At 72.1% G+C, this 229,059-nt stretch carries 204 protein-coding genes and 1 pseudogene (2 of these 205 running past the window's edge); 104 read left to right on the top strand and 101 right to left on the bottom strand.

Going from position 1 to position 229,059, the window contains the following annotated elements:
* Together CLV43_RS19060 and CLV43_RS50075 are read right to left on the bottom strand one after the other, a co-directional pair.
* Window positions 1–892, bottom strand: partial view of an MBL fold metallo-hydrolase gene (locus tag CLV43_RS19060; RefSeq protein ID WP_106188555.1) — the 5' portion only. The gene continues 23 nt to the left of window position 1, outside the view; only the first 892 of its 915 coding nucleotides appear in the window; the start codon lies at window positions 890–892; its stop codon lies off the left edge, out of view.
* Between the two features lie 83 nt (window positions 893–975).
* Window positions 976–3,936 (bottom strand): AfsR/SARP family transcriptional regulator, encoded by a 2,961-nt coding sequence (locus tag CLV43_RS50075; protein ID WP_170155905.1) that lies wholly within the window; start codon window positions 3,934–3,936, stop codon window positions 976–978.
* Between the two features lie 217 nt (window positions 3,937–4,153).
* Between CLV43_RS50075 and CLV43_RS19050 the strand changes: the two genes are divergently transcribed.
* The gene (locus tag CLV43_RS19050) at window positions 4,154–5,257 is read left to right on the top strand and encodes a glycosyltransferase (RefSeq protein ID WP_106188553.1); all 1,104 of its coding nucleotides are present in this window, start codon (window positions 4,154–4,156) and stop codon (window positions 5,255–5,257) included.
* Between the two features lie 110 nt (window positions 5,258–5,367).
* Here CLV43_RS19050 and CLV43_RS19045 read toward each other — a convergent pair whose 3' ends face one another.
* Window positions 5,368–5,850 (bottom strand): hypothetical protein, encoded by a 483-nt coding sequence (locus tag CLV43_RS19045; protein WP_146174806.1) that lies wholly within the window; start codon window positions 5,848–5,850, stop codon window positions 5,368–5,370.
* A 123-nt stretch (window positions 5,851–5,973) separates the two neighbouring features.
* Window positions 5,974–8,127: an NACHT domain-containing protein gene (locus tag CLV43_RS19040; RefSeq protein WP_106188551.1), complete on the bottom strand. Its 2,154-nt coding sequence runs from the start codon at window positions 8,125–8,127 to the stop codon at window positions 5,974–5,976.
* 285 nt (window positions 8,128–8,412) lie between these two features.
* On the opposite strand from CLV43_RS19040, the gene CLV43_RS19035 reads away from it, so the two are divergent.
* The 8 genes from CLV43_RS19035 (at window position 8,413) to CLV43_RS19000 (ending at window position 17,780) form a co-directional block, all read left to right on the top strand.
* Window positions 8,413–9,336 carry a helix-turn-helix domain-containing protein gene (locus CLV43_RS19035; protein ID WP_106188550.1) on the top strand — a complete coding sequence of 308 codons (924 nt, stop codon included), beginning with the start codon at window positions 8,413–8,415 and terminating at the stop codon, window positions 9,334–9,336.
* A gap of 152 nt (window positions 9,337–9,488) precedes the next feature.
* The gene (locus CLV43_RS19030; protein WP_245886674.1) at window positions 9,489–12,287 is read left to right on the top strand and encodes a GH92 family glycosyl hydrolase; all 2,799 of its coding nucleotides are present in this window, start codon (window positions 9,489–9,491) and stop codon (window positions 12,285–12,287) included.
* Between the two features lie 460 nt (window positions 12,288–12,747).
* Window positions 12,748–13,233, top strand: a complete 486-nt coding sequence (locus CLV43_RS19025; protein ID WP_170155904.1) for an EF-hand domain-containing protein — start codon at window positions 12,748–12,750, stop codon at window positions 13,231–13,233.
* Between the two features lie 892 nt (window positions 13,234–14,125).
* Window positions 14,126–14,335 carry a hypothetical protein gene (locus CLV43_RS19020; protein ID WP_106188547.1) on the top strand — a complete coding sequence of 70 codons (210 nt, stop codon included), beginning with the start codon at window positions 14,126–14,128 and terminating at the stop codon, window positions 14,333–14,335.
* 73 nt (window positions 14,336–14,408) lie between these two features.
* Window positions 14,409–14,963 (top strand): MauE/DoxX family redox-associated membrane protein, encoded by a 555-nt coding sequence (locus tag CLV43_RS19015; protein WP_106188546.1) that lies wholly within the window; start codon window positions 14,409–14,411, stop codon window positions 14,961–14,963.
* Entirely contained in the window at window positions 14,963–15,514 is a 552-nt protein-coding gene (locus tag CLV43_RS19010) for a TlpA family protein disulfide reductase (protein ID WP_106188545.1), read from the top strand. Before CLV43_RS19015 ends, CLV43_RS19010 begins: the two co-directional genes overlap by 1 nt.
* Window positions 15,511–17,388 carry an ABC transporter ATP-binding protein gene (locus CLV43_RS19005; RefSeq protein WP_106188544.1) on the top strand — a complete coding sequence of 626 codons (1,878 nt, stop codon included), beginning with the start codon at window positions 15,511–15,513 and terminating at the stop codon, window positions 17,386–17,388. The genes CLV43_RS19010 and CLV43_RS19005 overlap by 4 nt, the downstream gene beginning before the upstream one ends.
* Window positions 17,385–17,780: a S26 family signal peptidase gene (locus CLV43_RS19000; protein WP_170155903.1), complete on the top strand. Its 396-nt coding sequence runs from the start codon at window positions 17,385–17,387 to the stop codon at window positions 17,778–17,780. Before CLV43_RS19005 ends, CLV43_RS19000 begins: the two co-directional genes overlap by 4 nt.
* Here the strand turns inward: CLV43_RS19000 and CLV43_RS18995 are convergent.
* The 4 genes from CLV43_RS18995 to CLV43_RS18980 form a co-directional block, all read right to left on the bottom strand.
* A complete protein-coding gene (locus CLV43_RS18995) occupies window positions 17,719–20,520 on the bottom strand; it encodes an AfsR/SARP family transcriptional regulator (RefSeq protein ID WP_146174805.1) in 2,802 nt (933 codons plus the stop codon). The two genes, CLV43_RS19000 and CLV43_RS18995, sit on opposite strands and share 62 nt — an antisense overlap.
* A 135-nt stretch (window positions 20,521–20,655) precedes the next feature.
* Window positions 20,656–21,636: an LCP family protein gene (locus CLV43_RS18990; protein ID WP_106188542.1), complete on the bottom strand. Its 981-nt coding sequence runs from the start codon at window positions 21,634–21,636 to the stop codon at window positions 20,656–20,658.
* Window positions 21,633–22,136 carry a SigE family RNA polymerase sigma factor gene (locus tag CLV43_RS18985; protein ID WP_106188541.1) on the bottom strand — a complete coding sequence of 168 codons (504 nt, stop codon included), beginning with the start codon at window positions 22,134–22,136 and terminating at the stop codon, window positions 21,633–21,635. The genes CLV43_RS18990 and CLV43_RS18985 overlap by 4 nt, the downstream gene beginning before the upstream one ends.
* Before the next feature lie 165 nt (window positions 22,137–22,301).
* The gene (locus tag CLV43_RS18980; protein WP_170155902.1) at window positions 22,302–24,374 is read right to left on the bottom strand and encodes a glycine/betaine/sarcosine/D-proline family reductase selenoprotein B; all 2,073 of its coding nucleotides are present in this window, start codon (window positions 24,372–24,374) and stop codon (window positions 22,302–22,304) included.
* 70 nt (window positions 24,375–24,444) lie between these two features.
* On the opposite strand from CLV43_RS18980, the gene CLV43_RS18975 reads away from it, so the two are divergent.
* Window positions 24,445–24,999 (top strand): CGNR zinc finger domain-containing protein, encoded by a 555-nt coding sequence (locus tag CLV43_RS18975; protein WP_170155901.1) that lies wholly within the window; start codon window positions 24,445–24,447, stop codon window positions 24,997–24,999.
* 36 nt (window positions 25,000–25,035) lie between these two features.
* Here CLV43_RS18975 and CLV43_RS18970 read toward each other — a convergent pair whose 3' ends face one another.
* The 4 genes from CLV43_RS18970 to CLV43_RS18955 all read right to left on the bottom strand — a co-directional run bounded on the left by CLV43_RS18970 (window position 25,036) and on the right by CLV43_RS18955 (window position 32,265).
* Entirely contained in the window at window positions 25,036–25,623 is a 588-nt protein-coding gene (locus tag CLV43_RS18970; RefSeq protein ID WP_211304416.1) for a GrpB family protein, read from the bottom strand.
* 109 nt (window positions 25,624–25,732) lie between these two features.
* Window positions 25,733–28,891, bottom strand: coding sequence for a S8 family serine peptidase (locus CLV43_RS18965; protein ID WP_170155900.1), 3,159 nt, complete (start codon window positions 28,889–28,891; stop codon window positions 25,733–25,735).
* Window positions 28,892–29,135: 244 nt separating this feature from the next.
* Entirely contained in the window at window positions 29,136–30,815 is a 1,680-nt protein-coding gene (locus tag CLV43_RS18960; RefSeq protein WP_146174803.1) for an EAL domain-containing protein, read from the bottom strand.
* 337 nt (window positions 30,816–31,152) lie between these two features.
* A complete protein-coding gene (locus CLV43_RS18955; RefSeq protein ID WP_106188535.1) occupies window positions 31,153–32,265 on the bottom strand; it encodes a sugar ABC transporter substrate-binding protein in 1,113 nt (370 codons plus the stop codon).
* Between the two features lie 353 nt (window positions 32,266–32,618).
* Between CLV43_RS18955 and CLV43_RS18950 the strand changes: the two genes are divergently transcribed.
* Window positions 32,619–33,392 carry a maleylpyruvate isomerase family mycothiol-dependent enzyme gene (locus tag CLV43_RS18950; RefSeq protein WP_106188534.1) on the top strand — a complete coding sequence of 258 codons (774 nt, stop codon included), beginning with the start codon at window positions 32,619–32,621 and terminating at the stop codon, window positions 33,390–33,392.
* Between the two features lie 132 nt (window positions 33,393–33,524).
* On the opposite strand, the gene CLV43_RS18945 is transcribed toward CLV43_RS18950, so the two are convergent.
* From CLV43_RS18945 to CLV43_RS18935, 3 genes are all read right to left on the bottom strand, one after another.
* Entirely contained in the window at window positions 33,525–35,726 is a 2,202-nt protein-coding gene (locus tag CLV43_RS18945) for a TOMM precursor leader peptide-binding protein (RefSeq protein WP_106188533.1), read from the bottom strand.
* Window positions 35,723–36,091 (bottom strand): hypothetical protein, encoded by a 369-nt coding sequence (locus CLV43_RS18940; RefSeq protein ID WP_106188532.1) that lies wholly within the window; start codon window positions 36,089–36,091, stop codon window positions 35,723–35,725. Before CLV43_RS18940 ends, CLV43_RS18945 begins: the two co-directional genes overlap by 4 nt.
* A gap of 204 nt (window positions 36,092–36,295) precedes the next feature.
* Window positions 36,296–37,285 carry an SDR family oxidoreductase gene (locus CLV43_RS18935; RefSeq protein WP_106188531.1) on the bottom strand — a complete coding sequence of 330 codons (990 nt, stop codon included), beginning with the start codon at window positions 37,283–37,285 and terminating at the stop codon, window positions 36,296–36,298.
* Window positions 37,286–37,477: 192 nt separating this feature from the next.
* On the opposite strand from CLV43_RS18935, the gene CLV43_RS18930 reads away from it, so the two are divergent.
* Both CLV43_RS18930 and CLV43_RS18925 read left to right on the top strand, forming a co-directional pair.
* Complete coding sequence (locus CLV43_RS18930; protein WP_106188530.1) at window positions 37,478–38,347, top strand: helix-turn-helix transcriptional regulator; 870 nt, start codon at window positions 37,478–37,480, stop codon at window positions 38,345–38,347.
* Window positions 38,348–38,614: 267 nt separating this feature from the next.
* Window positions 38,615–39,166: an RDD family protein gene (locus tag CLV43_RS18925; protein WP_106188529.1), complete on the top strand. Its 552-nt coding sequence runs from the start codon at window positions 38,615–38,617 to the stop codon at window positions 39,164–39,166.
* A gap of 40 nt (window positions 39,167–39,206) precedes the next feature.
* Here the strand turns inward: CLV43_RS18925 and CLV43_RS49325 are convergent.
* Both CLV43_RS49325 and CLV43_RS18915 read right to left on the bottom strand, forming a co-directional pair.
* Window positions 39,207–39,498: pseudogene (locus CLV43_RS49325) on the bottom strand (4-hydroxy-2-oxovalerate aldolase); the annotation flags it as partial.
* Window positions 39,486–40,226, bottom strand: coding sequence for a hypothetical protein (locus tag CLV43_RS18915; RefSeq protein ID WP_211304415.1), 741 nt, complete (start codon window positions 40,224–40,226; stop codon window positions 39,486–39,488). The gene CLV43_RS18915 and the pseudogene CLV43_RS49325, both read right to left, overlap by 13 nt.
* Before the next feature lie 111 nt (window positions 40,227–40,337).
* Between CLV43_RS18915 and CLV43_RS18910 the strand changes: the two genes are divergently transcribed.
* A complete protein-coding gene (locus CLV43_RS18910) occupies window positions 40,338–41,795 on the top strand; it encodes an FAD-dependent monooxygenase (protein ID WP_170155899.1) in 1,458 nt (485 codons plus the stop codon).
* 247 nt (window positions 41,796–42,042) lie between these two features.
* Here the strand turns inward: CLV43_RS18910 and CLV43_RS18905 are convergent, their stop codons facing one another.
* From CLV43_RS18905 to CLV43_RS18885, 5 genes are all read right to left on the bottom strand, one after another.
* A complete protein-coding gene (locus CLV43_RS18905) occupies window positions 42,043–43,197 on the bottom strand; it encodes an ROK family transcriptional regulator (protein WP_211304414.1) in 1,155 nt (384 codons plus the stop codon).
* 83 nt (window positions 43,198–43,280) lie between these two features.
* Window positions 43,281–44,780 carry a glycoside hydrolase family 36 protein gene (locus CLV43_RS18900; RefSeq protein WP_106188526.1) on the bottom strand — a complete coding sequence of 500 codons (1,500 nt, stop codon included), beginning with the start codon at window positions 44,778–44,780 and terminating at the stop codon, window positions 43,281–43,283.
* Window positions 44,781–44,818: 38 nt separating this feature from the next.
* Window positions 44,819–46,162, bottom strand: coding sequence for an ABC transporter substrate-binding protein (locus tag CLV43_RS18895; protein ID WP_106188525.1), 1,344 nt, complete (start codon window positions 46,160–46,162; stop codon window positions 44,819–44,821).
* A gap of 28 nt (window positions 46,163–46,190) precedes the next feature.
* Window positions 46,191–47,075: a carbohydrate ABC transporter permease gene (locus CLV43_RS18890; protein WP_211304413.1), complete on the bottom strand. Its 885-nt coding sequence runs from the start codon at window positions 47,073–47,075 to the stop codon at window positions 46,191–46,193.
* Between the two features lie 11 nt (window positions 47,076–47,086).
* On the bottom strand, window positions 47,087–47,986 hold the full coding sequence (locus tag CLV43_RS18885; protein WP_106188523.1) for a carbohydrate ABC transporter permease: 900 nt from the start codon (window positions 47,984–47,986) through the stop codon (window positions 47,087–47,089).
* A 149-nt stretch (window positions 47,987–48,135) separates the two neighbouring features.
* Between CLV43_RS18885 and CLV43_RS18880 the strand changes: the two genes are divergently transcribed.
* Both CLV43_RS18880 and CLV43_RS18875 read left to right on the top strand, forming a co-directional pair.
* Window positions 48,136–50,094, top strand: a complete 1,959-nt coding sequence (locus CLV43_RS18880; RefSeq protein WP_106188522.1) for a DUF4832 domain-containing protein — start codon at window positions 48,136–48,138, stop codon at window positions 50,092–50,094.
* A 73-nt stretch (window positions 50,095–50,167) separates the two neighbouring features.
* Entirely contained in the window at window positions 50,168–51,379 is a 1,212-nt protein-coding gene (locus CLV43_RS18875; RefSeq protein WP_106188521.1) for a Gfo/Idh/MocA family protein, read from the top strand.
* Window positions 51,380–51,387: 8 nt separating this feature from the next.
* On the opposite strand, the gene CLV43_RS18870 is transcribed toward CLV43_RS18875, so the two are convergent.
* Window positions 51,388–52,308: an alpha/beta fold hydrolase gene (locus tag CLV43_RS18870; protein ID WP_170155898.1), complete on the bottom strand. Its 921-nt coding sequence runs from the start codon at window positions 52,306–52,308 to the stop codon at window positions 51,388–51,390.
* 68 nt (window positions 52,309–52,376) lie between these two features.
* Between CLV43_RS18870 and CLV43_RS18865 the strand changes: the two genes are divergently transcribed.
* The 5 genes from CLV43_RS18865 to CLV43_RS18845 all read left to right on the top strand — a co-directional run bounded on the left by CLV43_RS18865 (window position 52,377) and on the right by CLV43_RS18845 (window position 56,763).
* Window positions 52,377–52,967 (top strand): TetR/AcrR family transcriptional regulator, encoded by a 591-nt coding sequence (locus CLV43_RS18865; protein ID WP_245886672.1) that lies wholly within the window; start codon window positions 52,377–52,379, stop codon window positions 52,965–52,967.
* A gap of 134 nt (window positions 52,968–53,101) precedes the next feature.
* Entirely contained in the window at window positions 53,102–54,307 is a 1,206-nt protein-coding gene (locus tag CLV43_RS18860; protein WP_106188520.1) for a serine hydrolase domain-containing protein, read from the top strand.
* A gap of 56 nt (window positions 54,308–54,363) precedes the next feature.
* Complete coding sequence (locus CLV43_RS18855) at window positions 54,364–54,906, top strand: CGNR zinc finger domain-containing protein (protein ID WP_245886669.1); 543 nt, start codon at window positions 54,364–54,366, stop codon at window positions 54,904–54,906.
* A gap of 60 nt (window positions 54,907–54,966) precedes the next feature.
* Window positions 54,967–55,578: an RBBP9/YdeN family alpha/beta hydrolase gene (locus CLV43_RS18850; RefSeq protein ID WP_106188519.1), complete on the top strand. Its 612-nt coding sequence runs from the start codon at window positions 54,967–54,969 to the stop codon at window positions 55,576–55,578.
* A 138-nt stretch (window positions 55,579–55,716) separates the two neighbouring features.
* Window positions 55,717–56,763 (top strand): aldo/keto reductase, encoded by a 1,047-nt coding sequence (locus CLV43_RS18845; RefSeq protein ID WP_106188518.1) that lies wholly within the window; start codon window positions 55,717–55,719, stop codon window positions 56,761–56,763.
* A gap of 120 nt (window positions 56,764–56,883) precedes the next feature.
* On the opposite strand, the gene CLV43_RS18840 is transcribed toward CLV43_RS18845, so the two are convergent.
* The 7 genes from CLV43_RS18840 to CLV43_RS18810 all read right to left on the bottom strand — a co-directional run bounded on the left by CLV43_RS18840 (window position 56,884) and on the right by CLV43_RS18810 (window position 61,583).
* Window positions 56,884–57,330 (bottom strand): hypothetical protein, encoded by a 447-nt coding sequence (locus CLV43_RS18840; RefSeq protein WP_106188517.1) that lies wholly within the window; start codon window positions 57,328–57,330, stop codon window positions 56,884–56,886.
* On the bottom strand, window positions 57,327–57,827 hold the full coding sequence (locus CLV43_RS18835) for a hypothetical protein (protein WP_106188516.1): 501 nt from the start codon (window positions 57,825–57,827) through the stop codon (window positions 57,327–57,329). Before CLV43_RS18835 ends, CLV43_RS18840 begins: the two co-directional genes overlap by 4 nt.
* Window positions 57,820–58,320 carry a WXG100-like domain-containing protein gene (locus CLV43_RS18830; RefSeq protein ID WP_106188515.1) on the bottom strand — a complete coding sequence of 167 codons (501 nt, stop codon included), beginning with the start codon at window positions 58,318–58,320 and terminating at the stop codon, window positions 57,820–57,822. Before CLV43_RS18830 ends, CLV43_RS18835 begins: the two co-directional genes overlap by 8 nt.
* Window positions 58,317–58,631 carry a WXG100 family type VII secretion target gene (locus tag CLV43_RS18825; RefSeq protein WP_146174802.1) on the bottom strand — a complete coding sequence of 105 codons (315 nt, stop codon included), beginning with the start codon at window positions 58,629–58,631 and terminating at the stop codon, window positions 58,317–58,319. The genes CLV43_RS18830 and CLV43_RS18825 overlap by 4 nt, the downstream gene beginning before the upstream one ends.
* Window positions 58,632–58,656: 25 nt before the next feature.
* Complete coding sequence (locus CLV43_RS18820; RefSeq protein WP_106188513.1) at window positions 58,657–59,487, bottom strand: hypothetical protein; 831 nt, start codon at window positions 59,485–59,487, stop codon at window positions 58,657–58,659.
* 309 nt (window positions 59,488–59,796) lie between these two features.
* Complete coding sequence (locus CLV43_RS18815) at window positions 59,797–60,438, bottom strand: response regulator (protein WP_106188512.1); 642 nt, start codon at window positions 60,436–60,438, stop codon at window positions 59,797–59,799.
* A complete protein-coding gene (locus CLV43_RS18810; RefSeq protein WP_106188811.1) occupies window positions 60,435–61,583 on the bottom strand; it encodes a sensor histidine kinase in 1,149 nt (382 codons plus the stop codon). The genes CLV43_RS18815 and CLV43_RS18810 overlap by 4 nt, the downstream gene beginning before the upstream one ends.
* 219 nt (window positions 61,584–61,802) lie before the next feature.
* On the opposite strand from CLV43_RS18810, the gene CLV43_RS18805 reads away from it, so the two are divergent.
* Window positions 61,803–62,456, top strand: coding sequence for a VC0807 family protein (locus tag CLV43_RS18805; protein WP_106188511.1), 654 nt, complete (start codon window positions 61,803–61,805; stop codon window positions 62,454–62,456).
* 105 nt (window positions 62,457–62,561) lie between these two features.
* Here the strand turns inward: CLV43_RS18805 and CLV43_RS18800 are convergent, their stop codons facing one another.
* A complete protein-coding gene (locus CLV43_RS18800) occupies window positions 62,562–65,732 on the bottom strand; it encodes a CHAT domain-containing protein (RefSeq protein ID WP_106188510.1) in 3,171 nt (1,056 codons plus the stop codon).
* Between the two features lie 259 nt (window positions 65,733–65,991).
* Here CLV43_RS18800 and CLV43_RS18790 point away from each other — a divergent pair, with 259 nt between their 5' ends.
* Complete coding sequence (locus CLV43_RS18790; RefSeq protein ID WP_211304412.1) at window positions 65,992–66,756, top strand: ABC transporter ATP-binding protein; 765 nt, start codon at window positions 65,992–65,994, stop codon at window positions 66,754–66,756.
* An 18-nt stretch (window positions 66,757–66,774) separates the two neighbouring features.
* Here CLV43_RS18790 and CLV43_RS18785 read toward each other — a convergent pair whose 3' ends face one another.
* Window positions 66,775–67,509 (bottom strand): TetR/AcrR family transcriptional regulator, encoded by a 735-nt coding sequence (locus CLV43_RS18785; protein WP_106188509.1) that lies wholly within the window; start codon window positions 67,507–67,509, stop codon window positions 66,775–66,777.
* Window positions 67,510–67,630: 121 nt separating this feature from the next.
* Between CLV43_RS18785 and CLV43_RS18780 the strand changes: the two genes are divergently transcribed.
* The 6 genes from CLV43_RS18780 to CLV43_RS18755 all read left to right on the top strand — a co-directional run bounded on the left by CLV43_RS18780 (window position 67,631) and on the right by CLV43_RS18755 (window position 74,397).
* Window positions 67,631–69,148 (top strand): MFS transporter, encoded by a 1,518-nt coding sequence (locus CLV43_RS18780; protein WP_106188508.1) that lies wholly within the window; start codon window positions 67,631–67,633, stop codon window positions 69,146–69,148.
* A complete protein-coding gene (locus CLV43_RS18775; RefSeq protein ID WP_106188507.1) occupies window positions 69,145–70,257 on the top strand; it encodes an SGNH/GDSL hydrolase family protein in 1,113 nt (370 codons plus the stop codon). The genes CLV43_RS18780 and CLV43_RS18775 overlap by 4 nt, the downstream gene beginning before the upstream one ends.
* Window positions 70,258–70,391: 134 nt before the next feature.
* Window positions 70,392–71,657 carry an APC family permease gene (locus CLV43_RS18770; RefSeq protein WP_106188506.1) on the top strand — a complete coding sequence of 422 codons (1,266 nt, stop codon included), beginning with the start codon at window positions 70,392–70,394 and terminating at the stop codon, window positions 71,655–71,657.
* A 199-nt stretch (window positions 71,658–71,856) separates the two neighbouring features.
* On the top strand, window positions 71,857–73,245 hold the full coding sequence (locus CLV43_RS18765; protein WP_106188505.1) for a ferredoxin reductase family protein: 1,389 nt from the start codon (window positions 71,857–71,859) through the stop codon (window positions 73,243–73,245).
* Window positions 73,246–73,249: 4 nt separating this feature from the next.
* Window positions 73,250–73,666 (top strand): FMN-binding protein, encoded by a 417-nt coding sequence (locus CLV43_RS18760; RefSeq protein ID WP_106188504.1) that lies wholly within the window; start codon window positions 73,250–73,252, stop codon window positions 73,664–73,666.
* Window positions 73,663–74,397 (top strand): FAD:protein FMN transferase, encoded by a 735-nt coding sequence (locus CLV43_RS18755; RefSeq protein ID WP_245886662.1) that lies wholly within the window; start codon window positions 73,663–73,665, stop codon window positions 74,395–74,397. Before CLV43_RS18760 ends, CLV43_RS18755 begins: the two co-directional genes overlap by 4 nt.
* 22 nt (window positions 74,398–74,419) lie before the next feature.
* On the opposite strand, the gene CLV43_RS18750 is transcribed toward CLV43_RS18755, so the two are convergent.
* Window positions 74,420–75,541, bottom strand: coding sequence for an AraC family transcriptional regulator (locus CLV43_RS18750; RefSeq protein ID WP_106188503.1), 1,122 nt, complete (start codon window positions 75,539–75,541; stop codon window positions 74,420–74,422).
* A 34-nt stretch (window positions 75,542–75,575) separates the two neighbouring features.
* Here CLV43_RS18750 and CLV43_RS18745 point away from each other — a divergent pair, with 34 nt between their 5' ends.
* The 3 genes from CLV43_RS18745 to CLV43_RS18735 all read left to right on the top strand — a co-directional run bounded on the left by CLV43_RS18745 (window position 75,576) and on the right by CLV43_RS18735 (window position 77,572).
* Window positions 75,576–76,550, top strand: coding sequence for an aldo/keto reductase (locus tag CLV43_RS18745; protein ID WP_245886659.1), 975 nt, complete (start codon window positions 75,576–75,578; stop codon window positions 76,548–76,550).
* Between the two features lie 65 nt (window positions 76,551–76,615).
* Window positions 76,616–77,068 carry an STAS domain-containing protein gene (locus tag CLV43_RS18740; protein ID WP_106188501.1) on the top strand — a complete coding sequence of 151 codons (453 nt, stop codon included), beginning with the start codon at window positions 76,616–76,618 and terminating at the stop codon, window positions 77,066–77,068.
* Between the two features lie 39 nt (window positions 77,069–77,107).
* Entirely contained in the window at window positions 77,108–77,572 is a 465-nt protein-coding gene (locus CLV43_RS18735; protein WP_106188500.1) for a hypothetical protein, read from the top strand.
* 67 nt (window positions 77,573–77,639) lie between these two features.
* Here the strand turns inward: CLV43_RS18735 and CLV43_RS18730 are convergent, their stop codons facing one another.
* Window positions 77,640–78,248 (bottom strand): TetR/AcrR family transcriptional regulator, encoded by a 609-nt coding sequence (locus CLV43_RS18730; RefSeq protein WP_106188499.1) that lies wholly within the window; start codon window positions 78,246–78,248, stop codon window positions 77,640–77,642.
* A 152-nt stretch (window positions 78,249–78,400) separates the two neighbouring features.
* On the opposite strand from CLV43_RS18730, the gene CLV43_RS18725 reads away from it, so the two are divergent.
* Window positions 78,401–79,486: an alkene reductase gene (locus CLV43_RS18725; RefSeq protein ID WP_106188498.1), complete on the top strand. Its 1,086-nt coding sequence runs from the start codon at window positions 78,401–78,403 to the stop codon at window positions 79,484–79,486.
* Here the strand turns inward: CLV43_RS18725 and CLV43_RS18720 are convergent.
* Entirely contained in the window at window positions 79,473–80,453 is a 981-nt protein-coding gene (locus CLV43_RS18720) for a helix-turn-helix transcriptional regulator (protein WP_106188497.1), read from the bottom strand. The two genes, CLV43_RS18725 and CLV43_RS18720, sit on opposite strands and share 14 nt — an antisense overlap.
* 63 nt (window positions 80,454–80,516) lie before the next feature.
* Between CLV43_RS18720 and CLV43_RS18715 the strand changes: the two genes are divergently transcribed.
* Window positions 80,517–81,659 (top strand): epoxide hydrolase family protein, encoded by a 1,143-nt coding sequence (locus CLV43_RS18715; protein WP_106188496.1) that lies wholly within the window; start codon window positions 80,517–80,519, stop codon window positions 81,657–81,659.
* Between the two features lie 38 nt (window positions 81,660–81,697).
* Here the strand turns inward: CLV43_RS18715 and CLV43_RS18710 are convergent, their stop codons facing one another.
* The 8 genes from CLV43_RS18710 to CLV43_RS18670 all read right to left on the bottom strand — a co-directional run bounded on the left by CLV43_RS18710 (window position 81,698) and on the right by CLV43_RS18670 (window position 88,131).
* On the bottom strand, window positions 81,698–82,531 hold the full coding sequence (locus CLV43_RS18710; protein ID WP_211304410.1) for an ABC transporter permease: 834 nt from the start codon (window positions 82,529–82,531) through the stop codon (window positions 81,698–81,700).
* A 3-nt stretch (window positions 82,532–82,534) separates the two neighbouring features.
* The gene (locus CLV43_RS18705) at window positions 82,535–83,503 is read right to left on the bottom strand and encodes an ABC transporter ATP-binding protein (RefSeq protein ID WP_106188494.1); all 969 of its coding nucleotides are present in this window, start codon (window positions 83,501–83,503) and stop codon (window positions 82,535–82,537) included.
* Window positions 83,500–83,916 (bottom strand): lasso peptide biosynthesis B2 protein, encoded by a 417-nt coding sequence (locus CLV43_RS18700; protein ID WP_106188493.1) that lies wholly within the window; start codon window positions 83,914–83,916, stop codon window positions 83,500–83,502. Before CLV43_RS18700 ends, CLV43_RS18705 begins: the two co-directional genes overlap by 4 nt.
* Window positions 83,913–84,173, bottom strand: coding sequence for a lasso peptide biosynthesis PqqD family chaperone (locus tag CLV43_RS18695; RefSeq protein ID WP_106188492.1), 261 nt, complete (start codon window positions 84,171–84,173; stop codon window positions 83,913–83,915). The genes CLV43_RS18700 and CLV43_RS18695 overlap by 4 nt, the downstream gene beginning before the upstream one ends.
* Window positions 84,173–86,023: an asparagine synthase-related protein gene (locus CLV43_RS18690; RefSeq protein ID WP_170155897.1), complete on the bottom strand. Its 1,851-nt coding sequence runs from the start codon at window positions 86,021–86,023 to the stop codon at window positions 84,173–84,175. Before CLV43_RS18690 ends, CLV43_RS18695 begins: the two co-directional genes overlap by 1 nt.
* Window positions 86,024–86,153: 130 nt before the next feature.
* Complete coding sequence (locus CLV43_RS18680) at window positions 86,154–86,285, bottom strand: lasso RiPP family leader peptide-containing protein (RefSeq protein WP_106188489.1); 132 nt, start codon at window positions 86,283–86,285, stop codon at window positions 86,154–86,156.
* Between the two features lie 149 nt (window positions 86,286–86,434).
* A complete protein-coding gene (locus CLV43_RS18675) occupies window positions 86,435–87,208 on the bottom strand; it encodes an ABC transporter permease subunit (protein WP_106188488.1) in 774 nt (257 codons plus the stop codon).
* On the bottom strand, window positions 87,205–88,131 hold the full coding sequence (locus CLV43_RS18670) for an ABC transporter ATP-binding protein (RefSeq protein ID WP_106188487.1): 927 nt from the start codon (window positions 88,129–88,131) through the stop codon (window positions 87,205–87,207). The genes CLV43_RS18675 and CLV43_RS18670 overlap by 4 nt, the downstream gene beginning before the upstream one ends.
* A gap of 167 nt (window positions 88,132–88,298) precedes the next feature.
* On the opposite strand from CLV43_RS18670, the gene CLV43_RS18665 reads away from it, so the two are divergent.
* Window positions 88,299–89,534 (top strand): sensor histidine kinase, encoded by a 1,236-nt coding sequence (locus tag CLV43_RS18665; RefSeq protein ID WP_211304409.1) that lies wholly within the window; start codon window positions 88,299–88,301, stop codon window positions 89,532–89,534.
* Complete coding sequence (locus CLV43_RS18660) at window positions 89,531–90,205, top strand: response regulator (protein WP_106188486.1); 675 nt, start codon at window positions 89,531–89,533, stop codon at window positions 90,203–90,205. The genes CLV43_RS18665 and CLV43_RS18660 overlap by 4 nt, the downstream gene beginning before the upstream one ends.
* 1 nt (window position 90,206) lies before the next feature.
* Here CLV43_RS18660 and CLV43_RS18655 read toward each other — a convergent pair whose 3' ends face one another.
* The 7 genes from CLV43_RS18655 to CLV43_RS18625 form a co-directional block, all read right to left on the bottom strand.
* Entirely contained in the window at window positions 90,207–90,869 is a 663-nt protein-coding gene (locus CLV43_RS18655) for a response regulator (RefSeq protein ID WP_106188485.1), read from the bottom strand.
* Window positions 90,866–91,600, bottom strand: a complete 735-nt coding sequence (locus CLV43_RS18650) for a sensor histidine kinase (protein ID WP_146174801.1) — start codon at window positions 91,598–91,600, stop codon at window positions 90,866–90,868. Before CLV43_RS18650 ends, CLV43_RS18655 begins: the two co-directional genes overlap by 4 nt.
* Entirely contained in the window at window positions 91,597–94,278 is a 2,682-nt protein-coding gene (locus tag CLV43_RS18645) for a ferritin-like domain-containing protein (RefSeq protein ID WP_106188483.1), read from the bottom strand. The genes CLV43_RS18650 and CLV43_RS18645 overlap by 4 nt, the downstream gene beginning before the upstream one ends.
* A 536-nt stretch (window positions 94,279–94,814) precedes the next feature.
* Window positions 94,815–96,368: a glucosaminidase domain-containing protein gene (locus tag CLV43_RS50070; protein ID WP_281262166.1), complete on the bottom strand. Its 1,554-nt coding sequence runs from the start codon at window positions 96,366–96,368 to the stop codon at window positions 94,815–94,817.
* A 73-nt stretch (window positions 96,369–96,441) separates the two neighbouring features.
* The gene (locus CLV43_RS18635; protein WP_146174800.1) at window positions 96,442–97,947 is read right to left on the bottom strand and encodes a DUF8189 domain-containing protein; all 1,506 of its coding nucleotides are present in this window, start codon (window positions 97,945–97,947) and stop codon (window positions 96,442–96,444) included.
* A 425-nt stretch (window positions 97,948–98,372) separates the two neighbouring features.
* Complete coding sequence (locus tag CLV43_RS18630) at window positions 98,373–101,423, bottom strand: AfsR/SARP family transcriptional regulator (RefSeq protein WP_106188481.1); 3,051 nt, start codon at window positions 101,421–101,423, stop codon at window positions 98,373–98,375.
* A 98-nt stretch (window positions 101,424–101,521) separates the two neighbouring features.
* Window positions 101,522–102,466 (bottom strand): acyltransferase domain-containing protein, encoded by a 945-nt coding sequence (locus tag CLV43_RS18625; RefSeq protein WP_106188480.1) that lies wholly within the window; start codon window positions 102,464–102,466, stop codon window positions 101,522–101,524.
* Window positions 102,467–102,733: 267 nt separating this feature from the next.
* Here CLV43_RS18625 and CLV43_RS18620 point away from each other — a divergent pair, with 267 nt between their 5' ends.
* The 4 genes from CLV43_RS18620 to CLV43_RS18605 all read left to right on the top strand — a co-directional run bounded on the left by CLV43_RS18620 (window position 102,734) and on the right by CLV43_RS18605 (window position 106,692).
* Window positions 102,734–104,173, top strand: a complete 1,440-nt coding sequence (locus tag CLV43_RS18620; protein WP_342749793.1) for an alpha/beta hydrolase — start codon at window positions 102,734–102,736, stop codon at window positions 104,171–104,173.
* Between the two features lie 183 nt (window positions 104,174–104,356).
* Window positions 104,357–105,433 (top strand): sensor histidine kinase, encoded by a 1,077-nt coding sequence (locus tag CLV43_RS18615; protein WP_106188806.1) that lies wholly within the window; start codon window positions 104,357–104,359, stop codon window positions 105,431–105,433.
* Window positions 105,430–106,032, top strand: coding sequence for a response regulator transcription factor (locus CLV43_RS18610; protein ID WP_106188479.1), 603 nt, complete (start codon window positions 105,430–105,432; stop codon window positions 106,030–106,032). Before CLV43_RS18615 ends, CLV43_RS18610 begins: the two co-directional genes overlap by 4 nt.
* Before the next feature lie 9 nt (window positions 106,033–106,041).
* A complete protein-coding gene (locus tag CLV43_RS18605; RefSeq protein ID WP_106188478.1) occupies window positions 106,042–106,692 on the top strand; it encodes a GOLPH3/VPS74 family protein in 651 nt (216 codons plus the stop codon).
* An 84-nt stretch (window positions 106,693–106,776) separates the two neighbouring features.
* On the opposite strand, the gene rfbD is transcribed toward CLV43_RS18605, so the two are convergent.
* Genes rfbD through CLV43_RS18590 form a run of 3 tightly spaced genes read right to left on the bottom strand, consistent with a single transcriptional unit; the run spans window position 106,777 to window position 110,155 of the window.
* Window positions 106,777–107,631 (bottom strand): dTDP-4-dehydrorhamnose reductase, encoded by an 855-nt coding sequence (gene rfbD, locus CLV43_RS18600; RefSeq protein ID WP_106188477.1) that lies wholly within the window; start codon window positions 107,629–107,631, stop codon window positions 106,777–106,779.
* Window positions 107,628–108,935, bottom strand: a complete 1,308-nt coding sequence (gene rfbH, locus CLV43_RS18595; RefSeq protein ID WP_106188476.1) for a lipopolysaccharide biosynthesis protein RfbH — start codon at window positions 108,933–108,935, stop codon at window positions 107,628–107,630. The genes rfbD and rfbH overlap by 4 nt, the downstream gene beginning before the upstream one ends.
* On the bottom strand, window positions 108,932–110,155 hold the full coding sequence (locus CLV43_RS18590) for a glycosyltransferase (RefSeq protein WP_106188475.1): 1,224 nt from the start codon (window positions 110,153–110,155) through the stop codon (window positions 108,932–108,934). Before CLV43_RS18590 ends, rfbH begins: the two co-directional genes overlap by 4 nt.
* A gap of 321 nt (window positions 110,156–110,476) precedes the next feature.
* On the opposite strand from CLV43_RS18590, the gene CLV43_RS18585 reads away from it, so the two are divergent.
* The 4 genes from CLV43_RS18585 (at window position 110,477) to CLV43_RS47835 (ending at window position 115,399) form a co-directional block, all read left to right on the top strand.
* The gene (locus CLV43_RS18585; protein ID WP_245886656.1) at window positions 110,477–112,360 is read left to right on the top strand and encodes a bifunctional copper resistance protein CopD/cytochrome c oxidase assembly protein; all 1,884 of its coding nucleotides are present in this window, start codon (window positions 110,477–110,479) and stop codon (window positions 112,358–112,360) included.
* Between the two features lie 26 nt (window positions 112,361–112,386).
* On the top strand, window positions 112,387–114,609 hold the full coding sequence (locus CLV43_RS18580; RefSeq protein ID WP_106188473.1) for a heavy metal translocating P-type ATPase: 2,223 nt from the start codon (window positions 112,387–112,389) through the stop codon (window positions 114,607–114,609).
* 90 nt (window positions 114,610–114,699) lie between these two features.
* Window positions 114,700–115,071, top strand: a complete 372-nt coding sequence (locus CLV43_RS18575; RefSeq protein ID WP_106188472.1) for a hypothetical protein — start codon at window positions 114,700–114,702, stop codon at window positions 115,069–115,071.
* A 160-nt stretch (window positions 115,072–115,231) separates the two neighbouring features.
* A complete protein-coding gene (locus tag CLV43_RS47835; protein WP_170155896.1) occupies window positions 115,232–115,399 on the top strand; it encodes a hypothetical protein in 168 nt (55 codons plus the stop codon).
* 96 nt (window positions 115,400–115,495) lie between these two features.
* On the opposite strand, the gene CLV43_RS18570 is transcribed toward CLV43_RS47835, so the two are convergent.
* Together CLV43_RS18570 and CLV43_RS18565 are read right to left on the bottom strand one after the other, a co-directional pair.
* Entirely contained in the window at window positions 115,496–115,978 is a 483-nt protein-coding gene (locus tag CLV43_RS18570; RefSeq protein WP_106188471.1) for a nuclear transport factor 2 family protein, read from the bottom strand.
* Entirely contained in the window at window positions 115,975–116,988 is a 1,014-nt protein-coding gene (locus CLV43_RS18565) for an NADP-dependent oxidoreductase (RefSeq protein WP_245886653.1), read from the bottom strand. The genes CLV43_RS18570 and CLV43_RS18565 overlap by 4 nt, the downstream gene beginning before the upstream one ends.
* Window positions 116,989–117,099: 111 nt before the next feature.
* On the opposite strand from CLV43_RS18565, the gene CLV43_RS18560 reads away from it, so the two are divergent.
* The 3 genes from CLV43_RS18560 to trpB all read left to right on the top strand — a co-directional run bounded on the left by CLV43_RS18560 (window position 117,100) and on the right by trpB (window position 119,816).
* Window positions 117,100–117,654: a TetR/AcrR family transcriptional regulator gene (locus tag CLV43_RS18560; protein WP_106188469.1), complete on the top strand. Its 555-nt coding sequence runs from the start codon at window positions 117,100–117,102 to the stop codon at window positions 117,652–117,654.
* 64 nt (window positions 117,655–117,718) lie between these two features.
* Window positions 117,719–118,504 carry a helix-turn-helix transcriptional regulator gene (locus CLV43_RS18555; RefSeq protein WP_211304407.1) on the top strand — a complete coding sequence of 262 codons (786 nt, stop codon included), beginning with the start codon at window positions 117,719–117,721 and terminating at the stop codon, window positions 118,502–118,504.
* 79 nt (window positions 118,505–118,583) lie between these two features.
* Entirely contained in the window at window positions 118,584–119,816 is a 1,233-nt protein-coding gene (gene trpB, locus CLV43_RS18550) for a tryptophan synthase subunit beta (RefSeq protein WP_106188804.1), read from the top strand.
* 16 nt (window positions 119,817–119,832) lie between these two features.
* On the opposite strand, the gene CLV43_RS18545 is transcribed toward trpB, so the two are convergent.
* A complete protein-coding gene (locus CLV43_RS18545) occupies window positions 119,833–121,023 on the bottom strand; it encodes a cytochrome P450 (RefSeq protein ID WP_106188468.1) in 1,191 nt (396 codons plus the stop codon).
* A gap of 67 nt (window positions 121,024–121,090) precedes the next feature.
* Entirely contained in the window at window positions 121,091–122,584 is a 1,494-nt protein-coding gene (locus tag CLV43_RS18540; protein WP_106188467.1) for an MFS transporter, read from the bottom strand.
* A gap of 98 nt (window positions 122,585–122,682) precedes the next feature.
* Between CLV43_RS18540 and CLV43_RS18535 the strand changes: the two genes are divergently transcribed.
* The 4 genes from CLV43_RS18535 (at window position 122,683) to CLV43_RS18520 (ending at window position 129,536) form a co-directional block, all read left to right on the top strand.
* Window positions 122,683–123,240: a TetR/AcrR family transcriptional regulator gene (locus CLV43_RS18535; RefSeq protein WP_106188466.1), complete on the top strand. Its 558-nt coding sequence runs from the start codon at window positions 122,683–122,685 to the stop codon at window positions 123,238–123,240.
* Window positions 123,241–123,443: 203 nt separating this feature from the next.
* The gene (locus tag CLV43_RS18530; protein ID WP_106188465.1) at window positions 123,444–126,605 is read left to right on the top strand and encodes a DUF4132 domain-containing protein; all 3,162 of its coding nucleotides are present in this window, start codon (window positions 123,444–123,446) and stop codon (window positions 126,603–126,605) included.
* Window positions 126,606–126,704: 99 nt separating this feature from the next.
* Complete coding sequence (locus tag CLV43_RS18525; protein ID WP_211304406.1) at window positions 126,705–127,283, top strand: TetR/AcrR family transcriptional regulator; 579 nt, start codon at window positions 126,705–126,707, stop codon at window positions 127,281–127,283.
* Between the two features lie 12 nt (window positions 127,284–127,295).
* Window positions 127,296–129,536, top strand: coding sequence for a molybdopterin-dependent oxidoreductase (locus CLV43_RS18520; protein WP_106188464.1), 2,241 nt, complete (start codon window positions 127,296–127,298; stop codon window positions 129,534–129,536).
* A 59-nt stretch (window positions 129,537–129,595) separates the two neighbouring features.
* Here CLV43_RS18520 and CLV43_RS18515 read toward each other — a convergent pair whose 3' ends face one another.
* A complete protein-coding gene (locus CLV43_RS18515) occupies window positions 129,596–130,285 on the bottom strand; it encodes a WXG100 family type VII secretion target (RefSeq protein ID WP_170155895.1) in 690 nt (229 codons plus the stop codon).
* 211 nt (window positions 130,286–130,496) lie between these two features.
* On the opposite strand from CLV43_RS18515, the gene CLV43_RS18510 reads away from it, so the two are divergent.
* Complete coding sequence (locus tag CLV43_RS18510; RefSeq protein ID WP_106188462.1) at window positions 130,497–131,249, top strand: alpha/beta fold hydrolase; 753 nt, start codon at window positions 130,497–130,499, stop codon at window positions 131,247–131,249.
* Between the two features lie 22 nt (window positions 131,250–131,271).
* Here CLV43_RS18510 and CLV43_RS18505 read toward each other — a convergent pair whose 3' ends face one another.
* A complete protein-coding gene (locus tag CLV43_RS18505; RefSeq protein ID WP_106188461.1) occupies window positions 131,272–132,090 on the bottom strand; it encodes an SGNH/GDSL hydrolase family protein in 819 nt (272 codons plus the stop codon).
* Window positions 132,091–132,258: 168 nt separating this feature from the next.
* Between CLV43_RS18505 and CLV43_RS18500 the strand changes: the two genes are divergently transcribed.
* Together CLV43_RS18500 and CLV43_RS18495 are read left to right on the top strand one after the other, a co-directional pair.
* On the top strand, window positions 132,259–132,486 hold the full coding sequence (locus tag CLV43_RS18500; RefSeq protein WP_106188460.1) for a hexameric tyrosine-coordinated heme protein: 228 nt from the start codon (window positions 132,259–132,261) through the stop codon (window positions 132,484–132,486).
* 57 nt (window positions 132,487–132,543) lie between these two features.
* Window positions 132,544–132,939, top strand: coding sequence for a MarR family winged helix-turn-helix transcriptional regulator (locus tag CLV43_RS18495; protein WP_245886650.1), 396 nt, complete (start codon window positions 132,544–132,546; stop codon window positions 132,937–132,939).
* Window positions 132,940–132,978: 39 nt separating this feature from the next.
* Here the strand turns inward: CLV43_RS18495 and CLV43_RS18490 are convergent, their stop codons facing one another.
* Entirely contained in the window at window positions 132,979–133,407 is a 429-nt protein-coding gene (locus CLV43_RS18490) for a winged helix-turn-helix transcriptional regulator (RefSeq protein ID WP_245886646.1), read from the bottom strand.
* Window positions 133,408–133,574: 167 nt separating this feature from the next.
* Between CLV43_RS18490 and CLV43_RS47830 the strand changes: the two genes are divergently transcribed.
* The 4 genes from CLV43_RS47830 to CLV43_RS18470 all read left to right on the top strand — a co-directional run bounded on the left by CLV43_RS47830 (window position 133,575) and on the right by CLV43_RS18470 (window position 137,195).
* The gene (locus CLV43_RS47830) at window positions 133,575–133,727 is read left to right on the top strand and encodes a hypothetical protein (RefSeq protein ID WP_170155894.1); all 153 of its coding nucleotides are present in this window, start codon (window positions 133,575–133,577) and stop codon (window positions 133,725–133,727) included.
* Window positions 133,728–133,877: 150 nt separating this feature from the next.
* Window positions 133,878–134,852 (top strand): NADP-dependent oxidoreductase, encoded by a 975-nt coding sequence (locus CLV43_RS18480; protein ID WP_106188458.1) that lies wholly within the window; start codon window positions 133,878–133,880, stop codon window positions 134,850–134,852.
* Between the two features lie 100 nt (window positions 134,853–134,952).
* A complete protein-coding gene (locus tag CLV43_RS18475) occupies window positions 134,953–136,026 on the top strand; it encodes an alkene reductase (RefSeq protein WP_106188457.1) in 1,074 nt (357 codons plus the stop codon).
* A gap of 140 nt (window positions 136,027–136,166) precedes the next feature.
* Window positions 136,167–137,195, top strand: coding sequence for a zinc-binding alcohol dehydrogenase family protein (locus CLV43_RS18470; RefSeq protein WP_245886643.1), 1,029 nt, complete (start codon window positions 136,167–136,169; stop codon window positions 137,193–137,195).
* A 44-nt stretch (window positions 137,196–137,239) separates the two neighbouring features.
* On the opposite strand, the gene CLV43_RS18465 is transcribed toward CLV43_RS18470, so the two are convergent.
* From CLV43_RS18465 to CLV43_RS18450, 4 genes are all read right to left on the bottom strand, one after another.
* On the bottom strand, window positions 137,240–138,868 hold the full coding sequence (locus CLV43_RS18465; RefSeq protein WP_146174799.1) for a hypothetical protein: 1,629 nt from the start codon (window positions 138,866–138,868) through the stop codon (window positions 137,240–137,242).
* 536 nt (window positions 138,869–139,404) lie between these two features.
* The gene (locus CLV43_RS18460; RefSeq protein ID WP_106188455.1) at window positions 139,405–139,995 is read right to left on the bottom strand and encodes a TetR/AcrR family transcriptional regulator; all 591 of its coding nucleotides are present in this window, start codon (window positions 139,993–139,995) and stop codon (window positions 139,405–139,407) included.
* A complete protein-coding gene (locus tag CLV43_RS18455; protein ID WP_106188454.1) occupies window positions 139,992–140,978 on the bottom strand; it encodes an aldo/keto reductase in 987 nt (328 codons plus the stop codon). The genes CLV43_RS18460 and CLV43_RS18455 overlap by 4 nt, the downstream gene beginning before the upstream one ends.
* 150 nt (window positions 140,979–141,128) lie before the next feature.
* Window positions 141,129–141,866, bottom strand: a complete 738-nt coding sequence (locus CLV43_RS18450) for a chitinase (RefSeq protein WP_106188453.1) — start codon at window positions 141,864–141,866, stop codon at window positions 141,129–141,131.
* Between the two features lie 469 nt (window positions 141,867–142,335).
* Between CLV43_RS18450 and CLV43_RS18445 the strand changes: the two genes are divergently transcribed.
* Entirely contained in the window at window positions 142,336–143,730 is a 1,395-nt protein-coding gene (locus tag CLV43_RS18445) for an MFS transporter (protein WP_106188799.1), read from the top strand.
* A gap of 32 nt (window positions 143,731–143,762) precedes the next feature.
* On the opposite strand, the gene CLV43_RS18440 is transcribed toward CLV43_RS18445, so the two are convergent.
* Window positions 143,763–144,443 carry a response regulator gene (locus CLV43_RS18440; protein ID WP_106188452.1) on the bottom strand — a complete coding sequence of 227 codons (681 nt, stop codon included), beginning with the start codon at window positions 144,441–144,443 and terminating at the stop codon, window positions 143,763–143,765.
* Window positions 144,444–144,592: 149 nt separating this feature from the next.
* Window positions 144,593–145,777 (bottom strand): FAD-dependent monooxygenase, encoded by a 1,185-nt coding sequence (locus tag CLV43_RS18435; RefSeq protein WP_106188451.1) that lies wholly within the window; start codon window positions 145,775–145,777, stop codon window positions 144,593–144,595.
* Window positions 145,778–145,987: 210 nt separating this feature from the next.
* On the opposite strand from CLV43_RS18435, the gene CLV43_RS18430 reads away from it, so the two are divergent.
* The gene (locus CLV43_RS18430) at window positions 145,988–146,626 is read left to right on the top strand and encodes a TetR/AcrR family transcriptional regulator (protein WP_106188450.1); all 639 of its coding nucleotides are present in this window, start codon (window positions 145,988–145,990) and stop codon (window positions 146,624–146,626) included.
* A gap of 12 nt (window positions 146,627–146,638) precedes the next feature.
* On the opposite strand, the gene CLV43_RS18425 is transcribed toward CLV43_RS18430, so the two are convergent.
* Window positions 146,639–147,796, bottom strand: coding sequence for a mandelate racemase/muconate lactonizing enzyme family protein (locus tag CLV43_RS18425; RefSeq protein ID WP_106188449.1), 1,158 nt, complete (start codon window positions 147,794–147,796; stop codon window positions 146,639–146,641).
* Between the two features lie 74 nt (window positions 147,797–147,870).
* Here CLV43_RS18425 and CLV43_RS18420 point away from each other — a divergent pair, with 74 nt between their 5' ends.
* The 5 genes from CLV43_RS18420 (at window position 147,871) to CLV43_RS18400 (ending at window position 154,625) form a co-directional block, all read left to right on the top strand.
* Window positions 147,871–148,614 carry a FadR/GntR family transcriptional regulator gene (locus tag CLV43_RS18420; RefSeq protein WP_245886641.1) on the top strand — a complete coding sequence of 248 codons (744 nt, stop codon included), beginning with the start codon at window positions 147,871–147,873 and terminating at the stop codon, window positions 148,612–148,614.
* Window positions 148,615–148,662: 48 nt separating this feature from the next.
* Window positions 148,663–149,811 (top strand): Gfo/Idh/MocA family protein, encoded by a 1,149-nt coding sequence (locus tag CLV43_RS18415; protein ID WP_106188447.1) that lies wholly within the window; start codon window positions 148,663–148,665, stop codon window positions 149,809–149,811.
* Window positions 149,812–149,908: 97 nt separating this feature from the next.
* The gene (locus CLV43_RS18410) at window positions 149,909–151,333 is read left to right on the top strand and encodes an ABC transporter substrate-binding protein (protein ID WP_106188446.1); all 1,425 of its coding nucleotides are present in this window, start codon (window positions 149,909–149,911) and stop codon (window positions 151,331–151,333) included.
* Complete coding sequence (locus CLV43_RS18405; protein ID WP_106188445.1) at window positions 151,330–153,342, top strand: ABC transporter permease; 2,013 nt, start codon at window positions 151,330–151,332, stop codon at window positions 153,340–153,342. Before CLV43_RS18410 ends, CLV43_RS18405 begins: the two co-directional genes overlap by 4 nt.
* Window positions 153,339–154,625: a mandelate racemase/muconate lactonizing enzyme family protein gene (locus tag CLV43_RS18400; protein WP_106188444.1), complete on the top strand. Its 1,287-nt coding sequence runs from the start codon at window positions 153,339–153,341 to the stop codon at window positions 154,623–154,625. The genes CLV43_RS18405 and CLV43_RS18400 overlap by 4 nt, the downstream gene beginning before the upstream one ends.
* 9 nt (window positions 154,626–154,634) lie before the next feature.
* Here CLV43_RS18400 and CLV43_RS18395 read toward each other — a convergent pair whose 3' ends face one another.
* The 3 genes from CLV43_RS18395 to CLV43_RS18385 all read right to left on the bottom strand — a co-directional run bounded on the left by CLV43_RS18395 (window position 154,635) and on the right by CLV43_RS18385 (window position 157,617).
* Window positions 154,635–155,375 (bottom strand): ribonuclease activity regulator RraA, encoded by a 741-nt coding sequence (locus CLV43_RS18395; RefSeq protein WP_106188443.1) that lies wholly within the window; start codon window positions 155,373–155,375, stop codon window positions 154,635–154,637.
* A gap of 165 nt (window positions 155,376–155,540) precedes the next feature.
* Complete coding sequence (locus CLV43_RS18390) at window positions 155,541–155,957, bottom strand: DUF1801 domain-containing protein (RefSeq protein WP_106188798.1); 417 nt, start codon at window positions 155,955–155,957, stop codon at window positions 155,541–155,543.
* A 151-nt stretch (window positions 155,958–156,108) separates the two neighbouring features.
* Window positions 156,109–157,617, bottom strand: a complete 1,509-nt coding sequence (locus CLV43_RS18385) for an ATP-binding protein (protein ID WP_245886639.1) — start codon at window positions 157,615–157,617, stop codon at window positions 156,109–156,111.
* A 53-nt stretch (window positions 157,618–157,670) separates the two neighbouring features.
* On the opposite strand from CLV43_RS18385, the gene CLV43_RS18380 reads away from it, so the two are divergent.
* From CLV43_RS18380 to CLV43_RS18360, 5 genes are all read left to right on the top strand, one after another.
* A complete protein-coding gene (locus CLV43_RS18380) occupies window positions 157,671–158,231 on the top strand; it encodes an AAA family ATPase (protein WP_106188797.1) in 561 nt (186 codons plus the stop codon).
* A gap of 55 nt (window positions 158,232–158,286) precedes the next feature.
* A complete protein-coding gene (locus CLV43_RS18375) occupies window positions 158,287–159,609 on the top strand; it encodes an erythromycin esterase family protein (protein ID WP_106188441.1) in 1,323 nt (440 codons plus the stop codon).
* A gap of 479 nt (window positions 159,610–160,088) precedes the next feature.
* Window positions 160,089–162,425: a glycoside hydrolase domain-containing protein gene (locus tag CLV43_RS18370; protein ID WP_106188440.1), complete on the top strand. Its 2,337-nt coding sequence runs from the start codon at window positions 160,089–160,091 to the stop codon at window positions 162,423–162,425.
* Between the two features lie 20 nt (window positions 162,426–162,445).
* Window positions 162,446–162,742, top strand: a complete 297-nt coding sequence (locus CLV43_RS18365; protein WP_146174798.1) for a hypothetical protein — start codon at window positions 162,446–162,448, stop codon at window positions 162,740–162,742.
* Window positions 162,739–163,389: a M15 family metallopeptidase gene (locus tag CLV43_RS18360; RefSeq protein ID WP_106188438.1), complete on the top strand. Its 651-nt coding sequence runs from the start codon at window positions 162,739–162,741 to the stop codon at window positions 163,387–163,389. The genes CLV43_RS18365 and CLV43_RS18360 overlap by 4 nt, the downstream gene beginning before the upstream one ends.
* Window positions 163,390–163,493: 104 nt before the next feature.
* Here CLV43_RS18360 and CLV43_RS18355 read toward each other — a convergent pair whose 3' ends face one another.
* Window positions 163,494–164,015, bottom strand: a complete 522-nt coding sequence (locus CLV43_RS18355) for a GNAT family N-acetyltransferase (RefSeq protein WP_106188796.1) — start codon at window positions 164,013–164,015, stop codon at window positions 163,494–163,496.
* Between the two features lie 182 nt (window positions 164,016–164,197).
* Between CLV43_RS18355 and CLV43_RS18350 the strand changes: the two genes are divergently transcribed.
* A complete protein-coding gene (locus tag CLV43_RS18350) occupies window positions 164,198–164,689 on the top strand; it encodes a hypothetical protein (protein ID WP_106188437.1) in 492 nt (163 codons plus the stop codon).
* Between the two features lie 39 nt (window positions 164,690–164,728).
* Here CLV43_RS18350 and CLV43_RS18345 read toward each other — a convergent pair whose 3' ends face one another.
* Window positions 164,729–165,724 (bottom strand): chymotrypsin family serine protease, encoded by a 996-nt coding sequence (locus CLV43_RS18345; protein WP_106188436.1) that lies wholly within the window; start codon window positions 165,722–165,724, stop codon window positions 164,729–164,731.
* Window positions 165,725–165,988: 264 nt separating this feature from the next.
* On the opposite strand from CLV43_RS18345, the gene CLV43_RS18340 reads away from it, so the two are divergent.
* The 3 genes from CLV43_RS18340 to CLV43_RS18330 all read left to right on the top strand — a co-directional run bounded on the left by CLV43_RS18340 (window position 165,989) and on the right by CLV43_RS18330 (window position 168,578).
* Window positions 165,989–166,591, top strand: a complete 603-nt coding sequence (locus CLV43_RS18340; protein ID WP_106188435.1) for an NADPH-dependent F420 reductase — start codon at window positions 165,989–165,991, stop codon at window positions 166,589–166,591.
* A 20-nt stretch (window positions 166,592–166,611) separates the two neighbouring features.
* Window positions 166,612–167,607 (top strand): alcohol dehydrogenase catalytic domain-containing protein, encoded by a 996-nt coding sequence (locus tag CLV43_RS18335; protein WP_106188434.1) that lies wholly within the window; start codon window positions 166,612–166,614, stop codon window positions 167,605–167,607.
* 77 nt (window positions 167,608–167,684) lie between these two features.
* Window positions 167,685–168,578 (top strand): hypothetical protein, encoded by an 894-nt coding sequence (locus tag CLV43_RS18330; RefSeq protein ID WP_106188433.1) that lies wholly within the window; start codon window positions 167,685–167,687, stop codon window positions 168,576–168,578.
* A gap of 17 nt (window positions 168,579–168,595) precedes the next feature.
* Here CLV43_RS18330 and CLV43_RS18325 read toward each other — a convergent pair whose 3' ends face one another.
* Entirely contained in the window at window positions 168,596–169,141 is a 546-nt protein-coding gene (locus tag CLV43_RS18325; protein WP_106188432.1) for an epoxide hydrolase N-terminal domain-containing protein, read from the bottom strand.
* 116 nt (window positions 169,142–169,257) lie between these two features.
* Between CLV43_RS18325 and CLV43_RS49310 the strand changes: the two genes are divergently transcribed.
* Both CLV43_RS49310 and CLV43_RS18315 read left to right on the top strand, forming a co-directional pair.
* A complete protein-coding gene (locus CLV43_RS49310) occupies window positions 169,258–170,022 on the top strand; it encodes a TetR/AcrR family transcriptional regulator (protein WP_245886637.1) in 765 nt (254 codons plus the stop codon).
* Window positions 169,958–170,299, top strand: coding sequence for a TIGR03618 family F420-dependent PPOX class oxidoreductase (locus CLV43_RS18315; protein WP_170155883.1), 342 nt, complete (start codon window positions 169,958–169,960; stop codon window positions 170,297–170,299). Before CLV43_RS49310 ends, CLV43_RS18315 begins: the two co-directional genes overlap by 65 nt.
* A 9-nt stretch (window positions 170,300–170,308) precedes the next feature.
* On the opposite strand, the gene CLV43_RS18310 is transcribed toward CLV43_RS18315, so the two are convergent.
* Window positions 170,309–170,962, bottom strand: a complete 654-nt coding sequence (locus CLV43_RS18310; protein WP_106188430.1) for a response regulator — start codon at window positions 170,960–170,962, stop codon at window positions 170,309–170,311.
* Window positions 170,959–172,221 (bottom strand): sensor histidine kinase, encoded by a 1,263-nt coding sequence (locus CLV43_RS18305; RefSeq protein ID WP_106188429.1) that lies wholly within the window; start codon window positions 172,219–172,221, stop codon window positions 170,959–170,961. Before CLV43_RS18305 ends, CLV43_RS18310 begins: the two co-directional genes overlap by 4 nt.
* Window positions 172,222–172,557: 336 nt before the next feature.
* Here CLV43_RS18305 and CLV43_RS18300 point away from each other — a divergent pair, with 336 nt between their 5' ends.
* The gene (locus tag CLV43_RS18300) at window positions 172,558–174,726 is read left to right on the top strand and encodes an MMPL family transporter (protein ID WP_106188428.1); all 2,169 of its coding nucleotides are present in this window, start codon (window positions 172,558–172,560) and stop codon (window positions 174,724–174,726) included.
* A 98-nt stretch (window positions 174,727–174,824) separates the two neighbouring features.
* The gene (locus CLV43_RS18295) at window positions 174,825–175,298 is read left to right on the top strand and encodes an SRPBCC family protein (RefSeq protein ID WP_106188427.1); all 474 of its coding nucleotides are present in this window, start codon (window positions 174,825–174,827) and stop codon (window positions 175,296–175,298) included.
* A gap of 5 nt (window positions 175,299–175,303) precedes the next feature.
* On the opposite strand, the gene CLV43_RS18290 is transcribed toward CLV43_RS18295, so the two are convergent.
* Window positions 175,304–176,206, bottom strand: a complete 903-nt coding sequence (locus CLV43_RS18290; protein ID WP_106188426.1) for an oxygenase MpaB family protein — start codon at window positions 176,204–176,206, stop codon at window positions 175,304–175,306.
* A gap of 273 nt (window positions 176,207–176,479) precedes the next feature.
* Between CLV43_RS18290 and CLV43_RS18285 the strand changes: the two genes are divergently transcribed.
* A complete protein-coding gene (locus tag CLV43_RS18285; RefSeq protein WP_106188425.1) occupies window positions 176,480–176,770 on the top strand; it encodes a DUF4342 domain-containing protein in 291 nt (96 codons plus the stop codon).
* Window positions 176,771–176,856: 86 nt separating this feature from the next.
* On the opposite strand, the gene CLV43_RS18280 is transcribed toward CLV43_RS18285, so the two are convergent.
* A complete protein-coding gene (locus CLV43_RS18280) occupies window positions 176,857–177,426 on the bottom strand; it encodes a TetR/AcrR family transcriptional regulator (protein ID WP_106188424.1) in 570 nt (189 codons plus the stop codon).
* An 86-nt stretch (window positions 177,427–177,512) separates the two neighbouring features.
* Here CLV43_RS18280 and CLV43_RS18275 point away from each other — a divergent pair, with 86 nt between their 5' ends.
* Entirely contained in the window at window positions 177,513–178,418 is a 906-nt protein-coding gene (locus CLV43_RS18275; protein WP_106188423.1) for an NADP-dependent oxidoreductase, read from the top strand.
* Window positions 178,419–178,422: 4 nt separating this feature from the next.
* On the opposite strand, the gene CLV43_RS18270 is transcribed toward CLV43_RS18275, so the two are convergent.
* The gene (locus tag CLV43_RS18270; RefSeq protein WP_106188422.1) at window positions 178,423–179,025 is read right to left on the bottom strand and encodes a TetR family transcriptional regulator; all 603 of its coding nucleotides are present in this window, start codon (window positions 179,023–179,025) and stop codon (window positions 178,423–178,425) included.
* 82 nt (window positions 179,026–179,107) lie between these two features.
* Here CLV43_RS18270 and CLV43_RS18265 point away from each other — a divergent pair, with 82 nt between their 5' ends.
* The gene (locus CLV43_RS18265) at window positions 179,108–180,550 is read left to right on the top strand and encodes an FAD-dependent monooxygenase (protein ID WP_245886636.1); all 1,443 of its coding nucleotides are present in this window, start codon (window positions 179,108–179,110) and stop codon (window positions 180,548–180,550) included.
* Between the two features lie 24 nt (window positions 180,551–180,574).
* On the opposite strand, the gene CLV43_RS18260 is transcribed toward CLV43_RS18265, so the two are convergent.
* Window positions 180,575–182,008 carry a carboxylesterase/lipase family protein gene (locus CLV43_RS18260; RefSeq protein ID WP_106188421.1) on the bottom strand — a complete coding sequence of 478 codons (1,434 nt, stop codon included), beginning with the start codon at window positions 182,006–182,008 and terminating at the stop codon, window positions 180,575–180,577.
* 33 nt (window positions 182,009–182,041) lie between these two features.
* The gene (locus CLV43_RS18255) at window positions 182,042–182,947 is read right to left on the bottom strand and encodes an MBL fold metallo-hydrolase (RefSeq protein ID WP_106188420.1); all 906 of its coding nucleotides are present in this window, start codon (window positions 182,945–182,947) and stop codon (window positions 182,042–182,044) included.
* A 100-nt stretch (window positions 182,948–183,047) separates the two neighbouring features.
* Between CLV43_RS18255 and CLV43_RS18250 the strand changes: the two genes are divergently transcribed.
* The gene (locus CLV43_RS18250; RefSeq protein ID WP_106188419.1) at window positions 183,048–183,932 is read left to right on the top strand and encodes a helix-turn-helix transcriptional regulator; all 885 of its coding nucleotides are present in this window, start codon (window positions 183,048–183,050) and stop codon (window positions 183,930–183,932) included.
* Between the two features lie 86 nt (window positions 183,933–184,018).
* On the opposite strand, the gene CLV43_RS18245 is transcribed toward CLV43_RS18250, so the two are convergent.
* Window positions 184,019–186,238: an alpha/beta fold hydrolase gene (locus CLV43_RS18245; protein ID WP_170155893.1), complete on the bottom strand. Its 2,220-nt coding sequence runs from the start codon at window positions 186,236–186,238 to the stop codon at window positions 184,019–184,021.
* Between the two features lie 89 nt (window positions 186,239–186,327).
* Here CLV43_RS18245 and CLV43_RS18240 point away from each other — a divergent pair, with 89 nt between their 5' ends.
* Window positions 186,328–186,891: a TetR/AcrR family transcriptional regulator gene (locus CLV43_RS18240; RefSeq protein ID WP_106188417.1), complete on the top strand. Its 564-nt coding sequence runs from the start codon at window positions 186,328–186,330 to the stop codon at window positions 186,889–186,891.
* Window positions 186,892–186,930: 39 nt separating this feature from the next.
* Here CLV43_RS18240 and CLV43_RS18235 read toward each other — a convergent pair whose 3' ends face one another.
* The gene (locus CLV43_RS18235) at window positions 186,931–187,320 is read right to left on the bottom strand and encodes an STAS domain-containing protein (RefSeq protein WP_106188416.1); all 390 of its coding nucleotides are present in this window, start codon (window positions 187,318–187,320) and stop codon (window positions 186,931–186,933) included.
* Between the two features lie 227 nt (window positions 187,321–187,547).
* Here CLV43_RS18235 and CLV43_RS18230 point away from each other — a divergent pair, with 227 nt between their 5' ends.
* Entirely contained in the window at window positions 187,548–188,114 is a 567-nt protein-coding gene (locus tag CLV43_RS18230; protein WP_106188415.1) for an ATP-binding protein, read from the top strand.
* A 12-nt stretch (window positions 188,115–188,126) separates the two neighbouring features.
* Here the strand turns inward: CLV43_RS18230 and CLV43_RS18225 are convergent, their stop codons facing one another.
* Together CLV43_RS18225 and CLV43_RS18220 are read right to left on the bottom strand one after the other, a co-directional pair.
* The gene (locus tag CLV43_RS18225; protein ID WP_106188414.1) at window positions 188,127–188,498 is read right to left on the bottom strand and encodes an STAS domain-containing protein; all 372 of its coding nucleotides are present in this window, start codon (window positions 188,496–188,498) and stop codon (window positions 188,127–188,129) included.
* Between the two features lie 311 nt (window positions 188,499–188,809).
* Window positions 188,810–191,119 carry an ATP-binding protein gene (locus CLV43_RS18220; protein WP_106188413.1) on the bottom strand — a complete coding sequence of 770 codons (2,310 nt, stop codon included), beginning with the start codon at window positions 191,117–191,119 and terminating at the stop codon, window positions 188,810–188,812.
* 77 nt (window positions 191,120–191,196) lie between these two features.
* Here CLV43_RS18220 and CLV43_RS18215 point away from each other — a divergent pair, with 77 nt between their 5' ends.
* The 4 genes from CLV43_RS18215 (at window position 191,197) to CLV43_RS18200 (ending at window position 194,599) form a co-directional block, all read left to right on the top strand.
* Window positions 191,197–193,122, top strand: a complete 1,926-nt coding sequence (locus CLV43_RS18215) for a PP2C family protein-serine/threonine phosphatase (protein ID WP_106188412.1) — start codon at window positions 191,197–191,199, stop codon at window positions 193,120–193,122.
* Window positions 193,119–193,571 carry a response regulator gene (locus CLV43_RS18210; RefSeq protein ID WP_245886633.1) on the top strand — a complete coding sequence of 151 codons (453 nt, stop codon included), beginning with the start codon at window positions 193,119–193,121 and terminating at the stop codon, window positions 193,569–193,571. The genes CLV43_RS18215 and CLV43_RS18210 overlap by 4 nt, the downstream gene beginning before the upstream one ends.
* 5 nt (window positions 193,572–193,576) lie before the next feature.
* Window positions 193,577–194,152 (top strand): biliverdin-producing heme oxygenase, encoded by a 576-nt coding sequence (locus tag CLV43_RS18205; protein WP_170155892.1) that lies wholly within the window; start codon window positions 193,577–193,579, stop codon window positions 194,150–194,152.
* A gap of 108 nt (window positions 194,153–194,260) precedes the next feature.
* Window positions 194,261–194,599 (top strand): sigma factor, encoded by a 339-nt coding sequence (locus CLV43_RS18200; protein ID WP_170155891.1) that lies wholly within the window; start codon window positions 194,261–194,263, stop codon window positions 194,597–194,599.
* Here the strand turns inward: CLV43_RS18200 and CLV43_RS18195 are convergent.
* A complete protein-coding gene (locus CLV43_RS18195; protein ID WP_146174797.1) occupies window positions 194,596–198,168 on the bottom strand; it encodes an NACHT and WD repeat domain-containing protein in 3,573 nt (1,190 codons plus the stop codon). The genes CLV43_RS18200 and CLV43_RS18195 overlap by 4 nt on opposite strands.
* Before the next feature lie 219 nt (window positions 198,169–198,387).
* Window positions 198,388–199,182 (bottom strand): helix-turn-helix transcriptional regulator, encoded by a 795-nt coding sequence (locus CLV43_RS18190; RefSeq protein ID WP_106188408.1) that lies wholly within the window; start codon window positions 199,180–199,182, stop codon window positions 198,388–198,390.
* A 188-nt stretch (window positions 199,183–199,370) separates the two neighbouring features.
* On the opposite strand from CLV43_RS18190, the gene CLV43_RS18185 reads away from it, so the two are divergent.
* On the top strand, window positions 199,371–199,730 hold the full coding sequence (locus CLV43_RS18185; RefSeq protein WP_106188407.1) for a VOC family protein: 360 nt from the start codon (window positions 199,371–199,373) through the stop codon (window positions 199,728–199,730).
* Between the two features lie 43 nt (window positions 199,731–199,773).
* Entirely contained in the window at window positions 199,774–200,190 is a 417-nt protein-coding gene (locus CLV43_RS18180; RefSeq protein ID WP_106188406.1) for an SRPBCC family protein, read from the top strand.
* Window positions 200,191–200,296: 106 nt separating this feature from the next.
* Here the strand turns inward: CLV43_RS18180 and CLV43_RS18175 are convergent, their stop codons facing one another.
* Both CLV43_RS18175 and CLV43_RS18170 read right to left on the bottom strand, forming a co-directional pair.
* Window positions 200,297–200,758, bottom strand: a complete 462-nt coding sequence (locus tag CLV43_RS18175) for a VOC family protein (protein WP_211304405.1) — start codon at window positions 200,756–200,758, stop codon at window positions 200,297–200,299.
* A gap of 84 nt (window positions 200,759–200,842) precedes the next feature.
* On the bottom strand, window positions 200,843–201,343 hold the full coding sequence (locus CLV43_RS18170) for a cysteine dioxygenase family protein (protein WP_106188405.1): 501 nt from the start codon (window positions 201,341–201,343) through the stop codon (window positions 200,843–200,845).
* Window positions 201,344–201,437: 94 nt separating this feature from the next.
* Here CLV43_RS18170 and CLV43_RS18165 point away from each other — a divergent pair, with 94 nt between their 5' ends.
* The 8 genes from CLV43_RS18165 to CLV43_RS18130 all read left to right on the top strand — a co-directional run bounded on the left by CLV43_RS18165 (window position 201,438) and on the right by CLV43_RS18130 (window position 207,957).
* Window positions 201,438–202,337: a LysR family transcriptional regulator gene (locus tag CLV43_RS18165; RefSeq protein WP_106188404.1), complete on the top strand. Its 900-nt coding sequence runs from the start codon at window positions 201,438–201,440 to the stop codon at window positions 202,335–202,337.
* Window positions 202,338–202,463: 126 nt separating this feature from the next.
* A complete protein-coding gene (locus CLV43_RS18160) occupies window positions 202,464–202,832 on the top strand; it encodes a YciI family protein (RefSeq protein ID WP_106188403.1) in 369 nt (122 codons plus the stop codon).
* Complete coding sequence (locus CLV43_RS18155; RefSeq protein WP_106188402.1) at window positions 202,829–204,064, top strand: RNA polymerase sigma factor; 1,236 nt, start codon at window positions 202,829–202,831, stop codon at window positions 204,062–204,064. Before CLV43_RS18160 ends, CLV43_RS18155 begins: the two co-directional genes overlap by 4 nt.
* A 74-nt stretch (window positions 204,065–204,138) precedes the next feature.
* Complete coding sequence (locus CLV43_RS18150; protein ID WP_106188401.1) at window positions 204,139–204,693, top strand: EF-hand domain-containing protein; 555 nt, start codon at window positions 204,139–204,141, stop codon at window positions 204,691–204,693.
* Between the two features lie 133 nt (window positions 204,694–204,826).
* A complete protein-coding gene (locus CLV43_RS18145; RefSeq protein ID WP_106188400.1) occupies window positions 204,827–205,495 on the top strand; it encodes a phosphatase PAP2 family protein in 669 nt (222 codons plus the stop codon).
* 7 nt (window positions 205,496–205,502) lie between these two features.
* The gene (locus tag CLV43_RS18140; RefSeq protein WP_106188399.1) at window positions 205,503–206,180 is read left to right on the top strand and encodes a response regulator transcription factor; all 678 of its coding nucleotides are present in this window, start codon (window positions 205,503–205,505) and stop codon (window positions 206,178–206,180) included.
* A 59-nt stretch (window positions 206,181–206,239) separates the two neighbouring features.
* Entirely contained in the window at window positions 206,240–207,556 is a 1,317-nt protein-coding gene (locus CLV43_RS18135) for a sensor histidine kinase (RefSeq protein WP_106188792.1), read from the top strand.
* Window positions 207,553–207,957, top strand: coding sequence for a hypothetical protein (locus CLV43_RS18130; protein WP_106188398.1), 405 nt, complete (start codon window positions 207,553–207,555; stop codon window positions 207,955–207,957). Before CLV43_RS18135 ends, CLV43_RS18130 begins: the two co-directional genes overlap by 4 nt.
* A 73-nt stretch (window positions 207,958–208,030) precedes the next feature.
* Here CLV43_RS18130 and CLV43_RS18125 read toward each other — a convergent pair whose 3' ends face one another.
* The 3 genes from CLV43_RS18125 to CLV43_RS18115 all read right to left on the bottom strand — a co-directional run bounded on the left by CLV43_RS18125 (window position 208,031) and on the right by CLV43_RS18115 (window position 211,725).
* Entirely contained in the window at window positions 208,031–209,560 is a 1,530-nt protein-coding gene (locus tag CLV43_RS18125) for a trypsin-like serine protease (protein ID WP_106188397.1), read from the bottom strand.
* A 241-nt stretch (window positions 209,561–209,801) separates the two neighbouring features.
* The gene (locus CLV43_RS18120; RefSeq protein ID WP_245886631.1) at window positions 209,802–210,344 is read right to left on the bottom strand and encodes a hypothetical protein; all 543 of its coding nucleotides are present in this window, start codon (window positions 210,342–210,344) and stop codon (window positions 209,802–209,804) included.
* Between the two features lie 109 nt (window positions 210,345–210,453).
* Window positions 210,454–211,725 carry an FG-GAP-like repeat-containing protein gene (locus tag CLV43_RS18115; protein WP_106188396.1) on the bottom strand — a complete coding sequence of 424 codons (1,272 nt, stop codon included), beginning with the start codon at window positions 211,723–211,725 and terminating at the stop codon, window positions 210,454–210,456.
* 109 nt (window positions 211,726–211,834) lie between these two features.
* Here CLV43_RS18115 and CLV43_RS18110 point away from each other — a divergent pair, with 109 nt between their 5' ends.
* Window positions 211,835–214,756, top strand: a complete 2,922-nt coding sequence (locus CLV43_RS18110; protein ID WP_170155890.1) for an AfsR/SARP family transcriptional regulator — start codon at window positions 211,835–211,837, stop codon at window positions 214,754–214,756.
* Between the two features lie 181 nt (window positions 214,757–214,937).
* Here the strand turns inward: CLV43_RS18110 and CLV43_RS18105 are convergent, their stop codons facing one another.
* Window positions 214,938–216,248 carry a GAF domain-containing protein gene (locus tag CLV43_RS18105; RefSeq protein ID WP_106188394.1) on the bottom strand — a complete coding sequence of 437 codons (1,311 nt, stop codon included), beginning with the start codon at window positions 216,246–216,248 and terminating at the stop codon, window positions 214,938–214,940.
* Window positions 216,249–216,366: 118 nt separating this feature from the next.
* A complete protein-coding gene (locus tag CLV43_RS18100; RefSeq protein ID WP_106188393.1) occupies window positions 216,367–217,116 on the bottom strand; it encodes a dienelactone hydrolase family protein in 750 nt (249 codons plus the stop codon).
* A gap of 282 nt (window positions 217,117–217,398) precedes the next feature.
* Between CLV43_RS18100 and CLV43_RS18095 the strand changes: the two genes are divergently transcribed.
* Window positions 217,399–217,965, top strand: coding sequence for a dihydrofolate reductase family protein (locus CLV43_RS18095; protein WP_106188790.1), 567 nt, complete (start codon window positions 217,399–217,401; stop codon window positions 217,963–217,965).
* A gap of 49 nt (window positions 217,966–218,014) precedes the next feature.
* Here the strand turns inward: CLV43_RS18095 and CLV43_RS18090 are convergent, their stop codons facing one another.
* Both CLV43_RS18090 and CLV43_RS18085 read right to left on the bottom strand, forming a co-directional pair.
* Window positions 218,015–218,665 (bottom strand): response regulator, encoded by a 651-nt coding sequence (locus CLV43_RS18090; protein ID WP_281262165.1) that lies wholly within the window; start codon window positions 218,663–218,665, stop codon window positions 218,015–218,017.
* 4 nt (window positions 218,666–218,669) lie between these two features.
* Window positions 218,670–220,004, bottom strand: coding sequence for a sensor histidine kinase (locus CLV43_RS18085; protein ID WP_106188392.1), 1,335 nt, complete (start codon window positions 220,002–220,004; stop codon window positions 218,670–218,672).
* 112 nt (window positions 220,005–220,116) lie between these two features.
* Here CLV43_RS18085 and CLV43_RS18080 point away from each other — a divergent pair, with 112 nt between their 5' ends.
* Both CLV43_RS18080 and CLV43_RS18075 read left to right on the top strand, forming a co-directional pair.
* Window positions 220,117–221,238: an alpha/beta hydrolase family protein gene (locus tag CLV43_RS18080; RefSeq protein ID WP_245886717.1), complete on the top strand. Its 1,122-nt coding sequence runs from the start codon at window positions 220,117–220,119 to the stop codon at window positions 221,236–221,238.
* A 50-nt stretch (window positions 221,239–221,288) separates the two neighbouring features.
* Window positions 221,289–222,080, top strand: coding sequence for a phosphotransferase family protein (locus CLV43_RS18075; RefSeq protein ID WP_106188390.1), 792 nt, complete (start codon window positions 221,289–221,291; stop codon window positions 222,078–222,080).
* 147 nt (window positions 222,081–222,227) lie between these two features.
* On the opposite strand, the gene CLV43_RS18070 is transcribed toward CLV43_RS18075, so the two are convergent.
* From CLV43_RS18070 to CLV43_RS18055, 5 genes are all read right to left on the bottom strand, one after another.
* Window positions 222,228–223,178: an alpha/beta hydrolase gene (locus CLV43_RS18070; protein ID WP_106188389.1), complete on the bottom strand. Its 951-nt coding sequence runs from the start codon at window positions 223,176–223,178 to the stop codon at window positions 222,228–222,230.
* 41 nt (window positions 223,179–223,219) lie between these two features.
* Window positions 223,220–224,164: an NADP-dependent oxidoreductase gene (locus CLV43_RS18065; RefSeq protein WP_106188388.1), complete on the bottom strand. Its 945-nt coding sequence runs from the start codon at window positions 224,162–224,164 to the stop codon at window positions 223,220–223,222.
* 137 nt (window positions 224,165–224,301) lie between these two features.
* Window positions 224,302–224,574 (bottom strand): hypothetical protein, encoded by a 273-nt coding sequence (locus CLV43_RS47120; protein ID WP_146174796.1) that lies wholly within the window; start codon window positions 224,572–224,574, stop codon window positions 224,302–224,304.
* Between the two features lie 297 nt (window positions 224,575–224,871).
* Window positions 224,872–225,819, bottom strand: coding sequence for a threonine/serine dehydratase (locus CLV43_RS18060; RefSeq protein ID WP_106188387.1), 948 nt, complete (start codon window positions 225,817–225,819; stop codon window positions 224,872–224,874).
* Window positions 225,816–226,775: a nitrilase-related carbon-nitrogen hydrolase gene (locus tag CLV43_RS18055; RefSeq protein ID WP_245886630.1), complete on the bottom strand. Its 960-nt coding sequence runs from the start codon at window positions 226,773–226,775 to the stop codon at window positions 225,816–225,818. The genes CLV43_RS18060 and CLV43_RS18055 overlap by 4 nt, the downstream gene beginning before the upstream one ends.
* A gap of 39 nt (window positions 226,776–226,814) precedes the next feature.
* On the opposite strand from CLV43_RS18055, the gene CLV43_RS18050 reads away from it, so the two are divergent.
* A complete protein-coding gene (locus tag CLV43_RS18050) occupies window positions 226,815–227,573 on the top strand; it encodes an IclR family transcriptional regulator (protein WP_106188386.1) in 759 nt (252 codons plus the stop codon).
* Window positions 227,574–227,583: 10 nt separating this feature from the next.
* Here CLV43_RS18050 and CLV43_RS18045 read toward each other — a convergent pair whose 3' ends face one another.
* Complete coding sequence (locus tag CLV43_RS18045; RefSeq protein ID WP_106188385.1) at window positions 227,584–228,474, bottom strand: cyclase family protein; 891 nt, start codon at window positions 228,472–228,474, stop codon at window positions 227,584–227,586.
* Window positions 228,475–228,604: 130 nt separating this feature from the next.
* Here CLV43_RS18045 and CLV43_RS18040 point away from each other — a divergent pair, with 130 nt between their 5' ends.
* Window positions 228,605–229,059, top strand: partial view of an ATP-binding protein gene (locus CLV43_RS18040; RefSeq protein ID WP_106188384.1) — the start only. The gene runs 1,525 nt beyond the window's last position; the window shows 455 of its 1,980 coding nt (coding positions 1–455); it begins with the start codon at window positions 228,605–228,607; its stop codon lies off the right edge, out of view.

The following is a 229,059-nucleotide window of genomic DNA, read 5'->3' as shown; positions in this document are numbered from 1 at the left end:
CCCACCGCTTGATCGAGTACATGCCGTTGGCGTGGGCGACCTCGGCGGCGGCCGCTCCGCCCAGGTGCGCGGGCACCACCAGGCTGTTGGTCGCGGCCGCCTGGTCGAGGATCCTGGTGCGCGATCGGGCTGCCCCGACCGGGTCCTCGCTCAGGCAGGTGTCGTGATCCGGCTCGATCATCTGGAGCGGCGTGTGCACGACGTCCCCGACGAACATCGCCCGGTCGGTGCCGGACTCCAATCGCAGCACGGCGGAGCCCGGTGTGTGGCCGGGAGCCAGGTCGAGCCACAGGTCCTCGTCGACGCGGTGGCGGTCGCCCTCCCACAGCACCGCCTGGCCCGCCCGGTGGATCGGCTGGACGCTGTCGGCGAACGTGGCCCGGCTGTCGTGGACGGAGCCGAACGTCGACCGCTGGGTGTGGCCGTTGGCGGGATTCCAGTAGTCGAAGTCGACCTTGCTGATCAGGTACTGGGCGTTGGGGAACGTCGGGACCCACTCGCCGTCGACGAGCCGGGTGTTCCACCCCACGTGGTCGGCGTGGAGGTGGGTGTTGACGACGATGTCGACGTCCTCCGGCTCCACCCCCGCGGCGGCCAGCCGGGCGAGGAAGTCGCCACCACGCCGGGCCAGGAGCTCGTGTTCGCGGGGCTTGTCGTTGCCCATGCCGGTGTCGACCAGCACGACCCGGCCGGCACTCCGCAGCACCCAGGTCTGCATGTAGGCGTAGTAGTCGCCGGTCGTGGCGTCCCAGAAGTCCGGGGCGAGCCACGACTCGTGCTCACGCCAGAGCTCGTCGGGCATGGAGGGGAACAGGACCCCGACCGGGGCGAAGTTCCCGTGCCACTCGACCACTCGGGAGATCTCGACGTCGCCGAGCGTGAATTTCTGCATGAGCCCAACGTAGGAGGGGGTAGGGAGACGCGAAATGCTCCACCGTCTCCCGCGGTTGATCGAGCGTCTTGCCGACGTCGGGGTCAACGCCCCTGGACCGAACCGGCGGAGGGGACGAGGGCGACCGCGCTGAGACCGTTGAGGGCCAACGCTTCCCCGGAGGGGTGTCCGATCTCGCGGCAGATGTCCAGGGCGAGGTGGTAGTGCGCGCTCGCCTCCGCGGGACGACCCCGCTCGACGGCGAGGTCGCCCAGGTTGGTCAGCGCACGGGCCTCGCCGGTCCGGTGACCGATCGCGCGGAACAGGTCCAGTGCTCGGAGGTGGTGGTCCACGGCCTGCTCCGGCCGTCCTTGCCGCCGGAGGACGAGACCGAGGTGGTCGGTGCTGACGGCCTCGCCCGACCGGTCGTCCACGTCACGGCTCAGGGCGAGCGCTTGCCGGAGGTGACCGGAGGCCTCCTCGTGGCGACCTTGCGCCGAGGTGAGCTCGCCGAGCCTGATCAGCGTGTGCGACTCGCCCGTCCTGTCGCCGAGTCGGCGGAACAGGTCGAGCGCGTGCTGGTTCTGGTCGACGGCCTCCTGGTGGCGGCCCTGGTCGAAGGCGATGGCGCTGAGGTTGCTGATGGCCTTGGCCTCGCCCGCCTGGTCGTCGACCTCGGTGAAGAGGATCAGGGCCTCTTGCAGGTGGTGCACGGCGTCGAGGTCGAGGCCCTGGTCGTTCAGGACGAGACCGAGGTTGTGGAGCGCGCGGGCCTCACCCGCGCGGTCGCCGAGCTCGCGGAACAGCGGCAACGCCTGCCGCAGCAGGCTTTCGGCCTGCTGGTAGCGGCTGTGCCGCAACGCGATGGTGCCCAGGCTGACCATCGCGGTCGCCTCGGCGCGGGAGTCGCCCGAGTGGTGGGCGGCACGGCGTGCGGAGCCGTGGATGGTCGTGGCTTCGGCGTACACGCCACCGGCGAGGTAGCGGGACAACGTGGTCGACAGCCGGACGGGGTGCTCGTGCCAGCCGCCGTCGGCGGCTTGGACCGCGACGGCGGCGAGGTTCGCCCGTTCGGTGTCCAGCCACGCCCGCGCGGCGTCGGGCTCGTCCACCGGCGGGCCGGGGAAGGCCGGTTCGGGGACGCGGGGGCGGCGGTGGCGTTCGAACGGGAACAGGGTGTCCATCGCCGCGGAGGCGGTGTGCAGGTAGTGGTCGAACAGCCGGGTCGACGCCGCCCGCCGATCACCTACGCCGTCCTGCGCGAGGACGAGGTCACGGGCGTAGGCGCGCAGCAGGTCGTGCATGCCGTACCGGTCCGGCCCGTGGGCGTGCAGGAGGTGCGCCCGCGTCAGCCGTCCGATCAGGCCGTCGACCCGGTCGACGGGGAGGCCTGCCAGCGCCGCGGTCGCGTGGCGGTCGAGGTCGGCGCCGGGGTGCAGCCCGAGCAGCCGGAACACGCGGGCGGCGTCGGCGTCGAGGTCCCGCAACGACCAGGAGAACACGGCCCGCACGCTGCCCGCCGCGTCTCCGGTGTCCAGTGCGTCCAGACGACCGGAACCACCGCGCAGCCGCGCGGCGAGCGTGCCCAGGGACCGGGCGGGACTGGCCAGCACCAGGGCGGCGGCGATGTTCAGCGCCAACGGCAACCGGGCGCACAGGTCGACCAGCTCGTCGACCGCCTCGGGTTCGGCGGCGGCGCGGTCGGCCCCCACCCTGCGGGTCAGCAGCTCACGGGCTTCGGCGGTGGTGAGCAGGTCCAGGGGCAGGGGGTGCGCGCCGTCGACGGCGACCAGCCCGGTCAGCGCGCCGCGGCTGGTGATCAGCACCAGGCAGTCCGACGAGCCGGGCAGCAGGGGGCGCACCTGCTCGGCGTCGCGCGCGTTGTCCAGGACGACCAGCACCCGTCGCCCGGCGAGCAGGCTGCGGTACAGCGCGGCCCGCGCGTCCTGGGACGCCGGGATCCGCGCCGACGGCACGCCCAGGGCCTCCAGGAACCCCAGGACCGCTGTTCCGGGGTCGACCGGGGTCCCGGCCGGGTCGAAGCCGCGCAGGTTCGCGTACAGCTGCCCGTCGGGGAACCGGTCGGCGTTGGCCTGGCTCCAGTGCAGGGCGAGCGCGGTCTTGCCGATCCCGGCCGCGCCGCCGATCGCCGAGATCACCACCGCGTTCCGGGCGCCGGTCGTCCGCGTGGCGAGGTCGGTCAGGCTCCGCAGGGCGTCCGCGCGGCCGGTGAAGTGCGGACCCGCGGTGGGCAGCTGGCGCGGGGTCGGCCGCCCGCCGACGGCGGTCACCACCTCCGGCTCCGACGTCGCCACCGCGAGCACGGGGTCGCCGTCGAGGATCCGCCGGTGCAGCTCCCGCAACGGGGCGTCGGGCTCGACCCCGAGCTCCGCCACCAGCACGCGCCGGGCGTTCTGGTAGGCCGCCAGCGCCTCGCCCCGCCTGCCGCCGCGGTGCAGCGCGAGCATCAGCTGACCGTGGGCGTTCTCCCGCAACGGGTGCTCGTCGACCAGCGCCAGCAGTTCGGGGACCAGGTGGTCGTGGTGCCCGAGGTGCAGGTCGGCCTCGATCCGCCATTCCAGTGCCTGGATCCGCAGCTGTTCCAGGCGCGGGACGTGGGCGTCGCGCAGCACCCGCGAGGAGACGTCCTGCAACGGCGTTCCGCGCCACAGCGCCAACGCGGCCCTCAGGTGTTCGGCGGCGCTGGACCAGGCTCGGGCATGCACCGCGGCGCCACCCTGGTCGCACAACGCCTCGAACGCCAGCAGATCCACCTCGTCCTCACCGGCGAGGCACAGGTAGCCGTGGTTGCGGGTGACGATCCGCTGGGCGACCTCCGCGCCCACCGTGCGGCGGAGGCGGGTCATGTACCGGCGCACCGTGGACGAGGCCGCGGCCGGTGGGGCACCGTCCCAAATGGCCTCGGCCAGCTCGGCCGCGGTCACGACCTGGTTCGCCCGTGTCACCAGCGCCGCCAGCAGCACCCGCGTACGGCCCGCCACCACGGGAATCCCGGTTCCGGCCCCGTCCACCACCAGCAACGGGCCCAGCACTCCGAACCGCACGCGCATCCCCCTTCCGCTCGCCTGACAACCGGTGTCACCGGGATGTCACAAGAACGTCCGACCCGACAGGGTACGAAGTGCCGGTGCACCACGGATGCCGCAGGCATCTCCGTGGACGACCCGGCTCGGTCTCGTCCCGGAGGAACCCCCCTGCGCCGGGTGCCGGCCCAGCGACGCGTCGCGGTCGTCGCGCACGTCGGTTCTTCGAAGGGGAACAATGCGCATCGCTTTCACCGGGAACCCGATGACCGGTCACCTGCTGCCGATGATGCCCTTGCTCGACGCCGCGCGCGCCGCCGGGCACGAGGCGGTCGTGATCACGGCGGAGGAGATGGAGCCCCGGCTGGCCCCGGCCGCGGTCTGGCCCGCGGGGCCCGGCGTGGCCGCGAACGTCGAGGAGACCTTGCGCCGCACGGGTTCCCACCCGGCGCACCCTGGGCCGGGAACGGTCGAGTACTTCGCCGGGGTGCGCGTCGACCTGGCTGTCGAGGAGACCCTGGAGCAGCTGGTCAAGCTGGAGCCGGACCTCCTGGTGACCGAGGAGCTGGACTACCTCGGTCCGCTCGTCGCGACGATGCTGGACATCCCGTGGGTCGAACACCGGGTGGGCGCGCCGCTGCCGGAGGACTTCACCTCCTCGTTGCGCGATCGTTCGGCCAAGAACTTCGCCGAACGCTCACTGCGCCCGTCGGCCCGCATCGCCCTGGTCGACGCCTATCCCGACTTCCTGCTCGGCCCGGACGACCACCGCGCCGCCGACCGGATCTCCTTGCGGCCGACGCTGAACGGGCACGGCGAAGGGATGGCGGTGGCCGTTCCAGGGCGGTCCTCCCGGCCGCGCGCGTTGGTCACGCTCGGCACGACGGTGGAGGACAAGGACGCGCTCGCGAGCATGGTGTCCGCCGTGGACGCCGCCGGGTTCGACGTGCTCGTCACCGCGGACGCGGCCGACCTGCCCGCCGCAGCCGGTGCCCAGGGCGTGCACGCTCTGGGTTTCGTGCCCCTCGCGAAGCTGCTTCCCGAAGTGGACCTCGTGGTGTCCGCCGGTGGCACCGGCACGGTCTTGGCCGCGCTCACGGCGGGCCTGCCGCTCGTGCTGCGCCCTTTCCTCGCCGACCACCCGTTGAACGCCGCGCGGATCGCGGCGCAGGGAGCCGCGATCGTCATCGACGACCCGGCCGACGCGGGCGGGGCGGCACGCCGCGTCTGGGACTCGGACGGCCACCGAACGGCGGCCACCGCCGCGGCGAAGGGGATCAGCACGATGAGCTCCCCCGAGCACGTCGTGGAGCAGCTGATCGGCCTAGCGCGCAAGGGGTGACCGTCGGTAGGACTTCGTTGGGGGACAACGGACGGCACTCGGACGGACCTCCACCGGAGGCGGGTGTCCGCCGAAGCGTCGAGCCTCGACGGACACCCGCCTCCGCGTGGTCAGCTGACGGCGTCGCCGACGTGCCCGAGTCGTGCCGGACCGCCGGTCAGCGGGGCAGGCCACGCCACGCTCACGGCCCGGTCGCTCTCGGCGGACAGCAGGGTGAAGGTCGCGAACGCGACCGGGTAGCCCTGACCGGTTCCCTTCTTGGAGGCGATGTAGGCCACTTTCTGGCGACCGGGCGCCATCACGACGGGCTTCTCATCACCGGGGTTGGGGTACGCGACGCTGATGCCCAGCCGAGTGCCGGACGCGTCGTGGAAGACGAGGTCGCCGATCATGCTGCGCATCGTGCACGCGGTGCCGGGCTTGGCGTCGAAAGCGAGGTAGAACAACTGGTCCTGGTCGTTCGGGGGCCACGGGTGCTGGTGCGCGGTGATGTCGAGGTCGGAGGCCGTGCACGGGGCGAGCGGCGCGGCCGCCTCCGCCACGCCCACCGTGCCGAGGGCGATCGCCGCGGTTCCGACAAGGGCTGAGGCCAACTTGGTGATGTTCACACCTGGTGCACGGGCCGGGTCCGAAGCCGGTTGCTCGTCGCGAGATGTGCCACTCGAGGACAACCGGGGGCGTGGCTCGAGCGTGATCCGAAGGATCTCGGCCAGGGGTCAACGGTCGTGGGGCGCTGCCGCCAGGTAGTCGCGCAGCCGCGCGTGCCGGAACTGGTAGACCCCACCGGACTGCCGGAGCACGCCGCGCTGGTGGGCGTCGTCCAGGAACGCCAGCACGGTCGACGGCAGACGTCCGGTCAGCGGGAGCCACAGCCGGGCGAGGAGCCAGGGGCCCCAGACGGTGACGAAGAGCAGCCAGATCAGCAGTCCCATCACGGCCAGGGTGAGGAAGCCGGGGAACCAGAGCCCGCCGGAGAACACGACCTCGAAGGGCACGCCGAAGGCGGGCTCGAACGCGAGGAGCAGCATCAGCCAGAACACGGCCGATCCGCCGACGCCCACCACCAGTCCCTGCCTCACCGCGGTCCGCCGGTCGGTGCGCAGGAGCTCGGTCGGACTGGTGATCTCGGTCAGGTCGACCGGCGTGCCCAGCGCCCAGACGAAGGCGACCACGAGCCACAGGCCGGCACCGGAGAACGCACCCGCGGCCAGACCGACCAGCACGACGTTCCCGGTTTCGCCGAGGATCGACGCCGCCAGGCCGAACAGGAGGCCTCCGCCGGTCCACACGGCGAACCACGCCGCACTGCGCCAGCTCCACAACCTGTCCGCGAGCAGTCCGACGATCTGTCGGAGCCTGCCGTGGATCCGGAGCCGGAGGCGGGCGGGGGACGGCCGGATGCCATGGCCCTGACCGACGATCGCCCCGCCGACCAGCCCGCAGAGCACGCCCGCCACCAGGGTCGCGATGCCCCACGCGCGCTGTCCCGCGCTGTCGGGCCAGTGCCCCGCCCACCCGGCGAAGCCCGCGCCGACCCAGGTGGCCGAGGTGATCACCAGTGCGGCCGCGATCCCCACCACGACACGGGGCACCTCCAGGACGAGCCGCCACCAGGCGAGGTCGTGGGTCCCGAGGCGTCGCACGTGACGGGCCAGGAACCGCAGGTGCCGCTCCGTCCGTTCCGCTCCGGCGCCGGTCGGGAGATCGGAGTACACAGCGGGTACGAACCCGGTGAGCAGGCGGTCCTCGATCACCTCGCGCGTGCCGCGGACGTCCCCGCCCGCCAGCGCGAGCAGTTCGGCGGGGTCGGCGTCGGTGTCGCTGAACACCGCCCTCGCCAGGGCGACCATCAGGGGTGTCGAGAGGACTTCGAACAGCGGGCTGCCGGTGCCCGCACTCCGCACGCGCTCCAGGACCGGGTGCCACTTCGTGAGAGGACCGCGGACCTTGCGAGCCGTCAGCGGCAGGTAGCGGTCGAGGTCGTCCATCGTCAGCCCCCCGAGCCGCACGACCGCCGCCGCGGTCAGCACGTCCGACGCCTCGACGGCTTCGCGGAACTCACGCGGCCTGCTGGTCAACAGGAACTGGTCCCCTGGGCGCATTCCGGCGTTGATCCTGGTGATGACCTCGCCGCGCATCCCTTCGGTGACCTCGTCCAGGCCGTCGAGCACGGGCAGGATCCGGCGGCCGGCGAGCAGTCGCGCGGCCAGGGTCCCACCGGCGCCGTCGGGTCGACCGAGCACCGGGTAGTCGGCGACGAGCCGGTCGGTGAGCCAGTCGCGCAGCGAGGCGAGCGTCGGGTCCCACGAACCCAGGGAGAAGATCACCGGCACGGGTTCCCCCGGCACGAGGCCGCGCTCGCCCAGCAGGGTCAGGGCGAACCTGGACGTCAGGATGGTCTTGCCCGCCCCGGCCTCGCCCAGCACGACCAGGCGTCGCGAGGGGACGCGGCGGAAGGTGTCGACGATGTTGTCGCCCCGGCCGGCCAGGTCCAGGGCGGTGCCGTCGTCCGGGGTGCCGTTGACGTTCTGCCAGTGGTCCGTGATGTCGGGGTCGGAGTTCGTCCACCGGAACGGGAGCGGGAACGGGTCGTGCACGTGCCGGATCTGCTCCTCCGACTCCCATTGCGCCCGTACCGAGTCCGCGATGGCGTCGGCGACGACGTCGAGCCGCCCGGCCTCCACCGCCGTCGTGCTCCGCCGGTCACGGGTGATCGAGAAGTAGGCGGAGTAGACGGTGACGGGCAGGCTGACCGCGGCGAGCACCATGCTGGTGATGCTCGCGATCCGGTCGCCCTGTTCCAGACCACCCTTGTCCAGCAACAGGACCAGGCTGGTGGCGAGCGCCGCGCAGAGCACCACGCCGCTCACGATGCCGACCGCTCGCCTGGCAGATGACCGCCGCACTCGACTCAACCCACTTCGCTAGACCGACGTCCGCCGATCATGATGCACCGGCCGGGCCCGTGCTGTGCCCTGTTCGATCGAGGTCGCTCCGACGTCCGAGTTGTGCGGACGGGGCACCGGGGCGCGTGGTGCCGGATCGCCGCCGTCTCCTCGATTCGCAGGAGACGCCGTCGCCGCGCCCCGCGTCGCCGTCCCCGCGGTTAGGATCGACCTGGTCATCAGGTGTCGAGAACGGGCTCAGGTGACGGCATGGGCGGAACGGGTGGACCGGCGCGGAGGCCGTGGGTCGACGGCGGCCCGCCCGGCGGGCTGTTCCACGTGGCCCTCCGCGCGGCCATCCGGGAACGCGGTCTCACCCTCGAACGCCTGCGGTTCCACCTGGCCCAGCGAGGTGTCTCGGTCGGCCTGTCGAGCCTGAGCAACTGGCAGAACGGGCACAGCCGCCCGGAGACCCCGGCGTCCCTGAACGCCGTGCGCGAACTGGAGGGCCTCCTCGGCGTCCGGCCGGAGTCGTTGGTGCGCCTCGTGACGCCCGGCGGCAGGGGACAGGCCGCGAGGACACCTGCCGCGCGCTGCGAGGACATCGCGCCGGTCACCGATCTGCTCGACCTGCTGCTGCCCTCGGACAACCAGGACGTCGAGGTGATCGGCGTCCAGCACAAGATCACCGTCGACGCCGAGCGGTGCGGAACGTCGCTGTGGTCGCAACTCCTGGTCCGCGCCGTGCGCGACGGCGTGGACCGGTACGTGGTGCGGTACTACGGGAACCCCTCCTGCGTACCGGGACTGGTGGTCGCACGGAGGTTGGTGAACTGCCGTCCTGGCAGGTTCGTGCCCCATCCCAGCGCGCCGGGGCTGGTCTACGAGCTGGTGTTCGACCACGTGCTGCGGGCAGGGGAGACGTGGGTCTTCGAAAGCGAGCTGGTCGACCCCACCGCGGGGGTGTCGACCGAGTTCGCCTACGGGTTCCGCAATCCCGCTCAGCAGTTCCTCGTGCAGGCGCGCTTCGACCCGCGCGCGGTGCCGGTGCGCTGCTACGCCTTCGCCCAGCGGGACCTGGAGGACGAGCAGCACACGACCGGGGAGCTCCACCTCAACGCGCACCACGCGGTCCACCTGGCCGCTTCCTCCGTCGACTCAGGGGTGCTGGGGATCGGCTGGCAGTGGGCCTGAGAGCGGGCACTGTAACGCCGACGGCCAAGTGGTCCAACGGGTGAAATTTCGGCACTGGCAGCACCACCGCGACGCGCCTAGACAGGGGGAGCCCCGTCCCTGCAGGTCGTGGAGGCAGCATGCGCCCATTCGTCCGGTCACACCGCTCTGCGGTGAAGACAACGTTGTCAGCCATCGGAGCCGGAGCCCTGCTGATCGCGTTGGCGGTGAGCCCGCCCGCGCGGGCCGCCGCGGCCGTCGCCGACCCCGCCGGCCTGGTGAACACCCTCATCGGGACCAGCAACCACGGCGAGACCTTCCCCGGTGCGACCACCCCGTTCGGGATGGTGCAGTTCAGCCCGGAGAACACGCGCGGCGACCAGACCCGTGCCGCGGCGCCCGGCGGTTACCGCTACGACGCCACCCGGATCAGGGGTTTCGCGCTGACGCACATGTCCGGCACCGGGTGCGCGGGCGGCTACGGCGACGTCCCGTTCCTCCCGCACGCCGGGGAGGTGGACACCTCGCCCAGCTCCGACACCACCGACGCGAAGTACGCAGGCGACTTCGCCCACGCCGACGAGAGCGCCACCGCGGGCCAGTACCAGGTCGGACTGGCCTCCGGGGTCGGGGCGGAGCTCACCGCGACCGCCCGCACCGCCTCCGCGCGCTGGACCTACCCGGCGGGCAAGACGGCCTCGCTGCTCGTGCGGACGTCGAACTCGGAGGTGGGCAGCAGCGCCGCGCAGACTACGGTCGACGTCGCCAACCGCACCATCTCCGGATCGGTGACCAGCGGCAACTTCTGCGGCTACATCAACGCGATCGGCAGGCGCAGCTACTACACCCTGCACTTCCACGCCGTGTTCGACCAGCCGTTCACCAGCACCGGCACCTGGCAGGACGGCACGCTGCGGCCCGGCACCACCAGCGCGTCGGGCGGCACCACCTACGGGACCAACGGGTACCCCGTCGCCGGGCGCGGCTCGGGCGGTTACGTCACGTTCGCCGCCGGGCAGACGGTCACCATGCGCGTCGGCATCTCCTTCGTGAGCCAGGCCAACGCCCAGGCCAACCTGGCGGCCGAGAACCCCGCGGGCACCGGCTTCGACGCCGTGCGCCAGGCCGCCCGCGCGGCGTGGAACACCGAGCTCCAGCGCGTCGAGGTCACCGGCGGCACCACCGCGCAGCAGACCACCCTCTACACCGCCCTTTACCACTCCTTGTTGCACCCCAACGTGTTCAGCGACACCAACGGGCAGTACACCGGCATGGACCAGGCGGTGCACACGGTGTCCGGCGGCCAGCGGGCGCAGTACGCCAACTTCTCCGGCTGGGACGCCTACCGCAGCCAGTTGCAGCTGCTCACCCTGGTACGACCCGACGTCGGGAGCGACATCGCCCAGTCGCTGCTGAACCAGGCGAACCAGAACGGCGGCGTGTGGGACCGGTGGACCCACGCGGCGGGCGGCACCCACGTGATGACCGGTGATCCCGCGCACGCGGCTGTGCCGAGCATCTACGCCTTCGGCGGCACGGGTTTCGACGCGCAGGGCGCCCTGACGTCGATGGTGCGCGCCGCGACCACGGTCACGAGCGCGGACCTCAGCCGCGACGGGTGGAACGTCATGGTGGTCGGCGAACGGCCGTCGCTGGACAAGTGGCTCTCCAAGCACTACATCCCGGCCAACGGCAACGCGTGGGGCGGGGCGGGGGAGACCCTGGAGGACTCCGTCGCCGACTTCGGCGTCTCGCAGCTGGCCGCACGGCTGGGGCAGAACACGACCCGCGACGAGTTCCTGGCCCGCGCGCAGTACTGGAAGAACGTCTACAACCCGGCCAACGGCTACGTCCAGGACCGCAACGACAACGGCACCTGGCCCTCGTTCGACCCCGCGAGCAGCAACGGGTTCGCCGAGGGCAGCGCGGCGCAGTACACGTGGATGGTGCCGCACAACGTGCGCGGGCTCTTCGACGCGATGGGTGGCAACGCCGCGGCGACCACCCGGCTGGACACGTTCTTCCACCGCGCCGACGGGACCTGGGCGTTGACCGGAGCAGGCGGGCTCAAGTCCGAGCTGAACAACGAGCCGTCCATCGGCGCGCCGTGGCTCTACGACTTCGCGGGCAGCCCGTACAAGACCCAGCAGACCGTGCGCCAGGTGGTCAACACGCTGTGGTCGACGGCGCCGGGCGGCATTCCGGGGCAGGACGACCTGGGAGCCATGTCGTCCTGGTACGTCTGGTCCGCCATGGGCCTGTACCCGCTCGCCCCCGGCCGCGCCGAACTGCTCGTCGCGAGCCCGTTGTTCCCGCGGATCGTCGTGCACCGCGGCAACGGCGTCACCCTGACCCTCGACGCCCCCAACGCCGCCGCCGCGACGCCCTACGTCCAAGGCCTGTCGGTCAACGGCGTGTCCTCGACCAAGCCGTGGCTGCCGGAGTCGTTCGCCACCACCGGGGGCACCCTGTCGTTCACCCTCGGCACGACCCCCGACACCACGTGGGGCAGCGCCGCGGCCGACGCGCCCCCGTCGTTCGACGCCGTCACGCCGACGAACCTCGCGCTGGGCAAGCCCGCGTCGGGATCGGCGTCGTGCAACGGGAACGAGACCGCCGACAAGGCGGTGAACGGGAGCGTGTCGGGTGGTTCGTCGGACAAGTTCTGCTCCACGGCGTCGGTGAAGTACCTCCAGGTGGACCTGGGCGGCAAGCTCGCCCTGGGGTCCGTGGTGGTGCGGCACGCCGGTGCGGGCGGCGAGTCCGCGGCGTGGAACACGCGGGACTTCGACGTGCGGGTGTCCGACGACGGCACCACGTGGTCGACAGCGGCCCAGGTGCGCGGCAACACGGCGAACGCGAGCACGCACGCGGTGTCGGTGTCGGGGCGCTACGTCAGGATCGACGTGGTGACCGCCGAGCAGAGCGGCAACACCGCGGCCCGCGTCTACGAGCTGGAGGTGTACCAGTAGGCGCACCGCGGGACGGCGTCCGCACCGGGTGACGCGCGGTCGGAGCGTCGCCACCCGGACAGACCACCCCGAACAAGATCGGATTCCCGGTGGGGAAGCCGTGCGGACATTCGGGGCACCTCAAGTCGGCATCGAGTGCGCACGATGCCGACTTGAGGGCCGTGCCGGTTCGACAGGTCGGTTTTCTGCGAATCTTTGATGAATCCGCTTCACTTGCTGTTGCGACCTCTTCCGGCTCCGGGTGGTGATCCGAAAATACGGAAAGAAGGTTGGCGTGGGGGCGTCGCCGTTCCTCTACTGTGCGCTTACGAAGTGTACGAACGAGTGAATATTTCTCCCCCCAAAGGTGTGTCCTTATCTCTTGAGCAACGTGTTAGCTTTTGGTGGGTGGAATTCCCGCAATTCGTGGAACACGTGGTATCGAGTATCCGGTATTGGGCTCCCAAGAATGAGGCGCACCATGTCGCAACGAGGACTGGCACGACTGTTCACCCTTCTCGACGGCAATCGCAACGGTCTGATCGACCGCTCGGACCTGGACACCTTCGCGGCGACGGCAGGTGGTGGCGCGTCCAGCAAGGCCGCCGCGCTCTGGGACTCGCTGTCCGCACTGGACACCGACTCCGACGGTGTGGTGACCAGGGAGGAGTTCGTGGCCGGTGCCGACTACCGCGCGGTGTTGGCCTCCACCACCGCTCTGCACCTGTCCCTCTTCGACGCCGCGGACGCCGACGCCGACGGCAGGATCGGCCGCGCCGAGTGGAGGTCGATCACGTCCACCCTGGGAATCCCGGATCACGAGGCCGAGGCCAACTTCGTCGCCATCGACTCCGACCGGGACGGTGTGCTCACCCGCGATGAGTTCCTCGCGCAGGTGACCGACCTCGTCGAGGGCGACAGGGACCTCGACGCGATCGACGTGGCGCGGCCCCCCGCCCACGCCTGATCGGACCCGCAAGTCCCTGTTGCCCCTGCCGGTCCCATCGCCGTTGGTGTCGCTCCCAAGGCGCTGGGACCGGCAGGGTGCTGTCGGGCGCCGCTTCGACCTGCGACCTCCGCCCGCGGTTCCGGCCTTTCCGGCCTCCGCCGTCGCGAATTCGAACCATCCTGATCACGGTGTCGCTGCCCGTGAGCGGATGACACCTGCGTTGACGCAACGCCAACGCACGACATCCTGCTGGACGGTCCTGGACGGGGCCGGGGGAATTCCGGCGGGCGGGCGCGGCCGTGCCGGTGACTCCAGGTGGGGAACTGCCATCGCCTTGTGTCGAAAGCCGCGCTGGGTCGACGAGCGGTGAACGCGTCTTGCCGTGCTCGAAGAGCACTGAGCCCCGGTTGGTGCCCGCTACGCCACGCCCAGTCGGCCACTGCGCCGCGGGGGCGTGAGCAGGGGAGCGTGTCCATCGGGCGCGGGACTTGACCTGGAAGACGCCGATGGGTGTCCGCGGTGCGGAGCACGTCGTAGACGGCTTGATCTCCTGGGCCCAGCCTGTCGTCGATCCGCGGATCAGGAGGATGCCGCCGGAGATCGGCCAGCGCAGGGCGCTCGACGCGACCCGCGGCCAGTACACCCCGCGTGCGAGAAGGAAGCCTCGGACAAGCAGGCGCGCGGTCGCGCACCGCCCGACGGGCAGGACACGACCACCGAATCGGGACCCGAAGTCGTCGGCCGGGCCCGGCACCGGACTGGGGACCACGGGCCGACGACAAGAGCTTCTTGGCATCAAGGGCGTCCCGGAGCGTGTGCGCGACATGTGCGGGACCTGTGCGGCCGTGGGGGAGGGTTCGGTCGTCCGGGACGGCTTGTCCGTCCCCCGACCCAAGGAGGGACCGTCTTGATGGTCAAGAACCTCACCGACCGGATCACCCGGTTCGGCGACCGGATGCTGGTGAAGGTCGCCCCCAAGGCCAAGGCGGACGCCGCGTGCGGCGCGTACGTCTACTGCTGCGGCTGGAACGGGGTGTCGTGGGAGCTGGGGCAGTGGCGGCGCGACGTCGAGCACGGCGGGGAGTGCACGCCGTGCTACGCGCTGAACCTGCCTTGCTGACCTGCTGAGAACCGGCTGGGGGCGCCCGTTGCCGCGGGCGCCGCCCAGCCGCCGACGAGGGGGAGATGGGTCGATGGACCACCTCGGTTTCGCCTGCCGCTGCCTGATCGGACTGGTGTGCGGGGTATCGGTGATCGGCAAACTGCGCGGGCGCGCGGCGTTCCGGGAGTTCGCCGCCACCACGAGGGTGCTGCTCATCGCTTCCAGTCCGGTCAGCCGGATCAGCCATGCCACCGCCAGGGTCGTGGGCGGTGCGGTGGTGGCCGCCGAGGCATCCGTCGTCCTGCTCCTGCTCGTTCCCGGCGCGGGACGGATCGGGCTCGGTCTGGCCATGGTGCTGATGGCCGCGTTCGGACACGGCATCGCGGCGGCGATCCGGCGCGGTGTCCGCACGTCCTGCCGGTGCTTCGGTGCCTCGTCCACGCCGCTGGGCGCCCGGCACCTCGTCCGCAACGCCGCCCTGTTCCTGGTGGCGGCCACCGGACTGCTGATCGGACCGGTCGGCGACGCCGACCTGGCCGGACTGGTCGTCGCGGGCGGCGCGGCGGCCGTGCTCGCCCTGCTGGTCGTCCGGCTCGACGACCTGGTCGACCTGTTCACCCCCCAACTCTCGACGAGGCGGAACTGATGTTCGTACTGACCGCCGCGGTGGTCCTGCTCGGGGCACTGTGCGCACTGGACCTGTTGTTGACCTTCGGAGTCGTCCGGCGGCTGCGCGAGCACACCGCGACGCTGGAGGACCTGCTGAACCGCGGTGGCGCCGCGCCGATGGGGCCCGCCATCGCGGGTGACCTCCCGGCCGCGGGCAAGGAGGTCGGGCCGTTCGCCGCGACCACCGTCGACGGCGCGCCGGTCTCGCGCGAGTTGTTGCCCGCCAACCACGTCGCGGTGTTCCTGACCTCCGACTGCCCGAGCTGCAAGGACCAGGTGCCCGCGCTGAGGAGCTGGGCCGCGGCGCAGGACCGGGCGCGGACCGTCGTGGTCGTCGACGGCAGGCTGGCCGACCCCGCCGAGCTCGTCGCGGCCCTGTCACCGGTGGCCACGGTGGTCGTCGAGTCCGTCGACATCCCGGTCACCGAGGCGTACGGCGTGCACGCGTTCCCGTCGTTCGCCGTCGTCGCGGACGGCAGGGTCACCTACTCCTCCCTGGACTTCTTCCGACTCCCGGTCGCGGCATGAGCGCTCCCGCCCGCCGCAGGGGGATGGCGAAGGCCGCCGCGCGGATCACGGCGCTGGTCTGGCGCGCGGCCCCGGTCCACCTGGTGGCGTTCCTCGTGGTCACGCTGGTCGCCGCGGTGACGCCGATCGCCGTCGCCTGGTTCACCAAGCTGGCCCTGGACGAGCTCGTGACCCCCGGCCCCGTCACCGTCCTCATCGGACTCTCCGCGGGCTTGGCGGCGGTCGGTCTGCTCGGCGCGGTCGTGCCGCAGGTCGGCCAGTACCTGCGGGCCGAACTGGACCGGCGGGCCAAGCTGCTGGCCAAGGACGAGCTGTTCGCGGCCGTCGAACGGTTCGCGGGGCTGGCCCGGTTCGAGGACCCGGTGTTCCTGGACCGGCTGCGGCTCGCGGAGCAGAGCGCGAGCAGTCCCGGCCAGCTCGTGGAGTCGGCGTTCGCCGCCGGCCGCGCGCTGGTGACGCTGGTGGGGTTCGTCGGCTCGCTGGCGGTGGTCAACCCGTGGTTCACCGCGGTGGTCCTCGCCGCCGCGGTCCCGGCGTTCCTCCTGGAGCTGCGGCTCTCGCACCACCGGGCGGCGATGATCTGGCGGATCGGGCCCGCCCAGCGGCGGGAGTTCTTCTACACCAGGCTGCTCGGCTCGGTCGACTCGGCCAAGGAGATCAGGCTGCTCGGGCTCGGCGGGTTCCTGCGCGGCCGGATGAACCAGGAGATGCGGTCGACCCACGCCGCGCTGCGCCGGATGGACCGCCGCGAGCTGGTCGCGCAGGGCGCGCTGGTGGTGCTGGCCGCGGTGATCTCCGGCGGTGGGCTGGTGTGGGTGCTGCTCGCGGCCAGGAGCGGCCAGGTCTCGATCGGCGACGTGGCCATGTTCGTCGCGGCCGTCGCCGGTGTGCAGGCCTCGGTCGACGGGGTCGTCGGCGGAGCCGCCCGGCTGCACCAGCACCTGCTGGTCTTCGGCCACTACACCACCGTGATGGGCGCGGGCGCGGACCTCCCCTCACCGCCGGTGCCCGCCGCACTTCCGCCCCTGCGCAGGGGGATCGAGCTGCGGGACGTGTGGTTCCGCTACTCCGACGAGCACCCGTGGGTGCTGCGCGGGGTCGACCTGTTCTTCCCGCACGGCGCGACGACCGCGCTCGTCGGGCACAACGGCAGCGGCAAGAGCACCCTGGTGAAGCTGCTGTGCCGGTTCTACGACCCCACCCGCGGGTCGATCCACTGGGACGGCGTGGACATCCGGGACGTGCCCACCGCCGAGCTGCGCGACCGGATCGGCGCGGTGTTCCAGGACTTCATGTGCTACGACTTCGACGCGCACGACAACATCGCGGTCGGCGACCTGACCGCGCTGGAGGACCCGGTGCGGGTCGAGGCGGCCGCGCGACGAGCGGGTGTGCACGAGGCTGTCGCGGCGCTCCCGCTGGGCTACCGGACGTTGTTGTCACGGGCTTTCCTCACCCCGACGGAGGGGGAGGAACCGCAGACCGGGGTCGTGCTGTCCGGCGGCCAGTGGCAGCGCCTGGCACTGGCCCGCGCGTTCCTGCGGTCCGAGCGGGACCTGATGATCCTCGACGAGCCCAGCGCCGGGCTGGACGCCGAGGCGGAGCACGAGGTCCACAGTGGACTGCGGCGGATCCGCGCCGGGCGGACCAGCCTGCTGATCTCCCACCGCCTCGGCACGATCAGGGACGCGGACCGGATCGCCGTGCTGTCCGGCGGTGTCGTCGCCGAGCAGGGTGCGCACGCCGAGCTGATGGCCTGCGACGGCGTCTACGCCCGTCTGTTCGGTCTCCAGGCGTCCGGCTACACCGACGCGCACGCGCCACGTCCCGGTGGCGCGCTCAGCGGCGCCGTCGCCGTGGGACGGCCGTCGTGACCGCCGCCGTCGCCACCACCACGGCCGCCGTCGCGGTGGTGGCGGCGCTCTGCTGGCTGCGCGGCCGGTACGTGGTGGTCACCGTGCGGGGCGAGAGCATGACCCCGACCTACCGGCCGGGCGACCGGCTGCTGGTCCGCCGCACCCGGAAGGTGCGGCGCGGCGAGTGCGTGGTGTTCGCCGAGGCCCCGGAGCAGGCGCTCGCGCTGACCGCGGGCTGGATCGTCAAACGGGTCGTCGCCGTGCCCGGCGACGACCTGCCCGCCGGGCAGCTGGCGGTGCGCGGCGACAACCCGGAGCGGTCCTTCGACTCGCGGCACTTCGGCCCGATCACGACGGATCGGGTGCTCGGCGTGGTGCTGCGACCGATGCGGGCACCAGACGGCCGTTGACCCGGTCCAGGTGCGCGGCCACCTCGGCGGCCTGCGGGTCGCCGAGCTCGCGGAAGATGCCCAGCGCCTGCCGCCAGTAGCCGGTGGCCGCGGCCGCCCGGCCGACGTCCACCAGCGCGTGGCCGAGACCGGTGAGCGTGCGGGCGACTCCCCACCGGTCGCCGACCGCGGTGCGGATGGCCAGCGCGGTCCGGTAGTGCTCGACCGCGTCGCCGGGGCGGCCCGCCGCCCGGAACGTCTCGGCGAGGTTGTGCAGCACGATCCCCTCGCCGCGCCGGTCGCCCAGCCCGCGGCGGATCGGCAGCGCCTCCTCGAAGCACTCGACCGCCACGTCGAACGCGCCGAGCTTGCGGTGGGCCTCGCCGAGGTTGGACAGGCTGAGCCCTTCGCCCCACCGGTCGGCGGTCTGCCGGAAGATCACCAGCGCGGCCCGGTAGCGCTCGATCGCCTCCCCCTGGCGCCCGCTGTGGTTGGCCGCGGCGCCCAGGTTCTGCAACGTGACGGCCTGGCCGTGCCGGTCGCCGGTCGACTCGCGGATCGCCAGCGACTCGCGGTAGCAGTCCTGCGCCCGGTCCATCCGCCCGGTCTGCTTGTAGGCGATGCCGAGGCTGTTCAGCATCCACGCCTCGGCCTGCCGCGCGCCCGCCTCCCGCGCCGCGGTCAGCCCGAGCCGGTGGGTGGCGATCCAGTCCGGCCAGTACCTGCGCAGCTCCAGGAATCCGAACAGGACGACCGGCAGCTGCCAGGTCAGGTCGACGACCCCGTGGTCGGCGGCGTGCCGGACCGCGGCCACCAGGTTCGCCCGTTCCTGTTCGCACCAGGCCAGCGCCTCGTCGTAGCAGTCGAAGCCGACCGGCCACCGGTTCGGCTCGCCGGGGTCGAACCCGACGGTGCGCCGCCGGTGCGGGTCCAGCACGGTGGTGGCCGCGTCGGCCGTGTGCCGGTACCAGGTCAGGACCCGGCGGATCGCGGCCTCCCGTTCGGCCTCGGACTCCTCCGCGCCGGCCTTCTCGGCCGCGTAGTGGCGCAGCAGGTCGTGCAGGCGGTAGCGGCCCGGTTCCGGCTCGTCGACCATGCTGGCCGCGGTGAGCACGCCCAGCAGCGGTTCGGCGGCCTCGACGGTGGTGTCCGCCAGCGCGGCCGCGACGGGACCGGTCAGCGTCGGACCCGGCGCCAGCGCGAGCCTGCGGAACAGCTTGCGCGGCAACGGTCGCAGCGCGAGGTAGGAGTGGTCGAAGGCGAGCCGGACGGCCGCCAGCGGATCACCGGGCACCTGCAGGGTCGACAGCCGGTCGCGTTGGCGGATCCACTCCAGCAGCGCCCGCACGCTGTGCTGGGGCCGCGTGGCCAGCCGGGCGGCGGCCAGCCGCAGGGCGAGCGGGAGGTGGCCGCACAGCCGGGTCAGCTCGGCCACGGCGGCCCGCTCGGTGTGCACGCGGTCGTCGTCCAGGATCCGTTCCAGGAGCGTGGCCGACTCCTCCGGGGTGAACGGGTGCAGCGCGACCGGGTGCGCGCCGTCCAGCGCGGCCAGCCCCTCCAGCGTGTCCCGGCTGGTCACCACCACCAGGCAGCCGGGGGCGCCGGGCAGCAGCGGGCGGACCTGCTCGGCCGTGCGCGCGTTGTCCAGGACGACCAGGACCCGCCTGCCCGCCAGGTGCGAGCGGTACAGCGCGACCATCGCGTCCGGCTCGGTCGGGATGCGTTCGGACGGCACGCCCATGCCGCCCAGCAGCCGGTTGAGCACCTCGGCGGGGGTGCTCGGCCGGTCCGCCCCGTACCCGCCGAGGTCGATGAACGCCTGCCCATCCGGGAACCGCTCGGCGACCCGGTGCGCCCACTGCACGGCCAGCGCCGTCTTGCCCACCCCGGCGCTGCCGCTGATCGCGACCACGGCGACGGCGTCGCCGGTCCGCTCCAGCACCCGGTCCAGCCGGGCCAGGTGCTCCTCGCGGCCGGTGAACGCCGACACGGCCGCGGGCAGTTCCGCGGGAACGGCCCGTGCCCTGGGCAGTCCCGTCCCGGTGCCGCTCAGGACGTGCTGCTGCACCTCGCGCAGCCCCGGACCGGGCTCCACGCCCAGCTCCTCGACCACCCGGCTGCGGGTCCGCCGGTACACCTCCAGCGCCTCGGCCCGCCGCCCGGCCTGGTGCAGCGCCCGCATCAGCTGCTCGGCCAGCTTCTCCCGGAACGGGTGCTCGGCGACCAGCCCGCGCGACTCCGCGATGACCTCGTCGTGCTCGCCGAGCAGCAGCCGCGCCTCCAGGCACAGCTCGACCACGGTCAGCCTGCGCTCCTCCAGCCGTGCGATCTCGGTCTCCAGTGCGGGCCCGACCGGCAACCCGGCCAGGGGGACGCCGCGCCAGATCCGCAGGGCGCGGCCCGCCAGGTCCGCGGCGGCGGGCACGTCCCCCTGCCGCAGGGCCTGGCCCGCCCGACCCGCGAGGTCCTCGAAGGCGGTGTGGTCCACCTCGCCGTCCGCCGCCACGAGCCGGTACCCGTCCGGTGTGCTCACCAGCCGCTCGGTGGCGGGCTCGGCCAGCAGCCTGCGCAACGCCGCGACGTACGTCCGGACGTTCGACTGCAACGACGGCGGCGGCCGCTGCCACGCGGCCGCCGCCAGGTACTCCACCCCCACGACCTCGTTGGCCCGGATCGCGAGCGCGGCCAGCACCGCCCGCTGCCGTGGGCCCCCCAACCCCAACACCACCCCGCCGCGGCACACCTCGAGCGGGCCAAGCACGCGGAACTCCACCCTTCCCCCCGTTCTCCCCACACCGATGCTAGGCCGATCACGTCCCGGAGGGCCGGGGTCGGCGGAACGGGGAGGTCCGGTGCGTCGAGCGGGGGATGACCGCCGGGGCGTGGTGGCACGCCCCTAGTTCACGCAGTCACCGCCCGCAACGTCGGAGGGGCCCGAGGGTGTCGGGGACTCGGACTGGAAGCCGGTGACGAACGCGCGGACCTCCGCCGGGTTCACGGTGAGGGCGGTGCCGGACTCGGTGGCGGTCGTCCCCTCGTGCGGGACGGTCGCGGTCCGGATGTTCGCGTTCGGGAGCAGGGTGTTGACGAACGCGAGCAGGTTCCAGCCGGGGTCGGTGTGGACGCCGTTCCGGACGGCGTCGACCACGGCGGTGACCTTGGCCTGGTCGCGCAGGACGGCCGGGTCGAGGACCTTGGCCGCCAGCGAGCGCAGGAACGCCTGCTGGCGGACCATCCGGTCGAAGTCGCCGTCCGGCAGTCCGCGGCGCTGGCGGAGGAACGCCAACGCCTGGTCGCCGGACACGGTGGACCTGCCCGCGGGCAGGTCCACACCGGACAGGGACTCCTGCGCGGGGGCGGTGAGGCAGACCTCGACGCCGCCCACGACCGTGCTGACCGCGGCCACGGCCGCCAGGTCGACGGTGGCGTAGTGGTCGACGTGCGTGCCCGTGAGGCCTTCCACCGCGTGCACGAGGACCTGCGGATCGCTCGCGGAGCTGAGCGTGCCCATGCCCTGACCCGGCAGGTCGACCCACGCGTCACGGGGGAGGGTGACGGCGGTGATCGAGCCGTCCGCGCCGACACGGGCGAGGACCACCGAATCGGCGTGGCCCGCGGCGTCCAGGCCCGCCAGCAGGACGGTGCTGGGCTCGGGGGGCGTCGCCGCCTCCAGCGTCGCGGGACGCGGGGCGGGGGACGGCGCCAGGACCACGGCCGCGGTCACGGCGGCGACGGTGAGGCCGGCGACCGCGAGCAGGGCCAGCGGACGGCGGCGGGACCGCTTGGCGTGCAACGCGGCCAGCACCGCCCGCGAGTCGACCGCCTCGGCGGCCTCCGCGGCCACGGCCTCGCGGATGAGGGCTTCCTGCTCGGTCATCGCAGCACCTCCGACGGGCTGGTCTCGTTGACGCGCAACGTCTGCAGGGCTCGGGAGAGGTGGCTGCGCACGGTTCCCTCGGAACAGCCGAGGACCTGGCCGATCTCGGCGGTGGTGGCGTCCTCGTAGTAGCGCAGGACGATCGCGGCGCGCTGCTTGCGCGGGAGCACGGCGATCCGGGCGCGCATCGCGTCCCGTTCGGCGTGCCGCTCGGCGTGGTCGGGCACGGCGGGGGAGAGCACTTCGAGCGCGGCGTGCGTCGAGGTGACGTCGCGGCGGGCGCGCAGTCGGCGCCACGACAGGTAGTCGTTGGTCACCATCCGGCGCACGTAGAGGTACGGCGCGTCCATGGCGCCGATCCGGCCCCACCGGGACCGGGCGCGCACCAGGACGTCCTGCACGATGTCCTGCGCGAGGTGCTTGTCGCAGGTGATGGCGGTGGCGTAGCGCAAGAGCCGATCGAGTCGATCGGCGACGAACCGGTCGTAGCCGTCCCGCACGTCGTCCCCTTCTGTCGAGGTGGTTGCGTTGCGGTCGGGAAACCCCTCGACCGGGCCACAACGTTGAACCACCCCCTGGTGACCTGCGTCACGCCTGGTGGTGAGAGGTCTGTCGTGCTGTCAGGCCGACAGCACGACAGACCTTGCCCCCAGGACCGGACGTGCTCAGCTCCGGTACCGCTCCGCGATCCGCGCGACCGCCCCGGCTTCGGTCGCGTCCACCAGCAGGTCCAGCGCGGCGGTCAGGATCCGGCGCTGCTGCGCGGTGTCGTGCGGTGCGCCGAGCGCCGCGCCCATCGGGGTGTCGGTCGCCGCGATCCGGGGTGCGCCGAGCTGCGCGGCCACGGCGGGCAGCGACGCGATGATGACCGTGGGGATGCCGGCCTGCTCGACCAGTCGTTGCAGGACGACGGCGGAGCGGTGGCAGCTGCCGCACGCGCCGATCAGCACGACGGCGTCGACACCGGTCTCCTCCAGCCGCCGCACGAGCTCCGGGCCGGTGCGGGTCCTCACGAGCTCGATCTCCGTGCCGCCGCCCTGCATGGCGAAGTGGGTCGGGCTCACACCGCCGAGCACGCCGTCCTCGGCCAGCTCGCGGAGCCGGGCGAGGGGGAACAGGCAGTTGGGGTCGGCGTTGACGTCGCTGTTGTCGTAGCTGCCCGAGGCGAAGGTGAGCCCGTCATCGGTCGCCGTCGCGGGGATCTCCCGCAGGCTGTAGTCGGCGTAGGGCCGGAACGGCGTGTCGCCGACGGTGTGCGCACCCGCGGACGACACCAGCGCGACCACGGCCCCGGACAGCGGCCGTCCCAACGGGGCGAGCGGGGTCGGCGCGGTCGCGGAAACCGGTACCTCGCTGCGCATCCCCCCGGTCAGCGTCGGTCGGCCGCCGTTGTCCGCCGCCGCGGCCTCGACGAGCTCCTGGTTGGCGCGCGGCACTTCCGCGTCCCACGACCGGGGAGAAGGCAGGGTGTCCTTGCCGAACAGCAGCGTTTTCAGCATGGCGATCCCCCGGCGCGCGTCCATCGCGTCGGCGGTGTTCTCCCCGAGCACGTCGGACTCCTGGCCGTCGGCGGCCTTGTTCACCTCGACCAGCGCGTACATGTACTCGTTGCCGGACACCATGCCGCGCGCGGCCGACCAGCACACGCCGACGGTAGGCGTCCCGTACTTCGCGATCTCCTCGATCTCGGCGGCGAAGTCGATGTGGTTGTTGCCGAACCCCTCGGTGGCCACGACCACGCCGTCCACGCCAGCCGCGGCGACCATCGCGCCGACCCGCCGTGCGACGAAGCGCTTGTCCGCCTCCTGCGCCGGGCTGCCCACGACGACCACGCCGGTCAGCCGCAGGTCGGTGTCCTCGGCGAGTGCCTCGACGAGCGGGTCGCGGTAGTAGTGCAGCGTGGTCTCCTTGCTGGACGGCCCGACGCAGCACAAGGAGTGCAGCGCGCCGTCGCGCACCTCGTTCACCCGGAGCTGCTGCGGCAGGTTGCCCAGGTCGATCAGGGAGACGGCGCCGCGCACCCCGCCGGGCTCCGCGGGGAACAGCAGGTTCTCGTGCATGGCGCCCTGCCCCATGACCAGCTTCACCAGCGCGACGCGCGGGCCCGGTCCCGACGGCTCCTCCAGGGTGCGGCGGTCGGTGACGGCGGAGGGCGGGGCGTCGAGCAGTGCGCGGCGCAGCCGGTCCGCCACGACGTCCGCGGCCCGGTGGGCAGCCGCGGGCCCCGGCCGTTCCATCCGCCGCCCGGCCTCGATCGTGACCGCGATCCGGATGACCCAGTCGCCGGGGTCGGGCGTTCCGGGAGCGGCGTCCGCCATCCGCTCGGACAGCACCCCGGCGGAGTTGCCCGCCTCGCCGAGCTGCGTTCCACCCGCGTCCACCCCGGTCACCACCAGCACCACGCCAGTGGCCAGCCGCGTGACGCCCTCGCCGACGCCCCCGTCGACCTTCACCGCCAGCGGCACCACGTCGAGGACCGTGTCCGTGCGCACGTCGCGCTGACCAGGGGCGATGACGTCGACCGCCGCCGAGGTCACCAGCGGGACGGTGATGTCCGCGTCGACGTCCCCGGCGACGGTCAGCACGCCGTCGCGCAGCCCGGTCCGCTCGCCGCGCACCACCTCGTGGACCGCCACGAGCTCCTGGACCAGTGACGGCGGCGGCAGGACCTCGCAGTCGCAGTGGACCGGCAGCCTGCCGTGGGCCGGAGCGGGGGGCACAGTGGCGTTGGGGTTCATCCGCGCCTCCACGTCAGCAGTAAAATGACCGATGGTCATGACGGTAGGAGTCAGCGGCGTCAGGAGTCAAGTGAACATAGGTGCTTATGACGGCCGCGCCGTGCTCACGGCGGTCGACCTCGTCAACACCGGCGAGGCCGACTCGGGCCACGACGACCTGCACGACGTCGACCGGGTGGCGGAGCTGCTCGCACACCGCGGCTGGGTCGTGGCCGCACCGCTCTCGGAGGCCGACCTCGCGCGCCTGCTGCGCCACCGCGACACGATGCGGAAGGCCTTCGACAGCGCCACCGAGCACGAGGTGGTCCAGCTCCTCAACCGCACGCTCACCGAGCTGCGGGCCCTTCCCCAGCTCACCGACCACGACGGCGACTGGCACTGGCACTACGCGCCGCCGGGCGCCGGCATCGCCGACCGGGTCGCCGCCACCACCTCCGCCGCCCTGTTGACCCTCGTCGCCAACGGCGGCCACGACCGGATGCGCGGGTGCTCCGCGGACGGCTGCGCGAACGTCTTCGTGGACCTCTCCCGCAACGGGTCGCGGCGCTACTGCAGCTCGACCGCGTGCGGCAACCGCACCCACGCGGCCGCCTACCGCGCCCGCCAACGCGCTACCGGGTCCTGACGGGTCGACCGACCGCCGGAGCTGTTGTCGTTGCGCCTACAGCATTCCCGCCGCGCGGAAGAGCCGCTCGTAGATCGCGTGGACGGTCTTCTCCTTGCGCCCGTTGTAGTCCATGACGTTCCCGCCACCGGGGACCGCGGCCCGTTTCGCGTCCTCGTACCGGGCGCGGTCCTCGGGGTGGGCGCGCAGCCAGTCGCGGAACATGCGGTGCCGGACGAGCTCCGGGCAGTCCGGCCCGAACACGTGCAGGTTCGTCCGGGGGTCGGCCAGCCGCAGGAGCCGGTGCTGGTGCCAGGACGGCTCCCGGACCGTGAGGACGAAGCCGATCCGCACCAGCGCGGGGACGTACGCCTCCTCGTCACGGGGGTCGGCCACCGTCAGGTCGACGTCGATGACGTCCTTGGCGGCCAGCCCCTCCACGGAGGTCGACCCGACGTGGTCGATGTCGAGCACCACCCGACCGAGCGCGGCGCGGACCTCCGCCGCCACGGCCTGGTAGCGACGCGGCCACTCGGGCGTGTAGGCGACGATCGCGACCGGTTCCGGTGGCGGCGGCCCGTTCACCCAGGGGTTCTCGGACGGGTCGGGGTCCAGGGGGCGGGTGATCTCCTCGAAGGTGGGCACCCTTGCCAAGGTAGCGGTGCCCCGTTGAGGCGTCGATTCCTCGGGGCGCGGGCCGAGGCGGGGGTTCCGCCTCGGCCCTCCCTCCCGACGGGAGTCGTCGACAGCCGCCTCACCGCTCGCTGAGCGCGTACGCCCTGATCACGGTGACCTGCGAGGTGTTGCCCCTGCTGTCCTTCGCGGACGCGTGCAGGGACACGTGGCCCGGACCCTTCGGGTGCCGGAGCAGGGCGTGACCACCGCGCACCGGTGCCGCGGCCCAGGTCTTGCCGTCGTCGTAGGAGACGTCGACGGTGATCCCCCGGATCGCGCCGGCGCCGCTGTCGTCGTACTGCTGCACCTGGAGCGGCAGGGCGAAGAGCCCGCCACCGGGTACCGCCCCGGTGGCGTCGAGCTTCGGCGTGAAGCGGACCACGGACAGCGGGAGGGCGGCCGTGCCGTCGGTGTGCGCCGAGCTGAACTCCCACGCCGCTTCGACCCGCGTGCTCGTGCCCGCCGTGTCGGCACGGGCACCGGTGACGTCGAGCCGCAGGCGGGTGCGGTCGGCGGGCAACGGGTAGGTCCCGTTGGGACCCGCGGCGATCGGCTTGCCGGTGCCGACGTCGGTGAGCGTCATCGTCTCGGGCTCGGCCATCGGGACCGCGCCGCGGTTGCCCGCCGCGTCGCCGTACAGCAGCGGGTAGCCGGGCACCAGCGCGTCCCCGACGCGTCGCAGGTCGAACCCGTCGCCGACGCTCACCGCCGTCGGGCCGAGCACCGGCGTCATGGCGCTGGTCGTGGTGGTGCGCCCTGCCCGGAAGGCGGTGAACGGCGTCCACGCGGCGTGGGTCCGCTGCCAGGACTTGTCGTAGTCGAGGTAGGTGTAGCTCCACCGCGTGCCGCTGGAGCCGGGGGTCGCGTGCAGGAGCAGGGTGGTGACGCCGGTGATGTCGATCGCGGGACCGAAGGTGGAGCTGTGGTCGGACCGCGTGCCCGCCGACCACGGCTCGATGTAGGTGTGGCCGCCCTCGGGGCGAGGGGGCAGCGTGGTCTTCCGCAGCTCCAGCGCGGACGCCGTGACCGCCTTGTGGATCCCGTTCGGGACCTGGTCGGGCCAGTCCCAGCCCAGCGTGTAGAGCCCGTCGGCGCCCGAACGCCAGTGGGAGTCGATGTAGCCGGTCACCCGGCCGTCCGCGACGGCACCACCTGCCCGGCCCACGCGGAACGAGCGTCCGCCGCCGGAGAAGCCGCCGAAGGAGGCGAACTCGTAGCCCAGTCCGGCGCCGACGACCGAACCCCTGGCGCGCAGGGCGATCGTGCCGATCTGCTCGGCCGCCGCCGGGTCGTCCGGCAGCGAGATGTCGACCGGACCGGCATCCCTGGCGTCGAGGGAGACCTGCGTGTCGGCGGTCAGGTCGAGGTCGGCGTAGACCATCAGGCTGACCTCGGTGCGCGTGGAGATCGAGCCGGTGATGCCGTAGACGCCCTTGGGCAGCCGGATCGAGCCCTTGCCCTCGTCGTCAGTGACCAGGTCCAGCAGCGTCCCCGCCTGGTCGAGCCGGTAGACGCTGAGACTGGACGAGTCGGGTGCGCCCTGGGAGTCGAGGGTCGTGACATCGAGCCGGTACCGCTCGTCCTCGACGGTGAGCGCCACCGGGGTGCGCACCCGCGTGCCGCCGCCGGTCGCCACCAGCGCGCCCTCGTACTTGCCGTACTCCGTGGTGCCGCGGGTGTCCGCGGTGACGGTCGCCGTCGCCCGACCACCGGCCGGAACGGTCAGCGAGGTGGGGGAGACCGCGATGCCGCCCTGCGCCGCCGTGCCCTCCAGGGCGAGGTCGAGCACGACCGGGTCCGCACCGGTGTTGCGGTAGGTGACCTGCTCGACCACGGGCACGTCGTCGTCGTGCGGCCACGTCTGCACGCCGAAGGACAGGCTCGCGGGCTCCGCGTCGACGGACTGGGCGAGCGCCCTCGTCACGTCCACGCGCCCCGAGCCCTGGGCGAAGACGCTCAACCCCGCCGTCGGCTCGGCCGACCCCACCAGTGCGGACTTGAGCCGCGACCCGGTCCAGTCGGGGTGGCGCTGGGCGAGCAGCGCGGCGGCACCCGCCACGTGCGGGGTCGCCATCGACGTACCGGACATCGCCACGTAGCCGGGGTCGGCGACCGGCGTGCCGATGGTGCCGTTGGCCGCCTTCGCCGCCGCGATGTCCACACCAGGCGCGGTGATGTCGGGCTTGATGGCGTTGTCGGCGATCCGCGGGCCGCGGCTGGAGAACGGTGCGATCGCGTCCGCGGCGTCGACGGCACCGACGGTGAGCGCGGCGTCGGCCGAACCCGGACTCCCCAGAGTGGTCTCACCGGGCCCGGAGTTCCCGGCGGCGATCACGAACAGCGCGCCGCTCGACGCCGACAGGGCGTCGACCGCCTGCTCGATCGGGTCGGTGCCGGGGCTGTCGGACGGGGCGCCCAGGCTCATGTTGACGATGTCGGCGCCCTGGTCGACGGCCCACCGCATGCCTTCGAGGATCGCCGAGTCCTGGCAGTAGGTGCTCTCGCAGACCTTGCCGATGAGCAGTGCCGCGTCCGGGGCGACGCCGGTGTACTTGCCGCCGAGGCCCGCGCCGCTGCCCGCGATGATCGAGGCGACGTGGGTGCCGTGCCCGACCGTGTCGTCGACGCTCGGCTGCGAGGAGAAGTTCGCGGTCGCGGCGATCCTGCCCACCAGGTCGGGGTGGGACTCGTCGACACCCGTGTCGAGCACGGCCACCTTGACGCCGGTCCCGGTCAACCCCGCCTGCCAGGCGCCGGGTGCGCCGATCCGCGTGACGCCGGGCTGCGCGCTGAGCTTCTTCTTGCCGTCCAACCAGACCTTGTCGTGCCCGGCGACGAGCGCGTCGAGCGCGACGCCGCTCTGCGGACCGGCGGCCGAGAACTGCCCGCCCGCGCCCTCCACGATGACCGGTGTGGCGTCGGCGTACCCGAACTCCCGCAACGCGTCGACGTCGAAGAGCGCCTTGTCGAGCCGCCCCGCGGAGATGAGCGGCTGCGCGTCGTCCGGGATGACGTACCGGTGCCGCCCGGTCGTGGTGATCGCGAACATGGCGTGCTCGCGTCCCCGCGCGGGCACGATGCCGACCCCCGAGCGGGAGAACGTCACCCGGTCACCGGTGACGAGCGTGACCTGGTCGTCGGAACCGCGACCGTCCGGCGCCGCGGTGGTGGGCGGGGCGGGGGCGAGGGTGACCAGCAGTCCGGCGACCGCACCCAGCGTGGCCAGGCGTCTGCGCATGAAACGACCTCCGTGTCGACACCGTGTCACCGCGCGGCGGAGGCGGTGCCTGAAACCGAGGCGGCAGAACCGGGTCCTCGACCCGCCCTGCCCGTGGCGCCCACCCTGTGGGAGCGCTCTCATCCTGGACCGGGCGTCGAGAGCCTGTCAACCGAGGTCCGACGGGCTCGTAGGGGAGGGCACAAGCGGTGCGGTGTTCGGGATGTGAGCCGCGCGAGTCCGGGAGCGGTTCCCGTGCGTCGGGTCAGGTGCCGCGGAGCAGGTCCCGCACACCACCGGGGGTGAGGGGGGCGCCGAAGTGGGGTCCCTGGGCCGCGGCGACGCCCAGGCGGGTCAGTTCGCGTGCTTCGGTCTCCGTGCGCACGTCCTGGGCGAACAGGTCGCCGTCGAGGTTGCGCACCGCCCAGGACAGCATGCCGACCACGGCGGAGCGCACGAGTGGTGGGGCGGTGTCGTCCAGCCCGCGGACGACGGTGCCGTCCACGCGATGCCCGCTGATGGGCACACCGGTCGCGGCGAAGGCGTCGAAGCGGCCCCCTTCCCGCTGGTGGCGCAGCACCGACACCCCGTCGCCGGTCAGGATGTCCAGCTCCTCGACCTGCTCCGGGGTCAAGGACAGCAGCACGTCGTCCTCGACGATCAGGCGCAACCGGTCGGCGGGCAGGGCCGCGTCGGCGAGGAGGTGGCGGACGACCGCGACCAGCTCGGGTTCGCGGCACTGGTGCGAGGTGAGGCGGACGGCCACCAGGGGAGTGGTGTCGCCGAACTCCGCCAGCCACCGGCCCGCCTGCGCGCAGGCGTCGGCCAGCACCACCCGGCCCAGGCGGATGGCGTTGCCGGTGGACTCGGCGAGGTTCAGGATGGCGTCCTGCGACAGCGGACCGTGTTCGGGGTGGGCCCAGTGCGCGGACGCCTCCAAGGCGACGACCCGCCTGTGCGGCAGCGAGTGGACCGGGGTGTAGCGGGTGTCGATCTCGCCGTTCTCCAAGGCGCCCGCGATGGACGAGGCCATGGTGAACTGCCTGCGTTCGAGGGTGTCGCGCTGCGGGTCGTACAGGGTCCAGCGGGCACGCCCGTCCTGCCTGCTCCACCGCGCGGCGACCTCGGCCGTGCGCAGCAGGTCCGCGGCTGTGCGACCGCTGGTGCGCTGCACGCTTATCCCGGTGCTGACCGTCACGCCCACGCCCACCCCGTCGACGTAGACGGGTTCGGCCAGCGACGCGTCCACGTCCTCGACGATCCTGATGAGACCCAGGACGTCGTCGGGGCTGTCGACCACGAGGGTGAACTCGTCGTGCCCGGTGCGGGCGACCCGGCCGTGCGGCGCGCAGACCTCCACCAGGCGTGCCGCCACGGACTTCAGCAGGTGGTCGCCCGCGTCGTGCCCGAGGGCCTCGTTGACCACGTGGAAGCCGTCCACGTCGACGGTGACCAGTCCGAGGACGTCGGGGCAGCGGTCCAGCCACCGCAGGAGCTGGGTCCGGTTGGGCAGGCCGGTGACGAGGTCGTTGAGGCTCTGGCGGATCAGCGCCGCGCGCAGTACCGAGGTCTCCTCGGAGTTGATCACCACCACGGTCCTCAGGTCCGGGGACAGCGGGGCCACGTCGAGCACCACCGCCGTCGTGTCGCCGTCCGGACGGGTCAGCTGGGCGTCGGCGTGCAGGCGGTTCGCGCTCAGGTCGGCGTCGGTGGTGAACACCTCGCCGATGTGGACGCCGATCAGGGTGTCCGCCGGCAGGCCGACGAGGTCGCACAGCGCTCCGTTCACCTCCCGCATGGCGCCGGGGGCGTCGATGACGGCGAAACCCAGTGACGAGTGCGCGAAGTGCGCCTGGACGGCACCGGCCAGGGCGGAGTCGTCGGTCGTGCCGGTGCCGGTCATCCCTTGGCCGGGTGCGCCGGGCAACCGGGTGTTGTCGTGCACAGGCCTTGCTCCGGTCGGACGATGATCACCACAGCGAAATTAGGACCTGTACTCGGTTCGTGCACAACGGGACGACGCCTACTCCCATCGAAGGAAGCAGATTCACTCGAACGGCCTCATCTCCGTCAGTCGACCGCGATCAGGGAGGTGCGCTGAACCGGCAGGGTGATCACCCGCGTTGCGCATCGCGGCCTTGCCGGTCGACGCGCGACCGGGAAGCACCCAGGGGTACGACGACCCGCGGGCGCGAAGATCGTCATACCCCTGGGACGGCAATCCCGAATGTCCAGCGGCCGTCCGCAAGGCACCACTGGGGCGACGGAACCCGACCGCGGCGCTACTTGATCCCGAGCTCGGTGCAGATCGCGGCCAGCTCGGGGACGCAGACCTCGGAGGCCTTGACGGCCTGCGCGTCCACGACGGTCTTGACCTTGTCCTTGGTGATCAGCTGGGCGTCGAGGAGGACCGACTTGACGTCGCGGTTCGCGGTGGTGTCCTTGCTGACGTCGGTGGCGATCCTGTCGGCACCCGCGGTGTCGCCCTTGGCCAGCAGGGCGGCCAGCTTCGCGGTCGTCGCGGCCTCCTCCTTGACCGGCTTGAAGACGGTCATGTACTGCTCGCCGCGGAGCACGGCCTGGAGACCTTCCGGGGTGGCGTCCTGGCCGGTGACGGGCACCTTGCCGTTGAGGCCGAACTTCTTGAGCACGGTGATGACCGCACCCGCGAGTGTGTCGTTCGCGGCGACGACACCGTCGACCTTCTGGCCGTTGCGGGTCAGGATCTGCTCGAAGACCGTGCCGCCGATGACCGGGTCCCACTTCTCGATCGGCTGGGACTGGACCAGCTTCAGGTCACCCGCGGTGTAGAGCGGCGTGAGGACCTTCTCCTGGCCCTCGGTGAACTGCGTGGCGTTGTTGTCGGTCGGGGCGCCCTCGATCTGGATGACCTCCGCCCCCTTCTTGTCCTTCAACGCCGTCGACAGGGCCGTGCCCTGGAGCTCGCCGACCTTCACGTTGTCGAACGAGACGTAGTACTTCGACGAGCCACCGAGGTTCAGGCGGTCGTAGTCGATGACCGGGATGCCCTGCGCGTCGGCCTTGGCGGCCACCGCGGCACCGACCGAGGAGTCCGTCGAGGCGATGATCAGGACCTTGACGCCGTCGTTGATCATGCCTTCGGCCAGGGTGCTGAACTTCTGGTTGTCGCCCTGGGCGTTCTGGATGTCCGCGTCCAGGCCTTCGGCCTTGAGAGCGGCCGCGAGCAGTGGTTTGTCGAAACCCTCCCAGCGGGGGGAGGAAGTGGTTTCCGGGAGGATCACACCGACCTTCGTGCCGCCTGACGAGGTGCCGGTCGGGCTGGTCCCGTCGGTCGAGTTGTTCGCGCCGCACGCTGTCATGGTCAGGGCGAGGCCGGTGCCCGCGGCTAAGAGGACGAGGCTCCTACTACGCATCCGTCATCCTTTCGGACTGCACTGTTCGATAGCCGGAGAGAATGTTGTGGTGCACAACATATGCCGGCGGGCAGGTGGCCGGAACCGTGCTGAATCGGTGTAGAAAAGATGATGTGCAACGAAGGGATAACCGGCCGGAATCGAATGCGGCAAACGATGCAGCGAGGTCCTGTCGATTGCGCTGAATGGTTGCACGGTGCGGCATCCTGAAATCGATGTCGGCGTCGGTATTCCATTCCGGCCCCGAATTCGGGCAAGCGGTCGTCCCCGCGGCGACGGTCGGCCGGGCAGGGGATTTCACCTGATGCGGTGATCAGCGGAACAGATGGGTCCATCCGGGGGTTGAGCGTGCCATGACTGGACTCGTGGACCGCACGATCAGCGCCCTGCGCACCGAGCACGACGTGCTCGCCCATCTCGCCCGCGGCCTCGCCGACGACCGGTTGGCCGCACCCAGCGGTGCCGCGGAGTGGACCGTCGCCCAGGTCTACTCCCACCTCGGCAGCGGCGCGGAGATCGGCCGCGCACCGATCGCCTCGGCCGCGGGGGAGACCGTGGCGGCGGAGGACAACCAGGCGATCTGGGCCCGCTGGGACGCCTCCGCTCCGCGCGCGCAGGTCGAGGGTTTCCTGGAGCACAACGCCCGCTGGCTCGACACGGTCGAGGCGCTCACCCCCGAGCAGCGCTCGTCGATGACCGTCGACCTCGGCTTCCTGCCCGAACCTGTCCCGCTGGTGACCGCGTTGGGCATGCGGCTCAACGAGGTGGCCAACCACTCGTGGGACGTGCGCGTGGCCTTCGACCCGGACGCCGGGGTGGACGCCGACTCCGCCGCGGTGCTCCTCGACCTGCTGGCCGGTCCCATCGGCTTCCTGCTGGGCTTCGTCGCGAAGCCCGCCGAGCTGGCGAGCCCGGTGTCCCTCGCGACCGCGGGCGCCGCTCTGGTGATCGACGACTCGGTCACCGTCGTGGACCACCTCGAGGCGCCTTCGGCGACGCTCGACGGGCCGCCGGAAGCACTGGTCCGGTTGGTCAGCGGCCGCCTCAGGACGCCCTACGACAAGGGGATCACCGTCGAGGGCAACGTCACGCTCGACGACCTGCGCCGGGTGTTCGCCGGCTTCTGACGGGGCGACGGGCACCAGGAGTTCCCGCCCGGTGGTGGAAACCGCCGGACTCCCCGGTCATCGGGGGAGTCCGGCGGCACCGGGAGCCCGGCCACCACCACGTCGTCCCGGAGGTCGTCGAGCGGGCGGTGGTCAGAGGAACATCGGCATCGGGTTGAGGTCCTCGTAGGCGGTGGGCGTGGTCAGCCTGCCCAACCGCACCGGCACGTCGTACAGCCTGCCCGGCGCGAACCGCGCCCAGAAACCGCGCAGTCCCGGCACGATCACCTTCACCACCGGAAGGCCGATGTCCGGACGGGTCTGGTCGAGCACGAAGACCTCGAGGCCGGCCTCCTCCAGTCGCTTGTGGACGGTCCGGACGTCGTCGAGCAGGTCCGGGGAGCTGAGGTCGACGGGGGCGGGCGTTCCCAACGCCGGATCGGGCAGCAGGTGCGGTTGGTTCTCCACGGTCGCCTGCTCGAGCCACCGCCGGAAGTCGGCGTCGTCCCAGCCCCGACCGTCGATGACCGAGGGCATCATCTGGTTGAGCTCGGTCAGGGCGCGGCGGACCGCCACCGCCGGGTCCAGGTGGGCGCCGAACCCCATCATGACGTCCTGGCGCGGCTGGTCGGTGCGCCGGGACAGCGCCACCACGGTGGGCACGCCGATGTCCGAGGTCAGGTCCAGCGCCCACACCTCCCGGCCGAGCTCCGCGTGCACCCGGCGCGCCTGCGCGATCCACCCGTCGTCGACCGCGTCGAGGTCCACCGCGGGCTGGCGCGTGCGGTTGTACCACCACAGCGCGACCGCGTCGCGCTCGACGACCTCCAACATCCCTTGCAGCACAGCGTCCTCGAGCGACGAGCCCGCGGCGTTGCCGTTCGAGTCGGCGGTGAACTGCTCGTGCGGAGCCGTGGTGAAGTAGAGCATGGCGGTGGGGAGCAGCCGGTGCCGCTGCCGGGTGAGCGACCACACGGGCGTCCAGTCGAACTCGGCGTCCTCGTCGAACGGGGCGCAGACGTACTGGAAGCCGGAGTGCTCGGCGTTCCACCGGGCGCGGTCGTGCTGCTGGCGCCGGTCGAACAGCTGCACGGTGTCCGGGTGGATCGCCCGGTCGCGCAGTGAGCGGAAGCTGCCGCGCACCCGCTCCTCGTCACCGTCGGCGTGGCCGCTGTGCCGCTCCAGCGCTTCGCACAGCGCACCCACCTCGGCGTGCAACGGGGTGACGCCCTTGCCGCCGTTCTGCGACCGCAACGCCGAGCGCAGGTGCGCGGCGCCGCGGTTGCCCAGCGCGGTGTTCGGGCCGGAGCGGAACGAGTTGAAGAACGCCGGTCCACGCCTGTCCTGGCTGATGTCCTTGACCACCCCGGTCAGCGGGCTCACCAGGTGCCGGTAGGTGTCGAGCACCTCCTGCGGCGTGGCCGAACGGTGTCCGCCGCCGGACGTGTGGGTCTTCGGTCGGGACCGCAGCAGCACCGGGCGCCGCGTGCGTTCCCGCACCAGTTCGGTGTCACCGCAGGACGCGCACTGCGGACGCGCCCTGACCTCGTGGCGCCTGCCGGTCAGGTCGCGGCTGTCGAAGGTCCACAGGGTGCGCTGCCCGTCGTGCCGCAGTCCGGCCAGCCACTTGGCGGCCTCCAGCGCGACCAGGTTCAGCGCGACAGCGGTCAGCGGGCCGAACGCGACAGCGGGCCGTGCCACCGCGTGCGCCAACCCGAGCGAGTCGCGCACGTGGGCCTCGGCCGGCCGGTTCGCCCACAGCCTGGTCGCCAGGCAGTGCCAGCATGGCCCGTCGCCGGGGGTGAAGACCGGCCCGAGCCACACCCGCGTGCCGACGGTCTTCGCCAGCAGCCAGGGTCTGACCTCCGCGCGGTGCTGTTCGTCCACATCAGACAGTGAGGCCGCGAGGTAGTCGTCGCACAGCACCACGGACAGGTCGGCGTCCTCGTCCACCAACGACAGCCCGGCGGACCGCAGCGCGTCGGCGGCGGGGCCGAGGTCGACGCCGACCGCGGTCAGGGAGACGCGGTTCAGCGTGGCGGGCGCCACGCCCACCGAGTCCCAGTAGGCCGACGTGGAATGGTCGATGTCGGGTTCACCGGTGGGGCGCAAGGCGACCAGGCCGGCTTCCGCCAGCTCGGTGAGCAGCCCGGCCACGTGCTCCGGCTCGGCGGAGGCGGGCAGATCCCGGCGCAGCCGTGCGAGATCCCTGGTCCCGTCCAGCAGGGGAGCCAGTTCCTCCAGGTGGGGGCCGCGCAACGCGGTGGTGTCCTCCTCGGAGAACACGTACACCGCGTCGCCCGGCACCACCTCGGCACGCAGGTGCCGCTTGAACCCGATGTGCGGCCCGGTCACGCCACCGGCGAGGTGGTGCGGCAGACGGAGGCGAGCACGGGCTCGTGCGCGCTGCCGCGGCAGGTACCGGAAGCCAGGACCGGGTCGTGCGCGCTGCCGCGGCAGATGGAAGCGAGCACCGGCTCGTGCGCGTTGCCGATGCAGATACCGCAAGCCAGGACGGGGTCGTGTGCGCTGCCGCGGCAGTTGCCGCCGCAAGACAGGACCGGGTCTTGCGCCCTGCAGATGCAAGTACCGCCGCAGGGCGGGATGGGGCCGTGTGCGGCCCGCTCGGACGAGGTGTCGAAGATGTCGATCACCAGGCCGGTCGTGCGGGTGGTCGCGGCGCCGAAGGATTCGGCGAGCGCGGTCGCGAAGTCGTTCATGGAAACTCCCCCCGAGTCGTGGTCCATGTCCTCTCCACCATGCCGCAAACTCGGCGATCTGGCCAGCCCCTCTTCCGGTGGTCCACTGTGGATGGTGGTGGGCTCCGACTTTCGTCGGCCGCTTGACGTGGGCGGACTGGGCTGCGCGAAGGGGTGCTGAACGGCGGCGCCCTGCCGACGCGCACCGCCTCCTGGTCACCGCGGTCAGCGAAGGTCCGGACCTGTCCGCCCCGTGCCGGGGCGGGCGTCCTGGTCGGTCGCGAACGAGGTCCGGGTGAGCTTCTCGGAGACCTGCCAGACGCGTGCGGCCTCGTCCTCGCCGCGAAGCCGTGAGTAGACCTCCTGTTCGGCCGGTGCCCCGCCCAGGTGCCCAGGACCGCTGGGACCGTAGAGGCGGCCGCCGCGTGCGTCCGGTGAGGTCGCGGCCAGCAGGGCGGGCAGCACCGCGGTCTCGACGGTCCCGAGGACGATGCCGCGGTCGGAGAGGAAGCGGATCACGCGCCTGGCCGCGGTGTCCCGTTCCCGACCGACCTCGGGGCGCGCGGCGAGGAGGTTGGTGGGGGCGACGCCCGGATGGGCGAGGTTGCTGGTGATGCCCCAGCCTCCGGCCCGGCTGCGCCGATCCAGCTCGAGACCGAACAGGCCGAGCGCGATCTTCGACTGGCTGTAGGCGTGCTGTCCGCTGTAGGAGCGCTCCCAGTTCAGGTCGTCCCAGTTGACGGCGTTCCGGTTCGCGCTGATGCTGATCTGCGAGGTCACCCGCGCGCGGCCACGGCGCAGCAGGGGCAGCAGGTGGGCCACGAGGGCGAAGTGGCCCAGGTGGTTGCTGCCGAACTGCAGCTCGAACCCCTCGGTGGTGGTCTGCCTGCTCGGCGGGGTCATCACGCCCGCGTTGTTGACCAGGACGTGGATCGGCCGGTCCTCACCGCGCAGGACGTCGCCCAGCGCGGCGACGGAGTCCAGTGAGGACAGATCGAGGTCCTGAAGGGACAGGACCGCGTGCGGGTGCTGCTGCTTGATCCTCGCGACCGCCGCGGCACCCTTCGCGCGGTTGCGGACGGGCATGACGACCTCGGCGCCCGCGGCGGCCAGCCGGGCGGCCAAGCCCAGCCCGACCCCGTCGCTGGCGCCGGTGACGACGGCGAGCTTCCCGGAGAGGTCGGGAACGGTGATGTCCGGTCGTGTGCGGGCCACGTTCTGCTCCTGGTGCCTAGGCTGGCTGGGTGTTCTCAGGCTGCCCCTGACCTCGGGCGATATCCACGGCCTCCCGATCCTAGGCAGACCGGGCCCGGTTGGCCGTGACACGAAAGGGGGATCGGCGGGCCGAGGCAAGCCGTCCCGTCCCGGTGGCACGATGGGGCGGACCGGTGCAGGGAGGGAGCAGTCGTGCTGGATCGAGTCGGGCTCGCGGGGTTCCTCCGTCGTCGCCGGGAGTCACTCCAACCCGAGGACGTCGGCCTCCCGCGCGGGCAACGGCGCAGGACCGCCGGTCTGCGCCGGGAGGAGGTCGCCGCGCTCTGCCACATCTCCGCCGACTACTACAGCCGACTCGAGCGGGAGCGCGGACCGCACCCCTCCGAGCAGATGATCGCCTCGATCGCCCAGGGGCTGCACCTGTCCCTCGACGAACGCGACCACCTGTTCCGCCTCGCCGGGCACAACCCGCCCCCGAGGGGCGCGGCGGGCGAACACGTCAGTCCCGGTCTGCTCCGCATCCTCGACCGGCTCACCGACACCCCGGCCGAGGTCGTCACCGAGCTCGGCGAGACGCTGCGGCAGACCCCGCTCGGCGTCGCGCTCACCGGCGACACCACCCGCTACACCGGCCCGGCCCGCAGCCTGGGCTACCGGTGGTTCACCGACCCGGCCACCCGCGCCCTCTACCACCCCGACGACCACGCGCTGCACTCCCGCGTCTTCGCCTCCGGCCTGCGCTCGATGGTCACGCTCCGCGGACCCGGCTCACGGGCCGCCCACCTCTCGGAGCTCCTGCTCGCCCGCAGCGACGACTTCCGCGCGGCCTGGAACGAGCACGAGGTCGGCATCCACTACAACGGCACCAAGCGCTACATCCACCCCGAGGTCGGCATCCTGGAACTCACCTGCCAGACCCTGCTCGACCCGGAGCAGTCCCACATCCTGCTCGTCTACACCGCCGTCCCCGGCAGCGAAAGCCACGAGAAGATGCAGCTCCTCTCCGTCATCGGACCACAACACCTCACCCGCCGGGCACCACCGAGCTCCCGACCGCGCTGAAGGGTTCCGGGCGGACGCACCACGTCGGACCACTCCTGCACGCGGGTGCTCGTGCGGTGCGGTCCACAGTGGACTGTTGCATCCGGGTGGAGCACACCGAGCACGGGACGGGTGTGGTCGGGGGCAGGTGGCCGATGGTGGTCATCGGTTCTCCAGAGGCCGAGCGATACGCTGGTTCACCACGCTCGACGACGGTGGCATGAACACGCCACGGAACCCGGAGGAAGTCGTGACCTCTAGCGCGTTCAGGATGCCGAGGACGTCGCGGTGACCGTGTCCGCGGGGTTCGCGCCACCCAAGTCGGACACCGCCCGGTCCGGCGTGGTGCCAGGACGACTGGAAGCGCTCGCTCGGCGAACGTCCCAGCACGTGCTGGACTCGGCGCTGGCCATCGGTCTCGGCTTTCTCGCCGGGCTGCTGGTCGGAGTGGTCGTCATCCCCCTGATGAAGTGGGGTGTGGTGCCGCCACGCGCGATCCTGTGGGCGCCGACGATCACCTTCGTCGCGGTCGCGTTCGTGTCCCAACTCCTGATCGACATATGGGTGCCCTCGCGCCGTCACGGCGTCACGCCCGGCATGCTGGTGATGGGTTTGCGGGTGGAGAAGGTGGACGGCGGCGAACCCAGCATCTGGGACTACCTGATCCGCTCGTTGCTGTTCGCCGTCGACGGCACGCTGCTCGGCCTGGTGGCCGTGGTGAGCATCCTGGTGACCAAGCGCCGTCAACGCGTCGGCGACCTGCTGGCCCGGACCGTGGTGGTCCGCGTGGGCGGTTCGACTGGGGTGGTCGAGCCTGGATCGCCCGCGAGTCGGAGTTGACCGCGGTCGAGGCGAAGGCACGTTGTGCTCGGGCGCACCCGGCGAGCGCCCCGGTCGGCGAGTTGCCCGCGCCCGCTCCCAGCGCGCACAGCGACCCGTCGATGTGGCGAACCCCGTTCTCGTAGGCGAGAACAAGATCCTGGCCTGCGCCGCCAGGTTCTCCGGCGATGTGCCGTGCGCCATCACCAGGAAGCCGGCAGTCTCCATCCCGAGGTCGCCCGCGGCCCCGAAGTGCTGGGGGAGACGTCGGCCTCGGTGCAGTGGGTGGCGATCCGGACCATTCCGGCACCCGCCTCGTGCGCACGCTCGAGTTGAGCGGTCATGCCGTCGCCTCCAGCTTCGCGGTGGCCATGAGTTCCCCGATCCGGGCCGCCGCGGCGGTCATGATGTCCAGGTTCCCCGCGCAGGGCGGCAGGTGGTCGCCGTTCCCCTCGACCTCGAGGAACACCGCCACCCTGGCGTTGCCGTCCCAGTCGAACCGCGGCTCGGCGCGCAACGCGTAGTCCGGCACGTACTCCTGGACCGCGGCGACCATGTCGTGGATCGACGCTGTGACGGCGGCGCGGTCGGCATCCGTCAGGATCGCGCAGAACAGTTCGACTGCCTGGATCCCGGCCTCGGCGTAGCGGGGCGCGTTCACCAGATGAGCCTTGGCAGAAGTGGACTCGAACACGGGTTGGGGCAGCGGATCCTGCCGCAGCGGCCTGTCGTACGGCACTTCCTGCCCGTCGTCGTAGTGCACGTCGGTGAAGAGCACGCCGAAGTAGCGCCGGTCGACGCCGATCTGGCGCTGCACGGCGGCGGAGGTCGAACCGACCTTCCGCCCACCTGCCGGGGCGCCGGCGGCGGGTCTGCGCCCGGTCAGGACCTGCTGCACCCGGTGGGCCGGATCGATGTCGGACGACCCGACCAGGTCGGAGACGGGGTCGCGGGCGACGCCCGTGGTGTCCGCGCGTTCGAGGCGACCGGCTGCGGCAACCGGTCCTGCCGGTGTGGCGAATCGTTGCCACGCATGGGTTTGCGGGATCCCGGCGCTGATGTCCAACCAGGTGAGCGGCATCACCCCCGCGAGTGACGTGGCGGGTGCGGATCAGCGTCGATGTCCATCGGGTATCTCCAGCGCCGGCAGAGGTATTGGACCCGGTCGAGTCGGTCGTGCCAGCGTCGGTGGATGATCAAAGAACGAACCGGCGCAGTAGTGGTCGGCGCGGGTCCGACCGGACTGACCCTTGCTCTTCAGCTGGCGCGCTCCTCCATTCCGGTGCGGATCGTCGACGCCGCCACCGAGTTCTTTCCCGGCTCCCGTGGCAAGGCGGTGCAGCCGCGCGTCATGGAGATCTTCGACGACCTGGGTGTCGCGGGGCGGGCGGTGACCTCGGGCCGGTTCCGGACTCCGCTGTACAAGCGGTTCGACGACGGCACGACGGCGATCCACGACCTGCTGGAGGCACCGCGGGAACCGAGCGCCGCCACCCCGTACACCAGGGCGTTGCTCATCCCGCAGAACCGCACCGAGCGGCTCCTGCGCGACCGGCTCGGCGAGTTCGGCGTGGTCGTCGAGCTAGGGGCCGGGCTGAGCGGCTTCCGCCAGGACCGGGACGGCGTCACGGCGGTCCTGGCCGACGGCCGCGAGATCGCCGCGCAATACCTGGTCGGCTGCGACGGTGCGTCGAGCGCGGTGCGCAAGAGGGCGGGGATCGGTTTCACCGGTACGACCGACAACAGCGCGCGGTGGATCGTCGCCGATGTCGAGATCGAAGGCCTCGACCGCGACTACTGGCACCAGTGGATCCACGGGCCGCACTCGATGCTGGCGCTGTGCCCGCTGCCCGGAACCCCGCTGTTCCAGATGCAGGTGCACGCGCCGGACGGGGTCCGCGAGCCGCTGACCCGCGAGGTCCTGCAGGGCATCGTCGACGACCTGGACAACGGCGAGAAAGTGCGTGTGAGGGCCGTGCGGTGGGGCTCGACATGGCGGTCCAACGTCCGCCTGGCCGAGCGCTACCGGGAGGGCCGGGTCTTCATCGCTGGTGACGCGGCGCACGTGCACACACCGGCAGGCGCGCAGGGCATGAACACGGGAATCCAGGACGCGTACAACCTCGGGTGGAAGCTGGCCCACGTGCTGGCCGGCGCGCCCGCCGAGCTGCTCGACACCTACGAGGAGGAGCGCCGCCCGGCGGCGGCCGCGGTACTCGGCCTGAGTGACCACCTGATCGGGCAGGGCATGTCCAGCGTCCTGCCGGTAGCGGGCCAGTCGGCCGTGGTGACCCAGCTGAGCGCCCATTACCGGGCAAGCAGCCTGAGCCTGCCTACCGATGGCACCCCAGGAGACAGGCTCGCGGCAGGCGACCGCGCCCCCGCCAACCTGGCCGACCACTTCCGGGGGACCCACGTCACCGCGGTGGCCTTCGGTCCCGTCAGTTCGAAGGTGGCGAACGCGCTGGCCGAGCGACTGCCCGACCGCGTCAAGGCGGTCTCCGTTCCCGTGGAGGAAGCCGAAGTCCGAACCGCCTACGCCGTGACCGAGGACGCGCTGTTCCTCATCCGCCCGGACGGCCACATCGGCGCGCGCTACACCGAGCCCGACGAGGCCCAGGCGGTGGAGTACCTGGGGCGGCTGATCTGAACCGCGCCCGGAAGCGGCTTGGTGACGTCCCTCGGTGCCCCGCGGTCGTCGATGACCATTCCGGTGACGTCGTCGGCCGCGCCCGGTCGGGGACCACCCGCCACCGTGGACCACAGGATCGCGCGGTTACATCGGGGGAGGGGGAACCCTGGTCGTCGAACTCGTGCTGACAGCTGGCTCCCGGTGCCCCCCCGGTTCACCGGGAGATCCACGCGATGCGCCGACCGCTTGGACCCCCTGGTGCTCGTCAGGAGAACTGGGGCGCGGTGGGTGCGGCGAGGCGGCTGCCGAGCAGGGTGGTGTCGACCTGGTCCAGGGCGAGTCGCAGTGCGCCGAGGGCGACGCTTTCGTCGCTGAGGGTGGAGGCGCGCAGTTCCGGGACGCGCAGGCAGTGCTTGGCGAGTTCGCGGCGCAGCGGGTCGAGGACGAGGTCGGCGGAGCGGGAGAAGCCGCCGCCGTAGACGACGATCTGCGGGTCGAGGGTGAGCACGAGGGCGGCGACGCCGACGGCCAGGTCGCGGATGTAGCGCTGGACGGCGGTCTTCGCGGCGCTGTCGCCCTCCCGCGCGGCCTGGAACACCCAGGCCGCGGCGTCGCCGGGTTTGGCGCCCGAGGGCACTCCGGGGCAGGCCGAGAGGTGCGCAGGCGCGTTGAGCCACCGGACGGCCTTGAGCGCTCCTATCTCGCCAGCCACGCCGCCGTGGCCACGGCGGAGGGTGCCGTCGATGATGAGGCCCGCGCCGGTGCGCAGGCCGGCGAGCAGGTACACGATGTCGTCGGCGTCCTGGGCGACGCCCTTCCAGCGTTCGGCGACCGCGGCGAGCTTGCAGTCGTTCTCGACCCGGATCGGGCAGGTGAACCGCGGTCGCAGGTGGGCGATGGGATCGGCTTCGCGCCACCCCGGCAAGGGGGTGGAGACGATGGTGCGCCCGTTCTCGTCGACCGGGCCGGTCACCCCGATGGTGACCGCCCAGATGTCGGCGGGCGCCATGCCCGCCTTGTGCAGCACGTCGTCGATGGTCTGGTCCACCGACGCGAGCCGGGCGTCGGGGCCAGCCTGCGGGTCGGCGGGTCGGCGCAGCGACTGGACCAGGTTGCCCTCCAGGTCGCAGAGCATGACGAGGATCTTGTGCACGCCGATGTCGATGCCGAGCACGTGCCCCGCGGTGGCGCGGAAGCGGTAGCGGCGGGCCGGTCGCCCGACCGTGCTGCTGGCCCCCGGTTCCTCGACCTCGGCCCAGCCGTCGGTCACCAGCTGCTGCACGAGCACGTCCGCCGCTGGTCGGGACAGGCCCGTCCGACCGGAGAGCTCGGTGACGGTCGACGGCGGGGTGCCGCGCAGGGCCCACAGGACGGACAGCTGGTTCATCTCGCGCATCCGAGACGGGTCCGTTCCGCTCATCGCCATGCTGTGCCCCTCTGGAAAGCGCGTAACCACCTCTAGATATTGCTACGTAGTTTACTAAGTCCGACCGCCCGCCGGGCTCAGGTGATCGGATACACCTGCTCCGTGTCCTGGTCGACCACCGGGGTGAAGTCGACCTCGCGCCCGTCGAGCGAGAACCGGTGGCGTCCCAGCTTGCGGATGACGGGGCGGTGCCGGAGGTAGCGGGTCATCGCCTCCAGCTCGTCGGGACGCAGCCAGCCGGGCGGATCCGAGACCGCGCGGAAGCCGCAGACGTCGGCCAGGTCGCGCAGCCACCCCTGCTGCCGGTCGGTGAGCAGGTTGAGGCGGCTGCGGAAGTACACGACGTCCGGGTCGACCTCGACCACGGGCGCGTGCCACAGGCGGTGCAGGGTGTTGACGACGGCGTTGCGGGCCAAGGCGTCGGAGGGGTCCTGGGTGGCGTAGTGGTCCCACATCGGGGCCACGTCCGGGCCGCTGCGCAGTCCGTCGACCAGACCGAGCGAGGGCAGCAGCGGCGCTCCGCTGCCGAGCAGGTAGGTCTCGTCCCCGGCCGCTTCGCGGATGACGCGCAGGCCGGTCCGGTACGCCGTCTCGCGGTCCACGTCGGCCGAGCGGGATCCGGGTGTGGTGCCCGCCTGGAGGAAGTCGAGCTTGAGGTAGCCGAACCCCCACTCGCGGGTCAGGCGGTGGACGGTCTCCCGCAGGTGGTCCTGTACCGAGGGCAGGGTGAGGTCGAGCGTCCAGTACCCGGTTCCCCAGTTGTGCCCCGCGACCACCGGTGCTCCGGCGGCGTCGCGCAGCAGGAGCTCCGGCCGCTCGTGCGCGGTGCGCGAGTCGGGGTGGACGATGAAGGGTGCGAGCCACAGACCGGGCCGCAGTCCCGCGTCGGCGATCCGGTCGGCCAGTGCCCGCATCCCGGAGGGGAACTTGCGGTTGGGATGCCAGTCACCGACCTGCTCCTGCCAGCCGTCGTCGATCTGGGCCACGTCGAAGGGCAGGCCCTTCAACGCGGTGATGTCCTCGGCGAGCTGGTCCTCGGTGATGTTCTCGTAGTAGGCGTACCAGCTGCACCACACGTTGCCCGCCCGTTTGGTGCCGCGCCCAAGGCGTGCGCCGAGGTGCTCCGCGTAGGCGGCGAAGACCTCGTCCTCGTCCCCGTGGGCGAGCAGCCAGGGAGCCGCGCCGGACTCGTACCAGCCGACGAGGGTGTCCTGGTCGGCGGCGAGCCGGGGCACGCCAAGGCCGAGGGCGCCGAGCAGCAGGACCCGCCCGTCGGGCCCGGCCAGCGCGGCCACGGCGGAGGAGTGGTGGCGTCCGGGGTCGTCCCACGTGGTGTCGTCGGCCGTGAGCCTGCGCCGCGCGTCGGCGATGCGCAGGGGGACGTCGGACAGGCGGCGCCACCCGCAGGGACTCCACGAGTTGTGCCCGTGCCGGTAGAAGGGCGCGTCGCCGAACCCGTGCAGGAGGGCGACTCGTCCAGGGGGCAGCAGCAGACCCCCGTCGACGGGCCGCGCGGCGCCGCCGCCGTCGAGCTCGGCGGCGAACGCGCGACCGCCGAGGGTGAGGATTTCGGCCATGGGTGTCCTCGCGTGAGATGGGGCAACGGGTTCACCGCCTACTTGAAGAGCGCGTTGACCTTGTTGTTCGCCTCCTTCAACGCGTTGCCGGTGTCGGCGCTGCCGAGGATCGCGGACTGGACGGCGTCCTGGACGATGGGGTTGATCTCGGTGCCGTGCTCGGTGATGGGCAGCAGGAAGGTGTTCTTCTCCGCGACGTCGGTGAACGCGTGCACGTCGCGGCCCTCGGCCTGGTGCGCGGCAACGACCTTCTTGGTGGCGCTGGTGATGGCGGGGAAGACCACGGCGCGCTGGGCGACGCGGTCCTGGCAGTCGGCCGAGGCCAGGAACGCGACCCACTTCCAGGCCTGCTCGGGGTGCGGGCTGCCGGTCCAGATGGCGTCGGACAGGCCGTTGATGGGGCTCCGGCGTCCCGCGGGACCGGTGGGCAGGGGGGTGAAGGCGAGCTTCTGCTTCACCCTCGGGTCGGTGAAGGTGAGGATGGTCCACGAGCCGGTGACCGTCATCGCGCCCTTGCCCGCGATGAGCAGCTCGGAGTTGGCGACGGTGGACTGCTGGTCGAAACGGGGCGCGTACCCCTTGTCGATGAGTCGCTTGAACCAGGTGATGGTCTCGGCGAGCTTGGGGTCGTCGTACTTGTAGTGGGTGCCCCAGGGGTTCTGGTCGAGGTAGGCGAACCCGTTGGCCGCGGCGAAGACGCCCCAGCCGTTCTGCCCGTTGGCGCCGTCGGCCCACTCGGGCAGGAACCCGTAGACCTGGACGCTGTTCTTGTCGAACGCGGGGTCGAGACCGTTGCGGCCCTTGTCGTCGACGGTCGCCTTGGCGACCACCTGCTCGAACGTGCCGCCGTCGACCGGGTTCCAGGTCAGGTCCTCCAGCTGCGCGGCGTCGACACCCTGCTTGCCGAGCATGTCGGTGTTGACCACCAGCGCCATGGTGTCCCAGTCCTTGGGCAGCCCGTAGCGCTTGCCGTCCTTGACCCACACCTCGCTGAGGCCCGGTTGGTAGGCCGTCAGGTCGAGCTGGTCGCGTTGCACGAAGGGCGCGATGTCGAGGAGCTGGTTCGTGGTGGCGAACTGCGGGTAGTACGAGCTCTGGTTGGTCCACACGTCGGGGGCGTCGCCCGAGGCGAGCTGGGTGGTGAGGTTCTGCCAGTACTGGGCCCACGCCGTCTGGGTGATCTTGACGGTGACGTCCGGGTTGGCGGCGTGGAACGCGTCGGCGCAGTCCTGGTAGGCGGGCAGCTGCTTGTCGTCCCACAGCCAGTAGTCCAGCGTCGTCGTGCCGTCGGCGCTGTTGTCGGAGCCTGCGCACGCGCCGAGGGGGCTGACGAGGGCCAGGCAGAGCAGGAGGGTGCCGGCGCGCCGGCGGGTGGATCGCATGGTGGTTCGCCTCTCGGATCGGGTCGGGTCACTTGATGCCGGTGAAGTTGAGGGACTCGACCAGGCGGCGGCCGAGGAAGACCAGCAGCACGAGCACGGGCAGCACGGTCAGGGTCGACCCGGCCATCAGCCCGGTCCAGTCGGGCTGGGCGTTGGGGGACTGCTGCTGGAAGATGCCGAGCGCGACGGTCAGCACCCTGGTCTCCTCGGCGCGGCCGGTCAGCAGCGGCCACAGGAAGTCCTTCCAGGCCCACACCCCGGTGGTCAGCCCGATGGTGAGCAGCGGGCCGCGGCTCATCGGCAGCACGACGCGCCAGAACATGCCCCAGCCGCCCACACCGTCCAACGTGGCCGCTTCCTCGATCTCCTGGGGGATCGACAGGAAGAACTGGCGCAGGAAGAACACCGCGAACGGGGTCATGAGCACGCTCGGGGCGACCATGCCCGCGAAGGTGTTCAGCCAGCCGAGGTTCTTCACCAGCACGAAGTTCGGCAGCAGGGTGAAGATCGGCGGCACCATGAGCGCGGCGACCAGCACGCCGAAGACGAGGTCCCGGCCGGGGAAGCGGAGCCGTGCGAAGGCGTAGCCCGCCATCGCGCAGAACAACGTCTGCAGGACGGTGATCAGTCCGCAGTAGACGAAGGAGTTGAGCAGGTAGCGCAGGAAGTCGACCTTGGCCCCGGAACCGCCCGCCACCCGTGCCTCCTGCTGGCTCGTCAGTCCGAGCACGCGGAGGAAATTGATCATCGTGGGGTGCTCGGGCAGCAGGCTCGTGGAGTCGGAGTACACGTCGGCCGCGGGGGTCAGCGCGGTGCGCACCATCCAGTAGAACGGGAAGATCGTCGCCGCCACGGCCACGACCACCACCGCCCAGGCGGCGATCCGACCCAGCGGGATCCGGGTGCGCGTCACGGCTGCCCTCCTCATGCCAGGTCCGATCGGGAGGCGCGCAGGAGCCGCATCTGCACGGCGGTCAGCGCCCCGAGCACCACGGCGAGCACCACGGCGATGGCGGAGGCGTAGCCCATGCGGAAGTTCGTGAACGCCTGTTCGTAGATGTAGAAGTAGATGACCCTGGTGGCGCCGACCGGTCCGCCCTTGGTGGTCACGGCGATGGTGTCGAAGATCTGGAACGAGCCGATCAGGGAGACCACCAGCACCAGGGCCAGGATCGGACGCAGCAGCGGGAGGGTGATGCGGGTGAACATCCGCCACTCGCCCGCGCCGTCCAGCGCGGCGCTCTCGTAGAGGTACCGGGGGATCTGCAGCATGCCCGCGTACAGCAGCAGGGCGGTGTAGCCCGCGTAGGCCCAGGTGTTGATGCCCGCGACGGTGGGCATCGCCCACGACGGCGAGGTGAGGAAACCGGTGGGGCGCATGCCCAACGCGCCCAGGACGTGGTTGACGAAGCCGAGGTTGGCGTCGAGCATCCACATCCACAGCAGGCCCACGGTGACGTTGGGCACCAGCCACGGCACCAGCAGCATCGCGCGCACCACCACCGACTGGGTCAGCCGGTGCATCAACGTGGCCAGGGCGAGGGCCAGCACGGTCTGCGAGACGATGTTCAGCACGACGTAGTAGCCGGTGACCTCGAGCGCGTTCCAGAACTTGTCGTCCCCGACGAGGTCGCGGTAGTTCTCCGCGCCGACGAGGTTCGGCGCGCTCAACATGCCGTAGTCGGTGAGCGAGTAGTAGATCCCCAGACCGGTCGGGTACAGGTAGAACAGCCCGAAGCCGACCAGCGCCGGGGCCAGGAACAGCCACGCCACCGTGCGGTCGTCGCGTCGCCGCGGCCTTGCAGGAGCCTTGCTGGCGCCCATGAACAGGCCTCCGCATCAGGACCTCCGTGCCGCACCTCTTGCCAGTGGGGCACCGTTGCTACATATTGATGAGGAATAGTGGAACTTTGTCAATCCTGAAGCGTAACTATTTCGAGCAGGCACCTTCCTCACCCCACGGAGGTCGCGCCATGTCCTCAGCCACCGCCGGACGCAGGAGGCTGCTGGCCGCACTGTGCGCCGCGGCCGTCGCGCTGCTGCCCCTGGCGCAGCCCGGACCCGTCCACGCCGCGGACGTGTCCGCACAGGGCGTTCCGGACCGCCCGGCACCCGGCCCGGCCCCGGATCCAAGCCTGCCCGCCCACGCCCTCGCCACCGCCGACGCCCCGCTGGACAACCCGCTCAAGGGGTTCGCCCGCTTCTACCAACCGGGCATCGACCCGAACGCCGGCTACCCGCTCTCCCTGACCTGGGCCTACTTCGCCCTGTCCGAGGTCATGCCGAACCCGACCACGTGCGCGAGCTACGACTGGAGCGTCGTGGACAGCGCGCTCGACGCCATCGCGGCGTCCGGCAACCACGCGGCGATCCGCTTCTACCTGGAGTACCCCGGCGGCACCGGCAGCCATCCCGCCAACGGCATCCCCCCGTGCTTCACCGGGCACGTCGCCATGCGGCACAACGCCTACTGGGACGTCACCAGCCCCGACTACGACAACCCCTACCTGATGGGCGGGCTCAAGGACTTCATCGCCGCCTTCGGCGCGCGCTACGACGGCGACCCCCGGCTCGGCTACATCCACCTGGGCCTCATCGGCCTGTGGGGCGAGTGGCACACCTGGCCCTACGACACCGACACCTCGGGCGACACCTACCCGAACTACATGCCCACCGACGCCCACGCCGCCGAGATCGTCAACGCCTTCCACCGCGCCTTCACCCGCACCAGGCTCGAACTGCGCTACGCGGACCTGGCGGGCGGTGCGGCCGACGGCCTGTCGTCCATCGGCTACCACGACGACTCCTTCTGCTACCGCGAAGCGGGCCAGGGGGTGACGCTGCCGATGTCCATGGGCGGCGCTTCCTGGGCCCAGCTGCAGAAGGCCCTGGAACACGGCGTGGAGAACCGGTGGACCACGGCCTCGATGGGCGGTGAGGTCCGCCCCGAGATCCAGGCCACCGCGTTCGCCAACTGGCCGGGTGGCTCCGGCGCCGTGGACGACATGAAGGCGTGCATCGAGCTCGAGCACACCACGTGGAAGATCAACGAACGCAGCCTGGACTACTCCGCGGGCGACCCCAACGTGGCCGCCGCCGTGCGGTTGATGGGCTACAACCTCACCGTCCGCGACGCCTACTTCCACGACACCGCGCAGGGCACCACCAAGGTGGGCGTGCGGATCGACAACACCGGCGTCGCCCCGTTCTACTACCCCTGGACCGTCAGCCTCGGCCTGAAGGACCCGGCGGGCACCGTCGTCAGGACGTGGGACACCTCCTGGGACCTCCGGCAGGTGATGCCCACCCGCATCCGCGCCTTCCCCGACTGGCAGGTCGGCGCCGACCCCACCTACCGGGACTTCGGCCATCCCCGGTACTTCGACGCCCCGGTGGACCTGTCCGGCCTGGACACCGGCGACTACCGGCTCGTCCTGAAGGTCAAGAACCCCCTGGAAGCGGTCAACCCCAACGCCAAGAAGCTGCGCTTCGCCAACGCGGGCCAGCACGCCGACGGATGGCTCGACCTCGGCGGGCTGGCCGTCGGCGCGGGCGCTCCGGGCTACGAGGCCGAAGCCCCCGGCAACACCCTGGCGGGAGGCGCGGTCGTCGCCGCGTGCGGCGGGTGCTCCGGCGGCGCCAAGGTCGGCTACCTCGGCAACGGCGGCACCCTCGCGTTCACCGGCGTCGACGGTGGCACCGGTGGCACGCGCACCGTGACGCTGCACTACGCCACGCAGGAAGCCCGCACCGCCGGCGTCCAGGCCAACGGTTCGACGTCCAGGACCGTCCAGTTCGCGCCCACCGCCGACTGGGTCACGACGAGGACCACCACCGTGGCGCTACCCCTGCGCGCCGGACGGGGGAACACCATCACCATCGCGAACCCCTCCGGTTGGGCACCGGACATCGACAAGATCACCGTGAGCTGAATCCGGGCGGCCCGGCGCACCCGGCTCCGGGCCGCTCCCCACACACCACCAGCGTCGCGCGGAAGGCTTCCCCATGACCACCAACACCCACCGCGACATCCGGCTCGGTGTCCTCGGCTTCGGGCTCCGCGGTTCGATCGCCCGCACCGCCCACCGCCCCGGCGCGGGCAGCCGGGTCGTCGCACTCGCCGAGCACGACACGGCCGCGAGGGCGGCGGCGGTCGAGGCCTTCCCGGACGCGCTGGTCGTGGCGGACCACAGGGACGTGGTCGAGTCCCCGGACGTGGACGCGGTGGTGGTCCTCACCCCCGACCACACCCACGCCGACCTCGCGTGCCAGGCCCTCAGGGCGGGCAAGCCCGTCTTCGTCGAGAAGCCCCTGGACATCTCGATCGAGCGGTGCGACGAACTGCTGCGCACCGCCCACGAGACGGGCACCCGCCTCTACGTCGGGCACAACATGCGGCACATGCCGGTGGTCCGCCTGATGCGCGACGTCATCACGCGCGGGGAGATCGGCGAGGTCAAGACGGTGTGGGTGCGGCACTTCGTCGGCTACGGCGGCGACTGGTACTTCAAGGACTGGCACGCCGAACGCCGTTACACCGGCGGACTCCTGCTGCAGAAGGCCAGCCACGACCTCGACGTCCTGCACTGGCTCGCGAACGGCTACACCCGGCAGGTGCAGGCCTTCGGCGACCTGGTGGTCTACGGGGACAACCCGCACCGGCGCGCCCCCGGCGAGCCCAAGCACGCCGACTGGCACGACGTGGACGGCAACTGGCCGCCGCACACCCAGCGCGGGCTGAACCCGGTCATCGACGTCGAGGACGTGTCGCTGGTGAACCTGCGCCTGGACAACGGAGTGCTGGCCGCCTACCAGCAGTGCCACTTCACCCCGGACTACTGGCGCAACTACACCGTCATCGGCGACGAGGGCCGCCTGGAGAACTTCGGCGACGGACCCGGTGCGGTGGTGAAGGTCTGGAACTCCCGTCGCTCCACCTACCGGGCCGAGGCCGACGCCGAGTACGCCGTACCGGACGCCGAGGACGACGACGAACACGGTGGCGCCGACCCGCTCCTCGTCGACGAGTTCCTGAGGTTCGTGCGCGAGGGCGGCACCACCGACACCTCACCCGTCGCCGCGCGCATGGCCGTCGCGGCGGGGGTGCGGGCCACCGAGTCCCTCCGCGCCGGAGGCATCCCTTGCGAGGTACCGGGTCTGGACCCGGAACTGGTCTCCTACTTCGAGAACGGGCAGGTTCCTCCGGCGCGGTCGTAGCGCCGGTGTCAGCCGTTCAGCACGACTGCCGCCGGTTTGGTGGCGAGGAAGTCCTCGAGTGCTTCGGTGAACCGCGCGGGCTGCTCCTCGGCCGCGTAGTGGCCGCAGTCGTCGATGACCACCTCGGTGACGTCGTCGGCGGCCAGTCGCATCGTCTCGGCGACCATCGCGCCGCTGTACCGCGCGCCGCCGATGGCGAGCACCGGCAGCGTGAGCCGGGTCTTCCGGCGCTGTTCGTTCTGCGCGATCGTGTCGTCCAGCGCCCGGTAGTACGAGAAGCTCGCCCGCAGGCCACGGGGATCCGCGACGATCGCGTCGACGTACACGTCGACGGCGTGCTCGGGGATGGTGGTCGGGGTGGCGGCCTTGGTGGCGAACTGGTAGCCGAAGAAGAGCCGTTCCCGTCCGCGGACCAGCTCCTCGTTGAGGTCGGGGAGCCGGTTGAAGGCGAAGTGCCAGAACCGCTGGGTGACCGGGGCCGGGCTGAAGAACGGCGGGGCCGGGGTGAGGCCGGGGATGATCGCGTCGACGACGGCGAGCCTGCCCACCCGTTCGGGGTGGTCGGCGGCGAGGGCGTACCCGGTCCACATGCCGATGTCGTGGCCGACCACGTCGAACCGGTCGTGTCCGAGCGCGGACATCAGGGCGACCAGGTCGGCGGCCAGGGTGCCCGCGTCGTAACCGCCGTCGGGCTTGTCGGAGAGGCCCGCTCCGCGGGAGTCGACGGCGACGACGGTGTGCTCGCGGGCGAGCGCGGGCATCATTTCCCGCCAGGCGTACCAGGTCTGCGGCCAGCCGCTGATCAGCAGCAGCGGCGGGCCGTCGCCGCCGGTGACCGCGTGCAGCCGCAGCCCGTCCACCTCCACGAGCCTGCTGGTGAAGACGTCGGTGAAGCCGTCGGGCAGTCGAAGTGAGCTCAAGGGTGTCATGCCGACGACCATACCCATGTTGGAACGATCGGTACAAGATGTGGCGCGAGATGTGTAGGCTGGCGAACATGGCGGGTCGCAAGCAGTTCGACGTGGACGAGGCGCTGCGGCGTGCGATGCACGTGTTCTGGCGCTGGGGGTATTCGGAGGCCTCGATCGACCGCCTGACCGAGGGCACGGGCCTGGGCAGGGGCTCGCTCTACAGCACCTTCGGCGACAAGAGCGCGCTCTTCCGTAAGAGCCTCCAGCGCTACGCGCAGACCTACCACCCGCTCTACGACCAGGCGCTGTCCGGCCCCCACCCGAACCCGAGCGCCGTGGTGGCCGCCTTCCTGCGGGTCACCATGAACCGCATCGCCGACCCGACGGTCCCGGACGGCTGCCTGCTCACGATGTCGGCGGCGCAGTTCCCCGCCCTCGACGACGAGGGGCGGGTGGTGGTCCGCGCCACGATGGACGTTCTGCGCGAGAGGGTGGAGCAGGCGTTGCTGGCGGCGGGGGCCGGTGAGCAGGAGGCGGCGGAGCTGGCGTTGTGCACGCTGGCCACGAACAAGTCCCTGGCGGTGCTCAGCCGCTCCGGCTTCTCCAGCGACGACTTGGCCATCGTCGCCGCGGCAGCCGTCCGCAACGCGGGCGCAAGCACGTCCGAGGTTCGATAGCGGCTCGACCGGTCGTTCCGGTGCTCGGCATAGGGGTGGGTGAGCCCCACCGCGGTTCGGGGGCCGACAGGATCGAGTCGGCACGGCGTTCCTTCGTAGGGTCATCGACCAGATGATCTTCAAGGAGGAATGGCGTGGAGAAGACGATTTCCGGTCGCGGCGCGGGCAGGACGGCCTTGGTCGGCGCCGCTGTGGTCGGCGCCCTGGTCGTGGTCAGCGCGTGCACGTCGGCGAACGCGGGGCAGAACGGGGCCGGTGCAGCGGTATCCGGCATCGTGGTGTCCGGTGAGGACGGGCTGCGGACCGCCGTCGACGACCTGCGCGACCTCGGCATCACCGGGGTGCAGGGTCTCATCAAGGCCGGGGGTCGCACGGACACGGCGCGTTCCGGCGTGGCGGACACCGCCACCGGGGCGCCGGTCCCCGAGAACGGCTACTTCCGGATGGGCAGCAACACCAAGACGTACGTGGCGGTGACCCTGCTGCAGCTGGTCGGCGAGAACCGGGTGTCGCTCGACGATCCGGTGGAGCGCTGGCTGCCCGGTGTGGTGTCCGGCAACGGTTACGAGGGAACCAGGATCACCGTGCGGGACCTGCTCCAGCACACCAGCGGCATCGCGGAGTACCTCGAGGACATCCCGATGGTGCAGTCCGAGGAGGGCTTCCGCGCGCACCGCCTCGACCACTACGACGCGACGGAGCTGGTGGCGATCGCGATGGGGCGCCCGCCCCTGTTCGCCCCCGGAACGTCGTGGCACTACTCGAACACCAACTACGTCCTCGCCGGAATGGTCATCAACAAGGTCACCGGGAACTCGTGGGAGCAGGAGGTCCGGACCCGGATCCTGGAACCGCTGGGCCTGCGCCAGACCTACGCACCGGGCGACGACCCGACGATTCGCGACCCGCATGCCCTGGGGTACAAGCAGTTCGTCCCGGACGGCCCCCTGGTGGAGACGACCGAGCTCAACGCGACGGGCGGCGACGCGGCGGGCGCGCTGGTGAGCACCCCGACCGATCTGGCGACCTTCTGGAAGGCGCTGCAGAGCGGCAAGCTGCTCGCGCCGGAGCAGATGGCGCAGATGCACCAGACCGTCGCCGCCCCGGACGTCGCCGCCTTGCTCCCCGGTGCGCGGTACGGCCTGGGAATCGTGCGGGTCGACACCGCGTGCGGCGTGTACTGGACCCACCCCGGCGATCTGCCGGGGTGGAGCACCCTCAACGGGGTCAGCCCCGACGGCGAACGGGTCGTCGTGCTGTCCCTGGCCTCCCAGGCCGTCGACCCGACGTCGACGTACCAGCGCGCCCACAGGCTGGTGGAGGACACGTTGTGCTCCTGACCTGCTTCGGTGCTGATTCTGCTTCGGGCTTGTTTACCGGTTAGTGTGCCGGTAGCGTGACCGTCACCCCGACGACGGAGAAAGTCCTGATGCCGCAAGACGAAGACCTGCTGCTGGCCGTGCTCAACAGCGCGCCGGTCGTCGACGGCGTCCGAACCGAACAGCTCGTGGGCGAGGCGGGGAAGGAGCTCGCCACGCGGTACGGCGGCACCGGAACCCCTGGCGAGCTCGCTCATCTCCGGAGTGTGCGCGAGGCTTTGCAGGATCTCATCCGAGGTCGCGCCGACGCGACGGGTGAGCTCAACTCGTTGCTGGAGAAGACAGTCCTCGTTCCGGAGGCGACCCCGACCGGACTGGACTGGGAGCTCGTCGCGCCACCGCATCGGCGTCTGGCGGTCCGGGTCGTGATGGCGTGGTCCCTGGTGGAAGAGGAGATGCCCGGCCGTCTGCGCGCGTGTGCGAACACGCGGTGCAACCTCTTCCTCATCGATCGCAGTCGTCCGGGGACCGCCAAGTGGTGCTCGATGGCCGTGTGCGGGAACCGCATGAAAGCGCGGGTGCACGCGAGCCGCAAGCGGGAGTCCGGACCGTCGTCGTAGCTGCCTGTGGTGGGCAGCGCGGGCTTTTTCCCAGTCGAACCATGCGAGAAAGAAACGTGGATGACCGACATCTCCCTTCCGAAGCCGCCTGTTCGCCGCTTCCTGCTCCTGCACGGCCTGGACAACCACCGTCCGAAGGAGCACTGGATGTGGTGGTTGGCCGAGTCGCTTCGCCGACGTGGCGAGCAGGTGCTGTACCCGCAGTTCCCCGCGCCCGACCGGCCGTCTCTGGGCACCTGGACCGAGCTCCTGCGCGCCGAGCTGGCGCAGCTCGGTGACCGGGAACGGGTTGTGGTGGCGCATTCGCTCGGCACGGCGCTGTGGTTGCGGGCAGCGCAGAACCTGCCGGACGAGCTGCGGGTGGATCGGGTGCTGCTCGTCTCGCCCTTGGGGGAGCAGGCTTTCTGCGCGGAGAACCGCAACGAGGAGTTCGCCGTTCCGGACGTCGATCCGGAGCGGGTGGCCGCCGCGTCGGACAAGCCGCTGCGCGCGGTCATCTCGACGACCGACCCGTACGCACCCGTCGACGCGGCCACGTGGGCGAAGGAGCTCGGCGTCGGCGTCGACTTCCTGCCCGGTGCCGGGCACATCACGCCTGGGGACGGCTACGGCCCCTGGCCCGGCGTCCTCGACTGGTGCCTTGACGAAAGCCGGACCGGCTTCGGCTCGTAAAATGAAAGATCACTCTTCGTTCTGTGCTCATGTGGGCGTGGAGATGGTCTGAGTCACCCGCTTATAGAGAGTGAGCGCTCGCTTTATTTGCTACTGTTGGAGCCCGGCCTTGCCACACCGGACTCCAGGAGGAGCCGCATGCGCTACCAGACCTTCGGGCGTCTGACCGGACTGCGCGTGTCGCAGTACGTGCTCGGGACGGCGAACTTCAGCACGTCGGACACCGGCGCGGGCCCGGAGGCCTCACGGCGGATCTTCGAGGCTTTCGTCGCCGCGGGCGGCACCACGTTCGACACGTCCAACGTCTACCAGGACGGGCAGGCCGAGACCGCGCTCGGCGGCCTGCTCGGGCGTCGGCGCGACGACTTCGTGGTCATCACCAAGTACAGCGGGACGAGGCAAGCCGAGCCCAGGCCCGGTACGACCGGCAACAGCCGCAAGATCATGGTCCGCTCCCTCGAAGCGAGCCTGCGCCGCCTGGACACCGACCACGTCGACGTCCTCATGCCGCACTTCCCCGACGGCGTCACGCCGATCGAGGAGATCCTGGCCGGGTTCGACGACCTGATCCGCGCGGGCAAGATCCTGCACGGCGGCCTGTCCAACTTCCCCGCTTGGCGGGTCGCCGGTGCCGCGGTCCACGCCGACCTGCGCGGGCTCGCCCCGGTGGTCGGCATCCAGACGGAGTACAGCCTGGCCGAACGGTCCGCCGAGCGGGAGCTGTTGCCGATGGCGCAGGCCCACGGCCTGGGGGTGGTCCTGTACTCACCGCTGGCGGGTGGGCTGCTCACCGGGAAGTACCGGCAGGGTGAACGAGGACGGCTGACCGCCAAGGGCGACGCGATCGAGGGCACCGGGCAGCGCACCGCCGTCGTCGACGCCGTGCTCGCGATCGCCGAGGAGCTCGGCACCAGCCCGGTCCAGGTCTCCCTGGCCTGGCTGCGCCGCCGGGCCGCGCAGGCCTCCACGGCCCTGATCCCGATCGTCGGCCCCCGCACCCCGGCCCAGCTGGAGGAGTACCTGCGGTCACTCCACCTGGAACTCGACGATCAGCACTACCGGCACCTGGACGAGGTCAGCGCGGTCCGGCTGGGAACCCCGCACGAGGACGTCACCGCCGCGCTGGGCCACGGCATCGACGGCGACCGCACCCTGCTCGACCCCCTGCTTGTGCCCGCCACCTGAGCGGGTGGCTTCGTTGCGGTGAGCAGGGGATCGGGGCCGGTGCGGCCGGCCCCGGTTCTCCGCCTGTTCCACGGGTTCGACACCGGCTGGATCGGACGCCGGTCGAGCGCGCGGCGTCGTTCAGACCGGCTCGACGAGAGCGGAGATCTTGGCGACCCGGCCGTTCGGGGCGAACTCGAAGTGCAGGTAGCGCCCGTTGACCTCGTACCGGTCGAACCCCGCGCCCGCGCGCTCCGGGGTGCCGAGGAACGCCGTGACCTGGGAGCGGTCCGCGGTGGCGGACAGACCGTCCACGAGCGACTCGGGACGCGGGTAGACGTCGAAGGTGTCGTCGTCGGCGTCGGGCTGCGTGCGCACCAGCACCGACACCAGGACGTCGTCCTCGAACAGCAGTTCCGTTCCCGCTGGCTTGAACAGGTAGTACACGGAACGCTCGCCCTCGGTGTCGAACTCCACCGTCTCCATGCGGGGACCCACGAGCACGATCGCGTTCAGGATCTTGCTGTTGTCCTTGCGGTTCCCCAGGGCGTCCAAGAACACGGCTACCTCGCCGCTCACTGTGGTCATATTCCCTTTTTCTTGTTCAGCCTTCGCATCTCGTCGAGGGCGGCGTCCACATCCGCCGGTGAGTGCCCGTCGGCGATGAGGTTCTTGCGGGTGGTAGCGTAGTCGCGCTTCGCCGCCGCGCTGAGGTCGGCCGCGTCGGAGTCGATCTGGCTCTTGGTGTTCTTCCCCCGGTAGGTGTCGCTCTTGGCGTGGACCTTACTCGGGATCTCGATCGCGGTCCCCTGGCGGTGGATCTCCGCCAGCTCCTTCGAGGTGAGCTTGCGGCCGAGCCTCTTCTCCTCGGCTTTCTTGAGGGCGGCCGAGGACGGGATGTGGTCGTGCTCGAGCTTGTCGCCGACCTTCTCGCGCTTCTTGAGGTCGCCGTACTTGCCGACGTCGAGCACCTTGACGTTGGACCCGGCCGGGCGTCGGCTCTTGCGCAGGCTCTTGCCGATGGGGGTGAAGATCCCGGCACCGGAGGTGGTCTTGCCCGCCCTGGGCGGCCTGCGCCTAGGCACTGAGCACCTGGTTGATGGCGAAGTCGAGCGCCTGGTCGAGCAGGAGGGAGACGATCTCCTTGAAGATCGGGATCTCCAGCAGCGAGGCGCCGAACGTCGGGATCGCGGTGGCGATGGCCTGGGCGATCTGCACGGCGAGCATGACCAGCTGCACGACCACCGTGACCTTGAGCGCGATGACGACACCCGCGCAGACGTAGAGGCCGGCACCGACCAGCGAGGAGGCGGTGGCCCCGTCGTCGAGGTTCTGCTTCGGTGCCTCGCCGTCGGTCCAGAACGACTTGAACTTCTCCACGGCCTCGCCGGTGTTCGCGTTCAGCACCTGCATGGCCTGGGCGTCGGCCTCGGCGGCGATCGGGCCGAGGCGTTCGGAGAAGCCCGACCACAGGCCGCCGAGGTCGAAGAGCTTGCCCTCGTCGCTCGTGGGCCAGTTGAAGCCGAGTGTGTTGAGCAGCCCGGACAGCTCAGGCGGCAGCATCATTCCGGTGGTCATGACAGTTCCCCCTGCAGTTCCCGGAACATGTCGCTGTTGGCGGTGTCGACGGTCGAGTAGTCGTCGGCCATGCCCTGGAGGTTCTGGCCGATCTCGCTCAGGCCCTCGGCGTTGTCGGCGAAGGAGTCGAACGCGGCCTCCGACACGATCTGGTAGATCATGCCCAACGCCGACCCGAGGTCGTCGCCGCCGAACGCGTCGGCCAGCGCGTCGACCTGGCTCCGGAACGACTCGACCTCCTTGCCCAGCGCCTCGCCCATTCCCAGCAGCTGATCGGCGGAACCGCTGATCACCTGGGTGTTGATGCTCATCCCGTTGGCCATGGTGCTGCCCCCCCTAGTCGATGTTGCGCATGATCGAGGTCATGCTGGTCGTGTAGGCGCGCAGGTGCTGCATGCTCTGCTCGCCGACTTTCCCGGCGCGGTCGCTGATCTGGCGCAAAGCCTCGACGTCCAGCCCCGCCCGTGGAGCGGCGGCGGCCTCCTGCTCCCACTCGTCGAGCGCGGCGTTGACCGCCTCGAGCACCGCGTACCCCAGTTCGGCGGGGGAGAGCTGCACGGCGAAGGGGGTGACCTCGATCGTGGTCAGCTCGCCGTCGGTGATGGTGGCGAAGACCTCTTCGGTCTCGTCACGACCTTCGCCGACGCTGGGCGGCAACGGGGCCGCCGCCAGCGAGTTCCGCGCGGAGTTCACCACGTCCAGCGCGTCCTGGAACAGGTAGTCGACGTACTGGGGCGAGGTGTCGCCGCGCATCCCGGTCCTGCCCGCCAGCTTCGCCATCGACGCGTCCAGCGCGGCCTGGATCCCGCGCAGCGCCTGCTCACCCTGCCGGGCGAACTCCCCCAACTGCTCGCCCAGCGCGTTGAGGTCGGGACCGGGGTCCACCGCGGCCGGGGTGTCGATCAGCGACTGCGCCAGCGCGGCGTTGACGGCCTCCCGCAACAGTTCCGAGACGGTGGCGGGGTGCTGCCCGCACACGCCGGGGTCGACCGCGACCGAGAAGATCCGCCGGTCCCGCACCACCACCCGGACCGCACCGTCACCGGCCGTGCCGACCGAGTCCTCCAACTCGTACTGCACCGGTGGTGGGGCACCGCCTGCCCGGACGTGGGCCAGCCACCTGCGTTGCTCGCCGAGTGGGCCCTCGAAGTCGTCGTCCCGCTCCACCCTGCCCCTTAACGCCGCACTCCGATGATCACAGAACGTGCGACGCTAGCGAGCCTCCGCACCCGGTGTCCACCGAACCGGGTGATTGCGCGCCGAAATAGGGGTGGTCCGCTCGTGCCGCCGAGGACGGCCGAACCACCGTGTGGATCTTCCGCCCTGCACGGCGACCTCGTCAAGCGCTTGTGGTCACAGGGAAACGCGTCCTCGATGTCCGATGATCCGCTGGCGGTTGGTGAGGAACCAATTGGGACGCAAGCGGAACCGGCTCGACGGGCGGTTCCGGGCTGATCGCCGGGAAACGCGGTCAGGTCATCCCGAACCGGACCGGTGTCGAAGCGCGTACCGGACGGCGTCGGCGCGGGAGTGGAAACCGGCCTTGGCGAACAGGTTGTTGATGTGCGTCTTCACCGTGGCCTCGCTGATCACCAACCGGGAGGCGATCTCCGGGTTCCGCAGCCCGTCCCCGATCAAGCCCAGGACCTCCAGCTCACGACCGGTCAGCCCGAAGTCGTCCCCATCGGGCTGTGACGCCGTCCGCGAGGCGAGGGCGAGCAGCCGCCGCTGGACCTCGGGGGAGAGCACGGCCTGCCCCTGGGCGGCAGCGCGCACGGCCTGCAGGATCGTCTCGCGACCCGCCTCCTTGGTCAGGTACCCGCTCGCCCCCGCCTGCAGCGCGGCCAGGATCGACGAGTCGTCGTCGAAGGTCGTCAGGACGAGGACGGTGGTGGCCCGGTCCGAGGCGTGGATCCGGCCGGTCGCCTCGACGCCGCCCATGACCGGCATGTTGAGGTCCATCAGCAGCACGTCCGGGTGGTGCCGCGCGGCGGCCTCGACGGCTTCCGCGCCGTTGGTCGCGGTGGCCACGACACTCACGTCCGGGGCGAGGTCGAGCATCACCGCGAGTGCCTCGCGGACGGTCGCCTGGTCGTCGGCGACCACCAGGGTGATCATCGGGGCAGCTCCAGTTCCACGGTCCAGCCGCCGTCCTGGGCGGGCTCGGCCTTCAGCGTGCCACCGAGCAGGGCGGCGCGTTCGCGCATGCCGACCAGGCCGACACCGGTGCCACCGGCCGGCTCGCCGCCGCGTTCCGCGGTGGCGGGCCCGTTGTGCACGGTCAGGGTGACGCGGTCGTCGACGAACGCCAGGCGCAGGGTGCGGGGCGCGCCCGGAGCGTGCTTGGCGGTGTTGGTCAGGGCTTCCTGCGCCACGCGGACCACCGTGTGGGCCGCTTCGACGCCGACCGGCGCGACCTCGCCGTCGATCGCGAAGTCCACCGCGTTGTGCTCGGCGAGGCGGCCCAGCGTCTCCGGCAGGGGCAGGGTGCTCTCGCGCAGGGCGTGCACGGCCCGGCGGGTCTCGCTGATGCTGTCGACCGCCAACGCGCGAGCGCGGCGGACGGCGGCGGCCGCCTCCTCGTCGCAGCCGTTGCCGCGCAGGGCGTCGGCCATGTCCAGCTGGAGCGCGATCCCGGACAGCGAGTGGCCGAGGACGTCGTGGATCTCGCGGGCGATGCGGCCGCGCTCCAGCAGGGCCGCCTCGCGTGCTTCGGACTCGCTCGCCCGCAGCGCCTCCTCCGCGGCGCGTCGCGCGTTGCGCAGGGCGTCGAGCCGGGCGCGGTTGGCGATGCCGCCGTAGACCGGCAGGCCCACGGTCAGCGCGATCCACCACGGCCATTGCGGCGTGGCGGGCGCGAGGTGCCCGACGACCAGGGTCGCGCAGGCCGCGACCAGTGCGCCCGCCGCGGCCAACCAGGTGGCCGCCTTGCGCGAGACGAGAACCCCACCGGCCGTGGCGGCCGCGCTGTAGGGGAGCAGCACCGCCGTCGTCGCGTGCGCGAGCGGCAGCAGCAACGCGCCGAGCAGCATGTACGCGGTCATCGCGACCAGCAGACGACGTCCGGTCAACCACCGCCAGGGCAGCAGGACCCCGACCGCGGTGATCGAGACCAGGACGAACAGGGGCAGCGCGACCGCCGGGAGCACGACACCACCGGGCCACCGGACGACGGTGACGGCGATCGAGACGAGCACGAGGAACGGCAGGACCAGTCCCTCCCGGAACCGGCTTTCCACCGCGGTCGTCTCGAACCTGGTCACGTCCACCAAGGTACGGCCGACCGGACCCGACGTCCTGCGGCACGCGCTGTAGTCCGGGTGGAGAACTTCCTCCACCCGAACCTACGGCGCTCACCCCACGACGGGAAGCCGCAGGCTCCGTAACGTCGGCGACGACCGGAACAGGACGCGTTCTCCAACCGGAATCCCTTTCACGGCAAGGGAAACGCGATCCCACCACGACCACCTTGGGGAGCACCCATGCCTTCGACCTCGTCCGATCACGCCACCACCGTGAGCCGCGAACCCGCCGGTCCGGCCGCACGCGGGCTGGTCGGCGTGCTGTTCCTCGACATGGGGCTGTCGGTCCTCGCCTACTTCGCCGCCGAACTGCTCGGTGCCAGTACGTACGTCGCCCTGCTCACCGGGACCGTCGTCGCCGGACTGCGGGTGCTGTGGGTGGCGGTGCGGCAACGCCGACTGGACCCGTTCGCACTGTTCCTGCTCGCGATGTTCGGTGTGGGCTTCGCGTTGACCTTCCTCACCGGCGACGCCAGGTTCATCCTCGCCAAGGACTCGGCGATGTCCGGTGCCGCGGGCCTGGTCCTGGTGGTCAGCTGCCTCGTCAAACGCCCGATCGCCTTCTACGCGGCCCAGCGCTTCGCCCGGTCCGCCGGACCGGCGCGGCACGAGGAGTTCGAGGCCGCCATCCGAACCGGTGCCCTGCGCGCCCGCTGGGTCCGCGTCTCCCTGGTCTGGGGGTTCGTCCTGCTGGCCGAGTCCGGACTCCGCGTCGCGGCCATCTACCTGCTGCCGATCGGCGCCGCGGCCAACTTCTCCCAGGCGCTCATGGTCGTCGTGTACGCCGGACTGATCCTGTGGACGGTCGTCACGAGCAGGAAGTCCGCTCGATGAAGGCCCGGCTGCTGCTGCCGACAACGCGGAACCCCAACGCCCGCAAGCAGGCCGGCGTTGCCGTGACCGATGTGGACGGACGACAGGTGCGGGAGGAACCAGGTGTCAGTCGCCGGAACCGACGCACAGGAACGGTCTGCGCAGCGGGTCCACCGCGACGATCCTGGCGAGCGTCCTGCTCGGTGCCTCGCCGGCGGCCAAGGCGGTGTGCAGTTCCCGCATCACCGCGAACGTGGTCTGCCGGGCGACCTTCGTGACCGCCACGACGACCGTCCGCACCCCGGCGACGAGCAGGCCGTTGGCGAACCCGAGCGCTTCCTCGTCGGACACCCGCTCGCCGATGCCCTGCAGCACGACCAGGTCCGGTGGCTCCTCCAGCTCGCCGAAGTCGTGGGCGAACAACGCGCCGTCGGCGAGCACGACCCTGGAGAACACGAAGTTCTCCGGCTCGTGCTCCCGGCGCGCCACCAGGTGCAGGAAGTGCGCTCCGTCAGCGCGTCCCAGCACCGCCCGCACCTCCGGGGCGACGATGTCGGCACGGGGGTGGAGGTCCACGAGCTCGGGGACGTTGGTCTGGTCCGCGGTCATGTCCGGCCCGATCACGAACACGCCCCGGTCGGATGAGCGCGGTGCGGCACGACGGCGCCGCGCGTCCGACCACGAGGTGACCGACGGGGCGACGACCAACGACCGGCCGTGCAGCGACGGCAGTGCCGACCAGGCGACGCCCGCGAGCGGTTCGGCGGGGACGACCACCAGGTCACGATCCCCGAGCAGCTCCAGCAGCGGCACGACCACGTGCTCGTCCAGGTCCACCGCGGACTGGACGACCTGCGCGGAGGTCAGCCCGACCACCCGGTCGGAGAGGAAGTCCACCGCCCCCGAGACGGAGTTCATGTCCGCCCGCAACAGGTCGGTGTGCTCGATCACCCTGCCAGGGTCCAGGTCGACGACGTGCACCCGACCGTCCACCACGACCGTGGCGATCAGCCGGTCCGACGTCGCCGCGTACCCGATCAGGGCGCGCCCGCCGAGCTGCTCCGCGACCACGTCGAGCCGCGCGACCCGGTCGTCCTGGGCGAACCCCTGCCGTTGCGGGCGGAACCGCTCGGCGATCTCGAAGACCCGCGCCGCGTCGTCGGCGCGCAGCGCGATCCGGAGTGCCAACGCGCGCAGAGCACGCCCGTACAGGGTGCTGGCGGGCTGGCCGCCGATCCCCGCGGCCCGGCCGTCGGACCGGCCCGCCTCCGCGTAGCCGTCGACGGCCAACGCGATCGCCACCTCGGGCTCGCCCGCCTCCTCCATCAGCTCGGCCTCGCACAGCACGTGCAGCAGGCGCTGTTCGGTGGGCGTGCTCACCATCGGCGCGGTGACCTCCTTGAGCAGGGCGTCGGCTCGGCCGAGCTGTCCGGCCGCGGTCGCCACCCGCACGCCGAGCAGCCGCGCGTAGTCGGCCTCGTCGCCCATCCCCAGCTCGTCGAGCCTGCGCGCGGTCGACAGCGCCTTGTCGATCGTCCGGTTCGGCGAGGTGGTCGAGGTGTCGACCGCGCTGGTGCACACCGCGGTCAGGTAGGTCAGCGAACAGGTCGCCGCCGACCTCAGGTCCTCGCGCTTCTCGAACACCCGCTCCGCGGAACGCGCGAGCCGGATGGCCTGGGCGTGGTCGCCGCAGGCCAGGGCGGCGACCGCGGTGAGCCGGTGCACCTCGGCCAGCTCCCACGTCAGGTTCGCCTGCTGGAAGTCGTCGCCGAGCAGCCGCAGCGTCCGCAGCGCACCCGCGTACAGCCCGGCCGCGACCTTCGCCTCCTCCTCGTCCAGCCGGATCCGGTACGAGTAGCGCCGCTGGGTCTGCCGGAACACCGGCGCCGCGGCGGCGTGGTGGCGCAGCGCCCCCGGCAGGTCCCCGGCCGCGCGGGTCAGGACGCCCAGGTCGTGCGTGAGGTACCCGACGTCCTCCGCGGCGGTCCCGTGGTCGCGCGCGTGGTCGAGGACGGCCTCCAGGTTCAGGCGCTCGGTGGCGAACCACGTCCGGTCCGGCCTGACCCCACCGGTCGGCGGGGACGTCGCGCGCCGGTGGCTCTGCCTGCCACCGGTCACCAGCTTCACCGCGTACGCGCTCAGCCGCCGGTAGTGCCCGAACAGCCGGGAGAACGACTCCGTCGTCTCGGCCCCGGTGAAGTGCTCGGCCGCCAGATCGCGTGCGTAGGCGGCGAGCAGGTCGTGGGCGCGCAGCCGCCCGTCCGCGACCTCCTCGACGAGGTGCACCCGCACCAGGTCGTCGACCGCCCGCCGCACGTCGGCGGCGGGCAGGTCGGCCAGCGTGGCGATCGCGGGCACGTCGTACTCGCGGCCGGGGTGCAGCCCGAGGTAGCGGAACACCAGGCCGCACCGCTCGTCGAGGGTCTTGAGCGACCAGGAGAACACCGTGCGGATGCTGTGCTCGTCGTCGGCCACGCCCAGCAGCCGGTGCTCGTCGGCCAGCTCCTCGGCGAGGTCGGCCAACGGCGTCCGCTCCCGCACCGCCGCGATCTCCGCGGTGATGCCGAGCGCGAGGGGCAGGTTCGCGCAGCTGCGCACCAGCGCTCTGGCCGCGCCCGGCTCCTCGTCCACCTTCGGCCCGACCGTCGCCCGCAGCAGCCGCAACGCGTCCTCGAGCGGCAGCAGGTCCAGGTCCACGCCGTGCGCCCGGTAGCGCACGCGCAGGGTGGACATGCGGTCCCGGCTGGTGACGAGCACGAAGCACGAGGTGCCGCCGGGCAGCAGGGGCAGCACCTGGTCGACCCGGCCGGCGTTGTCCAGCACCACGAGCAGCCGCCGCTCGGCGAGCAGCGTGCGGTAGCGGGCGGCCCGTTCACCGCCGTCGCTGGGGATGTCCGTGACGCCGAGGGCGCGCAGGAAACCGGCCAGCACGTCGTCGGGTGACAGCGGCGGTTCGCGGTCGTAGCCGCGCAGGTTGACGTAGAGCTGCCCGTCGGGGAACTCCTCGGCCACCCGGTGCGCCCAGTGCACCGCCAACGCGGTCTTCCCGACACCCGCGGTGCCCGAGACCGCGGAGATCACCGCGCCCGACGTACCGCGCCGCAGCTGCGCGTCCAGCTCGTCGAGCTCCCGCTCGCGGCCGGTGAAGTTGCCGATCGACATCGGCAGCTGCCGAGGACGTCGCACGGGCGCGGTACCGGTGACGGTCACGTCGCCGTGGACGTCGCGCACCTGCACCACGACTCCGCTGGTGTCGGAGACCGCGTTCGAGTGCCCGGCCCCACCGTCCCCGTCCACCCCGACCTCCGCCCGGCTCACCGAAGGCACACACGGTAGCCGCACCCGTGGAACTGATCACGCTCCGGTCATGGGCGCCAAGCGGTGCTGCTGGGCTTCCTCCGACCCGGTGACCGCCTCCCGCTCATCCGCGAGGTGGTCGAGGACCTGGCGATCAACCCGAACACCGTCGCCAAGGCCTACCGGCCGGTCTCGACGAGCAGGCGGTCAACGCCCTCTTCACCTCCGTCCACCAGCAGACGCGGAACGAGGGCGTGGCGTGACGGCGACCGGGCTCGCGCTGCGCACCGACGGCGTGGGCAAGCGCTACCGGAAGGGCTGGGCGCTGCGCGACTGCACCCTGGCCCTGCCCGCGGGCGGCGTGATCGCCCTGGTCGGGCCGAACGGGGCGGGCAAGATCACATTGCTGCGCCTGGTCGTCGGGTTGCCGGCACCGAGCACCGGCACGGTGGAGGTCCTCGGCCGCGACGCCACCCCGCACACCCTGTCCCGGATCGGGTTCCTGGCGCAGGACCACCCGCTGTACAAGCGCTTCACCGTCGCCGAGACGCTCCGCTTCGGCCGGGCCCGCAACCTGCGGTTCGACCAGGGGCTGGCGAAGCTGGGCATCCCGCTCGACCCCAGGGTAGGCACGCTCTCGGGCGGGCAGCAGGCCCAGGTCGCGTTGGCCCTGGCCCTGGCGAAGCGGCCTGACCTGCTCGTCCTCGACGAGCCGGTGGCCGGCCTCGACCCGCTGGCCCGGCACGAGTTCCTGCAGGTCCTCATGGGCGCGGTGGCCGAAGGCGGGGTGACAGTCCTGTTCTCCTCCCACGTCGTGCACGAGCTGGAGCGCGTCTGCGACCACCTGGTCGTGCTCGACCAAGGCCGGGTCACGCTCACCGAGCGGGGCGTCCAGCGGTTCGGCGTCTACCGCCCAGCCGACCGGTTCTGGCCGTTCCAGCTCGTCGAGGCGGCCCTGTTCGTCGCCGTCGCGGCGATCCTGATCGGTGTGGTGGTGTGGCGGGTGCGGCACCGCGTGATCTAGGGCCGGAACGACAACCGGTCACGGTGGTGGTCGACGCGACGGTCGGTTCGCCGACGGTTGTGCGAGGCCGTCGAGCATCAGGGTGATGGTGAAGTCGAAGCGGTCGTGGGCTTCGCCCGCGGTGAGCTCGGCGGCGTGGCGGGTGGTGTGGGGGAAGGTTTCGGGGGGTAGGGCGGTGAAGCGGCGGGTGAGCTCGTCGCGGTCGTGGCCCCAGACGGGGTCGTTCCGGGCGGCGCGCTGGTCGGCGATCGACAGCTCCAGGCAGTAGGCGGCGACGTAAAGCAGGAGGGCGTCGCCGGCCCAGACGGCGGCCTGCGGGGTGACGTCGCCGGCGAGCAGGATCGCCAGCATCCCTTCGCCGACGCGCACGATCTCCAGGTCGGTGGGTGCCATCGCGAGCGCGGCTCGGGAGATGCCGGGGTACTTCAGGTACTGGTCGCGCATCTGGGCGCACACGCCGTGGATCTGCTCCTGCCAGGCGGCCGGGTCGGGGTCGGGGAGCACGAGCTGGGTGCAGAGCCGTCCGATGAGCAGTTCGTCGAGGTCGGCCTTGTTGACCACGTGGTTGTAGAGCGAGGCGGGTCCGGTGTCGAGCGCGGTCGCCAGCCTGCGCATGGTCAGCGCCTCGTAGCCCTCGGCGGCGATGACGCCCAGCGCGGTGTCGACGACCTGCTCCACGGTTCGGCGCCGCGGCTTGGGGCCGTCGGGGGTGGGGTGCAGGTGGCGGGCCGCGCGTCGCTCCTTCGGGTTCACCCCACCACCATAACTGGATACGAACGTTGTTCGTATCCAACGTTGACACGAACGGTGTTCTCAAGATAGGAACTGTGTTCGTGACTACACGATCAACGTTCTCGCATCCGAGAGATCGCTCATGAACAAGCGAAGTGGGGCGAACCGCTGGCTGGCGCTCGTCGTGCTGGGCCTCGCCCAGCTGATGGACGTCCTGGACTCCACCATCGTCGCCATCGCCCTGCCCACCATCCAGCACGACCTCGGACTGCCCGCCGACCACCGGCAGTGGCTGATGACCGGTTACGCGCTCGCGTTCGGCAGCCTCCTGCTCCTCGGCGGCAGGCTCGCGGACTACTTCGGGCGCAAGCGGGTGTTCCTCATCGGCGTCGGCGGGTTCGCCGTGGCGTCGGCGGTCGGCGGTGCCGCCGGGGACTTCACGACGCTGCTGGTCGCGCGCGTCGGACAGGGAGCGTTCGCCGCGATGCTCGCGCCGGCGGCCCTGTCGCTGCTGTCGATCACCTTCGCCGACGACGCCGAGGAACGCGGCCGCGCGTTCGGGATCTTCGGCGCGATCTCGGGCGCCGGTGGCGCGGTGGGGCTGCTGCTGGGTGGTGTCCTCACCCAAGGCCTGTCGTGGCGGTGGTGCCTCTACGTCAACCTGGTCATCGCGGCGGTCGCGTTCGTCGGCGGGCTGCGCCTCCTGCACGACGGCGACCGGCCGCGTCGGGTCCGGCTCGACATCAAGGGCACGCTCGCCGTGGTGCTCGGCCTGGTCGGGATCGTCTTCGGTCTCGGCACCGCCGAGGCGAACGGCTGGCACGACGTCCGGACGCTCGGACCGGTGGCCGCGGGCGTCGTGCTCATCGCCGTCTTCGTGGTCGTCGAACGCCGCACCGCCCACCCGTTGCTGCCGCTGCGGGTGGTCCTGGACCGGGTCCGGGGAGCGGCGTACCTGACCTTGGGCATCGCCGGGATCGGGATGTTCGCGGTCCTGCTCTTCCTCACCTACTACCTCGAGAACACGCTGGGCTTCACCCCCGTCCAGACCGGCCTGGCGTTCCTCCCGATGATCGGGTTGGTCATGGCGGGGGCCGTGTTCTCCGGGGCGGTGCTCCTGCCGCGCACCGGGCCCCGGCCGCTCGTCCCGGTCGGCTGCCTCCTCGCCGCGGTCGGCATGGTCGTGCTCACCGGGATCGGTGCCGGGTCGACCTACGGCGTGGACGTCCTGCCCGCCCTGCTCGTCACGGGGGTGGGGTTCGGGTTCATCTTCGGCCCGGTGCAGAACGCCGCGACCAGCGGTGTCCGGCCGCACGACGCCGGAGTGGCCTCGGCGCTGGTGACCACGGCCCAGCAGATCGGCGGGTCCATCGGGATGGCGGTGTTCAGCTCGCTCACCACCACCGCGGTCGCGAGCTACCTCGCGGCGCGTCCCGCGACCGCCGCGCAGCCCGTGACCATCGCCGAGGCGACCTTCGCCGGTTACCACCTGGTGTTCCGGGTCGCGGCGGCGGTCTTCCTGAGCAGCGCCGTACTGGCCGCCCTGCTCTTCCGGAGCGGCCCCCTCCCGGTCGACGCGGGCCACGCCGCCGACCACGACCCGCTCGTCCCGCAGTCCCCGGCGACCACCGCCGACCACGACAAGGAGCGCACGGCATGACCCACCACATCCCCCTGCCCGACACCAGGGTCGCGGTCCTCGGCGCGCTGGATCTCGAACGCACCCCGGCCGGCGTGCGCCCGCGACGGCTCCCCGCCTGGACCCGGCCGCGCCTGCACCACGGCTTGCTGGACCTGGTCGTCGCGCAGGCGGCCGGGGTCCGCCTGCGCCTGCGCACGGCAGCGCGGTCGCTGGCGCTGGGCGTGCACGTCACCGTGCCGGAGATGGACGGCAGCCCGCTGCCCGCTTCGTTCGACCTCGCCGTCAACGGCACGGTGCTCAGCCGCGTGCAGGCCACGGCGGGTGACGTGCTCAGCTTCGGCGCCGACCTCGCCGACGTCCGGCTGAGCCCCGGCCACCCCGAAACCGTGCGTTTCGACGACCTGCCCGGTGGCGAGAAGGACGTCGAGATCTGGTTGCCTCACGGCGCGACGGTCGAGTTGCGCACGCTCGACTCCGACGCGCCGCTGCTCGCGCCGACCCCGCCGCCCGGCCTGGCGTGGACGCACTACGGCTCCTCGATCAGCCACGGCCTCGAGGCGCCCGCCCCGACCCTGACCTGGCCCGCCATCGCCGCTCTCACGACCGGCGCGGCGCTGACCAACCTCGGTTTCGGCGGCAACGCCATGCTCGACCCGGAGGTCGCCCGCGCCATCCGGGACACCCCGGCCGACCTGATCTCGCTCAAGGTCGGGATCAACATCGTCGGGGACGCGGCGATGCGCGAACGCACCTTCGTCCCCGCCGTGCACGGGTTCCTGGACACGATCCGCGAAGGCCACCCGGACACGCCGGTCGTGCTGGTCTCGCCGACCTCCTTCGCCGACCTGGAGACCACGCCCGGCCCTGTCGGGCTCGACGAGGAGACCGGCCGCAAACGCGCCTTGGGTTCCGCGGGTGCCGGAGCGCTGACGCTGACCGGTGTCCGCACGCTGCTCGCCAAGGTCGTCGACATCCGCGCGGACCCTGCACTGCACTACCTCGACGGACGGGAGCTCCTCGGGCCGGACGAGGCCAGGGCGCTGCCCGACGGCCTGCACCCCGACCCGGCCGCGCACCTGCGGATGGGCGCCCGAGCCGTCCGCCTGATCCTGGGGCCCCACCTGTGATCGGCCACCGCGCCCAGCTGGTGGTCTTCGCCTAGGAGCCTGGTGACGACCCGCAAGCCCTGACCTCCACCGCCCTGCCCGGATATCGTTCGCCGACAACGGGTTCCGGGTGTGGTGTCGGGGAGACAGGTCTCATGAGCGGTCCACCGTCGGGCGCGGACGTTCCGGACGGGCTGCGTCGGGGACTGGGCGTCACCGACGCCGTGGTGATCGGCCTGGGCGCGATGATCGGCGCGGGGATCTTCGCGGTCCTCGCGCCGGCGGCGAAGGTGGCGGGTTCCGGGCTGCTGCCGGGTTTGGCGCTCGCCGCGGTGGTGGCGTACTGCAACGCCACGTCGTCGGCCCGGCTAGCGGCCCGCTACCCGGCTTCCGGCGGTACCTACGTCTACGGTCGCGAGCGGCTGGGCGACTTCTGGGGCTACCTGGCCGGATGGGCCTTCGTGGTCGGCAAGACCGCGTCTTGCGCGGCGATGGCGCTCACCGTCGGCCTCTACGCCTGGCCGGACCACGCGCACTCGGTGGCGGTGGCCGCGGTGGTGGCGGTGACCGCCGTGGACTACGCCGGGGTGCGGAAGTCCGCGCTGGTGACCCGTGTGGTCGTCGCGGGCGTCCTGGCGGTGCTCGCCGCCGTCGTGGTCGCCGCCCTCACCTCGGAGCAGGCCGACGCCACCCGGTTGGGCGTCGGCGCCGACGTCACCGCCGTCGGGGTGCTCCAGGCGGCGGGGCTGCTCTTCTTCGCCTTCGCCGGGTACGCGCGCATCGCGACCCTGGGCGAGGAGGTCCGCGACCCCGCCCGCACGATCCCGCGCGCTGTACCGATCGCGCTCGGCACAGCACTTCTCGTCTACACCGCCGTGGCCGTCTCCGTCCTCGCGGTGCTCGGGCCGCAGCGCTTGGCGGACACCACGACCCCGCTGTCGGACGCGGTCCGGGCCGTCGGTGCCGGGTGGCTGGCACCGGTCGTGCGCACCGGCGCCGCGGTCGCCGCACTCGGGTCGCTGCTGGCGCTGATCCTCGGAGTATCGCGGACGACCCTGGCCATGGCCCGCGACCGGCACTTCCCCCGCGCACTGGCCGCGGTGCACCCCCGGTTCGCGGTGCCCCACCGCGCCGAGCTCGCGGTCGGCGCCGTCGTGGCGGTGCTCGCCGCGACCGCGGACCTGCGTGGTGCGATCGGCTTCTCCTCGTTCGGGGTGCTCGTGTACTACGCGATCGCCAACGCCTCCGCCCTGACACTCGGCCGCACCGAAGGACGACCTCCGCGCGGCGTGCCGGTCATCGGCGTGCTCGGATGCCTGCTGCTGGCCTTCGCCCTCCCGGCCGGGTCGGTGGTCTCGGGCGTCGCCGTCCTGGCGGCGGGCGGAGCGTTCTACGGCCTTCGACGGGGGATCACCTCCTAGGCACGGCGGCGACGGTCGCGCGGGAAGCGGTTCGCCGTTGGTCCGGGGGCGCACAGCGGACTCACAGGTTGCTCATGTGCGGTACACGGGTTCACCAGCGAACTTGGTGGCGAAGGCCGATCCGGAGGAGTGCCGATATGGACCACGTCGATGCCCTGCCATGCGATCGTGGCGGCGTACACGGCCCGAGGAGACCGGCATGAGCCTGGGGCTGACCGGACCGCCCGCGACCGCGGTTCCCACCGGTGCGCGGCTGGACGCGGGTGTCCGGGTCGCCGCGGGTGTCGTGCTGTGGGCGGGGCTGCTGCTGGTCGTGTACTGGTGGGTGGTCGGTGGTGGGATCGCCGACCTCACCGAGTGGGCCGACGGGCTGACGTCGGCCGGGCGGCTCACCGGGCTGGTGTCGGCCGACCTGCTGCTGGTCCAGGTGCTGCTGATGGCCAGGCTGCCGGTGCTGGAGCGGGCGTTCGGGCAGGACCGGCTGATCGCGTTGCACCGGGTCGTCGGCTTCACGTCGGTCAACTTGATGTTCGCGCACCTCGTGCTCATCACCTGGGGCTACGCGGCCGGTGAGCTCCTGCACGTGCCCGCGACGTTCTGGGAGCTCACCACCGAGTACCCCGCGATGCTGCTGGCGGTGGCGGGGACCGCGTGCCTGGTCATGACCGCCGTCACCAGCGTCAAGGCGGCCCGCGCCAAGATCCGCTACGAGTCGTGGCACCTGCTGCACCTCTACGCCTACCTCGGTGTCGGGTTCGCGCTGCCCCACCAGCTGTGGACCGGCCAGGAGTTCCTGGCCTCGACCGCGGCCACCGCGTACTGGTGGTCGCTGTGGGGCGCGGCGCTCGGTGCCGTGCTGGTGTGGCGGATCGGGATTCCGTTGTGGCGCAACGTCCGGCACCGGCTGCGGGTCACCGCCGTGGTGCCGGAGGGCGACGGCGTCGTCTCGGTGCACCTCACCGGACGGGCGCTGGACCGCTTCCCGGCCAAGGCGGGCCAGTTCCTCCTCTGGCGGTTCCTCGACCGGGAGGGCTGGACCCGCGGCCACCCGTACTCGCTCTCGGCGGCCCCGGACGGGCGCAGGTTGCGCATCACCGTCAAGGAGCTGGGCGACGGCAGCCGGGAGGCGCGGTCGATCCGCCCCGGCACGCGGGTGCTGTTCGAAGGCCCGTTCGGCAGGCTCACCGCCAGGGCCCGCACCCGCTCGGGCGTGGTGCTGATCGGCGCGGGTGTCGGTATCGCGCCGCTGCGCGCGCTCGCCGCCGGGCTCGACTACGCCCACGGGGAGGCGGTCGTGCTGCACAGGTTCACCCACCGGCCGCTCTTCGCCGACGAGCTGCGCCAGTTCACCGAGCGCCGCGGCCTGCGGGTCGTGGACCTGCCCGGCCACCGCCGGTCCCCGGACTCCTGGCTCGGCGCGGGTGTGCCCGTGGACGACGTGACGGCCTTGCGGACGTGGGTTCCCGACATCGCCGACCGCGACGTCTACGTGTGCGGACCGGAGCAGTGGGCCGAGTCCGTCCGCCGCGCCGCCACCGCCGCGGGCGTGCGTCCCGACCGGCTCCACATCGAGAAGTTCGCGTGGTGAGGACATGAAGCGCATCGTCATGTGGCTGCTGGGCACGATCACCGTCGTCGTGCTCCTGTTCGGCTACCGCACCTCCCTGGCCGGACCCATGGCCGCCACTGCCGTGCGGTCGCCGACCACGCCGGGGACGGGCGGGACCGCGGACTCGCGCACGGTGACCGGGCCGTCGGTCGACACGCGGTGGGGTCCGGTGCGGGTCGAGGTGACCATCAGCGGGGGGAAGGTCACCGCGGTCACCGTGCCGGTCTACCCGGACGGGAACCGCAAGGACCAGGAGATCAACGCCCGCGCCCTGCCCATCCTCGTCCAGGAGGCGCTGGACGCCCAGAGCGCCGACGTCGACATGGTCAGCGGCGCGACGGTGACGAGCGAGGGGTACGTCGAGTCGTTGCAGGGCGCGCTGGACGAGGCGGGACTGTGACCACCCGGTACGTCGAGCACGTCATGGGGCTGCCCATCAGCCTGGCGCTGCGCGGCGCGCACACCGCCGACGGCCGGGCCCGCGCGGCGTGGGCCGAGGTGGTGGAGTCGCTGCGCCGGGTGGACCGGGTGTTCAGCACCTACCGGCCCGACTCCTTCGTGTCCCGCCTGGGTCGCGGTGAGGTGGACGTGGCCGACTGCCCGGCGGAGGTCGCCGAGGTGCTGGCGCTGGGGGAGCTGGCCGAGCGGCGGTCCGACGGCGCGTTCCGGGTCCGCCGGGACGGCGTCGGCCTCGACCCCAGCGGTGTGGTCAAGGGGTGGGCGGCCGAACGCGCCGCCGTGCACCTGGAGGCGTTGCAGGACACCGACTTCTGCCTGTCGGCGGGCGGCGACCTGCTCTGCCGCACCCTCGACCCGGACGCCGACCCGTGGCGGATCGGCATCGAGGACCCGCACGACCCGACCAGGCTCGTCGCGGTCGTCCCGGTGTTCACCGGCGCCGTGGCCACCTCCGGCGCCGCCCACCGCGGGCAGCACGTCGTCGACGCCCGCACCGGCCGCCCGCCCACCGCCGTCGCGTCCGTCACCGTGGTCACGGCTTCGTTGACCTGGGCCGACATCGACGCCACCACCGCGTACGCCCTCGACCGCGACGCCGCGTCCTGGCTGAGCGGCCAACCCGGCCGCCGCGGTCTCGTGGTGTGGTCCGACGCGACGACCACGCGCGTGTGAACGGCGTGGTCGCGGTTGGTCATCAGCCCTGCCGGGACTCCGGGTGGTGGGTCCCGGACGGGACCACCGAGGCGGGACTGCCGGACCCGCGGTCTTCCGGCCGTGCGTGCAGTGCGGCGCGGAACTCCCGTGGTGACGTCCCGACAACGCGCCGGAAAGCCGTGCTGAACGCGCTTTCGGACTGGTACCCGACGGCCTCCGCGATGGCGGTGAGGGAGTCGTTCGTGCGCAGCGCGGCCCGCGCCAGCTGCATCCGCCATTCGATGAGGTGATCCAGAGGAGGCCTGCCCACCCTGCTCCTGAAGGTCGTGGCGAACGTCGACCTCGACATCATCGCGATCTTGGCGAGCTCTTCGAGGGTCCAGCGACGGCCCGGTTCGGCGTGCACGGCGCGCAACGCCGCCCCGATCCCGTCGTCGGTCACCGAGGCGAGCCACCCCATGGGCTCGTGGGACGAGGTGGCGTGCGACCTCAGCATGTGCACCAGGAGGATCTGGGCCAGGTGCTCCAGGACAAGGGATCTGCCGGCTTTCCGCGCCTCCATCTCGTGGACGAGGATGGTCGCGATGTTCCAGAGCAGTCTTCCGTCGGCGTCGTCGGCCTTGACGAGCAGAGCCGGGGGCAGCGAGGAGAACAGGGTCGACGCGTCGGAGTCCTGGAACTCGAAGTCGACGCTGCACGTGTACGTGACGGTGCCCGACGAGATTTCCTTTCCACCAAAGGGAATCTCGTGGTGGAGCGACCCGCGTGCCGCCTCGATCGAACTGCCGAGGCCGTAGAGGGGCGGGTTCCCGAGGAGGTAGAAGTCGCCCGTGCTCAGGAAAAGGGGGTCCATCCCGTCGACGCACAGCCAGCATTCGCCTTCCACGACCACGCCGAGCTTGATGTGCGGGAACGGCGAGAACCGGGCTCCCCACGGCGCCGTCGCGCGGAACGGGACGGGAGCGACGGTCCGGGGTCGCGCCAGGGTCAAGGCGTCCCGGAAGGGGTCGTGTGCGCCGAGGACGACCTCCGTGCTGGACGATCGGTGAACATTGCTGGACTCCACGTTATGGACTGTACGCCCGGTGATCAGAACGATGGTGGCAGGCGGCAGGTGTGAAGAGCCTGCTCGCGCCGATCGACACCAGGAGTGGAGACGCATGCGATACCGATTTCTCGGACGATCAGGGCTACGGGTGTCGGAGCTGTCGTTGGGGACGGGCAACTTCGGGATGGGCTGGGGGCACGGGGCTCAGGTGCCCGAGGCTCGGGCGATGTACGACGTCTACCGGGAAGCGGGAGGGAACTTCATCGACACCGCGTCCAACTACCAGGCGGGGGAGGCCGAGGAGTACCTGTCGGACATCCTCTCCGCGGATCGCGAAGACGTTGTCCTGTCGACGAAGTACACCATGGGGACCTCGACGGGCAGCGGCCTCCAGGTGACCGGGAACAGCCGCAAGGCGATGGTCCAGTCCCTGGAGCAGAGCTTGCGCCGACTGGGGACCGACCGGGTGGACGTGTTCTGGGCCCATGTGGCCGATGGCTCCACGCCCATCGAGGAAGTGGTGCGGGCCTTCGACGACCTGACCCGCGCGGGCAAGATCCTGTACGCCGGTCTGTCCAACTTCCCCGCATGGCGGGTGGCGACGGGAGTCACCCTCGCCCAGCAGCGGGGGTGGGCCCCGCTCGTGGCGATCCAGACCGAGTACAGCCTCGTCGAGCGCGGTGCCGACCGGGAGCTGGTGCCGATGGCGGAGGCGTTCGGCCTGGGCGTCCTCGGTTTCACGCCTCTCGGCGGTGGTTTCCTGACGGGCAAGTACCGGCGAGGGGAGACGGGTCGCGCGCAGAGCTCGATCAGCCAGTTCCTCCACCGGGAAAACGACCCCGTCAAGGGGAAGGTCCTGGACGCCGTCGAGAGCGTCGCCCGCGACCTCGGCACGACTCCGGACCGGGTGGCGATCAGGTGGTCGATGTCCAAGGGGGTGATCCCCATCGTCGGACCGAGGAGCGTGGACCAGCTCACGTCCAACCTCGCGGCCGGTGAGCTGGACATCTCCGCGCGTCAGCTCGAGTGGCTGGACGAGGTGAGCGCGCCGCGGTTGGGATACCCCCACGGACTGTGGTCGGAGCCCGAGCCGGTGCGGAGGAACCGGTTCGCCCAGGCGTAGGGAACCGCGGTCGACCGTGCCGTCGGCATCGTGGTGTGCGGTGGATTCCCCGCCGGTGTGATGGGATGGACGATGTGGACACGGGGACGAACGTGTGGACGCGGGTCGCGACGCTGCCGGACCGCCGGGCGGTGGTCGTGTGGATGTGGGGCGAGGTCGACCACGTCACGATCGACTCCTTCCGGTGGGCGGTCGACCAGGGTTTCGTCGCGGCCGCGGCTACCCGTCCCACCCGTCCCAGTCCTGGTAGTCCCTTGCCGACACCGGCCGAGGTGCTGGTGCTGGAACTGTCGAAGATCACGTTCTTCGGCTCGCTCGGCCTGATGGCGTTGCTGCAGGCCCGCGAGCGAGCCGCCGAGAACAGGCTGCGGCTGGTCGTCGCGGTCCCGTCCGGTCACCTCATCCGGGGGATCACGCGGATGACCGAGGTCGACCACGACGTCGAGCTGGCCGAGTCGGTCGACCACGCGCTCGCGACCCCGTCCCACGGCCGGCACGGCAGGCCGGATTGCCGATAACCGGTCCAGGTGACCGGGGCGGGCCCTAGTCTGCTGATCATGGGACTGGTGCCGTTGCAGCGGGCGTCGCTCGTGGTGATCATCGTCGACGCCGTCGTCATCGCGTTCGGGTTCGTGACCGGCAGCGCGTTGTTGCCGCGCCCGGCGAACCTCGTGCTGGCGGTGATCTCCATGGGCCTCTTGGTGTCGACGGTGGTGTTGGCCAGGGGCGGGTACAACTTCGAGCACCCGACGCTGCCCGCGTGGGCGGTCGTGGTGGGGGTGATCGCGTTCTTCGGCGGGGCGTTCCTGTTCGCGTTCCCGCTGCTGACCGAGCCCGCCTCGGGGAGTTTCGAGCACGAGAATGGGAAGTACCAGGAAGTGGAGGACGGCGTCGTCGTCCGTGAGCTGACCGAGGAGCAGTACGACGCGGGGCGTGCCGCGGGCCAGCGCGGGGCGGCAGGCCTCGCTCTCGCCTTCGCCGGAGGCACGTTCCTCTACGCCGGGATCCGCCACCGCAAGTGAGGACGCCCGCGCGGAACCGGCGGACCACTGGTCGGGGCTGATCCGCCGACGAGGGAACCGGGTCGGCTCAGTCGACGGCCTGGCCGCGGCCCGCCCGCAGGATCTCGTCGGAGAGCTCGGGTTCGACCTGGCGCACGGCCCTGGCGAGCACGAGCGCGCCGACCATCTCGCTGAGCAGGCGCATGGCCTTGTGCCGGGCCTCGTCGGGGTCGAGGTCGTGGCCGTTCTCCTCGGCTTCGCGCAGGAACTCGGCGGCGAAGCCGGTCAGGTAGCCCTCGACCCCGGCGGCGTACGCGCTCTGCACGGCTTCGCTGTGCCGTCCGGCGTCGGTGACCAGCGAGGCGGAGGGGCAGCCGCCGTCCGGGGCGTCGCGGTGCGCGGTGGACAGGTAGCCGTCCACGACCCGCTTCAGCGCGGAGCCGTCCTGGTGAGGACCGTCGTCGACGATCTGGGCCAGGCTCCCGTGCGACGCGGCGAACGCGGCTCCGCACACCTCCACGACCAGGTCGTTCTTGGAGGCGAAGTGGTTGTAGAAGCCGCCGTGGGTGAGTCCGGCCTCCTTCATCAGCTCGGCGATGCCGACCGCGTCGACGCCCTGCGAGCGGAACATGCGGCTCGCCGCTTCGAGGATGTTCTGCCTGTTGCGGGCCTTGTCCTCCTTGGTGATCCGCGGCATTGCCGTCCTCTCGCGCGCTCCGGATTTGACCTTTTCGATGACGTCTCTCATTATAGCAATGGTTCCGATGATGCCCATCATTAATAACTGGTCGACCAGGAGCGCCACCAGCCCCGCGTCCTGATCCACCCCTCAGCACAAGGAAGCCGCCCATGACCACCCAGCCCCTGCTCCAGCCCGTCCGACTCGGCGCGCTGGAGCTCCCGAACCGCGTCGTCATGGCCCCCATGACCCGTGCCCGCGCCGACAACGCCGAGCTGGCGCCCACCGACCTGCAGGCGACCTACTACGCGCAGCGCGCCTCCGCCGGGCTGATCGTCACCGAGGGGACCTGGGTGAGCCCCGAGGCGATCGGCTTCACCAGCGTCCCCGGCATCTACAGCGACAAGCAGACCGCGGGGTGGGCGAAGGTCACCGAAGCCGTCCACGAGGCGGGCGGGCGGATCTTCTCCCAGTTCGGGCACGTCGGAGCGGTCTCCCACCCCGACCACCTCGGCGGCCGCCTGCCCGCGGGCCCCTCGGCCGTCAACCCCGGCGAGACGTCCTTCACCCCCTCCGGCCCGAAGGACACCCTCACCCCGCGCGCCTACACCGCCGCCGAGATCGCCGACACCATCGCCGACTACCGCCGCGCGGCCGAGAACGCCCGCCGCGCCGGTTTCGACGGCGTGGAGCTGCACGCCCAGGTGTCGCACCTGATCCCGCAGTTCCTCAACCCCCGTCTCAACCAGCGCACCGACGCCTACGGCGGCAGCAGCGAGAAGCGGGCCCGGTTCCTCCTGGACGTCCTCGACGCCGTCGGCGACGTGTGGGGCGGTGACCGCGTCGGCGTGAAGCTGTCGCCCGGCTGGACCAGCGGAACCGCGTTCACCGCGGACGAGGAGACGCTCGCCGACTACGACCAGCTGCTCAAGAAGCTCGACGACGACACCCTGGCCTACCTCCACCTCGTGGGCGCGCCCGGCACCATCGAGGAGCGCGTCGCCCTCTTCTCCCGCTACCGCGCGCACTACCAGGGCAACATCATCGCCAACGCCGGCTTCACCAGGGACCTCGGCAACCAGATCCTCGACCACGGCGGTGTCGACGCGGTCTCCTTCGGCGCCCCCTTCATCGCCAACCCCGACCTCGTCGAGCGCTTCGAGCAGGGCCACCCGCTGGCCGAGGACGACCGGGAAACCCACTACGGCGGCCACGCCGAGGGCTACACCGACTACCCCGCCTTCACGGCGGGCTGAGCAGGGCACGGGTGGGCGCGTCGCCCGCCGCGCGGCGGAACCTCGTGGCGAGGCGGGCGAACGCCACCGCGAGCTCGTCCCCGTCGACCACCTCGACGTCGACGTCGAGCTGCGCCAACCACAGCGCCAGCCCGTCCGGGTCGTCGGAGCCCAGCTCGACCTGGCACGTGGACTCGTCGACCACCTCGACGTCCACCGGGATGCGGATCTTCGCGGCGAGCTCGGCGGCGGGGGTGTGCACGAGCAGACGGGCGCGGTACTTCCAGGCCCCCTTGCTGATGCGGCCGACGACGTACTCGACGACGTCGTCCTGCGGGATCGCACGCGGTCGGAACCGCGCGCCTGTCGGTGTGCGCGGGACCATGCGGTCGACCCGGAAGACCCGCCAGTCGTCGCGGTCGAGGTCCCACGCGAGCAGGTACCAGAGCGCTCCCCAGGTCACCAGCCGATGCGGTTCGGTGTGGCGCGCCTCCTCGTCGCCCCCTGGTTTCGTGTAGCCGAACCGGAGTCGTTCGTGGCCGCGGATCGCGGCGGCGACCGCGCCGAGGACCGAGAGGTCCAGCGGTGGCTCGATCCCCGGAACGACGCTCGTCGCCTCGCGCACGGCCTCGACGCGCCGACGCAGGCGTGAGGGCAGCACCTGCTCCAGCTTCGCGAGCGCGGTCAGCGACGTCTCCTCGACTCCGCGCCCCTGGGTCGCGACCGCGCCCAGTCCGACCGCGACGGCGACGGCCTCGTCGTCGTCGAGCAGCAGCGGGGGCATCGCCGTCCCGGCGGCCAGCCGGTAGCCGCCCGCGACACCGGGGCGCGCGGTCACGGGGTAGCCGAGGGATCGCAGCCTGCCGATGTCGGCGCGCACGGTCCTCGTGCTCACGTGGAGCCGGTCGGCGAGTTCGCGGCTCGTCCAGTCGCGCTTGAGCTGGAGCAGCGACAGCAGTTCGAGCAGACGGGCCGAGGTCTCCAGCATGGTCTCGATGATCCCAGCAATCGCGGAACCTAGCCTTCCGCATTGCCTGGCACCGTCCGCGTCATGAACGAGCACAACGCACTCACCCCGTTCCGCGTCGACATCCCGCAGACGGATGTCGACGACCTGCGCGACCGGCTGGCCCGTACGCGCTGGCCGATCCCCGTGCCGGGCCGGGACGACCGCACCGACTTCAGCCGAGGCATCCCCTTGGTGTACTTGAAGGAGCTCGCCGAGTACTGGCGCGACGGGTTCGACTGGCGTGCGCAGGAGCGGAAGCTCAACGAGCACGAGCAGTTCACCACGGTCGTCGACGGCCAGACGTTCCACGTCGTCCACGTCCGGTCGGCCAACCCGGAGGCCACGCCGCTGGTCCTGAACCACGGCTGGCCGGGATCGTTCGTCGACTACCTCCGGCTCATCCCGCTGCTGACCGACGAGTTCCACGTGGTCATCCCCGCCCTGCCCGGCTTCGGCTTCTCCACCCCGCTGTCGGGGACCGGCTGGGAGCTGGCGCGGACGACCGACGCCTACGCCGAGATCATGACGCGCCTCGGTTACGACAGGTTCGGGGCCCACGGCACAGACGTCGGCGCGGGCACCACCGGCCGCCTCGCGGCGACCCACCCCGAGCGCGTCATCGGCACGCACATCGGCAGCGACCCCCGGTTGCTCGGCCTGCTCGGCGTCAAGTTCCCCTTTCCCGAGGGGCTGTCCGACGCCGAGGTCGCCCAGATCGAGGCGGTGCGCACCCGGGACGCGGCCGATCACGGGTACCTCCTGATGCAGGACCACCGTCCCGACACGATCGGCCCCGCGCTCACCGACTCGCCGGTCGCCCAGCTCGCGTGGATCGCCGAGAAGTTCCGGACCAGGTCCGGCGACGGCTACCGGACGCCGGACGAGACGGTCGACCGCGACCAGCTCCTCACCAACGTCAGCCTGTACTGGTTCACCCGCAGCGGCGCGTCGAGCGCGCAGTTCTACTACGAGTCCGAACACTCCGCACTCGACCTGGTCATGGCCTCCGGCGTGCCGTCCGGCTGGGCCGTGTTCGACACCCACCCCCTCCTGCGCCGCGCGATCGACCCGCGGAAGATGATCGGCCACTGGAGCGAGTTCACCGAAGGCGGCCACTTCCCCGCGATGGAGGAGCCGAAGCTGCTCGCGGACGACCTCCGCACGTTCTTCCGCGGCATCTCCTGACCTGTCCTGGTCGACGAAGTGCGCCGTCCGAGGCCCTGTCAGTCGGTGTGGGCGAACCGCTTGCTCGCCACGGTCACGGCGAGCGCGGCGAGGAGGGCGACGAGGCCGAGCTCCAGGGTGAGCGGGGGAGTGGTGCCCCACCACTGGGGCCCGGTGTCGCCGGGGAGTCCGGCGGTGCCACCGGGCATCGTGCGGCGCACCGCGTCGACCGCGTAGGTCATCGGGTTGGCTTGGACCGCGACGGCGAGCCAGCCCGGTAGGCCACTGGCGGGGAAGACCGCTCCGGACAGGAACAGCAGCGGTGTCATGGCCAGGTTGATGACGACCTGGAAGGACTCGATGCGGCGGATGCAGACCGCGGCGAGCACTCCCATCGCGGTGAAGGTGAAGGAGATCAGGGCGAGTTCGAGCACCACCAGGACGAGCCGCGGGCTGTAGGGCACGCCGACGACTCCGGCGAGCGCCAGTACGCACAGTCCGTAGAACGTGCCGGCCGTCGCGCCGCCCAGGCAGAGCCCGGCCACCAGGGCGCCGCGGCGGACCGGTGCGACCAGCATCTGCCGCAGGAATCCGGACTGGCGGTCCCAGACGATCGAGATGCCGACCGCGAGGGCGGGTGCCTGCACGGCCATGAACAGCACTCCGGGGAACAGGTAGCCGCGGAAGTCCGCGCCGCCCATCACCGCGCTCAGTCCGGTGCCCAGGATCAGCAGGAACACCAGGGGGCCGACGAGTGCCATGGCCACCCGCAGTCGGTTGCGGCCGAACCGGATCACCTCCCGCAGCCACAGCACGCGCACCGCGCGCAGCTCCCGGCCGAGGCGCGCGGTGTGCACCGGTGCGGGGGCCGCGGGGTCGACTGTCCTCGGCACGATTCAGCTCCTCGATCCGACCGCGGGACCCGCCGTCCGCGGACCGGGTTCGCGGATGGTGCGCCCGGTGTGGTGCAGGAAGACCTCGTCCAGCGTCGGCTCGGTGACGACCACCGAGTGGACCGGCACGGTGAGCTCGGCGCACAGCCGGGGGACCAGGTGGGCGCCGTTGGCGGCCCGGATGCGCAGACCCTCGGCGCCGACGTCCCCGTCGAGGCCGAACCGGGTCCGCACAGCACGCAGGGCGGCCTGGTCGTCGCCGGTGCGCAGCGTCACCAGGTCGGTGCCGACCACCGCCTTCAGCGCCGCGGGTGGCCCCTCGGCCACCACGCCGCCGCGGTCGATGATCGCGATCCGGTCGCAGTTCTCGGCCTCCGACAGGTGGTGCGTGGTCAGGAAGACGGTCAGGCCCGCCTCCTCGCGCATCCGGTGCAGGTGTTCCCAGATCGCCACCCTGGTCTGCGCGTCCAGTCCGGTCGTGGGCTCGTCGAGGAATAGCACCTTGGGCGTGTGCAGCAGTCCTCTCGCGATCTCCAGGCGTCGGCACATGCCGCCGGAGAACAGCCGGACCGGGTCGTCGCGGCGGTCCGCCAGGTCGACGAGGTCGAGCATGGTGTCGATCCTCGTGCGGGCGTGGCGGCGGGGGAGCCCGTACAGCTCGGCCTGGAAGCGCAGGTTCTCGACCGCGGTCAGGTCGGCGTCCAAAGTGGACTCCTGGAAGAGGAGTCCGATGTTCTGCCTGACCTCGTCCGGGCTGCGCAGGACGTCGTGCCCGGCGACCTCGGCGCGCCCCCTGGTGGGGCGGATCACCGTGCACAGCATGCCGATCGTCGTGCTCTTGCCCGCCCCGTTCGGGCCGAGGAAACCGAAGACCTGCCCCGGTGCCACCTCCAGGTCCACCCCGTCGACGGCCGTCCGGGCGCCGTAGTCCTTGCCGAGCCCGGTCGCGCGGACCACGGCGTCGTCGGTCACGAGCCGATCCGGACGGTCATCGTCGGGTGGAAACCGGCCATCCCGTCGACCTCCCCGACCGGGACGCCGTCCACCTCGACCCAGGCGTGCGCCCGGAACGGTCGGGTGCGGACCCCGGTGCACCAGTCCGGCCACCGACCGCTCATCCGGCACAGCAGCACCGTGGCGACCGACCGCTGGAGGCAGCCGTGCCCGGCGCACCGGGCGCTGACCGAGACGGTGGCCCGTCTCGCGCGCAACGCCTGTGTCGCGGTCGCGGGTCGGGCGCCACGGCTGAGCACCCGCAGCACCTGCCGCAACCGCAGCGGCGGCAACAGGATCAGCAACCGGGCCAGCGCGACGGCGCAGCGGGTGGTGACGTGGCGACTCCAGGAAAGCCTGCTGCGGGGCTCGGCCACGACCTGGACGGTCATGACGCCACCACCAGTCGGGCCTCGGTCAGGGTGGCCAGCAGGGAGTGCACGTCCTCCAGCGCTCGGCCGGCCGACTCGGGGTACTTCTCGACCAGCCGGCCCGCCGCTTCCTCGGGAGTGCTCCCCGCCAACAGCGACCGGAGGCTGGCCGCCCCCGTCCGGTTGAGCAGCCAGTAGCCACCGTGCCGCTGGTCGAGCAGCACCAGGCCCTCGTCCACGTCGGTGGCCGACACGTCGGGCAACAGCACCACGGACATCACAGGTCTCCCATCGGCACGGCGGGAACGGTGGACTGCGAACCAGGAGGGGCGGAACTGGGCGAACGCAGCCAGTTCTCGCAGGACAGGGTGTTCTCCAGGTGGATCAGCTGGCCGATCTTGGCACCGGGGTCGAGCGTCGCCGCGCGGAGCAGCCGGTGGTCGACCAGACCGAGCCTTCCCAGCGCCAGGTCCTCGCACATCCCGACGAGCGCGCGGCGGTTGCGGCGCAGGCCGTCGTAGGCCTCGGCGCTGTACTCGCCCTTGGTCCGGCGGGCCAGGACGGCTTCCGGCAGCACACCCCGCATCGCCTCGACCAGGACGGGCTTGTAGAGGCCCCTGCCCGCCCGGTCCTCGATCCGGACGGACAGGGTCGCCTCGACGACCCGGTCGTCGAGCAGCGGCGCCTCCCAGTCGACCCCGAAGCCGCCCAGCGCCAGCCGCATCTGCCGCACCGCACCACCGCTGTACACCGCGTACTCGATCATCTGGTGCCGGACCTGGTCCTCTGCCAGCGGTTCGGGGTGCGCATCGGCCGCCTCGCGGAGCATGCCGCGCACCGCGTCGGCCGCCTCGGGAGTGGTCCACGTGGGCAGCCGCCGCCACCCGCCTCCCCAGCCGAGCCCCGGATCGGAGTCCGGAGGAGGCGGATCGGTGAGCACGTCCGCCGCGGTGGCCAACGACCGGGCGAAGGGGGACCGGTCCGCCAGTCCCCGGATGGTCGCGGCCAGCCCCCACCGGTTGGCGACCCTGCGGTGGTGGATCTCGGGCAGGCTCCGCAACGGATGCCTGCGCACCAACGACCACAGGTAGGTGGGCAGGGTGCTGAACAACTCGTCGCCGCCGACTCCGATGAGGTGCGTGTCGGCTCCGTCAGCGGCGTCCGCGCGTGCCTGGTGCTCGGAATGCAGCCGGTTGCGGTCCCAGGACAGCGGGCCCTCCACGTCGTCGCCGCGGTCGACCGGACCGCCCTGGCCCTCGTACCAGGTGGGCGCGTCCTTCGGGGCGACCACCCGGTGCCGGGCCTCGGGCAGCATCGCCGCCGCCTTGCGGGCCCACTCGGTGTCGTCGTTCGCCGCGGCCCGCGCCTGCCAGTGGTGGGTGATCAGGTCCGTGCCCGCCGCCGCGGCCAGGAAACACAGGCTCGTCGAGTCGAGGCCGCCGGACAGGTCGGCCCCCGTTGTCCGCCCGGCGACCCTGACGGCGACCGAGTCCATCAACGCCGCCCTCAGCACCCCGGCGACCTCGCTGAGGGGCTGGTCCGCGGCGGGCGGGCGCCACCAGCGCACGGTCCGGTGCCCGCCGTCCGGCGTCAACCCCAACCAGTGCCCGACGGGGACCTGGTGCACCCCGGTCCACATCGTGCGCAGGCTCAGCGGCCACGGGGCCGCGGGAACCACCAGCCGCAACGCGAGGGTCCGCTCGTCCAGGTCGGCGCCCCTGAGCGCGGCCAGCGGCCCAGGGGAGTCGGCGGCCACCGCCACGCCGTCGACCTGTGCGTGGAAGAGCTGCCGAGCGGTGGAGATGCTGCCCTGGCCGCGGACGTCGCCGTCGACGGAGGCGAGCAGGTGGACGGCGCCGGGCAGCTTCGCGGCTACCACGTCGAGGCCGTGCAAGGAGTTCACGTGCCCGAGCACGCGTTCGGTCGACCCGGTGTCGAGCCGGGTGCGGCCGAACACCGCCAGCCTGCGTCGGCCCGCTGTGACGAGCGCCAGTTCCCCTGGCGACCAGTTGCCGACCAGCCACGGGCGGCCGGAGTCGTGCGGGACGACCCGTGCCGCTCCGAAGCGCGCGGCCCGCCGCGCCAGCCCCTCGGACGCCGGGTGATCCGGGAGCATCAGGAAGTCCATGGTCCATTCCCCCCAAAGGCTTCGGTTCGCGACTTCACCGTTCGGTGCCGGGACGGCGGTGGTGGGTGCGACCCACTACCGTCGTCCCGCGGGTGGCCGGTCGCGTCCTGGCCACCGCCGTCTCACCGGATCAGATGAGCGCGTGGAAGTAGAACGTCCAGTCCACCGGGTCCCTGGCCGGCGGAATTCCCAGCGTGACGCCGGCGAAGTCCCCCGCCTCGATCGCGGTGGGCGGCTCGTAGACGCCGTCCTCTGCGGTCATGTTGTCTCCTCCCCCCTGAAGCTAGAAGGTGTCGAACCGGGGCCCCGTTCTCCACCAAGGCCCCGTGTTCTGGCTGGCAACGCGACTGTATGGCGGCCGTTGTCCCGGTTTCGTGGGACCACGGCCCCACTCCTGCCCCAAAATCCCGGTCACGCGTCGCGCCGGGTCAGCAGCACGTAGCCGCCGCCGAGCGCCACGACCGCCCAGGCGGCCATGACCAGCAGGCCGGTCCACGGGCCGAGCGGCGAGTCCGGTCGCGGCGTCGCCACCATGATCTGGTGCCCGGCCTGGTCGGGCAGGTACTGGCCGATCTCCCGCACCACCGGGACGTGGCCGAGGATGTTGGAGACCACGAAGAAGAAGGGGATCAGGGTGCCCAGTGACAACGCCGCGCTGCGCAGCATCGTCGCCACCCCGATCGAGAACGCGCAGATCAGCGTCAGGTAGAGCGTGGAACCGACGAGTATCCGCGACTCGTCAGGGCCCAGCAACGGGCCGCTGCGCGATCCCAGCGCGACGTGCGCCGCGAGGTAGGCCCCGGCCACAGTGACCGCGGAGACCACCAGGGCCAGCGCCGTGCCGACGAGGACCTTGGCGCTGTAGAACGTCCCGCGACGCGGCACGGCGGCCAGGGAGGTGCGGATCGTGCCGCCGCTGTACTCCGAGCAGACCACCAGCACCCCGAAGGCGACCAGCAGGATCTGGCCGTAGACGACCGAGCCCACCGCGAACTCGGCGGTGTTGAAACCGCGTTGGTCGGCCACGGGCATGCGGTCGAAGGAACCGCGCAGGTAAAGGCCGAACGCGACGCTCAGGCCGACGGAGGCCACGACCGTCAGCAGCAGCGGCCAGGTCGTGGAGCGGAGGGTGCGGGCCTTGGTCCACTCCGAGGTGAGCACGGCCTGCTGGACCGTCGCGGTCATCGACGTCCTCCTTCGGGCAGGTCCCCGGCGTGGTACTCGACCGCTTCGGCGGTGAGTCGCATGAACGCCTCCTCCAGCGAGGCGGCCTGCGGGCTGAGCTCGTCGACGATCAGCCCGTTCACCGCGGCGAGCTCGCCGATGGTCCGCTGCCGCGGGCCGCGGGCCTCCAGGGCACCGTCCGCCCCCGTGCGCACCTGGATCCCGGCCGCGTCGAGCACCTGGCGCATCCGCTCCGGCTCCGGGGTGCGGATCCGGGTGTAGGACGAGGCGTCGCGCTGGACGAACTCGGCCATCCCGGTGTCGGCGAGCAGACGGCCGCGACCGATGACGACCAGGTGGTCCGCGGTCAGCGCCATCTCGCTCATCAGGTGGCTGGAGACGAACACCGAGCGCCCCTCGGCGGCCAGTCCCCTCATCAGGGTGCGGATCCAGTGGATGCCCTCCGGGTCCAGCCCGTTGACCGGCTCGTCGAACAGCAGCGCGTCCGGGTCGCCGAGCAGTGCTCCCGCGATGCCGAGGCGCTGGCTCATGCCCAGGGAGAACTCGCCGACCGGTTTGTCCGCGACGCTGTCCAGCCCGACCAGCTCGATCACCTCCCGCACCCGTCGCCTGCCGATCCTGTTGCTCTGCGCCAGCCACAGCAGGTGGTGGTAGGCGGTGCGGCCGCCGTGCGCCGCGCCTGCCTCCAGCAGCGCGCCGACGCGGCGCAGCGGGTCGCGCAGTCGCCGGTAGGGCTTGCCGTCGATGCGCGCCGATCCCGTGCTCGGGCGGTCCAACCCCATGATCATCCGCATGGTGGTCGACTTGCCCGCGCCGTTGGGACCGAGGAAGCCGGTCACCCGACCTGGCAGGACGTCGAAGTTCAGCCCGTCCACGGCCACCACGGAGCCGTAGCGCTTGGACAGGTCCCGTATCTCGATCATGCGGACAAGGCTGGCCCGTGCGGGGGACCGGCCGCATCGGCGCGGGACCCGAACTCCGCGCTCCCCCCGGAGGGTGAGGGGGAGGGTGCTGTCGGGCGGAACTCGGCCGCGGGGATGTCGGACCACGGTCCGAGGCGTGGACCGGCCCAGCCCACTACGGTCGGTGGGTGGACGACGACGACTGGAGCTCGCCGTTGGCCAAGCGGTTGCGCCGAGGAGGGCTGATCGGTGTCGACTGCGCGGTCGCGACGACCTACACCCTCGTGCTGTTCCTGGCTCCGGGGATCGGACCGGACGCGGGCCTCCCGCTGTGGGCCAGGTGCTTACTGGCCGCGGGCATCGGACTGCCCGGCGCGGTGCGACGGGTCTGGCCGCTGCCCGTCTTCGTCCTCGTGGTCACCCTGACCACGGTGTCGGTGGCGATGGGCCTGACCAACGAGCCCTTCCTCGCCACGGCGTTCGCGGTCTACCTCGTCGCGCTCACCGCACCCCGCCGCATGTGGCTGCCCACCCTGGGCATCGCCTTGTGCAGCGCGGGTCTGGTGCTGCTGGAGGTCGTCCTCGGCAGGCCCGGCTGGCAGCCAAGCGCTCCGGGGTGGTTCCTGGCGGGCTTCGCGGTCATGGGTGTCGCCTGGACGCTCGGCAGGACGGCGCGGGAACGTCGGGCGTCGGCGGCGCGCGCCGCCGACGCGTCGACCGAGCGCGCGGTCGGCGAGGAGCGCCTGCGCATCGCCAGGGAGCTGCACGACATCGTGGCGCACAGCATCGGCGTGATCGCGGTCAAGGCCGGGGTCGCCAGGGTCGTGGCCCACCGCGCGGGTCGGCACGGCGGCGACGCCGATCCCGGTGACCAGGCCGCGGAGGAGGTGTACGGCGCCCTGTGCACGATCGAGACCACCAGCCGCAGCGCGCTCGAGGAGATGCGCCGGATGCTCGACGTCCTCCGTTCGGCGGCGGACGCGCCACGGCCTCCCGACGAGCTCGCGCCCGCGCCGGGGCCCGCCGACCTGCCGGAACTGGTGGACCGGGTGGGCATGGTCGGTGTCCAGGCGCACCTGGACGTCCGCGGGGTGGCCGACCTCCCGCAGGGGGTCGGGTTGTCGGTCTACCGGATCGTGCAGGAGGCGTTGACCAACGTCGTGAAGCACGCGGCTCCCGCGCGGTGCCGGGTGACCGTGGACGGGTCCGACCGGGAAGTGCTCGTGGAGGTCACCGACGACGGACACGCCGCCGGGCCGGGCCGGAGCGGGTCGCCCGGCGGCCATGGTCTGATCGGGATGCGCGAGCGGGTCACCCTCTACGGCGGCGACTTCAGCTCCGGGTGGTTGCCGGGTGGCGGGTTCAGGGTGACCGCCAGGCTCCCGTACGCGCCGGAGCACGGCCCCGCGCGGGAGTCGTCGTGAGCGGTCCGGTCCGGGTGCTGGTCGCCGACGACCAGGCGCTGCTGCGGGGCAGCTTCCGGGTCCTGATCGACACGGACCCCGGCCTCACCGTGGTCGGGGAGGCGCGCGACGGTGTCGAGGCCGTCGCCCTCGCGCGCTCCGAGAAGCCCGACGTGGTCCTGATGGACGTGCGGATGCCGGTCATGGACGGGATCGAGGCGACCAGACGGATCTGCGGTTCACCGGACACCGACGACGTGCGGATCCTCATCCTGACCATGTTCAACCTGGACTCCTACGTGTTCGCCGCGCTGCGGGCGGGCGCCAGCGGGTTCCTGCTCAAGGACGCGCCGCCGGAGACCCTGCTGGACGCGATCCGGGTCGTCGCCGACGGCGACGGGCTGCTGTCCCCGACCCTGACCCGGCGACTGATCACCGAGTTCGCCAGTGGACAGCAGCCCGCGCCGCCGCGGGTCGGCACGCTGTCGGGCATCACCGGTCGCGAGCGCGAGGTGCTGGTGCTGATCGCCCGCGGCATGACCAACGCGGAGATCGCGGCCCACCTGCACCTGAGCCCCGCCACGGTGAAGACCCACATCAGCCACCTGCTTGGCAAGCTCGAGGCGCGCGACCGGGCCCAGCTCGTCATCGCCGCCTACGAGACGGGACTGGTCTCGCCGCGGGCCCGCTGACTTACACCCCCAGTCCGGCGTCCTTCGCCCTCAGGATCGCCGCGTCCCGGTGATCCACCTGAAGTTTCCGGAACACCCGCGTGATGTGGTTGCGGACGGTCTTCTCGGCGACCACCAGCTGGCGGGCGATGTGCCGGTTGCTGCGGCCCCTGGCGATCAGGTCCAGCACCTCCAGCTCCCGGTCGGACAGCTCGGGGAAGGCCGCGCGGCTGGGCACCTCGTGCACCGCGGAGAAGTAGTCCCGCAGCCTGCTCGCCACGGCGGGACCGAACACGGCGCCACCGGCGGCCACCGTGCGGATCGCCCACAGCAGCTCGTCGCGGGACACCCCTTTGACGAGGTAGCCGTGGGCCCCCGCGCGCAACGCGGCGACTACCAGGGCGTCGTCCTGGGTCGCCGACACCACCAGCACCCGAGGCGCCTGCCGACCGTTCGGCGGCTCTCCGACGATCGTCCTCGCGATGTCGATCCCCGAGTGGTCGGGCAGTCGGATGTCCAGCAGCACGACGTCCACCGCCGGGTCGGACTCCCGCAGCAGCCCCAGGGCCTGCTCCCCGGTCGCGGCCTCGCCCGCGATGCGGAGGTCGGCGGCGTCCTGCAACGCCGTCCGCACCCCGGATCGGAACAGCGGGTGGTCGTCGACGAGGAGGACTTGGACGGTCATGCCGGACCACGCGGCAGCACGGCGCGGACCAGGGTTCCCGCCGTGCCGTCCATCCGCAGCACCACGACGCAGCTGCCGCCGAGCTCCTCGGCGCGGCGGCGCATCGAGAACAGCCCGGTGCCGTCGCCCCACCAGCCCGCCGGTGGTGGCCCGGCACCGTCATCGGCCACTTCGAGCACCACGTGGTCGTCGCGGAGGAAGAGCCCGACGTCCACGTGACGGGCATCGGCGTGCCGCAACACGTTGATCAACGCCTCCGCGGCGATGCGGTAGGCCGCCAGTTCGGTGGCCTCGGACAGCGCTGGCGGGTGGTCGGGCACGGTGACCGCGACCGCGGTGCTGGTGTGCGACGTCCGGGCGGCCAGCATCCGCAGCGCCGTCGACAGGCCTTCGCGTGCGAGGTCGGGTGGTGGCAGGCCGTCGATGGTCCGCCGGATCTCGTCCATGGTGCGCGCGGTCTCCGCCGCCGCGTCGAGCACCAGCTGCCGGGCGACCGGGTCGTCGGTCAACCGGGCCGACGCGGTGTCGAGCCGCAACCGGATGCCCGCGAGGGTGGGACCGAGGTCGTCGTGCATGTCCCGGTGCAGGCGCTCCCGTTCGCGGGCCAGGACGCCCGCGCCGGTCCTGGACACGACCAGGTCGCGCGCCTGCCCCGTGAGCACGGCCAGTTCGTTCGAGAGCGCCCGCAGCCGGACCAGCAGCTGCCTGGTCCCGTCCCGCAACTCGGTCACCACGGCACCGCCGAACTCTGGAAGGCGGGTCCGGCCACGGTGCCCGGTTCCAGGCCGGAGGGCAGCTCCAGCAGCTTGCCCGCCTCCACCTCCAGCGAGTACATCAGCCCCTGGACGTCGGCCAGCTCCTGGGGGTTGCCGTCGAAGATCCGGTCGAGGCCGGTGAGCATCTTCGTGTAGGTGGCGTTCACGACGTCCGCCTGCGCCTTGGCCCGTGACCCGTCCTGCAGCAGGCTGGCGTCGGGGTCGTCGACCATCGGGTGGACGTCGTCCGGGTCGAAGCGGACCGGCGCCCCCTCGTACACCCACCTGCCCTCGTGGTCGCGAACGAGCCGCCTGCCCTCGACGATCTCCTTGAACCGGTAGTAGTGGCCGAGCTCCCCGGACGCGGGCCGGGTGTCGGCGTCGAGCTCGTGGGGACTGCCCTCGCCCTGTTCGATGATCTCGTGGATGGCCAGCAGGGCGGTGTGCCGATCCGTCACGCGGAAGAGCGTTCCCGGCGCCCCCGGCCAGCTCACCTGCCGCGCGGGGTCCCCGGCGAACAGCGTCCCGCCCTGCTGGGCGAGCTCGCGGTCCAGTCCGATGACGGCGCGGGCGAGTTGGTTGTAGAACCAGCCGATGGTCATGGTGGGGTACTCGGCCTTGTCGAACCACGCCGCCAGCCCGTCCAGCTCCGCCTCCGAGGCGGCCAGCAGCTCGCCGGTGTCGGCCACCTCGATCCTGGACCTGTCCAGTACGGCGCCGGTGAAGCGACGGCCGTCGACGATCGGGTGCTCGGGTTGCTCGATGGCCAGGAAGACGTCCCTGATGTGCTCGACGGAGCACCGGCGCAGCCGCACCTCGAGGTCCGGCAGCACCGGTCCAGGAAGCCGACCGGGGTACACCGGCACGAAACCGGGACGCCCGATCCGCGGGCGACCGCCCACCGCGTTGAGGAGGTTGCCGACCAGCGCCATGTGCAGCATCTCCTGCCGCACCACACCGCGGATGATCTCGGCGACCTCGACGTTCCGGTTGGGCTTCAAGGAGAACAGGGCGCACAGGTAGGGCGGGATCACCGCCTGCTCCACGAGCAGCGCCTGCTGCAACGCGGACCGCAGCGCCTCGGGGGTGTCGATCCGCAGCACCGCGGGCACGGGACCGCTGTCCAGCCACCTCAGGACCATGTCCCGTTTCGCCGGGGACAGCGCCCTGGTCACCGGCATGTGGTTGGGGTGCGCGACGGGCAGGCTCAGCGCGTACTTGATCGCATCCCGGTACCGCACCACGTCGTGGTGGTTCGACAGGTCAAGGACCTTGCGCATGGCGGGGTACAGGTTGGCGTACCGCTGGAAGATCGGCTGCACGTCGGCCACCCAGGTGGGGTGCTCGGGTGCCTGGTAGAGCTCGGTCACCAGGACGTGCAGCCGGCCCTCGACCGGACTCCCGACCGGCCCGTAGGGCACCGAGAAGGTCCGGCCGTCCCCGAACGGGCCGGGAGGTCCCGGATCGCCGCCGACCAGCGTCACCTCCGCCCTGCCCCGCACGTCGGTGGTCAACAGGTGCGGGTGGTCCAGTCCCGGCGTCTCGTCCGCCCCGCCCAGGGTGATCTCCACCCCGGCGGCCGGGCTGCCCAACCTGGTGGCGTGCAAGGTGGTCGACGCGGTGGCCTCGGCTCCGCCGGGGTGGAGCCGGAACACCGGGTCGTCGGCGCGGAGCATCGTCGCGTCGGCGTTCTCCGCCAGCAGGACGACCGGTCGCGCCGCGGAGTCGACCACGGCGATCCTGGTCGACACGACGGCGGCCACCTGCTCGGCGGTGAGCCGGACGTCCGCGATCCCCGCGCGGGACTCGAGGAACTCCTCGTCGACGGTGCCCAGCGCGGCCACCCGACGGGGAACGCCGTCCGGTGGCAGGACGGCCAGGTGCAGCGGGCCGACGGAAGCCACGGGTCCGCCCGAGGTGGCCACCGGGAGGCTGTTGGCGAGGTCGACCGACACCACTCCCGAAGTGGTGTCGACCCGGCACGGCGCGTGGTTGAACGTCCCACCCGCCTGCCTGCGGAGCCGCCGGGAGGCGACGAAGTGGCGCGGTTCGTCGGGTCCCGCCGGGCCGATCGCGCCGATCACCCGGCCGTAGGTGATCCGCGGACTGCTCGGGTCGATCTCGGCCCGGTCCGTCGTGAACTTCACGGAGAGCAGTCCGGCGGCGGAGGCCTCCCGCAGCTCGGCCAACGGGGCATGGGTGGTCTCCTCCGCCCACACCACGTTGGTCAGCACCGACTGGTAGGCCGCGCTGAGGTCACCGGGGCGGCCGGGGTCGAACCGGGACCAGAGGTCGTCGAAGGCGGCGGGCTCGAAGTCCCCGCGGAAGAGCTCCGCTCCCGCCGCGTCGACCAGCCGCACCCGCAGTCCGAAGATCATGGAGACCTGCTGGTCGTTCACGTCGAGGTCGACCAGCTTGGCGCTGACCCTCGCGTCGTCCTCGGTCACTTGGCCGCCGATGAGCGGGTCGTCCGCGCCGGTGGAACCGTCGGCGCGGACGAGGCTGGTCACCGTGCACCCGACCAGCCGGAACGATCCGGTGCCCAACGGGTTCCACATGCCGTTGAGCTGTCCGGGCAGCACCATGGGGCGCTGGAACCTGGGCTCGAAGTTGTTCGGATCGTGGTAGAGCTCGATGTTGTCGACGGTCGGCACATCGGCCTGAAAATTGCCGCTGAAATGAATTCTCGGATATTCCAGGTAAGACACACATCCCCCTTGTGGCAATCACGTCAGTCGTGAGCCGCGGGACCGTGGCGCGGGCAGCCCAAGGGGACGGGACGATCCGGTCCGACGATCCCGCGAAGGCGGCGGGGACATGTCGAGAACGGATCCCGTACCAGGGTCTGTTTCCCACCTGGCGAGCAACCGCAGATGTGCGGCTGCCTGGCTGTGGTGCGGCGGGAACCGCGCCGCGCGAACGTCACCGCACGTGGCTCATCGACGTCGAATGACCAATCCCCCCGTTTCGATCGTCCCCTCGACCGACACGCTCATCCCAGATTAGCACGGCCGACCGCACGGCGGCCGCTTTCCCTTGGCCCGGCGCACGACTCGGCGGCGATCGAGTCCTTTGTGGACTACTGGGGTAGTCGCCCGGACCCGTCCGGGGCCGTCCGAGCGGGCGGTGTACTGGGGCGTGGCGGGGAGACGAATCTCCCCGCCACGCCCCAGTTGTCGGCTGTGGTGCGTCACCGGCCGGTGATGAGGATCTGCGCGGTGTTGTCGGGGGTGCCGGAGAGGGCTACCCGTGAGCCCTTGGCGGGGGTGCCGTCGGTGCCGGCGACGGTGGTGAAGGGGGTCCAGGAGGTGGTTGTGCGGATGCGGTGGTAGATGCCGTCGTCGCTGCCGATGACCAGCAGCTGGGCGGTGCCGTCGGGGTGGGTGCCGATGGCGACGTCCTTGCCCGCGGCGGGGAGGGTGGTGTTCATGCCGTTGACCGGTTGGAACCCGCTCCAGCCGCCCGCGGTGTCGCGGATCTGGTGGTAGATCCGGTCGTCCCAGCCGACGATGACCACCTGGGCGGTGCCGTCGGTCATGCCCGCGATCGCGACGCGCTTGCCCTTGGCCGGTGCGGTGGTGCCGTTGCCCGCCAAGGGTTGGAAGCCGCTCCAGGTGCCGTTGGCGGTGCGGATCTCGTGGTAGACGACGTCGTCCGCGCCGATGATGAGCACCTGGGCGGTGCCGCCCGGCAGTGCGGCGATCGCCACGTCCTTGCCCACCGCGGGGAGCGTGGTGCCGTTGCCCGCCAGGGGTTGGAAGCCGGTCCACGTGCCGTCGGCTGCGCGGACCTGGTGGTAGACGCGGTCGTCCCAGCCGACGATGACCACGTGGGCGGTGCCGTCGGCCGTCCCCGTGATGGAGACCTGCTTGCCCTTGGCGGGTGCGGTGGTGCCGTTGCCCGCCAGGGGTTGGAAGCCGCTCCAGGTGCCGTTGGCTGCGCGGATCTCGTGGTAGACCACGTCGTCCGCGCCGATGATCAGCACCTGCGCCGTGCCGTCGTCGAGAGCGGCGACCGCGACGTCCTTGGCGTTGCCCGGCAACGTGGTCTGGTAGCCGGCCAGTGACCGGAAACCGCACCAGGTGCCGTCGGCCGCGCGGATCTGGTGGTACATCGGCGCGTGCTGCGTCGCGCCGCCGACGTCGTAGCGATAGAGGTCGTTGGCGTCCATCATCGCGATGATCTTGGTCGCGTAGTCCGGGTCGGTCGCGTAGCTCCGGGCGACCTGGCGGATGAACTCGCGGGGGTCGTGCCGGTAGGGCAGCGCGTGGGTGTAGTTGGAGCTGGTGGTCAGGACCCTGCCGTAGTCGCGGAACGAGTCGGTCATGGTGGCGTACACGCGGAAGTAGGCCGTGGTGGGCGTGCAGCTGGGCTGGCACTCCTCGGTCGACAGGCTGCGGCAGCCGACGGCGATGGGGCCGGGGTTCGTGGCCGAGACGCACTTCATGCCGAAGTGGTTGTCGAACTCCGCGGCGAGCCTGCTGCCGCCGTACGCGGACTCGTGCGCGGCCTGGGCGGCGGTGACGGAGGCCGGGATGTCGTACTCGGCCTTGACGGCGCGGGCACGCGGTTCGGCGGCGGCCCAGTAGTCCGCCTGAGACCGGGCGCTGCTGGTCGTGGTGGCGGGGGCGGTGGTGGTGAGCAGCTCGTCGTTGGACGGGGCGGCTTGGGCGGACGGGGCCATCGCGCTCAGCGCGGCGGCCGCGACGATGCCGAGCAACGCCGCTCTGCCGGGGATCTTCACGGTCTTTCCTCCTGGGTGTCGAGGGGGTGGCGGTGGTCCGCCGCGGTCGTCCGCGGCGGACCACCCGGAGAGCTCAGGCGCCGCCGACGATCATGATCTGGGCGGTGCCGTCGTCCTGGGCGGAGATGGCGACCTGGCTGCCCTTCGCGCCCGCGGTGGTGCCCATGCCGGCGACGGGCGTGAACTCGGTCCACCCGGTGTCGGTGCGGACGCGGTGGTAGACACCGCCGTCGGCACCGATGACCAGCAACTGGGCGGTGCCGTCCGGGTGGGCGTCGATGGCGACGTCCTTGCCCGCGGCGGGCGTGGTGGTGTTCATCCCGTTGACGGGCTGGAACCCGGTCCAGGTGCCGTCGACGTTCCGGACCTGGTGGTAGATCCGGTCGTCCCAGCCGATGATGACCAGCTGGGCGCGGCCGTCGGCCATGCCGGTCACGGCGACCCGCTTCCCCTTGGCCGGGGCGGTGGTCTGGTACCCGGCCACCGGTCGGAACTCGGTCCAGCCCGCGTCGGTGCGGACCCGGTGGTAGACCACGTCGTCGGCACCGGTGATCACGAGGTGCGCGCTGCCGTCCGGCAGGGCGTCGATGGCGACGTCCTTGCCCGCGGCGGGTGTCGTGGTGTTCATGCCGTTGACGGGCTGGAAGCCGCTCCAGGTGCCGTCGACGTCGCGGACCTGGTGGTAGATCCGGTCGTCCCACCCGATGATGACCAGCTGCGCCCGGCCGTCGGCCATGCCGGTGACGGCGACCCGCTTGGCCTTGGCGGGTGCGGTGGTGCCGTTGCCCGCCAACGGCCGGAAGCCGCTCCAGGTGCCGTCGGCGGCGCGGATCTGGTGGTACACCACGTCATCCGCGCCGATGATCACGGCCTGCGCGGTGCCGTCGGCCATGGTCGCGATGCCCACGTCCTTGGCGTCGCCGGGGAGGTCGGTCTCGTACCCGGCGAGGGGGCGGAACCCGGTCCACGTGCCGTTGGCGTTGCGGATCTGGTGGTACATCGGGTCCGCAGTGTCGGCGGGTGGCGGAGTCGCCGCGTCGGCCACGTGGTCGTACCGGATCGGGGTGTACGCGCTCGCGGTGGCCGCGGACCAGGTGCGTTCCGTCGTCGGAGAGCCGTTGGGACCGGCCTGTTCGCGGACGACCGGCTGGGTCTTGGCCGCGTCGGCCCAGCGCAGGAACAGCGCGACGTGGGAGCCGGGGTCGTTGAGCGCGTCGCCGGGGCGCAGGTCGGCGCGCGGGATCTCGTGGGAGATGTAGTCGATGTCGCTGGTGGTGTAGCTGTGCCGGGCGCCCCAGATCATCGAGACGTAACCGGAGCAGTCGGTGCGGTACTGGCCGTAGGCGTTGCGGTAGCAGGTGCCCTGGCTGTACGGGACGCGTGCGCTGATCCAGCTCTGCGAGCGGGTCAGCATCTCGTCGCGCGTGGTGGTGCGGTGGTTCGCGTACTGCTCGCAGGCGAGCATGGTGGAGAAGTCGTCCTGCGCGGCGGCGGACGGTCCCGCGGTGAGCAGTGCGCTGCCCGCGACGGCCGCGGCGAGGAGGATCGCGCGCAGGGTGGAGCCGGTCTTGTGGAGCATGGTCCGGTCCTTCCGGGAGTTCGGCGGTTTCTGGTTCACCGGGTCGGGCGCGAGCGGTGTCCACTCGTGCGGCGGTGCGACGAGCACGACGTCCGGTCGGGCGGGCCCCCAGGCCGGGGACGGCGTTCCCGCGGTGGGCGTCGTGGTCGCACCTCGGTTCCCGGTCGTCGTCTTCGCTGACAACCAGAAGCCTGGCGACCACGCCTGCAGGTCGGCTCCAAGTGGCGTACAGGCAGGCCTCGCGCACCTGTAGATCGCCTCTAGGGCGTGTGTCGAAGTCTCGTTCGATGGGAGTCGCGCCTGAGGTGGTTCCTGGCGGTGCGGCCGACTGGCCCGCATACCGCTGTTGTATGCGGGCCAGTCGGCCGCACCGCCAGGGGCCGCCTCAGGCCCGGCTACCGCGAACACGGACTTCGACACACGCCCTAGGTCGCCTGTCGGCGGACGGTGTCGCGCCACTGCCGCGGGGTGGTGGCGGCGAGCTCGCGCTCCTCGCGCGCGCCGGTGCCGTGCAGCAGGTCGAGGGCGGCGGTCCAGTGCTCGTCCTGCCGGGACGGGTCGGCGGCGGCCAAGTCGCGCAGGGTGCGGGCGCGCCAGACGTCCAGGCCGAGCTCGGTCCACAGGGCCAGTGCCGCGGTCAGGTGCTCGCGGGCGGCGGGGAGGTCGTTGCGGGCCAGGTGGAGCTCGCCGAGGGTGCGGGTGACCAGGGCGACGCCGAACCGGTCGTGGCCGCGTTCGCACACCGCCAGGCACTCGACCAGCGGGCCGACCAGGTCGACGGCGGGGACCAGGCGCAGGCTCGCCTTCACCCACGCCTGCCGGGAGTAGGTGGCGCCCAGTTCGTCGCCCGCCGCGAGGAGGTTCGCGGCGGCCCGGCCGCTGAGGTCGGCGGCCTCCCGGTACTCGCCGCGAGCCCGGTGGCACAGGCTCAGGCCGCGCATGGCCAGGGCCTCACCGCGCGGGTCCTCCACGGCGGCGTAGCGGTGCGCGGCCCGGCGGAACCGGTCGGCGGCCTCACCGAGGTCGCCGTGGTCGCGGTGCAGGGCGCCGAGGCCGTACTCGGCGGCGGCGACCACGCTGTCCTCGCCGAGGCGTTCGGCCAGGTCGGCCGCGGTGGTGAGGGCGTACGTCGCGGGGACGACGTGGCCCTGTTCCCGGCGCACGGTGCCGATGCCGACCAGGCACACCGCGCGCACGGCGTCGTCGTCGACGGCGTCGGCGTGCCGCAGGGCCTGCTCGAAGTGGGTCCGGGCGGTGGCGAAGTCGTCCTTCTCGTAGTGCAGCTGGCCCAAACCGGCCAGCACGACCGCCTCGGCGCGCCGGTCGTGGCCTTCGCGGGCCAGGGCGAGCGCGACCTCCTGGGTGCGTTGCCACCCGTCGAACTCGTTGCGCACGGCGAAGGTCGACGAGAGCAGGGAGGACACCAGCAGGGTGGCGGTCCGGCCGACACCGAGCTCACGAGCCCGTTCCACGGCGCGCACCACGGTGCTGGTCTCCGCCCTGAGCCAGCCCACGGGGTCCGCTTCGACCTCGGCGATCAGCTCGGGGTGGGCCTCGGCCTGTCGGCTCGGCGCGATCCGCAGGCCAAGGGTCACCCGCGGCAGCCGACGTGCCCCCGCCTCGACCAGGTCCGCCCACGCGGTCAGCGAGCGCGCCACGGCGTCGGTCACGGTCTCGCGGGTCTCGTGCTCGGCGGCCTGCTCGGCGCCGAAGAGCTGGACGAGGTCGTGGAAGCGGTAGCGGACCCGGCCGATCTGGTCGACCCCGGCGACGTCGAGCAGCCGCAGGTCGACCAGGTGCTCGACGACGTCCTCTGCCTCGGCGGTGTCGACGTCCAGCAGCGGTGCGGCCAACCACCAGCCGAAGTCGGGCAGGTCGAGCAGGCACAGCAGGTGGAACGCGCGCCGCCTGCGGTCGTCCAGCTCGGCGTAGTTCAGCGACAGGCAGGACCGGATGGCCAGGTCGCCGACGGTCAGCTCGTCGAGCCTGCGCCGTTCGTCGGCCAGGCGGGCGGCCAGCGACTTGAGCGGCCAGTGCGGTCGGGCCAGCAGTTTCGCGCCGGCCGCGCGGATGGCCAGCGGCACGCCCGCGCACAGGGCGGCGATGCGCCCGGCGGCGTCCGGGTCGCCCGCGACCCGCTCCGGTCCGATGATCTTGCCCAGCATCTCCAGCGCGGACGGGGTCCGCAGGACCTCCAGCTCGACGGGGAACGCGCCGCCGATGCCGGCCAGCCTGGACCGGCTGGTCACCAGCACCAGGCAGCCCGGTTCGCCGGGGAGCAGCGGGCGGACCTGCTGCTCGGCGCGGGCGTTGTCCAGCACGATGATCAGCCGCAGACCGGCCAAGCGCTGCCGGTACAGCGCGATCCGCTCGTCCAGGGTGGTGGGCAGGTCGGCGGCGCGCACGCCCAGCGCGGTCAGGAATCGGCCCAGGGCGGTGAACGGGCTCAGTTCCGCGCCGAACCCGCGCAGGTCCACGAACAGCTGGCCGTCGGGGTAGCGCGGGGCGAGGCGGTGCGCGGCGTGCACGGCCAGCGTCGACTTGCCGGTCCCGCCCGCACCGGACACCACCACGACAGGCCTGGTGACGCGGTCGTCGGGCGGGGTGCCGCCCAGCGCCAGCACCGAGGCCAGTTCGCCGGTGCGCCCGGTGAAGTCGCCGATGTCGGGCGGGAGGGTGTGCGCCACGGGACGGGCGGAGACGCGGACGGGGGACGCGGGGGTGGCGCGGGTGGCGGGCACCGAGCCGTCGAGGATGGCGGTGTGCAGGTCCCGCAACGGCCTGCCGGGCTCGATGCCCAGCTCGTCGAGCAGGTGGCGGCGCCCCTCGCGGTAGACCTCCAGGGCGTCGGCCTGCCTGCCGGACTCGGCGAGGGCGCGCATCAGCAGGGCGCGGGTCTCCTCGCGCAGCGGGTGTTCGGTGACCAGTCCGCGCAGTTCGTGGGCGGCGTCCTCGGCGCGGCCCAGCGCCAGGTCGGACCGGGCCAGCCCGTCGCGCGCGGCCAGCCTGCGTTCGTGCAGCTCGTCGGCCCAGGCGACGGCGAACCGGGCGTCCACCCCGCCGAGAGCCTGTCCTCGCCACAGCGACAGCGCCCGCCGGTAGTGCTCGTGGGCCAGGGCGAACGCCCCGTCGCGCTCCGCCTCGCGCGCCCGCTCGTGCTCGTGTTCGAACAGGTCGACGTCGCACTCCCCGTGCTCGACGTCGAGCAGGTAGCCGGGGGCGCGGGTGCGCACCGCCTCGGCCAGTCCGGCCGCGGCCATCCCCCGGCGCAGCACCGACACGTAGGTGTGCACCAGCGCCGTGGCCGAGGACGGCGGCGAGTCGTCCCACAGCAGGTCCACGAGCCGTTCGGTGGCGACCACGTGCCGCGCCTGCCGCAGCAGGGCGACCAGCAGCGCCTTCGGCTTCGGGCCGCCGAGCCCGCTCGCCCCGGTCTCCGTCCCCACGGTGACCGGTCCCAACACGCGGATCCGCATGAGCCACTCCCCCCCCAGGGTGTCCTACCGAAATTATCGGACGGATCGCCGGTGGCGGGTGGGGTTCTCCCCGAATGTCGTACGGGCCGCGGGACCCGTCAGAGCGGGAAGCGGCCGCTGCGCCAGTGCAGGTGGCCACCGGCCTTGAAGTGGCCGACGACCGCGCGCTGGAGCGAGGTGCGCTGCGGCAGCCGGTCCAGGGGTGTGGTCAGGGTGCGGAACACGAACCGCAGCGCCTCGACGTCGGCGTCGAGGCCTTCCGGCTCCTCGTAGGGTTCCAGCTCGAACCTCCGCTGGAACCGGACGATGTTGGAGTCCGCGGGCAGGTACTCCAGCAGTTGCGGGTCGAGCAGCCACGAGCCGCAGGAGAACGCCGTGTAGTGCTCGTCGGGGAAGTGGCGCGGGAAGAACGCGCGGGCCTCGTCGAGCGACGCCGTGACGGACTCCGGGGTCAGCGGCCCGGACTCGGGCACGTGCAGGCCGATGGCCGTGCCGCCGCGTTGGTGCTGCAACCGGCCCAGTTCGTAGACGCCGCCGCGCGCGTGCAGCGTCAGCCAGCTCTGCATGACCGGCCAGCCCTCGCGGTGCATCCGCCGGTCGACCGCGAGGTTGCGACCCAGGTCGGCGAGGGTCGTCCACGACACGGCGTCGGGGATGCCGTGGTCGCGGTGGTACCCCACGACGACGTCGACCAGGGCCAGGTAGGCGTACACGTAGAGGTGCCGCCAGGCGGGACCCCGGTCGCGGGGCAGCTCCGGGCCGGGCGGGAGCCACGCGTGGCCGCCGAGGTCGGCGCGGACCAGGGCGGTCGAGCGGTCGAGCAGCCAGCGCAGCTCGGGAGTCCACAGTGGAGAGTCGTGGTCCGGCCACCCGGCCATGATCTCGGCGGCGTCGTCCGGGCGCACCGCGAGGCGGTCGAGGATCGCGGGCGCGTCGGACTTGGCGGGCAGGGGAGCCGACGGCCGGTCACCGGCGAGCCGGTGCACGCGGTCGACCTCCTCGACGGGTACCCCGAGCCGGGCGGCGGTGTCGTGCGGGTCCACGCGGTCGACCTTACCGGGTTGCGCCCCGTCCGCCGCCGGTGTGAACGGTGTTCGGCGCGGCGCACGACCGGCGCCAGTGACGTCACGTCATGTCCGGTGGTGACGTGGCGACCCTGCCGGACGATCGCCGCGGGGAGTGGGATCACCAGCATGTCGAACGTTCACCTGCGGAGGAAATCCCGCCTCGCCCTCGCGGCGGTGGTTGTCGCTGCGTCCACAGTGGCCTGCACGGCCACACCGAGCTCGAGTGCGCCGACCCGTGCGGAAGTGCGGTGGGGCCTTTGCCCGCAGGACGCGGGCGGGCCCGGCCTTGAGTGCGCCCTGCTCGACGTGCCGTTGGACTACCACGCGCCCGACGGCAGGAAGATCCAGATCGCGATCTCGCGACTGGCCAGCACGCACCCGGAGAAGCGGCGGGGGATCCTGCTCACGAACTCCGGCGGACCCGGCGGTGAAGGGCTCAGGCACCCGCTCGACCTGAAGGCCGTCGGACTGCCGCAGGACGTGCTGGACAGCTACGACGTCATCGGCATGGACCCGCGCGGCGTCGGCCGCAGCACACCCGTCACCTGCGACCTGGCCAAGACACCCGCCTACTACACCAACATCCCGCTGCACGCCGCCACCGCCGACGACGTGCGCACGAAGGCCGTGCTGGTCAAGCAGGTCGCCGACAACTGCGCCCACTCCGCGTCCCAGGACCTCCTCCCGCACATCAGCACCGCGAACACGGCCAGGGACCTCGACCGGGTGCGGGCCGCACTGGGGGAGGAGAAGGCCTCCTACTTCGGCATCTCCTACGGCACCTACCTGGGCGCGGTCTACACGACGCTGTTCCCGGCGAGCACCGACCGCGTGCTCATCGACAGCTCGCTGGGCCCTGGCGGGTGGGACCGCGAAGGCTCGCGGATGTTCGCCCAGGGCTTCGAGGACCGCTTCCCCGACTTCGCCGAGTACGTCGCCGCCAACCACCCCGACTACGGCCTCGGCACGACCCCGGAGCAGGTGACCGCGAAGTACTACGAGCTCACGGCGAGGCTCGACGCGCTGCCCGGTATCGGCACCGACGCCGGTGGGCTGTTCCGCCAGACCACGTTCGGCGGCATGTACTACGACAACGCCCTCGGGAAGCTCGCCGAGACCTGGCGCGACGTGGACAACGGCACGTGGAGGCCCGATGCCGCGCCGAGCACGGAGAGCAAGCCGAGCGGTGGCACCACGGCCGGTCCGGCCAGTGCCGACCAGGAGGACGCGGTGCGCTGGCCCGCCAAGCCCGCCGACAACTACCTCGCGAGCCAGCTCCACGTGCTCTGCAACGACTCGCGGTGGCCGACGTCCGTGCAGACCTATGTGGACGAACACGCCGAGGACCGGGTGGCGCACCCGATGTTCGGCTCGGCCGCGTCGAACATCGGTCCCTGCGCCTTCTGGCCGGACCCGGTGGAGCCCCAGACCCGCATCACCGGCCAAGGGCCCTCGAACGTCCTCATCGTGCAGAACCTCCGCGACCCCATCACGCCGCTGGCCGTGGCGAGGAAGATGCGCGGTGCGCTGGGCGACCGGGCCCGGATGATCACCGTCGACCAGGGCGGCCACCTCGCCTACCCGTTCAAGGAGAACAAGTGCGCCAACGACAAGGCCTCCGAGTTCCTCGTCACGGGCAAGCGCGTCACCGAGGACCTGGCCTGCGCGGCCGAGCCAGGCTGATCGCTCGTGGGTGCACCACCGCCCATCACAGGGCAGGCGGTTCCGCCACACCGGTATGACGTGGTGTCACTGGTGCGGTCGTCCACCCGGCTCGATACTGGGCGGGCAACACCGTCGACCACGGAGGCCGAAGTGGACACCGAATCGCCGGGCGCGGTGTCCGAGCGCACCGCCCGCGGCAGGATGCGCAGGCTGAACATCACCACGCAGCTCGCGGTGATCGTCCCGGTCGGGACGCTGCTGATCGCGTTCGACTCCAGCACCTGGTGGGAGGCGGCCGTGCTGGTCGCCGGGGTGCTCGTCGCCATGGTCGCGGTCGTGCGGTGGGCGCAGGACGACCTCCTCGCCATCGCGTTGCCGTGCCTGGGTTCCAGCGCGGCGGTGTGGGTCTTCGGCGTGCTGGTCGGTGGCAGCGCCACCGCGTTCTACAGCCTCACGATCGTCGGCCCGCTCGTCGTGCCGCAGCTGCCGCGGTACCGGATTCCGGCCGCGGTGGCGCTCACGGCGTTCGTCGCCGCGGTGGGCGCGACGCGGTTGCTGGTCTCGCGGGGGAGCACCGGCGGGGTCCTCTTCCAGTACGCGCTCGTCCCGACCGCCGTCGCCGTGTGCACGCTCGGTTTCATGTTCGCCAACCAGGCCTTCTACCGCCTCATGGCGGAGCTGGAGGAGGCGCGCGAGCAGGAGGCGGAGCTGGCCGTGGCGCGGGAGCGGATCCGGTTCGCCAGCGAGCTGCACGACATCCAGGGGCACACGTTGCACGTGGTGAAGCTCAAGACGGCGCTGGCGGAGAGGCTGGTGCGGGTGGACGCCGGGCGTGCGGAGCAGGAGCTGCGCGAGGTGCACGCCCTGGTCGGCGACACGATCAAGCAGACCAAGGAGCTCGCGTACGCCCAGCGGCGGCTCAACCTCGCGGGAGAGCTGGAGAACGCCAAGAACCTGTTCGAGGCCGCGGGCATCCGCGTTCGGATCGTCCGGGAGGCGCAAGTGGACGGACGCGCGGGTGAACTGCTCGGCCAGGTCCTGCGCGAGACGACGACCAACATCCTCCGCCACGCCCAGGCGGCACAGGTGCGGATCACGCTGTCGGAGTTCGGGATCACGATCGTCAACGACGGCGCGCACGACGGCGGACCGCCGGAACTGCGCGGCCTGTCCACGCTCAGGGAGAGGCTCGCGGGTGAGGGGGGAGAGCTGACGGTGACGCGACACGACGGCGAGTTCGTCACGGCCGCGGCCTTCCGGTCGGCGGTGGCGCGATGACCACCGTGGTGCTGGCCGACGACGAAGCCCTCCTGCGCAAGGCGATGGCCGCGCTGCTCCCGCTGGTGGGCGACATCACCGTCCTCGCGGAGGCCGAGGACGGCGAGCAGGCCGTCGCCGCCACGCTCGAACACCGGCCGGACGTCCTCGTGATCGACCTGGAGATGCCCACCGTGGACGGGTTGGGGGCGGTCGCGGAGATCCGCCGGGTGCGTCCCGAGCAGGTGGTCCTCATGCTGACCCGGCACGCGCGGCCCGGTGTGCTGCGCAAGGCGCTCAAGCTCGGCGTGCAGGGGTTCGTCAGCAAGTCCGCGGACCCCTCCCTCATCACGTCGGTGATCGCCGCCCTGCACGGCGGCAGGCGGTGGATCGACCCGGACGTCTCCGCGCTCGCGGTGATCGACGACTGCCCGCTCACCGACCGCGAGGTCGACGTGCTGCGGGTGACCAGGGAGGGCTACTCGGTCGCCGACATCGCGGTCCGGCTCCACCTCGCGGAGGGCACCGTCCGCAACTACCTGTCCAACGCGATGCAGAAGACGCAGACCAGGACCAGGCACGAAGCCGCCCGGTACGCAAGAGAACACGACTGGCTCTAAGGGGAGACCATGCTGATAGCCGAAGACCTCGCGCTGCTGTTGATGGACGACGAGTCCGGGACCCCGGCCGCCGCGGGGACCCTGCACTACACAACGGGCGGCGCGGTGCTGGTGGAGCTGGCGCTGGCGGGCCTCGTCGAGGTCCGGGACAAGAAGGTGCTGCCCGTGGGCACCGCACCGGAGGACCCGTTGCTGCGCCTGGGGTACGAGAAGGTCGCCGACAAGCCCCGGTCCGTGGACGCGACCCTGCTCAGGATCGGCTCCGGTCTGTGGCAGCGGGTGGTCGACCGCCTCGTGGACAAGGGTTTCGTCCGCCGGGAGGAGAAGCGCGTGCTGGGCCTGTTCCGCACGACCAGGCTGCCCGCGGAGGACGTGCGGCACGAGGAGGAGGTCCGGCAGCGGATCCGCGCCGTGCTGGTCGACGGCGAGGACGCCGATCCCCGCACCGCCGCGCTGGTCGCGCTGCTGTCGGCGAGCGGCGCGCTGCCCCTGTTGCGGCCGCCGCTGGCGTGGTCGGGTGAGGTCCACCGGCGCGCGAAGGATCTGGAACGCGGCAACTGGGGTGCCGCGGCGGTGGGCACTGCGGTGGCCAGGACGGCGGCCGCCATCGCCGCGTCCACCGCCGCCGCCACGGTCGTGGTGGTGACCGCGGTGACCTGACCGCCACCGCCACCGCCACCGCCAAGACCGGGTCGTCGACGATCGGACCGGACTCGGCCCCACCTTCGGTGGACGGCCTCGCCGTCACGCCTCCGCCGCGCCGGCGCGGCGCAACCCGTCACGCCAGTGCGGCAGCGGTGTCAACCCGCAGGCCGTCCACGAGGAGTCCGACAGCACGGCGTTCAGGGGCCGGTCCGCTCCGGTCCGCGCGTCGGCTGTCCGGCAGGGGCGCACCAGGTCGGCGTCGAGACCCGCGGTCGCGGCGACGGCGCGGGCGAACTCGTACTTGGAGACCGCGCCCGTCGAGGTCGCGTGGGTCAGGACCGGGGGATCGGGGTGCGCGACGAGATCGGCCAACGCGGACACGAGGTCGCCGACGGAGGTGGGGGAGGCGATCTGGTCGGCGACGACCGCGACGGTGTTGCCCTGACGGCACTCGCGCAGGAGGACGGCGGGGAAGCCGGCCGTCGGACCCGCGTGCAGCCACATGGTGCGGACGACGAGGGCGCCGGGGAGCTCGTCCCGCACGGCCTGCTCGCCCGCCAGTTTGGACCTGCCGTACACGTTGACCGGCGCGGTCGGCGAGGTGGTCTCGTACGGGTCGGGGGCGGTGCCGTCGAAGACGTAGCCGGTGGAGAGGTGCACCAGGCGCGCTCGTTTGCCTGCGCAGGTCCTGGCCAGCAGCCCGGCGCCGAGCGCGTTGACCGCGAAGGCCCGGTCGCCGTGGGTCTCGGCGTCGTCGACCGCGGTGTAGGCCGCACAGTTGATCACCACGTCGTGCCGGTCGACGGCGTCGTCCAACGCCGCGGCGTCGGTGATGTCGAGCTCGCCCGACCCGAACCCCACGACGGTCCGGACGCCGTCGCGGAAAGGACTCGTGGGACCCGTCAGCCGGGTGCCGAGCAGGCCGCCCGCGCCGGTGACGAGGACCCTGCTCACGAGGGACGCCCGTGGCCCGCGACGAACTCGCGGACCGAGGCGACGAGGTAGTCGGTCATCTCGTCGGTGATGCCGGGGTACACGCCGACCCAGAAGGTGTTGTCGGCGACGTGGTCGCTGACCGCGAGGCTTCCGGGAACCCGGCAGGGGACTCCCGAGTACGCGGGGTGGCGCAGGACGTTGCCGGCGAACAGGACGCGGGTGGAGATCCGGCGGCTTTCGAGGAAGGCGACGATGGCGACCCGGCTGAACGGGGCGTCCGGCGTGACGGTCATCGCGAAACCGAACCAGCTCGGGTCGCTACCGGGCGTCGGTTCGGGGAGGCGCAGGTGGTCGACGCCGTCGAGCCCTTCGCGGAGCCTGGACCAGTTGTGCCGCCTGGTCGCGCAGAAGGCGTCGAGCTTCGCCAGCTGGGACAGGCCGAGGGCGGCCTGCAGGTCGGTCGCCTTCAGGTTGTAGCCGATGTGCGAGTAGGTGTACTTGTGGTCGTACCCGCGGGGCAGGTCGCCCAACGCGAAGTCGAACCGCCTCCCGCACTTGTCGCTCTCGCCCGGCGCGCACCAGCAGTCGCGTCCCCAGTCGCGCAAGGACTTCACCACCCTGGCCAGGACCAGGTTGTCGGTGAGCACGCAGCCGCCCTCGCCCGTGGTCAGGTGGTGGGCCGGGTAGAAGCTGACGGTCGACAGGTCGCCGAACGTCCCGGTGAGCCGCGACCCGTACCGCGACCCGACCGCGTCGCAGTTGTCCTCGACCAGGAACAGCCCGCGGTCGCGGCACAGCTCGGCGACCTCCGCGGCGGGGAACGGGTTGCCGAGCGTGTGGGCCAGCACCACGGCGCGGGTCCGCGGTCCGATGGCCGCCTCCACCGACTCCGGTGTGGGGTTGTAGGTGTGCTCGTCGACGTCCACGAACACCGGAGTCAGACCGTTCTGCAGGATCGGGTTGACCGTGGTCGGGAACGCCGCCGCGGCGGAGACGACCTCGTCGCCCGGACGCAGTCGGGCGTCGCCCAGTTCCGGTGCCGTCAACGCGGTCATGGCCAGCAGGTTGGCCGACGAGCCGGAGTTCGTCAGCCGCGCCTTGCGCGTGCCGATCTTGCGGGCGAACGACGTCTCGAAGCTGTGCGCCAGGGCTCCTGCCGCGATGCGCAGGTCCACCGCGGCCGCGGCCAGCGCGGTCTTGTCGTCGGCGTCGAGGCAGGCGCCGGACACCGGGATCTCGGTGGTGCCGGGCACGAAAGGCCGATCCGCCTGCTGCTCGTGGTACTCCCGGATCGCCTGGAGCAGATCCTCCCTCTTGATCACAGGACGCCCGAGCACTGCTGGACGAGGAGGTCCAGGTCCCCGGCGAACGCGGTCTGCGGGGGTAGCGCCCGCATGTGCCGTCGGAGATCTTCCGTCCTGCGCCGGTAGGAGGGGTCCGCCAGCACGCGCTCGCAGGCGGAGCGCACCTCCGCCGCGGTGACCGTGGTCGGGTCGACCCGGACGCCGGTCCCGAGCCGCTCGCAGCGCCGCGCGTTGCCGGGGTGGTCGGCGAAGAAGGGCATCAGGACCTGCGGCACCCCGCAGGTGATCGTGTCGCGGATCGAGTTCAGGCCGCCGTGGGTGATGAACAGGTCCACGTGCTCCAGCACGAGCGACTGGGGAACCCACGGCATGGTGTGGACGTGGGGCGGCAGTGACGGGAACAGCGGCTCGTACCGCGACGGCAGGGCGGCGATGACGGAGCACTCGAGCGCGGCCAGCGCGGTGAAGAGCTCGTCGTAGATCTCGGTCGACCGCTGCGTGAAACGCGAGGAGAGGGGACCGATCGACCCCATCGAGAGGTAGACGACCGGTCTGTCGTCGGGCAGTCGGGCGAACACGCCCGGCAACCGCTCGTCGTGCCGCACGGGAAGCTCGTGCCGATAACGGGCGAGTGGCGGCCCGAAGTCCGCGTGGTTGAACTGCTCCGGCGTCACCGAGACCGTGAGGTGGCGCAGGATTCCCGGTGTCGAGGGCTCCGGCGCGAGTCCGAGCCGTGAGCGCAGGCCGGTCAGCGCAGGTTGGACGACCTCGTCGTGCAGGCCCAGCGCAATCGCCTCCAACGAGCCGATGTCCACGACGACGTGCGGTATCCCGAGCACTTCGGCGGCCAGATATCCGCCGAATTCGGTGCATTCGTGCACGATCACGTGCGGTCGCCAGTGCTCGGACAAGGCGAGCACTCCGTCGACGACGGGAGTGACGAAGCGGGGGGAGGTGAACTCCGTGATCAGGGTCCGGTCGAAGCCCGCCGCGCCCCCGTCGAGCAGGGCACCGAAGACCACGGTGGCGAACTTGGGGTCGAGCCACATCGGCGCGATCTCGACAGTCGTCACCCCGTAGTCGCGCAGCCGTCCGGACCAGCCGTCGGGAACCGCGATCCGCACGTCGTGGCCGAGCCCGCTCAACGTGGTGACGAGCGTGACCAGTCCGCGGACGTGCGATTCGAACGGGTTGACGGTGACGAGCACGCGTGTGCGGCCGTCCGGGGGAATGGTCATCGCGGCCCACCCGTCGTGAATCCTGAGATGCCGGAGTCCGCCCGTGAAAACCCCTCGGAACGAGGACGGGTGACTTGCCAAGGCTACTTGCCGATGGGTATTCCTCCGTCGACCACCGCTCACGCATTACCCGTTTGCGCTTTTCACAGTGCGGGGTTTCCTGTGACGGATTCGTCCTTGATCCGGGCCGCCGAACCTGCATGAATCGGGTATTCGCGGTGACCCAGGTGGAATAGGACCGCGACTGGTCGACGTGTGGGTCGGATTACACCCGGGACGGTTCCGGGAACTACCCCGATGGGGGATGCGACAAGCACTCACGTGAAGGTGGATCGAGCCGCGCTGATCGGCTGCGGCGCAGGGGCGCTCGGTGTCGTGGTGGTCGTCCTGTGGGCGGGCGACGTGCACGCGGTGCTGGGGGACAGCGACCCCGGCAGGCTCGCCTCGCTCCTGTTCGGACTGGTCAGGTCCACGGCCGACGCCGCGGGAGTGGTCGCCGTGGGCGCCTTGGCGTTCGCGGTGTTCGTAGTGCCCGCGGGGCGGGGGGAGGGGTTGTCCGCGGACGCGTTCGCCGCGGTGCGCACCGCGTCCACGGCCGCGGCGGTGTGGGCGGCCGCCGCCCTCGCGGCGGTGCCGTTGTCCGCGGGCGACGCGTCCGGACTGCCCCCGGCCGTGGTGTGGGACAACCTGGCCGCGCTGGTCGACGCCACGGAGGAGCCCAAGGCGTGGCTGCTCGTGGTCGGTGCCGCGCTGGTCGTCGCCGTGGGCGCGAGGGTGACGCTGACCTGGGCCACGGCCGCCCTGTGGCTGGTGATCGCCACCGTCGGTCTGCTGCCACCGGTCATCGCCGGTCACGTGTCCGTCGGCGCGTGGCACGACGTGGCGACCAACGCGATGGTGTGGCACGTCCCGGCAGCCGGGGTGTGGGTGGGCGCGCTGGTCGCACTGCGCGCGTTCCTGCGCCGACCGGGGTCGCGCGACCGCGAGCTGGTGCTGCGCCGCTACCGCGGGCTCACCCTGGTGTGCCTGGGTGTGCTGGTGCTCAGCGGCACCGTGACCGGTCTGGTGCTGGCGCGCGGAGCGGTCGACGGCTACGCGGTGCTGCTCGCCGTGAAGGTGGCCGTCTGCGGCGCCTTGCTCGTGCTGCGCCGCTGGTGGGGCGCGCGGTGGCCGTTCGCGGTCGAACTGGTCGTGCTCGGACTCGCCATGGCGGCGTCGGTCGGGCTGACCCACCTGGTGCCGCCGTCCTACCTCGCCGACCGGCCCACGGTCCAGGAGACGTTGCTGGGCTACGACCTCCCCGCGCCACCGACGATCGGTGCGGTGCTGCTGGACTGGCGCCCCGACCTGCTGCTCGGGCTGGGCGCGGTCCTGCTGGCCGTGGCCTACGCCATCGGTGTGCGGGCGCTGCGCCGCCGCGGTGACGCCTGGCGGGTCGGGCGCACGGTGGCGTGGCTGTCGGGCTGCCTGGTGGTGCTGGCGACCACCTCCTCCGGCCTGGGCCGCTACTCGCCCGGCACCTTCAGCCTGCACATGGTCGCCCACATGTCGCTGACGATGCTCGCCCCGGTGCTGCTGGTCCTCGGCGGGCCCGTCACGCTGGCGCTGCGGACCCTCCCGCCGGGTCCCCGTGCGTGGCTGCTCGCCCTGACCCGCTCCAGAGCCGCTCGGCTGGTCGGGCATCCGGCCGTCGCCGCGATCGTGTTCGTAGCCTCGTTCTACCTGCTCTACTTCTCCGGCCTGTTCGGCGCGGCGATGCCCTACCACTGGGCGCACCAGCTGATGAACCTGCACTTCCTGCTGTCGGGCTACGCCTTCTACTGGCTGGTGATCGGCGTCGACCGGCCACCGCACCCCCTGCCGCACCTGGCCCGCCTGGGGCTGCTGTTCGCGGTCATGCCGTTCCACGCGTTCTTCGGCGTGATCCTGATGAGCACGCGGACCGTGGTCGCCGAGACCTACTACCGGTACCTGGACCTGTCCTGGGTGCCGGACCTGCTCACCGACCAGCGCCTGGGCGGCGGGATCGCCTGGGCCACCGGGGAGCTCCCGATGCTCGTGGTCGTCGTCGCCCTGCTGCGGCAGTGGGCGGCGGCCGACCGGCGCGAAGCCACCCGGACCGACCGGCGCCTCGACAGCGGCGAGGACGACCGGCTCGACGCCTACAACGCCATGCTCGCCGACCTCGTCGAGCGCGGGCACTAGAACCACCCACCACCGGAGTGACAGCGATGACCGCACTGCTGACCGGCGCGCCCGCGTCGGTCGAACTGGCCGTGTCCGGCATGACCTGCGCGGCCTGCGCCGCCCGCGTCGAGCGCAAGCTGAACAAGCTCGACGGGGTGCACGCCTCGGTCAACTACGCCACCGAACGGGCGGTCGTGCACCTCCCACCGGGGCTCGCCGCCGAGGACGCGGTCGAGGCGGTGCGCCGCGCGGGGTACGACGCGCGCGTCCGCCTGCGCGACGACGACAGCCGCGCCGCGCACACCGCCAAGGTGGACGACCTGCGCAGGCGGCTCGTGGTCGCGGCGGTGCTGGCGATCCCGCTGGGCAACCTGTCCATCACCCTCGCCCTGGTGCCCGCCCTCCGGTTCCCCGGCTGGGAGGCGCTGTGCGTGCTGCTGGCGCTGCCGGTGGTCGGCTACTCGGCGTGGCCGTTCCACCGGGCGGCGGTGCGCACCCTGCGCCACGGGTCGTCCAGCATGGACACCCTGGTGTCGCTGGGGGTGCTGGCCTCGTTCGGCTGGACGGTGTGGTCGGTGCTCTTCGGCGCCGACCGGCCCGGCTACTGGCTCGGGTTCGGCACCACGACCTCCGGCGCGGACGCCGTCTACCTCGACGTCGCGGCGGGCGTGACCACGTTCCTGTTGGCGGGCAGGTACTTCGAGAGCCGTTCCCGGCGCAGCGCGGTCGACCTGCTGGCCGCGCTCGCCGGGTTGGCGGCCAAGGACGTCCGGGTCCTGCGCGACGGTGTCGAACGCGTCGTCCCCGTCGCCGAGCTGCGCGTCGGGGAGCTCTTCGTCGTCCGGCCCGGTGAGGCGCTGGCCGCCGACGGCCAGGTCGTCGAAGGGGACTCGGCCGTGGACGTCTCGGCGGTGACCGGCGAGTCGGTTCCCGTCGAGGTGGAACCGGGCTCGCGGGTCGTCGGCGGCACGGTCAACCAGGCCGGGCGACTGGTCGTGCGCGCCACCGGGGTGGGCGCCAACACGCAGCTCGCGCAGATGAGCGTGCTCGTGGAGGAGGCCACCCAGCGCAAGTCGTCCGTGCAGCACCTGGTGGACCGGGTGTGCGCGGTGTTCGTGCCCGCGGTCCTCGCGGTGGCGCTGGTGGCACTGGGAGGGTGGCTGGCAGCCGGGTACGGCGTGCGCGAGGCCTTCACCGCGGCCGTGTCGGTGCTGATCATCGCCTGCCCGTGCGCGCTGGGCCTGGCCACGCCGACCGCGCTGGTGGTCGGTGTGGCCCGCGCCGCGCAGTTCGGCGTCCTGATCAAGGGGCCGGACGCGCTGGAGGCCACCCGCGCGGTGGACACCGTGGTGCTGGACAAGACCGGCACCGTGACCACCGGCCGGATGTCCGTCGTGGACACCACCCCGTTCACCGGTGTGTCCGCAGTGGACGTCCTGCGGTGGGCGGGCGCGGTCGAGGCGGCCTCGGAGCACCCGATCGCCGAGGCCGTGGTCCGGGCGGCCGGAGCGGACCTGCCCGCGGTCACCGCGTTCCGGGCGCTCGTCGGCGCGGGAGCGCGGGGTGACGTCGACGGGCACCCGGTGGTGGTCGGCAGCCTCGCGTCGATGGCCGTCGAAGGTGTCACCGCCTCCGCGTCGGTGCACCGGTGGCTCCTGGCCGAGATGGCCTCCACCCGCGTGCTCGTGGCGCGCGACGGCGAGGTGGTCGGCGGGATCGCGTTGCGCGACACCGTGAAACCCGGTGCGGCCGCCGCCGTGGCCCGCCTGCACCGCCTCGGCCTGCGCACCGTGCTGCTCACCGGCGACAACGCGGTGGTCGCCCGCGCGGTCGCCGACGAGATCGGCATCACCGAGGTGATGGCCGACGTCCGCCCCGCCGAGAAGGCCGCGGCGGTGGAGGTGCTGCGCGAGAAGGGGCACCGGGTCGCCGTGGTGGGCGACGGCGTCAACGACGGGCCCGCGCTCGCCTGCGCGGACCTGGGCATGGCGATGGCGCGGGGCAGCGACATCGCCGTCCAGGCCGCCGACGTCGTGGTCGTGCGCGACGACCTCACCGCCGTGCCGGACGCCATCGTGCTGGCCAACCGCACCCTCGGCGTGATCCGGGGCAACCTCGTGTGGGCGTTCGGCTACAACGTCGCCGCGATCCCGCTGGCCGCCTTCGGACTGCTCAACCCGCTCATCGCGGGAGCGGCCATGTCGCTGTCGTCGGTGCTGGTGGTGACCAACAGCCTCAGGCTGAGGGGGTTCACGCCCGGCGGCTGACGGCGGATCCGGCACCGCCGGACGGCAAGTAGGGTGTGGCTACCTCGACTGAGTCCGCAGCGCGGGGAGGGAGCCGAGCGGGTGCAGGCAGTGGCGAGAGCGCGCCGATCCGGGCTCCTGCTCGCCCTGCTGCTGGCCCTGCTCGGAGTGAGCGCACCCTCGGCACCGCTCGTCGACGGCGGGAACGCGGCCGACCACCGGGTGCCGGGCGTCGGGTCGGCGTCGTCCGTCCCGACGATGCACGACGGCATGCAGGACCGCGTCCGGCTGTTCGCGGTGGCCCGGTCCGTCCAGGCGACGTCGCTGCCGGACACCTGGTGGGCCGTGTGCCCGCGGCGGATCGGTGAGGCCGCTCGGAACGGGCCTTCGCCCACCGATGCCGTCGACCGCACCGCGACGGCGTCCGCGATGTCGACACCGCGGACGGGGCGAGCACCCCCGGTCCCGTTGTCGACCACCTGAACCGAATCCTTCCCGCCGCGCGTCGATCGCGCTCGCCTTCCCGCGGTCGTGGGTCGGCGGCTTCCGCGTGCCCACGTGTGCCGTCCCGTCCTGGCCGCGTGGGGTGAACGCGGTCGGCGGCGTGCGTCCGCACCGCTGGAACTCCCCCTAGGGCAGGAACATGTTCGCTGTTGTGCTCGTGCTGTTCATCGGCGTTGTCGTGGCAGGCGTCGGCCTCCTGGCGGCGATGCTCGTCAAGGACAAACCGCTCCTCGGTGTCCTGGGCCTCGTCTTCCTGGCTGGCCCCGGCGCGTTGTTGGCGGTCCTGACCGCCGCGTTCCAGAGCTGAACCCCGGCTCGTCGAGCTCGTCACCGACGAGCTCGACGAGCCGGCCCGCGCAGGAAGGCGTTGTCGGCAAAAGCGCGATCCCCGATCGGCGACGCGCTACCAGGCGTTGTCGGTGCCGAGGAACAGCTCGGCGATCCGCCACCCGCCCCCGGCCCGTTCGAGCCGGAAGGTGTAGAAGCCGGTCGCGATCACGCCCGAGCCCCCGCCCGCGTTCGACGTGAGCATGAGGTAGGCGTGCGCGACCGCCGTACCGGCGTCGGCGCCGCGGAGGACGACGTTGACCAGGTTGTGCCGCCGCTGGTCGGTCTCCGCGTCGATCGCCTCGCGGACGAACCGGAGGATCGCCGCGCGTCCGGTGACCGGTCCGAGGTCGCTCTGGCCGGCGATGGTGAACGCCCACGTGGCGTCCTCGGTCAGGACGGACTCCAGCTCCGCCAGGTCCTGCTGGTCCAGGGCGAAGGCGTAGCGGACCAGCACCTGGTGGATGGCCAGCTGCTCCGCCGGGGCGAGGGCGACCGGCCCCGGACCGATCGTGGTGAGGTGGCTGCTTCCCCAGCCGGGGGCGGCGTGCGGGCTCATGCGACGGTCAGGACGATCTTGCCCCGCAGGTGTCCGTCGGCGGCCCGCTTGTGCGCCGACTGGGCGTCCTCGAGCGGGAAGGTGCTGTCGATCGCCACGCGGATCGTGCCGTCCTCGATCAGGCGGGCCAGCTCGGTGAGCTGTGCGCCGTTCGCGCGGACCTGGGTCGCGGTGACCGTGACGCCGAGCCTGGTGTTCTCGTCCTCGTCGAACTCGCCGAAGTACACGGGGTAGAGGGCGCCGCCGCGCTTGAGGGTGCGCAGGAACCGCCTGCTGCGGGGGCCTCCGACGTTGTCCATGACGAGGTCGACGTCGCGGACGGTGTCCTCGGGGCGGTCCTTGGTGTAGTCGATGAACTCGTCGGCGCCGAGCTCGCGCAGGAACGCCTCGTGGGAGCCGGAGGCCACGGCGATGACGCGGGCGCCGCGCCACTTGGCCAGTTGGAGGGCGAGGTGCCCCACACCGCCCGCCGCGCCGTTGACGAGCACGGTCTTCCCGCTGTCGAGGGCCATCGGGCGGTGTCGGGCCCGCTGGAACGGCGAGGGGTGGTCGTGGCCGAGCTCGACCAGGAACTGCCACGCGGTCAACCCCGACATGGCCAGGCCCGCGGCCTGCACGTGGTCGACGGAGGCCGGCTTGCGGGCGAGGTCGGAGGCGGGCGCGGTGGCGTACTCGGCGTAGGCGTCGCTCTGCAGGGCGGTGGGGAAGCGCAGCATGCCGAGCACCTCGTCGCCGACCGCGAAGGCGTCGACGTCGGCGCCGACGGCCGCCACGACGCCCGAGACGTCGGTACCGGGGATCAGGGGCAGGTGGATCGGGGGCTTCAGCTCGGCGGGCACGCCGGGCATGCCTTCGCGGGCGTACCAGTCGGGCGGGTTCAGGCCGACCGCGTGCACGCGGATGAGCACCTCGCCCGGCCCCGCCTCGGGCACCGGCACCTGCTCGTACCGCAGCACCTCGGGGCCGCCGAACTCGTGCAGCCGGATCGCCTTCATGGTCTGTGTGGGCACAGCGCTCTCCTGCGTCTCTCGCGGGCTAGACTAAGTGAACCAGGGATCCGTTTTTCCGGACCACTGATCCGAATATATGGTTCAGTGATCCGGTTAGTCAAGGGGTGGCACATGAGGGCGGACGCCCAGGCCAATCGCGACCGCCTGCTCGTCGTGGCCGGCGCCGTCCTCGCCGAGCAGGGCGTCGACGCGTCGATGCGCGACATCGCCCGCAAGGCCGAGGTCGGGCTGGCGACGCTGCTGCGGCACTTCCCGACCAGGGAGGCGCTGCTGGAGGCACTGCTGCGCACGGGCTTCGACGAGCTGACGGCGCGAGCCGCCGAGGTCGAGGCCACCCGCTCACCGCAAGAGGCGCTGATGGGCTGGATGCGCGAGTTCGTCGGGTTGACCACGGACTACCACGGGGTGGTGACGTCGATGGTGAAGGCCATCGAGGAGCCCGAGTCCGCCCTCCACGCCTCCTGCGTCGCCCTGCGCGCGGCAGGCGCCCAGCTCCTCGTCCGGGCCCAGGCCGCGGGCGTGGCGCGGACCGACGTCGACGGCGCGGACCTCTTCTCGCTGGTGTCGGCGTTCGCCTGGCTGGGCGACCAACCGGGGCAGGAGGCGCGGGCCAAGCGGCTCTTCGACCTGGTGATGGGCGCGGTCCTGACGGACTCGGCGGTCTGATGCGCGGGGCGGGCCCGCGCGACGCGGGCGGCGGCGTTCGGACGTCCGGTGGAGACTCGTCGTCGTGACACGGGTCGACTCGATGACGTTCGCGCTCCAGCACGCGGACCTGCTCCGCGCGCGGGCCGCGGCGGTGGACTTCGACCCGCACCTGCACGGCACGTACTCGGTCGTGGTCGTCACGGGCGGGAGCGCGCACATCCGGTCGAGTCGTTGGAGCGGGACCGTCCACGCGGGCGACGTGTTCTTCTTCAACCCGTTCGAGGTGCACGCGGGCCGGAGCGCGGGCAGTCCCGCGCGGTACGACGTCCTCTACCCGTCGGAGGCGTTCCTCGACAGCTGCACCGGGACGATCGGGCCGGACGAGGTCCGGACCGTGCGCACCGACGTGGTGACGCGGAGCCGGGCGACCCGTGGGCTGGTCGACGCGCTGTCGGCGCCGGTCGTCGACGACACGTCGGTCGAGGAGTCCCTGCGGCGGGTGCTGCGGGACTGCGCGTTCACGGTGGAGTCCCCGACGTCGACCCCGCTGTCGATCGCGCGCACGGTGTGCGGGCTGGTGAGGCGGGACGACCTGGCCTCGACCCGCACCGACGACCTGGCGCGCGAGATCGGGGTCAACCCGAGCCACCTCGTGCGCTCCTTCCGCAGGACGGTCGGCATTCCCCCGCAGACCTACGTCCGCCAGGTCCGCGTCGCCAGGGCGCGTGAGCTCATCTGCGCCGGGTTCGGGCTGAACGACGTCGCGCAGATGGTGAACTTCAGCGACCAGCCGCACCTCACCCGCGAGTTCAAGAAGGTGTTCGGCGTGCCGCCGGGAGCGCTGTCGCGGGGCGTGCACCGCACCTAGGGCGTGGCGGCGCGCACATCCTGTTCAAGATTCCGGGGTTCGGCCGGGCTTACCGTCGACTGCCTGAAAGGTGGTCACGATGCCGCACAGCGGAAGCACCCACGCCGACCGTTTCCCCGATGCCGACGGCTACTACGGGGACTTCGGCGGCAACCACTGGCCTCCGCACCTGGGACCGGTGCTCGACGAGCTCGCCGGTGCGTACGAGGAGATCCGGTCGTCGCCGGACTTCCGGCGCGAGCTGGACACCGTCCGAACCGGACTGCAGGGCAGACCGACGCCGGTGCACCACCTGGAGAACATCTCGGACGAGATCGGTGGCGCCGGGCTCTACGTCAAGCGCGAGGACCTCAACCACACCGGTGCGCACAAGATCAACCACTGTGTCGGGTTCGCGCTCCTGGCCAGGAGGATGGGCAAGCGGAAGCTGATCGCCGAGACGGGCGCGGGACAGCACGGCGTCGCACTCGCCAGTGCCGCCGCCCGGTTCGGGCTCGACTGCGAGGTGCACATGGGCGCGGTCGACGTCGACAAGGTCGACGCGAACGTCGGCCTCATGCGCCTGCTGGGCGCGCGGGTCGTCCCGGTGGCCTCCGGCCAGGCGACGTTGAAGGAGGCCAGCGACTCCGCGTTGCACGCCTACAGCGAGCAGCACGGCCACGCCCTCTACGCGATCGGCTCGGCCATCGGACCGCACCCGTTCCCGATGATCGTCCGGGACTTCCAGTCGGTCGTCGGGCAGGAGGCCCGCGCCCAGTTCCTGTCGATCACCGGCGGAACGCTGCCCGACCACGTCGTCGCCTGCGTCGCCGGTGGCTCCAACGCGCTCGGGGTGTACTCCGGTTTCCTGGACGACCCCGAGGTCGCCCTGCACGCGGTCGAACCCCTCGGCAGGAGCGCCCGACCCGGTCAGCACGCGGCCACCCTGACCTTCGGACGTCCGGGAACCCTGCACGGCGCCCGGTCGGTCGTCCTCCAGGACGACGGCGGCGGACCCTCGACGGTGCTGTCGGTCGCCTCGGGACTCGCCTACCCCGGTGTCGGCCCCGAGATCGCCATGCTGCGCGCGACCGGCCGGTTGTCCGTCGACACCGCGTCCGACGAGGAGGCGGTCGCCACGTTCGTCCGCGTCGCGCGGTCGGAGGGCATCGTCCCGGCGCTCGAGAGCTCGCACGCGCTCGCGTTCGCGATCCGCCTGGCGGCGGGCAGGCCGCCCACCGAGCGCATCCTGGTCAACCTGTCGGGGCGCGGCGACAAGGACGTCGACTTCGTGCTGGCCAGGCAGGACGGCGGTGGGGTGCTCGGGGGCTGACGGGCCGCGGTCCCGCTCACGCGGGCTCGTCCCACGTCACGGGCACCTCGTGGATGCCGTAGACGAGGGCGTCGTCCTTGTAGGGCAGCGCGTCGGCGGGAGTGGCCAGCCGGAGCGTCGGAACCCGGCGGAAGAGCGTGTCGAAGACGATCTGCAGCTCCATCCGGGCCAGGTTCTGGCCGAGGCACTGGTGGATGCCGAAACCGAAGGCGAGGTGGTTGCGGGCGCCCCGGTCGAGCTTGATCTCGTCCGCCTCGTCGAAGGCCGAGGGGTCGTGGTTGGCGGCGTTGCTCAACGCGAGGACGGGGTCGCCCGCCCGGATGGTCACGTCGCCGATCTCGACGTCCTCGACGGCCACGCGGGCGTTGGCGAACTCGGCGATGGTGTAGACCCGCAGCAGCTCCTCGACCGCGAGCGGGGTGCGCGTCGGGTCCTCGCGCAGCGCCGCCAGCTCCTCGGGGCGCTCCAGCAGCGTCACCACCCCGAGCGAGATCATGTTGGCGGTGGTCTCGTGCCCGGCGACCAGCAGCAGGAACGCCAGCGACACGACGTCGTCGGGGTCGCCGCCCTGGGCGAGCTGGCGGCCCAGCAGGTCGTCGGTCGGTTCGGCGGCCTTCTTGGCGACCAGGTCCTTGAGGTAGTCGCGCAGCTCCGTGAGCGACTGCCTCCTGCCCTCGGCGGTGAGGGCGCGGCTCAGCAGGGTCGAGCTGCGCGCCTGGAAGAAGTCGTGGTCGTGGTAGGGCACGCCGAGCTGTTCGCAGATGACCAGTGACGGCACCGGCAGGGACAGGGCCTGCACGAGGTCGACGGGGCGCGGCCCGGCCAGCAGCGCGTCGACGCGCTCGTCGACGATCTTCTGGATGCGCGGGCGCAGGCCCGCCATGCGGCGCACGGTGAACTCGCCGACCACGGCCTTGCGCGCCGGACCGTGCTCGGGCTGGTCCAGCTGGATCATCGTGCGGCGCATGATGTCGTAGGCGGGCCGGTCGCGGGTGAACCGGGGGAAGCCGGGGTTGCGGCGGTCGGAGCTGAAGCGCGGGTCGGTGAGCACGGCCCGGACGTGCTCGAGCCTGCCCACCGCCCAGGCGACCTGGCCGCTGGGCAGGGTCACCCTGGAGATCCCGGAACCGGTGTCCCGGATGCGGGTGTGCTCGTCCGGGGGCGCGTACGGGCAGCGCCGGGCGGTCTGCAGGTCGGGTGCGGTCATCGGGAGCCTCCATCGCTCAAGATCGAATCCAAGCGCACTGGGATTATTGGTCGCGGGCGGCACCGCGTTACTCGGTCCTCGCCTCGGCGAGGTCCGCGCGGTCGTCGCGTGGTCGGGGGATCGGGGCGCCGGCGAGCCGCAGGCCGTTGCGCGCGGCGGCGGCTTTGGCCCAGCCGCTGGTGGACACGACGCCGAGCGCGAGTGCGACGAGTCCGCAGCCCCCCAGGACGGCCCAGGCGGTATGGCCGGCGTCGACGAAACCGGTGCCGGTGCCCGCCACGATCGAGCCGGTGACGGCGACGCCGATGGAGGCGCCGAACTGGCGGGCGCTGGCCACGAGGGCGCCCGCGACGCCGACCTGGTCGGACGGCATGCCGGAGACGGCGGTGTTGGTGACCGGTGGGCTGGTCATGCCCGCGCCGAGGCCGAAGACGGCGTAGGCGGCCAGCAGGTGGACGGTCCCGGTGGACGCGGCCAGGGGGACGAGCAGGAAGGCGCCGACGGCGAGCAGCGCGCCGCCCAGCGTGAGGGGGAGGCGGGGGCCCCGTGAGGCGAGGAGCCGCCCCGAGAGGGTCGCGGCGACCGCCTGCCCCGCGGCCATCGGGATGATCATCAGCCCGGCGTGCAGCGGGCTGAGGTGTCGGACGTCCTGGAGGTAGAGGGTGTTGAGGAACAGGAACCCGCCGAGGCAGGCCGACATCACCACGGCGATCGCGTTCGCGCCGGAGAACGGGGGGCTGCGGAAGAACCGCAGGTCGACCAGCGGCTCGGACCGCCGGGGCTCGACGGTGAGGATCCCGAGGAGGGCCAGGACGGCGAGCACCACCAGCCCGAGGATCCACGGGTTCGTCCACCCGCGGTGGGGGCCCTCGATCGTCGCGGCGACGATCGACGCGAACAGGACGACGATCAGCGCCTGGCCTGCCGGGTCGAACGCGCGGGCGCGGGCGGCCTTGGACTCGGGCACGAACCGGCGGGTGAGCAGGAGGACGGCGATCCCGATCGGGACGTTCACCCAGAACACCGATCGCCAGCCGACTCCGCCGACCAGCAGGCCGCCGAGCACGGGCCCGGCCGCGATGGTCACCCCGATCACCGATCCCCACACGCCGATCGCCCGCGCCCGTTCCCGGCCGTCGGTGAACACGCTGACGATGATCGACATCGCGACCGGGTTGAGCATCGAGCCGCCCACCCCCTGCAGGCCGCAGAAGGCGATCAGCCACCCGGCGCCCGGTGCCAGGCCGCACAGGAGCGAGCCGAGGGAGAACAGCGACAGGCCGAGCTGGAAGATCCGCTTGCGGCCGAAGCGGTCGGCCATCGAGCCGGACAGCATGAGCAGGCAGGCCATGACCAGGGAGTAGGCGTCGACCGTCCACTGGAGGGCGCTGACCGAGGCGTGCAGGTCCCTGCCGATCGACGGGAGCGCGACGTTGACGATGGTGAGGTTGATGCCGGTCACGCCCACGCTGAGGCAGCAGATCGCCAGCACCAGCCTGCGGCGGACGGGGTGTGGCGGGCCGGTCGTCGCCGTCGCCGCGGGGTTGTTCGCTGTGCTCATGGCTGGTCCTCGAACGGGTTCGGTAGAGTCCCCGAGGGAAACGGAGAGGGTGTTCACATTATGTGGGGACCCTCCCCACTTATGCAAGGGACGTTCGAATGACCGACCACCCGCCCGCTCGAAGAGCCGACGCGACCCGCAACCGCCAACGGATCCTCGACGCCGCGCGCACCGCCTTCGCCGCCACCGGGGCCGAGACGTCGATGGCCGAGATCGCCCGGAGGTCCGGGGTCGGCTCGGCTACCCTGTACCGCAACTTCGCGACCCGCCACGAGCTGCTGGAGGCGCTGCTCGTCGACGAGGTCGACGAGGTCTGCGCCGCCGCCGCGACGGTCGAGGGCGACAGCCCGGCGGACCGGCTCACGGCCTGGCTGCGCCGGTTCTTCCAGTACGTCGCCACCAAGCGGCCGGTGGTGCTCGGGCTGCTCGAGCACACCGACACGTCCGATCCCGTCTTCCAGACCCGCGGCCGGATGCTCACCGCGGGCAGGCCGCTGCTGGCCGCCGCCCAGGACGCGCGGCAGATCGCGGGCGACCTCGACCTCGATCAGGTCCTCGACCTCGTGATGGCCATCGCGAAGATCCCCGGCACCCCGGAGTACCGGCAGCCGATCCTCGACGCGGCACTGGCCGGGCTGCACACGCGCGACACCTGACGCCTCCGCCGTGCCGATCCGGTCTTGCGCGGGTGACCAGGGCGGCTGTGCGCCGCCGGTCGGAATTGTCGGACCACCCCAATAAGGTCTGCGGCACCGGCCCGGCCGTGGCGGGGGACTGGAGCTTTCCGTCCTTTGTGGACCTTCGCCTCGGCGGTCCGGTGTGGTGGTCCTGAGAAGTCGTCGACCGGTGAAGGGGCGATGTGAGCACGTCTGCGTTCGGCGTTCCCGTCGAGTGGTGGCCGCACGTCCACGTGCGGCGCGGCGGCGGGGTTCAGGGTGGTGCCGTGGTCGACGTCGGCGCGGTGGAGAAGGCACGGGCGGTGCTGGCCGCGGACCTGCCCAGGGTGGAGGCGGTGCTGGACGAGCCGTCGAGCGATCCCGAGCTGGTCTCCGCGGCTCGCGCGCACCTGGCGGGCGAGGCGTCGCCGGTGGGCGCGGCGGTGGTGGCGGTGCTGCTGGGGTCCGAGGCGTGGGCGGCCGACGCGATGGTGGTGCGGCACGGGCTGCCGTTGGCCGCGCGTGCCGTCGTGGAGATGCCCGGCGTCGAGGTGCACCGGACCCTGTGGTCGTCCTGCCTGCGACGGGTGCCGGAGCCGGGCGAGGTCGGCCTGCGGACCGCGCGGCGGTTGCGGGCCTTGCTCGCGGAGGCCTCCGACGCGGAGCACGAGGACGCCGTGGAGGCCGTGGGATCCCAGCGCACCGGTCTCGGCGCGATGGTGCTGGCGTCGTACCTCTTCCCGACCCGGCGGGACTGGGTCGACGAGGCGCTCGGCGAGGTCGAGCGGACCGAGGTCCCCGAGCGCGTGCGCGCGTCCGCGGTGCTGGCCTACTCGGTCGGCACAGTGGCCCAAGTGGACCGGGTTCTGCGGCGGTACCCCCGGCACGGGCGGGACGGCCTGTTCACGGTGGTCGACGGCGTCGGCCCGGACGCCGTGCCCGCCCTCGCGGTGCTCCTGGACACCGGTCGGGAGTCGGACGGCGACGTGCGGGACGTGGTCCTGGAGGCGATGGCCGCGTTCCCGACTCCCGCGACGTTCGACGCGCTGCTGGCCCGCCTGGAGGTCAGGCGGGTGCTGCCCACCGTGGTCGACCTGGCCCGCCGCGACCCCGTGACGGCGCTGCACCGGTTCGCCGCCGCCGAGGACCCCGTGGCCGGAAGGTTGCTGGAACGCCACCTCACGAGTAATCCCGAACTGGCCGAGCGCGACGACCTGCCCGACGCCGTGCGGGAGTCGGTCGAGCAGACGCGCGCGGCCCTCGACGTGGCGCCCCCGGGCGCGCTGCCCGCCGTGCTCGTCGACCCGCCGTGGGTGGCGGAGGTCGTGCCCGCGGAACCGTTGGTGGTGAAGGGCCTTCGTGCGGTGGACCGCCCGGCGGTGGAGTGGGAACCCGGCGAGCGGGAGAGGTACGAGGGCGGGCTCGGCGGCCACGCCGAGTCCGTCGACTGGGCTCCGACCATCGAGGAGTACCTGGCGGGTGGGCTCCACGGCGTCCGGCAGGTCGCACTCTTCGCCCACGGCCCGGTGGACGTGCTCCGCCCGCTGGTGGCCGAGTGGGACGTCGGCGCGATCTCCGTCGGAGCCGACGACGGCAAGCGGCTCCTGGCCCGGTTCGGGGTCGACGCCATCCCGAACGCCCTGGCCATCGCGACCCTGTCGCGGGAGGGCAAGGGCGACCTGGTGGCGCCGGTGGTGTCGCTGAAGGCGGCGCGGCTGGTCGCGAAGTGGCTGGTGAAGCTCAAGTCCGCCCAGGAGTTCGCCCCGACGTGGCTGCGGCGGCACGCGGGCCCCGCCGCCCGGTTGCTGGTGCCCGACGCGGTGGGCAAGCCGGGTGGGGCGCGCCAGGCCGCGGAGGCGGCGCTGCGCGTCATCCCGGAAGAGGCCGTGGCCGCGGCGCGCGAGTACGGACCCGAGGCGGAGAAGGCCGTCGAAGCCGTGCTCGCGGACGTGCCGCCGGTGGTGGCCCCAGGGTTCGGCGACTGGCTCGACCCGGTCGTGCTGCCCCCGGTCCGGTTGTGCGGGACGAGGCAGGCGCTGCCCGCCGACGCCGTCCGCAACCTGCTGGTCCTGCTGGCGCTGAGCACGCCGGACGTCGAGCACGCCGGGGTGGAGGCCGTCCGGGAGGCGTGCGACGCGGCGTCGCTGGCGCGGTTCTCGTGGGAGCTGTTCGAGCTGTGGCGGAAGAACGGCATGCCCGCCGAGGAGGGCTGGGTGCTGCCGTCGCTCGGCCTGCTGGGCGACGACGGGACGGCACGCGCGTTGGAGCCGTTCATCCGCGTGTGGCCGGGGGAGTCGCAGCACGCGCGTGCGGTGGTCGGGTTGGACGTGCTGGCCGCGATCGGCACCGACACGGCGTTGGGGGTGCTGAACCGGATCGCGCAGCGGGTGGCGTTCGGCGGGATCCGGTACCGGGCTCGGGAGAAGGTCGAGGAGGTCGCGGCCGGGATGGGGCTGACCGCCGACGAGCTGGGCGACCGGCTGGTGCCCGACCTCGGGCTGGACGACGCGGCGGCGACGACGGTCGACTACGGCCCGCGGCGGTTCACCATCGGGTTCGACGAGCAGCTGCGGCCGTTCGTGCTGGACGGGGCCGGCACGCGGCTGAAGGCGCTGCCGAAGCCGGGTGCGCAGGACGACGGCGAGCTGGCGGTCGCGGAGCACAAGCGGTTCGGGCAGCTGAAGGAGGACGTCCGCGCGGTCGCCGCCGACCAGGTGGTCAGGCTGGAGCGGTCGATGGTGCTGGAACGCCGGTGGCCCGCCGCCGCGTTCCGCGCGCTGCTGGTCGCCCACCCGCTGCTGCGGCACCTGGTCCGGCGGCTGGTGTGGGTGACCGGCGCCGGGCGCTCGTTCCGGGTGGCCGAGGACGGCACGTTCGCGGACGTGCGCGACGACACCTTCCCGTTGCCGGAGGACGCCGTCGTCGGGGTGGCGCACTCGGTGCACCTGGGCGAGGACGTGGCGCCGTGGGCGGAGGTGTTCGCCGACTACGGGATCCTGCAACCGTTCCGGCAGCTGGGGCGGCCGGTGCACCGGTTCACCGAGGCCGAGCTGTCGTCGGGGGTGCTGGACGGGTACCGGGGCGTCCGGGTCGACGCAGGCAGGCTGTTGGGGCTGACCAAGGGGGAGTGGGAGCGCGGCACGCCGATGGACGCCGGGATCGAGAACGGGATCACCCGCTCCCTGCCCGGTGGCGGCTCGATCGCGATCACCCTGGACCCCGGCCTCGTGGTCGGGATGCCGCACGAGTCCGGACCCCAGCACCTGCGCGAGGTCGGCCTGGTCGGGGCCGGTCGCACCTTCGCCGAGCTGAGCCCGGTGACCGCGTCGGAACTGCTGGCCGAACTGGCCACCCTGGTGGACTGACGGGCGGCGCCGGGTCGATCACAACCCCTAGGACGACCGCTGGCCCATGACACCGATTATGGACTCTGCAATACTCCTTATTCGAGGGAGCGGGGAGCGATGGCCGACCAGGGCAGGCAGGGCACCAAGCAGCGGATGCTGGACAGCGCCGTGCTGCTGCTGCGGGAACGCGGCGCCGCCGGCGTGACGGTCGACGCGGTGCTGGCCCACAGCGGCGCGCCGCGGGGGTCGGTCTACCACCACTTCCCCGGCGGCCGGAACGAGATCGTCCTGGGGGCGGTCCGCCAGGCCGGGGACTTCATCACCGCGATGGTCGAGGACTCGGCGTCGGAGGGCGACGTCCAGCAGACGCTCGACCGCCTGGTGCTCTTCTGGAAGCGGGCGCTGACCAAGACCGACTACCGGGCGGGGTGCCCCGTCGCGGCCATGGCGTCGGACAGCCGCGACCTCGTCCCCGACGCGGGCGAGGTGGTGCGCGAGATCTTCGCCCGATGGCACGCGAGCCTCACCGACGTCCTGTGCGCCAGCGGTTTCCCGGCACCGCGCGCGCACCGGCTGGCGACGTTGGTCGTGTCCGCCATCGAGGGAGCGGTCATCCTCTGCCGGGCCGACCGCGACCTGGGCCCGCTCGACGACGTGCTGGTCGAGATGACGTCCCTGCTGGAGCGACGAGACTAGGAGCCCGACCTGATGTGGAAGCCCAGCGCCTGCATCCTCTGCGAGTGCAACTGCGGGATCGAGATCCTGGTCGGCGAGGACGGCCGGTCGTTCGACAAGATCCGCGGCGACAAGCTCCACCCCGCGTCGGCCGGCTACACGTGCAACAAGGCGCTGCGCCTGGACCTGCACCAGAACGGGAACACCGGTCGGATCACGCGCCCGTTGCGGCGCCGGCCCGACGGCACGTTCGAGGAGGTCGACTGGGACACCGCCATCAGCGGGATCGCCCGGCGGCTGGGTGAGGTCCGCGACGCCTTCGGCGGGGAGACGATCTTCTACTACGGTGGCGGTGGCCAGGGCAACCACCTCGGCGGCGCGTACTCGCCCGCGGGCATGGCCGCGTTCGGCGGCCGCTACCGCTCGTCCGCGCTCGCCCAGGAGAAGACCGGCGAGTTCTGGGTCAACGCCCGCATGACCGGCGCCATGGTCCGCGCGGACTTCGAGCACTGCGAGGTCGCGCTGTTCATCGGCAAGAACCCCTACCAGTCCCACGGGTTCCCGCGCGCCCGCTCGGTGCTCAAGGACATCGCCAAGGACCCGGCCCGGTCGATGGTCGTGATCGACCCCGTGCGGACCGAGACGGCGGAGCTGGCCGACTTCCACCTCCAGGTCCGGCCCGGCACCGACCTCTACCTGGTGACCGCGCTGGCCGCGGTGCTCGTGCAGGAGGGGCTGATCGCCGCGGACTGGCTCGCCGAGCACGCGGACGGCCTCGACGCCGTCACCGACGTCCTGGGGCGAGTACCCGTCGCCGACTACTGCGCCGTCGCCGACGTCGACGAGGCGCTGGTGCGCTCGGTGGCCGCCCGGATCGCGGAGGCGGAGTCCGTCGCCGTGTTCGAGGACCTCGGGGTCCAGATGAACCGCGACTCCACGCTGGTGAGCTACGTCGAGAAGCTGGTCTGGCTGCTCACCGGCAACTTCGGCAAACGGGGCGCCCAGTACGTGCCCTCCAGCCTGGTGCCGATCGGCCGCGACCGCGGGTACGCGGGCGACGAGGGCCCGCGCAGCCCGGTCGCGGGCGCGCGGATCATCAGCGGCCTCGTCCCGTGCAACGTGATCGCGGAGGAGATCCTGACCGACCACCCGGCCCGCTACCGGGCGATGGTGGTCGAGAGCGCCAACCCCGCGCACTCCCTGGCCGACTCGGCCCGGATGCGCGAGGCGCTCGCCGCGCTGGAGCTCGTGGTGGTGATCGACGTCGCGATGACCGAGACCGCGCGCCTGGCCGACTACGTGCTGCCCGCGCCGACGCAGTTCGAGAAGTTCGAGGCCACCTTCTTCAACTTCGACTTCCCGCGCAACGTCTTCCACCTGCGGCACCCCGTCGTGCCCGCACCGGAGGGCGTGCTGCCCGAACCGGAGATCCACGCCCGGCTCGTCGAGGCCGCCGGTGTGCTCACCGAGCAGGACTACGCGCCGCTGCGGGCGGCCGCGGCGGTGGGGCGCGCCGAGTTCGCGCAGGCGTTCCTCCCGGTCCTGGCGGACCCGGTGAAACGGCGGTTCGCGTCCGTCCTGCTGTACCGCACGCTGGGGCCGACGCTGCCGCACGACGCCTCCGCGGCCGCTGTGCTGTGGATGGCCGCGCACGAGTGCGCCCGCAAGAACCCGGCAGGTGTCGAGAAAGCTGGCTACGGGACCGGGTTCGGTGCGGGGGAGCGGCTTTTCGACGCGATCGTGCACGGCTCGCACGGCGTGGAGATCACCCACGACGAGGACGACGCGTCGTGGCGGCGCCTGCCCGGTGAGCGGATCAACCTGGATGTGCCGGAACTGCTCGCCGCCGTGGCCGCGTTGCGCGACCGCCCTGTCCCGCACCAGGACCCGGACTGGCCGTTCGTGCTGTCGGCGGGGGAACGGCGAGCCTTCACGGCCAACACGATCATGCGCGATCCCAGCTGGCGACGGCGCGACCCGGACGGACGGCTGCGCATCAGCACCACCGACGCGACCCGGCTGGGCGTCACGACCGGCGACCGGGTCAGGCTCACCACCCGACGGGGGAACGCGGAAGTGCCCGTCGACGTCACGGAGACCATGCGGTCGGGCCACATCTCATTGCCCAACGGCCTCGGGCTCACCGTGCGGGAGCGCACGGGAGTCGCCCCGAACGAGCTCACCGCCGCCGAGGACCGCGACGAGTGGGCGGGCACACCGTGGCACAAGCACGTGCCCGCCCGGCTCGAACCGCTGGGGGCGGAGCAGGGGTGAGGTGAGACCCGTCCGGCGCGCACGGCTGAGCGTCCTTTTCGGACACCGCGACGGGTCCGTCAGCCCCCCGGCCGGACACCCAGCTGCCTGGCGATCCGATCCCGTTCCGCGGGCGGGAACTCGGCGAGCCAGCTGTCCCTGCTGCTGACCAGCATCGAGTACCGCATGCTCGCCGGCATCAGGGAACCGACCCAGTTGCCCCGGTCGGAGTTCCAGAACCTGGTCTCCTCCTCGGCGATCCGCTGGAGCACGGCGACGGCTTTCGCGCGCTGACCGGGCGGGGACGGCTGAGGGGGTCGGCCGAGCTTGGCCGGGATGACGTCGCCCTGCTGGAACGGCCGGTCGCCGGAGACCGGAGTGGTCGACGGCATCCCGCGGGTGGTGCTCGGCGAGCCCGTCCCGGAAGCGGCGGCTCCGGAGGTGGAGGTGGTACCGGAGTGGTCCGGCTCCCCGTCGACGCCGCGGAACAGCTGGGCTTGCGCCTCGTCGACCTGCTGGTAGAGGTCGGCGGTCTCGCGCAGCCCGACCCGCACGTCGGTGAGGGACACGGCGCCTCCCGCGATGGCGTCGCGGACCTGGTCGGCGGCGAGCACGAGAGCCGAGGCGAAGGAGGCTCCGAACAAGCCGAACGCGTCACCGCCCACCGCGGCCCGCGCCGTGTCGCCTGCCGCGTCCACCTGGTCGGAGAAGATCGAGACGGCTTCGGCGTGCGCCCGCACCTCGCCGACGTCGACGTCGAACCCACTCATGCGCGCCCACCCCGTCGACGACGTCCGACCAACCGGAACCCCGTCACCATCCCGCTGCCCGGTATCGCGTGGCCAGGGAAACCCGGCGGAAGGTTCCGCTTTGCCTGCGCTCGGCCCAACCGGGGGCGTCGCGGAGTCATGCGCTTGCGGCATGACGAGGTGCGGAACAGGTCTTGGACGTCGGTGCCGGGGTGTTGCTGTAGTAGCCGGTATGACCATCGTCTTCGTCCACGGTGTCCCGGTGACCTCAGCGGTGTGGGCACCCCTGATCGCGGAGCTGCCCGAAGCCCGGCAGCGGGATGTGGTGCGGCTTTCGCCGTTGGGGTTCGGCGCCGCTCTGCCCGCGGGCTTCGGCGCCACCTTCCTCGACTACCGGGACTGGCTCGTGGAGGAGTTGTCGCGGTTCACCACGCCGGTGGACCTGGTCGGCCACGACTTCGGCGGCGGTTACGTGCTGGAGGTGGCGATGGCACGTCCCGACCTGCTGCGCAGCTGGGTCAGCGACACCATCGGCGGCTACGAGCCGGACTTCACCTGGCACGAGATCGCCAAGGTCTGGCAGACGCCGGGGGACGGTGAACGCCACCTGGAGGAGACCTTCTCCGGGGACGTCGCCGCGCGCACGGCGCGCATGGTCTCGTGGGGCATCCCGGAGTCGGCGGCCGGAGCGGTGGCGCTCGGCCAAGGTCCCGACATGGCCAGGGCGATCCTCGCGCTGTACCGCTCCGTGCCCGAGGACGTGCTGGCCGGACGCGGGCGTGATCTGGCCCGCGCGGCGGCCCGACCCGGTCTGGTGCCCGTGGCCACCGACGACCTCACCGCGGGCAGCGTCGCCCTCCGCCACCGCGCCGCCGGGCGCGCCGGTGCCCGTGCCGTCGACCTCGACGGTCTCGGCCACTGGTGGATGCTCCAGGACCCGGTCCGGTCCGCCCGCGTGCTGTCGGACTTCTGGGACGGCCTGTAGTTGCGGCACATCCGCCGCGCCGTCACGACAAGCGCGGTGCCTCGATCCGGTGCAGCTGCGGGTGCTTGGCCGTGCGCTGGTCGCCGGAGGACTGCCCGCGCAGGCGCCTGCCCAGCCACGGACGCAGGAAGGTGGCGGCCCAGCGCAGTTCGGCGGCGGCACCCCGTGGCGTCGGCATGAGGTCGGGTGGCGGCGGTTGGGTCCAGGAGTCGCTGCTGCCCGGCACCCCCAGGGCGTGCGCGACCGCGTCGGCGATCAGCTGGTGCCCCAACGGGCTGCAGTGCAGCCGGTCCTCGCTCCAGAACCGGCGGTCGGCGACGGAGGAGTGCCGGGCGATCTCCGCGACCGCGACCCCGTGCCGGGCGGCCGCGGCGCGGATCCGGTCGTTGATGTCGAGGATGCGGGAGCGGACCGGTCGGGCGAGGGGGATGACCCTGGTGAGGTCGGGGAACGTCACGGTCGCCACGCGGGCTCCGGACTCGGTCAGCGCGGCGAACATCGCCTCCAGGTGACCGACCACCGCGGCCGTCTCGACCCGCGGCCGGAGCAGGTCGTTGACCCCGGCGACGACAGTGGCCACGTCGGGACGCAGGGCGAGAGCGGGCCCCAGCTGCTCGGCCCGGACCTCGCCCGCGCGCCTGCCGCGGACGGCGAGGTTGGCGTAGCGGAACCCTGGGTTGCCGACGGTGAGGTTCTCGGCGAGCCGGTCGGCCCACCCCCGCAGGCCCGTGATGTCGTCACCGTCCCCGACGCCTTCGGTCTGGCTGTCGCCCAAGGCGACGTAGCGCAGGTACTCGGTGCTGCGAACGGGGTCGGGGGCGCTCGTCTCGTGCGGCTTCATCGACTGTCCAGGGCCTCCATAGTCATAATGTTGACTAATAATAACCACGACTACACATGGCACGTCCACCACGTGGACAGCGGTCGGTGGTGATGCGGCTCATGCTTGATTCATATTGGTTCATGCACTAATAATTAGCGCGTTAACTAACACGACGAAGGAGACACCATGACGACCGCGACCGACCTCTCGCTCATCACCCCCACCGTCGAGGAGGGGCGTGCGCTGGCGATCAAGCTGGCCAGGAGCACCGTCAAGGCGACGCAGCCCGACGCCGAGGTGCGGGTCAGGCTGCGGCCGGTCTACGCCGAGGACCCGGTGGCGCTGGTCGCGATCGCGCACGTGGTCGCGGTGGAGTTCGCTACGATCGCGGCGGCCAACCACTACTGGCGCTAGGACGCTCCCATCGCCCACAGCCTGCACGACCAGCCGTGCTTCGACCTGTACACCACCGTGCAGGCGATCCAGCGCGCCTACCGGCCGATGCTGGAGCCGCTGGGGCTCACCTACCCGCAGTACGTGGTGATGCTGGCGCTGTGGGAGGCCGACGAGGTGAGCGTCGTGGAGCTGGGGCGCAAGACGCGGCTGGACTCCCCGACCCTCACGCCGCTGCTGAAGCGCTTGCAGGACAAGGGTGTGCTCACGCGGGCTCGGGACGCCGCCGACGAGCGCAGGCTCGTGGTCGCGCTGACCGACGCCGGTCGGGAATTGCAGCGGGCCGCCTGGGACGTGCCCGAGCGGATGGTGTGCGAGGTGGGTCTGTCCGAAGAGGACCTGGCACTGCTGCACCGGCTGTGCGCCGGGATGCGGGCGTCGTTGGAGGACAACGGCGGCACGTCCCGGACGTGAGTCGCACGCCGACCGCCGTCATCGCCGGGGTCCCGTCCGTCAGGGACAGCCCAGGACGGTCTCGTTGACGGCGTCCATGTTGTCCTCCACCCAGTTCCGCAGCGCGGCCAGCGGTGCGGCGGCGCTCTTGCCGAGCGTGGTGAGGGAGTACTCGACGTGCAGGGGCACGACGGGGTAGACGGTGCGGTCGACGAGGCCGTAGTCCTCCAGTCGACGCAGCGTCTGGGTCAGCACCTTCGGGCTGACGCCCTGCAGCTCCCGCTGGAGGGTGCCGAAGCGCCGCGGCCCGTCCTCCAGGGAGCCGATGGCGAGTGCGGACCACTTGTTGGCCAACAGGTCCAACATCGTCCGGCACGGGCACTGCGCCGCGTAGACGTCGTGGTCGGAGTGCCTTCCTGTGGCGCACTTCGCGGTCATGGCGACTCTCCCGTCGTAGCCCACGGCGGGGGACCACGCCGTCGCGGTCACCCTCCGGTCTCCACGCGACGGTATCCCGCGGGGGGTACTTACCCGCAAGGTCGCCTACTTCCCATCGGGAAGTACGACGACCACACCCGCTGGTGCGGGGCCTCGCCCGCACCAGCGGGGTGCCTCGGACGAGGGTCGCGTCGAGGGGGATCTGCACGGCCGGCGCCTTGGGCGCGACGCAGCCCGACCTCACGGTCTCCGCGACCTCGGCCGCGTCGATGCCGGGCACCTCGGCGCAGGTGATGGCGAAGCCACCATCCACTGTGGACAGGTGGACCGCGGCCGAAGTCTCGGCCGACCAGGTGCCGCGTGGACCGTAGACGCGCCGTCGTGGTTACCCGCAAGGGTTGCTGCTTCGCCAGGGGAAGCAGCAACCCTTGCGGGTAACCACATCCCCGTGCATACGCTCGTGCCTCTGGACGACGGCCCGCGGACCGGGCGACCCCGTCCACCACGAGAAAAGGACTTCGATGTCGGATACGAGCATGTTCGCCGTGCGCCAGCAGGGCTTCGGCGATCCGGGGGTGTTGCGCTTCGAGCGGGTGGACAGGCCTGTCCCCCTGCCGACCGAGGTGCTGGTGCGGGTGCACGCCGCCGGGGTGAACCCGGTGGACTGGCAGTCCAGGGCGGGCAGCGGCGTGTCGGGGCTGCTCGGCGACTTCCCGGTCACGCTCGGCTGGGACGTCTCGGGAGTGGTCGAGGAGGTCGGGTTCGGCGTCACCACCCTCGAGGTCGGTGACGAGGTGTACGGGATGCCGTGGTTCCCGCGCCCGGCGAAGGCGTACGCCGAGTACGTGACCGCGCCCGCGCGGCAGTTCGCCCTCAAGCCCGCACGCGCCAGCCACGTCCAGGCGGCCGCGATCCCGCTGGCCGGGCTCACCGCCTGGCAGGCGCTCGTGGACACCGCGAAGGTCCAGCCCGGCCAACGGGTCCTGGTGACCGCCGCCGCCGGCGGTGTCGGCCACCTCGCCGTCCAGTTCGCCAAGCACCTCGGCGCCCACGTCGTCGGAACCGCCAGTGCCGAGCGCGACGACTGGCTGACCGGGCTCGGCGCGGACGAGGTGGTCGACTACACGTCGGTCCGCTTCGAGGAGGTCGTCGGCGACATCGACGTGGTGATCGACCTCGTCGGCGACGCGCACGACAGGACCGGGACCCGCTCCGCGCGGACCGTGCGCCCCGGCGGCCTGGTGGTGGCGATCCCCTCGGGTGTGTCTCCCGAACTGGCGGAGGTCGCGGCATCGCTGGGCGTCCGGACGACGCCGTTCCTCGTCGAACCCGACGGTGCGGGCCTCGCCGCGATCGCCGCGCTCTTCGACACGGGCAAGTTCACGGTCGAGGTGGAGGAGGTCTTCGACCTGCGCCAGGCGGGTGAGGCCCACTCGCGCGGCGAGGATCGGCGCACCAAGGGGAAGCTCGTGCTCACCACCGGTGCCCCGGACTGACCTCCCCGGTGCGGCGCATCAGCCCTCCGCTCCCGACGCGCCCCCGTCCGGCCCTCAGTCGATCCCGACACCCCACCCCATCACCGAAGGACCCACCACCATGAGCACCCCAGCGTCCTCGTTCTCCAGGCCCGCGCAGGTCGGCGCCGTGAACCTCGCGAACCGCCTCGTGATGTCGCCCATGACGCGCAACAGGTCGACACCGGAAGGCGTCCCGACCGCGCTGAACGCCGAGTACTACGGTCAGCGCGCCTCGATGGGCCTGATCATCTCCGAGGGGACGCAGATCTCGGCCGACGGACAGGGATATCTGCTGACCCCTGGGATCTACACCGACGAGCACGTCGCGGGATGGCGCCAGGTGACCGACGCGGTCCACCGCGGCGGCGGGAAGATCTTCATCCAGCTCATGCACGCGGGCCGTGTCTCACACCCCTCCAACACGCCGCACGGCCGTCAGCCCGTGGCCCCCTCGCCGATCCGACCGGACGCGGAGATGCCCACCGCCACCGGCCGGCTGCCCATTCCCGAGCCGCGTGGGCTGAGCACCGACGAGGTGGCCTCGACCGTCCAGGACTTCAGGGTCGCCGCTGCCGCCGCGATCCGGGCGGGAGCGGACGGCGTGGAGATCCACGGGGGCTACGGCTACCTGGTGCAGCAGTTCCTCTCCGGCAGTGCGAACCGGCGCACCGACGGTTACGGCGGGTCGGTCGACAACCGCGTCCGGTTCGCCGTCGAGGTGGCCACCGCCGTCGCCGAGGAGATCGGTGCCGACCGCACCGGCATCAGGATCACCCCCGGAATCCCCCAGAACGGCATCGTCGAGGACGACGTCGACGAGCTCTACCCGGCACTGGTGCGGGCGCTGGAACCCCTGGGGCTGGCCTACCTGGAGGTGGTCCAGCGCGGGGACGACGACAAGCTCCTGCGCGTGATCCGGGAAGCCTGGAGCAGCACGCTGGTCGTGAACCGCGCGGGCGCCGACCTGGCCACGAGGGTCGCCGACCTGGACAGCGGCCTCGCGGACCTCGTCACGGTCGCGAGCCTGGCCCTGGCCAACCCCGACCTGGTCGAGCGCCTGACCGCGGGGGCCGCTCTGAACGACGCCGACCCGGCCACGTTCTTCGGGGGAGACTCCCGTGGCTACACCGACTACCCGACTCTCGGGCAGTAGGAGGCGATGGCCCCCGACGACCCGTTCCCCCACCGTCCACAAGGGAACGGGTCGTCGGGGCAGGCACGAGAAGGTCCGGTTCCCATCGGGAAGTTGGTCACCTTGCGGGAAAGTACCCCCGTGCGACTAGCGTCGCGGGCATGACGACAGTTCCACGCCTGCCCGACCGCATGACCGCCGTCGGCTCCTACCGCGGTTTGCCCGTCACCGACGCGGAGTGCCTGGTGGAAGCCGAGCTTCCCCTGCCCGAGCTGCGCGCGCGGGACCTCCTCGTCCGGGTCGCCGCGGTGTCGGTCAACCCCGCGGACGTCAAGCGCCGCGCCGCCGCGCCCACCGCGGAGACGCCCGCGGTGCTCGGCTTCGACGCCGCGGGCACGGTAGTCGCCCTCGGTCCCGAGGCGTCCGGGTACGCGATCGGCGACGAGGTCTACTACGCCGGTGACGTGACCCGGCCCGGCAGCAACGCCGAGTACCACGCGGTCGACTCCCGGATCGTCGGGCGCAAGCCGTCCAGCCTGACCTGGGCCGAGGCCGCGGCCGTCCCGTTGACCACCATCACCGCGTGGGAGGCGATGTCCGACAAGTTCGGACTGACCCCGTCGAGCCGGGGGACGCTGCTCGTGGTCGCGGGCGCCGGTGGGGTCGGGTCGATGCTCATCCAGCTGGCGAAGAAGACCACCCGGCTGACCGTGGTCGCGACCGCGTCGCGCGAGGAGTCCCGCGACTGGGTCCACCTGCTCGGCGCCGACGCGGTGGTCGACCACAGCGGCGACTTCGCCGCGAACGTCCTGGCCGGGGTCCCCGACGGGGTCGACTACATCTTCAGCCCCTACTCCAAGGGCAACGTCGAGGCCTACGCGGAGATCAGCAAGCCCTTCGGCGAGGTCTGCGCCATCGACGGGCACCCCGACCTCGACCTCCAGCCGCTGATGCGGAAGAGCATCAGCTGGCACTGGGAGTGGATGTTCACCCGCAGCGCCTTCGAGACCGCCGACATCGCCGTCCAGCGCGACCTGCTCAACCGCGCCTCGGAGATGTTCGACTCCGGCGACCTGCGCAGCACCCTGACCACGGAGCTCGTCGGTTTCACGGCGGAGAACCTGCGCGAGGCCCACCGGATGGTGGAGTCCGGCCGCACGGTCGGCAAGGTCGTCGTCAGCCGCTCGTGATCGGGTCGCCTGGCGTCGTACCACCGGCCGGACGCTCGCCCGCCTCACCGCCGGACGTGGAAGTGCTCGGTGATGCGCGCGAGCTTCGCCGGGTCGTCGTACAGCCAGATCGCCAGCCGGTCGCCGCAGCCGAGGACCTGGTCGGGCTCGCCGAAGGACCGGCTGATCAGGTCCTTGTCGATCACGGGCTCACCCCAGGCCTCGTTGAGGTAGAAGAAGGTGCCCGTCTCGGCGTGCAGGTAGTCCAGGTTGGTGAGCCAGGTCGCCTGGACGCCGCTCGACTTGAGCGGGATGAACCGGATGCCGCGCAGGCTGGTGAGCTGGAGCCGGCGCGCGTCGCTGAAGGTCGCGTAGCCGACCTCGTGACCGGCGGGCAGCACGGTGTCCAGGCACGTGGTCTCCGCCGAGCGATGCCCGAAGTAGCGCCCCTCGTCGCCGAACGACGAGGTCGTCACCACCAGTGAGAGGAGCACGACGAGTCCTGCGGCGAGCGTCCACGGCACGGCGCGGAAGGGAACGGCCAGCAGCAGGAAGACCATCGGCGCGATGAGCACCGGCCACAGGTAGTACTGGTGCGTGATGAGCAGCACGGCCGTGCCCACGAGCCCCACGAGCGGGACGAGGCCGTACCAGACGGCGACGAGCCTGCGCGGGTCGCGGTGGCGCCAGTAGCGCCGAGCGAGGAACACCGCTCCCACGAGGCACACGACGGCGGCGAGCAGTCCGGTGAGGAGGATCGAGTTACCCGTCGGATCCGAGGCGTGCGGCCACAGCCAGCCGAGCCGCGCTTGGAACAGCTCGAGGTCGACGTAGGTGAACGGCGAGGTGCCCTGCATCCCGGTGAAGGCGACGAGCCGGACGACGAGAGCCGTGACGAGCACTCCGCCGAGCAGCGATGCCGGGCGTCCGATCGTCCGCCAGCCCGATCGCAGTGCCACGAGCAGCCCGACGAGCACGAGCGCCGGCACCGCGAACACCAGGACGAGCGGGTTCGACGCGGCGGTCAGCGTGATCGCGGCGGCGATCGCCCACCGCGCGTTCTGGGAGCGCACGAGGTAGAGCGCGGGCGCCCCCAGCAGGACGAGGTACATGCCGAAGTAGTAGGTGGGCGCGAGGTGGAACGAGAACACCCAGGCCGTCCCGACGAGCGGCAGGATCACGAGCGGCAGCCACGCGACCGCCGCCCGGGCGAGCTGCGCCACGACCCGCGCGTCGGGGAAGAGCAGGCGCACCACCAGGTAGAGCGCGCCGAACAGCAACGCGTTGTTGATGGCCGCCACGAACAGGTAGTAGGCGTAGACGTCACCGCTCGCGAGCGCGAAGGCGACCGCGCTCACCGGCATCTCGGGGAAGACGTAGACCTGCGGTGAGAAGCTCCAGTCCAGATCGCGGCCCGCCACGACGTCCTGGAGCAGCTGGAAGAGCACCCCGTTGTCGCTGGACCACAGTTCCCAGTTCACCGGCCAGTTGGAGACGCCGGGGTCACCCGCGCGCACCACGAACACCAGCGCCGTGAGCAGCGCCGCGGCGACCATCGCCGCCAGGACCAGCGCGGGTCGACGCCAACGGTTGCCGTCGTCCGCGACCGGCATTCGCGGTGCGACGTCCTCGTGCACCGGGTCGAGTACGCGTGAGGCGAATCCGGTGTCGTCGGAGGGAATTCTTCGCAGCACGCGGTTGTCCTGTCGATTGTTCGTTCACGGTCGTGGAATGGCGCGCGCGACAGCGGCCGTGCTGTTCTTCCGGGTCGATCGCACGACGACGGGTGCCGGATGTCCGGTTGGAAACCGAGTCGACGCGGCCCTTCCGCACTGGGAAGGGCGTGACCAGGCCCGATGCGGTTTACAGGTGACCGGATGAAGGCGCGCGCCTGTAGCAGGAGATACCTGGGTGTGTGAATTCGGGAATCGTCAGCGGTCGGTGGTCGTCCGAACTGACGTCATCCTCGGTTTCAGTGAATGGCCGACTTCTTCATGGGCATCTCCTGGCGGGTTAATGTTCCTTACGATGTGAACACGACCGCTCCCGCAAAAGGGATGCCTGGGTGTGACCGGCGCCACAGTCGACCTGTTCGGGGCGACGATCAGGACGTGGCGAACGCGGTGATGAGGTCGGCAAGCGCCCGCGACACAGGGCCTCGACGTCGACGGGTCCGGTCCTCCTGCTGCCCGGTGTCGGTGCCGGGCAGCAGGAGGTGGTCCTCCGCGGGTCAGTGCCGCGGTGGGGTGAGGACGAATCCGCGCAGGGCGGCGCGGGCGAGCTGGACGGCCGAGTGCGGGTCGGTCGGCCCGTGGCCCAGGAGCAGGCGGAACGTCTCCGGTCCGAACAGCAGGTCGATCATGAGGTCGGCGTCGACGTGCGGGTCGAGTTGGCCGCGGTCGACACCGGTGGCCCACAGGGCGCGCAGCACCGCGCGGCGAGGGGCGAAGAAGCGGTCGTTGAGCAGGTCGGCGGTGCCGGGTTCCAGCACGGCGGCGGCGATGAGCTCGGCGAAGACGACTCCGTCGCGGCCCTGGTACTGCTCGGCGAGGTTGGCCACCGCCCGGACGAGGTCTTCCGCGGCGTCCCCGGTCTCGACCACCGGCACGAGCTCGCCGATGCGGGCGGCGAACGCGTCGATCGCCAGTGCGGTGCGGTGCGGCCAGCGCCGGTAGAGGGTCGGTTTGCTGACGCCACTGCGCTTGCTGACGGCCTCGACGGTGCAGGCGGCCACCCCGCCCTCCAGGAGCAGCTCGCCCGCGCTTTCCAGCGCGCGGACCTCGTGCGTGCCCTCGCGGGGGCGGCCCCTGGAGCCGGTCACGACCGCGCCTGGGTCGCGGAGGCCTGCAGGGGACCGTTGCGGTCGCCGCGCACCTCCTGCGCGAACGGTTCCAGCTCGGCGAGCACCGCGTCCTCGAGCACGATGTCCAGCGCCTTCACGTTGTCGGACACGTGGTCCGGGCTGCTGGTGCCGGGGATGGGCACGACCGGCAGCCCGAGCCTGCGGCCGCCTGCGTGAACCCAGGCCAGGGCGAGCTGGGCACCGGTGACGCCCAGATCCCGTGCCACCGCACCGATCCGGTCGGCGAGGCGCTGGTTGGCGGTCCCGTCGTCGCCCTGGAACCGCGGATGCCCGCGCCGCACGTCGGCCGCCCCGAGCGAGTCCGGAGCGACGTCGCCGGTGAGGAATCCGCGTCCCAGCGGGGAGTACGGCACCAGGCCGACGCCCAGCTCCGCCATGACCGGCGCGATGGCCTCGACGTCCCGGCTCCACAACGAGTACTCGCTCTGGACCGCGGTGATCGGGTGCACCTCGTGCGCCCGCCTCAGCTGGTCGGCGTCGACCTCGCACAGCCCGAGGTGGCGCACCTTGCCCGCGGCCACCAGACCCGCCATCGCGTCGACCGCCTCGGCCAGGTCGACGTCCTGCGGCGGCCGGTGCAGGTAGTACAGGTCGATGTGGTCGACTCCCAACCGCAGCAGCGAGGCGTCGCAGCTGCGCCGCACGTAGTCCGGCTCTCCCCGCACCCGGCGGCGGTGGTCGCCCGCGGAGCGGTCGACCCCGAACTTCGTGGCCACGACGACCTCGTCGCGCCGGTCGGCGATGGCGCGGCCCAGCAGCACCTCGTTGTGCCCGGCGCCGTAGATGTCGGCCGTGTCCAGCAGCGTGACACCGAGGTCCAGCGCTCGACGCACGGCCGAGGTCGCCCGGTCCCAGTCGGTCGGGCCGTAGTGCTCGCTCATGCTCATGCAGCCCAACCCCTGGGCGGACACCACGAGCGATCCGAGGGTGGTGTGGTCCATCGTCTCCTCCTCTGCTTTACGTTACGTAACGTAAAGCAAGACGGGGGTGGCTCGCAACGGTGGTTCCCTGGCACGTGCAGCAGGACGTCCCCATGAACGCGTGGAGGGCCCTCCCGGACGTCCGGGAGGGCCCTCCACGCCGTGCTGGTGTCAGCAGGACAGGTTGTCGCCCGCCGGGACACCCAGGATCCCGGTGATCTGCGTGTACTTGTCGATCCGGCTCTGCACCTGGGCGGGGTTGCCGCCGTTGCACTCGATCGAGCCGTTGATGCTGCGGATCGTCTCGCCGAAGCCGCGGCCGTTGACCATCGCGTCGTGCGGGGTCATCGTGCCGGGGCCGGTCTGGGTGTTCCAGTACCAGAGCCCGGTCTTCCACGCGACGGCCGCGTCCTGCTCGACGAGGTAGGGGTTGCCGAGCAGGTCGATGCCGAGGTTGTCCCCGGCGGCCTTGTAGTTGAAGTTCCAGCTGAGCTGGATCGGGCCGCGGCCGTAGTACGCGGCGTTGCCCGCCGGGCAGCCGTAGGACTGGCTGGTGTCGCAGTAGTGCGGGTAGTTCGCGGTGTTCTGCTCCACGACGTAGACGAGACCGCCGGTCTCGTGGTTGACGTTGGCCAGGAACGCCGCGGCTTCCTGCTTCTTCACCGTGTCGTCGCCGGTGTTGGCGAAGCCGGGGTAGGCGTCGAGCGCGGCCGTCAGACCGCCGTAGGTGTAGAAGCTGTTGCGGCCGGGGAAGATCTGGTCGAACTGGGCTTCGCCGACCACGAAGGACGCGTCCGATGTGGACGGTTGTGCTGATGAGGTCGTGGCCGGGAGCACCAGGACGCCAGTGGTGGCGACGAGTGCGCTCACGGCCACTCCGGCGCGCTTCAGGAACCGGGGTATCGACATTCGGAACTCCTCTTGTCATGCCGGTCGTGCGCGGTACGACCGATCCGGTCTGGCTACGCCGATAGGTATGGACCAATCGTCGAGGCGCGAAACCGGTTCACGTCAAGAGGCCGCGATCGGCCCAGTGGTCGCTCCCGCGGATGGCAGCGGGTAGAAGGTGGCTGGGCTGAACAGGTGACGACTGATCGGTCTGGATCGGACCCCTCGCTACTTTCCGTAGAACCGTTCCGCCCTCCGCAACGTCCACTCGGGTAACGGCGTGGGCCGTTGAGGTGGCCATCGGCCGTTCGCGGTCCTGGGCGGTCTGTAGTGCGTGCGCACCAGGACGGGGCCCGGCTGGTCCGGGCGCACCAGGGGAAGACGGCGACGACGAACGATGCCCGGCGAGGTGCCCGCGGGGAGTGTTGGAGGTCGAAGCCCCTGCACTGGCGGTCGACCCCACCTGGTGGTCGACGACGAAAGGACGTCCATGTTCGACGCTGTGGTCTCCCCGGTCCGCATCGGGAGGTCGTCGGTCGGTGCCCTCGGCATCCTCGCGCTCGCCCTCGGCGCGCTGCAGTCCGTTGTGGAGCCCGCGCTCCCGCTGCTGCAACGGGAACTGGGGATCAGTCCCGCGGAGGGAGCCCTGGTCGCCAACGCGTTCGCCCTCACCGGCGCGGTCATCGCACCCGTCGCGGGCAAGCTCGGCGACCGCTACGGCGGGAAGCGGGTCCTGATCTGGCTGGTGGCCGTCATCTCGGCCGGTGGTCTGCTGTCCAGCCTGGCGCCCACCCTGCCGGTGCTGCTGCTGGGGCAGGTGCTCCAGGGCGGCATGGTCGGAGCGCTGCCCCTGTCCTTCATCCTGGTGCGCAAGCACCTCTCGAGCGGGGAGTCGCAGGCGGCGGTCGGGCTGGTCGTCGCGCTGTTCACCGGCGGCGGCATGGTGGGGACGGTGGTGGCGGGACCGATCGCGGACGGGCTGTCGTGGCACTGGATGTTCGCACTGCCGACGGCCGCGGTCATCGTGACGACGGTGGTCGTGGTGCGGCTCATGCCGCACGACCCGCCGACCGGATCGGACTCCGGGATCGACTGGCTCGGCGTGGGTCTGCTGAGCGCCACGCTGCTCGCGTTCATGGTCGGGCTCGGTGTGCTGACGAGCGGTGGCCTGCCGCCGCTCGCGATGGTCGCCGTCGTGCTGGTCGTCGCCGCCTGCACGACCGCGTGGATCCTCGTCGAACGCAGGTCCGCCACGCCGACGGTCGACCTGCGGATGCTGGCGGTGCCCGCGACGCGGAACGCCTACGTGCTCACCTTCCTGGTGGCCACCGGGTTCGGGATGATCGCCATCCTGCTCCCGCAGCTGTTCGCGGTGTCCGGTGACGGGTACGGCTTCGCGGCGGACACCACCCGGATCGGCCTGTACCTGCTGCCGGGTGCCCTGATCGGCGTGGTGAGCGACTCGGTCGGCGGTATCGCGTCCCGGCGGTTCGGTCCGCGTGCCGTGGTCGTCGTGGGCGCCGCCGTCACGGCGGTCACGATGTGCGCCCTGGCCCTGCTGCACGACGCGGTGTGGCAGCTCGTCCTCGCCAGGGTGCTGACCGCGTTCGCCGTGGGCCTCGCGACCACGGCGCTGCTCGCCGGTGCCGCGGCCTCCGTGGAGACCAAGGACATCGGCATCGCGACGAGCCTGCTCGTGGTGACGCGCGTGATCGGCGCCGCGCTGGGCACCCAGCTCGGCGGCGGGGTCCTCGCCCTCGGGACCGACCCGGTCACGGGCCTGCCGACCGAGTCCGCCTTCGCCGCGGCGTTCGTCGTCACGGGTCTCATCGCGGCGTTGCCACTGCTCGTCGTCCGGATCACGAGGTCGTCGGTACCCCGGTAGGGGTGGTTCGGTGGACGGGGCCCGGCGCCGGACTACGACACGGCGCCGGGCGCGGCACGGGCCAGGCCCGTCTGGTAGGCGATGACGACGAGCTGCGCCCGGTCGCGCGCTTCCAGCTTCGTCATGGCGCGCTGCACGTGGGCGCGGACGGTGAAGGGGCTGAGGAACATCCGTGCGGCGATGTCCTGGTTGGACAGGCCGGTCGCGACCAGGGCCACCATCTCGCGTTCGCGCGGGGTGAGCACGGCGAGCTGTCCGGCCTGGTGCGGCGCGGTGCTGTCGGGGGTGGCCAGGAAACTGGCGACCAGGGAGCGGGTCGCGGCGGGGGAGAGGAGGACGTCGCCGTCGGCGATCGCGCGGACGGCGTCGAGCAGCTCCTCGGCCCCGATGCTCTTGCCGATGAAGCCGCCCGCGCCCGCGCGCAGCGCTCGGGCGACGTGCTCGTCGGTCTCGTAGGTGGTGAGGATCAGGATGCGGCTGGCGCGCAGCTCCGGGTCCGCGCGGATGTGCGACGTGGCGGTGAGACCGTCCATCACGGGCATCTGGATGTCCATGACCACCACGTCCGGTCGGTGCTCACGGGTGAGCCGCACCGCCTCCCCGCCGTCACCGGCCTCGCCGACCACGGTGATGTCGTCGGCGGTGTCCAGGAGGATCCGGAAGGCGTCGCGCAGCAGCGCCTGGTCGTCGGCGAGCAGCACCCGCAGCGTCACGGCGCGTCCCCTCCCACGCCGCGCTTGTCCACCGCCCGCCCGGCGACGCCGGGCGGGCAGTCGTGGTCCCGCCGCGCGCGGCTCGGCGGCGAAGGCCGGGACATGTGGGCTCGGTGCCCCTTCGGAGTGCGCATCGGGTGGTGCGGGGATCAGGTCCGGGAGGGGGCGAAGGCGGGCAGGCGGAGCGCGGTGTGGGCCGGGCGGCCGGTGCCGGAGGGCATGGCGTCCAGGCCGAGGAGGGCGGTGTTGCGCTGGGTCAAGGCCTCCGCCGTGGCGGGGAAGAGCCGGGCACCGCCCGCGGTGACCAGGCCCTGGTTCATCTCCACGAACGGGCGCGTCTCCTTCTCGTAGGCGGTGAACGCGCTCGTGTGGTCGGGGGCGGTGGCCAACTCGCCGGCGAGCATGTACGCGCCGGCGAGGGCGAGGCTGGAGCCCTGACCGGTCAGGAACGACGGCGCGTGGGCGGCGTCGCCGACCAGGGCGACGCGGCCGGTCGACCAGCGGGGCAGGTGGATCTGGCTGACGACGTCGAAGAAGAGGTCGTCGGCGGCCTGCATGGCGGAGACCATGCGGGGGACCTCCCAGCCGTCCTCGGCGAAGACCGAGCCGACGAGGTCGCGTTGCGCGGCCGGGTCGCGGAAGGCGGCGAACGGGGCTTCGGCACGGGCGAAGACGAGGAAGGCGAACAGCTCGTCCCCGTCACCGACCGCGTAGAGGCTGGCGGCCCGGCCCACGGCGTTCCAGAAGAGGATCTCGTGGGAGAGCCCGAGGTCGTTGGGCATCGTGAAGCCCGCGAAGCAGTAGCCGAGGTAGTGGTGGAACCGCTCCTCGGGGCCGAAGGCGAGGGCGCGGACGGTGGAGTGCAGGCCGTCGGCGCCGACGACGAGGTCGAACGTGCGCTGGGCGCCGCCGCGGAAGGTCACGTCGACACCGCCGGCGTGGTCGTCGAGAGCGGTGATGCTGTCGTCGAAGAGGAACTCGACGTCGTCGCGGACGGTGGCGTAGAGGGTCTGGGCGAGGTCGCCACGGCGCACCTCCAGGTCACGACCCTCGACGCCGCCGCTGAGGGCGTCCGGGCGGAGCGAGGTGATCGGGCTGCCGTCGGGGTGCAGGAAGGTGATCCCCCTGGTGTCGACGTGGGCGGCTCGCAGGTCCCGCAGCAGGCCCATCCGCTCGACCGCGTCCAGTGCCGTGCCGCGGATGTCGATCGGGTAGCCGCCGCCGCGCAGGGCACCGCTCTGCTCCACGACCGTGACGTCGAAGCCGTAGCGGTGGAGCCAGTGGGCCAGCGCGGGCCCCGCGATGCTGGCGCCGGAGATCAGGATGGAGTTCATGTGCCTTCCTCGACGTCTGGGTCGCCGGAGGACGTCCGCGGCCCCGGATCCGGGAACGGGGAACCACGCGGTCTCCGGCATCGCGGACCCACCTGTCGTCCGCCTGACCGCACGCGGACGTCGTGGATCCCGATAAGAGTTGGATTCATTCTTTAACTTCGACCGTAGAGGGCATCGCTAAGGAACGCAAGCATCTCTTATGCTGCGTGGGTGACGAACGAGGAGACCGATCGGGCCACGACGGCGTCCGACGTGGTCAAGCGCCGACGCCGAGGCGTCGAACTGGAGCACGCGCTCCTCGCCGCGGCGTGGGAGGAGCTGAACGAGGTCGGCTTCGCGAAGCTGACGATGGAGTCCGTGGCGGACCGCGCGAGGACCGGGGTCGCGGTGCTCTACCGCCGCTGGACGAACAAGAACGACGTCGTGCTCGCCGCCATCCGCCACTACGGCGACACCCACCCGGTCACGATCCCGGACACCGGCTCCCTGCGCGACGACATGCTCGCCCTGCTCGGCAACCTCAACGCCGAGCGGGTCGAGCTCGCGACGCTCGTCGGCGCGACCCTCGCGGGCCTGCGCGACAGCGCCGGGATCACCCCGGAGGAAGTCCGCCTGGTCGTGCGCGGCGACGGCCCGTGGCGGTCGGACGCCGTGTTCCGCCGTGCGCACGACCGCGGCGAGATCGACCTCGCGCGGATCCCGCGGGACGTGCTCGACCTGCCGCTCCAGCTCGTGCGCCACGACATCCTCATGACGCTGCGGCCGGTCTCCGCGGAGCGGGTCCGGTCGATCGTCGACGACATCTTCCTGCCGCTCGTCGCGGGGTCGACCGTCCCGTCGGGACCGTGACCCCGCGATCCGCTACTCGAACACCCCGTAACCCGGAACGGCGTTGGCGCGGACGCCGTCCATGTCGAGCTCCACGCCGATGCCGGGGGTGTCGGGGAGCGTGATGTAGCCGTCCTTGACGATCGAGCCGCTGCCGTCGGGGGCGTGGACGTAGCTGTCCCACACCGCGCGCTCCTCCAGGGCGTGCCACTCCTGGACGTAGAAGTTGGGGATCGCCCCGCACTGGTGCGACGTGGCCATGGTGCCCAGCGGCGTCGACACGAGGTGCGGCGCGAACGGGATGTAGTGCAGCTCCGCGAGGTTGGCGATCTTCTTGGCCTCGGCAAGGCCGCCGCACTTCGGCACGTCCGGCTCGATGACGTCCACGGCGCCGCGTTCGAGCAGTTCGCGGAATCCCCAGCGCAGGTAGAGGTTCTCGCCCGCGCAGATCGGTGTGCGGGTCTGCGCCCGCACCCGCACCAGCGCGTCGATGTTCTCCGCGGGGACCGGTTCCTCCAGCCACATCAGGTTGAACTGCTCCAGCTCCCACGCGATCCGGCACGCGCTGGGCACGTCGTAGCGGGCGTGCAGGTCGATGGCCAGGTCGACGTCCGGCCCGATCGCCTCCCGCACGGCCGCCACCCGCTCGACCATCGAGCGCAGCTCGGCGGCGTTGACCGTGTGGTTGAAGGCGTCGAACTTGGCGGGGTGGTGCAGGTTGTCGATGTCGAACTTGATGGCCGTGAAGCCCTCGGCGACCATCCGCTGGGCCCGGTCGACGCACCCGGAGATCGAGCCCGCCGGGTCGTCGCCGTCGCCGCAGTCGGCGTAGAGGCGGATCCGGTCGCGGAACTTCCCGCCGAGCAACCGGTAGACCGGTTGGCCCGCTGCCTTGCCCGCGAGGTCCCACAGCGCGATCTCGATGCCGGACAGGGCGATCACGAACACCCCGGCCTGGGGGCCCGCGAAGACCTTGTTGCGGCGCAGCTTCTCCCAGCACCGCTCGACGTTGCGCGGGTCCTCGCCGATCAGCAGGGGCGCCAGGTACTCGATCATCCCGACGACGGCGCCCGCGCCCGCGTCGGGATTGGCCTCGCCGAACCCGCTGAGGCCCTCGTCGGTGTCGATCCGAACCAGGGTGGCCTGACCGTGGTAGGCCACCACCGCCGTCGTGACGTTCACGATCCGCATTGCTCTCCCGCCGCCGGGTCACGCATATGAGACGGACTCTTCGCGATGGTTCACTTGTCCTATAAGCTGATGACATGCAAAGGAGACAAGAGTCTCCGGACGCTGTCAAGGTCCGGACCCTCCCGGTGCAGGTGGCGGCACACCTGACCCGGCGCATCGTCAGCGGTGCCGTGGAGGACGGGCCGTTCCCGTCGGAGCTCGACATCTCCCAGGAGTTCGGGGTGTCCCGCGTGGTGGCGCGCGAGACGCTCAAGATCCTCGCCTCGCTGGACATCGTCGACGTGGCGCAGGGCCGCCGCGTCGTGGTGCGCCCCCGCGCGGAGTGGGACTACCTGAGTCCGCTGCTGGTCGAGTGGCTGCCGGGGGAGACGGTCACCGAGCTGTTGCAGGAGCTGGACCAGATGCGCGTGCTGCTGGAGCCCGAGCTCGCCGCGATGGCCGCGGCCAGCGTCACCGACGAGACGCTGGACCGGCTCAGGGGCGAGATCGACCGCATGTCCGCGCTCGAAGGGGATCCCGACGCCTACCTCGAGGTCGACCACGAGTTCCACATGGAGATCTGCCGGGCTGCTGACAACCGCATCCTCGACCGGATAATGTACTCCGCCCGCTGGCTCGGCACGGCCAGCCGACGCATCACCAACGAAGCGCCTGCCGCGCTGCGCAAGGCCACCACCGACCACACGGAGATCTACGAGGCGCTGGTGGCGCGCGACCCGGAGGGTGCCCGCGCGGCGATGCGCAAGCACCTGGCCAACAACTCCACGCTCCTCGCGGAGAAGGAGCGGAAGACCAAACGGGCCGCCCGGCGGCGCTAGACCACTGCACGACCGACATCCGGAACCGATGACGAGGACGGACGAGGCATGGCGGAACCTGCGATACCGCCGATCCGGTTGGGGCTCATCGGCACCGGACTCGCGGTCGAGAAGCTGCACTGGCCCGCGCTGCGCGGGCTCGGCGACCGGTACGCGGTCACCGCGTTCACCGACGTGTCCACCGAGCAGGGCAAGCGGTTCGCCGACTACAGCGGGACCGACCCGGCCCTCGCCGTCGCCGACCGGGCCGCGCTGCTGGCCCGCGACGACGTGGACGCCGTGCTGATCTCCGTCCCGATCCCGCACCTGTACGAGGTGGCGCGCGACGCGCTCACGGCGGGCAAGGACGTGCTCTGCGAGAAGCCGACCGGTGTCGACGCGGAGCAGGCCGAGGCTTTCCTCGCCTTGGCGGCACGGCATCCGGACCGGACGTTCGTGGTGGGCGAGAACTTCTTCTACCGCGACGACCTGCGCTACGCGCGCTCACTGCTCGACGACGGCGCGATCGGCCGCCTGCACCTGGTGGCGTGGCGGCACACCGGCCAGATGGTGCCCCGCGAGGGCAGGTTCGCGAGCACGTCGTGGCGGCAGCGCCCGCAGTACCGCGGCGGCGTGCACCTCGACGCGGGCGTGCACCACATCGCCCAGATCCGCCTGCTGTGCGGCGACATCGCGCGCGTGCACGGTGCCGTGCAGGCCGCCAACACCACGATCGACGCACCGTCGGACCTCGCCCTCAACCTCGTCTTCACCGGAGGCGCCATCGGCAACTACACCGCGTCCTACCCCGAGATCCCGGTGCCGCCCGAGCCCAATGACATGCGGCTCTACGGCACCGAGGGTGTGCTCGTGCTCGCCGGATCCGAGTCGGAGCGGCGCGTGACGCGCAGCAGCCCCGACGCCACCACCCGCACGACGGTCTTCCGCGGCATCGACAACGGCTACCACGCGGAGCTCGTCGACTTCGCCGACGCCGTGCAGTTCGGGGTCAGGCCGGTCGGCAGCGTCGCGCAGAGCGTCGCCAACGCCATGGTCGTCCAGCGGGCTTTCGACTCCGCGGAACGGGCGGCTGTCCTGGAGCTCGACCCCGTGCCCGGCGCGGGCCCGGTACCGCTGTGGCGGCCCCGCGGCTCGACCGGGCTGTTCGACGGACTGCCAGGACAACGCATCAGCAGTACGGCGTCCTTCGCCGCATGAACGACCCGGCAGCGGGGGCCTCACTCCCGCTGTTCCGCCGGTTGCAACGTCGCCCCGTCGGTACGCGTCCGCACGACCGGACGCGAGAGGAGTTGTCATGGAACAGAAAACGGACCTGTCGAGGCGCACGTTCCTCGGGATGAGCGCACTGGGCGTGCTCGGTCTCGCCGGGTGCGGGGGTTCTCCGGCCAGCACACCGCAGGTCGACGTCAAGGTGCCCCAGGCGCTGCTCGACCAGGCGGCCTCGCTGCGCGGGGGATCGGTGGGGATGCTCTCGCAGAAGCTGTACTCGGAGTCCGCCAACAAAGCGCTGGACGCGTCGCTGCAGGTGTTCGCGCAGGCCACCGGGACCACGGTCCGCAACGACCTGGTCTCCGGCGACGCGGGCGACATGGTCGCGAAGATGGACGCCGAGGTGAAGGCGGGCACCAGCCGCGACCTCGCCTTCGTGAGCGACCGGCGGTTCGTCGGCCAGCTGCACAACCTCGGTGCCCTCACCGACGTCACCGACGTGGTCGAGGAGATGCGCAAGCTCTACGGGGACCCCGCGACGGAGGCGAACAACTACTGCGTGTTCGACGGGCGCTGGTTCGCGATCCCGTACCACTTCATCGCGTCCGCGATGTACCTGCGCAAGGACTGGTACCAGGAGAAGGGGCTCCCGCTCAAGCCGTACTACTCGTGGGAGGAGCTGCGCGACAACGCGTTGGCGGTCTCCGACCCGGCGAAGAAGCGCTTCGGCTGGGGCCTCACGGTGAACCGCTCCGGCGACGCCAACGGCTTCATCGCCAACGTCATCAACACCTACGGCGGGGCGATGGCGGACAACACCGGCACGAAGGTGGTGTTCAACTCGCCGGAGACCGTCGCCGCCGTCACGTTCATCGGCGACATCTACACGAACCCGAAGTACGCGCCGATGCTGCCACCGGGGATCGGGAGCTGGACCGACTCCAGCAACAACGAGAACTGGCTGGCCCAGATCCTGGGGCTCACGCTCAACCAGTTCAGCGTCTACGCCGACTCGAAGACCAAGAACAACCCGGTCTACGCCAACACGCACCCGTTCAACGGCGCCACCGGACCGGCGCTCGACAAGCCGCTCGCGTTCGGCGAGTCCAACTCGTTCGTCGTGTTCAAGGGGGCCAAGAACCCAGACCTGGCCAAGGTGGTCGCGAAGTTCATGGTCGGCGGGAGCGCGCTGCTCGGCGTCGCGAAGGGAGCACCGTGCCTGGTCAACCCCTCGTGGGACAAGGTGTGGGACTCCGACCCGTACTACACCAGCGGTGACCCGGCCTTCCCCGCGCTGCGGGAGCAGACCCGCACGCCGCTGCCGGTGACCACCAAGACCGGCTACGCGTTCCCGCAGGCCCCGAGCCCCGGCGAGCAAGCCGCCACCGCCGCCTACGTGCTCACCGACATGATGCAGTCGGTCATCCAGGGCACCCGGCCCGCCGAGGCCGTCGCCGCGGCCCACGCCCGGATCGTCCAGGTCTTCGAGCAGCAGGGGTACAAGCAGTGACCGTCCTGCGTCCGCCGCGCCCGGCGCCGGTCCGCCCGGCGCCGCGCGCGCCTTCCTCGCGCCCCGCGTCGCAGCGGCTGCTCGGACGCGACTGGCGCCTCGCCGCGGTGTTCATCGGGCCGACGCTGCTGCTGGTCGCCGGCCTGATCCTGTTCCCGATCGTCAGCTCGGTCGTCACCAGCACCACCGAACGCCACGGCGCGGAGACGGTCTTCGTCGGGCTGGACAACTACGCCGCACTCGTCCACGACGCCCTGTTCCACAAGGGCGTGCTCAACTCGTTCGTCTTCACCGCCTATGCCGAGATCTTCAAGGTGACCCTCGGCCTCATCGCGGCGATGATGCTGCACCACATGCGCCGCGGCCGGGCGGTCATCGCCGGGGTGATCCTGCTGCCGTGGGTGGTGCCGACGGTCGTGACGGCCTTCACCTGGCGGTCGCTGTTCGACCCGATCTTCGGCAGCGTCAACGTCCTGCTCACCGACTCCGGCATCGGGCCCCTCCTCGCCACGATCGGGCTCGTCGACTCCTGGCCCGCGGAGTGGCTGTCCGATCCCGAGCTCGCGATGCCCGCGGTCATCCTGGTCAACGTGTGGAAGGGCATCCCGTTCTTCACGGTGACGTTCCTCGCCGGGCTCAAGGCCATCGACGGCGGCCTCTACGAGGCGGCGATCATGGACGGCGCCTCGCCGTGGCAGCGCTTCCTGCACATCACGCTGCCCGGCCTGCGCAACATCATGATCGTGACGGTGCTGCTGTCGTCCATCTGGACGTTCAACAACTTCGACCTGATCTGGCTGATGACCCAGGGCGGACCGGGGGACGCCACCGCCCCGTACGTGATGGTGGCCTACTCCAAGGCCATCCAGCAGCTCCAAGCGGGCGCGGGCGCCGCGGTCACCCTGGTGATGCTGCCGGTCATCGCCATCCTCGTGGTGATCCTCGTGCGGATGATGCGCCGCGGCGACCAGCCGGGGGCGGCCGACATGGGCCGCAGGCGGCTGACCCCCGCCCAGCGCACGGCGCTGCCCTGGGTGATCGTCGTGGCCTCGGCGCTCGTCCTGGTCTGGGCGTCGCCGCACATCGTGTGGAAGGCCGCGCTCGTGCTGGGCGTGTTCGTGGTGCTCGCGGCCGCCGTCGGACGGGTGGTCTCCGCGCTCGCCGCGCGGGGCAACCAGCTGGCGGCGCGCCTGGTCAGCGGCACCGGCAGCGGGATCGCGCTCGTGGGCCTGCTGGCCTTCGTGCTCGCCCCGCTCTACTGGATGACGATCACCGCCTTCAAGTCCGACGACCAGATCGTCGCGCGCACCAACGACCTCTGGCCGACCCCGTGGAGCACCGAGCAGTTCACCAACCTGTTCACGGGCAAGGCGTTCGGGACCTGGTACGTCAACACGATCCTGGTGTCGGTGGCGTCCACCGCGATCGCGCTGGTCTGCGCGGCGCTGGCGGGCTACGCGTTGGCACGGCTGAGGTTCCGGGGCTCGGAGAGCTTCACGGTGATGATCCTGCTCACCTACGTGATGCCGGGCGCGCTGCTGTTCATCCCGCTGTACCAGATGATGAGCGGCATCGGGCTCAACGACTCGTTGTGGGCGCTCGTGCTCGCCTACCCCACGTTCACCCTGCCGTTCGCGACCTGGCTGCTCGTGGGCTACTTCAAGTCGATCCCGGCCGACCTGGAGGAGGCGGCGCTGGTCGACGGCTGCACGCGGTTCGGGGCGTTCACCCGGATCGTGCTGCCGCTGGCCAAACCCGGTCTGCTCGCGGTCGCGCTGTTCACGCTCACCAACGCGTGGAACGAGTTCCTGTTCGCCTTCGTGTTCATCACCAAGGACGACTACAAGACGCTGCCCGTCGGCATGCAGTCGATGATCTTCGGCGACGTCGTGCCGCAGGGCCAGCTGGCCGCGGCCTCGCTGCTGATCAGCATCCCGGTCGTGCTCATGTACGGCTTCGGGCAAAGGTTCCTGACGGAGGGCCTCACCGCGGGGGCCGTGAAGGGATGAGCGTGCACAGCGAGACCCCGACGGTCACCGAGGAGCACGTCCCGACCGCGTCCCGGCCGAGCGACCTGCGCATCACCGACCTGCGGGTGGCCAACGTGACCGGCGTGCCGTTCCGGTCGTCGATCATCAGGATCGACACCAACCAGGGCCTGGTCGGGTACGGGGAGGTGCGCGACCAGGCCAGCGCCACCTACGCGCTGGTGCTCAAGAGCAGGCTCGTCGGCGAGAACCCCTGCAACGTCGACAAGATCTTCCGCAAGATCAAGCAGTTCGGGTTCCACGGGCGCCAGGGCGGTGGGGTCTCCGGCGTCGAGATGGCGCTGATGGACCTGGCGGGCAAGGCGTACGGGGTGCCCGCGTACGCGCTGGTCGGGGGCCGGTTCCGCGACGAGATCCGCTGCTACGCGGACACCCCGTCGCTGCCGGACCCGGAAGCGATGGGCGCCCGGCTGCTGGAGCGCAAGCAGCGCGGGTTCACGATGCTGAAGATGGACGTGGGCATCGACCTGCTGTGGGACGTGCCGGGGGCGCTGATCGCGCCGCCGGGCGCCCGCGCGGACCGGACGACGATGCACCCGTTCACCGGGATCCAGGTCACCGCGAAGGGCGTCGACCACCTGGCGTCCTACGTGGACACCGTCCGCTCGGTCGTCGGCTACGACATCGCGCTCGCCGCCGACCACTTCGGCCACATCGCCCTGGACTCCTGCATCCGGATCGGCCGTGCGCTGGAGCCGTTCACCCTGGCGTGGATCGAGGACCTGATCCCGTGGCAGCTGACCGACCAGTGGCGGCAGCTCACCGCCGCCGTCACCGTCCCGACGTGCACGGGGGAGGACATCTACCTGCTCGACGGCTTCCGGCCGCTGCTCGACGCGGGCGCCATCCGCGTCGTGCACCCCGACCCGGCGACGGCGGGCGGGATCGCGGAGACCAAGCGGCTCGGCGACTACGCGCAGGAGCGCGGGGTCGCGATGGCGCTGCACCTGGCGGCGTCGCCGATCGCGACGATGGCGTGCGTGCACCTGGCCGCCGCCACGGAGAACTTCCTCGCGCTCGAACACCACGCGGCCGAGGTGGAGTTCTGGAGCGACCTCGTCACCGACCTGCCCCGGCCGTTGATCCAGGACGGCCACATCACCGTTCCGGACACGCCGGGGCTGGGGTTCGGAGACATCGACGAGGACCTGCTGAGCCGCCACCTCGACCCGCGCGACCCGGTGTTCTTCGCCGAGACGACGCACTGGGACGGTGAGTCGAGCCACGACCGGCTGTGGAGCTGAGAACGCCCGTCAGGCCGGGCCGCGCTCGGCGCGCCACCGCTCGTACTCGGGCCGGGCCTCGTCCGACAACGGGTAGTACAACCGCATGTCGCCGCCCTCGGCCAGCCGGATCCGGGAGAACTCCTCCCATTCCGCGTGTTCCTGGGCGACGGCCACCAGTGCGGGCGCGAGCTTGACCGGCACCACCACGGCCCCGTCGTCGTCGGCGACGACGATGTCGCCCGGCTCGACGAGCGTGCCACCGCACGCCACCGGCACGTTGACGGCGACCGGGACGATGTCGGTCTGGGCGTGGAAGTTCGGTGTGGCACCGCGGATCCACAGCCCGAGACCGAGCTTCTTGGCCTCGCCGATGTCGCGCAGGCACCCGTCGACCACCACGCCCGCACCACCGCGACCCTTGAAGTAGGTCAGCATCATCTCGCCGAACACACCGCTGCCCATGTCACCGCGCGCGTCCACGACGATCATGTCACCGGGCTGGGCGTGGTACATCACGTGCCGGTGCAACTGCTTCTCCGGCTCGGCGTACTCGTCGACGGGGTAGAGGTCCTCCCGTTTCGGCAGGAACTGCAACGTCAGAGCCGGTCCCGCCACGCGCACGCCCGGCGTCACCGACACCGGGCCGCGGATGAACGCGCTGCGGATGCCCATGCGACTGAGCTCGGCGCTGGCCGTCGCGCTGCCGATGGCCGCGAGGGCCGCGCTGAGCTCGGCTGGCGGGCGGGCGATGTCGTGCGTCTCGACCACTTCGGTAGCTCCCTCGGATCCGCGCTGACCGCAACTGCCGGAGAGTTCGAGCTTAGCCCGGCGCACGCGCTTTTCACCGCCCAGACTCGGATTTGTGCGTTCCAGGTGGTCGGCGATCCGCCGAATGCTTACGGTGGCGCGATTCCATCACCGGCTGTCGACCGGTCAGGCCTCGGCCGCCATCCGGTAGGACCTGGCGATGATCTCGCGCAACGCGGCCGTGTCTGCCTGGTCCACCCGCTTGAGGTAGAGGCAGCTCTTGCCGACCTTGTGCTTCCCGAGCCGGGGCAGGAGATCGTCGTACTCGTCCAGACCACCGCTCAGGTACAACACCGTCTCGGCCTTGCGCGGCGAGAAACCGACCATCACCGTGTCCCCTTCACGGCCGGAGGGGTAGCGGTAGTGCCGCGACCCGAACCCGATGATCGCACTGCCCCACAGCACAGCGGGCAGCCCGGTCACCTCCCCCATGAGCCCCACGAGCAACCTCGCGTCCGACCGCCGCTGCTCGTCGACCACCGCGTCGACGAACGCCGTCACATCACCCTCGGTCGCCGTCGTCTTGTTCTTGCCGTCCGCCACGTTCACACCTCACCGCCACTGTGCCGAGCCCATCACCCCGCCACTGTGCCACCTCGACCCCGACATCCGGTGGACCACGCGCTGTGGGGGTTGACCGGGCCGCTCTCCGTCCTGATCACCCAGACGGTCCAACTTGGACGACGCGTGCCGCTCAGCCGGCCGTCCAGCAACCCATGATGTCGTCCGGTCCCCACACCAGGTCCACGTCATCGACGCTGATGTCCGCGCCCGACAGGGACACCACGACCAGTCCGGAGCGCCGGTCGTCGTAACCCGGGACGTGGCCGGCCGCGTGTCGCAGTGCTTCGAGGTCGTGGCGGTCGAAGCGGCTGGTGATCCACTTGATCGACCCGGCGAAGTCGATCCGGGTGGCGACGGGGGAGCGGTCGGCTCCGACGAGGTCGACCTCGGGGTTGTGCTGCCGGTTCCACCAGCCGCCCACCGAACCGGTGTCGGGCCAGGGCAGATCGCCTGCCTGTCCGGCGAGTTCCAGGGCCTCGCGGATGAGCGGTTCGACGGCGCGACCACGCCAACTGGTCCACTGCCGGTCCAGCACGCGTGCGCCGATGTGGGGACGTCCGCGGCGGGCCTGGTCCTGGATGGAGCGTCCGATGGGCAGGTAGAAGCGCAGGTTGCTGTCGGCGACCCGGTAGAGCCCCGGCTTGCCCGGCGTGGTCGACAGCGGGTGGTCCACTGCGAGGACCCGCTTCTCCTCGGTGAGCCGGCGCAGCAGCGGTGACAGCGTCCCAGAGGGGATTTTCCCCTGGGTGCTTCCGGCGGTGGCGGCGATGTTGGCGTGCGTGCGGTTGTCCCCGCCGATCGACTCCACGACGCGGTGGGCCTGGTCGGGGTCGGGGAACTCCGCCAACATCGAGGATTCGGGCACGCCGAACAACGGTGCGGCGGGGTCTTCGCACTCGCGGCGCAAGAACTCGGCCGGGGGCATGCCAGAGGGCCAACTGCGGAGGATGCCGGGCAGTCCGCCGGTGACCAGGTGCGCATCGATCGCGTCCGCCCCGTCCAGGCCAAGAGCACGCCCCGTCTCCGCGGGGTTGAGCGGTCCGAGCACGAGGTTGTCCGCGCGGCCGTAGAAGGGGCGGTCGTAGGCGGTGAGGCGTTCCATCATGTGCAGGTCGCTGCCCAGCAGCACCAGCAGCACCGGGCGTTGTGACCACAGCCGGTCCCACGCGGTCTGCAACGCGCCGTCGAAGACTCTGTCCTGCTCGGCCAGCCAGGGCACTTCGTCGAGCACCACGATCGACGGTGTCTCCGGCAGCGTCGAGTCCAGGACGCGGAACGCGTCAGGCCATCCACCGGTGACCCCAACAGGTGGCAACGCGCGCCCGGCCGCCGCGAGGGACGAGTCGGCGAGTTCGGCTAGCAAGGCGGTGACCGACTCGACCGCTGACGCGCCCTTGGTGGCGGCGAAGTACAGATAGGGGATGTCGGCCAGATCGCAGAACTCCTGCACCAGCCGCGACTTGCCCACTTGGCGTCGGCCGCGAATGGCGATCGCCGAGCCGGTCCGCGACGCGATGACCCGATCGAGTCGCTTGTGCAACAAGCGGAGCTCAGTGTGCCTGCCCACGAAAAACGACATGGCAGCAGTGTAGATGCCATCTACGTAGACTGCATCTACATAGATGCGGGCCATCGTCATTGACAGCGGAATCGTGGGGGCGGTGGGTGGATCTTGTCGATAAGGTGGACATGGTGGCGCGACTCATCCACCTGAACGGCCCGCCCGGCATCGGCAAGTCGACGTTGGCGGCGGTCTACGTCGATCGGCATCCCGGCGCCCTGCACCTCGACATCGACGGCCTGCATCGGCTGGTCGGTGGGTGGGAGGACGAGGAGACCGACACGTGGCCGGTGGTGTGGGAACTTGGGCGGGCGATGGTGGCGGCTCATCTGCGTGGTGGGCGGGATGTCGTGCTGCCCCACTTCTTCGGGCAGGTCGAGGAGGTCGAGTCGTTCGAGGGGTTCGTGCGCGAGCACGGGGCGGACTTCGTCGAGGTGGTCCTGCTGGACGACCGGGCGGTGGCGGTGGAGCGGTTCAACCACCGGGCTCGGGGCAGCGTCGACCCGTGGGTCCGCCACCACTTCCGACTGATCGGGGTGAACGGCGGGTCGGTCGTGCTGGAAGGCATGTACGACAGGCTGCTGGAGGTCGTGCGCATGCGTCCGGGGGCGGTGGTGGTGCGCAGCGTGGTGGGGGAGGTGCAGGAGACCTACGGGCTGGTGGTGGCGGCGTTGGGGGAGACGGTGTCGTGACCGGGGGTGTTGTCGGGCTTGATCCTGACGTCGCGTCAGGTTCTACGGTCGGGGAATGGACATCGACATCACCGGATGGCTGCGGGAGAACATCGTCCGCCTGAGGACGATCGAGCCGGGAGACGCGAGCTACCGCGAGCTCGAACCGTTGCGGGACATCGTCGGTGACGCGAGGGTCGTGGCCATCGGCGAGAGCACGCACCGGGTGCACGAGTTCTACCAACTGCGCCACCTGGTGACTCGGTTCCTGGCGGAGGAGATGGGGTTCACCGCGTTCGCGATGGAGTCCGGCTTCCCCGAAGGCTGGGCCGTCCACGACTGGGTGCTCGGCGGCGGCGGTGACCTGGACGCGCTGCTGCGCGACGGGATCACCTACCACATGGGCAAGTGCGCGGAGATGCGCGACCAGCTGCTGTGGATGCGCGAGCACAACCTCACCCACGACCGCAAGCTGCGCTTCTACGGCATGGACGTGCCGGACTCCAGCGCGTCCGCCCTGCCGGGTGTCCTGGCCGCGTTGGGGTTCCTGGACGAGGCCGACCCGGAGTACGCCGCCGCGGTCGGCCGGAACCTGGTGCCGCTGTTGGACTACCTCCCCTCCGACCGCACCGGACTGGCCTGGGCGGCACCCGCGATCCACGCCTACCTGGCCCTCGGTGCCGCCCACCGCCACGAACTGACCGCCCGGATCAGCGAGCTGGCCGAACGCCTTCGCGCGCTGCGCGTCCCGTACTCCACAGTGGACCCGACCAAAGCCGACATCGCGTTGCAGTGCGCGGTGAACGCGAGGTACGCGGACGCCTTCCTGGCCAACATCGCCGCCGCGCCGGAGCGCACCTACCGGGGCGCCAACGTCCGGGACGCCGCGATGGCCGACAACGTCGAGTGGATCCTCGGCCGGGAGGACCGCGTCGTCATCGCGGCGGCGAACGGGCACGTGCAGCGCTGGCCGTACCGCGTCCCCCCGATCATCACCGAGGAGCAGGTCATGCTCGGCCAGCACCTGGCCCGCTCGCTCGGTGAGCGGATGGTGGTCATCGCGACCACCTACAACGGCGGCCGCGTGTTCAGCCACCGCCCCCTGGTCGACGGGCCGCCCGGCCACACCGAGGTGTTCCACGAGGACGTCGCCCCGTTCACCGAACCGGGCAGCCTCGACGTCCTGCTCGCGAGCGCGGGCGAGCCGCTCGCCCTGCTGGACCTGCGCGACGTCCCCGCCGACGGCGCCGTGGCCGACCGCTTCGCCCGGATCGACGGCACCCAGCAGGGCGCCTACAAGCAGCTGGTCAACCCCCTCGTGGCGTTCGACGCCGTCGTGCACATCGACAAGGTCACACCCTGGCACACCTTCGTAGGCCCTCCGAGGAAGCGCGTCTGACGGCAGCGCCAGACCTTCCGGTGCGGCCTCGTCCGATGATCGCCACGAACGACGCCGGTGGCGGTTGACTCGCCTACCGGCACGCGGTTAGCTGTCATCAGGTGGTCACAGATCATCACGGCACCTGGGGAGGTGTGTCCGTGATGGCTCGGCGGCCATCGCAGGGTGACGGGAACCGTTGCCCGCGAACGAAAACGGGGGGCATCATCCGCGGTCGGGGCATCGACGAAGGCTGACTTCCGCGATCGGCGAGACCTGTGTGCGCCGGACCGACGAGCCGGCGCGGTCGAAGCCGCGCGAACTCCTACCGCGGAAGAAGTGCGTTCCGGGGTAGAGGTGAACGCACCGGCGTCGGCAAGTCCACTGTGGACTGCTTCCGTCGCGATGTCGGTGCGCCTTGATCCCGCGACCGGGCACGACCGCGACCTCCCCAGCACCTGCCGTGATCACGAATGGCGGCGACCGACCTTGGGGGGACGATGGATCAGCGTGTGCTCGAGGCCCAGCAGTGGGTGAACGCCGCGTACACCGGTGTGCCGGGCTACGAGAGGTGCGAGGAGAACGGCAGGACCGGGTGGGCGACGATGTTCTCGCTCACCCGCGGACTGCAGCACGAACTGGGCATCACGGAGCTGTCCGACACCTTCGGCCCGACCACCATGGGCTTGATCGCCGCCCAGGGGCCGATCGGCCAGGGGTACAGCAGGAACGCGAACATCGTCCGGATCATCCAGCACGGCCTGTTCTGCAAGGGTTACGACGCGGGGGAGACCCAGACCGGCAGGTTCCACTCGGGCACCGCGGGTGCGGTGAGCGGTCTCAAGACCGACATCGGGTTGTTCGGCTCCGACGGCACCGTCGACCCCAAGATCTTCAAGGCGATCCTCAACATGGACGCCTACGTGATGCTGTCGGGCGGTCGGCCGCGGGTCCAGACGATCCAGCGGTGGCTGAACGGCAAGTACCTCAACCGGTCCACCTTCTTCGTCATCCCCTGCGACGGGATCTACTCGCGCGACGTCCAGCAGGCGTTGATGAAGGCGATCCAGTACGAGGTCGGCATCCCGGACGACAACGCCACGGGGAACTTCGGCCCCGGCACCCAGGCGGGCCTGGCCCGCAACCCCGTCGGTCCTGGCTCGTCGCAGAGCTGGGTGGAGCTGTTCAGCTCGGCCTGCGCCTTCAACAGCCCGATCCGCAGGCCCGACGGCGGCGCGACGGAGGCGGGGTTCCAATACCGGTGGGACGACGACCTGGCCTCCTGGGTGAGGATGTTCCAGCGCTTCTCGCTGCTGGAGGAGAGCGGTGTCGGCGACTACCGCACCTGGGCGCAGCTGCTGGTGTCGATGGGGGATCCGGACCGGCCCGTCTCCGCGTGCGACACCAGCAGGCACATCCTCGGCGGTCGAGGCGCACGGCTGTTCAACGCCGGCTACCGAGTCGTGGGCCGCTACCTCGACGAGTCGCCGGACGAGTCGCTCGACAAGGAGCTCCAGCCCGGCGAGCTCGCCGCCATCTTCGCGGCGGGACTGCGCGTGTTCCCCATCTCGCAGTACTACGGCCGAGGCCTCGAGGACTTCAGCTGGTCGAAGGGGTACGACCACGCGCTGCTCGCGCACGGGCGTGCGGTCGGCTACGGCTTCAACGCCGGAACGGTGATCTACTTCGCGGTCGACTACGACGCGACCAGCGAGGAGATCACCAGCAACATCGTCCCGTACTTCAACGGCGTCGCGGCCGGACTGCGGTCGCGGGGCGGACGGTACGTGCAGGGCGTGTACGGGTCCCGCAACGTGTGCAGCCGCGTGAGCAGCGAGTCGTACGCGCGGCACTCGTTCGTCTCCGGGATGTCGTACGGCTTCTCCGGCAACCTCGGCTTCCCCATGCCGGACAACTGGGCGTTCACCCAGATCAAGGAGTTCTTCTTCGAGCCGTCGTCGAGCGACTCGTTCCCGCTCGACAACAACGTCTGGCGGGGCACGGATCCCGGCTGCGGTCCGGAGAACGTGAACGGCCGGGACGCGACGCTCGACGAGTTCCTCGCCTTCACCAGGACGCTCTACTCGTTGGCGGTCTCCTACGGCGGTGACCCCACCGACCGGGTGCTCGAGTACCTGCGCTACCCGAAGTACGACGGCGTCAGGACGGGGTGGACCCTGCTGATCGGCTCGGTGGACGAGGCCTGGGTCCGCTACGTCAACGAGAGGGTGGCCAACCCCGTCCGGAGCTTCCTGGACCCGGCCACCAGGTTGAGCGTCAACCTCGACCACCTCGCCGCGACCGCCCACGCGGTCTACCGGAAGGGGACCGGTCCCGGCACCGCGTCGACCAGGGGGGACTTCGGAGGCTGGGCCGGTGACCTGTGCACGCTCTACGGCGAATGGCGCTACGCCGAGAGCTCGTACGCCTCGGGATACCTCTTCGTCGAAGCCAGGTTCGCGAAGCTCAACGTAGAGTCGACGTTCGCGCTCACCGACTACATCCAGGACTGCGACGGCCAGCTGATCGGGACCGCCGCCCGCGCCGGCGGCAGGATCGACGACGTCATCGCGGCCTACATGACCGGGACCGGACCGGCGACGAGGTTCAGGCAGTTCTACCTCACCCGCCATGGCGGCAGTGCGCAGAACGTCTTCACGACGGCGAAGAACATGCTGAACGGTCTGCACGGCGACGTCGAACTGTACGGGCTGCAGAGCGCGGCGATCCTGCTGTCGGGCGGCGTCGTCACACTCCCGACGGACATGCCGGACTACAAGCTCGACCCGTTCGTGCAGGGATACGCTGACGCGGTCGAGCGGCTGTCCCGCGGATGACCCGAGTAGCGAGGACGATGATGAAGGCAGGCCGTGTGGCCAGGTGGTCGCTGTTCGGGGCGGTGGCCATGTACGTGTGGGGGTTCTTCAACTCGCTCGCGGTCCCCGACATCGAGGACACGTGCCGTGGGCGCGGCCAACCCTGGGTACCCACGGCCTACAACGAGTCGTCGCTGTTCCCGCTCTCCAACCCCTGCAACCCGAACTACGACCTCGTCCCGCCCTACGTGAACCCGCTCTTCTTCGCCCTCCTGGCGTTGTCGGTCGTGTTCACCGTCGTTGTCATCGTGCAGAGAGCCAACAGGGGGAAGACGTGAACGAACCATCCGGGGGAACGTGGGGACGCCGTCGGTTCCTGGGCGTCGCGGGCGGCCTCGCCGCGGCCGTGTCCATCGGCTTCGCGCCCGCCGCAGCGGCGACCGCGCAAGGATCGGTGTCGGCCAACGGTTGGCCGTTGCGGCACAAGGACATCGTGCGGCTGAGGGTCGAGGGATCGGGTGCCACCGCGGCACTGCGCTCCGGCGACGTGGCCACCGTGCTGCTGCACGTCGCACGCCGCTTGCACTACGAGATCGCGCCACTGCTGCCCGACCAGGTCACCCAGACCGGCGGCGGCGCGCCGTTCGAGTCGAACTACCTGTCCGGCACGGCGTTCGCGATCCGGCCGGACCTCTACCCGACAGGGGTGAAGGGGAACTTCTTCCCGCACGAGCTCGCCGTCGTGCGTGACATCCTCGCCGAGTGTGAAGGAGTCGTCCGGTGGGGAGGCGACTTCAAGAAGTCGCCGAAGGAGGGCCACTTCCAGATCGACGTGAAGCCGGGCAACGCCAAGCTCACCGCGGTGGCCCGCAAGATCGGCCAGTGGGGACCTGGCAAGTCCGCGGGCACACCCCGTGACGTGTTCGACGAGACCCGCCACCTGATGGCGAAGGTCCTGGCCAAGCAGCAGATCACCACGGGCTGACGAACGGGGGCGGCGCGACCGGCTCTTCGCGCCGCCCCTACGCGTTCGACGAGGCGCGGATGTGGCGTTGTCGCTGTCACCGGTGGACCGGGTGCGAGATCCCGTCACCGCCGGCCGGTCAGCGGGCGGGAGCGCCAGACCACGGCGAGCGCGGGGTCGCCGGTGGGGCTGGGTTCGACCTCTTCCACGGTGAAGCCCTCGCGTTCGTAGAAGGCGCCCGCGCGCTCGTTGGCGGCGAAGTGCTCGATGTGCAACCGGTCGACGTCGGCGGGCAGGTGTGCGGTGAGGGCGTCGAGCAGGCGCGGGCCCAGGCCGCTGCCGCGGTGCCGGGGGTGCAGGTACAGCTTGTAGACCACGTGGTCGGCACCTCGGCGTCCGTGCTCGCCGACACCGGCGATGTCGCCGTCGACCTCGGCCAGCACCACCTGGCCGTTGGCCACGACCTTGGCCAGGTAGGTCTCGTTCCACCAGCTGCGGACCTGGCCTTCGGCCGCGTCGGCGCCGATCAGCGGGGTGTAGTGGGGGCGGATGTGCTCCTCACCGAACCGGTGCAGCGCCGGGACGTCCTCCGGATGGGCATCGCGCAGGACCGGGTCCGCCTTGCGGGCTTTCGCGTCTTCCGCCATCGCGAACACCTTGCCAGGTCGTGGTGCGCCGCGCCGGCTCGATCACCGACGTGTCCGGTCTCCGGAAGTCGGTGGCGACCAAGGGGCCGCACGGGCGTGCCCGGATTCCCGTGCTGTGCAACGGCCGAAGGGGTCTGTTCCGTCCGGCAGGCGGGAGTGTGGTGCGCATGTGGCGGAGGGCTGTGGGTGTGGTGGTGGCCGCCGTGGTGCTGGCGGCGTGCGGGAGAGCGGTCGAGACCGGCGGAGGTGATGTGGTGCAGGCGGTTCCGGGCTGCGGCCAACGGGCGGACGGGCTCACCGCCACCGGCGTTCTGGCGCTGACCGGGAGGTTTCCCGGCAGTGTCGAGCGGGGTGGTGGGACGTTCGCGGGAACGGTGACGGTGACGAACAACGGGCAGGCGCTCAAGGGGGACACGTCCGAGCTGGCCGACGTGGTCGTCGTGCGGGACGGGAAGGTCGTGGGCGCGCCGCTGCCGAAGGACCTGGTGGCCAAGCCGCTGGACCTCCCCGCCGGTGCGAGTGCGGACTTCCCGGCCACCGGGAGCCTGCGGGAGTGCGATGGCGGCGAGCCGCTGGCCGCTGGCTCCTACCAGGTGTTCGCGGTCGTGTCGGTGAACCTCGGCGGCCAGGGCGTGGTCGCGGTCGGTGGGCCGTGGTCGCTCGACGTGACGTGAGCGGGCCGGGGGTGGCTCCACCCACCCCCGGCCCCGTGCTCAGGTGGCGATGGTGACGCCGAACCGCGCGGCGACGCGGCTCCAGAGCTCCGCGTACGCCGTGCCGCCGCCGATGGCGATGACGTGGCCGCGGATGTGCTTGTCGGGAGCGGACACGCTGCCGACGTAGAACGGCGAGCCGGAGTCGCCGCCCTGCGGCAGGTTCCCGCCGGTGAACGCGGTGACGGGGGACTTGCAGCCGCTGGAGGTGCAGACCGTGGCGGTGACGCTGGTGGCGGTGTGGCCGCAGTTCTCGCCGGTGGTGCGGCCGCTGTGGCAGTAGTCGGTGAAGCCGACCACCGGGTCACCCGCGGACAGCACGTGCGCGCCGGTGGTGCTGTCGACGCCGCCCAGGTAGATGAACGGCCCGTAGGACTGCCCGCTGATGAGCTCCATGTCCTGGGACGGGAGCCCGTTGCCGCTGATGGTGCCCACGGTCAGGCCGCCCAGCTCGGTCACGGCGGTCTGACCGTCGGTGAAGCAGTGGCCCGCGGTCACCTGGAAGCGGGTGCCCGCGGAGTTCTGCACGGTGTAGCCGGAGGAGCAGCGGGCGCTCGGCGCGGTGAGCGTGATGCCCGCGCCGCCCCAGAACGCCGGGACGTCGTCGCGGCGGCTGAAGATGTCGCTGACCTCGTGCTTGCGCACGTCGACCACGGTCCCGTAGGAACCGACCAGGGAGGCGACCACGTCGCCGGGGGCGTCGGTCTCGACGACGACCTTGCCGCTGGTCGGGTCGGCGTAGGCGCCGAAGGTGTACTTGGTGCCGCGGGTCTTGACGTAGTCGACGATCCGGGTCTGGATGGTCGACGACGCCACGTCGACCGCCTGGCTGACGACCGGGGCTCTGCGGCCGGCGTCAGCGGGCGCGACGCCTTGGCCGCTCGCCTTGCCGGTGTTGTCCGGCTTGGGGTCGGAGGCGTTCGCCGGGGCCGCGCCGATCGCCAAGGTGAGGGAGGCGGCGGCGAGGGCCGCCAGGACGGGTCTGAGTAATCGCACTGCGGGGTTCCTTTCGTAGGTGCCGTGTTCAGGGGCACGGCGCAGTAGTCAGGAACCTCGGTGTGGTGGGGAGATACGGCCGTGCGGCGGCATCGGGATACCCGATGGGCCGCGGGTGGACGTCCGTCGAGCGTGCTCGCCAATCGGAACCGCGCCCCGGACCGTTCGGGCTCCGCGGCTTGACAAGTATTGATGGTGATGGTCATCATTAATTTGATGTCGGATGACATCAAAAGGCGGAGGCGTACCTCGGGGAGGGCGTTCATGGAGTTCGGAACCATCGGAGCGGGCACGATCGGGCAGGGGATCGCCGGGCATCTCGTGGCGGCGGGTCATCGCGTCGTGCTGAGCAACAGCCGTGGTCCGGCCTCGTTGGCCGACGTGGTGGCGCGGTTGGGGCCGTTGGCCACGGCCGGAACGGTCGCGGAGGCGGCGGCGGCCGACATGGTGTTCCTGGCCGTCAGGTGGCAGGACATTCCCGAAGCGCTGGCCGGTGTGTCCACGTGGGACGGTCGGATCCTGGTCGACACCAGCAACCAGATCACCGGCCTGGCGCAGGCGGACTACGTCGACCTCGGTTCGGACACGGGCAGTGAGCTCGTGGCCCGGCACGCACCGGGTGCACGTGTGGTCAAGGCGTTCAACACGTTGTTCGCCCGGTACATCACCCCCGACCCCCGGCACGCCGAAGGTCGCCAGCTCCTCTTCTACGCCGGGGACGACGAGGGCGCGAAGTCGGACTTTCGCGCGGTCGCGGACGGGATCGGCTTCGCGCCGGTGGACGTCGGGTCGTTGCGGGAAGGCGGTCGGCTGATGCAGGTCGGCGGTGGACCGCTCTCGGCCCTGCACGCCCTCAAGCAGGACTGAAGAGAAGGGAAGCGCGTTCGATGAAGGCACTCGCCTACGAGAAGGCCCACGCGCTCGACGCGTTCGCCGTCGACCTGGTCGACGTCGCGGAACCACGGCTGCGCGACAAGGACCTGCTCATCGGAGTCCGTGCCGTCGGGATCAACCCCGGTGAGGCGATGGTCCGGCGGCTGCGCGGCGCGGAGGCCGGAGGGCGGCTCGTCCTGGGCTGGGAGTTCGCCGGGGTGGTCGAGGCCGTGGGACCCGCTGTCGCGGGCTTCGCGGTCGGCGACCGCGTCATGGGCACCGGCGACATGGCGCGCGACGGTGCCTGGGCGGAGCGCGTCGCGGTCGATCACCGCGTGGTGGCGCGGATTCCGGACCGGTTGTCCTTTGTGGACGCCGCCTCGCTGCCGATCGGTGGTCTCACGGCGTGGGAGGCGCTGTTCCGCGACGGGGACGGCTTGGCGGCGGGAGTCGACCGCGTGCTGATCGTGGGCGGCGCCGGTGGTGTGGGGACGCTGGCGACCCAGCTGGTGAAGAGCCGGACGTCGGCCCTGGTGGTGAGCACGGCCTCGCGTCCCGAGTCGCGCGAGTGGTCGACGGGCATGGGGGCGGACGTGGTCGTCGACCACACCGCGGACGTGCCCGCCCAGCTCCGCGACGCCGGTGTCGACCAGGTCGACCTCGTGCTGTCCACCGCGGGGACCGTCGGCAACATCGGCTGGATCACCGAGGTGCTGAGGCCGTTCGGATACCTCTCGGTCGTCGACCCGACCGGCCCGCTCGACCTGGGCCCGCTCGCGGCCAAGTCCGTGTCGCTGCACACCGAGATGGTCTTCAGCAGGGTCACGGCCGGGTACGACGTCGGCGGCCAGGGCCGAATCCTCGCGGGCCTGGGGCAGGACGTCGTCGCGGGCAGGGTGCGCCCCATCACCACGACGGTGCTCCACGGGCTGACCGCGGACACGATGAGGAAGGCGCACGAGCTGGTCGAGGGCAAGCGGACGATCGGGAAGACCGTGATCGAGGTCTGACCCGGCACCCGACGACACGACAGGCGCACGTCCGTTTCATTCAAGACCTCGGCGTGCGGACTGGTCATGCTGGGGTCATGACTGTTGACCTCTCCCGCGCCGCGGCGTTCCTGGCCTGTCATGGTCGGGTGCTCGACCGCCGTCGCTTCGACCTGCTCGTCGGCCGGACCGGTCCGGACGCGGTGCTGGCCGCGGTGGACGGCTACCGCAACCCCGACGGTGGTTACGGCTGGGGACTGGAACCGGACCTGCGTGCTCCGGAGAGCCAGCCCGCGGGTGCCCTGCACGCTTTCGAGGTGTTCGAGGACGTCGCGCCGCTGACGACTCCGCGCGCGGTCGAGCTGTGCGACTGGCTCGACTCGGTGACGTTGCCGGACGGCGGGCTGCCGTTCGCGCTGCCGGTCGCCGACCCCGCGGGGTGCGCGACGTTCTGGGCGGAGGCGGACCCGTCGGTGTCGACCTTGCAGAGCACCGCGTTCGCCGCCGGTGTCGCCCACCGCGTCGCCGCGCACGACCCCGCGGTCGCCGCGCACCCGTGGCTGGAACGGGCGACCGGGTACTGCCTGGAGGCCATCGCCGCGGTGCGGGAGCGGCCGCACGCGATCGCGCTGTCGTTCGCCATCCGCTTCCTCGACGCCGCCCACGACCGCTACCCGGAAGCCGCGAACCTCCTGGAGCGGCTGGGGGAGTTCGTACCGGACACCGGTCTCGTCCCGGTCGACGGCGGCAGCGAGGGGGAGACCATGCGCGCGCTCAACTTCGCGCCGGTGCCGGGTACACCGGCGAGCGCTCTGCTGCGTCCCGGTGTGCTGGAGTCCGAGTTGGACCGGCTCGCCGGACGGCAGCTGGACGACGGTGGCTGGGTGGTCGACTTCGCCTCCTTCTCCCCGGCGGCCGCGTTGGAGTGGCGCGGTTACGCCACCGTCCAGGCCGTGCAGACGCTGCACCGGGCCGGGCGGCTGGACCTCTGACGGCGGCCGAGCCGTGGTCAGGAGGTCTGCGGCGGTCGGAAGGTCGTGCGGATCCGGTCGGTGAGGACGTCCGGCTGCTCGAGGGCGGCGAAGTGGCCGCCGCGCTCGAGTCGGGCGTGGTGCAGGACAGTCCCGTAGCGCCGCTCGGCCCAGCGTCGGGACGCCTGCACGGCCTCGCCGGGGAAGATGGCGAACCCGGCGGGAACGGGGTTCGGTTCCGGGGGACCGCCGGGCGTGGCGTACGCGCTGAGCTCGTCCTCGTAGTGCCGGGCGCGCGCGACCATCCGCCGCTCCTCCTCGGTCGCCTCGTCCACCTCCTGCTCGGTCGGGAACAGCAGCGGCAGGGTGAAGTGCGCGCCCCGGCACCGCTCGGGCGCCTTGCGGGTGATCCGCTCGACGACGGCCGCGCCCCAGTCGCCGCCGTGGGCGACCGGGTTGGTCAGCGGGCCCACCAGGTGCCGGAACTCCAGGATCGAGCCGGGCCGGCCGTGGCACAGCAGCAGCGGCACCGCGTCCGGCTCGGCCGACCTGACGTGCAGGAAGTGGACGTCGATCCCGTCGATCGGGGACTGGCATCGGGTGCTCCCGGGTGGTCGTGGCGGGACGGCGCCGTCCTAGGCAGAAAGCGGAAGAAGTCTTCAACTTGGAATAGTTCTTCCACTTGGATATGCTCCGGCACGTGGTCGACCCCGCCCCACCTCTGCGCCGCGACGCCGAGCGCAACCGCAGGCTGCTGTTGCGCACGGCCTACGAGCGCATGGCGGTGGAAGGGCTGGATGTCTCGTACGAGGACATCGCGCGGGCGGCAGGCACGGGGATGGGGACGGTGTACCGGCGCTTCCCGCAGCGGCAGGACCTGCTCGACGCGTTGTTCGGCGAGCACATCGACACCGTGATCGGCTTCGCCGAGCAGGCCTGGCGGTACGAGGACGCCTGGGCCGGGCTCTGCTGGTTCCTCGAACGGCAGCTGGAGGTCGAGTCGGGGAGCCGGGGGCTGGGGGAGCTGCTCCGCAGCCGCCACCAGGCCACCGAGCTGGTGCGGCGGGCGCACGAGCGGATGACCCCGCTGGTGGCCGACCTGATCGACCGGGCCGTCCGCGCGGGTCGGCTGCCCGCCGGGGCGACGCCCGCCGACTTCGCCGCGGTGCACGTCATGGTGGGCAGCGTCATGGACGCCTCCCGCGCCGTCGACCCGCGGCTGTGGCGGCGGGCTCTCCGGATCGCACTGGCGGGCATGCGCCACGCCGACCTGTCCGACGACCCGCCGGACGAGGCGGTCATCGGCCACCTCTACAACGACCCAAGAGATGAAGGCACAGCCCATGACCGCACTGCCCGACGACCTGATCGCCGTTCTCAACACCAAGGCGATCTGCTTCGTGACCACGCTCATGCCCGACGGCTCCCCGCAGATCACCCAGACCTGGGCGGGCACGGACGGTGAGCACGTGCTCATCAACACCGTCGACACCCACCAGAAGACGCGCAACCTCCGCCGCGACCCGCGCATCGCCATCGGCATCGCCGACCCCGCCGCACCGTCGCGGTACTGGGCCCTGCGCGGCAGCGTCGTGGACCTCACCACCGACGGCGCCCGAGAGCACATCGACGAGCTGTCCCGGAAGTACCTCGACCGGCCCTACCCCGACTTCGGCGGCGGTCAGCAGCAGCGAGTCCTGCTCACCGTGAAGGTCGACCGGATGCACACGCCACGGGGCTGACGGGCCCGATCACCGCGCCAGGCCCTGGCGGAACGCGAAGACGGCGGCCTGGGTGCGGTCGCGGAGCTCCAGCTTGCCGAGCACCCGTGCGACGTGCGCCTTGACGGTGTACTCGGACACGACGAGGTCGCGGGCGATCTCGGCGTTGGACTTGCCGGTGGCCATCTCGACGAGGACCTCCCGTTCGCGGTCGGTCAACCGGGCCAGCCTCGGGTCGGCGGCGGGGGAGTCGCCGGTCGGCAGGTGCTCGGCGAAGGTCTCCAGCAGCCGCCTGGTCACCCGCGGCGCGACCACCGCGTCACCGCGGGCGATGGTGCGGATCGCGTCGACCAGGTGCCGGGGGTCGGAGGTCTTGAGCAGGAAGCCGCTGGCGCCCGCCTGGAGGGCGGCGAACGCGTACTCGTCCAGGTCGAACGTGGTCAGGGCCAGCACCCGGCTGGGCAGCCCGGACTCCACGATCCGCCGGGTGGCCTGCACGCCGTCGGTGCCCGGCATCCGGATGTCCATGACCACGACGTCGGGCCGCAGCCGCTCGACGAGGGCGACGGCCTCCTCGCCGTCGCCCGCCTGGCCGACCACCTCGATGTCGTCGCTGCCGTCCAGGACCATGCCCAGACCCAGCCGGACGAGCGGTTCGTCGTCGACGAGCACCACCGTGGTCATGCCGGACTCCCCGTGTGCGGTGCGGCCAGCGGGAGGTGCGCGGTGACCCGCCAGCCGGAGGTCTCGTCGGGACCGGCGGTGATCGTCCCGCCGTGGGCGAGCACCCGTTCGCGCATCCCGATGAGGCCGTGCCCGGTCCCGGTGCCCGCCGGTGCCGCGCCTCGGGACACCCCGTCGTCGACGACGTCGAGGACGAGCTGGTCGGTGGACCACCGCAGCGTCACCATGGCGCACCGGGCGTCGCGGGCGTGGCGCAGGCTGTTGCTCAGCGCTTCCTGGACCAGGCGGTACGCCGTCAACGAGGTGCCGCCGCCGACCGGGCGGGCCTCGCCGCGACGGACCAGGGCGACGTCCAGACCGGCGGCCCGGACCTGCTCCACCAGGGTCGGCAGCTGCTCGATGCCCGGTGCGGGCGGCCGGGTGGGCTCGTCCCGTTCACCGGGGTCGCGCAGCACCCCGAGCAGGGCGTGCATCTCCTCCATCGCCTCCCTCCCGGTGCCCGCGATGGCCTCCACCGCGGTGAGCGCGACGGGCGGGATGGCGTTGCGGCGCAACGCGACCGCGGCCCCGTCGGCCAGGTTGGTCATCACGGCGATGTTGTGGGAGACGATGTCGTGCACCTCGCGGGCGATGTGCCGCCGCTCCTCCGCCACGGCGGCACGGGCGAGCGCGTCCCTGGTGCGCTCCGCGGTCTCCGCGCGCTCCCGCAGCCCCGCCAGCACGGCGCGGCGGCCCCGTCGGTTGCGCCCCAGCAGCACCGCTGCCCCGGTCAGGATCACCAGGGCGTACACCGGCCTGCTGGCGCCCGGAGCGGGTGACATGGGCGTCAGCACGGTGGCGGCGTCGAACAGCAGGCACAGCGCGGTCGCGGCGACGGCGACCCGGTCCTGTTCCCGGTCCACGACGGTCACCAGGCAGAGGGTGAGCGCCAGGACCGGCACGACGAGCTCGTGACCGCTCAGCCCCAAGGCCGCGAAGGCCGCGACCGAGCACGCGGAGGTGCCGAGGAACGCGGTCACCGGACGGCGGTGCCGCCAGAGGGCGGGGAGCAGGGGGACGACCACCACCAGCACGACCAGCCACAGCGGAGCGGTGATCCCGCCGTCGCGCACCACCAGCGTGCCCAGCAGCGCCACGACGAGCACCGGCCAGACGTCCCGGAAGGCCTCGCGCACCGGGGTCGTGGCGTCGACCTGCTCGTGCGGGTGCCACCGGGACGGCCGGTCGGCGCGGGTCTCCTGCCGGAGGGGCGGTTCCACACTGGACGACACCTCCCCAGCATGCTCCCCGCGCGTCCCCGTCGCATCGCCCGCCGGATCGACACCCGGACGTCGCCACTAGTCCTCGAGGACTACGCGCTGTCGAAAGTGGACGACGGCGCACCAGGACATCCGCGCCACGGCGTGGATGTCCTGGTGTTCTCGACGGGAGGGGCGTAGCTCGCGAGGACTAGCGGACGGGGTCCGGAAAGCCGCCTGGCGAGCGATGCCGTCCGCGGTGTCGGAAGACAGGCTGGGTGCCATGTCCCGCCTCCGAGTTCCGCCCCGCGACCGTCCCCGTGCCTCCCGTCCCGACCGCGTGGAGGGCTGATCACCGTGGCACGCTTGCTCTTCCGCGTCGGCGCCGCGGCCTACCGGCGCCCGGCCCTGTTCATCGTCGTCTGGCTGGTGGTGCTCATCGGCGCCGGTGTCGGCGCGGGTCGACTGGCGGGCAACACGGTGGACACCTTCTCGCTGCCCGGCCAGGAGTCCGTCGAGGCGATGGACCTCATCAAGCGCGAGTTCGGCGGAGGCGGCGGTGACACCGCGTCCGCGCGGGTCGTGGTCAAGGCCCCGCAGGGGCAGACGCTGACCACCGAGGCGAACACCGCCGCCGTGGGCGAGCTCGTCACCAGGCTGGGCGGGCTCGACGGGGTCGCCTCGGCGACCGATCCGCTCCGGCCGACGCCCACCGCCCTGTCACCGGACCTGACCACCGCCTACAGCACCGTCACCTACGACGTCAGCGCCTTCGACCTCACCGCCGAGCAGCACGACGCCCTCGCGGACGCCGTCGCCGGGGCCCGGACCGGCGGGCTCACCGTCGAGGCGTCCGGGGACGCGGTCGGGGTGGGCGGGGGCGGTGCGCACTCCACCGAGCTCATCGGCGTGCTCGCGGCCCTCGTCGTGCTGGCCGTCACCTACGGCGCGCTGGCGGTCGCCGGGATGAACCTGCTGACCGCGCTGGTCGGTGTCGGGGTCGGCGTCTGCGGCATCCAGATCGCCACCGGTTTCGTCGACCTGACCGCCTCCACCCCGTTGCTCGCCACGATGCTGGGCCTGGCGGTGGGCATCGACTACGCCCTGTTCATCGTCAGCCGCTTCCGCCACGAGCTGCGCCGCGGCCAGGACGTCGGAGCCGCCGTCGCCACCTCGGTGGGCACCGCGGGCGCCGCCGTGGTCACCGCGGGCCTCACCGTCGTGATCGCCCTGGTCGGCCTGTTCGTCACGGGCATCCCGTTCCTGACCCAGATGGGCGTCGCCGGGGCGTTCACCATCGTCATCGCCGTGCTCATCGCCACCACGCTCGTCCCCGCGGTGCTGGCCCTGCTCGGCCGCCGGGCGCTTCCCCGCAAGGAACGCGACGCGCCGACCACCGTGCACCGGGACCGGGGGTTCTTCCGCGGCTGGGTCGTCGGGGTCACCCGTCGACGGGTGGTCGCGTTGGTGCTGACCACCGCGGCACTCGGCGCGTTGAGCATCCCGCTGTTCTCCTTGCAGACCACGCTCGCCGTCACGCCCACCGAGAGCACCACCCAGGGCCGGGCCGAGCTGCTGCTCGCCGACGCCTTCGGGGCGGGCTTCAACGGCCCCCTCACGGTGTTCTTCGACGGCGAGGGCGCCCCGCGGGCCGCCACCGACGCCAAGGCCGACCTGGCCGCCCTGCCCGACGTCGTCGCGGTCACCGACCCGGTGCCCAACGCCGACGGCACCGCCGCCCTGCTCACCGTCGTCCCCGAGTCCGGCCCGGCCAGCGCTGCCACCGAGCGGCTGGTCCACGACATCCGCGACCGGCTGCGCGGTGACGGCCCCCGCGCCTACGTCACCGGCCAGACCGCCGTCAGCGTCGACGTGGCGGGCACCGTCAACGCCGCGCTGCCGGGCTACCTGGCGCTCGTCGTCGGCCTGGCGTTCGTGCTGCTGGTCCTGGTGTTCCGGTCCCTGCTCGTGCCGCTGGTGGGCGTGCTGGGCTTCCTGCTCACCATCGGCTCCGCGCTCGGCTCGTCCGTGGCGATCTTCCAGTGGGGCTGGTTCGGCGACCTGTTCGGCGTCGACAACCCCGGCCCGCTGATCAGCCTCACCCCGATCCTCGTCGTCGGCATCCTGTTCGGCCTGGCGATGGACTACCAGGTCTTCCTGGTCTCCCGCATGCACGAGGCCCACGGCGGCGGCGAACCGAACACCGCCGCGATCCGCACGGGCTTCCGCCAGGCCGCCCCGGTCGTGGTCGCGGCGGCGGTCATCATGTTCGCGGTCTTCGCCGGGTTCTTCCCCGGAGCCGACGCGACCATGATGTCGATCGCCTTCGCCCTCGCCGCAGGCATCCTCGTCGACGCCTTCGTGGTCCGGATGGTGCTCGTCCCGGCGGCCATGGCCCTGCTCGGCGAGCGCGCCTGGTGGCTACCGCGGTGGCTGAGCCGGCTGCCCCGGCTCGACGTCGAGGGCGCCACGCTCCAGCCGCGTGAACCCGAACACGAGGAGCACCTGACGGCCGCCGTCCGCTGAACCCCGCGGGCGGGCTCGGAGAAGACCTCTTCGAGCCCGCCCGCGGCAGGACCTGCTCTCGTGGCGTGGAGTCGGGCGGTCGTCGATAGGGTGGCTGCATGAGCCGCTGGGTCGTGTCCGTCGAGCGCCGCATCGCGGCCCCAGCGGACCGGATGTACGCCTTGGTCGCCGATCCCTTGCGGCACAAGGACATCGACGGATCCGACTCGCTGGTCGAGGCCGTCGACGTCAGCTCACCCGTCCGGCCGCTCCGCGTGGGTGACCACTTCGGCATGAGGATGGACCTGCGCGGCAAGTACGTCATGACGAGCACCGTGATCGAGGCCGTGCCCGGCAGGCGGTTCGCCTGGCAGAGCAGGCCGCACGAGGACTCCGCCAGGTGGCGCCTCGTGTTCGGCGGCCGGATCTGGCGCTACGAGTTCGAGCCGGACGGCGACGGCACGCTGGTGCGCGAGAGCTGGGACCTGAGCGAGGAGCCGCTGCGCGTGGTCGTCGCCCTGGGCCGTTGGGCGGCGCGCGGGGCGATGCGCCGCACCCTCGACCGGATGGCCGGGCTCGTCGAGGCGACCTGAGCCGGTCACCGCGAGTGGGGCAGGTTCCTGCGCGGAGTCTCGACCAGGGCGGCGTTCCGGGTCGCCTCGCCGCGTTCGCGGCGCCAGCCCGCACGGGCCCGCGGGTTGTAGCGGCGGTCGTGCGGGACGAGCGTGAACAGGACGTCGACCAGCTTCCCCACCCGCCGGTGGCGCCGCGCGTCGCGGTCGGACCACGGCAGGCCGAGCAGGTCGCGGACCTCGGGGTCGTAGAGCCCGGTCGTCAGCCAGGTGAGGCTTTTCGCGACCAGCACGCCCACCGGCCGCCAGAGCGCGTTCGGCAGCCAGGGGAGGAACGGCGGTCTCGCGATCCCGCGCAGGTCCAACACGTCCCTGGTGACCCGGTTGTCCTCGAGGACCTCGGCGCACATGTGCTTCCAGTAGGACTGGAACGCCTCCCAGCTCTCCGGCACCGGCCGCATCGTCATGTCGTACAGCCGCCACCACGTGACGTGCTCGTCGAACAGCCGTCGCTTCCCCTCCTCGCCGATGCCCCCGGCGAAGTGGTCGGCGATGAGGATCGTGCTGACGAAGAACGTCGCGTGCGCCCAGTAGTAGGTGTCCGGGTCCAGGGCGTGGTAGCGCCGTCCCCGTGCGTCGACACCCTTGACGCGGTCGTGGTAGCCGCGGATCTCCAGTGCGGTCCGGTGGGCGAGCGGCCCGTCGTAGACGACTCCGCTGATCGGGTAGATCGAGCGGAGCAACCGCTGCCAGCGCTCCTCGAAGAACCGCGAGTGCTGCTCGACTCCCGCGCCGAGGCCCGGATGCATGTTCTGCATCGACCCGGCCCACAAGGCGACGAGGAGGCCGCGCCAGTCGCCGAGGTACTTCCACGTGAGCGAGTCGGGGCCGAGCGGATCGGGTGTTCCGCGGGTCCTGCGCACGTCCATCGATTCCTTCACCTCGGACCCAGGCGCTTTCCGTGGATTCCCATTCGGACAACCAACACGAGTTCCGCGGGGACGACTAGCGAGCCGGCGCACTTCGGCCATCTTCCGGCCCAGGTCAAGGGCTTTTCCTGTGGGCAACAACGCGCCGTGGGCGGTGCCGGGTCGCACTCGGGGGCGAATCAGGTGGAGGTCAGGGGAAACCCTGATGGCGGCGGTGTCCCGGCGCGGACATGCTGGAGATGTCAAAAGGACATCCGCAGTGCGAGGAGAGTCATGAGCGAATCCAGGCCCGAGTCCAGCCGCGCCGCCGTCGACTCCGTGGTCGACGCCGTTCGCGGGTTGGTCGACGAGGGCATCAACCGTCGCGTGGTCGTGCGTGACAGCAAGGACGACGTGGTGCTGGAGGTGCCGGTGGCTCTTGGGCTGGTCGCGGCGTTGGCCGCTCCGGTGGTCACCACGATCGGTGTCGGTGCCGCGCTGGTCGGCAAGTGCGGGATCAAGCTCGAGAACCGCCGCCAGCCCGCCGGTCAGCCCCCGGCGACGGTCGACGGCGAGCGGTTGTAGTCGGCGGCGGGGACGTCCGTGCGGGCGGGGACGCGATGGCCGGCGTCCTCGTCCGTGGTGGTGAAGGCCGTTGCCCGCAGCCGGTTTCAGGGCGTCGAGGGCCCTTCGGCCGCGACGTCCAGCAGGTCCCGCCGGGCCGTGGCGAGCAGGTCGGAGAAGTCCGAGTCGTCGCCGAGGAGCCAGCGGTGGGTGGCCAGCCGCAGCACGGCCGAGCCCACGTCGGCGGCCAGGCTCGCCGTCTGGTGGTCGTGGCCGCGCCGGACCAGGGCGGCGACGAGCTTCTCCGACAGCGTCACCATCTTGATCAGCTCGCGTTCCCGCAGCGGTGGGCTGGCCGCGATCACCGCGGCGCGTTCGAGCAGGAAGTCGCGCGGCCGCAGCACGTCCGGAGTGGACGCGAAGGCGAGCAGGAGCGCGGGCAGCGCGCCGAGCCCTTCCGGCGCGGCCTCGATCCGGGGGAGGTAGCAGGCCTCCAGGTCGTCGTCGCCGAACAGGACCTCCCGCTTGTCGGCGAACCAGCGGTAGAAGGAGCGCTCGGTCAGGTTCGCCCGCTGCGTGATCTGCACGACCGTCGTGCCGTCGTAGCCCTGTTCCCGGAACAGGTCCAGCGCCGCCCGTTCCAGCCGTCCACGCGCGTTGCCCTCCCACCGTGCCATGCCCCCAGCTTAGTGACGACAGTTTCTGTTGTCGTGGTGTAGCGTCGGTGACGACAGATCCTGTCGTTACTTCCGGAGGGACGACCATGCGCGCTTTGCGCTTCCACTCGTACGGCGACCCGGCCGACGTGCTGCGGCTGGAGCGGGCGGCACCGCCGGAGCCCGGCCCGGACCAGGTCCGGATCACCGTCGAGGCCTGCGGGCTGACCCCCGCCGACTGGGCCATCTGCGGCGGGCTCCACACCGGCGACTTCCCCCGCGGCATCGGACTGGAGGCCTCCGGCACCGTGGACGCCCTCGGCCCCGGCGTGACCGGCGTCGGGATCGGCGACCCCGTCTTCGGTCCGACGGTGTACACCGGGCCGTCGGCGGGCGCGGCGGACCAGGCCCTGCTCTCCGCGTGGTTCCGGTGCCCCGCCGGACTGGGCGCGGCCGAGGCGGCGGCGCTGCCGATGGCGACCGAGACCGCCGCACGGGGCCTCGCCGCCCTCGGGGACGTCTCCGGCCGGACGGTGCTGATCAGCGGCGCCGGCACCACGGTCGGCTTCGCGGCGGCCCAGATCGCCCTCCGGCACGGCGCCCGCGTCATCGCCAGCGCCGGGAAGACCTACGCCGACGTCCTCCGGGAGGCGGGAGCCGACGTCGTCGCGTACGGCGAAGGTCTCGGCGAACGGGTGACCACGCTGGTGGGCGGCCCGGTCGACCTCGTCTTCGACGCCGCGCCCGCCGGCGTCATGCCGGAGCTGCTGACCACGGTCACCGCCCCGGCCCACATCGTCACGGCCACCGACTTCGACGCGCTGAAGAACCTGGGGGTGCGCAGCACCGGCATGGACATGCACCACCACGTGCTCGGCGAGTACGCCGAACTGGCGGCGCAGGGCCGTTTCACCATCCCGGTCGCCGCGACCTACGCCCTTGAGGACTGGCGCGAGCCGGTCGCCGTCAGCCGTTCGGGACAGGCCCGCGGCAAGCTGGTCCTGGTCCCGTGAGCCGCTAGGAGCCGATGATGGGCTCGTCGGCCAGCGGGATGCCGGTGCGGAGGCGTTCGAGGATCTCCAGGGTGGTGTCGACGTAGCTGCGGTGGGGCTCGCGGGCGACGAGGGTCTGTGCGGCGAAGCGGGCGCCGATGAGCGCTCCGGCGAGGGTCACGACCTCGATGTCGTCGGGGCTGCGGCCGAGTGCGGGGGCGACGAAGCGCGTGGTCTGCTCGACCTCCCACGCGCCGCGGGCGCGCAGTGCCGCGGCGATCTCGGGCACCGTGCGCACCAGTCGCATCCGTAGCTCCTCGTCGGCGCGCTTCTGCTCGTCGAGCCCGGTGAAGGTGGCGCGCATCGCCTCGATCAGCGCGACCAGCAGCGGTGTGCCCGCGGGGACGGCGGCGAGGGCCTGTTCGAACAGCGGGTCGACGTCGTCGAACAGGACGACGTCCTCCTTGGCCGCGAAGTAGCGGAAGAACGTGCTGCGGGCGACCTCGGCCGCGGCCGCGATGTCCTCGACGGTGGTCGCCTCGTAGCCGCGCTCGGCGAACAGGCGCAGCGCGTGGCGCTGGAGCTCGGCGCGGGTGCGCGCCTTCTTGCGTTCGCGCAGGGAGGTCACCGGCAGAGTCTGGCACACGGCCCACCAAGTTAGGACTCAGTCTCATTTAGGACTGCGTCCTATTTTTGGTAGCGTGGTCGGCATGGACATGGATGTGGACGTCACGGTGGTGGGAGCCGGCCCGACGGGCCTGGTGGCGGCAGGTGAGCTGGCCCGGCGAGGCCGGCGGGTGGTGGTGCTGGACAGCGCGCCGGCGCCGTTCCCCGGCCCGCGGGGCAACGGCATCCAGCCGCGGACCCTGGAGGTGCTCGACCCCCTCGGCGTCACCGACCGGCTCGTGGCGCTGGGGACGTTCGGGCTGCCGTTCCGGCAGTACGGGACCGACGGCACGATCCGGGAGCGGGACAGGCACCCCGAGCTCACGCCGACGCCGGACCGGCCGTTCGCGCAGCCGATGATCATTCCGCAGTGGCGGACGACCCAGGTGCTGCGCGAGCGGCTGGCCGAGTTCGGTGGCGCGGTCGAGCAGAACGCCCGCGTCGTCGGCGTGGAGCAGGACGAGGACGGGGTCACCGCCGTCCTCGACGACGGGCGGCGCGTGCGCTCGCGCTACCTCGTCGGTGCCGACGGCGGGTCGAGCACGGTGCGGCGCGTGCTCGGGGTCGGTTTCGCCGGGGAGACCCACGACGAGGTCCGGATGGTGCTGGCCGAGGTCGAGCTGGACGGGCTCGACCGCGACCACTGGCACCAGTTCGACCTCCTCGGCGCGGGCGGGCCCGGCTTCCTCTCGCTGTGCCCGATGCCCGCGTGCCCGACCTGGGCGCTGGGGCTGCGCTCGCCCGACCCGGACGTCCGGGCCGACGAGGCGACCCTGCGCGCCGTGGTCGACGACATCCGGCCGCGCGTGCGCCTGCGCACGATCGGCTGGTGCTCGACGTGGCGGCTCAACGTGCGGATGGTGGACCGCTTCCGCGTCGACCGCGTGTTCCTCGCGGGCGACGCCGCGCACGTGCACTCGCCCGCGGGCGGCCAGGGGCTCAACACCGGGGTCCAGGACGCCGTCAACCTGGGGTGGAAGCTCGCCGCGGTGCTCGACGGCGCCGAGGAGACCCTGCTGGACACCTACGAGGCCGAGCGCAAGCCGGTCGCCGAGGCGGTCATCGGGTTCTCCGGCGAGCTCACCCGCCGAGTTCTCGACTCCGGCGCCGGCGGCTACGCCGATCGTCCGGCGGCCCTTGCCCGCCAAGGGCTCCAGCTCGACCTGAGCTACCGCACCGATCCCGACGCACCCGGCCTGCGACCGGGCGACCGCGCCCCGGACGCCCCGCTCGGCGACACCACCCTGTTCCTGCTGCGCCGCCGGGCCGACTGGACGGTCCTGGCCTTCGACGGGGCCGCCGACCCGGTCGAAGGCGCCCAGGTGCTCGACGCCGACGCCCTCGACGTGGACGGCCACCTGCGTCGGACCTACGAGCCCGTTCCCGGCGAGCGCGTCCTGATCCGGCCGGACGGCCACCTCGGGTGGCGCGGCACCGGCGCCGTACCGGTGATCGGCACGACGAGCGCTCTCGGGTACGCCGGCTAGGCCTTGACCGCACGGCCGCTGTGGTCAGTCGAACGTCCGCACGGTCCTGGTGGCGGGGTCGTAGGCCGCCCAGCCGGGGTCGCCGGTGCGGGCGAAGGCGACCCAGGCGCCGTGCATCCCGGCGGCGAGGTCCGCGGGTGCCGCGTCGGGCCCGAGCAGCCCCGCGGGGCCGTGCAGCCGGGGGTCGTCGGCGACGTCGAACACGAAGGGCAGCTCGACGGTGTGGGCGGCCCCGAGTCGGCCGCCCACCGCCGTGGAGCGGTAGCCGAACCGGTAGACGTGGGTGCTCCCAGCGGCCAGGCGGGTGCGGGCTTCGACCATGCGTGCGGTGCCCGCCCCGAACAGGGCGTCGCCGAGCGCGGCGGACCGCAGGTCGCCGGGTGTCGCGCCCGGACGGCTGTCCGCGAGGGCGGCGACCACGGCACGGGGGTCGGAGTGGGACCGCGCCGCGGTGGCCTCCGCGTCGGCGATCGTCGAGCTGCCGAACAGTCCCTGCGGGACGAGGTAGAGGTGTCCTTCCTCGGTGTTGGTGCCGATCAGCAGGGCGACGTCGGCGGGGCCGTTCCCGAGCGAGTCGGCGGGCTGCTCGGGCAGCACCAGGCTGAACGGGCTGAGGCCCACCAGCGGGTCGGTCGCGGTCGCGGTGCGCAGGTCGAGCCCGGCCAGCGCCGGGATGATCTCGACGAAGCGCTCGTCGGGGATCCGGGCGAACGCCTCCGCGGTGGGCTCGACGCCCAACGCGCCCGCGGCCGCCAGGCCGACCCTCCGCGCCTGTTCCGGGGTGAACGCTCCGGTGCCGCTGCCGCTCTGGACGATCGCCCGGCGGAACAGCCCCTTCGCCTCCGGTGTCGCCAGCAGCGCGCAGACCAGGGTGGCTCCGGCGGACTGGCCGACCAGCGTGACCTCGTCCGGGTCGCCGCCGAACGAGGTGATGGTGTCGCGGACCCAGCGCAGGGCGGCGAGCACGTCGAGCAGACCGCGGTTGGCGGGGGCACCGTCGAGGTCGAGGAAACCGGGGACGCCGAGCCGGTAGTTCAGCGTCACCAGCACGACGCCGTCGCGCGCGAAGGCGCCGCCGTCGTAGAGCGCGGCCCGCGTGGACCCGGTGACGAACCCGCCGCCGTGCACGAAGACCATCACCGGCCGCGCCGCCCCGTCCGCGGCCGGGGTGCGGACGTCGACGGTCAGGTACTCCTCGCCCCGGACCCAGCCGGGCCCGAAGTACGGGGTCATGTCGAGCACGCCGAAGTCGCGCGCGGGCTGCGGCGCCGTGGGGGAGGGGCGGGTGCCGTCGCGGACGCCGTCCCAGCCCGCGTGCGGCCGCGGGGGAGCGAACCGGTCCGCGCCGACCGGGGCCGCGGCGTAGGGGATGGCGCGGTACCGCTCGCCCGCCGCGCCGCGCAGGCCGCGGACGGCACCGGCCGGGGTCTCCACGACGGGGTGTTCCTGGTGGGACAAGGGACTTTCCTCTCCGGAGTGGTGGGTCGGGGATCAGGAGATGCGGGCGAAACCCGCCCACTCCTTGATGGCGAACCCCGCCCCGTCGCGGACGACCTCCGCGCCGCCCTGCCCGCCGAGGTGGGCCGGGAAGACCAGCGCGTTGTCCTCGGCCGCCTGGCCCAGGAGCCTGTGCCGGGTCGCACGGGCCTGCGCCGGGTCCTCGCAGAAGCAGCTGTTGGTCGCCGGCTCGACGAGCTGCAGCGCGGTGTGCACCAGGTCGCCGACGAACAGCGCGCGGTCGCCGCCCGAGTCCAGGGTCAGCACGGACGAGCCGGGCGTGTGGCCGGGGGCGAGGTCCAGCCGCAGGTTCTTGTCGATGCGGTACGAGTCGTCCCACAGGTGCGCCAGACCCGCCGCGTGCACCGGGGCCACGCTGTCCTCGAACACGTTCTGGTTGCCGCGCCCCAGCAGCGGCTTGTGGTCGTTGGCCGGGTTCCAGAAGTCGAAGTCCCGCTCGGGCATCAGGTAGGTGGCGTTGGGGAACGTCGGCACCCAGGTGCGGCCGTCCAGTCGGGTGTTCCAGCCGACGTGGTCGACGTGCAGGTGGGTGTTGACCACGAGGTCGACGTCCTCCGGCCGCACCCCCGCGGCCGCGAGGTTGTCCAGGAAGTCGGTGTCCAGCCGGTTCCACACGGCCGCGTACGGCCGGTCCTTGTGGTTGCCGACCCCGGTGTCGACCAGGATCGTGCGGCCTTCGCTGCGCAGCAACCAGGTCTGGATGGCCGCGACGCACTCGTTCGTCTCCGGGTCGAGGAAGTCGGGCGCGAGCCAGGAGCGGTGCTCGTCCCACGCGCCGTCGGGGCTTTCGGGGAAGAACTCCGCCGGGGTCATCTCGACCGAGCCGAAGTACTCCTTGACGCGGGTGACGGTGACGTCGCCCAAGGTGATCTGATCCATCCTCCCAGCGTGCGGGAGTCCTGTCGGGACAACCACACCACGCCCGTCCTATCCCTGGCGGGGTGTGGCTCGGCCGGTCGCCGCCGCCGATACTGGGCGGATGGACGGTCCAGGCCCGCTCGGCGACTTCCTGCAGGCACTGCGCGCACGGCTGCGCCCGGAGGACGTGGGGCTGCGCGACATCGGGCCCCGGCGGCGCGTGCGCGGGCTGCGCCGCGAGGAGCTCGCGCACCTGGCGGGCGTGAGCGTGTCCTACTACGCCCGCCTGGAACAGGGCCTGTCGCGCGGCGCCTCGGCGGAGGTGCTCGACGCGATCGCCCGCGGTCTGCGGCTCGACGACCACGAACGCGACCACCTCCAACGGCTGGCGGGCGCCACCCGGCGCGCCCCGAAGGTGCGCCGTCCGCGCCCGGAGGTCGTCACCGACGAGACGCGGGACCTGTTGCGCGCGCTGGACGGCGTTCCGGCGCTGGTGCTCGGCAGGCGCACGGATGTGCTGGCGTGGAACGACCTCGCGCATTCGCTGTTCGCGGGCCACGTCCACCGCGAGTCACCGGAGGACGTGGCGAACCGGCCCAACATGAGTCGGATCACCTTCCTCGACCCGCACTGCCGCGAGCTGTACGCGGACTGGGGGCGCAAGGCGCGGGCGGTGGTCGGCAACCTGCGGATCACCGTCGGCAGGCACCCCGATGACCCGCGGCTCGCGGCGCTGATCGGCGAGCTGACGATGCGGAGCCCGGAGTTCGTCGCGCTGTGGGCCGACCACCGGATCACCCCGTGCGACGCCGCCTCCTACGACCTGCGCCACCCCGTGGTCGGCGCGCTGACCGTGACGCAGCAGACGCTCGCGATCGCGCGCTCGCCCGAGCAGAACCTGGTCGTGGTGACCACGGCCGCGGGCTCGCCGTCCGAGGAAGCGCTCGCGCTGCTCCGCCACGCGGGCGCGGCGGTGTCCTCGGTCCAGCGGCAGCTCCACCGCTGAGGAGTGCGCGGCGGTCGCCGAGCACCGGTTCGCAGACGACCGCTTCCAGCTCTGCGGTGAAGCGGTCCACGGGCGTGGGTGCCGCGTCAGAGATCCTTGCTCCGCAACCAGGTTCGGATGGCCTGGACGTGTTCCGCCTTGCGCTCCAGCGGAAGCCAGTGCCCGGCCGGAACACGGGCCACGGTGAGGTCCGCGCAGGCCGCGCGCATCGGGTCGCCCTGGTGGTTCCCGGTGATGGTGCAGATCGCGTCCCACTCGCCGTTGACGAAAAGCACCGGCTGCGACAGGCGACCGCCGTCGGGTGCTCGTCGCGCGTAGGCGGTGTTGGCGTCGTCGTTCGTGTACCACGCTGACGGAGGGCGGAAACCGCGGGCCTGGAACGCCTTCACCAGCACGTCGAAGTCGGCCGGTGGCCAGAGGGCCGGGTCGGGTGAGGCAGGCGGGGCGTGGTGCGCGGTGCCGAAGCGCCCGCCGTCGCGCGTGACCACCGCCGTCGGGGACACCTGGCCGATCGAGGCGGGGTCGCCGGGGCGGTAGACCGAGGCGAGCGTCGCCGCCGGGTCCGCGTCGAGGTCGGCCACCGCGGACTCGAAATGCGTTGTGTAGTAGCGGAAGTAGTCCCATTGCCCGTCCGGGTAGCGGTCGGCCGGGTAGATCGTCCGGTCGACCAGCGGCACGAGCACGGCCAGGCTGTTCGCCTCGGGGAAGTACGCCCACGAGGTCAACACGGCGCCGCGGCAGCGCTCGGGCTCGTGGGCGGCCAACGCGCCGACCACGATGCTGCCCCAGTCGTGGCCGACCCAGATCGCGGCCTCGCCGCCGAGGTGGTCGTGGAGCTCCGCCATGTCCGCCACGACCTCCTCGACGGTGTAGGCGTCCTTGGCCGCGGGGGCGGAGGACCCGCCGTAGCCGCGCAGGTCGGGGGCGACGCAGTGCCAGCCCTCGGCGGCGAACGCGTCCATCTGGGCACGCCACATCAGACCGATTCCCGGCCAACCGTGGAGGAACACCACCAGGGGCCCGTCGGACGGCCCGCACTCGACGTAGTGCGTCGTGTGGCGGGGCGTGCCGAAGGTGCGCGACACCGGCGTCGACCCCACGCCTTCCCGCGGCTCGTTCCCGTCGGTCCGGCGGCGCGCCCGGACGGTCGTCGCGGCCATCGCGATCAGGACCAGCGCGACCTCCACCACCCCGTACACGACAGCCGTCGGCTTGAGCCCGAAGCGCGTGACGGCGAGACCGGCCGCGAGCGCGGGCACGCTGAACGCGAGGTAGCTGACGATGTACATCGTCGCGAACACCTGCCCCCGCTGGGCGGCGGGCGCCGCGTCGCCGAGAGCGTTGACGGCGAACCGGAACGCCGCGCCGAAGCCGACCCCCGCGACCACCGACCCGACCACGTAGAGCGGCAACGCGCTCGTCAGCATCGCCGCGATCGTGACCAGGACCCCTGCCGCGAGCGTCCCGTAGCCGAACCACTCGCGCAGCCGCGGCGGGAGGACCGTCGAGACGACGGTGCCCGCCACCCCCGCGGCGAAGTACACCCCGAGCACGACGCCGACGACGAAGTGGCTGTGCACGTCCAGGACGGTGCCGAGCACCGACGACCCGAGCGACAGGTACAGCCCGGCGAGCGCCCACGTCGCGCAGATCGACGGGACCAGTGCGAGGAAGACGGGCCGCGTGGCCCGCGGGAGCCCGGCGCTGGGCAGGAGCGACCGCCAGACCGGCTCCCGCGCCGCCGACTCGGGCAGGGCGCGTTCGGGAACCGCCCACACGAGCGCCGCGAGCACCAGGTAGACCACGGCGAGGATCCAGAAGACGAGCTCGCGGGGGAACGGCGCGAACTCCACCAGGGCACCGGCGAGGACCGCCCCGATCGCGATCCCCAGCGCCGGGACCGCGCTGCTGACGACCGAGCCGATCCGCGGGTTCGGCGCCGAGTCCATGATCATGGCCGTGGTGGTGCCGGTGGCCGCGCCGACGGCGAAACCCTGCACGACCCGCGCGGCCATCAGACCGCCGGACCCTCCGGCGATCGTGAAGAGCACCATGCCCAGCGCGAGGAGCACCAGGGCCGCGGAGGCGACGGGCCGCCGTCCCACCCGGTCGGAGAGCGAGCCGACGGTGAGCAGGGCGGCGAGCAGCGCGAAGACGTAGACGGCGAAGACGAGCGTCAGCGTGAACGCGGAGAAGCCCCAAAGGCGCTGGTAGACGAGGTAGAGCGGGGACGGTGCCGAGGCGGCCGTCAACGTGGCGGCGCCCGCGGCCCCGGCGACGAGGAACGGGAGTGGACGGTCGAGCACGGCACCTCCAACAAAACGCAATGATCTTTGCTTTAAGCACTGTACGGCAGGATCTTGTTAAAGCAAAGATCTTTGCGTACGGTGGTGGCATGGCCGACCGAGTCGCCGCGAGCCGCCCCGGAGGGCGGAGCGGCCGGGTGCTGACCGCGATCTACACGTCGGTGGGCGAGCTCGTGGGCGAGGGTGCCGACAAGATCAGCTTCCCCGTCATCGCCGAACGGGCCGGGGTCAACCCGACGACGCTGTACCGGCGCTGGGCCGACGTCAACGCGCTCCTGGAGGAGGTCGCGGTCGCCGCGCTGACGCGGGACGGCGAATCCGTCCCCGACACGGGGTCGCTCCAGGAGGACCTGACGCGGTGGGCGGAGATCATCGCCCGCGACATCGCCCGTCCCGAGCGGACCCGGTACCTGCGGGCGATGGTGTCGGCCCGCGTCGAGACCGTGTCGGGCTGCCCAGTCACGGAGAAGCGCGGCGAGCAGGCGTCGGAGGTGGTCCTCCGGGCCCGCGGACGCGGCGAGCCCGCGCCCACGGTCGAACAGGTCCTCGACCACGTCATCGCGCCGCTGTACCACCACGTCGCCTTCGCGCTGCCGGTCGACGACGAGTACGCGCGACGGCTGGTCCGCGACGTGCTGGCGATGGTGCGCTGAGCCGGGTGCCGGAGGTGGCCCCGACCGCCCGGCGGGGGCTCAGTCCTGCCGGAGCGCGTCCAGCGCGTCCCGCAGGTCGTCGTGGAGCGCGAACAACGCGGTCATGCCCAGGATGTTCAGCGAACGGCGGATGTGTTCGGTGACCACCAGGTGCAGGTGGGCGCGGTCGGCGGCGAGGATGTCGCGGACGCGAAGCATCGGCTCCAGGGCCACCGAGCCGAAGAACACCACCCCGGTCAGGTCCAGGACGATCCCGGTCGCGGTGCCGGACCGGGTTCGCGACGCCTCGACCCGGGCGAGCAGCGAGGTGTGCAGCTGCTCGACGGTGTTGATGTCGATGTCGCCGTGGGCGGCCACCACCGGTGAACCGGACGCGTCCTCGCTCGCGAACAGCTGTAGTCGGCCTGCCGTCGAGTCGATCGCGCCCACCGTGGATCCCCTGCCGTTCTGTCGCGCCGGATGCTGGCGGAACGGTACCCCGAGGGCATCTCAGCGTGATGAGTCGGTGGGATCCAGTGACCGTGTGTCACTCGGAAGGATGGCTTTGCGTGACACCGAGCCGAACGGGGTAACCCGGTTCGTCCGGACATCGTTCCCGATGGTGGAATGCACGAGTACGACACGAAATGCCGCCATGGCGGACGAGGAGCGCACCGATGGTCGACTCCGACGCGACGACCGCCTCGCGGCGCACCGTCTGGCCCGCGATCGGCGCCGACACGGCCGCGGGATCGCCGCGAGCCGCGGTCGGGCAGGCGTCGGCACTGGTCCTGTCGTCGACCAGCCAGGTCTACGTCCCGGCCGACGGCACCCGGCGGACGGCGCTGCTCACGATGCCGATCGCCCGCAACGACCTCGCCCTCGTCCGGGAGCGGGTGCGGCTGTCGCTGGCGTGGTGCTCGGCGGAGGTGGTCGGCGACGTGGAGCTGGTGGCCACCGAGCTGATCTCCAACGCCCTGGACCACGCCCGGCTCCCGCACCAGGTGACCATCGCCGGCTACCTGCCGCGCGACTCGGGGTTCACGGGTCCCGGTGCGGTCCAGGGCGAGGTGGTCATCGAGGTCCTCGACGGTTCCCGCGACCTGCCGCCGCTGATCAACCAGTCCACCGCCGGTGCCTACCGGGGGCGCGGGATGCGGCTGGTGCAGACCCTGTCGCGATCCTGGGGCGTGCTGCGGGGCGAGCGCACCAAGACCGTCTGGGCCGCGATGAGCCTGTCCTGACGCGGGCCGTCCTCACGGGCCGAGCTCGGCGCCCAGCAGGTCGTTGACGAAGGTGCGGGCCGCGGACAGGTCCCGGAACATCGTGAGCACCGCGTCCAGCCTGGTCAACGCCAGCGGCAGCAGCACGCAGCGCTGCGCGGCGACCACCGCCAGCCTGCTGTGCACCGCGTCGGCGTGGTGGTGCGCGCGTTCCAGCGCCGAGAGCCCGGCGGCGGAGAGGAACCGCACCGCGGTCAGGTCCGCGATCACCGCCCGCGGTCTCGCGGAGATCGCCAACCCCAAGTCGATCGACAGGTCGGAAGCACCATCCATGTCGAGGTCCCCGCCCGACACGACCACGACGACGTCCTCGGCCGCGGTGGTGGGTGGGGGGACGTTCGTCATCTGTGGACCTCCTGCGTCCGGAGGCACGGCAAGGCGTGGTCGCCGGGGTTGTGGTCCGACACGGGGAACAGGTGCGCCCGCCTGACGGGAATGCCGATCGGTCGTCCGGAACGGTACGGCACCGCACGCCGCGCGGAGCCCGCACACGCCCGCAGCTCTTCAGGCGGAGTGTTCCGGTCCTCGACCCGCCGGTCCGGTCGCGGCGGCGGACGATCCGGAGGACGGTCGGCCCGTCGTGGGACCTGCGGCCCAGGCCCCGCCCGTGGGGCAGGTCGGGTCGCCGTCGCCGCGCGACCCTCGTCGAACGCGCGTCAGCCCTGGTCGGCGGTTCGCGGCAGGGTGAACGCGACGGTGGTGCCGCCACCGGGCGCGGCGTGCAGCGCCACCTGGCCGCCGTGCCGCTCGACGATGCGGTTCACGATCGCCAGGCCGGCCCCGTGACCGCCGCCGTGCGCGTCCCGCTTGTGCAGCCTGCGGAACAGCTTGAGCACCTCGGTGCGGTGCTCGGGCGGGATGCCGATGCCGTTGTCCCGCACGTGCACCTCGTCCTCGCCGACGAGGTGGACCCGCACTGTGCGCGGGTGTTCCTCACGGGCGTACTTCGCGGCGTTCACCAGCAGGTTCACCAGCACCTCGGACAACCTGTCGGGGTCGGCCCACACCCGTTGACCGGCCGCGGGCAGGTCGACCGAGACCTCGCGCTCGGCCAACCGGGGGCCCGCGATCACCAGCGCGCCCTCGACGGCCTCGCGCAGGTCGACCTCGGTGCGCCGCAGCGCGCCGTGGCCCAGCTGGGCGAAGTGCAGCAGCGAGTTGATGAGCTCGTCCATCCGCTGGGCGAGGCGCTGCACGGTGTCCAGCCTGCGGACGGTCGTGTCGTCCAGGTCCTCGGCGTCCTCGCGGATGAACGCCGTCGAGTTGAAGATGCCGCGCAGGGGCTCCTTGAGCTCGTGCGCCGCCACGTGCGCGTACGTGCCCAGGTCGTCGTTCGCGCGGCGCAGCTCGTCGTTCAACGTCGTGAGCCGGGCGTTGTGCCGCAGCACCATCGTGGTGACCGCGCGGCCGAACTCGACGGCGACCGCCTCGTCCGACGAGGTCCACGGCACGCAGCGGCCGCGCACGACGGCCCGGTAGACCGCCGACGACCCGCGCGGCGTGAGGCGTTCGCCGTGGTCGCCGACCCGCACCGGGGTGTTCGGATCCGTCGCCCACGTCCGGCTGGCCCGGCGTTCGGGGCGCACCCACGCGATCAGGTCGCCGCTGCCCGAGTCCAGGGCGAGCACCAGCGCCCCGCTGAGGTGCTCGGCGTGCGCCGCCATGGACGCGTCGTGAGCGGAGAGGTTGTCCGTGCTCCACACCTCACCGGCGGCCAGGTCCGGGACCACGTCCCACAACGCCTCCAGCCCCGGCAGCAGCAGGTCCTCGTCGCGGCCGCTCACGATCGTCGTCTCGCCGTCCAACCGCAGCACCACGGTGTCGGCGTCGATCAGCTCGCGCAGGAGGTCGACACTGGTCGTGACCGACTGGGTGATGTCCGTGTTCAGCTCCGTGACCAGGCGCGACAGCGCGGTCCGCGTGTCGTGGCGGGCCTGCGAGGTCTGCGCCTCCTCCAGCGCGGCGAGCTGCAGGGAGAGCGTGACCCCGAAGAACTCGCAGGCCGCCCGCACCTCCGCGTCCAGGCGCCGGGGCACGACACCGTGGCACGCGATGAGACCCCACAACGAGCCGGAGCGCAGCAACGACACCGACATCGAGGACGCCACGCCGATGTTGCGCAGGTACTCCAGGTGGAACGACGAGACCGTGCGCAACGTGGAGTCGGACAGGTCGAGCGGCGCGCTAGTGCCCGGCAGCACCTGGGGGAGCACCTGGGCCGTCTCGTCGTCCACGTCGTAGATCACGCGGATCCAGTTGCGCTCGTAGAGCCGCCGCGCCTGGGGCGGGATGTCGGTCGCCGGGAACCACAGGCCCAGCCAGGGCTCCAGCCCGTCGGACACCGACTCGGCGATCACCTCGCCGGGACCGGCCTGGCCTTCGAACCGGTAGGCCACCACCCGGTCGTACCCGGTCAGCGCGCGGATCTCCGCCACCGCCGACGCGCACACGTCGACCACGGTCCGCTCGTGCTGGAGCTTGGTCAGCGAGGTGCGCAGGTGCGGGTAGAACTGGGAGAAGCGGAACGCGGTCTCGACCGGGCGCGGCTCGAACTCCAGCACCGTCCGGCCGTCCGCGCGGTACACCGTGACGTCGAAGTTCCCACCGGATCCGGGCAGCGCGAGACTGCACAGCCCGCGGTCGCCGGTCGGAGCGTCGAGCGTGCCGCGAACGGTCGCGACGCCCTCGGCACCGAGCAGGGCCTCGAGGGGGCTGCCGAGCAGCGCCTCGGGCGCGGAGCCCAGCACGGCCGCCGTGTTCGCGCTCGCGACCTCGACCACCCCCGAGTCGTCCGCGGCCAGCAGCGCGCCGTAGGACTGGATGCCGCCCAGCAGGTGGATGGGCTCGGTGAGGCACACCGTCATGTCGAACGACGTCGTGCCCGCCTCCGCCTCGGCCTGCGCCGCGCGGGCCCACTCCGCCCCCAGCTCGTTCGGGGTACCGGGAAGCCGCTGCTCGTCGTGCATACTCGATCCTGCTTCCGGTGGGCTGGTCTCCGTCGCGAAGACCACCGGCGGAGCGCGGAACGGAGGCACCGGGCCACATGATCGCAGGCGATTCGCCGCGCTGGCCGGACCTGCTGCACGCGTTGTGGCGGACGGCGTTCGCCGCGGGGAGCACCAAGGTCTTCGCGAAGGAACTCTACCTGGGGCTCCTGGAGCTCCCGCACGTCCGCGGGGTGCTCGGAGCGCGCATCGGACCGGGTGGCGACGTGCTGGTCGTGCGCTGGGCCGACCACGACCACGGGGTGACGAGCGGCCCGGCGGGACTCGCCGAGGACGTCGCCCCGTGGGTCGCGCGGTCCGCCCGGCTCGCGACCCGCGACGTGGGGCAGGCGAAGGTCGCGGTGCTGGGCGTGGACGAGCTGTCGTCGTTCGCCCCCGGACTGGGCGCCCGCGTGCGGGACGTCGGCGGCACCGCGGTGGTCGCCGCCTCGTTCCGCGCCGCGGCGGGGGACAACGCGCTGATGCTCCTCGGCCTGGCGCAGACCCCTGCGGACGACGAGGTCGCCGGGGCACTGGGCCAGGTCGCCGACGTGGTGATCGCGGCCGACGACCGGATCGCCGACCAGGCGCTGCTCGACAACCGGCTGGCGGCCGACGCGGTGCTGGCGGAGGTCTCGTTGCGGCTGGCCCGGTCGCTGGACGTGGAGGAGACGCTGCGGGCGGTGGTGCGGATGGTGGTGCCCGCGCTCGCCGACGGGGCCGCCGTGCACGTCCACCGCGACGGCGCGCTCGTGCAGATCGCCACCGCCCACGTGGACGCGCGCCGGGAGCGCCTGCTCAACGACCACCTGCTCAACGGCCGGTGGGCCGGGGTGACGTCGAAGGACCACGACGAGAACCTGCCGCAACCATCGCTGCTGCCCGACGACGTCGGCCTGGAGCTGATGACCAGCGCGGTCCTGCGGGCCCGCGGCCGGGTGCTGGGCGTGCTGACGTTCTTCCACCGCGCCGGGGTGCGGCGGACTCCCACGCGGGAGTTCGTGCGGGACATCGCGGCGCGGGCGGCGCTCGCCATCGGCAACGCGACCCTCTACGGCGAGCGACGAGCCGAGGTCGAGGAGCTGCAACTGCACCTCCTGCCCTCCGTGCTGCCCGAGCTGGACGGCATCGAGGTGGCGACCGGGTACAACGTGGGCGGTCACCTGCTCGACGTCGGCGGTGACTTCTACGGGGTCGTGCGGCAGCCGGACGGCCGGTTCACCGCGCTCATCGGCGACGTGTGCGGTCGCGGTGCCGCGGCCGCCGCCGTCACCGGGCTCGCCCGGCACACCGTGGAGACCATCCTGGAAGTGGGTGGGCAGCCGGACGACGCGGTGCGCCTGCTCAACGCCAAGATGCTGCGCAACAAGGTCGGGAAGTTCCTCACCATGGCCACGGTCACCTTCGGCTCCGCCGGCCCCGAGGGGCTGCCGATCCGGTCGCTGACGGCCGGGCACCCGCCCCCGATGATCGTCCGGCGGGACGGCCGGGTCGAGGAGACGACCTGCCGGGGCCAGCTGGTCGGTGTGGTCGCCTCACCCTCGTTGACGCTGGTGGACGACGTCCTGCGGCCCGGTGACTGCGTGGTGTTGTTCACCGACGGGCTGATCGAGGCGCGCGACGGGGCCGGGGCGTTCTTCGGCGACACCGACCTGGAGACGACGCTCGCGGCGCTGCACGACCTGCCGCTGCCCGAGATGGCGGCCGCCCTCGTCGCGGGTGACGGGCGGTACGTGGTGGACGACGACGCGGCGGTGCTGCTGCTCCGGTACCGCGGCCCACGGGTGCTCGACGTGGTGCTGCCCGCCGACCAGGCCCCCGCGGCCGCCCTCGCCGCCGTGCGGTCGTTGGGCGGGAGCGGTGTGCCCGACGAGCTCACCGCGCCGCCGAGCGGGGGAGACGTGGCCGTCACCGTGGACGGGGACGGCTCGTGGACGCGGATCGAGATCCGCGGGGGCGGGCGGACGTGGTGGGAGGTCCTGTGACCCCGGACGCCGAGCAGGTCGTGCTGGTCGTCGAGGACAGCGACGAGGACAGGGAGGCGATCCACCGGGCCCTGTCGCGCTCGCACCCGGAGCTGGTGCTGGAGTTCCTCCCCGACGGCCACCTCGTCGCCGACCGGCTGCGCGACACCGGACTGCCGCGGCCGGTGCTGGTGCTGCTCGACCTGAACATGCCGGGAGCGGACGGCTTCCGGGTGCTGGCCGACATCCGCGCCGACCCGGCCCCGCGGGTGAGGGACGTGATCGTCGTGGTGTTCACCTCGTCGACGACCTCCTCGGACACGGACCGGTCCTACGAGGCGGGAGCGGACAGCTACGTCTACAAGCCGGTGAACTTCGCGCTGTTCAGGACGGTGCTGCAAGGAGCGGTCGAGTACTGGCGCACCAACGGCTACGCGCGGCCGGACGCGCCGGGGGCGGCCGTGCGGTGACCGGGGTGGCGACGTCCCTCCTGCAACACCTGCGCACCGGAACCCGTGCCGCCCACCGCGCGCTGGAGGACGACCTCGGGTTCCTGTCCCGGCTGACCTCGCCGTCGCGCTACGAGGAGGTGCTGGCGGCGTTCCTCGGGTTCCACGAGCCGTTGGAGAAGGCGTTGGAGGCCTCCATCGCGGCGCACCGGCTGCCGTGGGAGCTGCCACCGGGGGCCGACCACCTCGCCGCCGACCTGCTCCGGTCCGGTTGGAGCCCCGCGCGGATCGCGGCGCTCCCGCGGTCGTCCCCACCGGACGTGCGGACACTGCCCGCGCTCGTCGGGTCGCTTTACGTCCTGGAGGGCTCCAGACTCGGTGGTCGGCTGATCACCCGCTGGGTCGGGGACGCGCTCGGTGCGGTGCCGGTGTCCTTCTTCGCGGGCGACGGGGACACCCGGCGGAGGTTCCGGGGGTTCTGCGCGATGGCCGAGGACGCGGTGCTCGCCGAGGACGCGCAGGCCGTCGGCGAGGCGGCGAACTCGCACTTCCTGCTGTTCCAGGAATGGTTGTCCGCAGCGCTCCCGTCCGAAGCCTCCTGACACGGGTCGACGGAGGTCTCGCCGCAGGCCGGGGCCGTTCGTCAGGCACGAGTCCGCCGGCGCCGCGACAATGAGGTGGAGAACGGTCCCACGACGGGAGATGACACCGTGCCGCATGGCCTTCCGGCCCGCCGGACCTCGATCCGAGCCGAGGCCGAGCGGCAGCTGGTCCTGGTCGGAGCGGGTGACCGGGAGGCGTTCTCCGTGCTGTACGACCTGGTGGCACCCTACGTCGTGGCACTCGTCCGGCAGGCGGTGGACAGCGACTCGCAGGTGCGCGACGTCGTCCACGAGGCCTTCCTCGAACTCTGGCGCAAAGCCCCCCGCTACCGGCCCGGCGGGAACGCCATGGCCTGGATCATGCGCGTCGCACTCGACCACGGCGCCGCGGCACGCAGCCGATCCGGCCGTGCCGACGACGTGACCGGGCCGGGCGCGGAGCACTAGGAGCACGGCGGGGCGTACGGCAGTTCCGCGAGGTGGACGTGCCATTGCCGGGCTGTGAGGTTGCCCGCGGCGGCGGTGCAGATCCGCTGGACGTTCCGGTCCGGTTCGGTGTTCCACAGCCGGATGGTCTGATCGGCGCTGCCGCTGGCCAGGGTGCGGCCGTCGGGGCTGAACACGACTGACGTGACGGTGTCCGTGTGCCCCGCGAGGGGGCGACCCGTCGGCGCGACGTCGGTGAGGTGGGAGACGTCCCACAGCCGGACGGTGTCGTCCTTGCCTCCGCTGGCCAGGGTGTGCCCGTCCGGGCTGAACGCCACCGACGTGACGATGCCGGTGTGGCCGGTGAGAGGTGGCCCTGCCGGTGTGGTGCGGGCCGGGTCGGTGGTGTCCCACAGCCGGATCGTCTGGTCGTTGCCACCGCTGGCGAGCAGGTGGCCGTCGGGGCCGAAGGCCAGTGACAGGACGTCGTCGTTGTGGGCGGTGAGGGGTTCGCCGATCGCGGAGGGGTGGGCCGGGTCCGCGGTGTTCCACAGCCGGATCGCCTTGTCGGTGCCGCCGCTGGCCAGGGTGTGGCCGTCGGGGCTGAACACCAGCGACGTGATGATGCCCGCGTGGCCGTCGAGGATGTGCCCGACCGGCGTGGGGTGGGCGGGGTCGGCGACGGTCCACAGCACGATGGTCCCACCGGTCCCGACGCCGGCGAGGGTGTGCCCGTCAGGACTGAACACCAGTGATCGGACAGGGCCCGCGTGGCCGTCGAGGGGGTCGCCGACGGAGGTCGGGCGGGTCGGGTCGGTGGTGTCCAGGAGTCGGATCGTCCCGTCGTTGCCACCACTGGCCAACGTGTGCCCGTCGGGGCTGAGGGCGAGGGACAGGACTCCGTCGGTGTGACCGGTGAGCGGTCGCCCCGTGGGAGTGGGGTGGGTCGGGTCGGTGGTGTCCCACAGCCTTACCGCCTTGTCGGTGCCGCCGCTGGCCAACGTGCGTCCGCCGGGGCCGAACGCCAGCGACGTGACCCCGCCGGTGTGGCCGACCAGCAGCGTGGGAGGCAGGTTCCACACGCGGGTGGTGTTGTCGTAGGAGCCGCTGACCAGGGTGTGCCCGTCGGGGCTGAACGCCACCGACGCGACGGCGCTGGTGTGCCCGGTGAGCGGCGGCCCGATCTGCACCGGCAGAGCCGGGTGGGTGACGTCCCAGAGCCGGATGGTCTGGTCGTTGCCCGCGCTGGCCATGCTGCGTCCGTCGGGGCTGAACGCCACGGAGGTGACGGAACCCCCGTGGTCGGTGAGGGGCTGCCCGATCTGCGCCGGGTGGGTCGGGTCGGTGACGTCCCACAGGCGGATCGTCTCGTCGGTGCCGCCGCTGGCCAACACGTGCCCGTCGGGACTGAACCGCACCGACAGGGCGGCGCCGGAGTGGCCGGTGAGAGGTGCTGCGGTCGGTTCGGGGTGGGTCCGGTCGGTGATGTCCCAGAGCCGGATCTTCTTGTCGTTGCCCGCGGTGACCAGCATGCGCCCATCGGGGCTGAACGTCGCCGACCAGACACCGCCCGTGCTGACGGTGAGGGCGTCGCCGACGGGAGTGGGGTGCGTCGGTGACGCGACGTCCCACAGCCGAACGGTCCGGTCACCGCCGGTGGTGGCCAGGGTGTGCCCGTCCGGGCTGAACGCCGTCGACAGGACGGCGTCACCGTGACCGGTGAGCTGGATGCTCAGCGCCGAGTTCGCATCGGCGATCAGCAGGCTCCGCCCCTCCGTGGTGGGCCGGAGCCGGTAGGCGGTCAGGTCCAGCTGCGCGGCCAGGGACGGGTTGGTGGCGCGCAGCGCGTCGGCTTGCGCGGTGATCCGGCGGAACGTGGCGAGGTCGCGTTGTTCGCCCGCCAGTCGGCGTTGCGCTTCGGCGGTGTCCCGTTGCCGCAGGGCGAAGCCCGCCGACAGCAGGGCGACGACGGTCAGGATCACCAGCGATGCCAGTCCGCCCCGGCGGGCGAGGTCGGCACGACGTCGGTGGCGGAGCGACGCGTCGAGGAAGTCCTGGCAGACCGGGGACAACCTGTCGTCGGGGTGCGCCGTCCTCCAGTCCTGCGCGGTGTGCAAAGGGGTGCCGCGGAGCAGGCGCGCGGTGTCCCTGCCACCGCTGTCCCACGTTTCGGCGGCGTCCTGGACGTCCTGGCGCACCAGGTTGTCCGCGCGGTCGCCGGTGAGCCAGTCCCGCAGTCGCGGCCACGCCCACAACAGCGCCTCGTGGGTGATCTCGACCTCGTCCCGCCGAACGGTCAGCAGCCTGCGCCGGACGAACGTGTCGATCACCTCCCGTGCGGCGGTCCGGTCTCCGCCGCACGCCTCCAGGTCCTGGCGGTTCACCCGCCTCCGCGTGTCCTCGACACCACGCCGGGTGTCGCCCACGGCCACCAACCGCAGGAACACGACCCTGGCCGCTTCCCCGGCGTGCGAGGACAAGCTCGTGAAAGCCTGGTCGGCACTCGCCCCGACCGCCTCCTGGATCCGGCCGGTGGTCCGGTAGCCGGCCACGGTGAGGGTCCTCCCGCCTTGCCGTTGCTGCCACATCGCCCGCAGGGCGTGCGCCAGCAGGGGCAGCCGTCCGACCTCGTACCCACCGGACGCGGCGGCGGTCCCGGTCGTGGAGCCCTGCAGGTCGGCGAGCAGCAGCTCCACCAGGCCGACCTCCAACCTCAGGCCGACCTCGGTCGCGGGACAACGGATCGCCTCCCGGAGGTCCTCGGTCGACATCGGGCCGACGATCACCTGACCGGACTGCAACGCCGCCCGCAGCACCGGATGGCCCGTGCTCGGCGTGTAGAAGTCCGACCGCAGCCCGCAGACCACCACGGCGACCGGCTCGCCGCCGCAGGCCGCCGACAACCGGCCCAGCAGTCCGACGAACGCGTCGCGCACCGCACCGTCGCCGCACAGCGTGAACAGCTCCTCCAGCTGGTCCACGACCAGGACCGCCCTGGCACCCGTTCCGCACCGCGTGCGCAGCGCGTTCCCGACTCGCGCGACCAGCGAACCGGGATCGTCGACCACGAGTTCCCGCACCGCGTCCGCGGTCATCGCGACCAGTGGCGCGACCGCCGCGGCGAGAGCCCCGAGCGGATCCATCGTCGGGGTCAGGTGCAGGCACGGCCACCCGGCCGACGACCGCACCGGCAAGGCGCCCTTGGCGATCGCGGGCAGCAGCCCGGCCCGCAGCACCGACGACTTGCCCGCCCCCGAGGGAGCGACCACCATCACCGGTCCGCCACCGTCCACCCGTTCGGCCACCCGCCGCACCAGCTCCGCGACGACCCTGTCGCGACCGAAGAACCAGCGGGCCTGCTCGGTGGTGAACGGCGCCAGGCCGGGGTAAGGGCATTCCACGTCGACCGCGGCCGATCGGACCCGGTGCGGGCCGTCCTGGAAGTACAGGTTCGTGTCGCCCTGGGTGACCGACAGTTCGGCCGCTTGGAAGACTCCACCGGAGGCGACGAACGACCCCGACACGACATTGGTCACCGCGGGGGCTCCGGTGGCCACGTCGTCCCGCGGCTCGTGTTGTCCAGGAACCATCACCACTCCACCGCCGTCCGGTAGCAGCTCCGCATTCCGAACCGCTCGCACCCGCGGTCGCACCTCGCCGCGGGCAGGTCGACATGCGGCAGCCAAGGTGCGACGAGGTGGATCAGGGGATGGGAATCCACGCAGCCTAAACCCTTGGGGGGGGAACGAGTTCCGCACATGTGCGGTGTTCCCGGCGACGGCACCCGGTGAGGCCGCGGGTGGTCGGGTTCAGGTGAGCAGGGTTCGCAGTGCGGTCGGGGTGTGGCCCAGGTGTTCGCGCGTGGTTCGGCACAGGTGGGCCTGGTCGGCGAAGCCGAGGTCGGAGGCGAGGACGGCGAGGCTGGGTTCGCCAGCTTCGATGCGGTCCAGCGCGCGGGTCACGCGGACGCGGTTGCGGTAGCGGGTCAGCGACACCCCGAGCTCGCGGGTGAAGGCGCGGCTCAGCCGGTACGGAGAGACGGCCAGCAGGGCGGCGAGCGGGACCAGGCCGGCGGCGGCGGGGTGGTCGGCGCCGATCACGGCGCGGGCCTCGGCCACCAGCGTCCGGTCGGCGGCGGTGGTCCGGGTGTCGTCACGGGTGCTGGTGGCGACGGCCGTGGCCACCAGCCGGACCAGTCCTTCGGTCGCGGCGTAGTCGATGTCGGCGGTGCGGGTGGCGGCCAGGAGCCGGCGGTGGGCGAGGTCGAGCCTGCCGTCCACGTACAGCGATGCGCCCACGGGCCGCGGTGCGTCGCCGGTCAGCGTGCGCCACAGCGCGGGTGCCAGGCCGATCGAGGTGCACTTGTCGCCGCCCGCGGGATGGGCGAAGTCCTCCTCCTCACCGGGCATCCCGAGGTAGCCGACGGTGGGGTCGAGGTCCGCGCACGCACCGCGGACCCGGCGGCGGAACCCGCCGCGGCGCACCAGCACCAGCCGCACGTCCTCGCGCGGCCGCTCGCTCGACCAGCCGCGGTGGTCGTCCAGGCAGTCCACCGCCGCGACGGCGAAGCCGGGACCGGTGGCGAGGTCGACGGAGGAGAGCACCCCCGGAGGCTAGTGCGGTGACCGCGATCCTCGGCGGGCATTTCCGGGCCTGGACGAGGGAACTCCCCGGCAAGGGCTCGTGGCCACCGCACTGGCCGGGCGGTCCGGAAGTCCCCGCAAGGATCTTCAAGACCGCCGGGTGCTCGCGGGGCAGGCTTGTGCGCAGCCAACCGAAGGAGTGACCCACCATGTCCGCACTCGCACAGCTCTCCACGGTCGTCCTCGACTGCTCCGACCCCGGACCACTGGCCGAGTTCTACCGCGCCATCACGGGGTGGGAGGTGACCTCCGGCGACGCCGACTGCGTGTACCTGGGTGGCGACGGCGTCCAGCTCGCCCTCGTGCGCGTGGAGGGCCACCGACCACCGAGCTGGCCGGGCCCGGACAAGCAGGCGCACCTGGACTTCCACGTCGCCGACGTCGACGAGGCGGTCGGGCGGCTGCTCGCGCTGGGTGCCACCAAACCAGGGTTCCAGCCGGGGGACGGGCAGTGGGTGGTGCTGGCCGACCCGCAGGGGCACCTGCTGTGCTTGTCTCCCCGCGGGTGACTGGTCCACTGTCCGCACAGCACACCGAACACGGGTAGGAGACATGGCGAGCATCAGCAAGGACGTCCTGATCGAGTCGAGTGCCGAGGACGTGTGGGCGGTGGTCGGCGACTTCGCCACCGGTCCCTCGCGGATGGCGCCGGGCTTCGTGGCCGACACCCGCGTCGAGGCCGACCACCGCGTCGTCACCTTCGCCAACGGCACCGCGGTGCGGGAGCGGCTGGTCACCGTCGACCACGACGCCCGCCGGATCGTCTACTCGGTCGTCGGCGGCAGCGTGGAACCCGACCACGACAACGCCTCGATGCAGGTCGTCGCCGAGGGCGAGCGGCGGTGCCGACTGGTGTGGGTTCGCGATGTCCTTCCGGACGGCCTGGCCGCGCCGATGGCCGAGTCCATGGCGCTCGGCCTGGCCGCCACCAAGCGGGCCTTCGACGACACCCGCGACACGGGGGCGTGACGTCCGCGGTGACCGGTGCCGCCGGTCACCGCGGTCCGGCACGACCGGAGGACGTCGTCGCACAACGGTGCAGCGGATGTCCACTGTGGACCATCGGTTGTCGCGGTCACCCGATCTGCTCGGCCAGTGCGACGAGGATGCCCGCCGGGCCGCGCAGGTAGCAGAGCCGGTAGCTGTTCTCGTACTGCACGAGCTCGCCCAGGAGTTCCGCTCCGTGCGGCCGCAGGCGGTCGACGACGGCGTCCATGTCCTCGACGGCGAACATGACGCGGTGGCCTCCCAGCACGTTCGCCGGAGCGTTCGGGTCTCCTGCCTGGACCGACGGCGAGTGGTACTTGGTCAGCTCGATCCGTCCGTGGCCGTCCGGGGTGCGCATCATCGCGATGTCCGACCGGACTCCCTCGAGCCCGACGAGCCGGTCCACCTCGCTGCCCTCGACGGTCGCCTCGCCCTCCAGCTCCAGTCCGAGCTCGGCGAAGAACGCCTTGGCGGCCGCGAGGTCGTCGACGACGATGGCGATGTTGTCCAGCCGTCGGACCGTCCCGCGTCCAGGGGTGGTGTCGTTCATGGTGCAATCCTTTCAGGGCAAGCGTTCTTCCGTTCGGGTGCGCGGTCGGGCGCGCCCGTGGTCCTCGGTGGAGTGCCGCTCCGCTCAGTCGTAGAAGCGGCGGGCGCTGGAGCCGACGCGGGTGAGGTCGGTGCCGTACACGTGCAGGCTGATGGCGGTCTCGTCGCCGACGTTGCGGATGCGGTGGATGTCGCCGGGCGGCGCGAAGCCGGTGACCTCGCCGGGAGGGTTGTCCCGCGTACCGATGGGGGTGAGCGCCTCGTCGAACAGCTCCTCGTGCTCCACACCCGACAGCACGCCCACGACGCACCAGGTGATGTGGTCGTGGATCCGGGTGGCCTGGCCCGGACGCCAGACCAGGCCGAGGACCGAGAACGCGCCGTCGGGCTCGGCGTGCAGCAGGTGGCCCGCGACCTTGTCGGGCAGACCGAGGCGCTGCTCGGGCGTCAGGACCTCGGGGCCGGGCAGGTGCGCGCGGAGCCGGTCGGCGACCAGCTCCGCGGTGTCCGCCCAGTCGGTCCGCACGTCGATCGCCCGGCGCACCGCCGCGACGAGACCGGTGAGCGTGGTCAGGGAACGGGTCATGGTCCGGTCCTCCTCTTCTCCCGTCCAGCCTCGCCCCACCGGACTTATTCGTCCAATGACAATAGTCGGGCGAACACATGCGTACTCTTGATGCATGCTGGATGTCCTGCGGTTGCGGATCCTCGCGGCGGTCGCCGCGCACGGCTCGGTCACCAAGGCCGCCAAGGAGCTGAACTACTCCCAGCCCGCCGTGAGCCACCACCTGGCCCGGCTGGAGGCCGAGACCGGCGCCAAGCTCGTCCAGCGGGTCGGTCGGGGCATCCGGCTCACCCCGGAGGGGGAGCACCTGGCGCGCCGCGCGGGCGAGATCGTCGGCCGGGTCGACGCCGCCGCCGCCGAGCTGTCCGCGATGGTGGGTCTGCGCACCGGCCGCGTCCGGGTCGCGGGCTTCCAGTCGGCGCTCGCCGCTCTGGTGCCGCACGCCGCGGGCACCCTGCGCGGCGTGCACCCCGGCGTCGAGCTGCACCTGGTCGAGGCCCACCCGCGCGTGGCGCTCGACCTGCTGCGGGCCGGGAAGGTCGACGTCGCGGTCGTCTTCCGCTACGACGAGCCGCCCCCGGCCGACATCCGCGCCGCGCACCTGTTCGACGACCCGGTGTACCTGCTCAGCCTCGAACCCGGCCAGACGCTGGCGGGCAACCGCGACTCCGCCTGGATCGCGGGCTGCGAGAACTGCCGCCGCGAGTTCCTCGACGCCTGCGCCAAGGCGGGCTTCGTCCCACCCGTCGCGTACACCAGCGACGACATCATCGTGCAGCAGGCACTGGTCGCCGCGGGCATGGGCGTGACCACCATGCCGGGGCTGGCGCTGCGCACCCACCACGCGCCGGGGATCGAGGCCAGCCCGCTGGCCGACTTCCGGCGCCACGTCTACCTGGCCACCTACGGCGACCCGCCGGACCCGCCCGCGACCACGGCCTTCATCGCCGCGCTGCACCACGCCGTCGAGCAGACCCGTCCCGGTGAGCCGACCCCTCCGACCCCGGTGGAATGACACGTGACGGCGGTCGCGGAAAACTCGCGGGAAGATGTCCGGCGCGTGGTGTCGTGTCCGCCGGATCGGTGACGACCACCTGGTGAACCCGCCACGAGGGCCGGTTCACCCACCAGGAGGAACGCAGTGAAGTACTTGATCCTGATGCAGGTCGACCCCGCCGTGCTGGAGCGGCTCACCGACGAGCAGCAGACGCTGATCCACGAAGGACACGCCGCGTTCATGGCCACCACCAAGGAGCGCGGCGAGTTCATCGCGACGCAGGCGCTGGCCGACCCCAGCCGGTCGAAGGTCATCCGCAGCTCCGGTGGCCTGCCCGAGGTGACCGACGGGCCGTTCGTCGAGAGCAAGGAGTTCATGGGCGGCTTCTACCTCGTCGACGTCGAGGACGAGGCGCGCGCGGTGGAGCTGGCGAAGCAGATCCCCGACGCGAGCATCCCCGGCCTGGCCCTGGAGCTGCGGCCGGTGATGTTCGCCGACCTGGGGGACGAGTGACCGCTGCGGCCACGCCGGGTGAGGATCTGTGGCGCGAGCTCGCGCGGCAGGTCCTCGCCCGGTTGCTGCGCGCCTACGGCAGCGCCCGGTTCGACCGGTGCGAGGACGCCGTGCAGGAGGCTCTTCTGCAGGCGCACCGGCAGTGGCCGGTGCGGGTCCCCGACGACCCGTTGGGCTGGCTCACCGTGACCGCGCGCCGCCGGTACGCCGACCAGGCCCGCAGCGACGCCCGGCGGCGGGACCGGGAGGCCCGCACCGCCCTGCTGGACCCGCCGGTGGAGGCGGAGGCCGTCCGGACCGACGACTCGCTGCTGGTGCTGCTGCTGTGCTGCCACCCTGCCCTGCCGCGTTCCGGTCAGGTCGCGCTGACCCTGCGCGCGGTCGCCGGGCTGACCACCGCCCAGATCGCCACCGTCCACCAGGTCCCCGAGGCCACCATCGCCCAGCGGATCACGCGGGCCAAGCGCCGCGTCTCCCAGCTCGGCCTGCCGCTCCCGCCGCCCGTTCCCACGCCCGAGCGGATCACCGCCGTGCTCGACGTGCTCTACGTGATGTTCACCGAGGCCCACCACACGACCACGGGCGCACCGCCGCGCGACGCCGACCTCGCCGCAGAGGCGGTGCACCTGACCCGCCTCCTGCTGGACAGCGTCCCCGACTCCACCGAGGTCACCGGTCTGCTGGCCCTGATGCTGCTCACCGAGGCCCGCCACCCGGCACGGGTCGGACCGGACGGGCTCCTCAGGCCGCTCGACGAGCAGGACCGGGCGCTGTGGGACCAGGACCTGGTCAAGGAGGGGGTGGCGCTGGTCGAACGCGCCACCCCCGGTGCCCGGCCCGGCCCGTACCTGCTCCAGGCGTGCATCGCGGCCCTGCACGCCGAGGCCCCCGACACCGCGACCACGGACTGGGCGGAGATCCTGGCCCTCTACCGGCTCCTCGAGCTCGTGACCGGGCACGCCAACCCCACGATCACCCTCAACCGCGTCGTCGCCCAGGCCATGGTCAGCGGCCACGAGGTCGCCCTCGCCCACCTCGACGCGCTGGAGGCCGACCACCCCCACCTCCCCAGGCTCAGCGCCGTCCGCGCGCACCTGCTGGAGCAGGCGGGCCGGACCGGCGAGGCGGCGGACGCCTACCGCCGAGCCGTCGCCACCACCGTCAACCTCGCCGAGCGGCAGCACCTCAGGCACCGCCTGCGCCGCCTCACCGCGACCGGTGACGGTGGCTGAACCGGCTGAACAACACCACACGGGTGGGCGACGTGGGTTGCGCCCACCGCCGGGTCGAACCACAGTGCCTGTGCATGAAGCAGGTGCTGCAGCACAGGATCGACACGACGTTCGCCCACTACGACGTCAACGGCAACGGCGTCATCGAGCTCGCCGACTTCTACGCCCTGGCCGAACGGCTGCTGCAGGCGTTCGGCGAACCCGCCTCCTCGGAACGCGGGCGTGAGCTCATCGAGGCGTACGACGGCTTCTGGGACACCCTCGTCGAGCACTGCGACGCCGACCGCGACGGCAGGATCTCGCCGCAGGACTTCGGGCAGGCGATGGTCCTGGCCTTCGTCGACGGCGGCGCCTTCGACGTGGTGTTCCCCGAGATCGTGGCGTCCCTGCTGGACCTCGCGGACACCAACGGCGACGGCCGGGTCGACGCGGCGGAGTTCTCCGTGCTGCTGAGGGCGCGCGGGCTGAGCGAGGCCGAGTGCGGGCTGGCCTTCACCCACCTGGACACCGACGGCGACGGCGCCATCAGCGTGCAGGAGTACGTCGCGGCCGTGAAGGACTACTACACCAACCCCGCGCGCGACACCCCCGGCAGCTGGCTCTACCCGGCGTCGCTCCAGCCTGCCTGACACCAACGGCGCACCAGGGGTTCGCACTGTCCGGAGAGGATGGCGCGCGTGACGGGCTCGTCGTCGGCGGACTGTGACAGAACGCGGACATGGCGCGCACCGGCTCGCCACACAGCGGGCCGACGATGGGGTCGTGACGCAGAACTCGGTGCTCGACCGGCCGTCCGTCGTTCGTCGGGACGGCCGCAGGTTCCTCGTGGCGGCTTTCGCCTGCCTGCTCGCCCTCGGTCTGACCTGCGTGGTGTTCGTGTGGACGCCGGGCGGGCAGGCGTTCGACGGCGCGTTGCTGCCGATGTCGGAGCGCGGGGCGAGCTACGAGCAGGACTCCGCGCTGCTGGAGCCCGCCAAGGCCGTGCTCTCGGTCTTCGGTGACCGGATGGTGCTCGCCGTGGTGGTGCTGGTCGCCGTGCTGCTGAGCAGGCGGCTGTGGACGGCGGTGGCGGTCGTGGGTGTGGTGGTGGGCTCGGTGGTCGTGACCAGGGTGCTCAAGGAGGTCGTCGTGCGGCCCGACCTGGGTGTGCTGGGGTCGTCCACGCACAACAGCTTCCCCAGCGGGCACGTCGCCGTGGCGACGGCGCTGCTGCTGGCGTTCGCGCTGGTGCTGCCGCCGGTGGCGCGCTGGTGGGTCCTCCTGCCCGGCTCGGTGGCGGTCGTGGTGGTCGCCGCCTCGACGATGGTCACCGGGTGGCACCGGCTCAGCGACCTGGTCGGGGGAGTGCTGGTCGCGGCGGTGCTGTACTGCCTCGCGGCCGCCGCGCCGGCCGACGACCGGGTGGCCGTCCGCCGCCGCGTTCGACGATAGTTGCCCCATGTCACGGGTGTTGTTGATCGAGGACGACGGCGCGGTGCGCGACGGGCTGCGGTTGGCGCTGACCAGGCAGGGCCACGTGGTGGACGCCGTGGAGACCGGCGAGGAGGGGCTGGAGCGGCTGGCGTCCGCGGAGGTCGTCGTGCTCGACCTGATGCTGCCGGGGATCGACGGGTTCGAGGTGTGCAGGCGGATCCGCGCGGTGGGGGACCTGCCGATCATCATGCTCACCGCGCGCGACGACGACATCGACGTGGTGGCGGGCCTGGAGGTCGGGGCCGACGACTACGTGGTCAAGCCCGTGCAGGCCCGCGTGCTGGAGGCGCGGATCCGGGCCGTGCTGCGGCGGACGGCCGCGGAGCCGAAGGCCGGACCGGCCGTGGAACGGCACGGCGAGCTGACGCTCGACCGGGTGGGGCTCGTCGTGGCGAAGAACGGGTCCCGCGTGTCGTTGGCGCCCACCGAACTGCGGCTTCTGCTGGAGCTCTCCGGCACACCGGGGCGGGTGTTCAACCGCCGCCAGCTGCTGGAGTCGGTGTGGGAGCACGGGTACCTCGGCGACTCGCGGCTGGTGGACGCGTGCGTGCAGCGGCTGCGGGCGAAGATCGAGGACGACTCCGCGGCACCGGTGTACGTGCAGACCGTGCGCGGTTTCGGGTACCGGTTCGGGCCGCTGTGACGATCGGTCTGCGCACCCGGCTGGTGGTCGCGTTCGCGCTCGTCGGCGTCATCACCGCCATGGCCGTCGCCGGTGGCATGTACCTCAAGGCGCGTTCCGTCATCCTCGAGCAGGCGCAGGACGCCGCCCTGCTGGCGCTGACCGACGGCGTCGACCGGCTCGCCCGGTTCGACTCGTCACCGCCCACGCGGGACCGGCTGCAGCGGATCGCGAGCGGGCTGTCCGACCGCGACGACACCGCCGTGGCCGTGTCCGGCGACCTGAGCGCGGGCGGCCTGCCCCTCTCTGTTGTCACGCCGGAGCTGCGCGATGCCGTGCGCGGCGGTCGCGTCGCGTGGCAGCGCGTGTCCGTGGACGGCGTGACGCAGCTGGTGAGCGGGACCAGGGTGGTGTCGGGTTCCTCCGTGCTGGAGGTCTACACGTTGCGCAGCCTGGCGCCCGCGGCGGTGAGCATCGGCGAGCTGTCCACCAGGGCGTGGGCGTTCGGCGGTGCCGCGCTGGTGTTCGCCCTGGTGCTGGCGCTGCTGGCCGCGTGGAGCGTGCTGCGGCCGGTGCGCGAGCTCGGGGAAGCCGCGCGCCGCATGGGTTCCGGTGACCTGAAGTCCCGTTTGGACGTTCGCGGGTCGGACGAGCTGGCGGGCCTGGCCGTCACGTTCAACGACACCGCCGACGCGCTCGACCAGCGCGTCGACCAGCTCCGGCGGATGGAGGCCGACGCCCGCCGGTTCGTCGCCGACGTGTCGCACGAGCTCCGCACGCCGCTCTCCGCCATGACCGCGGTGGCGGACGTGCTGGAGGAGGAGGCCGGGACGCTGCCCGCGGACGCCGCGCAGGCCGCGCGGCTCGTCGGCCAGGAGACGCACAACCTGACCAGGCTGGTGAACGACCTGATGGAGATCAGCAGGTTCGACTCCGGGGCCGCGGCGCTGGTGCTCGACGACGTGGACGTGGCGGAGGCCGTCCGGGCGTCGCTGCGCGCCCGCGGCTGGCTGGACTCCGTCGACACCGCCATGCCCCAGGACCTGGTCGCACGGCTGGACCCGCGCAGGGTGGACGTCGTGCTGGCGAACCTGGTGGGCAACGCGCTGCGGCACGGTGGCGAACCGGTGACCCTGACCGTGGCGGCCGAACCGGGCTGGGTCGTCATCGCGGTGGCCGACCGCGGTCCTGGCCTGTCCGCGGACGTCCTGCCCCACGTGTTCGACCGCTTCTACAAGGCCGACTCGTCCAGGGCGCGGTCCACCGGCAGCGGTCTGGGGCTCGCCATCGCCCGCGAGAACGCCCTCCTGCACGGCGGCGAGCTGACCGCCGGGAACCACCCCGAGGGCGGCGCGGTGTTCACCCTCAGGCTGCCCGACTCCGGTGGTGACCGGTGAAGCGCGCCCTCGTGCTGGTCCTCGTCCTGCTGACCGGGGCCTGCGGGGTGAGGCCCAGCGGGGTCATCCTCGGCGGCCCCGCGCCGAGCGCGCCACCCGCGGTCGCGGTGTACCTGGTGCTCGGCGGTCGGGTCACCCCGGTACCGCGACCCGACTCCGCGTCCGGGCTCACGTCGTTGGCCGGTGGGCCGACGGCGGCGGAACGCGAACAGGGCTACACCACCGAGGTGCCCGCGGGGGTGGTGTTCGAGGCCTCCGGCGGGATCGTGGCGGTCTCGGTGGACGTCACCGCGCTGTCCGCCACCGCGGTCGCCCAGATCGTGTGCACCTCGTCCTCGGGCCCCGTCACCCTCGTCGGCAACGGGTGGAGCCGCGGGCCTCTCGTGTGCCCGTTGGGCTAGGGCGTGTGTCGAAGTCTCGTTCGATACACGCCCTAGGCCCGCCCCTCGGGTCGAAGGGCGGGCCGTTCGGGCGTCAGGGCTTGGTGAGGGCGCACCGCGGTCGGTCGAGGGCCAGCCGCGAGCCGTGGCCGAGGCAGGCCGCGATCTGGTGGACCTGCTGGCCGTAGGCGCGGCCTTGGACCGCGGTCGTGGTCCCGTCCGGCGCGACCTCGCACGGGTTGTCGTCGGTGCACATGCCGCCCGCGACGTTGTGGGTGTTGTGCACGCCCACGACGGTGGTCCCGTCGGCGGCCAGCAGCGGTGAGCCCGACCGGCCGTGCGACGGGGCGCAGTCCGCGCTGGTCGTGTAGCGGATCGAGTCGTCCAGCTCGTAGCCGCCTTCCCGCAGGTGCCCGACCACGGCCTCGGCCGTGCAGGCCGAACGGCTGCCTGCGGACAGCAGGGTCAACGGGTCGCCCGCGCGCACCGGCCCGGAGGTCAGCCGGAACACCTTCGCGCCCTGCGCCGCCAGCTGCGCGTAGGTCTTGTCCAGTCGGTAGAGCGCGATGTCGGTGCCGGTCATGGTGGCGTACACCAAGCGCTTCGTGCGCGCGGTGGCCTGCGCGTACCCCCGCGGGTCGGCGATGGTGACCTCGCGGTCGGCGGGCCGGTCGACCAGCGCGGAGCCCGGTGCGGGCCGGTCGCCGTCGACGCAGTGGCCGTTGGTGAGCAGCAGGGCCTCGTCCCGCGGGGCGGCGCCGGGCGGGCGGACCACCGATCCGACGCAGCCGCCCAGGGCGACGGAGCCCTCCACGTCCGGGATCACGTCGTCCGGCGGCACGTCGGTGCCGGAGACGATGCCGTCGATCCAGCCGACGTGCCTGGTGACGTCGGTGTACAGCACCGGTTCACCCTCACCGCTGGGACCGCTGACCACCCCGGCCAACGCCCACTCGGTGCCGTCGCGGACGAGCGCGGGACCACCGGAGTCCATGTTGGCCGCGGCCACCTCGCCGTCGTGACCGCCCACGCACAGCTCACCGACCGGGGCCGCCGCCGTGCAGGTCGAGATGGGCTGGACCACGGTGTCCGCCTCGTGCAGCCGGGTGGGGAAGCACTCGGGGTCGTTGGTGTCGGCGCAGGTCATCCCCCAGCCGAGGATGCGCGCGGGCGTGCCGTCCGCGGGGGTCGTGGAGGCGATCCGCACGGGCTTGGCCGCGACCGGGGTCCTGAGGTGCAGCAGCGCGATGTCCTTGCCCCAGAAGCCCCCTTCGTCTTGGGAGGTCGCCAACCGGTAGTAGTGGTCGACCTCGGCCACCTCGCCACCGGAGGTGGTGTCGAGCGACCCGACGCGCACCTTCCACCCGCGCGGGACGCCGTTCCGCGCGCTGGTCGGGTTGGTGCCCGCGCAGTGGCCGGCGGTCAACACCCATTGCGGGGCGAGGACTTCCACTCCGCAACCATGGCCGTCCGCCCGTGACGGCCTGGGGTAGGCGGGCTGGAAGGACCCCGCGAACGAGTACGGCCGGGTCGACTCGGTACCACCGGTGATGGCGAGCGCGGGCGTGGCGCTCAGGAGGGGCGCGGCCACCACGGCCACCGCCAGCAGGGTTGTGCTTCGCATGGCACCAGGGTGCTGGGCCGGTGTCCGCGTGGCGCGATGGTCGTGTGATGGTTGTGCGACAGGTGGTCGGGGATTCGGCACGGGGTCCGCCGGGTCGGGTCCGAGGTGCAACGCCGTTCGCCCGCGGCGCTCGGGTGTCATCCGCCGCCGCGGACCGGACTTGGTGCGGACCACCGACGGGTGCTCCCCGGTCGGTGAAGACCGGGGAGCACCCGTCGGTGGTCCGACGCACCCGGCGGTGTCAGCAGCCCGAGCTCGACAGGGCCGAGGACTGGTCGTTCCACAGGTCGCCGATGTAGGACCCCTGGGTTCCCGACGGCATGTCGTTGTTCAGCGATCCCGCCGCCGCGTCCCAGTTCACGCAGTAGAGGATGCCCGTCCCGTTGTTCGCCCAGGAGGACACCTCGTCGTTGAAGCCCCGCCCGCCGTGGTTGCACTTGACCCCGGACGGGCAGTCGATGAGGGCGAAGTTCGGGTGGTAGTTGCCCGCGGGCCAGCGGACCTGCATCTCCCTCCACCCCGACGCGGTGTAGAGGCAGATCCATCCCGCCGGGCAGGGGATGATCCCGTCCTCGATGGGCGCGGTGGTGACGCAGTGCCCGGTCCCGGCGGAGTTGTCGCACGTCGTCGCGGCCGAGCGGGGCATGGAGGTCTTGGTCAACGGCGACTCGTCGACCGCCGCGGCAGCGGGCTCGGGCGCGGCCGACACCGCGGTGGGGACGCCGAGGACGGCGCACGCCCCGAAGGTGGTCGCCAGCAGCGACCTGGCAAGGATCTTGGACATGGTTCTTCCTTTCGTGGTGGTGGTGGTGGAGTTCCCCCGTTGTCGCGCAAGGTTCTCCGGGCGCGCTTGACCACCCTCCGAAAAGGAGGGACGGGGGTGTTCGTGGTGGTCAGGCGACGTGGAGGAAGGTGTTCCAGGTGCCCGAGGTCTTGTGCGTCACGTGGTGGTACGGGATCCCGTCGCTGCCGGGCAGGAGGATCCCGTTGTCGTAGACCGAAAGGCTGCCGTCGTTCCCGACCGCGACCAGGTCGCCGTACCGGTCGCCGCTGGTGTCGCCCGCGGTGATGTCCGCCACGGCGTTCCAGTCGCTGTCGGTCAGCCGCCACGTCTCATCGGAGAACGGGACCCGTCCCGGGTTGACCTGCGAACCGTTGTGGTAGCCGAAGAGCTTGCCGTCCGAGTCGATGCCGACGATGTCCGCGTACCCGTCGAGGTTCACGTCGGTCACCGCGATGTCCCGGACCCCGCTCCAGTCGCCGAGCCGCCAGGTCGCGGTGGTGAAGGGCTTGCCGCCCGCGTTGGTCAGGCTCCCGTTGGCGTAGACCACCAGGGCACCGGTCCCCTCGACGGCGACGATGTCGGCGTACCCGTCGCCCGTCACGTCCCCGACCGCGAACTGCCTCATCGTGTTCCAGGTGCCGTCGGGCTCCGTCCACCCGGCGCCGAGGTAGGGGTAGCCGCCTTCGTTCACCTGGCTCCCGTTCCAGTACACGACGAGGGCGCCGTCGCCGCGCGCCGCGACCAGGTCGGTGAACCCGTCGTGGTTGACGTCCCCGAGCGCCAGGTGTCGGAAGCCGGTCCAGTCGCTGGTCGTCAGCCGCCACGTCCGGTCCACGAACGGGAGACCGCCCGCGTTGACCAGTGACCCGTTGTGGTAGCCGACGAGCTTGCCGCCCCCGTCGACCCCGACGACGTCCGCGAAGCCGTCCCCGTTGACATCGGGGACCAGGAAGGACCGGACGGTTCTCGTGGCCACGTCCATCCAGTGGGCGTAGCAGCGCTTCGAGGACGCGTCCGAGCAGTTGGTGGCCCAGTCCCCCCAGTTCCGTCCGCGGTCGGACAGCTCGTAGGCCGCCTTGGCGTTGTTCACCGGGTTCGTCAGGTCGCCGTACTTGGCCACCCGCTCTTCGTAGGCCCGGATCTGCCACATGCCCTGGTCCAGCGGCGTGGGCCCGGTCGCATGGGTGTAGCAGCTGGACTCGGCCATGCCGATGGCGATGGCCTTGATCAGCGCACCCGCGCGGAACCCGGCGTCGAAACCGTACTTGGCGCACGTCTCGGGCGTGCCATCGGCGGCACTGGCCGGTGACTGGCTCACCAGGCCGGACATCAGCAACGCGGCGGCTGTGGCCGCGAGGAATCGGTGAAACGGCAGTGGCATGGTTGTTGTCCCCCTGATCGTCGGTGGAGCCCCGTGGGCTACGACTGACCGGACACTAAGTCCCCGATCTGGACGGGACCTGGACGATTTCCACTACCATCCACGCCCTATGGACATCGGGGTTCTCGGCTCGGTGGAGGCTTGGCACGACGGCGTGCGACTGCCGGTCGGACCACCCATGCAGCGGTGCGTGCTCGCGGTGCTGGCGTTGCGCGCGGGCGACGGGGTGCCGGTGGACCGGCTGGCGGAGGTCCTGTGGGGCGAGGACCCGCCCGGCGACGCGAGGGGCCTGATCCACAACTACGTCTCCCGCCTGCGCAAGGCGCTGCGCCCGGCGGGGGTGGACATCGCCCGCCGTCCGCCCGGCTACGCGTTGGACGTGGACCCGGACCGGGTCGACGTGCACCGGTTCCGCGACCTGGTCTCCCGAGCGCACCGGGCCGGGTCGGACGAGACCGCCGCGCGGGCGCTGACCGAGGGGTTGTCGCTGTGGCGCGGCGAACCGCTGGCGGGCACGACGGGCGCGGAGGCGCTGGACCGCCTGCGGACGGGGTTGGCCGAGGAGCAGCTGGTGGCCTCCGAGAAGCGGGCCGAGGTCGTGCTGAGGCTCGGCAGGCAGCAGGAGATCCTGGGCGAGCTGGTCGAGCTGTCGGCGGAGCACCCCCTGCGGGAGAAGCTCGTCAGCCTGACCATGCTCGCCCTCTACTCCTGCGGACGGCAGGCGGAGGCGCTCGGCCGCTACGACGAGACGCGTCGAGTCCTCGCCGAGCAGCTCGGCCTGGACCCCGGCGACGAGCTGCGCAGGACGCACGAGCGGATCCTCCGCGCCGAGACCACCCCCGCCGCCGAGCCGGAGTCCCGGCGGCGGCCCAACTCGCTGCCGTTCGACGTGCCGGGTTTCGTCGGCCGTCAACCGGAGCTGGAGCGGCTCGTCACGGGTGCGCGGGCGGGCCGGACCATCATGATCTCGGCGATCGACGGCATGGCGGGGGTCGGCAAGACCGCCTTGGCGGTGCACGCGGCACGTCGGTTGGCGCCGCGGTACCCGGACGCGCAGCTGTTCGTCGACCTGCACGGGTTCACCCCCGACCGCGACCCCGTCGAGCCCGCCGCGGCCCTCGACGCGCTGCTGCGGTCGTTGGGCGTCCCGGCCGACCGGATCCCCGCCGGGCTCGACCAGCGCGTGCTGGTCTGGCGGACGGAGATGGCCGACCGCGAAGCCCTGCTGGTGCTCGACAACGCGGTCGACGCGGACCAGGTGCGGCACCTGATCCCCGGTGCTCCCGGATGCCTCGTGCTGGTCACGAGCCGCCGTCGGATGCCCGCGTTGAACGGCGCGGTCCCGCTGTCGCTCGACGTGCTGTCGGAGGCCGAGGCGACAGCGCTGTTCACCGGGATCGTCGGTGAGCGCGCGACTTCCGCGCCGGAGGAGGTCGCGCGACTGGTCGAGGTGTGCGGGCGGCTCCCCTTGGCCGTGCGGATCGCCGCGACCCGGCTCCAGCACCGACCGCGGTGGACCGTGGCGGACCTCGTCGACCGGATGCGGACCGAGCGGACCCGATTACCCGGCCCGGACGCGGACCACGACATCGCGGTCGCCTTCGCCCTGTCCTACCGGTACCTCAAGGCCGACCAGCAGCGGACGTTCCGCCTGCTGGGCGCGCATCCGGGGACCGACTTCGACCCGCCCGCCGTCGCGGCGCTGACGGGAACGCCGGTGTCCGACACCCGGGACGTGCTGGAACTGCTGGTGGACCACCACCTGCTCGAACAGCCCGCCACCGGCAGGTACACCTTCCACGACCTCCTGCGGCACCACGCCCTCGCCCTGGTCGCGACCGATCCCGAACGCCCGACGGCGGTCCACCGGTTGCTGGACTACTACCTGCACGTGACGACACGGGCCACCGACCTCCTCCAGCCCGGACGCAGGCAGCTCGACCCGCCGGTCACCCACGTCCCGGACCACGTGCCCGACCTGCGCGACAACAAGAGCGCGATGAGCTGGTACGCCACCGAGAACCGCAACCTGCTGGCGGCGATCCGGCACGCCGGGCGGCACGGCTTCGACGAGCACCTGGTCCTGCTGCCGCGCAACGTCGGGCACTACCTGGTGATCAACCACCACGTCGAGGACCTCATGGCGATCCAGGAACCCGCCGCCGAGGCCGCGCACCGCCTCGGTGACCTGGCCGCCGAGTCCCGCAGCGTGTACCACCTCGCCCTGACCAACTACATGTCGTGCCGCTACCGCACCGGCCTCGGCCACGCCGCCCGGTGCCTCGCCATGGCACGGGAGCTCGGCGACGAGTCCGGTGAGAGCTGGACGCTCGGCGTCATGGGGTTGTTGCACTACCGGCTCGGGGACCTCGTCGAGGCGCTGGACGAGCACAGGACCGCGATGGGGATCCAGCAACGCCTCGGCGACGACCGCGGACAGGCGATCTGCACCGCCAACGCGGGCAGGACCGAGCTCGTCCTCGGCAACGCGGTCGGCGCCCGTCCGCTGCTGGAGGAAGCACTGGCGCTGAGCCGGAAGATCGGCGACGTCAACGAGGAGGCGTCCAACCTCACCACCCTCGGGACCGTCCACAGCGGACTGGGCGACCCCGACACCGCCATCCGGTACTTGTCGGCAGGCCTGGAGCTCGCACGGGAGGCCGGGAACGCCGACTACACCGTCCGCGGCCTCGTCGAGCTCGCCGACGGCCTGCGCCGGGCAGGCCGAGCGTCGGACGCACGCGACCAGGCGCGGCAGGCGTTGCACCTGCTCGGCCACGGGAGGAGCCCGGACCACCTCGCCGAGGCGCACAACGCCATGGGCGCGATCTGCTTGTCCGAGGGCGACGAGACGGCGGCGGCCGACCACCACCGACAGGCGCTCGACCTGGCCCAGCGCATCGAGTACCGCCTGGAGCACGCGCACGCCTTGAACGGCATCTCCGCCGCGACGGGCGACGCCGAGTACCGCGCACGGGCTCTGGCGCACTACGAGGCGATGGGGATCCCCGGCGCACGACCGGTCGGGTGACCGCGGACATCGCCCGTGGTCACGGGTTGGCGGCGCGGTCGGGAAGTCCAGCGGAGTCGCGGGCGATCAGGCCGCCCAGCGAAGTGCCCCGCCCCGTGCACAGGGGACGACGACCTCGTCATCGCACTGGCACCGACCCTGCAACGCCTGTGCCTCGACCCGCTCGACGCGGCACCGCGGGTCAGTCGACGCGAGGACGTCCGGCCGGGCGGCGGTTGATGTAGGCGGCCAGGCCGCCGAGGTCCTCGTTGGCGATGAACGCCGACCGCACGTTGATCATGGCTTCCTCGACGTGGGCCTGGCAGCCCCAGGACGAGTCGCCCCACGAGTCGGCGACCTTGAGCTCGGCGGGCGCGGTGCACCCGTCGGCGCCGCCGAGTCCGCACCGCTCGGGGTGCGGCACGGCGGCCTGCGCGGCCGCGGCGGCGCGCATCCGCTCGGCCAGTTCCGCGGCCGCCGCGGCGCGCTGCTCGGCCTCGGCCCGCAGTTCCCGCTCGGTGCGCACCGCCTTGGCCAGGTCGTCGTGGGCGGCTTCGAGGCGGGTCTCGGCGTCCCGCCGCGCCTGTTCGTCGTGGTGGCGCTCGACGGCCAGGGCGGCGGTGTCCGCGAAGACGCGGGCGAGGGCGAAGTCGGAGTCCTGCGGGACGCGAGGGACCCGGTGGTACATGGCGAAGGTGCCCAGCAGGCTCCCGTCGCGGGCCAGGATCGGCGTGGACCAGCAGGCGGCCACGCCCGCCCGGTCGGCCAGGTCCCGGAAGTCGTCCCAGAACGGGTCGGTGGCGATGTCGGTGACGATGACCGGTTCCCGCCGGTGGGCGGCCGTGCCGCACGAGCCGACGCCCTCACCGGTGGCGATCCCGTCGATGGCCCGGTTGTAGAAGTCGGGCAGGCTCGGCGCGGCCCCGTGGCGCAGGTGCAGGCCGTCGGGTTCGGCGAGCAGCACGGAGACGAGCACCTCCTGCGGTGACAGGGTCTCGATGCAGCGGGCCATCCCGTCGAGGACCTCGGTCAGGGGTGCCTGCCGGGCGATCTGCTCCAGCAGGGCGCGGTGCTCGGTCATCAGGTGCTGGGCGTGCTTGGCCTGGGTGGTCTCGACGCCGATCACCCGGATCCCGGTGACGGTGCCGTCGGGGTCGCGGCGCGGCTCGTGGGTGAAGTCGAAGAACGCCTCCCTGGCGTGGAGGCCCGTGCCGAGCACGATCCGGACGTCGTGGCCGGTGTGGGACTCCCCGGTGCGGCGGACCTCGTCGAGCACCGCGATGAAGCCCTGCTCGGCCAGTTCGGGGACCAGTTCGCCGAGCGGGGTGGGCCCGGTGCGCGCCCGTTGGCCCGCGAAGGTGGCGAAGAACGCCGGGTTCGCCGTGTCCACCAGGTGCTCGGGGCCCACGAGCGAGGCGAACATGACCGTGGACCGCCCGAACAGGGCGCGCAGGTCGTCCTCCGCCGCCTGTCCCGGCTCGCCGTGGGTGTGCCGGCCTGGTGCCGCTGTCATGGTGTGGTCCGTTCCTCGTCCTTGGGGTCACCGTAGTGCCGGTACCCGATCGGGTACCCGCTGGCCCGGCCCCGACCAGGGGGACCGGCGACCGGAGTGGTCGCCGGTCCCCGCCGGGTCAGGCCGCGGTGGTCCGGCGGAGGTGCCGGGTGAAGAAGCGGACGGCGCTGTCGGTTTCGAACGCGGGCACGTCCTGGTAGGCGCCCGCGTTGGCGTGCAACGACTTCTCCCGTGAGGCGAACGCGTCGAACAGCGCGAGGCCGTGGTGGCGGTCGATGCGCGTGTCGTCCCACTGGAGGACCACCTCGACCGGGACGGTGATCCGCTCGGCCGTGCCGGTCAGGGTGTCGGACCAGAACTGGCCGAAGACGGCGGCCGTGACCCTGGGGTCGACCGCGGTCAGCCGCATGCCGACCGCGGTGGCGGTGTCCATGCCGTGGTAGCCGATCGGGCCTTCGAGTTCCGGCAGTTCCAGCAGGGCGTCCAGGGTCGCCTGCCATTCGGGTACGGCGCGGTCCGCGATGTCGGCGGCGAGCCGCTCGACCACCGGGCCGATCGGTTGCCCCGGCGTCAGCCTCCGCAGGGCGGCGATCCGGCGTTCGTCGGACGCGCTGCGCGGGCGGTCGCCGTGACCTGGCGCGTCGAGGGCGGCGACCGCGAAGCCGCCGTCGGTCACGAGGCGCCGGGCCAGCCCCACCACCGCCGGTGTCCGCTTGTGGGTGTTGCCGCTGTGCCCCAGCAGCACGAGGGGGGTCGGTGTCGACGAGGAGGTGGGCGACCAGAGGACGCCGGGGACCTCGCCGATCGTGAAGTCCTGCTCGGTGACGCCGTCCGATGACGTCTTCGTGGTGAAGCGCGCGGGATGCATGGATGCCTTTCGGGATCGCCTTGGTGTCCAGGCGCTCCCGGCGGCACCTGCGTCAGCCGCCCGGCCGTGACGGGGAGGGGAGCACCCATGTCGTTGCGGTGTTCACGGGTCCCACCTCCTGCTGCGATGTCACGGTCACCCGCACGCTAACCACCCGGCCCCGACCCACCAAACGCATTTCCGCCGGACCTCGGCGACGTCGTTCGAGGGCGGTTGTCGAAACGGGAGCCGCCCGTTCGACGTGTCTGTGGAAGCAAGGTGCAACCGGAAGGGATCAGGATCATGGGACTGGTCATCTGCGACATGTCGATCTCGCTCGACGGCTACGTCACCGGCCCGAACGCGGGCCGCGGGAACCCGTTCGGCGACGGCGCGGACAGCCTGCACGACTGGATGTTCAAGGACCCCGCCGACGCGGACCGCGGGTACCTCGAAGACGCGGTCGCCCACTGCGGTGCCGTGGTGATGGGGCGCACGTCGTTCGACAAGACCGTGCACGAGTGGGGCCCCGGCGGTCCGGTTCCCGGCAGCCGGAGCTTCGTGGTCACCCACGACGCGCCCGCCGAGGACCACCCCGGCTACACCTTCGTCACCGATGGCGTCGCGAGCGCGATCGGGCTGGCGCGGGAGGCCGCGGGGGACAAGTGGGTGTGCCTGCACGGCGCCACCGTGCTGCAGCAGGCCCTGCCGCTGGGCCTGGTCGACGAGATCTCCGTGCACGTGGTCCCGCTGCTCATCGGCGGTGGCACGCCCCTGTTCGCCGCACTCGGCTCGGCCATCGGGCTGGAGCGCGTCGAGACGCCCGGCTCCCCGGCCGTCGACCACCTGCGGTACCGGGTCGTCAAGTAGGGCGGACCGGCGCGTCCGGTCCCGGTGGACGGCCGCTCACCGGTCGGGCTCAGGCCAGGCCCGCCTCGTAGGCGACGATGGCGGCCTGGACGCGGTTGCGGGCGTCGAGCTTGTCCAGGATGGAGCTGACGTGGGCCTTCACCGTGCCCTCGACGACGTGCAGCGCCTTGGCGATCTCGGCGTTGGAGTGCCCGGCGCCGAGCAGGGCCAGGACGTCGTGCTCGCGGTCGGTCAGCGCCTCGACCCGGCGCCGGGCCCGTGTGGCGGAGGCGCCGACGTCGCGGTAGCTGCGGACGACCCTGTGGGCGACGGCGGGGGAGAGGAACGCGGCGCCGTCGGCGACGGCGTGCACCGCGGTGATCAGCTCGCGCGGGTCGGAGGCCTTGAGCAGGAAGCCCGCGGCCCCGCCGCCGAGGGCCCTGGCGACGTAGTCGTCCTGGCCGAACGTGGTGAGCACGATGACGCTGGTCACCGGGGCCACCACGGCGATCTCGTCGGCCGCGGCGAGCCCGTCGAGCTCGGGCATCCGGATGTCCAGCAGCGCCACGTCGGGGCGGTGGGCGCGCACCAGCTCGACCGCCCGGCGCCCGTCGGCGGCCTCGGCGACGACCTCGATGCCGTCGTCGGTGGCCAGGATCGCCCGGATGCCCGAGCGGACCATCACCTCGTCGTCGGCCACGAGCACCTGGATCGGGGGCACCGCGCTACGCCCTCTCCAGCCGGTTCTTCGCCACCAGCACGTCGTCGACGAAGCAGAGCTGGTAGGCGTCGGGGTCGAGGTCGAGCAGGTTGTCGCCCGCCAGGTAGTAGACGCAGCTCGCGTCCTCGGGCCGGGGCGGGGTGGCGAGCACCCTCGGGGCCGGACCGAGGTCGTCGGGCGGCAGCAGCCGGTCGACGTCCGCGCGGGTCAGCCCGGACCGCAGGTCCGCGAACCGGTCGTCGGCGAGCCCGGTCCGCGTCACCGTGACCACCTGGAGGACGGCGAGCACGACGACGAGCGCGAGCCCGACGCCGAGCGGCGGCGCGGCGATCCACCGCCTGCCGTCGGGGGCGGGGTCCGGCGGGCCCGCGTCCCGCCACGGCCCGGTGCCGTCGGCCAGCACGGCGGTCACCGCCCAGCCGCCGTCGGGCCGCGGCCCCGCGGACAACCGCCCGCCCGCGAGGCGGACCCGCTCCGCCAGCCCGATCAGCCCCAGCCCGGTCCCCGTGCCGCCGTCCGACCGCGCCGCCGGCTCGTTCACGACCTCGACTCGGGTGCCGTCGTCCCGGCGCGCGATCGTGACGGTGACCGGCGCGCCCGGAGCGTGCCGGGTGGCGTTGGTCAACGACTCCTGGACCACGCGGTGGGCGGCCTGCCTGGTCATCGGCGACCACGCGGGTGCCGTGCCGACGTGCCGGAGGCGGACCCGCAGACCCGCCTGCGACGCGCGGCGGACCAGGTCGTCGATGCTCTCGTCGGCGGGCCGAAGGGAGGCCGCGCCGCCGAACACCTGCACGATGTCGTGCAGCCGGTGGGTGGCCCGGACCGCCCCGGCCCGCACCTCGCCCGCCGCCCGCTTCTGCTCGTCGGTGAGGTCCGCCGCGAGCTCCAGCGCCCCGCCGTGCAACGCGATCAGCGCCAGCTCGTGGCCGATCGAGTCGTGCACGTCCCGCGCGATCCGCTCCCGCTCGCGCAGCCTGGCCTGCTCGGCGACCGCGGCCCGCTCGTGCTCGCGCTGCTCGGCGCGCAGCCGCTGGTAGCGGCCGAGCGACCACGGCAGCACCGACGCGGAGAACTCGACGAACAGCACCGAGAGCCAGTCCGCGAACGGGTCGGGCGAACGCCAGAGCGCCAGCGCGAGCCCGGTGCACAGCACGGCGCCGAACACCCGCAACGCGAGCGGAACGGACGTCATCCGCCTGCCCGCCGGGTAGCCCAGCACCGCCATCGGCACCGCCAGCCAGCCGCCGCCGTCGAACGTCAGCGCCACCGAGAGCGACAACCCGGCCGACAGCACCAGCACCGGCGCCCACACCGGATCCGCTCCCCGAACACCCATCGACCCACCCTACAAAGCGGCGCGATCCCTTGCCCCTGACGAAAGTCGGGGTGCCCGCCCGGCGGAAGACCGATGCCCCGGCACAGCGCGCCTCCCTACCGTCGCCACCGTGATGACTCCGAACCAGTTGATGCGCAGGACGGCCGCGGCCATCGCCGCCGCGGTCGCGGTCGTGGCGTTGGCCGCGCCCGCCACCGCCACACCGGACCAGTGGGTCCTGCCCGCGCCGACCGGACCGCACCCGGTCGGCCGGACCGACCTGCACCTGGTCGACCAGGACCGGACGGACCCCTGGGTGCCGACCGGACCGCGGGAGCTGATGGTCTCCCTGTGGTACCCGGCCGTCGCGGACCGCGGCGACCGCGCGCCCTACGCCACGGCCGAGGAGTCCCGGCTGCTGCTGGAGCTGTACGGCATCACCACCGCGCCTCCCGACGCCCTGGCCGGGGTGGGCACCCACTCGCGGACCGACGCGCCACCGCTGCCCGGCCGGTCGCCGCTGGTCGTGCTCTCGCCGGGACTTGCCTTCCCCCGCTGGACGCTCACCTCCCTCGCCGAGGACCTCGCCGGCCGCGGCTACGTCGTGGCCGGCGTCGACCACACCTACGAGGGCGCCGCGGTCACGTTCCCCGACGGTCACGTGGCCCCGTGCGTGGTGTGCAAGGGAGGGACGAGCGGGACGGCGATCACCGCCAGCCGGGTGCTGGACCTCTCGTTCGTGCTGGACCGGCTGCTCGCCGACCCCCGCTACGGACGGCTGGTCGACCCCGACCGGATCGAGGTCGCGGGCCACTCGATCGGCGGATCGGCCGCCGCCGCGATGATGCTCGTGGACCCGAGGGTGGACGCCGGGATCAACATGGACGGCTCGTTCCAACCGGCACCGCCCGAGGACCTGGCGCGCCCGTTCCTGATGCTGGGCGGGGAGAACGGCGCGCCGGGGGACCGCCCGGACTGGGACCGGACGTGGGCCCACCTGACCGGCTGGCGCCGTTGGCTGCAGGTGCCGCGGGCGACGCACACCTCGTTCAGCGACGCGGCGGTGCTCACCGAATGGCTCGGCCTGCCGCCCGCGGCGCTGCCCGGCGCCCGCGTCGTCGAGATCGACCGCGCCTACGTGGCCGCGTTCACCGACCTGCACCTGCGGCACCGGCCCCAGCCGCTGCTCGAGTGCCCGTCACCGCGGTTCCCGGAGGTCCACTTCGTGGGTCCGGCCCAGGCCCCGGCGTCCTGAGGCGCTAAATCCGGCGACAGCGGCGGCCGTCCCCGTCCAGGATGCCCGGTGTGGAGGAGATCGAGGTCGTCGTGGCCCACAGCCAGCGCACGACGCTGCGCGTCGGCGGGGTGTTCCTGAAGGTGGACGTGGACCCGGCGCACGCCGAGGTCGAGGTGCGGGCGATGGCCGTGGTGCCGGTACCGACCCCGGCGGTCCTCTGGCACGAGCCTCCCGTGCTCGCGATCGCCGCCGTGCCGGGCAAGGCGCTGGGGCTGCTCGGCGAACCGTCGACGGCGTCGCCCGCGGCGTGGGCGGCCGCGGGCGCCGCCATCCGGAGGCTGCACGACGCGCCCTTGCCGCCGTGGCCGGGCCGTGGGCTCGACGACGTGGCAGCGGAGCTCGACCGGGAGTGCGAGTGGCTGCTGGCCAACGCCGTGCTGCCCGCCGAGGTGGTCCGGCACAACCGCGGGATCGCCGAGGCCGCGCTCCGGCCGTGGACACCGGCGTTCATCCACGGGGACCTGCAGATCACCCACGTGTTCGTCGACGGCGACGAGGTCACCGGCATCATCGACTGGTCGGAGGCCGCGCCCGGCGACGCCATGTTCGACCTCGCCACCCTGACGCTCGGGCACGAGGAACGCCTGGACGACCTGCTGGTCGGCTACGGAGCCGACGCGGACCGGGACGTGATCCGCGCCTGGTGGTCGTTGCGCGGCCTGGTGGCCTCGCGCTGGCTGATCGAGCACGGCTTCGACCCGGACGCGCCGGGGTGCGAGTTCGACGTGCTCAGGTCCCGGATGCGGGAACACCGGGTGTGGACCGCGCCGGACCGGGGCCCGACCGGACCGGTCCACTGAGGACTCGCCGCGGCCCGCCACCCGCTCCACCTCGCGGATCGCGGCCACCAGCGCGTTGGTGGAACCCGTGATCTCGTAGGCGAAGCGGCCGGGCCGCCAGGGGCGCGTTCGCCCATCTCCTTGGGGGAAGGGCGAACGCGCGCGGTGTCAGATCGACTTGAGCACGCGGACGCGGTCGGCGATGGCGCGGCGGGCGACGTCGGAGGTGAACGCGATCGAGTCGAACTCGTGCGGTGCGCCGGGGTGCAGGTGGAACTCGACCTGGACGCCCGCCCGGCTGAGCTTGGTGGCGTAGGCGGTGTCCTCGTCGCGGAACACGTCGAGCTGGCCGACCTCGATGTACGCGGGCGGCAGGCCGGTGGCGTCCTCCAGCCGGGCCGGTGCCGCGGTGGGCGGGACGTCGGGTCCGCCCGCGGCGTCGCCGAGCAGGGCGGGCCAGGCGGTGCGGCTGTCGTCGTAGGACCACAGCACGTACGGCTCGATGTGCGGGTCGGGGGTGGTCGTGCGGTCGTCGAGCATCGGCATGACCAGGATCTGCCGGGCGATCGCCGGCCCACCGCGGTCGCGGGTGAGGATCGCCAGTGCCGCGGCCAGACCGCCGCCCGCGCTGTCGCCCATGACGCCGATCCGGTCGGGGTCCACGCCCAGCCCGGCGGCGTTCTCGTGCAGCCAGACCAGTGCGGCGTAGGCGTCCTCCAGCGGTGTGGGGAACGGGTGCTCGGGGGCGCGGCGGTACTCGACCGACAGCATGGGGACGCCGCTGGCGGCCACGTAGCGGGAGACGGGTCCGTCGAACAGGCCGATGTGGCCGAAGATGTAGCCGCCGCCGTGGAAGAACAGCACCGCGGGGCCCGGCGTCGCGTCGGGCTTGGTGTACCAGCGCGCGGTGATCCGCGTGCCGTCGTCCGTCGTGATGTCGTGGTCGGTCGTCGTCACGTCGGCGGGGATCGGCTGGGCCGTGCTCGCGGAGCCGATGATCGGCTCCCAGAAGGCGCGGCGCCCCGGCACGTCGCCCACCGCGGGCGGGGTGAAGCCCGCCATGGCTCCTGCCATCGGGGCGAGTGCCTCGGCGATCTCGGGATCCAGGTTCAACGACATGGCTGTGTCCTTGTCAGGGTTCGTTCGGGTGTGTGAGGTGATCAGGCGCCGGACACGAGGACGACGACCTTGCCGGCCAAGGCGCCCTCGGCGGCCTGGGTGTGCAGCGCGGGCAGCTCCGCCAGCGGCACGCGCCGGGCGACCTCGACGCGCAGGTCGCCGCCGTCGACCAGTCCCACCAGCCGGGCGAGCTGCTCGGCGTCGCTGCGCACGAACAGGTTGACGCCGCGCACACCGCGCTCCTCGTCGTCGGGCGCGGGCATCCACACGGTCGTGTTCACCACGACACCGCCGGGCCGGACGACGGTGGCCAGCGCGGCCAGCTGCTCCGGGGCGACCGGCGCGAGGTTGAGCACGACGTCGACCGGCTCGGACACCGCCCCGACCACGTCGGCGGAGGTGTGGTCGACGACCTCGTCGGCGCCGTGGGCCTTGACGAGCTCGGCGCTGCGCGGACTGGCCGTGGCGACCACGTGCGCGCCCGCCCACTTGGCCAGCTGCACGGCGTAACCGCCTACGGCGCCGCCCGCGCCGTTGACCAGCACGCGTTGCCCGACGGCGAGCTTGCCGTGGTCGAACAGCGCCTGCCACGCGGTCAGCCCCACCAGCGGCAACGCCGCCGCGTCCGACAGCGGGACGCTCGTGGGCGCGGGGGTCAGGATCTCGGCCGGGACCAGGATGTACTCCGCCGACGCGCCGTCGTCGGTCATCGGCAGGAACCCGACGACCTCGTCGCCGACCGCCAGGCCGTCCACGCCGTCGCCGAGCGCGTCGACCGTGCCCGCGACGTCGCGGCCGGGGGTGTGCGGCAGGACCACCGGCATGGGGCCCTGCATGTTGCCCGCGCGGACGCTGGCGTCGATCGGGTTGAACGACGTCGCGGCGACCCGGACGCGGACCTGCCCGGCACCGGGGACCGGCTGGTCCACGTCCTCGTAGCGCAGGACCTCGGGGGTGCCGTAGTCGTGGAACCGCACTGCCTTCATGAGAGGGCCTCGCCTTCGTTCGAGTGGGATTGTGCTTCGAGTTCGAAGCAACTGAGGATCACGCTACCACCTGCTTCGAATTCGAAGCAGGTGGTCTCCGTCACCTCCGGAGCCGCGCGCGACCGGACAAGGGGTCGTCACCGCCCGGCGCGGGCCACCCGGCGGGCGTCGGGTAACAGTCGACGTGGACGGCAGGGGGAGTCCGAGAACAGGCGCGTGGGGCGCACTTCACCCACGCGGGCGCTGACTGCGGCCGGGGACCCGGAGCCGAACACGGATCCCTCCTCCGGCCGGCCCGCCGCGGTGCTGCCGGCCGTGGCCGTGGGGGACGCGGGACCACCGGTCGCCTCGACGTCGAGCAGGACGCCTCCGCCGAGGCGCCCCCGCTCGGCGGGAGGCGGAATGCTCATCGACCGGTCCTCGGAGTCCGTGGACGGCACCGTCGTCCTGGCACGGATCCTGTGCCGCGACGGTGTCCGGTGTCCACGTCCCGCGGTGCTCACGGGTGTCCAGCACGGCCCACCGGCGCTCCGAGGTGGAAGGCGTCAGCGAGGGGCGACGGGCTGCTCGGCCACCACCGTGCGGTCCCGCCGTGAGCACGTCCTCGCGGTCTTCCGCCCCGCAGGCCGGCGCGCCTGCGGGGCGGAAGAGGCCGGGCGGTACTGCCATCCCGGCCGCGAGGGCCATCGGCCTTCACACCGGACGGGCTACCCGGCCGGGACGAGTGCGGCGAGGTCGGCGTTGCTGCCGGAGGCGACCACCGCGACCTGCTCGCCGTCCGCGGGCCGGTAGGCGCCGCTGAGGACGGCGGCGAAAGCGGTCGCGCCGCCGGGCTCCACCAGCAGCCCGACCCGCTCCAGCAGGAAGCGCTGGGCGGCCAGGATCGCCGCGTCGTCGACCGTCACCGTCCGCAGCCCGTGGCGGACGGCCGTGGCCAGCGCGAGTCGTCCGACTCTGCGCGCGCCGAGGGAGTCGGCGGCCCGGCCGCCGGTGCTCACGTCCACGGGTTCGCCCACGGCGAGCGCGGTGGTCAGCGTCGGGCACGACTCCGGTTCCACGCCGACCACCCGCGCGGTGTCGCCGTACCAGGCCGCGATGCCCGCCACCAGGCCGCCGCCGCCCACCGGCACCAGCACGGTGTCCGCCGCGGGGTGCTGCTCCTGAAGTTCCGCGCCCACGGTTCCCTGACCGGCGATGACCGACTCCCGGTCGAACGCGTGCACGTCCAGCGCGCCGGTCCGGGCCGCCCACTCGGCGGCGGCCTCGGCGCACTCCGCGTAGACCAGGCCGCCGACGACCAGGTCCGCGCCCAGCTCGGCGATCTTGCGGCGCTTGACCGGTGGGCAGATCTCCGGCACGTAGACCCGGCAGGGCGTACCCCTGCGCTGGGCGGCGTAGGCGACCGCGATGGCGTGGTTGCCGCCGCTGGCCGTGACGACCCCGTCGGCCGAAAGCTCGGCGCCGAGCACGGTGTTCAGCGCTCCCCGCACCTTGAACGAGCCGGTGACCTGCAGGGACTCCGCTTTGATCGTGACCACCGCAGAGCCGGTCGCCACCCGCAGCACGGGCGTGCGCCGGACGTGGGGCGCGATGATCTCCGCGGCCGAGCGGACGGCCTGCCTGCCGACCTCCGCCGGGAGCGCTGTTCCGGTCATCGGGTGCTCCTCGGGTCGGCGGTCGGGTCCTGGTCCGACGCGTAGGCGACCGCCTCGCGGACGGTCTGGTCGACGGTCAGCCGGAACACGTCCGGGCGGGCGCAGTGGCCGACCGCGTCGAAGTCGTACCGCGCCCGCGGCAGCGCGGCCAGGTCGATCTCGGCGAACAGGGTCTGCTCGCCGTCCCACGCGGGCCCGGCCAGGATCTCGCCGAGCGGGCCCACGATGCAGCTCCCGCCGGTGGCGACGACGTCGTCGGGTTGGGCCCCGACCAGGTTCTGCTGGTGCGCGGGGAAGTCGGAGCGCCGGGCGAACTGGTTGCAGGACAGCACGAAGCACCGGCCCTCCACGGCGATGTGCCGCATCGTCGAGACCCAGGTCGGACGTCCGTCGGCGGTCGGCGCGCAGTAGATCTCGATGCCCTTGTGGTACATCGTGGTGCGCAGCAGCGGCATGTAGTTCTCCCAGCAGATCACCGCGCCCAGGCGGCCCAGCGCGGTGTCGTGGACCTGGAGGGTGGACCCGTCGCCGAAGCCCCAGACCATCCGCTCCGCGCCCGTGGGCATCAGCTTGCGCCGCTTGCCGACCAGCGCGCCGTCCGGGCCGAAGGTGAGCACCGCGCAGTACAGCGTGCCGCCCGCGCGCTCGACGACACCGACCACCAGGTGCACCCGGTTCGACCTGGCCACCTCGGCCAGCCTGCCCGCCTCCGGCCCCGGCACGGTGATCGCCGACTCCCAGTACCGCCCGAACTCCTCCCGCCCGGCGTCGGTCCGGCCGCCCACGTACCCGCCGAACGTGCTCCCCTTGGGGTAGCCGCCGACGAAGGCCTCCGGCAGCAGGCAGAGCTCGGCGCCCTCCGCCCGCGCCGCGCCGACGAGCTCGCCGACCTTGTCGACCGTCGCGCCGGGATCGTCGGGGACGGGTGTCGCTTGGACCACGCTGACCAGGGGCATGCGGGCCATCGTGGCCACCGCGCGGAGTATGGTCCAGGCATGCGTTCGGCTCAACCGAACGGGCGTGCTCCGGTGGATCGCGCGTTCGGCATCCTGATGGCGTTCCCGGAGCGGGGCTCGGTGTCGCTCGGCGAGCTGGCCCGGCGGGCCGGGTACCCGAAGACCACCGTCCACGACCTCCTCGAGCCGTTGATCCGGATCGGCGCGGTGGAACGCGACGGCGACCTGCTCCGGCTCGGGCTGCTCCTGTTCGAGCTCGGCATGCGCGCCTCGGGCAGGCCCGACCTCCGCGCCGTCGCCCTTCCGCACATGCAGGACCTGATGACCGCCACCGGCGGCACCGTCCACCTGGCCGTGCGCGACCGCACCGACGTGGTCTACCTGGAGAAGCTGGTCGGCGGGCGGCCGAGCCCGGCGCCGTCGGTGGTCGGCGGCCGGATGCCGATCCACCTCTCGGCGGTCGGCAAGGCGATCCTGGCCTTCTCCGCGGCGGAGGTGGTGGCCGACGTGGTGGAGGCGGACCTCGAGGCGGCGACCCGGTCGACGATCACCCGCCGCGAGGACCTGCTCGCGGAGATCGGCCGGGTCCGGTCGCAGGGCGTCGCGGTCGACCGCGGTGAGCTGCGCGCCGACCTGGTCTGCGTGGGGGCGCCGATCCGCGACGGCGCCGGTGTCGCGGTGGCCGCGATCTCGGTGGCCGCGCGGACCGGCGCGGTCAACCTGGCCCTCGCCGCGGCCAAGGTGCGCCGCACCGCCGCGGCGGTCGCGGAAGCCCTCGCCCGACCTGTCCCGTCCTGAACCGCGGTCGTCAGAAGACGGCGAGCGGGTTCACCGGTAGGCCGGTGGTGCCGAGGATGCGGGGAACGGCGGCCGCGAACAGGAACGTGTACCGGCCGTGCTCCTCGCAGACCGGGACCAGCTCCTCGCTGCGGGCACCGTCGACCAGCACGAGGCCGAGCCTGCCCAACCCCAACCGGTGCAAAGCGCCGGGGAAGTCGCCCGGCAACGGGGGAGAGGCGTCCCCGATGTCCCCGGCGTAGACGGCGATCCCGCGCTCGTGCATCCAGCGGACCGCGCCCGACGTCATCCCCGGCAGCGCCCGGCCGTGGTCGGGGACGCGGTCCCAGCCCGCCCGCACGACCAGGGCGTCGCCCGAGGTCACCTCGACGCCCACCCGCGTCTCCGCGGCCTCCAGGTCGCCCGCCGTGACCGCGTGCCCGTCGGGCAGCTTGCCGCCCGGAGCCAGGTCGAGCAGCACACCCCGCGTCACGATCCCGTCGGCGAACACGTCCGCGGCGCCGTGGGTCACCCCGGCGGGCCCGGAGCTCTCGGACCGGGGGATGCCGGGGTAGACCTGCCCGTCCACGACCATGTGCGACAGCGCGTCCAGGTGCGTGACCTCGGGGTGGTGCGTCGTGATGAGCATCAGCTCGGCCATGGCCAGCGGCGGCGCGCCGGTGAACGACATGATGGTCTGCACGCCCGTGGTGTCCGCCCGCAGGCCCGCCATGGGCCCGCCCATCAGCGGTGCGGTCGGGGTCTTCCTGGCCAGTGACACCGACACGCCGGTGCGCACCTGCGAGGCGCCGCGCGCGCGGGCCTCCGCGGTGATCAGGTTGATGGTGCCGAGCTGGTCGGAGCCGCCCCAGCGCCCCCAGTTGGTCGGGAAGTCGGCAGCGTTGTGGTCCACGATGGTCATGTCCTTCGTCGGTGGGAGGAGCGAGGTGCTCGCGGCAAGATCGTCACCGGGCGGGGGCGCGACCACCAGCCCGGTCCGGTGCCCATCCGGTGCCCAACCTCGTGGCGGCGGCGGTGGTTACAGTCGGGGCGTGACCTCACTCGGGCAGACCCTGCGGGAGTTGCGGCGGCGGTCTTTCACGGGCCGGGACGAGGAGACCGCCGTGTTCCGGGACGCGCTGGGCGCCCCCGGCGTGATCTTCGTGCACGGGGTCGGCGGGGTGGGCAAGAGCGCGCTGCTCGACGTGTTCGCCGACCTGGCCGCCGAGAAGGGCTTCGAGCCGGTGCGGGTCGACGCCCGGCACCTGGCGCTCGGGCGGGGAGCGCTGCCCGTCCTCGCCGACGACGCGCTCGCGGTGCTGCTGATCGACACCTACGAACTGCTGGAGCCGGTCGACGACTGGATCCGCGAGCACTACCTGTCGTCGCTCCCGGCGTCCTGCCTGGTGGTGATCGCCGGGAGGCGGGGGCCCGGACCGCGGTGGCGCGCGGACCCGGCCTGGCGGGAGGTGACGCGGGTCGTCGCGCTCGGCAACCTGTCCACTGA

Origin of the sequence: Umezawaea tangerina, from assembly GCF_003002815.1 — a bacterium.
Classification (GTDB): Bacteria; Actinomycetota; Actinomycetes; order Mycobacteriales; family Pseudonocardiaceae; genus Umezawaea; species Umezawaea tangerina.
The sequence above is the reverse complement of the archived record's forward strand: the minus strand, read 5'-3'. Positions and strand labels throughout refer to the sequence as shown.

Bases quoted from the DNA above. Each gene is read 5' to 3' on its own strand.
- CLV43_RS18470 (WP_245886643.1), top strand. From the start codon at position 136,167: ATGACGACAGTTCCACGCCTGCCCGACCGCATGACCGCCGTCGGCTCC.
- CLV43_RS18570 (WP_106188471.1), bottom strand. From the start codon at position 115,978: ATGAGCCCGCACGCCGCCCCCGGCTGGGGAAGCAGCCACCTCACCACG.
- CLV43_RS18050 (WP_106188386.1), top strand. From the start codon at position 226,815: ATGCGTTCGGCTCAACCGAACGGGCGTGCTCCGGTGGATCGCGCGTTC.
- CLV43_RS18915 (WP_211304415.1), bottom strand. From the start codon at position 40,226: ATGCCGCTCACCTGGTTGGACATCAGCGCCGGGATCCCGCAAACCCAT.
- CLV43_RS18105 (WP_106188394.1), bottom strand. From the start codon at position 216,248: ATGACAGCGGCACCAGGCCGGCACACCCACGGCGAGCCGGGACAGGCG.
- CLV43_RS18895 (WP_106188525.1), bottom strand. From the start codon at position 46,162: ATGCGATCCACCCGCCGGCGCGCCGGCACCCTCCTGCTCTGCCTGGCC.
- CLV43_RS18310 (WP_106188430.1), bottom strand. From the start codon at position 170,962: ATGACCACGGTGGTGCTCGTCGACGACGAACCGCTCGTCCGGCTGGGT.
- CLV43_RS18475 (WP_106188457.1), top strand. From the start codon at position 134,953: ATGAGCACCCCAGCGTCCTCGTTCTCCAGGCCCGCGCAGGTCGGCGCC.
- CLV43_RS18140 (WP_106188399.1), top strand. From the start codon at position 205,503: ATGTCACGGGTGTTGTTGATCGAGGACGACGGCGCGGTGCGCGACGGG.
- CLV43_RS18175 (WP_211304405.1), bottom strand. From the start codon at position 200,758: ATGAACGACACCACCCCTGGACGCGGGACGGTCCGACGGCTGGACAAC.
- CLV43_RS18355 (WP_106188796.1), bottom strand. From the start codon at position 164,015: ATGGCGGAAGACGCGAAAGCCCGCAAGGCGGACCCGGTCCTGCGCGAT.
- CLV43_RS18455 (WP_106188454.1), bottom strand. From the start codon at position 140,978: ATGGACCACACCACCCTCGGATCGCTCGTGGTGTCCGCCCAGGGGTTG.
- CLV43_RS18825 (WP_146174802.1), bottom strand. From the start codon at position 58,631: ATGAGCATCAACACCCAGGTGATCAGCGGTTCCGCCGATCAGCTGCTG.
- CLV43_RS18740 (WP_106188501.1), top strand. From the start codon at position 76,616: ATGGACGATGTGGACACGGGGACGAACGTGTGGACGCGGGTCGCGACG.
- CLV43_RS18420 (WP_245886641.1), top strand. From the start codon at position 147,871: ATGCAAAGGAGACAAGAGTCTCCGGACGCTGTCAAGGTCCGGACCCTC.
- CLV43_RS18580 (WP_106188473.1), top strand. From the start codon at position 112,387: ATGACCGCACTGCTGACCGGCGCGCCCGCGTCGGTCGAACTGGCCGTG.
- CLV43_RS18060 (WP_106188387.1), bottom strand. From the start codon at position 225,819: ATGACCGGAACAGCGCTCCCGGCGGAGGTCGGCAGGCAGGCCGTCCGC.
- CLV43_RS18525 (WP_211304406.1), top strand. From the start codon at position 126,705: ATGGCCGACCAGGGCAGGCAGGGCACCAAGCAGCGGATGCTGGACAGC.
- CLV43_RS18950 (WP_106188534.1), top strand. From the start codon at position 32,619: ATGACTGGACTCGTGGACCGCACGATCAGCGCCCTGCGCACCGAGCAC.
- CLV43_RS18185 (WP_106188407.1), top strand. From the start codon at position 199,371: ATGTCCGCACTCGCACAGCTCTCCACGGTCGTCCTCGACTGCTCCGAC.
- CLV43_RS18910 (WP_170155899.1), top strand. From the start codon at position 40,338: ATGATCAAAGAACGAACCGGCGCAGTAGTGGTCGGCGCGGGTCCGACC.
- CLV43_RS18940 (WP_106188532.1), bottom strand. From the start codon at position 36,091: ATGAACGACTTCGCGACCGCGCTCGCCGAATCCTTCGGCGCCGCGACC.
- CLV43_RS47120 (WP_146174796.1), bottom strand. From the start codon at position 224,574: ATGAGCATTCCGCCTCCCGCCGAGCGGGGGCGCCTCGGCGGAGGCGTC.
- CLV43_RS18450 (WP_106188453.1), bottom strand. From the start codon at position 141,866: ATGTCGATACCCCGGTTCCTGAAGCGCGCCGGAGTGGCCGTGAGCGCA.
- CLV43_RS18280 (WP_106188424.1), bottom strand. From the start codon at position 177,426: ATGGCACGGTGGGAGGGCAACGCGCGTGGACGGCTGGAACGGGCGGCG.
- CLV43_RS18425 (WP_106188449.1), bottom strand. From the start codon at position 147,796: ATGCGGATCGTGAACGTCACGACGGCGGTGGTGGCCTACCACGGTCAG.
- CLV43_RS18340 (WP_106188435.1), top strand. From the start codon at position 165,989: ATGGAGTTCGGAACCATCGGAGCGGGCACGATCGGGCAGGGGATCGCC.
- CLV43_RS18335 (WP_106188434.1), top strand. From the start codon at position 166,612: ATGAAGGCACTCGCCTACGAGAAGGCCCACGCGCTCGACGCGTTCGCC.
- CLV43_RS18115 (WP_106188396.1), bottom strand. From the start codon at position 211,725: ATGCCACTGCCGTTTCACCGATTCCTCGCGGCCACAGCCGCCGCGTTG.
- CLV43_RS19010 (WP_106188545.1), top strand. From the start codon at position 14,963: ATGTTCGTACTGACCGCCGCGGTGGTCCTGCTCGGGGCACTGTGCGCA.
- CLV43_RS18775 (WP_106188507.1), top strand. From the start codon at position 69,145: ATGACCCACCACATCCCCCTGCCCGACACCAGGGTCGCGGTCCTCGGC.
- CLV43_RS18240 (WP_106188417.1), top strand. From the start codon at position 186,328: ATGGCCGACCGAGTCGCCGCGAGCCGCCCCGGAGGGCGGAGCGGCCGG.
- CLV43_RS18045 (WP_106188385.1), bottom strand. From the start codon at position 228,474: ATGACCATCGTGGACCACAACGCTGCCGACTTCCCGACCAACTGGGGG.
- CLV43_RS18095 (WP_106188790.1), top strand. From the start codon at position 217,399: ATGGGACTGGTCATCTGCGACATGTCGATCTCGCTCGACGGCTACGTC.
- CLV43_RS18765 (WP_106188505.1), top strand. From the start codon at position 71,857: ATGAGCCTGGGGCTGACCGGACCGCCCGCGACCGCGGTTCCCACCGGT.
- CLV43_RS18125 (WP_106188397.1), bottom strand. From the start codon at position 209,560: ATGCGAAGCACAACCCTGCTGGCGGTGGCCGTGGTGGCCGCGCCCCTC.
- CLV43_RS18900 (WP_106188526.1), bottom strand. From the start codon at position 44,780: ATGGCCGAAATCCTCACCCTCGGCGGTCGCGCGTTCGCCGCCGAGCTC.
- CLV43_RS18295 (WP_106188427.1), top strand. From the start codon at position 174,825: ATGAGCCGCTGGGTCGTGTCCGTCGAGCGCCGCATCGCGGCCCCAGCG.
- CLV43_RS18505 (WP_106188461.1), bottom strand. From the start codon at position 132,090: ATGAAGCCGCACGAGACGAGCGCCCCCGACCCCGTTCGCAGCACCGAG.
- CLV43_RS18955 (WP_106188535.1), bottom strand. From the start codon at position 32,265: ATGCGTAGTAGGAGCCTCGTCCTCTTAGCCGCGGGCACCGGCCTCGCC.
- CLV43_RS18875 (WP_106188521.1), top strand. From the start codon at position 50,168: ATGACCACCAACACCCACCGCGACATCCGGCTCGGTGTCCTCGGCTTC.
- CLV43_RS18165 (WP_106188404.1), top strand. From the start codon at position 201,438: ATGCTGGATGTCCTGCGGTTGCGGATCCTCGCGGCGGTCGCCGCGCAC.
- CLV43_RS18750 (WP_106188503.1), bottom strand. From the start codon at position 75,541: ATGCGTCTCCACTCCTGGTGTCGATCGGCGCGAGCAGGCTCTTCACAC.
- CLV43_RS18905 (WP_211304414.1), bottom strand. From the start codon at position 43,197: ATGAGCGGAACGGACCCGTCTCGGATGCGCGAGATGAACCAGCTGTCC.
- CLV43_RS18715 (WP_106188496.1), top strand. From the start codon at position 80,517: ATGAACGAGCACAACGCACTCACCCCGTTCCGCGTCGACATCCCGCAG.
- CLV43_RS18730 (WP_106188499.1), bottom strand. From the start codon at position 78,248: ATGCCGCGGATCACCAAGGAGGACAAGGCCCGCAACAGGCAGAACATC.
- CLV43_RS18385 (WP_245886639.1), bottom strand. From the start codon at position 157,617: ATGACGATGGCCCGCATCTATGTAGATGCAGTCTACGTAGATGGCATC.
- CLV43_RS18275 (WP_106188423.1), top strand. From the start codon at position 177,513: ATGCGCGCTTTGCGCTTCCACTCGTACGGCGACCCGGCCGACGTGCTG.
- CLV43_RS19050 (WP_106188553.1), top strand. From the start codon at position 4,154: ATGCGCATCGCTTTCACCGGGAACCCGATGACCGGTCACCTGCTGCCG.
- CLV43_RS18540 (WP_106188467.1), bottom strand. From the start codon at position 122,584: ATGAGCACAGCGAACAACCCCGCGGCGACGGCGACGACCGGCCCGCCA.
- CLV43_RS18265 (WP_245886636.1), top strand. From the start codon at position 179,108: ATGGACATGGATGTGGACGTCACGGTGGTGGGAGCCGGCCCGACGGGC.
- CLV43_RS18880 (WP_106188522.1), top strand. From the start codon at position 48,136: ATGTCCTCAGCCACCGCCGGACGCAGGAGGCTGCTGGCCGCACTGTGC.
- CLV43_RS18690 (WP_170155897.1), bottom strand. From the start codon at position 86,023: ATGGACTTCCTGATGCTCCCGGATCACCCGGCGTCCGAGGGGCTGGCG.
- CLV43_RS18760 (WP_106188504.1), top strand. From the start codon at position 73,250: ATGAAGCGCATCGTCATGTGGCTGCTGGGCACGATCACCGTCGTCGTG.
- CLV43_RS18150 (WP_106188401.1), top strand. From the start codon at position 204,139: ATGAAGCAGGTGCTGCAGCACAGGATCGACACGACGTTCGCCCACTAC.
- CLV43_RS18700 (WP_106188493.1), bottom strand. From the start codon at position 83,916: ATGACCGTCCAGGTCGTGGCCGAGCCCCGCAGCAGGCTTTCCTGGAGT.
- CLV43_RS18680 (WP_106188489.1), bottom strand. From the start codon at position 86,285: ATGACCGCAGAGGACGGCGTCTACGAGCCGCCCACCGCGATCGAGGCG.
- trpB (WP_106188804.1), top strand. From the start codon at position 118,584: ATGCCGCACAGCGGAAGCACCCACGCCGACCGTTTCCCCGATGCCGAC.
- CLV43_RS18870 (WP_170155898.1), bottom strand. From the start codon at position 52,308: ATGACACCCTTGAGCTCACTTCGACTGCCCGACGGCTTCACCGACGTC.
- CLV43_RS18285 (WP_106188425.1), top strand. From the start codon at position 176,480: ATGAGCGAATCCAGGCCCGAGTCCAGCCGCGCCGCCGTCGACTCCGTG.
- CLV43_RS18560 (WP_106188469.1), top strand. From the start codon at position 117,100: ATGAGGGCGGACGCCCAGGCCAATCGCGACCGCCTGCTCGTCGTGGCC.
- CLV43_RS18725 (WP_106188498.1), top strand. From the start codon at position 78,401: ATGACCACCCAGCCCCTGCTCCAGCCCGTCCGACTCGGCGCGCTGGAG.
- CLV43_RS18250 (WP_106188419.1), top strand. From the start codon at position 183,048: ATGGACGGTCCAGGCCCGCTCGGCGACTTCCTGCAGGCACTGCGCGCA.
- CLV43_RS18330 (WP_106188433.1), top strand. From the start codon at position 167,685: ATGACTGTTGACCTCTCCCGCGCCGCGGCGTTCCTGGCCTGTCATGGT.
- CLV43_RS18375 (WP_106188441.1), top strand. From the start codon at position 158,287: ATGGACATCGACATCACCGGATGGCTGCGGGAGAACATCGTCCGCCTG.
- CLV43_RS18865 (WP_245886672.1), top strand. From the start codon at position 52,377: ATGGCGGGTCGCAAGCAGTTCGACGTGGACGAGGCGCTGCGGCGTGCG.
- CLV43_RS18635 (WP_146174800.1), bottom strand. From the start codon at position 97,947: ATGCTCCACAAGACCGGCTCCACCCTGCGCGCGATCCTCCTCGCCGCG.
- CLV43_RS18415 (WP_106188447.1), top strand. From the start codon at position 148,663: ATGGCGGAACCTGCGATACCGCCGATCCGGTTGGGGCTCATCGGCACC.
- CLV43_RS18410 (WP_106188446.1), top strand. From the start codon at position 149,909: ATGGAACAGAAAACGGACCTGTCGAGGCGCACGTTCCTCGGGATGAGC.
- CLV43_RS18500 (WP_106188460.1), top strand. From the start codon at position 132,259: ATGACGACCGCGACCGACCTCTCGCTCATCACCCCCACCGTCGAGGAG.
- CLV43_RS18780 (WP_106188508.1), top strand. From the start codon at position 67,631: ATGAACAAGCGAAGTGGGGCGAACCGCTGGCTGGCGCTCGTCGTGCTG.
- CLV43_RS19015 (WP_106188546.1), top strand. From the start codon at position 14,409: ATGGACCACCTCGGTTTCGCCTGCCGCTGCCTGATCGGACTGGTGTGC.
- CLV43_RS18435 (WP_106188451.1), bottom strand. From the start codon at position 145,777: ATGAACTCCATCCTGATCTCCGGCGCCAGCATCGCGGGGCCCGCGCTG.
- CLV43_RS18365 (WP_146174798.1), top strand. From the start codon at position 162,446: ATGAAGGCAGGCCGTGTGGCCAGGTGGTCGCTGTTCGGGGCGGTGGCC.
- CLV43_RS18885 (WP_106188523.1), bottom strand. From the start codon at position 47,986: ATGGGCGCCAGCAAGGCTCCTGCAAGGCCGCGGCGACGCGACGACCGC.
- CLV43_RS18590 (WP_106188475.1), bottom strand. From the start codon at position 110,155: ATGACCATTCCCCCGGACGGCCGCACACGCGTGCTCGTCACCGTCAAC.
- CLV43_RS18670 (WP_106188487.1), bottom strand. From the start codon at position 88,131: ATGATCGAGATACGGGACCTGTCCAAGCGCTACGGCTCCGTGGTGGCC.
- CLV43_RS18735 (WP_106188500.1), top strand. From the start codon at position 77,108: ATGGGACTGGTGCCGTTGCAGCGGGCGTCGCTCGTGGTGATCATCGTC.
- CLV43_RS18655 (WP_106188485.1), bottom strand. From the start codon at position 90,869: ATGACCGTCCAAGTCCTCCTCGTCGACGACCACCCGCTGTTCCGATCC.
- CLV43_RS18085 (WP_106188392.1), bottom strand. From the start codon at position 220,004: ATGGGTGTTCGGGGAGCGGATCCGGTGTGGGCGCCGGTGCTGGTGCTG.
- CLV43_RS18215 (WP_106188412.1), top strand. From the start codon at position 191,197: ATGATCGCAGGCGATTCGCCGCGCTGGCCGGACCTGCTGCACGCGTTG.
- CLV43_RS18980 (WP_170155902.1), bottom strand. From the start codon at position 24,374: ATGAACCCCAACGCCACTGTGCCCCCCGCTCCGGCCCACGGCAGGCTG.
- CLV43_RS18180 (WP_106188406.1), top strand. From the start codon at position 199,774: ATGGCGAGCATCAGCAAGGACGTCCTGATCGAGTCGAGTGCCGAGGAC.
- CLV43_RS18110 (WP_170155890.1), top strand. From the start codon at position 211,835: ATGGACATCGGGGTTCTCGGCTCGGTGGAGGCTTGGCACGACGGCGTG.
- CLV43_RS19025 (WP_170155904.1), top strand. From the start codon at position 12,748: ATGTCGCAACGAGGACTGGCACGACTGTTCACCCTTCTCGACGGCAAT.
- CLV43_RS19020 (WP_106188547.1), top strand. From the start codon at position 14,126: ATGGTCAAGAACCTCACCGACCGGATCACCCGGTTCGGCGACCGGATG.
- CLV43_RS18610 (WP_106188479.1), top strand. From the start codon at position 105,430: ATGACCACCGTGGTGCTGGCCGACGACGAAGCCCTCCTGCGCAAGGCG.
- CLV43_RS18815 (WP_106188512.1), bottom strand. From the start codon at position 60,438: ATGATCACCCTGGTGGTCGCCGACGACCAGGCGACCGTCCGCGAGGCA.
- CLV43_RS18225 (WP_106188414.1), bottom strand. From the start codon at position 188,498: ATGACGAACGTCCCCCCACCCACCACCGCGGCCGAGGACGTCGTCGTG.
- CLV43_RS18195 (WP_146174797.1), bottom strand. From the start codon at position 198,168: ATGGTTCCTGGACAACACGAGCCGCGGGACGACGTGGCCACCGGAGCC.
- CLV43_RS18535 (WP_106188466.1), top strand. From the start codon at position 122,683: ATGACCGACCACCCGCCCGCTCGAAGAGCCGACGCGACCCGCAACCGC.
- CLV43_RS18290 (WP_106188426.1), bottom strand. From the start codon at position 176,206: ATGGACGTGCGCAGGACCCGCGGAACACCCGATCCGCTCGGCCCCGAC.
- CLV43_RS18605 (WP_106188478.1), top strand. From the start codon at position 106,042: ATGCTGATAGCCGAAGACCTCGCGCTGCTGTTGATGGACGACGAGTCC.
- CLV43_RS18805 (WP_106188511.1), top strand. From the start codon at position 61,803: ATGCCTTCGACCTCGTCCGATCACGCCACCACCGTGAGCCGCGAACCC.
- CLV43_RS18990 (WP_106188542.1), bottom strand. From the start codon at position 21,636: ATGACCGAGCAGGAAGCCCTCATCCGCGAGGCCGTGGCCGCGGAGGCC.
- CLV43_RS18630 (WP_106188481.1), bottom strand. From the start codon at position 101,423: ATGCGGATCCGCGTGTTGGGACCGGTCACCGTGGGGACGGAGACCGGG.
- CLV43_RS18840 (WP_106188517.1), bottom strand. From the start codon at position 57,330: ATGACCACAGTGAGCGGCGAGGTAGCCGTGTTCTTGGACGCCCTGGGG.
- CLV43_RS18545 (WP_106188468.1), bottom strand. From the start codon at position 121,023: ATGACCGCACCCGACCTGCAGACCGCCCGGCGCTGCCCGTACGCGCCC.
- CLV43_RS18830 (WP_106188515.1), bottom strand. From the start codon at position 58,320: ATGACCACCGGAATGATGCTGCCGCCTGAGCTGTCCGGGCTGCTCAAC.
- CLV43_RS18520 (WP_106188464.1), top strand. From the start codon at position 127,296: ATGTGGAAGCCCAGCGCCTGCATCCTCTGCGAGTGCAACTGCGGGATC.
- CLV43_RS47835 (WP_170155896.1), top strand. From the start codon at position 115,232: ATGTTCGCTGTTGTGCTCGTGCTGTTCATCGGCGTTGTCGTGGCAGGC.
- CLV43_RS18845 (WP_106188518.1), top strand. From the start codon at position 55,717: ATGCGCTACCAGACCTTCGGGCGTCTGACCGGACTGCGCGTGTCGCAG.
- CLV43_RS19005 (WP_106188544.1), top strand. From the start codon at position 15,511: ATGAGCGCTCCCGCCCGCCGCAGGGGGATGGCGAAGGCCGCCGCGCGG.
- CLV43_RS18695 (WP_106188492.1), bottom strand. From the start codon at position 84,173: ATGTCCGTGGTGCTGTTGCCCGACGTGTCGGCCACCGACGTGGACGAG.
- CLV43_RS18055 (WP_245886630.1), bottom strand. From the start codon at position 226,775: ATGCCCCTGGTCAGCGTGGTCCAAGCGACACCCGTCCCCGACGATCCC.
- CLV43_RS18065 (WP_106188388.1), bottom strand. From the start codon at position 224,164: ATGAAGGCAGTGCGGTTCCACGACTACGGCACCCCCGAGGTCCTGCGC.
- CLV43_RS19035 (WP_106188550.1), top strand. From the start codon at position 8,413: ATGGGCGGAACGGGTGGACCGGCGCGGAGGCCGTGGGTCGACGGCGGC.
- CLV43_RS18070 (WP_106188389.1), bottom strand. From the start codon at position 223,178: ATGTCGTTGAACCTGGATCCCGAGATCGCCGAGGCACTCGCCCCGATG.
- CLV43_RS18965 (WP_170155900.1), bottom strand. From the start codon at position 28,891: ATGCGCAGACGCCTGGCCACGCTGGGTGCGGTCGCCGGACTGCTGGTC.
- CLV43_RS18230 (WP_106188415.1), top strand. From the start codon at position 187,548: ATGGTCGACTCCGACGCGACGACCGCCTCGCGGCGCACCGTCTGGCCC.
- CLV43_RS18675 (WP_106188488.1), bottom strand. From the start codon at position 87,208: ATGACCGCGACGGTCCAGCAGGCCGTGCTCACCTCGGAGTGGACCAAG.
- CLV43_RS18400 (WP_106188444.1), top strand. From the start codon at position 153,339: ATGAGCGTGCACAGCGAGACCCCGACGGTCACCGAGGAGCACGTCCCG.
- CLV43_RS18255 (WP_106188420.1), bottom strand. From the start codon at position 182,947: ATGGATCAGATCACCTTGGGCGACGTCACCGTCACCCGCGTCAAGGAG.
- CLV43_RS18510 (WP_106188462.1), top strand. From the start codon at position 130,497: ATGACCATCGTCTTCGTCCACGGTGTCCCGGTGACCTCAGCGGTGTGG.
- CLV43_RS18220 (WP_106188413.1), bottom strand. From the start codon at position 191,119: ATGCACGACGAGCAGCGGCTTCCCGGTACCCCGAACGAGCTGGGGGCG.
- CLV43_RS18135 (WP_106188792.1), top strand. From the start codon at position 206,240: ATGGCCGTCGCCGGTGGCATGTACCTCAAGGCGCGTTCCGTCATCCTC.
- CLV43_RS18445 (WP_106188799.1), top strand. From the start codon at position 142,336: ATGTTCGACGCTGTGGTCTCCCCGGTCCGCATCGGGAGGTCGTCGGTC.
- CLV43_RS18850 (WP_106188519.1), top strand. From the start codon at position 54,967: ATGACCGACATCTCCCTTCCGAAGCCGCCTGTTCGCCGCTTCCTGCTC.
- CLV43_RS18120 (WP_245886631.1), bottom strand. From the start codon at position 210,344: ATGTCCAAGATCCTTGCCAGGTCGCTGCTGGCGACCACCTTCGGGGCG.
- CLV43_RS18615 (WP_106188806.1), top strand. From the start codon at position 104,357: ATGCGCAGGCTGAACATCACCACGCAGCTCGCGGTGATCGTCCCGGTC.
- CLV43_RS18100 (WP_106188393.1), bottom strand. From the start codon at position 217,116: ATGCATCCCGCGCGCTTCACCACGAAGACGTCATCGGACGGCGTCACC.
- CLV43_RS18080 (WP_245886717.1), top strand. From the start codon at position 220,117: ATGACTCCGAACCAGTTGATGCGCAGGACGGCCGCGGCCATCGCCGCC.
- CLV43_RS18515 (WP_170155895.1), bottom strand. From the start codon at position 130,285: ATGAGTGGGTTCGACGTCGACGTCGGCGAGGTGCGGGCGCACGCCGAA.
- CLV43_RS18480 (WP_106188458.1), top strand. From the start codon at position 133,878: ATGTCGGATACGAGCATGTTCGCCGTGCGCCAGCAGGGCTTCGGCGAT.
- CLV43_RS18770 (WP_106188506.1), top strand. From the start codon at position 70,392: ATGAGCGGTCCACCGTCGGGCGCGGACGTTCCGGACGGGCTGCGTCGG.
- CLV43_RS18170 (WP_106188405.1), bottom strand. From the start codon at position 201,343: ATGACCCGTTCCCTGACCACGCTCACCGGTCTCGTCGCGGCGGTGCGC.
- CLV43_RS18370 (WP_106188440.1), top strand. From the start codon at position 160,089: ATGGATCAGCGTGTGCTCGAGGCCCAGCAGTGGGTGAACGCCGCGTAC.
- CLV43_RS18720 (WP_106188497.1), bottom strand. From the start codon at position 80,453: ATGCTGGAGACCTCGGCCCGTCTGCTCGAACTGCTGTCGCTGCTCCAG.